Annotated in this window: 188 protein-coding genes and 7 pseudogenes; 95 read left to right on the forward strand and 100 right to left on the reverse strand. The window is 41.5% G+C overall.

Going from position 1 to position 230686, the window contains the following annotated elements:
- The 4 genes from V7K46_RS10955 to V7K46_RS10970 all read right to left on the reverse strand — a co-directional run.
- Positions 1–3488: nSTAND1 domain-containing NTPase (locus V7K46_RS10955; RefSeq protein WP_442939830.1), on the reverse strand; the 3488-nt coding region annotated here is incomplete at its 3' end.
- A 61-nt stretch (positions 3489–3549) separates the two neighbouring features.
- Positions 3550–3738, reverse strand: coding sequence for a hypothetical protein (locus V7K46_RS10960; protein ID WP_298904329.1), 189 nt, complete (start codon positions 3736–3738; stop codon positions 3550–3552).
- A complete protein-coding gene (locus tag V7K46_RS10965; RefSeq protein WP_335112940.1) occupies positions 3735–3938 on the reverse strand; it encodes a hypothetical protein in 204 nt (67 codons plus the stop codon). The genes V7K46_RS10960 and V7K46_RS10965 overlap by 4 nt, the downstream gene beginning before the upstream one ends.
- 27 nt (positions 3939–3965) lie before the next feature.
- Complete coding sequence (locus V7K46_RS10970) at positions 3966–5315, reverse strand: ATP-binding protein (RefSeq protein ID WP_335112942.1); 1350 nt, start codon at positions 5313–5315, stop codon at positions 3966–3968.
- A 294-nt stretch (positions 5316–5609) separates the two neighbouring features.
- On the opposite strand from V7K46_RS10970, the gene leuC reads away from it, so the two are divergent.
- The 5 genes from leuC (at position 5610) to V7K46_RS10995 (ending at position 10987) form a co-directional block, all read left to right on the forward strand.
- Positions 5610–7013, forward strand: coding sequence for a 3-isopropylmalate dehydratase large subunit (gene leuC / locus V7K46_RS10975; RefSeq protein WP_335112944.1), 1404 nt, complete (start codon positions 5610–5612; stop codon positions 7011–7013).
- 90 nt (positions 7014–7103) lie between these two features.
- Positions 7104–7712, forward strand: coding sequence for a 3-isopropylmalate dehydratase small subunit (gene leuD / locus V7K46_RS10980; RefSeq protein ID WP_335112946.1), 609 nt, complete (start codon positions 7104–7106; stop codon positions 7710–7712).
- Between the two features lie 168 nt (positions 7713–7880).
- Positions 7881–8444 carry a hypothetical protein gene (locus V7K46_RS10985; RefSeq protein WP_335112948.1) on the forward strand — a complete coding sequence of 188 codons (564 nt, stop codon included), beginning with the start codon at positions 7881–7883 and terminating at the stop codon, positions 8442–8444.
- A gap of 59 nt (positions 8445–8503) precedes the next feature.
- The gene (locus V7K46_RS10990) at positions 8504–8977 is read left to right on the forward strand and encodes a DUF4209 domain-containing protein (protein ID WP_335112950.1); all 474 of its coding nucleotides are present in this window, start codon (positions 8504–8506) and stop codon (positions 8975–8977) included.
- Positions 8978–9415: 438 nt separating this feature from the next.
- The gene (locus tag V7K46_RS10995; protein ID WP_335112952.1) at positions 9416–10987 is read left to right on the forward strand and encodes a calcium-binding protein; all 1572 of its coding nucleotides are present in this window, start codon (positions 9416–9418) and stop codon (positions 10985–10987) included.
- A gap of 1455 nt (positions 10988–12442) precedes the next feature.
- Here V7K46_RS10995 and V7K46_RS11000 read toward each other — a convergent pair.
- The 6 genes and pseudogenes from V7K46_RS11000 to V7K46_RS11025 all read right to left on the reverse strand — a co-directional run bounded on the left by V7K46_RS11000 (position 12443) and on the right by V7K46_RS11025 (position 17962).
- Entirely contained in the window at positions 12443–12766 is a 324-nt protein-coding gene (locus V7K46_RS11000) for a hypothetical protein (protein WP_335112954.1), read from the reverse strand.
- 228 nt (positions 12767–12994) lie between these two features.
- A complete protein-coding gene (locus tag V7K46_RS11005; protein WP_335112956.1) occupies positions 12995–13708 on the reverse strand; it encodes a gamma-glutamylcyclotransferase in 714 nt (237 codons plus the stop codon).
- A gap of 115 nt (positions 13709–13823) precedes the next feature.
- A pseudogene (locus tag V7K46_RS11010) lies at positions 13824–14048 on the reverse strand (HAD family hydrolase); the annotation flags it as partial.
- 58 nt (positions 14049–14106) lie between these two features.
- On the reverse strand, positions 14107–14856 hold the full coding sequence (locus V7K46_RS11015; RefSeq protein ID WP_335112958.1) for an SDR family NAD(P)-dependent oxidoreductase: 750 nt from the start codon (positions 14854–14856) through the stop codon (positions 14107–14109).
- A 113-nt stretch (positions 14857–14969) separates the two neighbouring features.
- Positions 14970–16463, reverse strand: coding sequence for a DHA2 family efflux MFS transporter permease subunit (locus tag V7K46_RS11020; protein ID WP_335112959.1), 1494 nt, complete (start codon positions 16461–16463; stop codon positions 14970–14972).
- A 494-nt stretch (positions 16464–16957) separates the two neighbouring features.
- Positions 16958–17962: an LLM class flavin-dependent oxidoreductase gene (locus V7K46_RS11025; RefSeq protein ID WP_335112961.1), complete on the reverse strand. Its 1005-nt coding sequence runs from the start codon at positions 17960–17962 to the stop codon at positions 16958–16960.
- Between the two features lie 88 nt (positions 17963–18050).
- On the opposite strand from V7K46_RS11025, the gene V7K46_RS11030 reads away from it, so the two are divergent.
- On the forward strand, positions 18051–18308 hold the full coding sequence (locus V7K46_RS11030) for a hypothetical protein (protein ID WP_335112963.1): 258 nt from the start codon (positions 18051–18053) through the stop codon (positions 18306–18308).
- Positions 18309–18469: 161 nt separating this feature from the next.
- Here V7K46_RS11030 and V7K46_RS11035 read toward each other — a convergent pair whose 3' ends face one another.
- Positions 18470–18739 (reverse strand): hypothetical protein, encoded by a 270-nt coding sequence (locus V7K46_RS11035; RefSeq protein WP_335112965.1) that lies wholly within the window; start codon positions 18737–18739, stop codon positions 18470–18472.
- Between the two features lie 265 nt (positions 18740–19004).
- On the opposite strand from V7K46_RS11035, the gene V7K46_RS11040 reads away from it, so the two are divergent.
- Positions 19005–19952 (forward strand): glycosyltransferase family 2 protein, encoded by a 948-nt coding sequence (locus V7K46_RS11040; RefSeq protein WP_335112967.1) that lies wholly within the window; start codon positions 19005–19007, stop codon positions 19950–19952.
- Positions 19953–20093: 141 nt separating this feature from the next.
- Here the strand turns inward: V7K46_RS11040 and V7K46_RS11045 are convergent, their stop codons facing one another.
- Positions 20094–20831, reverse strand: coding sequence for a chromosome partitioning protein ParB (locus tag V7K46_RS11045; protein ID WP_335112969.1), 738 nt, complete (start codon positions 20829–20831; stop codon positions 20094–20096).
- Positions 20832–20833: 2 nt separating this feature from the next.
- Positions 20834–22213 carry an AAA family ATPase gene (locus tag V7K46_RS11050; RefSeq protein WP_335112971.1) on the reverse strand — a complete coding sequence of 460 codons (1380 nt, stop codon included), beginning with the start codon at positions 22211–22213 and terminating at the stop codon, positions 20834–20836.
- 264 nt (positions 22214–22477) lie between these two features.
- Here V7K46_RS11050 and V7K46_RS11055 point away from each other — a divergent pair, with 264 nt between their 5' ends.
- Positions 22478–22849: a zinc ribbon domain-containing protein gene (locus V7K46_RS11055; protein WP_335112973.1), complete on the forward strand. Its 372-nt coding sequence runs from the start codon at positions 22478–22480 to the stop codon at positions 22847–22849.
- Between the two features lie 214 nt (positions 22850–23063).
- Here the strand turns inward: V7K46_RS11055 and nblS are convergent, their stop codons facing one another.
- Together nblS and purD are read right to left on the reverse strand one after the other, a co-directional pair.
- The gene (nblS, locus tag V7K46_RS11060) at positions 23064–25010 is read right to left on the reverse strand and encodes a two-component system sensor histidine kinase NblS (RefSeq protein WP_335112975.1); all 1947 of its coding nucleotides are present in this window, start codon (positions 25008–25010) and stop codon (positions 23064–23066) included.
- Positions 25011–25273: 263 nt separating this feature from the next.
- The gene (gene purD / locus V7K46_RS11065) at positions 25274–26551 is read right to left on the reverse strand and encodes a phosphoribosylamine--glycine ligase (RefSeq protein ID WP_335113429.1); all 1278 of its coding nucleotides are present in this window, start codon (positions 26549–26551) and stop codon (positions 25274–25276) included.
- Positions 26552–26962: 411 nt separating this feature from the next.
- On the opposite strand from purD, the gene V7K46_RS11070 reads away from it, so the two are divergent.
- Positions 26963–27916 carry an NAD-dependent epimerase/dehydratase family protein gene (locus V7K46_RS11070; protein WP_335112977.1) on the forward strand — a complete coding sequence of 318 codons (954 nt, stop codon included), beginning with the start codon at positions 26963–26965 and terminating at the stop codon, positions 27914–27916.
- A 420-nt stretch (positions 27917–28336) separates the two neighbouring features.
- Here V7K46_RS11070 and V7K46_RS11075 read toward each other — a convergent pair whose 3' ends face one another.
- A complete protein-coding gene (locus tag V7K46_RS11075; protein WP_335112979.1) occupies positions 28337–28480 on the reverse strand; it encodes a hypothetical protein in 144 nt (47 codons plus the stop codon).
- 203 nt (positions 28481–28683) lie between these two features.
- Between V7K46_RS11075 and V7K46_RS11080 the strand changes: the two genes are divergently transcribed.
- The 4 genes from V7K46_RS11080 (at position 28684) to V7K46_RS11095 (ending at position 31052) form a co-directional block, all read left to right on the forward strand.
- On the forward strand, positions 28684–28917 hold the full coding sequence (locus V7K46_RS11080) for a hypothetical protein (RefSeq protein WP_335112981.1): 234 nt from the start codon (positions 28684–28686) through the stop codon (positions 28915–28917).
- 498 nt (positions 28918–29415) lie between these two features.
- The gene (locus V7K46_RS11085; RefSeq protein WP_335112983.1) at positions 29416–29652 is read left to right on the forward strand and encodes a hypothetical protein; all 237 of its coding nucleotides are present in this window, start codon (positions 29416–29418) and stop codon (positions 29650–29652) included.
- Between the two features lie 130 nt (positions 29653–29782).
- Entirely contained in the window at positions 29783–30652 is an 870-nt protein-coding gene (locus tag V7K46_RS11090; protein ID WP_335112985.1) for a hypothetical protein, read from the forward strand.
- Positions 30653–30677: 25 nt separating this feature from the next.
- Positions 30678–31052: a hypothetical protein gene (locus V7K46_RS11095; RefSeq protein WP_335112987.1), complete on the forward strand. Its 375-nt coding sequence runs from the start codon at positions 30678–30680 to the stop codon at positions 31050–31052.
- A gap of 10 nt (positions 31053–31062) precedes the next feature.
- Here V7K46_RS11095 and V7K46_RS11100 read toward each other — a convergent pair whose 3' ends face one another.
- The 3 genes from V7K46_RS11100 to V7K46_RS11110 form a co-directional block, all read right to left on the reverse strand.
- Entirely contained in the window at positions 31063–31206 is a 144-nt protein-coding gene (locus V7K46_RS11100) for a hypothetical protein (protein WP_335112989.1), read from the reverse strand.
- Positions 31197–35156, reverse strand: coding sequence for a DUF2157 domain-containing protein (locus V7K46_RS11105; RefSeq protein WP_335112991.1), 3960 nt, complete (start codon positions 35154–35156; stop codon positions 31197–31199). Before V7K46_RS11105 ends, V7K46_RS11100 begins: the two co-directional genes overlap by 10 nt.
- Positions 35157–35478: 322 nt before the next feature.
- Positions 35479–37059, reverse strand: a complete 1581-nt coding sequence (locus V7K46_RS11110) for a glycosyltransferase family 39 protein (protein WP_335112993.1) — start codon at positions 37057–37059, stop codon at positions 35479–35481.
- 1388 nt (positions 37060–38447) lie between these two features.
- Between V7K46_RS11110 and argZ the strand changes: the two genes are divergently transcribed.
- Genes argZ through V7K46_RS11125 form a run of 3 tightly spaced genes read left to right on the forward strand, consistent with a single transcriptional unit; the run spans position 38448 to position 41370 of the window.
- Positions 38448–40556: a bifunctional arginine dihydrolase/ornithine cyclodeaminase gene (argZ, locus tag V7K46_RS11115; protein WP_335112995.1), complete on the forward strand. Its 2109-nt coding sequence runs from the start codon at positions 38448–38450 to the stop codon at positions 40554–40556.
- 42 nt (positions 40557–40598) lie between these two features.
- Positions 40599–41123 (forward strand): DUF2085 domain-containing protein, encoded by a 525-nt coding sequence (locus tag V7K46_RS11120; protein WP_335112997.1) that lies wholly within the window; start codon positions 40599–40601, stop codon positions 41121–41123.
- 49 nt (positions 41124–41172) lie between these two features.
- Positions 41173–41370, forward strand: coding sequence for a hypothetical protein (locus V7K46_RS11125; protein ID WP_335112999.1), 198 nt, complete (start codon positions 41173–41175; stop codon positions 41368–41370).
- 829 nt (positions 41371–42199) lie between these two features.
- On the opposite strand, the gene V7K46_RS11130 is transcribed toward V7K46_RS11125, so the two are convergent.
- From V7K46_RS11130 to V7K46_RS11160, 7 genes are all read right to left on the reverse strand, one after another.
- The gene (locus tag V7K46_RS11130) at positions 42200–43477 is read right to left on the reverse strand and encodes a glycosyltransferase (RefSeq protein WP_335113000.1); all 1278 of its coding nucleotides are present in this window, start codon (positions 43475–43477) and stop codon (positions 42200–42202) included.
- A gap of 407 nt (positions 43478–43884) precedes the next feature.
- The gene (locus tag V7K46_RS11135) at positions 43885–45144 is read right to left on the reverse strand and encodes a glycosyltransferase (protein ID WP_335113002.1); all 1260 of its coding nucleotides are present in this window, start codon (positions 45142–45144) and stop codon (positions 43885–43887) included.
- 102 nt (positions 45145–45246) lie between these two features.
- The gene (locus V7K46_RS11140) at positions 45247–45714 is read right to left on the reverse strand and encodes a DUF2141 domain-containing protein (RefSeq protein ID WP_335113004.1); all 468 of its coding nucleotides are present in this window, start codon (positions 45712–45714) and stop codon (positions 45247–45249) included.
- A 79-nt stretch (positions 45715–45793) separates the two neighbouring features.
- Positions 45794–46777, reverse strand: coding sequence for a glycosyltransferase family 2 protein (locus V7K46_RS11145; RefSeq protein ID WP_335113007.1), 984 nt, complete (start codon positions 46775–46777; stop codon positions 45794–45796).
- A gap of 332 nt (positions 46778–47109) precedes the next feature.
- Positions 47110–48114 (reverse strand): NAD-dependent epimerase/dehydratase family protein, encoded by a 1005-nt coding sequence (locus V7K46_RS11150; RefSeq protein WP_335113009.1) that lies wholly within the window; start codon positions 48112–48114, stop codon positions 47110–47112.
- Positions 48115–48323: 209 nt separating this feature from the next.
- On the reverse strand, positions 48324–49502 hold the full coding sequence (gene devC / locus V7K46_RS11155; RefSeq protein WP_335113011.1) for an ABC transporter permease DevC: 1179 nt from the start codon (positions 49500–49502) through the stop codon (positions 48324–48326).
- A 53-nt stretch (positions 49503–49555) separates the two neighbouring features.
- Complete coding sequence (locus tag V7K46_RS11160; protein WP_335113013.1) at positions 49556–50764, reverse strand: ABC exporter membrane fusion protein; 1209 nt, start codon at positions 50762–50764, stop codon at positions 49556–49558.
- Positions 50765–52444: 1680 nt separating this feature from the next.
- On the opposite strand from V7K46_RS11160, the gene V7K46_RS11165 reads away from it, so the two are divergent.
- From V7K46_RS11165 to V7K46_RS11195, 7 genes are all read left to right on the forward strand, one after another.
- The gene (locus tag V7K46_RS11165; protein WP_335113015.1) at positions 52445–52774 is read left to right on the forward strand and encodes a hypothetical protein; all 330 of its coding nucleotides are present in this window, start codon (positions 52445–52447) and stop codon (positions 52772–52774) included.
- A gap of 328 nt (positions 52775–53102) precedes the next feature.
- The gene (locus tag V7K46_RS11170) at positions 53103–58547 is read left to right on the forward strand and encodes a beta-ketoacyl synthase N-terminal-like domain-containing protein (RefSeq protein WP_335113017.1); all 5445 of its coding nucleotides are present in this window, start codon (positions 53103–53105) and stop codon (positions 58545–58547) included.
- A gap of 132 nt (positions 58548–58679) precedes the next feature.
- Positions 58680–60407 carry an SDR family NAD(P)-dependent oxidoreductase gene (locus tag V7K46_RS11175; RefSeq protein ID WP_335113019.1) on the forward strand — a complete coding sequence of 576 codons (1728 nt, stop codon included), beginning with the start codon at positions 58680–58682 and terminating at the stop codon, positions 60405–60407.
- 153 nt (positions 60408–60560) lie between these two features.
- Positions 60561–65324: a PfaB family protein gene (locus V7K46_RS11180; protein ID WP_335113021.1), complete on the forward strand. Its 4764-nt coding sequence runs from the start codon at positions 60561–60563 to the stop codon at positions 65322–65324.
- Positions 65325–65554: 230 nt separating this feature from the next.
- Positions 65555–67228: a PfaD family polyunsaturated fatty acid/polyketide biosynthesis protein gene (locus tag V7K46_RS11185; protein ID WP_335113023.1), complete on the forward strand. Its 1674-nt coding sequence runs from the start codon at positions 65555–65557 to the stop codon at positions 67226–67228.
- A 2-nt stretch (positions 67229–67230) separates the two neighbouring features.
- Positions 67231–68754, forward strand: coding sequence for a thioester reductase domain-containing protein (locus tag V7K46_RS11190; protein WP_335113025.1), 1524 nt, complete (start codon positions 67231–67233; stop codon positions 68752–68754).
- Between the two features lie 602 nt (positions 68755–69356).
- Positions 69357–70160 carry an SDR family NAD(P)-dependent oxidoreductase gene (locus V7K46_RS11195; protein WP_335113027.1) on the forward strand — a complete coding sequence of 268 codons (804 nt, stop codon included), beginning with the start codon at positions 69357–69359 and terminating at the stop codon, positions 70158–70160.
- 20 nt (positions 70161–70180) lie between these two features.
- On the opposite strand, the gene hetI is transcribed toward V7K46_RS11195, so the two are convergent.
- From hetI to V7K46_RS11215, 4 genes are all read right to left on the reverse strand, one after another.
- Positions 70181–70888, reverse strand: coding sequence for a 4'-phosphopantetheinyl transferase HetI (hetI, locus tag V7K46_RS11200; protein WP_335113029.1), 708 nt, complete (start codon positions 70886–70888; stop codon positions 70181–70183).
- A gap of 22 nt (positions 70889–70910) precedes the next feature.
- The gene (locus tag V7K46_RS11205; RefSeq protein ID WP_335113031.1) at positions 70911–71267 is read right to left on the reverse strand and encodes a DUF5615 family PIN-like protein; all 357 of its coding nucleotides are present in this window, start codon (positions 71265–71267) and stop codon (positions 70911–70913) included.
- Complete coding sequence (locus V7K46_RS11210) at positions 71260–71661, reverse strand: DUF433 domain-containing protein (protein WP_335113033.1); 402 nt, start codon at positions 71659–71661, stop codon at positions 71260–71262. The genes V7K46_RS11205 and V7K46_RS11210 overlap by 8 nt, the downstream gene beginning before the upstream one ends.
- A 238-nt stretch (positions 71662–71899) precedes the next feature.
- Positions 71900–72964 carry a YheT family hydrolase gene (locus tag V7K46_RS11215; protein ID WP_335113035.1) on the reverse strand — a complete coding sequence of 355 codons (1065 nt, stop codon included), beginning with the start codon at positions 72962–72964 and terminating at the stop codon, positions 71900–71902.
- 156 nt (positions 72965–73120) lie between these two features.
- Here V7K46_RS11215 and V7K46_RS11220 point away from each other — a divergent pair, with 156 nt between their 5' ends.
- Complete coding sequence (locus tag V7K46_RS11220; protein WP_335113037.1) at positions 73121–73864, forward strand: response regulator transcription factor; 744 nt, start codon at positions 73121–73123, stop codon at positions 73862–73864.
- 344 nt (positions 73865–74208) lie between these two features.
- Positions 74209–74577: a transposase gene (locus V7K46_RS11225; RefSeq protein WP_335113039.1), complete on the forward strand. Its 369-nt coding sequence runs from the start codon at positions 74209–74211 to the stop codon at positions 74575–74577.
- Positions 74578–75013: 436 nt separating this feature from the next.
- On the opposite strand, the gene V7K46_RS11230 is transcribed toward V7K46_RS11225, so the two are convergent.
- On the reverse strand, positions 75014–80923 hold the full coding sequence (locus V7K46_RS11230) for an amino acid adenylation domain-containing protein (protein ID WP_335113041.1): 5910 nt from the start codon (positions 80921–80923) through the stop codon (positions 75014–75016).
- A 1717-nt stretch (positions 80924–82640) separates the two neighbouring features.
- On the opposite strand from V7K46_RS11230, the gene V7K46_RS11235 reads away from it, so the two are divergent.
- From V7K46_RS11235 to V7K46_RS11265, 7 genes are all read left to right on the forward strand, one after another.
- Entirely contained in the window at positions 82641–84083 is a 1443-nt protein-coding gene (locus V7K46_RS11235; RefSeq protein WP_335113043.1) for a sugar transferase, read from the forward strand.
- Positions 84084–84581: 498 nt separating this feature from the next.
- Complete coding sequence (locus V7K46_RS11240; protein ID WP_335113045.1) at positions 84582–85679, forward strand: glycosyltransferase family 4 protein; 1098 nt, start codon at positions 84582–84584, stop codon at positions 85677–85679.
- Between the two features lie 145 nt (positions 85680–85824).
- Positions 85825–87051 carry an O-antigen ligase family protein gene (locus V7K46_RS11245; RefSeq protein ID WP_335113047.1) on the forward strand — a complete coding sequence of 409 codons (1227 nt, stop codon included), beginning with the start codon at positions 85825–85827 and terminating at the stop codon, positions 87049–87051.
- Between the two features lie 172 nt (positions 87052–87223).
- Complete coding sequence (locus tag V7K46_RS11250) at positions 87224–88282, forward strand: glycosyltransferase family 4 protein (protein ID WP_335113049.1); 1059 nt, start codon at positions 87224–87226, stop codon at positions 88280–88282.
- 164 nt (positions 88283–88446) lie between these two features.
- Positions 88447–89640, forward strand: coding sequence for a glycosyltransferase family 4 protein (locus V7K46_RS11255; protein WP_335113051.1), 1194 nt, complete (start codon positions 88447–88449; stop codon positions 89638–89640).
- Positions 89641–89853: 213 nt separating this feature from the next.
- Positions 89854–90039 carry a hypothetical protein gene (locus V7K46_RS11260; RefSeq protein ID WP_335113053.1) on the forward strand — a complete coding sequence of 62 codons (186 nt, stop codon included), beginning with the start codon at positions 89854–89856 and terminating at the stop codon, positions 90037–90039.
- 132 nt (positions 90040–90171) lie between these two features.
- A complete protein-coding gene (locus V7K46_RS11265) occupies positions 90172–92385 on the forward strand; it encodes a GumC family protein (protein ID WP_335113055.1) in 2214 nt (737 codons plus the stop codon).
- A 708-nt stretch (positions 92386–93093) separates the two neighbouring features.
- Here the strand turns inward: V7K46_RS11265 and V7K46_RS11270 are convergent.
- From V7K46_RS11270 to fabI, 5 genes are all read right to left on the reverse strand, one after another.
- Positions 93094–94482 (reverse strand): choice-of-anchor Q domain-containing protein, encoded by a 1389-nt coding sequence (locus V7K46_RS11270; RefSeq protein WP_335113057.1) that lies wholly within the window; start codon positions 94480–94482, stop codon positions 93094–93096.
- Between the two features lie 1345 nt (positions 94483–95827).
- Positions 95828–97306 (reverse strand): SLBB domain-containing protein, encoded by a 1479-nt coding sequence (locus tag V7K46_RS11275; protein WP_335113059.1) that lies wholly within the window; start codon positions 97304–97306, stop codon positions 95828–95830.
- A gap of 239 nt (positions 97307–97545) precedes the next feature.
- Positions 97546–98529 (reverse strand): ABC transporter ATP-binding protein, encoded by a 984-nt coding sequence (locus V7K46_RS11280; protein WP_335113061.1) that lies wholly within the window; start codon positions 98527–98529, stop codon positions 97546–97548.
- A gap of 153 nt (positions 98530–98682) precedes the next feature.
- Positions 98683–99324 carry an imidazoleglycerol-phosphate dehydratase HisB gene (gene hisB, locus V7K46_RS11285; RefSeq protein ID WP_335113063.1) on the reverse strand — a complete coding sequence of 214 codons (642 nt, stop codon included), beginning with the start codon at positions 99322–99324 and terminating at the stop codon, positions 98683–98685.
- 74 nt (positions 99325–99398) lie between these two features.
- Positions 99399–100175, reverse strand: a complete 777-nt coding sequence (gene fabI / locus V7K46_RS11290; protein WP_335113065.1) for an enoyl-ACP reductase FabI — start codon at positions 100173–100175, stop codon at positions 99399–99401.
- A gap of 380 nt (positions 100176–100555) precedes the next feature.
- Between fabI and ntcA the strand changes: the two genes are divergently transcribed.
- The 3 genes from ntcA to V7K46_RS11305 all read left to right on the forward strand — a co-directional run bounded on the left by ntcA (position 100556) and on the right by V7K46_RS11305 (position 103487).
- A complete protein-coding gene (gene ntcA, locus V7K46_RS11295) occupies positions 100556–101227 on the forward strand; it encodes a global nitrogen regulator NtcA (RefSeq protein WP_010998529.1) in 672 nt (223 codons plus the stop codon).
- 168 nt (positions 101228–101395) lie between these two features.
- The gene (locus V7K46_RS11300; RefSeq protein ID WP_335113067.1) at positions 101396–102886 is read left to right on the forward strand and encodes a DUF3084 domain-containing protein; all 1491 of its coding nucleotides are present in this window, start codon (positions 101396–101398) and stop codon (positions 102884–102886) included.
- Between the two features lie 145 nt (positions 102887–103031).
- Positions 103032–103487, forward strand: coding sequence for a Holliday junction resolvase RuvX (locus V7K46_RS11305; protein ID WP_335113069.1), 456 nt, complete (start codon positions 103032–103034; stop codon positions 103485–103487).
- Positions 103488–103558: 71 nt separating this feature from the next.
- On the opposite strand, the gene V7K46_RS11310 is transcribed toward V7K46_RS11305, so the two are convergent.
- A complete protein-coding gene (locus V7K46_RS11310) occupies positions 103559–103822 on the reverse strand; it encodes a DUF3146 family protein (RefSeq protein WP_069070640.1) in 264 nt (87 codons plus the stop codon).
- Between the two features lie 314 nt (positions 103823–104136).
- Here V7K46_RS11310 and V7K46_RS11315 point away from each other — a divergent pair, with 314 nt between their 5' ends.
- The 4 genes from V7K46_RS11315 to V7K46_RS11330 all read left to right on the forward strand — a co-directional run bounded on the left by V7K46_RS11315 (position 104137) and on the right by V7K46_RS11330 (position 106382).
- Positions 104137–105003 (forward strand): aldo/keto reductase, encoded by an 867-nt coding sequence (locus V7K46_RS11315; RefSeq protein WP_335113072.1) that lies wholly within the window; start codon positions 104137–104139, stop codon positions 105001–105003.
- 91 nt (positions 105004–105094) lie between these two features.
- Complete coding sequence (locus V7K46_RS11320) at positions 105095–105646, forward strand: GNAT family N-acetyltransferase (RefSeq protein ID WP_335113074.1); 552 nt, start codon at positions 105095–105097, stop codon at positions 105644–105646.
- Positions 105639–106037, forward strand: a complete 399-nt coding sequence (locus V7K46_RS11325) for a DUF433 domain-containing protein (protein ID WP_442939831.1) — start codon at positions 105639–105641, stop codon at positions 106035–106037. The genes V7K46_RS11320 and V7K46_RS11325 overlap by 8 nt, the downstream gene beginning before the upstream one ends.
- Before the next feature lie 3 nt (positions 106038–106040).
- Positions 106041–106382, forward strand: coding sequence for a DUF5615 family PIN-like protein (locus tag V7K46_RS11330; protein WP_335113076.1), 342 nt, complete (start codon positions 106041–106043; stop codon positions 106380–106382).
- 106 nt (positions 106383–106488) lie between these two features.
- Here V7K46_RS11330 and V7K46_RS11335 read toward each other — a convergent pair whose 3' ends face one another.
- The gene (locus V7K46_RS11335) at positions 106489–107184 is read right to left on the reverse strand and encodes a Crp/Fnr family transcriptional regulator (RefSeq protein ID WP_335113078.1); all 696 of its coding nucleotides are present in this window, start codon (positions 107182–107184) and stop codon (positions 106489–106491) included.
- Positions 107185–107186: 2 nt separating this feature from the next.
- The gene (locus V7K46_RS11340; protein WP_335113080.1) at positions 107187–108590 is read right to left on the reverse strand and encodes an amidase; all 1404 of its coding nucleotides are present in this window, start codon (positions 108588–108590) and stop codon (positions 107187–107189) included.
- A gap of 208 nt (positions 108591–108798) precedes the next feature.
- Here V7K46_RS11340 and V7K46_RS11345 point away from each other — a divergent pair, with 208 nt between their 5' ends.
- Complete coding sequence (locus V7K46_RS11345; RefSeq protein ID WP_335113082.1) at positions 108799–110277, forward strand: hypothetical protein; 1479 nt, start codon at positions 108799–108801, stop codon at positions 110275–110277.
- Between the two features lie 142 nt (positions 110278–110419).
- Here the strand turns inward: V7K46_RS11345 and V7K46_RS11350 are convergent, their stop codons facing one another.
- The 3 genes and pseudogenes from V7K46_RS11350 to V7K46_RS11360 all read right to left on the reverse strand — a co-directional run.
- On the reverse strand, positions 110420–110545 hold the full coding sequence (locus tag V7K46_RS11350; RefSeq protein WP_335113084.1) for a hypothetical protein: 126 nt from the start codon (positions 110543–110545) through the stop codon (positions 110420–110422).
- 139 nt (positions 110546–110684) lie between these two features.
- On the reverse strand, positions 110685–111512 hold the full coding sequence (gene map, locus V7K46_RS11355; protein ID WP_335113086.1) for a type I methionyl aminopeptidase: 828 nt from the start codon (positions 111510–111512) through the stop codon (positions 110685–110687).
- Between the two features lie 183 nt (positions 111513–111695).
- Positions 111696–111830: pseudogene (locus V7K46_RS11360) on the reverse strand (copper-binding protein); the annotation flags it as partial.
- Positions 111831–111863: 33 nt separating this feature from the next.
- Here V7K46_RS11360 and V7K46_RS11365 point away from each other — a divergent pair.
- Positions 111864–112664, forward strand: a complete 801-nt coding sequence (locus V7K46_RS11365) for a Uma2 family endonuclease (protein WP_335113088.1) — start codon at positions 111864–111866, stop codon at positions 112662–112664.
- Between the two features lie 34 nt (positions 112665–112698).
- Here V7K46_RS11365 and V7K46_RS11370 read toward each other — a convergent pair whose 3' ends face one another.
- The 3 genes from V7K46_RS11370 to V7K46_RS11380 form a co-directional block, all read right to left on the reverse strand.
- Positions 112699–115524 carry a M16 family metallopeptidase gene (locus V7K46_RS11370; protein ID WP_335113090.1) on the reverse strand — a complete coding sequence of 942 codons (2826 nt, stop codon included), beginning with the start codon at positions 115522–115524 and terminating at the stop codon, positions 112699–112701.
- A gap of 142 nt (positions 115525–115666) precedes the next feature.
- Positions 115667–116110, reverse strand: coding sequence for a VOC family protein (locus V7K46_RS11375; protein ID WP_335113092.1), 444 nt, complete (start codon positions 116108–116110; stop codon positions 115667–115669).
- 144 nt (positions 116111–116254) lie between these two features.
- A complete protein-coding gene (locus V7K46_RS11380) occupies positions 116255–116764 on the reverse strand; it encodes a TIGR02652 family protein (RefSeq protein WP_442935949.1) in 510 nt (169 codons plus the stop codon).
- Between the two features lie 242 nt (positions 116765–117006).
- On the opposite strand from V7K46_RS11380, the gene V7K46_RS11385 reads away from it, so the two are divergent.
- The 3 genes from V7K46_RS11385 (at position 117007) to V7K46_RS11395 (ending at position 119517) form a co-directional block, all read left to right on the forward strand.
- A complete protein-coding gene (locus V7K46_RS11385) occupies positions 117007–117534 on the forward strand; it encodes a gamma carbonic anhydrase family protein (protein WP_335113094.1) in 528 nt (175 codons plus the stop codon).
- Between the two features lie 262 nt (positions 117535–117796).
- Positions 117797–117922 (forward strand): photosystem II protein Y, encoded by a 126-nt coding sequence (locus tag V7K46_RS11390; RefSeq protein WP_273764542.1) that lies wholly within the window; start codon positions 117797–117799, stop codon positions 117920–117922.
- Positions 117923–118218: 296 nt separating this feature from the next.
- Positions 118219–119517, forward strand: coding sequence for a bifunctional folylpolyglutamate synthase/dihydrofolate synthase (locus tag V7K46_RS11395; RefSeq protein ID WP_335113096.1), 1299 nt, complete (start codon positions 118219–118221; stop codon positions 119515–119517).
- 16 nt (positions 119518–119533) lie between these two features.
- Here V7K46_RS11395 and V7K46_RS11400 read toward each other — a convergent pair whose 3' ends face one another.
- A complete protein-coding gene (locus V7K46_RS11400) occupies positions 119534–120832 on the reverse strand; it encodes an ABC transporter substrate-binding protein (RefSeq protein ID WP_335113098.1) in 1299 nt (432 codons plus the stop codon).
- Positions 120833–121101: 269 nt separating this feature from the next.
- On the opposite strand from V7K46_RS11400, the gene pilM reads away from it, so the two are divergent.
- The 7 genes from pilM (at position 121102) to V7K46_RS11435 (ending at position 130613) form a co-directional block, all read left to right on the forward strand.
- Positions 121102–122208, forward strand: coding sequence for a type IV pilus biogenesis protein PilM (pilM, locus tag V7K46_RS11405; RefSeq protein ID WP_335023752.1), 1107 nt, complete (start codon positions 121102–121104; stop codon positions 122206–122208).
- Positions 122209–122480: 272 nt separating this feature from the next.
- Positions 122481–123257: a PilN domain-containing protein gene (locus V7K46_RS11410; RefSeq protein ID WP_335113100.1), complete on the forward strand. Its 777-nt coding sequence runs from the start codon at positions 122481–122483 to the stop codon at positions 123255–123257.
- On the forward strand, positions 123254–124024 hold the full coding sequence (locus V7K46_RS11415; RefSeq protein WP_335113103.1) for a pilus assembly protein PilO: 771 nt from the start codon (positions 123254–123256) through the stop codon (positions 124022–124024). The genes V7K46_RS11410 and V7K46_RS11415 overlap by 4 nt, the downstream gene beginning before the upstream one ends.
- Positions 124025–124223: 199 nt before the next feature.
- Positions 124224–126467: an AMIN domain-containing protein gene (locus V7K46_RS11420; protein WP_335113105.1), complete on the forward strand. Its 2244-nt coding sequence runs from the start codon at positions 124224–124226 to the stop codon at positions 126465–126467.
- 905 nt (positions 126468–127372) lie between these two features.
- A complete protein-coding gene (locus V7K46_RS11425; RefSeq protein ID WP_103137906.1) occupies positions 127373–127657 on the forward strand; it encodes an HU family DNA-binding protein in 285 nt (94 codons plus the stop codon).
- A gap of 26 nt (positions 127658–127683) precedes the next feature.
- On the forward strand, positions 127684–128811 hold the full coding sequence (gene cobD / locus V7K46_RS11430; protein WP_335113107.1) for a threonine-phosphate decarboxylase CobD: 1128 nt from the start codon (positions 127684–127686) through the stop codon (positions 128809–128811).
- 347 nt (positions 128812–129158) lie between these two features.
- The gene (locus tag V7K46_RS11435) at positions 129159–130613 is read left to right on the forward strand and encodes a dihydrolipoyl dehydrogenase family protein (protein ID WP_335113109.1); all 1455 of its coding nucleotides are present in this window, start codon (positions 129159–129161) and stop codon (positions 130611–130613) included.
- 49 nt (positions 130614–130662) lie between these two features.
- On the opposite strand, the pseudogene V7K46_RS11440 reads toward V7K46_RS11435, so the two are convergent.
- A pseudogene (locus V7K46_RS11440) lies at positions 130663–130812 on the reverse strand (P-loop NTPase); the annotation flags it as partial.
- A 3-nt stretch (positions 130813–130815) separates the two neighbouring features.
- Between V7K46_RS11440 and V7K46_RS11445 the strand changes: the two are divergent.
- Positions 130816–131094 (forward strand): hypothetical protein, encoded by a 279-nt coding sequence (locus V7K46_RS11445; protein WP_335113111.1) that lies wholly within the window; start codon positions 130816–130818, stop codon positions 131092–131094.
- Between the two features lie 7 nt (positions 131095–131101).
- Here the strand turns inward: V7K46_RS11445 and V7K46_RS11450 are convergent, their stop codons facing one another.
- A complete protein-coding gene (locus tag V7K46_RS11450; protein ID WP_335113113.1) occupies positions 131102–131812 on the reverse strand; it encodes a diacylglycerol/polyprenol kinase family protein in 711 nt (236 codons plus the stop codon).
- 141 nt (positions 131813–131953) lie between these two features.
- On the reverse strand, positions 131954–133732 hold the full coding sequence (locus V7K46_RS11455) for a DUF3685 domain-containing protein (protein ID WP_335113115.1): 1779 nt from the start codon (positions 133730–133732) through the stop codon (positions 131954–131956).
- A 475-nt stretch (positions 133733–134207) separates the two neighbouring features.
- On the opposite strand from V7K46_RS11455, the gene V7K46_RS11460 reads away from it, so the two are divergent.
- Positions 134208–134510 carry a pentapeptide repeat-containing protein gene (locus tag V7K46_RS11460; RefSeq protein ID WP_335113117.1) on the forward strand — a complete coding sequence of 101 codons (303 nt, stop codon included), beginning with the start codon at positions 134208–134210 and terminating at the stop codon, positions 134508–134510.
- 94 nt (positions 134511–134604) lie between these two features.
- Here V7K46_RS11460 and V7K46_RS11465 read toward each other — a convergent pair whose 3' ends face one another.
- Together V7K46_RS11465 and V7K46_RS11470 are read right to left on the reverse strand one after the other, a co-directional pair.
- Positions 134605–135051, reverse strand: a complete 447-nt coding sequence (locus tag V7K46_RS11465) for a Fur family transcriptional regulator (RefSeq protein WP_335113119.1) — start codon at positions 135049–135051, stop codon at positions 134605–134607.
- 557 nt (positions 135052–135608) lie between these two features.
- Entirely contained in the window at positions 135609–136955 is a 1347-nt protein-coding gene (locus tag V7K46_RS11470) for a glutamate-cysteine ligase family protein (RefSeq protein WP_335113121.1), read from the reverse strand.
- Positions 136956–137233: 278 nt separating this feature from the next.
- On the opposite strand from V7K46_RS11470, the gene V7K46_RS11475 reads away from it, so the two are divergent.
- Positions 137234–137704 carry a CRR6 family NdhI maturation factor gene (locus tag V7K46_RS11475; protein ID WP_335113433.1) on the forward strand — a complete coding sequence of 157 codons (471 nt, stop codon included), beginning with the start codon at positions 137234–137236 and terminating at the stop codon, positions 137702–137704.
- A 516-nt stretch (positions 137705–138220) separates the two neighbouring features.
- On the opposite strand, the gene V7K46_RS11480 is transcribed toward V7K46_RS11475, so the two are convergent.
- Positions 138221–139180, reverse strand: coding sequence for a glycosyltransferase family 9 protein (locus tag V7K46_RS11480; protein ID WP_335113123.1), 960 nt, complete (start codon positions 139178–139180; stop codon positions 138221–138223).
- A gap of 69 nt (positions 139181–139249) precedes the next feature.
- Between V7K46_RS11480 and ispD the strand changes: the two genes are divergently transcribed.
- From ispD to V7K46_RS11495, 3 genes are all read left to right on the forward strand, one after another.
- Entirely contained in the window at positions 139250–139933 is a 684-nt protein-coding gene (gene ispD, locus V7K46_RS11485; RefSeq protein WP_335113125.1) for a 2-C-methyl-D-erythritol 4-phosphate cytidylyltransferase, read from the forward strand.
- Positions 139934–140092: 159 nt separating this feature from the next.
- Positions 140093–140635, forward strand: a complete 543-nt coding sequence (gene scpB / locus V7K46_RS11490) for an SMC-Scp complex subunit ScpB (RefSeq protein ID WP_335067699.1) — start codon at positions 140093–140095, stop codon at positions 140633–140635.
- A gap of 155 nt (positions 140636–140790) precedes the next feature.
- Positions 140791–141138, forward strand: a complete 348-nt coding sequence (locus V7K46_RS11495) for a DUF760 domain-containing protein (RefSeq protein WP_273764562.1) — start codon at positions 140791–140793, stop codon at positions 141136–141138.
- Positions 141139–141464: 326 nt separating this feature from the next.
- Here V7K46_RS11495 and V7K46_RS11500 read toward each other — a convergent pair whose 3' ends face one another.
- Positions 141465–142673 (reverse strand): HhoA/HhoB/HtrA family serine endopeptidase, encoded by a 1209-nt coding sequence (locus tag V7K46_RS11500; RefSeq protein WP_335113127.1) that lies wholly within the window; start codon positions 142671–142673, stop codon positions 141465–141467.
- Between the two features lie 225 nt (positions 142674–142898).
- Here V7K46_RS11500 and V7K46_RS11505 point away from each other — a divergent pair, with 225 nt between their 5' ends.
- Positions 142899–143792 carry a M23 family metallopeptidase gene (locus V7K46_RS11505; protein ID WP_335113129.1) on the forward strand — a complete coding sequence of 298 codons (894 nt, stop codon included), beginning with the start codon at positions 142899–142901 and terminating at the stop codon, positions 143790–143792.
- A 119-nt stretch (positions 143793–143911) separates the two neighbouring features.
- Here the strand turns inward: V7K46_RS11505 and V7K46_RS11510 are convergent, their stop codons facing one another.
- Positions 143912–144949, reverse strand: coding sequence for an isochorismatase (locus V7K46_RS11510; protein ID WP_335113131.1), 1038 nt, complete (start codon positions 144947–144949; stop codon positions 143912–143914).
- 341 nt (positions 144950–145290) lie between these two features.
- The gene (locus tag V7K46_RS11515; protein WP_335113133.1) at positions 145291–145674 is read right to left on the reverse strand and encodes a hypothetical protein; all 384 of its coding nucleotides are present in this window, start codon (positions 145672–145674) and stop codon (positions 145291–145293) included.
- Between the two features lie 192 nt (positions 145675–145866).
- On the opposite strand from V7K46_RS11515, the gene ispG reads away from it, so the two are divergent.
- Both ispG and ctpC read left to right on the forward strand, forming a co-directional pair.
- Positions 145867–147090 (forward strand): (E)-4-hydroxy-3-methylbut-2-enyl-diphosphate synthase, encoded by a 1224-nt coding sequence (gene ispG / locus V7K46_RS11520; protein WP_335113435.1) that lies wholly within the window; start codon positions 145867–145869, stop codon positions 147088–147090.
- A 227-nt stretch (positions 147091–147317) separates the two neighbouring features.
- Positions 147318–148601 (forward strand): carboxyl-terminal processing protease CtpC, encoded by a 1284-nt coding sequence (gene ctpC, locus V7K46_RS11525; RefSeq protein ID WP_335113135.1) that lies wholly within the window; start codon positions 147318–147320, stop codon positions 148599–148601.
- Between the two features lie 99 nt (positions 148602–148700).
- On the opposite strand, the gene V7K46_RS11530 is transcribed toward ctpC, so the two are convergent.
- Positions 148701–148886, reverse strand: a complete 186-nt coding sequence (locus V7K46_RS11530; protein WP_335113137.1) for a DDE transposase family protein — start codon at positions 148884–148886, stop codon at positions 148701–148703.
- A gap of 251 nt (positions 148887–149137) precedes the next feature.
- Here V7K46_RS11530 and V7K46_RS11535 point away from each other — a divergent pair, with 251 nt between their 5' ends.
- Positions 149138–149650: a DUF6174 domain-containing protein gene (locus tag V7K46_RS11535; RefSeq protein ID WP_335113139.1), complete on the forward strand. Its 513-nt coding sequence runs from the start codon at positions 149138–149140 to the stop codon at positions 149648–149650.
- Between the two features lie 377 nt (positions 149651–150027).
- On the opposite strand, the gene V7K46_RS11540 is transcribed toward V7K46_RS11535, so the two are convergent.
- The gene (locus V7K46_RS11540; RefSeq protein ID WP_335113141.1) at positions 150028–150516 is read right to left on the reverse strand and encodes a hypothetical protein; all 489 of its coding nucleotides are present in this window, start codon (positions 150514–150516) and stop codon (positions 150028–150030) included.
- A 163-nt stretch (positions 150517–150679) separates the two neighbouring features.
- On the opposite strand from V7K46_RS11540, the gene V7K46_RS11545 reads away from it, so the two are divergent.
- Positions 150680–152602, forward strand: a complete 1923-nt coding sequence (locus tag V7K46_RS11545; RefSeq protein WP_335113144.1) for a serine/threonine protein kinase — start codon at positions 150680–150682, stop codon at positions 152600–152602.
- 150 nt (positions 152603–152752) lie between these two features.
- Here the strand turns inward: V7K46_RS11545 and V7K46_RS11550 are convergent, their stop codons facing one another.
- From V7K46_RS11550 to ndhL, 4 genes are all read right to left on the reverse strand, one after another.
- A complete protein-coding gene (locus tag V7K46_RS11550; protein ID WP_335113146.1) occupies positions 152753–153412 on the reverse strand; it encodes a heterocyst differentiation related protein in 660 nt (219 codons plus the stop codon).
- 234 nt (positions 153413–153646) lie between these two features.
- Positions 153647–154474, reverse strand: coding sequence for a tryptophan synthase subunit alpha (gene trpA, locus V7K46_RS11555; protein WP_335113148.1), 828 nt, complete (start codon positions 154472–154474; stop codon positions 153647–153649).
- A 77-nt stretch (positions 154475–154551) separates the two neighbouring features.
- Positions 154552–154863, reverse strand: a complete 312-nt coding sequence (locus V7K46_RS11560) for a DUF3007 family protein (protein WP_273764580.1) — start codon at positions 154861–154863, stop codon at positions 154552–154554.
- A 24-nt stretch (positions 154864–154887) separates the two neighbouring features.
- Positions 154888–155100, reverse strand: a complete 213-nt coding sequence (ndhL, locus tag V7K46_RS11565) for an NAD(P)H-quinone oxidoreductase subunit L (RefSeq protein ID WP_334795670.1) — start codon at positions 155098–155100, stop codon at positions 154888–154890.
- Between the two features lie 1075 nt (positions 155101–156175).
- Here ndhL and V7K46_RS11570 point away from each other — a divergent pair.
- Positions 156176–157498, forward strand: a complete 1323-nt coding sequence (locus tag V7K46_RS11570; RefSeq protein WP_335113151.1) for a hypothetical protein — start codon at positions 156176–156178, stop codon at positions 157496–157498.
- Positions 157499–157510: 12 nt separating this feature from the next.
- On the opposite strand, the gene V7K46_RS11575 is transcribed toward V7K46_RS11570, so the two are convergent.
- Positions 157511–158431, reverse strand: a complete 921-nt coding sequence (locus V7K46_RS11575; RefSeq protein ID WP_335113153.1) for a lysylphosphatidylglycerol synthase domain-containing protein — start codon at positions 158429–158431, stop codon at positions 157511–157513.
- 337 nt (positions 158432–158768) lie between these two features.
- On the opposite strand from V7K46_RS11575, the gene V7K46_RS11580 reads away from it, so the two are divergent.
- From V7K46_RS11580 to V7K46_RS11590, 3 genes are all read left to right on the forward strand, one after another.
- A complete protein-coding gene (locus V7K46_RS11580; RefSeq protein WP_335113155.1) occupies positions 158769–159335 on the forward strand; it encodes a DUF6658 family protein in 567 nt (188 codons plus the stop codon).
- A gap of 98 nt (positions 159336–159433) precedes the next feature.
- The gene (locus tag V7K46_RS11585) at positions 159434–160000 is read left to right on the forward strand and encodes a hypothetical protein (protein ID WP_335113157.1); all 567 of its coding nucleotides are present in this window, start codon (positions 159434–159436) and stop codon (positions 159998–160000) included.
- 509 nt (positions 160001–160509) lie between these two features.
- The gene (locus V7K46_RS11590; RefSeq protein WP_273764590.1) at positions 160510–160719 is read left to right on the forward strand and encodes a hypothetical protein; all 210 of its coding nucleotides are present in this window, start codon (positions 160510–160512) and stop codon (positions 160717–160719) included.
- A gap of 464 nt (positions 160720–161183) precedes the next feature.
- Here the strand turns inward: V7K46_RS11590 and V7K46_RS11595 are convergent, their stop codons facing one another.
- Positions 161184–161495, reverse strand: a complete 312-nt coding sequence (locus V7K46_RS11595) for a threonine dehydratase (protein WP_335113159.1) — start codon at positions 161493–161495, stop codon at positions 161184–161186.
- A 501-nt stretch (positions 161496–161996) separates the two neighbouring features.
- Between V7K46_RS11595 and V7K46_RS11600 the strand changes: the two genes are divergently transcribed.
- A complete protein-coding gene (locus tag V7K46_RS11600) occupies positions 161997–164294 on the forward strand; it encodes a glycoside hydrolase family 10 protein (RefSeq protein ID WP_335113161.1) in 2298 nt (765 codons plus the stop codon).
- A gap of 319 nt (positions 164295–164613) precedes the next feature.
- Here V7K46_RS11600 and V7K46_RS11605 read toward each other — a convergent pair whose 3' ends face one another.
- The 4 genes from V7K46_RS11605 to V7K46_RS11620 form a co-directional block, all read right to left on the reverse strand.
- A complete protein-coding gene (locus tag V7K46_RS11605; protein WP_335113163.1) occupies positions 164614–165339 on the reverse strand; it encodes a Uma2 family endonuclease in 726 nt (241 codons plus the stop codon).
- Between the two features lie 161 nt (positions 165340–165500).
- On the reverse strand, positions 165501–165671 hold the full coding sequence (psb34, locus tag V7K46_RS11610; protein ID WP_335113165.1) for a photosystem II assembly protein Psb34: 171 nt from the start codon (positions 165669–165671) through the stop codon (positions 165501–165503).
- Between the two features lie 325 nt (positions 165672–165996).
- Entirely contained in the window at positions 165997–167043 is a 1047-nt protein-coding gene (locus V7K46_RS11615) for a DUF1611 domain-containing protein (RefSeq protein ID WP_335113167.1), read from the reverse strand.
- Complete coding sequence (locus V7K46_RS11620; protein ID WP_335113169.1) at positions 167027–168079, reverse strand: dipeptide epimerase; 1053 nt, start codon at positions 168077–168079, stop codon at positions 167027–167029. The genes V7K46_RS11615 and V7K46_RS11620 overlap by 17 nt, the downstream gene beginning before the upstream one ends.
- Positions 168080–168218: 139 nt before the next feature.
- On the opposite strand from V7K46_RS11620, the gene V7K46_RS11625 reads away from it, so the two are divergent.
- Together V7K46_RS11625 and V7K46_RS11630 are read left to right on the forward strand one after the other, a co-directional pair.
- Positions 168219–168767, forward strand: coding sequence for an NUDIX hydrolase (locus tag V7K46_RS11625; RefSeq protein ID WP_335113170.1), 549 nt, complete (start codon positions 168219–168221; stop codon positions 168765–168767).
- A 703-nt stretch (positions 168768–169470) separates the two neighbouring features.
- Positions 169471–169908: pseudogene (locus V7K46_RS11630) on the forward strand (Clp protease N-terminal domain-containing protein); the annotation flags it as partial.
- A gap of 624 nt (positions 169909–170532) precedes the next feature.
- Here the strand turns inward: V7K46_RS11630 and V7K46_RS11635 are convergent.
- Positions 170533–170631, reverse strand: a pseudogene (locus tag V7K46_RS11635) (nucleoside hydrolase); the annotation flags it as partial.
- 15 nt (positions 170632–170646) lie between these two features.
- On the opposite strand from V7K46_RS11635, the gene V7K46_RS11640 reads away from it, so the two are divergent.
- Entirely contained in the window at positions 170647–171078 is a 432-nt protein-coding gene (locus V7K46_RS11640; RefSeq protein ID WP_273764613.1) for a nucleoside deaminase, read from the forward strand.
- Between the two features lie 245 nt (positions 171079–171323).
- Here V7K46_RS11640 and V7K46_RS11645 read toward each other — a convergent pair whose 3' ends face one another.
- Together V7K46_RS11645 and V7K46_RS11650 are read right to left on the reverse strand one after the other, a co-directional pair.
- Positions 171324–172442, reverse strand: a complete 1119-nt coding sequence (locus V7K46_RS11645; protein WP_335113172.1) for a metallophosphoesterase family protein — start codon at positions 172440–172442, stop codon at positions 171324–171326.
- A gap of 270 nt (positions 172443–172712) precedes the next feature.
- On the reverse strand, positions 172713–172898 hold the full coding sequence (locus V7K46_RS11650; protein WP_335113174.1) for a hypothetical protein: 186 nt from the start codon (positions 172896–172898) through the stop codon (positions 172713–172715).
- Here V7K46_RS11650 and V7K46_RS11655 point away from each other — a divergent pair.
- A complete protein-coding gene (locus V7K46_RS11655; RefSeq protein WP_334967940.1) occupies positions 172897–173769 on the forward strand; it encodes an S-methyl-5'-thioadenosine phosphorylase in 873 nt (290 codons plus the stop codon). The two genes, V7K46_RS11650 and V7K46_RS11655, sit on opposite strands and share 2 nt — an antisense overlap.
- A gap of 234 nt (positions 173770–174003) precedes the next feature.
- Here V7K46_RS11655 and V7K46_RS11660 read toward each other — a convergent pair whose 3' ends face one another.
- The 3 genes from V7K46_RS11660 to V7K46_RS11670 all read right to left on the reverse strand — a co-directional run bounded on the left by V7K46_RS11660 (position 174004) and on the right by V7K46_RS11670 (position 175595).
- Positions 174004–174555 (reverse strand): Uma2 family endonuclease, encoded by a 552-nt coding sequence (locus tag V7K46_RS11660; protein ID WP_335113177.1) that lies wholly within the window; start codon positions 174553–174555, stop codon positions 174004–174006.
- Positions 174556–174749: 194 nt separating this feature from the next.
- Positions 174750–175079: a hypothetical protein gene (locus V7K46_RS11665; RefSeq protein ID WP_335113179.1), complete on the reverse strand. Its 330-nt coding sequence runs from the start codon at positions 175077–175079 to the stop codon at positions 174750–174752.
- A 333-nt stretch (positions 175080–175412) separates the two neighbouring features.
- Positions 175413–175595, reverse strand: coding sequence for a CsbD family protein (locus V7K46_RS11670; RefSeq protein ID WP_335113181.1), 183 nt, complete (start codon positions 175593–175595; stop codon positions 175413–175415).
- A gap of 496 nt (positions 175596–176091) precedes the next feature.
- Between V7K46_RS11670 and V7K46_RS11675 the strand changes: the two genes are divergently transcribed.
- Positions 176092–176979: a TIGR02587 family membrane protein gene (locus tag V7K46_RS11675; protein WP_335113183.1), complete on the forward strand. Its 888-nt coding sequence runs from the start codon at positions 176092–176094 to the stop codon at positions 176977–176979.
- Positions 176976–177371, forward strand: a complete 396-nt coding sequence (locus V7K46_RS11680; RefSeq protein ID WP_335113185.1) for a TIGR02588 family protein — start codon at positions 176976–176978, stop codon at positions 177369–177371. The genes V7K46_RS11675 and V7K46_RS11680 overlap by 4 nt, the downstream gene beginning before the upstream one ends.
- A 130-nt stretch (positions 177372–177501) precedes the next feature.
- Here V7K46_RS11680 and V7K46_RS11685 read toward each other — a convergent pair whose 3' ends face one another.
- The 3 genes from V7K46_RS11685 to V7K46_RS11695 all read right to left on the reverse strand — a co-directional run bounded on the left by V7K46_RS11685 (position 177502) and on the right by V7K46_RS11695 (position 179715).
- Positions 177502–178269, reverse strand: a complete 768-nt coding sequence (locus V7K46_RS11685; protein ID WP_335113187.1) for a ChaB family protein — start codon at positions 178267–178269, stop codon at positions 177502–177504.
- Between the two features lie 151 nt (positions 178270–178420).
- A complete protein-coding gene (locus V7K46_RS11690; RefSeq protein WP_273764622.1) occupies positions 178421–178960 on the reverse strand; it encodes a Dps family protein in 540 nt (179 codons plus the stop codon).
- A gap of 398 nt (positions 178961–179358) precedes the next feature.
- Positions 179359–179715, reverse strand: coding sequence for a hypothetical protein (locus V7K46_RS11695; RefSeq protein ID WP_335113189.1), 357 nt, complete (start codon positions 179713–179715; stop codon positions 179359–179361).
- Between the two features lie 881 nt (positions 179716–180596).
- Here V7K46_RS11695 and V7K46_RS11700 point away from each other — a divergent pair.
- The gene (locus V7K46_RS11700) at positions 180597–180761 is read left to right on the forward strand and encodes a hypothetical protein (RefSeq protein ID WP_335113446.1); all 165 of its coding nucleotides are present in this window, start codon (positions 180597–180599) and stop codon (positions 180759–180761) included.
- Between the two features lie 13 nt (positions 180762–180774).
- Positions 180775–181284 (forward strand): GNAT family N-acetyltransferase, encoded by a 510-nt coding sequence (locus V7K46_RS11705; RefSeq protein WP_335113191.1) that lies wholly within the window; start codon positions 180775–180777, stop codon positions 181282–181284.
- 298 nt (positions 181285–181582) lie between these two features.
- Here the strand turns inward: V7K46_RS11705 and V7K46_RS11710 are convergent, their stop codons facing one another.
- Positions 181583–182692, reverse strand: coding sequence for a glutamate--cysteine ligase (locus V7K46_RS11710; RefSeq protein WP_335113193.1), 1110 nt, complete (start codon positions 182690–182692; stop codon positions 181583–181585).
- Between the two features lie 559 nt (positions 182693–183251).
- Here V7K46_RS11710 and V7K46_RS11715 point away from each other — a divergent pair.
- Positions 183252–183929, forward strand: coding sequence for a Mo-dependent nitrogenase C-terminal domain-containing protein (locus tag V7K46_RS11715; RefSeq protein ID WP_335113195.1), 678 nt, complete (start codon positions 183252–183254; stop codon positions 183927–183929).
- A 73-nt stretch (positions 183930–184002) separates the two neighbouring features.
- Entirely contained in the window at positions 184003–185031 is a 1029-nt protein-coding gene (obgE, locus tag V7K46_RS11720) for a GTPase ObgE (protein ID WP_335113197.1), read from the forward strand.
- Between the two features lie 135 nt (positions 185032–185166).
- Here obgE and V7K46_RS11725 read toward each other — a convergent pair whose 3' ends face one another.
- A complete protein-coding gene (locus tag V7K46_RS11725; RefSeq protein WP_335113199.1) occupies positions 185167–187749 on the reverse strand; it encodes a PAS domain S-box protein in 2583 nt (860 codons plus the stop codon).
- A 444-nt stretch (positions 187750–188193) separates the two neighbouring features.
- On the opposite strand from V7K46_RS11725, the gene V7K46_RS11730 reads away from it, so the two are divergent.
- The 3 genes from V7K46_RS11730 to V7K46_RS11740 all read left to right on the forward strand — a co-directional run bounded on the left by V7K46_RS11730 (position 188194) and on the right by V7K46_RS11740 (position 190038).
- On the forward strand, positions 188194–188799 hold the full coding sequence (locus V7K46_RS11730; protein WP_273764635.1) for a vWA domain-containing protein: 606 nt from the start codon (positions 188194–188196) through the stop codon (positions 188797–188799).
- A gap of 212 nt (positions 188800–189011) precedes the next feature.
- Positions 189012–189617 (forward strand): vWA domain-containing protein, encoded by a 606-nt coding sequence (locus V7K46_RS11735; RefSeq protein WP_335113201.1) that lies wholly within the window; start codon positions 189012–189014, stop codon positions 189615–189617.
- Positions 189618–189645: 28 nt separating this feature from the next.
- Entirely contained in the window at positions 189646–190038 is a 393-nt protein-coding gene (locus V7K46_RS11740; protein WP_335113203.1) for a salt stress protein, Slr1339 family, read from the forward strand.
- Positions 190039–190117: 79 nt separating this feature from the next.
- Here V7K46_RS11740 and V7K46_RS11745 read toward each other — a convergent pair whose 3' ends face one another.
- The 3 genes from V7K46_RS11745 to V7K46_RS11760 form a co-directional block, all read right to left on the reverse strand.
- The gene (locus V7K46_RS11745; RefSeq protein WP_335025710.1) at positions 190118–190465 is read right to left on the reverse strand and encodes a winged helix-turn-helix transcriptional regulator; all 348 of its coding nucleotides are present in this window, start codon (positions 190463–190465) and stop codon (positions 190118–190120) included.
- A 413-nt stretch (positions 190466–190878) separates the two neighbouring features.
- Complete coding sequence (locus V7K46_RS11750; RefSeq protein WP_335113205.1) at positions 190879–195309, reverse strand: nitric oxide synthase oxygenase; 4431 nt, start codon at positions 195307–195309, stop codon at positions 190879–190881.
- Positions 195310–196045: 736 nt separating this feature from the next.
- Complete coding sequence (locus V7K46_RS11760; RefSeq protein WP_335113207.1) at positions 196046–196792, reverse strand: ferritin-like domain-containing protein; 747 nt, start codon at positions 196790–196792, stop codon at positions 196046–196048.
- A gap of 175 nt (positions 196793–196967) precedes the next feature.
- Between V7K46_RS11760 and V7K46_RS11765 the strand changes: the two genes are divergently transcribed.
- Complete coding sequence (locus tag V7K46_RS11765; protein WP_335113209.1) at positions 196968–197540, forward strand: thermonuclease family protein; 573 nt, start codon at positions 196968–196970, stop codon at positions 197538–197540.
- Between the two features lie 140 nt (positions 197541–197680).
- Here the strand turns inward: V7K46_RS11765 and V7K46_RS11770 are convergent, their stop codons facing one another.
- A complete protein-coding gene (locus V7K46_RS11770; RefSeq protein WP_335113211.1) occupies positions 197681–198562 on the reverse strand; it encodes a carbohydrate ABC transporter permease in 882 nt (293 codons plus the stop codon).
- A 24-nt stretch (positions 198563–198586) separates the two neighbouring features.
- Between V7K46_RS11770 and purN the strand changes: the two genes are divergently transcribed.
- On the forward strand, positions 198587–199246 hold the full coding sequence (purN, locus tag V7K46_RS11775) for a phosphoribosylglycinamide formyltransferase (RefSeq protein ID WP_335113213.1): 660 nt from the start codon (positions 198587–198589) through the stop codon (positions 199244–199246).
- A gap of 584 nt (positions 199247–199830) precedes the next feature.
- Here the strand turns inward: purN and V7K46_RS11780 are convergent.
- The 5 genes from V7K46_RS11780 to V7K46_RS11800 all read right to left on the reverse strand — a co-directional run bounded on the left by V7K46_RS11780 (position 199831) and on the right by V7K46_RS11800 (position 205515).
- Entirely contained in the window at positions 199831–200043 is a 213-nt protein-coding gene (locus V7K46_RS11780) for a type II toxin-antitoxin system HicA family toxin (protein WP_335113215.1), read from the reverse strand.
- Between the two features lie 540 nt (positions 200044–200583).
- The gene (locus tag V7K46_RS11785) at positions 200584–201030 is read right to left on the reverse strand and encodes a DUF29 domain-containing protein (RefSeq protein ID WP_335113217.1); all 447 of its coding nucleotides are present in this window, start codon (positions 201028–201030) and stop codon (positions 200584–200586) included.
- Positions 201031–201087: 57 nt separating this feature from the next.
- A complete protein-coding gene (acnB, locus tag V7K46_RS11790) occupies positions 201088–203718 on the reverse strand; it encodes a bifunctional aconitate hydratase 2/2-methylisocitrate dehydratase (RefSeq protein ID WP_335113220.1) in 2631 nt (876 codons plus the stop codon).
- 294 nt (positions 203719–204012) lie between these two features.
- Positions 204013–204909: a DUF4351 domain-containing protein gene (locus V7K46_RS11795; protein ID WP_335113222.1), complete on the reverse strand. Its 897-nt coding sequence runs from the start codon at positions 204907–204909 to the stop codon at positions 204013–204015.
- 210 nt (positions 204910–205119) lie between these two features.
- Positions 205120–205515, reverse strand: a complete 396-nt coding sequence (locus V7K46_RS11800; RefSeq protein ID WP_335113224.1) for a hypothetical protein — start codon at positions 205513–205515, stop codon at positions 205120–205122.
- Between the two features lie 946 nt (positions 205516–206461).
- On the opposite strand from V7K46_RS11800, the pseudogene V7K46_RS11805 reads away from it, so the two are divergent.
- A pseudogene (locus V7K46_RS11805) lies at positions 206462–206671 on the forward strand (four helix bundle protein); the annotation flags it as partial.
- Positions 206672–206716: 45 nt separating this feature from the next.
- On the opposite strand, the gene V7K46_RS11810 reads toward V7K46_RS11805, so the two are convergent.
- Both V7K46_RS11810 and V7K46_RS11815 read right to left on the reverse strand, forming a co-directional pair.
- Positions 206717–207898 carry a GUN4 domain-containing protein gene (locus tag V7K46_RS11810; protein WP_335113226.1) on the reverse strand — a complete coding sequence of 394 codons (1182 nt, stop codon included), beginning with the start codon at positions 207896–207898 and terminating at the stop codon, positions 206717–206719.
- A gap of 3 nt (positions 207899–207901) precedes the next feature.
- Positions 207902–208393, reverse strand: a complete 492-nt coding sequence (locus V7K46_RS11815) for a hypothetical protein (protein ID WP_335113228.1) — start codon at positions 208391–208393, stop codon at positions 207902–207904.
- Positions 208394–208579: 186 nt separating this feature from the next.
- On the opposite strand from V7K46_RS11815, the gene V7K46_RS11820 reads away from it, so the two are divergent.
- The 7 genes and pseudogenes from V7K46_RS11820 to V7K46_RS11850 all read left to right on the forward strand — a co-directional run.
- Positions 208580–208900, forward strand: coding sequence for a 2Fe-2S iron-sulfur cluster-binding protein (locus V7K46_RS11820; protein WP_335113230.1), 321 nt, complete (start codon positions 208580–208582; stop codon positions 208898–208900).
- Positions 208901–209039: 139 nt separating this feature from the next.
- The gene (locus V7K46_RS11825) at positions 209040–209222 is read left to right on the forward strand and encodes a hypothetical protein (RefSeq protein ID WP_335113232.1); all 183 of its coding nucleotides are present in this window, start codon (positions 209040–209042) and stop codon (positions 209220–209222) included.
- A gap of 349 nt (positions 209223–209571) precedes the next feature.
- Positions 209572–210645 carry a DUF3326 domain-containing protein gene (locus V7K46_RS11830; protein ID WP_335113234.1) on the forward strand — a complete coding sequence of 358 codons (1074 nt, stop codon included), beginning with the start codon at positions 209572–209574 and terminating at the stop codon, positions 210643–210645.
- A gap of 140 nt (positions 210646–210785) precedes the next feature.
- On the forward strand, positions 210786–211382 hold the full coding sequence (locus V7K46_RS11835) for a CPBP family intramembrane glutamic endopeptidase (protein ID WP_335113236.1): 597 nt from the start codon (positions 210786–210788) through the stop codon (positions 211380–211382).
- A gap of 1083 nt (positions 211383–212465) precedes the next feature.
- Positions 212466–215042 (forward strand): GAF domain-containing protein, encoded by a 2577-nt coding sequence (locus V7K46_RS11840; RefSeq protein ID WP_335113238.1) that lies wholly within the window; start codon positions 212466–212468, stop codon positions 215040–215042.
- 119 nt (positions 215043–215161) lie between these two features.
- Positions 215162–216025 (forward strand): isocitrate lyase/PEP mutase family protein, encoded by an 864-nt coding sequence (locus V7K46_RS11845; RefSeq protein ID WP_335113240.1) that lies wholly within the window; start codon positions 215162–215164, stop codon positions 216023–216025.
- A 337-nt stretch (positions 216026–216362) separates the two neighbouring features.
- Positions 216363–216945 (forward strand): annotated as a pseudogene (locus tag V7K46_RS11850) (IS4/Tn5 family transposase DNA-binding protein); the annotation flags it as partial.
- 95 nt (positions 216946–217040) lie between these two features.
- On the opposite strand, the gene V7K46_RS11855 reads toward V7K46_RS11850, so the two are convergent.
- Positions 217041–217283 (reverse strand): helix-turn-helix domain-containing protein, encoded by a 243-nt coding sequence (locus V7K46_RS11855; protein ID WP_335113242.1) that lies wholly within the window; start codon positions 217281–217283, stop codon positions 217041–217043.
- A gap of 119 nt (positions 217284–217402) precedes the next feature.
- Here V7K46_RS11855 and V7K46_RS11860 point away from each other — a divergent pair, with 119 nt between their 5' ends.
- A complete protein-coding gene (locus tag V7K46_RS11860) occupies positions 217403–217615 on the forward strand; it encodes a hypothetical protein (protein ID WP_335113244.1) in 213 nt (70 codons plus the stop codon).
- Between the two features lie 183 nt (positions 217616–217798).
- Complete coding sequence (locus tag V7K46_RS11865; RefSeq protein WP_335113247.1) at positions 217799–218908, forward strand: DNA-methyltransferase; 1110 nt, start codon at positions 217799–217801, stop codon at positions 218906–218908.
- Positions 218909–218919: 11 nt separating this feature from the next.
- Here the strand turns inward: V7K46_RS11865 and V7K46_RS11870 are convergent, their stop codons facing one another.
- A complete protein-coding gene (locus tag V7K46_RS11870; protein WP_335113437.1) occupies positions 218920–219609 on the reverse strand; it encodes a BglII/BstYI family type II restriction endonuclease in 690 nt (229 codons plus the stop codon).
- A complete protein-coding gene (locus V7K46_RS11875; RefSeq protein ID WP_335113249.1) occupies positions 219591–219839 on the reverse strand; it encodes a helix-turn-helix domain-containing protein in 249 nt (82 codons plus the stop codon). Before V7K46_RS11875 ends, V7K46_RS11870 begins: the two co-directional genes overlap by 19 nt.
- Before the next feature lie 380 nt (positions 219840–220219).
- Between V7K46_RS11875 and V7K46_RS11880 the strand changes: the two genes are divergently transcribed.
- Together V7K46_RS11880 and V7K46_RS11885 are read left to right on the forward strand one after the other, a co-directional pair.
- Positions 220220–220753 carry a universal stress protein gene (locus tag V7K46_RS11880; RefSeq protein WP_335113439.1) on the forward strand — a complete coding sequence of 178 codons (534 nt, stop codon included), beginning with the start codon at positions 220220–220222 and terminating at the stop codon, positions 220751–220753.
- Positions 220754–220988: 235 nt separating this feature from the next.
- Complete coding sequence (locus V7K46_RS11885; protein WP_334722462.1) at positions 220989–221354, forward strand: DOPA 4,5-dioxygenase family protein; 366 nt, start codon at positions 220989–220991, stop codon at positions 221352–221354.
- A gap of 194 nt (positions 221355–221548) precedes the next feature.
- Here the strand turns inward: V7K46_RS11885 and V7K46_RS11890 are convergent, their stop codons facing one another.
- The 6 genes from V7K46_RS11890 to V7K46_RS11915 all read right to left on the reverse strand — a co-directional run bounded on the left by V7K46_RS11890 (position 221549) and on the right by V7K46_RS11915 (position 228026).
- On the reverse strand, positions 221549–221854 hold the full coding sequence (locus V7K46_RS11890) for a hypothetical protein (protein ID WP_335113251.1): 306 nt from the start codon (positions 221852–221854) through the stop codon (positions 221549–221551).
- 768 nt (positions 221855–222622) lie between these two features.
- Complete coding sequence (coaE, locus tag V7K46_RS11895) at positions 222623–223219, reverse strand: dephospho-CoA kinase (protein WP_335113253.1); 597 nt, start codon at positions 223217–223219, stop codon at positions 222623–222625.
- A 13-nt stretch (positions 223220–223232) separates the two neighbouring features.
- A complete protein-coding gene (gene cobA, locus V7K46_RS11900; protein WP_335113255.1) occupies positions 223233–224873 on the reverse strand; it encodes a uroporphyrinogen-III C-methyltransferase in 1641 nt (546 codons plus the stop codon).
- A gap of 253 nt (positions 224874–225126) precedes the next feature.
- Positions 225127–226152 (reverse strand): tetratricopeptide repeat protein, encoded by a 1026-nt coding sequence (locus tag V7K46_RS11905; protein ID WP_335113257.1) that lies wholly within the window; start codon positions 226150–226152, stop codon positions 225127–225129.
- 431 nt (positions 226153–226583) lie between these two features.
- On the reverse strand, positions 226584–227066 hold the full coding sequence (locus V7K46_RS11910) for a tetratricopeptide repeat protein (RefSeq protein ID WP_335113259.1): 483 nt from the start codon (positions 227064–227066) through the stop codon (positions 226584–226586).
- A gap of 3 nt (positions 227067–227069) precedes the next feature.
- A complete protein-coding gene (locus V7K46_RS11915; protein ID WP_335113261.1) occupies positions 227070–228026 on the reverse strand; it encodes a homogentisate phytyltransferase in 957 nt (318 codons plus the stop codon).
- 276 nt (positions 228027–228302) lie between these two features.
- Between V7K46_RS11915 and V7K46_RS11920 the strand changes: the two genes are divergently transcribed.
- Positions 228303–228923 carry a hypothetical protein gene (locus tag V7K46_RS11920; protein ID WP_335113263.1) on the forward strand — a complete coding sequence of 207 codons (621 nt, stop codon included), beginning with the start codon at positions 228303–228305 and terminating at the stop codon, positions 228921–228923.
- A gap of 76 nt (positions 228924–228999) precedes the next feature.
- Here V7K46_RS11920 and cobA (V7K46_RS11925) read toward each other — a convergent pair whose 3' ends face one another.
- Together cobA (V7K46_RS11925) and V7K46_RS11930 are read right to left on the reverse strand one after the other, a co-directional pair.
- Entirely contained in the window at positions 229000–229767 is a 768-nt protein-coding gene (cobA, locus tag V7K46_RS11925; protein ID WP_442939832.1) for a uroporphyrinogen-III C-methyltransferase, read from the reverse strand.
- A gap of 8 nt (positions 229768–229775) precedes the next feature.
- The gene (locus V7K46_RS11930) at positions 229776–230543 is read right to left on the reverse strand and encodes a sirohydrochlorin chelatase (protein ID WP_335113266.1); all 768 of its coding nucleotides are present in this window, start codon (positions 230541–230543) and stop codon (positions 229776–229778) included.
- Positions 230544–230686 lie beyond the last annotated feature (143 nt).

Here is a 230686-nt window from a genome sequence, read left to right on the forward strand (position 1 = left end):
AGGGTTTGCAGAAGTTTGCCTGTGGCTGCATCCCAGAGTTTGATGGTCTTATCATCACTTGCAGAAGCCAGCCTTTGCCCATCGGGGCTGAACACGACGCTAATGACCCTATCGCTATGTCCTTCTAATGTATTCAGTTCTTGGAATTTGTTCTCTGTTTTTAAGTACAAAGCTTTCTGCAATGTTCTCACAACCCGCATCTGGGTATCTACCGCTACCTTACCCGCGTTTTTTAGTTTTCCGTTCGCTTTTAAGCCTTCTGTCAGTGCATTCCAGATTTGGCCAGAGGCAGAAAAGGTGTCTGAAGAGTTAGCAAGGGCGTTTATTTCATTAATTTCGGCTTGTTTTTTTAGGTTATTTGCCTCTCTTAGCAATGAAAATGCTATCCACACCTGTACAACCACAATTAAACCTGCGGCTAGAGAACCAAAAATGCTGCGTTTGAGAAAACGATTAAATTTTACCTCACTCAGTTTTCTTTGTTCTCGTTCTTTTTCCAGTTGCGCCATTACCTGCTTTAACTTCGGTTCTTGTTGCTGGCGGATAAAGGCGGCGATATAGTCATGTACCAGTTGATAACGGTCAGCCGGGTTTTCTGGTAGCAAAACCACCAAGCCGGATTGGACAAAAATTTCTACAATCAAATCTAATTTGCTGATATCAAAAGCTTTATCCTCCCTAGCTTCTGATCCCCCCGCCTGCGGCGACCCCCTTAAAAAAGGGGTGGAAGAAACTAAGCCCCCCTTTTTAAGGGGGGTTGGGGGGATCTCCGACAAGTACTCCTGTAAATCGCGTTCCAACTCAGCGCGAGTCTTTAACGGGCGAGTTCCTTTTTCATCCGTCAGCAAATACAGTAATAATTCCGCCGCCTGCTGATTTTCAACACCGCAATCTTCAACAACTTCATTCAAATAACGCTTAACCAATTCGTCCTTAGTGCCACCCTGCCGATATTCTGCCAGAGTTGTAATATTCTCAGTTTGCAGTTGCGCCCCCACAACCTGTAACTCAATGGGACGAACTTCACCCAATTCTCCGGCTAAATCTTGTACAAGTTGTTCAACTAAAGCATCTTCTAAGTGAAAGCTAGTATTTTCAGTTAAACGCTGAATAATTGACTTGGTATCAGCAGGTGAGAAGTTCCCCAATTTGTAAAGCACATTATTACTGAGAATGTCATTGCCAATAATCTTGAGACTGGACAAATCATTGCACTCCAGCAAGTAATGGATGTAATCTACCCGCAGCGATAAGATAACTTTCACCGATAGAACATTCAGACACTCTCCCAGAAACTCAAAGAATTGCTTCCTTTGTGCTGGTTCGGTGTAAACAAAGAAAAATTCCTCAAATTGATCAAAAATTAACACTGTGCGGAGGTTGCGCTGTTCGTTTTCTTTAAGTCTGGATATTAAATATTGCGGAGTTCCGAGTTCTGAGGTCGAACTTTGACCTTCTGAGGCTGAACGTTGACCTTCTGAGGCTGAACATTGACCTTCTGAGGCTGAATGTTGACCTTCTGAGGCTGAATGTTGACCTTCTGAGGCTGAACGTTGACCTTCTGAGGCTGAACGTTGACCTTCTGAGGCTGAATGTTGACCTTCTGAGGCTGAACGTTGACCTTCTGAGGCTGAAAGTTGACCTTCTGAAGCTGAACGTTGACCTTCTGAGGATGAAAGTTGACCTTGTAACTCTCCCTCATCCTCCCCATCTCCCCATCCCCCGGTTGGTGAGCGAAGTCGAACCACATCTCTCCCCAAAAGCTTCCCCAACTCTTCCACCCAGTTGGTGTAAACGCGCATTACCACCGGCAAATAATCTTGAATACCGATCGCTTTATTCTTTAAAGCTGGTATCAGTCCCGCATTCACCAGGGAACTTTTGCCGACACCCGATTGCCCATGAATGACTATCAGCTTATAATCAGGGCGACCCATGCGTTCAATCAAATGTTCTACATCCAATAGGCGACCAGATGCAGCAATTTCTGGGGCAATATTTCCTTGGGGAGAGTTTGAGCGCAATGTCTCTACAAATGCCTGTTTTGTAGCTTCTAACCTACCTGCACCAATAAAAGCCCGCAAACCAAATTGCTGTTCAATGGAACGCCGTTGCTGTTTGATTTTGTATGCTTGGAGATATTCTTTCTGCTGAAAGTAAAGCTGCTGCAAAAAACTGAGAATATCCAAGTAAAGCCTGACATCTTCTAGGGGATTACCCACATGCCTAGCAGTTTCTAAGCTGAAAGTTGCCTGTTTAATTTGACCTAAATGGTATTGAGAACAACTTAAAATAAACTGATATAAGCTCAAATCATTTGATTTAACATCTCTTTCGGAAATCTCAGATAAAACCCCTGAGATATTCGCTGATTCCAAATTGGGAATCGCAGCAAAAACTTCCAAAGCTTGCTGAACAAGCTGATTTGCTTTCACCCAGTCTTTTTGAGCCAAAGCCACCTCAGCTAAAAAACCGTAATCCTTGGCTAATTCCCTTAGCTGGTTGTTAGTTCGATGGATTACTAAAGCTTGTTCTGAAAGACTCTGCAACGTTTCCCACTTTTGCAAGTCTCGCAAAATATCACCGAATTTAATTGCTGTATTAGCAATTAAATCTGGATTGTGAAACAGGTTAATAAAATTTATATACTCTCGAATATAATACCAAGCCGCTTGCCAATCTGGATGATTAATATCTGGATTTTTCAAAGCTTTGAGATAATAACCAACGCCAATCTCACCGAGAATTTTTGCCTGCCTTTCTAAATTATTACTTTCCTGCCAAAGCTCTAAAGCTTTGTGATAATGCTGTAGCGCCGAATCTTGGTGATTATTTCTCTGTTTGATAAAACCTAACAAAGATTCTAAATCAGCTTGAATTTCTAAATTATAAACATCTGGCTGATTGAGTAAATCTCTTTGCGCTGTTCCTAACTCATTTTCCAGCTTAATATATACATCTACGTTCAACTTTAAGTTATTACTAAACCATTGATTAGCCGTTTCGATGATAAAATCTACTAATTCCTGTGTTGATATGGCAAAGTTCCTTGTAGTCGCCCAACTTTCCAAATCAGGCGCAAGCTGGATTAGTTGCTTATAGATTTCATCGTCAATCCACAAGACTAAGGGAAAAGTAAAATTCTTGCGAAACTCTTCCCGCACCTGATTAGCAGAAGTTAACATCACAGACAAATTCTGCACTGATTCCAAACCCACAACCATCACACAGGCTGGCATTTCTTCGCCGAATTCTGACTGAATCGCAGTATAAAGAGTTTTGCGAGATTGCTGCATCGCCAAGACATGAATTTCGACTTGACAAATTTCCCGCAATCTGGAGATTAAGCGATCGCGCTCTCTAGCATAATTACACCGTGCCAAAATCAGCTTAAACTGTCCCACAGAGGACTCAATCGCCCAAGCTAATTGTGCAACAGAGCGATCGCTATTTACATGGTCATCTTCTGATGGTTGCGAGTCTGTCATAAGTCATAAGCTTACGTAAATCTAGAGTGTAGGAGGCAAAGGAAGAATTAAAGACTACAAGTTAAACTTCCTGGCGTTTTAACTCCTGTATCAATACTTGAGTGCGTTTGCTAGCTTCTCTTGCTTGCTGTCTAAAATACTTGGCTTGTTGACGGTCACTTAAACACACTTCAGATGCTTTTCTACTAAATTCGACAGCTTGTTTACTGAGTTCTTTAATACGAGTCTTTAACTCTGGGATTGTTTTCATATTTCCTCCTGTTCTGAAATTACAATCTCTAAATTTTCTATCTCTTCATAAAGTCTATCTGCTCTACTAGCTAGTAAGCTAGCGTCCTCAAAATCGTTGTTTTCTACGGCTTTATCCGAGGCTGAATACAATTCTTCTGTGATTTGGTGCAGTTGTGCATAAGCTTTTAACAAAACATTTTTGGTTTCTGGTTTCATCATCTAATTATTCATCGATTCCCTGATTCCTCACTGCAACTCCCTTGCTTCTGCCAAAACCGGATTAACATCAAACCAAGACTCGCCACCATCCCGATATTCAAACACAAACCGACTGCGGATCAGTTTTTGATATCCCTGGTCATCACTCACCTTTTTCCTTTCCTTGACATGACGTAACAATTGCCACTCATCATCAGAAATCGGCAACATTATTTCATTGCGACGAGAACGAATAACTTGCTCTAAGGTTTCACGGGTTAAAGGAAGACTCATCTCTTCCATAATCCAGGTATTCAGCAGCCTCAGCACGTCCCGCACATGACCACCGCTCATTTTACATAACCGCTCTAGGCTAGCAGCACTATCAAAAATCTCCGTAATTTTATTTAAACGCTCCTCTGGTGTCAAATCAGGAAAAGCTCTAGCTAGTACCATCTGCTGCATCAGTGCCATTCCCTCTACATGAACACTGCCATCAGTCTTTTGTACAGGTACCATTGGTAACACCTTGGGATCTTCTGGGAAACGCTGAGTCAGCATTCCGTAATCATTGGAAAACTTCAAAGCCAAAGGCATAGTGTAGAGGAGATGACAATTAAGCTTGGTCAAAAACTCACCCTGATCGACAAATAAATATTCCTGCTGCGGACGACCCCAAGCTTTGGCACGATTATCTATGCGGTCAAGATTATCGACAATTACTACCAGACCATTTTTACCCTGCTGTTTGAGTTTAGCCACGGCAGGTTCCAATAATTCTTGATTAATCGCTTCCAGCAGCTTAGTTTTTTGCGGTGCCAAATACTGATTGAGTTTTTCTCGTAGCGTTGGGTCATTTTTCATTTTCGCCGTGATTTCACCAATGCCCACAGACAGAGAAAGCTTTTCTTTTTCAGAGGTGACACCAAAATCGCCGACATTGGGAACCTTAACTTTAACCCCCGTCACCTCGGAGTTTAAGACCTTCCAAGCCCCTTGGAGCAACTCATTAAACTTATTGGGTGACTCTAGGGTAATCTTATCCAGACTTTGACTCACCCGACGAGCGATCGCTAACAGCACATCAGCAATATCGACATCAGTCATTTCCAGATCGTCACTCGACTCAAAATAGACCACATGGAAGCCTAACTTTTCCAGTTCTGCCTGTAACCGTAATAGTTCTGTGGATTTACCACAACCAATATGCCCAGTAAATAGAGTGCAGGTGGGTTCATTGGGCTTAAAAAAAGTAATTTTCTGCTTCAACTTGCTAAGAATATCACCACCTCGGACTGAGGAAAAATCGATGTAATACTTGCCATCAGAGCTATTGTTGACAAACAGAGTTCTGCTGGGATCGCTAGCCTGATAAAATTCCCGTAAATCTATGGGCATAATGCTGGTAGTGCAATTATCTCGTATTGTCCTAGATATCCTTGTTCAAAAGGATAAAGTTATTTACATCATTGCATCTCAATATTTCGGATAATTTTCGCTTTTACCTCTCTTCTTTCTTCCTCTGTGCTCTCAGCGTCTCTGCGGTTCGTTAAGGAAGAATAAAACCACAGAGGCGCAGAGGGCACAGAGAAATAAGAGTGTAAAGATGTAAGTAATATTAAGTGATCTGCAAAAACCAAGACTTTTTTTTGATACTATTTAAGACCGGACTCTTTAAATACTGATTGACGTATGAGCAAAGGTACCCTGTTTGACAAAGTTTGGGACTTACACACCGTTGGTACACTTCCCTCAGGGCTGACGCAACTATTTATCGGGCTTCATCTAATTCATGAAGTCACCAGTCCCCAGGCTTTTGCTATGTTACGCGAGAGAAGTCTAAAAGTACTGTTTCCAGAGCGTACCGTTGCCACAGTCGATCATATTGTGCCAACAGAAAATCAGGCACGTCCCTTTGACGATAGCTTGGCAGAGGAAATGATCCAGGCGCTGGAAAATAATTGTCAAGAAAATAACATAACTTTTTACAACATTGGTTCTGGCAGTCAGGGTATAGTTCATGTCATCGCTCCAGAACTAGGAATCACCCAACCAGGAATGACGATCGCTTGTGGAGATAGTCACACATCAAGTCATGGGGCATTTGGTGCGATCGCATTTGGTATCGGTACTAGCCAAGTCCGGGATGTTCTCGCTTCCCAAACTCTTGCCCTCTCGAAACTGAAAGTCCGCAAAATTGAAGTTAACGGCACCCTGAAGCCAGGAGTTTTCGCCAAAGATGTCATCCTGCATATCATCCGCACCCTTGGCGTTAAAGGTGGCGTGGGCTATGGCTACGAATTTGCAGGTACGACATTTGAGCAAATGAATATGGAAGAGAGGATGACAGTTTGCAATATGGCGATCGAAGGCGGTGCTAGATGCGGCTACGTTAATCCCGATCAAGTCACCTACGATTACCTCAAAGGCAGAGATTTTGCACCCATTGATGCAGATTGGGATAAAGCAGTGGCTTGGTGGCAATCGATCAAGAGTGATGCTGATGCCCAATACGATGATGTAGTCGTATTCGACGCTGCTGAAATTTCTCCTACTGTTACCTGGGGGATTACTCCCGGTCAAGGTATCGGTGTCAACCAGTCAGTGCCTCAACCAGAAGAACTGCTTGAAGAAGACCGATTCATTGCCGAAGAAGCTTACCGCTACATGGATTTATATCCTGGTCAACCCATCAAGGGCACAAAAATAGATGTCTGCTTTATTGGTAGTTGCACCAACGGCAGAATTAGTGATTTACGGGAAGCTGCGAAAATCGCCAAAGGTCGCCACGTTGCAGAGGGCATTAAAGCCTTTGTTGTCCCTGGTTCTGAAAGGGTAAAGGAAGAGGCGGAAGCTGAAGGACTGGATAAAATTTTTCAGGAAGCTGGATTTGAGTGGCGTGAACCGGGATGTTCCATGTGCTTGGCCATGAACCCCGATAAGCTACAAGGAAGACAAATCAGTGCTTCTTCCTCTAACCGCAACTTTAAAGGAAGACAGGGTTCATCTTCCGGTCGGACATTGTTAATGAGTCCGGCGATGGTCGCCACTGCTGCGATTAAAGGCGAAGTTTCTGATGTACGCGAGTTACTGTAACCCCATCTTGTGACAAAGAAAACTCTCTTAAACTTTCTTTCTTTCCTTTGCGTTCTTTGCGTTCTTTGCGGTTCGTTTTTTATAAAAATTATGGTGAGTGAAGTTAAAACAGTTTCAGGGCGCGGTATACCCTTAGTGGGCAATGATATAGATACCGATCGCATTATTCCCGCGCGATATTTGAAAGCCGTAACCTTTGATGGGTTAGGCGAAGGCGCGTTTATTGATGACCGGACAGCACTTAAAGGTGAACATCCTTTTGACCAACCCCAATACCAAGGGGCGAATATTTTAATAGTCAACCGTAACTTTGGCTGTGGTTCATCACGGGAACATGCACCCCAAGCGATCGCAAAATGGGGAATCCAAGCTTTAATCGGTGAAAGCTTCGCCGAAATCTTTTTCGGTAACTGTGTGGCAATGGGCATACCTTGTCTGACAGCCGATGCTGCTACTATTAAACAACTGCAAGAGTTAGTGGCTGCCAATTCCCAAGCTGCCGTGACAGTAAATCTGGAAACTTTGCAAGTGCAGATTGGTGATTACACTGCCGCAGTTGCGATCGAACAAGGGACTAGAAGCACGTTCATTTCTGGGACTTGGGACGCTTGCGGTCAGTTGGTGGCGAATGCTGACCAAGTTTGGGCAACAGCTGCAAAATTACCCTACGTCGGTTGGGGCAATTTAGCCGCGAGTTAGCATTTCCTCATTCCCTGGCTCTGTCGGGGAATGTTAATTTATATGATTTTACCTAAATTATTGAGCTAAGGGACTTCCAGTTAAAAAAACATCCCATTGTAGTATTGGGAAATTAAAGCACAATGGCATCGTCTTGAAAAAGATGCAGAAGAAGAACGCGCAACGCAAATGCAGGCGGCTGAAACTTATGTAAAAGAAGCTGAAGATAGTCTTAAGGGTACAGATGCAAGCTACCTGCGAGCGTCACATTTTATGGAGAAAGCTTTTGAAGCTTTCATGAATGTCCGAGGTACTAAGGAAGAAACTATCGCTGCCAAAGAAAAAGCTGAGGAGGTTCACAAGCTTCTTAACCAGCATCAGGAGCAATCCTTAAATGAGTTAGCTCGGGTTTCTTATGAAACAGATATTAGTGTTCAAGTGAATATAGCCAGATCACATGTTAAAGGTAAAGAATTTGATAATGCACTCTTTTATCTAGCATTTCTAGGAACACCACCTAAAGTCTCTCACCTTCGACAAGAAGTCTTAAAAATAGCTTTTGAAAATCCACTGTCTTATTTCCGATTTGGAATGATTAATCAGATGGGTAAAGTTGTAGCTCGTCAATCCAAGTCAGTTTTATCCAATAATCCAGATGAAGTAGAAGCGGCAATTCTTTATAAAATGTACCAAAATGGAGTTTCTTATCAAAAACTTCACGCCCAAGCTTATATTGAGCCAGGTATCAAATAAATCTGGAACATAGTGTACAAGTAAAAGACTTATTTCCATTTGTTTCAAACAACCCTTTTGTGCCACCTGATAGAGAACATCTATTTGCAAAAGGGCTTTACGCTGGATTAACCGGAGACTTCTTCACATCCACCCATATTCTCATTCCTCAAATTGAAAACTCTATTCGTTATTTACTGCGAAAGCAGGGTGCGCTACCCTCAAAAATTGATATCGATAAGGGAATTCAAGATGAACGTGATTTGAATACTACTCTTTTTCCTCGCAACTATCCACAAATAAACTCAATTTTTGATGAAGACACACTTTTTGATCTCCAAGGCTTGCTAATCGAACGTTCTGGTTCAAATTTAAGAAACCGTATGGCTCACGGTTTAATTAATGACGATGGATTCTCTAGTCCTATAATGTCTTACCTCTGGTGGGTTACATTAAGGCTTTATTATTTGCCAATCTTGGAATATCAACAGCAGGTTAAAAACTCCAATCCTTGGGTTAAGTTTGATGGTATTTTCAAAGATGACCACATTTAGCTCTCTTCAGAGACGTGAGTTGCAACTGTGTAATCAATATATTTTAAACCGTGTATATACTTTGTTGTTAAGTGGTAATTTTAACAATTATGTATTTAATCCTCGCACACCAGAAGCACTATTTTGAACTTTAGCGAAAATCGTCCAATCAGTTGAAAGCTAGCTTGCGAAAGGCATTCACGAGCCATTCTTTCTTTTCTATATGAGCTGAAAAGTCAGGATGTAATAAGGGCTGTCTGCAAAGTTTATAGTGAAGAAGTTTTACAAAAAAAAATATTCTGCATAAAAGAAAAATATATCCCTGAATAATAGTTAGCAGCTAAAAACTATAGGTTTCGTAGTTCGGAAACAGAAACTAGTACTTTCATACGTTTTCCTAGAAATGAAGTACTAGTACATCATTACTCACTTAGAAATCAAGAATTAGGAGTATTAATCATGGCAGTAAATTGGATTCCAGGCCCAGGACCAACCTATAGATCAGATACAGGTATTAGTAATGCCGCTTCTGATAGTTTCAGTGGTTTAGGTGGAAATGACAGCCTCTATGGTAATGCTGGAAATGACAGCATCTATGGTAATGCTGGAAATGACCTCTTACGAGGTGGCGATGGTATCGACTTTCTATTCGGTGGGGACGGCAACGATACCCTAGTAGGCGATCGTGGCAACGACACTTTCATTGGCGGAGCCGACAACGACCGACTGATCTGGAACAACGGTGACGGTAGCGACAGAATCAGCGGTAACGCTGGCTATGACGTAGTTGAGGTCAACGGCGCGGGTGTAGGAGACAACTTCCGTCTGCAAGGAAACGCCCAAGGAAGAGCAATCTTTGATCGGCTCAACCTGGTTCCCTTCACTTTGACTGTAGACAGCGTAGAGAGGTTTGAAGTTAATGGTGGTGGTGGTGATGACATCTTTGATGTCAACGACCTGACAGGAACAGGCGTAAATACAGTATCGTTCACAGGCGGTGCTGGAAATGATCTGCTTGATGGTACTGGCACAACTACACCGTTAATTGGCTTTGGTGGTGTTGGCAATGACAGCCTCTCTGGTGGTGCTGGCAATGATATTCTCTATGGTGACGCTGCTAATGATCTCTTACGAGGTGGCGATGGTATCGACTTTTTATTCGGTGGGGACGGTAACGATACCCTACTAGGAAATCGTGGCAACGACACCTTCACTGGCGGAGCCGGTAACGACCGACTAATCTGGAACAACGGTGACGGTAGCGACAGAATCAGTGGTAACGCTGGCTATGACGTGGTTGAGGTCAACGGCGCGGCGGCTGCGGGAGACAGTTTCCGCCTGCAACGAGACACCCAAGGCAGAGCAATCTTTGATCGGCTCAACCTAGTTCCCTTCACCCTGACTGTAGACAGCGCAGAGAGGTTTGAAGTTAATGGTGGTGGAGGCGATGACATCTTCGATGTTAACAACCTGGCGGGAACTGGCGTAAGTACAGTATCGTTTACAGGCGGTGCTGGAAATGACCTGCTTAGTGGTCGTGGCACTGCTACACCGTTAAGCGGCTTTGGCGGTGTTGGCAATGACATTCTCTATGCTGGTGCTGGCAATGACAGCCTCTATGGTGACGCTGGTAATGACATTTTACAAGGTGGAAAAGGTAATGATATCCTGACGGGCGGTAGTGGTAGCGATCGCTTCGTGTTCAGCTCAGGCGTTCCGTTCTATAGTGCTGATCTGGGTGTAGATAGAATTACTGACTTCAGCCCCAATGACAAAATTGTACTGGAGCGGTCAACTTTTATCGGACTCGATAGTCCCCTCCAGATTAAGATAGTAGCTAATGATGCAGCAGCAGCAACTAGCTCTGGACTCATTACTTACAGTCTTGGAACTGGCAACTTGTTCTTCAACCAAAACTTGACATTACCAGGCTTTGGGACAGGTAGTCAATTTGCCAACATTGATAACGATAACAATATATACACATTACCACCAGTATTAGCAGTTACGAACTTTGAGATCGTTGCATAATCACACTTCTCTCAAAATCCATAGAATCTAAGGCATGTCTGCAAGCTTGCAGTTAGATCCTAATAGCCGCAATCATCAACATTGCTAAGTAGGGGTAATTGAATCTTCCTCGTACTTCAAGTACGGGGAGGATTATAATTTCTTCGCGTTGATCTGTGTACATCGGTGTTTCATTACAAAGATATTGATTTGGAGTATTTTAAACTCAACTATTATAGAAATTTCTTATTTTATAAAAATTCATATTTTGATTAAGTTGTATTAAGTTTACGCGAATAATTCTCAAATATGCGACGAATTTGTTGTGTTTGAGGACTTGACTAAAAACACTCACTTTTGATATCCTCAAATAACTCGATAAGATTAGCACCGAGTTTAACATTTTTGGCTCATTGCTCAGATTGTTGCTATTTTGAAAAAAACTTGCAATGCCTTCCGCAATCTCAATTTATACCATTAAGATTTAACTTGTTACAGATGGCTTATAATTATACAACCATTTAGAAAAATCTTCATTGATTCTAATCATCAGGTGTGAGTCAAATCTTACTTTTCATAATTTTAGAACTCACAGGACTTACGCAAAATCATGATAAAACGTAGACGCAAAGCGGCTTGCCGCAGGCTACCGCAAAGGACGCATAGACACGTTCGCGGAGCGTCTCCAAGAGTTGTGGCTTCCCGCAGGGTACGAATAAGAGTTTCAGAGAGTTCTTGCGTAAGTCCTGACTCAAATAAAAAACTGAGCCAATAAGATTGACTCAGCTTTAAATAATGTTGTAGTTGCCTACACTGAATCCCCAGAGACTAACTGCGATCGCGTTCGTACTCCTGTGCAGTTTCGTACTCATGCTGAAACTGTTCTAGCTGTTTGACTCTGCTTTCTAATTGCTCCCGGCTTCGGTCTAATTGTTTAATCATCAAAAATAATACGTTTTTATCAAAATTTTCAAGTGTCTGTTTCCGAGTTGAAAACTCCTTTATCAACATAAGTTATTTTGTAATCTACAACAGTTAGCGTTATCGACCCAAACTGTCCTTGCGGACTGCCAAATGTAATTTTATATCCCTCTGGGTTGTAGTTTGAAGTAAGATTTTATTGAGCCGCTTCTATTATTACTTCAATAGGGAAAGATTGGAAATCATAAACAGACGATTGACCGTCATTTAATTTATAGATAAATTTTGATTTTTCACCCGAATTACAATAACTCATGTTAACAGCCCGTATAGCTCTATTTCTCCTAGACAGAAATAGTTGTGACCAGAATAATCATTACCATCTTGAAGTACTTTAAAGTATGAATAAGCAATATTTGATGCAACAGGAAGCGATAGCCATTGATTCATTGCATTCAAGGAAGTATTATTTACTTGAATGTCCAAATCTAACCAAGTAGTACCGTCGCTACTACCTTGTAGCTTTCAAGTACGGGGGTAGTAATTAACATTGCTTCAAGTCTTTATAGAATAATAATTGCATTTTAAAGTACTATTATTAAGACCGAATGACACCCACTGATTAGCTTGATTTGCAGTATAAAATTCACTATTATATCGGTTAGTTAGTGACACTACCGAACCATTCTCAGTTGAACTCGCTGACACGGTAAAATTAATACCTGCGGGATTTGCCCATACAGTACTTCCCTTGTTTGTTCCAAGATAATAGAAGACTCCGTTAGCATCGCCGCTAGAAGCAAAAGTAAGTTGGTGACCGTTAGTAGTTGAGCCACCACCTGCACTAGATAAATCTGCTAAAATGTCACCCCTTTGCATCGAGCGAACGCACCTACATTCAGTAAATCGTAAACTTTGTCATATTTATCTGAATTAAACAATCTGCTTGGGAAGCAAACACTGCACCTGAGTCTGGGCGATCGCTGCTCAAACTCATTTTTTCCAGAAATACTCAGTGATTGTTTTTCGGGAATAATTCTTTTCCATAATTTCAAATCTAGATTTTTCTAGTATCGGTTTAATTATTCAATTAGAGGTTTACAACAGTTATTCTGAAGTAGTAGTTTGAGTAGAGTTGCCACTAACTAAAAGCGCTTGTTGTTTTGCCAGCACTTGTTCGCGTAATAAGAGTAATTGTCTATCTTTAATGCCTTCTGCGATTAATCCATCGACAGTTTTTATGAGATAATCAGCGCAGTCACCGAATTTTCCAGATGCGGTGGCAATACTATCAACAGTGGTTGTGAATGGTATATGATCAGCGTACCTGGGATGTTGACGATTGGCAACAAAGGCGATCGCTTTGAATTCTTGCGTACCATCAAACATCTTTACCCAACGAGCAACGTAGACACCAGCTAACATCTCACGTCGCCAAATCAGCAGTAATTCTGATGGTACATCGGCAGCAGCAATTCGATAAGCAATACCACGACAACTACCGCCCCGATCAAGTCCTAAGAGTAATCCGGGATTCTCTGGAGTCCCGTAACCGAGGATCATCCATGTACAGAAGCGCCGATGCCAACCATAAATCATCCCAGCACGGCGCTCGACATATGTGATTAGGGGATTCCAAATCAGCGAACCGTAGGCAAATATCCAGATATCAGAATTTGCTGGTTGCTGTTGTAGTGTTTCATTGAGCGATCGCTGTAATTCATCTTCACTCAGAGTAGTTAGCTTTATTCCAGAGTGTGATGCTTCTAATAGTCTTGCCTGTTCATTTCCGGCTTCGAGGTCGCTACGACTGAGTGACATAATAATGTAGATTATTTCCTTTTCTGTAAATTTTCAGTAATTTCACTATAACTTTAAGATAAATTAATTATCATATAACTCCCTTGTCCGTAAATTAAAGTAGGAGCTAACTTTCTCAGTCAAATAATTGCTGTAAGCTACGTAAATTAACATCTGAGTAAGCATTCACAATTAAATCTGCGCTTGAAAAATTCTGCTTATTATGTTTCAATCCAGCAAAAGTAACGCATTTCATACCTGCTTTTTTAGCAGCTTTTATCCGATTTTCTGAGTCTTCAATAACAACGCATTTATTAGGATTAACATTCATGCTTTCAGATGCTAATAAAAAGATATCTGGTTCAGGTTTACACTACCTATCTAAAAAAGGGCACGCCCGTTAAGCCTGCCCTTTAGCTTTAATGTTCTTGTCCCGTTGGTCGGATGAGGATTTCGTTGACATTAACGCGCGATGGCTGGGTGACGGCGTAAACGATCGCAGCTGCAATGTCTTCGCTTTGCAGAGGTGTAATTGCCTTGCGTCGTTCTTCGATGCCTTGTTTGGCAATGGGATCGGTAATTTGGTTGTCAATTTCCGTATCCACCAAACCTGGTTCGATGATGGTGACGCGGATATTGTCCTTGTGGACTTCTTGGCGCAATGCTTCGGAGAGAGCATTCACACCCCATTTGGTAGCATTATAAACACCGACGCCCGCCCGCGCTGTCCGACCAGCCACTGAAGAAATATTGACTATATGCCCTGATTTTTGCGCCTTCAACAGAGGCAAAACAGCGTGAGTAGCATATAGCAGTCCTAGTACATTGAGGTCGAACGATCGCCGCCAGTCTGAGCTATTTCCAGCTTCAATGGTGCCGAGTAAGGCAATCCCTGCATTGTTGACGAGGATATCGACCCTTCCCAATTCTGCATTTGCCTTTGCCACCAAGTTATTTACCTGAGTTTCATCAGTCACATCGGTGACAATAGGCAATGCCTTGCCACCACTAGCTTCGATGCGTTTTGTCAATGCCTGAATGCGATCACCACGCCTAGCAGCGAGTACTACTGTTGCTCCAACTGAAGCCAAGGCGATCGCAGTTGCTTCTCCAATTCCCGCTGAAGCTCCAGTAATAATTGCTACTTTCCCCTCTAATTTACCTGTCATTTATTTAACTCCTTAGTAATTGATAATTGAATATTGGACATTGGACACTTGTACTCAGAGGCTTTGTTGGCGCAGCCTCTCCAAGAGTTGTATTGGGCATTGGGCATTGAGCATTAATTATTCCTCCCCCTGCTCCCCTGCTTCCCCTGCTTCCCCTGCCCCCTGCCCCCTGCTTCCCCTGCCCCCTGCCTCTTACTGCTCCTCAAAACGGATGCAACTGCTGCTCCACAAAGTATTAGGGCTGCGAAGCGAAAAGTTCCTTGGAACCCCGCAACGATCGCCTCAGGAGGGGCAACAGAGACATCTGCACCCGCAGACATGCTAGCGATTAGCGCTCCAAATACTGCCCCGATTAGAGAAACTCCTACTGTGTTCCCTAAAGTACGTGACAAAGACAGCAGCCCAGAAGCAATCCCTAGCCGCTCCCTCGGTACTGCTCCCATAACAGTGCTGTTGTTGGGTGATTGGAATAAACCCAATCCAATGCCGTAAATAAAATAGCGCGACACATAGCCTAACTCAGTAATTTGAGCATCAAAGGTGCTGATCCCCAGACAGCCACCAATCATCAACCCCAGCCCAATGGAGCTGATCACTCGACCGCCAAAGCGGTCTGAAAGTGTTCCCGCTAATGGGGCAATTAACCCACTAAGTACAGGCGACACGGCTAATAGAAGCCCCACTTTTACCGTCGGATAATGCTTGACGCCCTCTAGAAAGAAAGGGACGATCAGCAGTGAACCGCCAATAACAGTGAATGCTAACCAGCCACTTAGCAAACCCATACTCAACTGAAGATTGCGAAACAGGTGTAGCTCTAGTAGTGGCTGCTCTACCATCGCTTCAACTACCAAAAAAGTCATAAAACTCGCAACGGCGATCGCTAATAATATCAATGCATTGCTACTGCTAAAGCCCTGGCTTTGCCCTAGCGTCATACCCAGCCCAAAACTACCCAGAGTCAATAAAGCCAATATGGCTCCAAAAAAGTCAAATTTCTGTTTGCCCTGAATACGTACAGAAGGTGGCACCACCCTAGCTATTAAGAAACTAGCTATGATCCCCAGCGGTACATTGATGAAGAATATACTATGCCAGCCTGACAAGCCCAGGAGCAGTCCGCCAGCGGAAGGGCCAAAAGCAATTCCCAGTGACACTACACTACCGATGATGCCAACAGCCCGACCTCGTTCGGAAGAGGGAAAAACTTCTGTGATGATTGCCAAACCAAGCCCAGAAATGAACACAGCCCCTAGTCCTTGAAGGGCACGAAAGCCGATCAACCACTCAATACCAGGTGCAAAACCACATAATAGCGAGCTGAAAGTGAACACAACAAGTCCCCCCTGATATAAGGACTTTTTGCCCCACATATCCCCCAGGCGCGTTGCCCCCAAAACTAAACTGGAACTGACCAACTGGTAACTCAATACAGCCCATTGGGTCGTTGGGAAACTGGTATCAAAGGCTTGCACCAATGTGGGCAAAGCAACATTGATGATGCCCACATCTAGGGTAGACATGAATACCCCAAGTCCGACACCGAGTAAGACCCAATTTTTTTGAGAGCCTGACAAAGCTAAAGGTTGTGTTTGCAATTGTGCCAACGTTTAGCCTCCACCTTTGACTTTACGGTTGTGAATAGTTTGCATACGTATATTCATTGTAGGGTGCTATCCTGATTACCAAGTTCAGGAAACTAAAGATCAGCTGCCCAAGCTTTATGAAAGTATCGAGTCAATCAATTTTGGATTTTGGATTTTGGATTTTGGATTTATTGCGCCCACTCTTTTGCTGGGCATGGGAATTTTGGATTTTGGATTTATTCCGCCCACTATGAGTACGGCGCATGAACCAAATAATTCTTTGTTCTTTAACAGGACTTACGCAAGAACTCTCTGAAACTCTTATTCCTTTGTGTCCAACTCTTGGAGACGCTGCGCGAATGCGTCCTTTGCGGTAGCCTGCGGCAAGCCGCTTTGCGTCTACGTTTTATCATGATTTTGCGTAAGTCCTGTTTAATCTAAAATCTAAAATCTAAAATCTAAAATTGGCAGTCAATAGCCAGGATGCCTGTATAGTGGGATTTATTTAAAATTGCTTAGGCTGCCTGTGGTTGTTTTGATAACTGCACTTTAGGGGCAACCTCTTGGGCGAATAGCTTCATTGTTTGCCTTACATGCTCATTCGCCAGTCCTGGCAGATGAATCTTGATCCCCAAGCGGTCTACCTGAGTGGCTGCAACATACTCGTTAAGTTGTGCAGCAACAGTTGCGGGGGAACCTACAATGTAATTGATACGCTTCAACATATCTGCTAAGTCTTTCGGCGGCCCTACGGGGATACGTCCTTGACGTTGTGCTTCTATGTATGCTGCTAACTTTTCTCTAACGCTGAAGAATACTTCGGCAGATGAGGCAACTGTCTTTTGAGCTTCGGCATCAGTTTGGGCAACGTACACCAGCCTAAACCCTCGTAATGCTCCAGTAGCACCTGCTTGTCGATAGATATCGCTATAGGTGTTTTGAGCAGCTGCTCCTTCCCCTTGTCCGACTAATAGATTAAGACCAAGTTTAGCAGCTAAGACTATGGTTTCGCGATCGCGTACCCCTAACCAGAACAATTTTCCTAACCCTTGGCGAGGTAGTGGTGTAATTTGGGAGCCTTGTCGCTGGGGTGAAAGGTAGTCTAGTACTTCCAGAAGTTGCTCACGGAAGATTTGATGTTTTTCCTCTTGGCTGAAGCCAGTATGTTCCATATCAGCAGGACTTCCATGACCTAGCCCAAACATCACCCTACCATTAGTTAGTAAATCCAATAAAGATACGGATTCTGCAAAACGTAGTGGACTTTCTAAGGTGAGAATTTTAATTGCTGTGCCAAGTTTAATTCGGGTTGTTTCCCCGGCTAGCCTAGCGATGAACACTTCCGGAACTGGTAATCGACCATAAAAAGGCCGCTCTCTGATAAAATGATGTTCTCCAAAAGAGCAGGATTCAAAACCCAGTGTTTCAGCCAATTGCACATCGGCGATCGTCTGAGCAAAAAATTCCCGGTCTTCAATATTAGGAATAGCCCACATTTGGTGGAACAGTCCAATCTGCATATGATTCCCCTCTGCAAATACTTGGGTTTCCCGTACTTTTGTGCTTAATACCAGACCTGCAATACAGTTTTACAAGAGACAACGGCTGTTGAGCATTTGTAGTGCTAAATTAGCGGCTTCCATCCCAGACTATCTATGTATTTCATCCCTAGCGTTGGCGATTTTGTTTACAGCGATCGCACCAGGCATTTCGTTGATCACAAATGCTCTGGATGAATTGAAAAATTTAGATTTATCCCAGGCATCGACTTCTCAATCGCTGGGAATCTCTTTCCTGCTTGTCATATATTTAATAGAGTACCTAGATACTCTTAACTCCAGACTCCTTCAACTAAATCAACAATAGTGTTCAATAAAATCCGGTAACTTGATAAAGTTACTGTACTTATGCTAGTTAGCAAATTATCATAGACAACTATAAGAAGCAAGCTCTAGAGTTGTTAAAAATTCAACTACCCCTTTCCCTCACTTGCTTGGAGCAAGCATTAGTTAAGGGGCGTTTCGTTTTTAGCCCTCAATTCGTGAGGCAGCGCCTTGGGGAGGCAGCATTGTACCCCTACGGGGAAGCAAGCTACGCGTAGCGTCTCCCTTAGGAGAAGACAGGTTTCCGTTTCCTTTATCTGGTGACTGGCGTCCGGTACCGACTTGAAACGACTGCCGTCTCGCCGCCAAATCAAAGATTATGGGGATAGCCTTCACTGGGAACCAGGTAAAGTTATTGCCCAGACGTTCCTGGCTCAATCCGTGCCCCAAGCTGAAGAACTCGTCCGAGATCATCAGCGTTTCGCCAGGTTTCAATTATCTGTTTAGTATCATCCATAACCAAAATCACTTCCTCCTTGCCCTCAGCATAAAATATAAAGATGTGTATATTATTAATTATTTGGGAATAATAGCTTAGAAAGTAACGATAATATTATTTACGTTATTCAGTAATTTCAAGATGTAAAGGATTTTTGAAAATGGATATAGCTTTATTGGCGATGCATTAAATTAGCAATTGATCTAAAGTTTCTAGATTTTCCAGTTATTAGTATATAACATGCCTAAAATTACTGTTTGCATTCCTACTTTTAATCGTGTTCATCTCCTTCATTATGCAATTGACAGTGTACTGAATCAGTCTGAGCAAGACTTTGAACTAATTGTTTGTGATGACGGTTCTAGCGATCGCACACCTGAGTTGATGTCACAGTACACAGACCACCGGATTAAATATATCCGTCATCTGCAAAATATTGGTAAAAGTAATAATATGCGCTCTGGCTTTGATGCTGCTAAGGGTGAATATTTTATTAAATTTGATGATGATGATCGGCTAACACCCGATTTTCTTGCAAGTACGGCAGCGATTCTCACTCAAGACTCTAGCATTGATTTTGTTGGTACAGACCATTGGATAATTGATATTAACAATATTCGGGATGAGGCAAAAACTCAAGAAAATTCTCAACGCTGGGGTAGGAAGAATTTGGCAGCAGGTATTGTAGATAATTTGTTAGAAGTTGTATTTATTCACCAAAGCTTTCAAATTGGGGCAACATTATTTCGCCGTAAAACTTTGCAAGAATTAGGATATATGCAGCCAAATCTGCAAAATTGTGAGGATAATGATTTATTTGTACGTCTGGCTGTGGCTGGGAAAAATGGCTATTACTTACCAGAATTATTGATGGAATATCGCTCTCATGCAGAGCAGCAAGGTATCAATCGAGCCATTCCTTATTTATTTGATAAAATCCGGTATTTAGAAAGTTATAAATTTGAGTCTGAAAATCTAGAGATAATCAGGAAAAATCGTCTAACTGAAACGCAATTATTATTAGGTTTGCGTTTAATTGAAAAGGGTGAAACGCAAAAAGGCAGAGAGCTAGTTTTGGCGGGACAGTCTTTTTCAACTCCTAAAGCTTGGACTGGTTTAGGATTATCGTTGTTACCAGTTGGGTTACGAGGTAAGGCGTTTAATGCACTGCGACAAGTGCGGAGTTAGGCTATGGGAATGCGTTGACGCAGCCTGCCGCAGGTAGCATCGCCTTTTTTCTATCAAGTACTTGGTGGAAATGTCTCACGCAGAGGCGCAGAGAAAGCTATGCAGAGTTTTTACACTGCGAAGAACTTATTTAACTAACTACTAACTTCTTGACCACTCATCAATAATAGTCAAAATTGTTTTATCACCCAACTTTATTGTTTTATCACCCAAGTTTTTTACAGACTTTACTACATCGCGGTAATCTTCAAACTCTTGCTTCGGTTTCTCACATCGAGCATCAAATATGCCTTTTGCAAGTTTTTCTGCACCAGGAATTCTAGCGCGTTGTAACTTTATAGATAACTCATCTTTATCCAAAGAGTTCAATAAACTGAGTGGATTACTCTGTTCAGTCTTTTGGGGAATAAGGTTTTCAAGTTGCTTTAATTTACTATCTATTTTCTGTCTTTCTTGTAAAAGTTCTGACTTAAATTCATTGAATTGCTTCTCAAGACGTAATTCTAGATTTGCCAGACGTGGTTCTAACTTTGTTGTTTCAGGCTGTGGTGTTACTGGTTTAATAGAAGAATTAATTCCTTTGAGAGATGCAACTTGTTTTAAGGCTACATCCTCGTTTTCAGAAGATATAATTAAAGCACTAACCATGTCACCTTCACTAGGGTTTTTTTCTTTAGCTCTTACAGCAGAATAGTACTCGAAATGCCCATCAACTACCTCATATTGTTCAAAGCCAGTCTTTTTTAAGACTAATGGTTTTAAAATGCCTCCAGATTCTAGTATCAGGTCAGCAAGAATTTCTAAATCAGCCTCTTGAAAGTTTGAACGAGGAACATTAGAAGTAACACTTTCAACATCTACCAGAAAAAACTTAATCATTATTACATCCCCATTTTACTTAAAACTTCTATAGCTAGAAATTCAAACTCAGCGGCGGCTTGATTTGCAGAAGGTTCATTAAGGGCAAAATCAAGAATAGATTTAGGATCAGGTATTTCCATATTTCCCATTAATATAGTTTTATTAATACAAGCAGACAAAGCTGTTCTTTCTGAAATCAAACTATCCATTATTGGCATATTATAACGATCACTAATTACACTTTTATGTTTTGCAAATGTGTATTTGAGATACTGAGCATTAGTAGAGATTTTAGATGGAAGAACACCCATAATAGTAAGAGGTGGCTTTCCTAGACCTTCTTTATTCTCATTAATTTCTTGTTGAATAAAGTTTTTCACACTAGGTAATCCTTGGTTGGAAAATGGCTTTAAGTCTGAAGGAATTATTAGGTAATCAGCAGCAGTTAAGGCAGCTTGTGCATACACATCTAAAGATGGAGGCGTGTCGATAATTACAATATCATATTCATTTTTTACTTTTTCTAGTTTCTTAGCCAGTCTGAAACGACTTGGCCCAGATTGGACAAGATTTTGCTGCAATGCAATCAAAGTGATATGTGAAGGGATAACATCAATTTCTGGATTGTTAAAAAACTTAGATTTGCAAACAATATCTGGAATGAATTTAATGTCATTTTTTTCTAATAAATGATAAACATTACAGGTTTTTAAATCATCATCTTCCTCAAATTGGAATTTAATCAATCCTGTCGCAAAAGTTGTATTTGCTTGAGCATCTATGTCAATTAGAAGAACTTTTTTTCCTTTTTTACTTAATGCAGCCGCTAAATTTATAGCAACTGTAGTTTTACCTACGCCGCCCTTATGATGGTAGATTGCAATTGTCTTCATTGAATGTTGCCTTTTTGCTTCCAAAGTTGAATTTTTTTCAGCTATTTGAACTTCTGGTTTATCTACTAACTGTTCTTCTTTTAGACTCTCTCTACCAATTAAACTTTTAATTGTATCTAACTTTATCTCAACTTCTTTCCCAGAACATTGAAATACTAGTTGAATATCAGTCTGCAATTTTTGATAAATTCTAATTTCTTTGCCATTAGTCAACAATCCATACCTTACATTCAAACTGGTTAAGTAATGCCTAAGTCTGAGGACATGATTATTTAAGTTTTGTTTGGGATGCTTTGCCTCCATGACGACACTCAGCGGTGAGTTGGCATTTAAGACAAAGGGAATCACTTGTGCGGCAAATGCTAAGAAATCTAAGCGGATGCTACCAAGGACAACTTCTTGATGCCAGGTGTCAGGAGTATAACCTAGCTGCGGTAGCAAATATTGCACTATAAGTTTGCTTTCAACTTCGCTTTCGTTACGGCACAGCTCAGGATTAAAAGGCAATATTTTTCTACCTCTAAATAATTATTGGACGTGGGATAAAAGCTCATATTTGCTCGATTATGGCATAGCCTTAATTATTTGGAGTGATAGAAATCACTTAGAAAAATATAAATAATCATCATAAAATTAGTACTTTTACTGTTAAAATAACCAATTTTGAGAGCTAGCCATATTTAAAATTAACAGGCTACGTATGTATTTCCCCATTACCCTTGTAAATGGCTAGAATCAAAGTGTTTACTTAACTTATTTGCACTAAAGGTTTTGGCTACTGTATCTTGTCCCCACTGCCATCAACTCATTGATAGTCAAGCTATTAATTGTCCCTATTGCCGGACAACACTCAAAGCTTACGGTCATCCTGGTATTCCATTGCACCGCGCCACTGGGGAGGGATATCTGTGCGACACCTGCACCTATCACGCTGATGATACTTGCAATTTTCCTCAGCGTCCTTACGCCAAAAAATGTACTCTCTACCAAAATATTGAAGAGACAAAGTTAGATTTGCAACAGCAGCGTTCTACTAACAGTTTTGCAGTAACTGTGAAAAGTTGGGTAAAACGCAATCAGGGTTTGCTGTTGCTATTAGGTTTATTATTGGTCTGTTTGTTATTCGTTATATTAAGGTCTTGATTTGTGTTTCGTGGGGAATAGGGAATATAACGCTTCTGTGTTGAGTCTAATACAGACCTAACCCCCAGCCCCTTCCCTGCAAGGGAAGAGGAGTAAGATTCCATTCCTCTCTCCTTTTAGAAGGAATGGAAGTGAGGTCAGAGTGTATTCCATCTAAACGATAACCGCTATAGTGAATCGTCAAAAATAACAAACAATATCCAATCCTTAACCTTCAGGCTGTGGTAATTTTGGATGCCTCAGCAATAGGTTCAACTTGTATCGGTGGCGCTTTTTCCTCAAAGGCGGCTAAGTCGAACCAAAAAGTGGTGCCAATGCTGACTTCACTTACTAGATGGACTTTACTACGATGTCTATCGATGATATTTCTGACAATCGATAAACCTAAACCCGTGCCTTCTAGGGTGTGAACTCGGTTTTCGACACGGAAGAAGCGTTCAAAAATTGAGTGTTGGTCTTCTGTGGCAATGCCAATTCCAGTATCGGAAATTTCAATCCGCACTGGAGAAGATTGGGTGTGACTGGGTTTGAAATCTACTTGGTAGGCGCGGATTGCCACTTTACCACCGGCTTTTGTGAATTTAAGGGCATTACCAATCAGATTGCCAAACACTTGTACTAACAGATCATAATTACCCATTACCAGCGGCAAATTAGGAGCAACTTCCTGAACAAGTTCAACACCTTTATCTTTAGCATTGAGTTGGTAAGTACGCAGGGTTTGCTCGATCGCTTGGGCTAAATCCACACCATCGAAATTATACTGACGACCAGATTCGAGTTTTGACAAATCCAATACATCGTTAACTAGGCGGGTTAAGCGATCGGTTTCATGGTTGACAGTTTGCAGAAACTCTTGCCGTTCTTGTAAAGCTAAGTCTTCGCCGTAGTCGTGCAGGGTTTCAATATAAGTTTTGATGTTAAATAGAGGCGTTCGCAGTTCGTGAGAAACGTTGCTGATAAATTGGCTTTTTGCATCGTTTAGCTCCACCTCACGGGTAATATCTTGGATAGTAATCGCAATACCTTTGATGCTTTCTGTTTGTACGTTGAGTACTGTAGTCAAGAGAATGCGAATCGTCCGTGGGATGGGTTGGTTAATAAAAATTCGGAATTCGGCGCTTTCGCATTCACCTGCTGCCATTTCGTACAAGGGACTGGTGATTTCCATTTGTACCGCTGGCGGCAAGTGATGCAACACATTGCAGCCTACCACTTCAGCGGTTTCCCAGCCAAAAATTCGCTTTGCCGTGGGGTTGACTAAAATCACCTGCATGTTGTTATCAATTAACACAGCACCATCTGCGATCGTTGAAACTAAGGTTTCTAGCTTCGCTTTTTCTGCGGTCAGTTCCTCAATATTCTGTTCTTCATAGCGCTCTAATCGCTCTGCCATTTCATTAAAGCTTAAAATTAATTCCCCTAGTTCGCCCCCTAAAGGTAAATTAATCCGCTGCTTGAAATTCCCAGTAGTAATTTGCTTCACCCCCACTAGCAGTTCTTTTATTGGCTTAGTGATGGTCAAGGCGTTAATCACTCCTGCCAAAATCACCATTACCCAAATTGTGATAAAAACGGCAATGGTGACATCACGGGTAAAATTGGTGGAGATGACAGCGGTCTGATTGGGGTTGATACCGATCGCTAATACACCTAAATATTTTTTATTGACGATCAGGGGAATAAACACATCGGTGACTGTCCCATCTGGGGTCATGTGTTGCCGCACCATTGGCTTTTCCCCATCACCAGGGTAATCTTCGGGCAGTTGTATCCGCCGTTTAATCGTCAGGGAGTTTTCTACTTCCGCTTCCCAAAAAGGAATGCCAAAAAATATTTCCCCAGTTTCATCAGCGTAGAGCATATAACGCACACTAGAGGTGCTCCTGTAGAAGCGTTGTGAAAATTGGGCAACCTCAGTCAGATTATTATCAGCAACTAGGGGGGCAACGTTGGCAGCAAGCAGCAACCCCAAGTCACGACCGAAGCGGGTATCATTCATCCGCGCATCCTGCTGAATTGCATTCACAGCCCAGAAGGTCAGACCACTCATCACCAACGAAACCACCAATGTCGCCACAGCCAGCAGTTTGGTCTGGAGTGTGAACTCAGCCCACCAACTAGCGATCGCATCTCGAATTGTTTTAAACAGACTTAGCATCTTAAATAAAGTTGTTAATAGTCTTTGTTATAAAGCCCAACAACTAAAAAATTAACAGTTAATTTGACAAAAATGTTAGGGGCATTGGGCATAACTCCTGACTTTGCCAATTTTGGATTTTAGATTTTAAATTTCTCCTTCAATCCCTTCGGGTTCAGCAGTCACTCATGGGGGAAACCCCCTTGGCGCTAGCCTCTCCCTTTGGGAGAAGACCGCGCTGCTTCACCAAAATCCAAAATTCAAAATCTAAAATTGAATGACTCCTAACTCCTAACTCTATAACCAATATCTTTCCGGTAATATATTCCCTCAAACTGAATATATTTGATCCCCGCGTAGGCTTGGGCGATCGCTTGCTCAAAATTTTCTCCAATTCCAGTCACATTTAATACTCGACCCCCATCTGTCACTACTTCTTGTTGCTGATTCAACTTCGTACCTGCATGAAATACAGTTGCTCCTGTTGCCTCTGCCTCACCAATGCCAGTAATGACGTGGCCTTTCTCATATTCTCCTGGATAACCACCTGAAGCTGCAACGACAGTCGCAGATGCTCCCCCTTTCCAAGCAATCGGCGGCAATTCACTTAATCGCTGCTGTACACAGGCTAGAAGCAACTCTTCTAAGGGTGTTGCTAATAGTGGTAAAATCACCTGGGTTTCCGGATCGCCAAAGCGACAGTTAAATTCCAAAACCTTGAAGTCGCCATCGGGTGCAATCATTAATCCAGCATACAGTACACCTCGGTAGTCAATGCCTTTAGCTCGTAAAGTTGCGATCGCTCTTTCTAACACTTCTGTTTGAATGCGTGCCATCAACTCTGGTGTAGCAATGGGTGCTGGGCTGTATGCTCCCATTCCCCCAGTGTTTTCCCCGGTATCGCCGTCACCAATCCGCTTATGGTCTTGAGCTGGCAGTAAGGGTCGAATTGTTAACCCATCCGTTAAGGCTAAAACTGACACCTCTTGCCCAATTAAACATTCTTCAATGACGACAAATTTACCAGCACTGCCAAACTGTCCCTGAAAAATCGCATCAACGGCACTTTCTGCCTGTTCAACTGTAAGAGCCACCGTTACACCCTTACCAGCCGCCAAGCCATCAGCTTTGACGACAATTGGCACTCCTGTAGCTCTTACATAGGATTTTGCTGCTACTGCCTCCGTAAATACCGCAGCCCGGGCCGTCGGAATTCCAGCTTCTTGCATCAGGGCTTTTGCCCAAGCTTTACTCGCCTCAATTTGCGCTCCCGCTCTGACTGGCCCAAATACCATCAATCCTTTGTCTTGGAGGTAATCTGTGATTCCCTTTGCCAAAGGTACTTCTGGCCCAACTATCACTAGAGTTATGCCATGTTCTAGAGCATATCGGCTTATGCCCTCAAAATCATTTACTGCTAAAGGCAAGTTTTGGCAACGTTCCATACTTGCTGTGCCTCCATTCCCTGGTACACAGATAACTTGCTCGATTTGCTTAGATTGCAACAGTTTCCATGCCAGAGCGTGTTCGCGCCCTCCATTACCTACGACTAAAACTTTCACTGATTTCCTCGTGCGTCCCTTACGAAACGAGAATGCCTGATTCGGCTCTCGCGGATCAATTTTTTCACCAATTCTCACACTTGTGCAAGCCCCCTGATGACCAGAAAAGGCAGGGGGAGGAGAGCAAGAATTATCTTGCCATATCGGTTTCAAGTCCCATTCGCTTCTTTGAATTTCAACTGCATTGATTTTTAAGATTCAATTTTGTCAATTAGTACATTTCTTACTGTTATTAATAATAGTAAGAAATGTACCAGCATAAATTAAAATATAAATATATTTATTTAAATAATGTTGATTCAAACAATATAATAATTAATTAAAAAATCCAGATCAAGTAATGATAATTATTGATTACAAGTAGTAACCTGCGAATATAGAAATTCATATAAATAGCATAAAATAGGAAACATGGCGAAAATTATTGTTACTGGAGCTGCCGGCTTTGTTGGTTCTCACCTCGTGGACATCTTGCTACAACAAGGGGAAGAAGTGATCGGGATTGATGAATTCAATGATTACTATGATCCGATGTTAAAGCGTAAGAATGTTGCACACTTACATCACTCACCTGGTTTTAGATTAATTGAAGGAGATATGCAGTTTTTAGATTGGCAGAAGCTCCTAAAAGATGTTGATGTAGTTTACCATCAAGCGGCACAAGCAGGGGTGAGAGCAAGTTGGGGTAAAGCTTTTCGAGGTTACACAGAACGAAATATTAACGCTACACAAGTTTTGCTGGAAGCAGCCAAAGATGCGAAACACCTGAAAAGGTTAGTATTTGCCTCCTCATCGAGTGTATATGGTGATGCAGAAACATTACCTACCCACGAGGGAATTTGCCCTCAACCAGTTTCTCCTTACGGCATTACAAAGCTAGCAGGGGAGTTTTTGTGTGAACTGTATCATAAAAACTTTGGCGTGCCTTGTGTGACATTGCGCTATTTTACAGTCTATGGCCCTAAACAGCGCCCAGATATGGCATTTCATAAGTTCTTTAAATCCATTTTGCAGGATGAGGCGATTCCTATTTACGGCGATGGCCAGCAAACACGGGAGTTTACGTTTGTTAGTGATGTCATCGCCGCCAATTTAGCCGCCGCCTCCGCACCCCAAGCAGTGGGAGAAATTTTTAATATCGGTGGCGGTAGCAGGGTTGTGTTAGCAGAAGTCTTAGATACGATTGAAGAAATCGTTGGGAAACCAATCAAAAGAAATTACATCGAAAAGGCGATGGGAGACGCCCGTCACACCGCTGCTGATGTATCTAAAGCGCAGAAAATTCTGGGATATCAGCCACAAGTTTCTTTAAGAGAGGGTTTGATACAGGAATGGCAGTGGATTAAGTCTTTGTATTTACTCTAGGGCGTGTCATGGTTTCCCTATTATCTATTCTTCCTCAGCAGTTCTGATTCCAGTTTATCTAAAAGGTTTGCGATCGCGATCGCAGTAGTTTGGCGAGGTGAAATACAAGGGCGCTTCAATTAACGGTTATTGTGTCCTAATTCCCCTCATCTTCTTAAGCTTCACTTTGTTATGCAAACTGTATTGATCGGAGTCTTATCCTTAGCTGGTAGTCAAAACAACACCTTGGCGGATAGTACGTTTGCGATCGCTTTTACGAGTACCCCCAGCCATCTGATACTCATGGCTATTTTTACCAAACTTATAAGCAACACCAAGCAAAATTTGTTCCGAATAATCTGCTAAATCTCGTTCATTTTCGGTGATTTGGGTTAATAAAACATCAATAGTAGAGAGAGTGGTATTGTAGGCTTCCAGAGATTAACGGAGGCTTTCAATTTTATTGGTATAATCTTTAACTGTTAAATTATTTCCTATTTCTAAAGTAGGACTGATAGATTTAACACTTGCCAAGCGCATCTCAGCTTTGCTAAGAATACGTGAATCGCGTTTGTGCCTTGCCATAATTAATACTCCTTTGCCTGAAAAATAACTTATTCTATAGTGGACAATTTTTCAAAAGGTTGTCCTGCGTAAAATTGTTGATTGTTGTTAAAAAGACTAAAATTTGAGTAATTTCAACAATTTTCATCCCCCTCTTTTAATACTGCGTAGGTTTTGAAGATTCATAGGTTGGGTTGTAGCTTGCTTCCCTGTAGGGGTAAGCAGTGAAACCAAGCTTTTTCCTGACTCACGACTTAGCACTGAGTAAGGTTAAGGCAGAAGTTGTTACAGACTGCGCGAAACACCGAAACGTGATGACGGAAGTTCTTACAGGGAAGGCGGAAGTTGCTACAGACTGCGCGAAACACGGAAACGTCTTGGCGGAAGTTCTTACAGGGAAGGCAGAAATTGTTACAGACTGCGCGAAACACCGAAACGTCAAAGCGGGGTATAAGTGAAGCACAAATCCGCAAACGTCGCCCAAAAATTTACCCCTTGATGACGAAACCCCGGCACGAATTACGAAAGCAATTGCAAACTTTTTAAACACAAGTGTTTCAGTTTTTCTTAGTGCCATTCGATAATGTATCAATTAAATTATCCTAAATTTGGCTAACCTAAGCGTTTTTTATCACAAGCGATAAATACAGAATATAAGGGTTTAACTTAGTTTAAGATGAGTTTTTATATGAGCTTTATGGGAAAAAATATTAGTTATATAGGTTTTCTATAGATAAAATTCAAACTATTATGGTTTATAGAAAAGCAAAAATTCAGAAACACAAGAAGCTTGAGATTCAATAATTTTTTCGTAGGATGGAAATTATGGCTGTTGTAGAACTTTATGCGCTGTAGGTCTAAATATCAAAGATTTATCGATTAGCGGAAAAAAACTAGACGAAGATGCATTCGATAGTTTTGTCAATCAATCCTAATATTATCCTTCTGGAGGCCCTATGAATTTTCTAATTCCGAATGAAAATAGCAAACCAAATCCCAGTCCTCACAGTACTAACCCAATTGAAAGCCAAATTATGGCAATGATTAGTAAAGAAGATTTACAGGGAGAATTAGACTCAGTTCGTACTAATTACCAAAAATGGCAAGCCGATCAAACTGCAATAATAACGCAAACTAGACTGGCGCAAATTATTCATCTCCGTGCTAATCAGATAGGAATTCAACTAACGTAATCAACTTCATCTTGTGCGTAGGTCAAACAAATTTGCTTTTTCCTATTCGCAATTTGCAGCGTTTTGCTCCCAGCCTACGGCATTAACGCTAACCCCCAAACTCAAGGAGAACGCAAACAATCATTAGTTTATGAAGAAGACTTTTCGTAAAACTGTCGTTGTGTTTGCAGTAATTGCAACGCTAACAACAGGGTGTCGCTCAACTGATGAATACAAAAAATTTGCCAAAGCAGGAAATGAATATGCCAATGCAGTTGATAAATTACTTGATGCCGCCAGTGACATCCACATAGATTACACTTCTGAGGAATTATTAAGAAATGACAAAATTACCAATCAAACACTTGAAGATTATAAAAAATTTACTGAAACTGATGAAAAACGTTTAGATGTTATTGATAAGTTACACGAACATAACAATCTATTAAGAGATTATTTTCGACTGCTTAATGAACTTGCTTCTTCCGATGCACCTGCACGCGCAGAAGCAGAAATTAACGGAGTAGTAGATAATCTCAATAATAGTGGTAAAGAACTACAAAAGAGCGGTTGGATTAAAAATCCAGGTCTTATTGAAGGCATTACCAATCTTGTAGTTTCATCACAAATTCGTGGAGCATTACGCAATGAACTAGAAAAACGTAATGGCACAATTATGCACGAACTAACTATTCATACGGAGATGTTAAAAATTCTTGGAGATTCAATTGAACAGGATGCCAAAGTTATTCGTCAAGCAGAAGAAGAACGTTTGGTTATTGTTCCACTAACTCAGGACGCAGAAATTCCCGACAAAGAAGCATGGATTGAAACTCGACGGGAAATATTAATAAGGAGACCAGGAAAAGAACTTAAAGATGCTAGCAATGCATTAAGTGAGTTTCAAGGAGTTTTTCAAGGTCTTATTGAAGGAAAATTAAGTCTTGCTAGACTCAATGGTTTTTTACAAGATGTTGATAATTTTCTGCAAGTTGTTGAAGCAGAAAAAAAAGCAAAGTAGATATTTACATTGTAGGAGAATTACCATGAATTTTAGTTCAAAAATTGCACCCGAAGAAACCATAATAATTGCTAGAGATTATGAAGAAATTCTGAAGAAAATTAGGAATATAGAACTCAATCTAAATTCACCAGAAATGCAACAAAAATTTGAAAATGAAAAGGACGAGTCACGAAAACGAGATTTTGTTGAGCAACGTAAAAATATAGCGATTTTACGCAGTCAACTTGAAACCGCAGCTTTAGAAAAAATAGCTGCGAGTCTAAAGAAGTTAGAACCAGACTTGCTTAAAGGAATAGAAGACTTAACTCAAGCAATTGATAAGGTGGAAAATACCGTAAATATTCTCACTGCACTCAAAAATGTAACGGGAATTATTCGACGTATTCTCTCGGTGTAAAACGATTTGCTCACCCAAGTGAAACAAAAGGATACCACATTACAAAGTTTTGGAGCCTTTGATACTGCTGGGAAACACTACTTGTATCTTCAATTTGGGCGATCGCTTGTCTAATTAGTTCAACCCTTAGCTTAATCCCTAGCCCTATTCCCATGATTGAAATTCATCAATGGCGCTACGAATTAAGGAAGTTATTTGAGCGCGACGGGTTTCAAAGTTGGCGGCGATATAAATTAGGAGGATACCAACTAGCAAGCCAACAACCCATTTTAAAAAGGAGTAGTGCAAGCTGAAAATTACTGATTGATAGATTGTAGTAATTAAAAAAGTGGCTGTACCAATGTAGAGAAAAGCCCGGACTCGCAAAGCTAATCCGGCAAAAATGGCAATGAAGCTGAAAATTCCAGGTATCCAGGCTGTATCTTGATTAAATAAAATTGCCCACCCACAAATTAAACCACTACCTAGCACTCTCAGAATATGCCGAGCTACTTTATACTCTGGTAGCCTCAGTTGAGAATCGACTTGAGCAATATACAGCAGTGACAACCCAATGGGTGTTACATACCATAAAACATCAGTTAGATGTAAGGAATTAAACCAACGGTAAAGTGCCCAATCAATGAGCGCCACACTAATATAGGTAAAACGGATGTTTTCACCCACCTTTGCGAGGAAGATGTAGAATCCAGCTGCGAGTAGCAAGGTAATCGGGTAAGTTTGCAGTCTGGTTTCCCACAAAATTATCAGTGGTATAATATAGGCGGCTTGCTGCCAAGGTCTTTTAGACCAACCCCAACTTTCCCAAGGCAGGATGTAGAGAAAATAGGCTACCACACAGGCGATCGCACCGTTCCAAGGAACTAACGGCCCAGCCCAAAATCGTCCTACTGCTGTCTCGCGCCAATAAATCCTCATGCCGGCTACCTCTAATAAGCCAAGGTAAACCCACATCTCGGCTATTGTAATTCCTCCCAAGATGCTGGGGGAGGTGCGCGAATTTCGACCCTGAAAGATGGCATAGCGAATCAAAAATACCCCAGTTGCCAATCCCACTAAACGGTTAACTCCAATGGGAAGAGGAATGGCAGCCATTAATAAACAGCTACTCCAAGCCCAATGAATATGAGCAATTCCTTTCAGTTCTTGGGGAGTCAGGCGTAAGTAGCTGATAAGCCTTGGCGACAGAATGCGGTAAGCATACATGATACTAGTACCAAGAGCAGACATGGCTATCAATCCATCACCTAATGCTCCTGCTGAAGCTTGTAACATTTGATAGAACAAAAGTTCATAGGCAGAAATGGATACGCCAATGATTCCTAAGTACAGCAGGGGTTTAAAGTTCTCGCGCCGTCGCCCCACGCCAATGATAATTAAAGCTACACCCAAAGAATACAAACCAGTCCACTCGGTGAAGGTGTCCAAACGCAGCAATACACTGAATGCACCATAAATTAATGGCAAAATGTGAAAGCTGTTAGGAAGCCTTTCTAATTGATGTCGTCGTCGCCACCACTCTCCGACAAGTTGAGCAATTAAACCTAAGGCGATATTTGCGATCGCAATCTTAACAGTTGAGCGTTCCCCAAATCCAAACACCTGGGCAGTTAACAATTCTAAACACCAACCGATGCCATAAAATGCCCAATTTGTTGGTTGTCGCCAACTCCGATAAACAATGGCTGTCAAGGTGATTGCAGTGGCAGCTAAGTACAAAAATCCAGAACTAATAAACCCTGAGTAAATCAGTATTGAGTGTAGCGTCAAACCAAACAACTCAAAACCACACAATGCGATCGCCCACTTATCATTAGCAGCTGCATAGATAATTGCTAATTCGTTAGGGCGTCGCCTCAAAACTGTCCGCGTTAACCATAAAGTTAGGGTTGCGATCGCGCCGGCGACAAACCAACCTGCTACCGCTAGGCGAGGTACAGGTATACCCGTCCACAGCAGCGCCCCAATAAAACTTAAAACAAATCCTTCTGTAATTACCGCAAATACTTGGTTTCGGAAATACTGCGTATTTGCAAACATCAATCCGATACCTACAGCCAAACCGATTAATCTGGTTCCTGGTAACTGTAAAGTCAATAGCTGGGCAATTATCACAGCCAAGACACTCAAGTAACGGCTAGTAGTGCGCCGCTCGATAATTGTGGCATTGGCAACACCCGTAAGAGCTATAGGCGTAACTAGCCAAATGACTCCCCAATAAGCTCGGCTATCAGCTATACCATACCAAGATGATTCTGTATTCATCCACAATAGGAAAAAACTAGCTGCGGCTAGTCCTAAACCGATATCCCATGCACTATGTTGCCATAAACCTTGCCTGAGGCTAAATCGCCATTCTGCAACCATCAGAGCTAATAAAATACTTGCCCAGGCTTGATGACTCAGGGTTGGAAATAACCAATTAATCGTAGAGCAAAATGTCAGCACCCCGACGATGTGAGTTAGATATACCAGGGGAAATGAGGAGGGGGAGCGGCGTTGAGTGACAAATGCCAGAGTGATTGTGGAAAATAACAGATTTAGCGATCGCAATGTGGGATTTACTATAGCGATCGTTGTTAAAAAAGTTCCCAATAAGAGGGTGAGCAGTTCGCCAAATTTAGCCAATTCTCGCTTTTCGATGCGATATAGGCTATCTGTAAGCGCCACTATCAAAATTACGTAGGGAAATAAAGCTACACCCAGCAACGCCCAAGGTTGATTTTGAGAGTTGGTGAGTTGAGTGCCAGTAGCGATCGCCCATTGCTGTAAGTTATTAGGTATTAACCGCCAAAAGAGCCAAATCATCTGTAAGCCGATCACAAAAACTGCTGCTAAGTCAGCCTTTGAACTGTATCGCCGCAAGCAACTTCCCACAAACCACAAACCCAAGCCACTCACAGCTATTGCTTGCCAGGGATAATTTACTACCGAAACCAGCCAACCCAGGAAGAGTAAAATGCCACCGAGTTTTTCCCAGAGTAAGAGGGATGAGGGAAACGGGGAGAATATTACTGTTACTTCCTCTGCTCCCGCGGCTTCCCTGCTCCCCTGCTCCCCTGCTTCCCCTCGCTGTGCTAACCAAGTTACCAACCAGCCGCAAATACCAATAGCTAACCCCAACTGAGTGACATTTACCCCAGCAACAAAAATCGCCCGCACTAGCAGCACTATCAAAGCATAAATAATTACAGCCGCAGGTAAACTAATATTTAACCTGCGGCGTAGGCGTAACCCGTCGTAGACATCGCGCCGATCTTCCTCGCTGATCGGATTAGGCTGTTGGTAATGATAATAAACAGTAATAATAGTTGTGCCGATCATTGCCAGATAAACAGCAATTAAGGGAAATCCTCTTAATTGCCAACCCCAATGCAGATAACTCAGCCCCAGAATATTTGCTAGAGGCAGTTTGCCGGTATGTAAATTGGCAAAAATAGTCCGATTTTTGGAGAGTAAAACAGTTATAGCAGTAAGAGTTGGGCAGGCGATCGCAACTACAATCCAATCCACAGGATTTTGCCACAACCGAAAGCTATCCATTGCCCAAAAGTTCACTGGGATTAACAAAAGGGTGACAATCAGCAATGTCTGAGCCGTCAATCTGAGATTACTTTGCCTAATCGCCCAAAAGCTTAACCCCCAAAAACTCAAAGTATAAGCAAATAAAACTCCATACTGTCCAGAAGCCGGAAACCTCTGCCATTGACTTGCAGCCAGTACCCCAGAGGACACCACTACCAAGAATACCCCTAGAAAAAGCAGCCAGCGGACACTCAATTCTGCCCCCAAGGACTGCAACATTGTGCTGATAAAGTTGGGTTTAACTGGTTTTTGTTGCGGTTGGCTACGGTTACTAGATTGTAAAGCTGCTACGGGCAACTGCCGCACCGGGTCAGAAGTTACAAATGCTACCTTTGTTTCCGCTTCCGGCTGGGGTTGCAACACCACCATACACACCAGAAACTCTTGGCATAGCTGCTTGACTTGGGTATCAGATATCAAACCTAAGCGCAGCCATATATCTAGTCCTTCTAATAACTGAGGATGGGAGGATGGCAGTCTGATTTCAAATTTTAGCGGGCGCTCAAGGGGTGATGACATAAGCGGGAGCAGTATAACTATATACTTAAATTATGATTTTAAGTAAAGTATATTTTCGCTCTAGTTGTGCCACTTATCAGGCTAATTGATATTAATTTTTAACCTCCGAGCGATATTCAAATGCCAACTGTCTGCTTTTAAGTTCCACCTTATTTAGAAGCAGGGGAGAAAGAAGACTGCCCACAAGAAGGCGGGACATGAATTTCCTCAAATATCAGAAGATTCCACCCCTAATGGCAGCGCCTCGTACCGAAAATCCTTTTTCCCCCTTGCCTCTTTTTGTCAAAGCCTCCCAACAGCTAGATGCAGCTGTATCCTTTGTTTACGTGGATTTTGTTATTTTCCAGAGAATGTCATTTATTTGCTGTAACTTTGAGTTATAAATTTTCTCAATTCCAGCTTTTAAGAAGTCAGAGGTATCAAACAAGAATATGTCAGTAAAACCATTAGTAATCTCTGGTAAATGATTTGGAGTAACGATTTGAAATTGCACTTTTTGCTCAAGTAAGTGAGCAAGTATTTGGATTGGAATTATGTCAGCGTCACTAATTAAAAGTGGTTTATCAGCTTGACTAATGATATTAGCAATTTTGGGATATTCGTGGTTTCTTTCCGGTAATTTGTTCCACCACATCTGGGCTTGAGAACTGATTGTACAAGATATGATTCCGCTGATAATTACTATAGACGCTACAAAAGACCAGAGCTTTTTTCGCCAAATTTTAGGATAAATAGACGTGAGCTTAGTGGTAAATAGGTAAGCAACAGCTAACTGTATACCTAAAACTGAAGGAAGTGTATATCGAGTCGTAGCGTATCGTTTTTGAAATACGAAATCCATTATTAGTAGGGGAACCCCTACAGACCCAATCAAGGTTAAGACAAATAACCAAACTTCTTTAGTGCTTCTTCGACAAATAACATAAATTGAGTAAATAATTAGAGTTAAAATAATTAAAATAAAAGGAATTAAGGCAATCTTAAGTTTTCCTGGGTCGCTAGGGCTAATACCTAAATCGAGAAACGCCCGACTAAAGATACCAGCCCACCTGATAGCTGACGCAAATAATGTTTGTTTAACATTTGCCCAAGTTACTGCTTCTGGCTGAGGGTTGGTAATAATAATCCACAGCCAAGGTACAAAAGTTATAAATCCCGCAAACGATGATAGCAAGTAATAAATCGATGTTTTACTGAATCGGAAACGTTCAATTGCAACTACATAAATTCCTTGTCCCACAGCAACAAGCAAAACAAACAAATGACTATAAAACCCTAGTACCAATGTTGCTGCATAAATGCACCAACTAACTTTTGTTTTAAGGCGCATGGCTCGCAATAGTGCTGCGCTCGACATTAAGACGGTTACTATTGCTAAACTGTACGCTCGTGCTTCTTGTGCATACAAAACGTGAATAGGTGAAACGGCTACCAACGCCATGGCCATCCACCCTACTAGTGAAGACTCAAATAATTCTCGACATAGCCAATAAATACAAGGAAAGGTGAGCAGACTAATGAATGCCGAAAAACTTCTTGTGACTGCTACAGAATTGCCAAACAACTCTACCCAAAACCGAGCCAGCAAAATGTATAGTGGCAAAATCTGTGAGTCTTCTAAAATAATCCCTTTAATTGTATCAATTGCGTTTTTTTCAGAATTGGGATACTGGTATTTCTGCAAATCTTTTATGGTGAGCAAACGACCATTACTTAACTGCTCTCTCGTTTCTGACGCCAGATAGCCAGATATGCGTATTGATGAGTAAACTTCATCACCCCAATAAATTTTTTTATCAATATTGACAAACCGAAAAAACACACCCATTACTAATATGATTATGATTAAAAAACGTAACCAAGATTTAGAAATAATCCAGTTCTGTGACAATTGCTTTTTCATGCAGTTTTCAATCTCCTCAAAGCCTTAATAAACGGTGGTAAAATTTATTGTTAGAATTAGTTATTAGCACTAAGTTTTGGTTCTAATGCTACTCTAAGACGTATTGCAAGCCGCTACAAATATTTTATGCTGGTCAATTCCCAAATTCAGTTTATGATTAAACCAGAAAGTGCAAATTGTAGATGTTGTCACCCACTGCGATAAACATGAATTATGATAATAAAATATTTTTATCCACATTTGTAACAGACAATTCAGAAGTTTTTAATAGCTCATTGGTAATAGCAAAGTAAATTAGTATCTCTAAAAAACTGTTTTAAAAGTCTTATTATTGTTAGGCTCAACAAGTGCCTAAAATTACAGCAAAATACTTTAAAACATCCTCTTAATATACTAAAAGACAGAAATTAGGATTTATATAATTTACAAATTAAACACAAAGAAGTTTTGATTGATTATTACTATATAAATTTTCCTAAGTTGAATTTGAATAATTACTTGGAATTTAAGCCATAAGATTCAATTATAAAAGTAATAGCAAAAGTTAATAATATTTTTCACTGGTATTTTTCTAACTATTTGTGTTTAACATAATGAGCCAATTTAGCAAGTAAACATCTGAATTTTATCTCCCAGATTAATATTTAATCATCAGCAAATCGTCTATAAATATTTGAGCTAAAAGTATCCTAAGTTTACAAAGTCTCAAAAATTTTCCAGCTTTTGGCAACAAGATACCATACTAAATGCAATTCTTTATCTGTAATTGTATAGTATAAATTAATCTAAATATTTAACTATTGTGTGAAAAATAAAAAGATTTGATAAGTTTATATGAAAACACTATAAATACGCCTTTTAGTAGGATTGAAACCAGGTACGTTAACATTTCTTTAAACCCCAACCTTGCAACAGCTGAAGATCCTGAGTCTGGTTTATCGAGTAGACTAAGCTAGCGATCGCTCCCTAGCGCAGGTATTTATTATTCATGACTTACCTGGCTGATTTGCCCCGACGACAGTATTGCTCCTATAGTTGCGATCGCACCTACCAACTAGGAAAAGAAAATTTTTGTTGCGGGGAAAGTGCAGAAGACATAATATGTGCTTATTTCAGATCAAGGACTTTTAAGTATGTGTTTTCCCTCCACCCCTTTGCTAAGAGCAGCCTGACTCAGCACTACTGAAACAGTCAGGGTCGCCAGTTCAAGCCTATTTTGCCAGCTTCTCTACTTATTACCATCTTCCAGTAATAGAATTAAGGACGAAGCCAAAGCCTTCAACTATCAAAAGATAGAAGCTCTAGTAGCAGATTTTACCAAATGTGAGTAAATCGAAAATCTGTATCCAAAATAGGCTTGTAGCATATAAAACGCTTGTAAGATTTTTATGACTTCCCGTATTCGCTTTTTGATGTGCCCTCCTGATCACTACGATGTGGACTATGTGATTAATCCCTGGATGGAAGGGAATATTCACAAATCATCGCGCGATCGCGCCGTGGAACAGTGGCAGGGATTACACCACATCCTCAAACAACACGCCATTGTAGATTTAGTACCACCTGAAAAAGGTTGGCCTGATTTGGTTTTTACCGCCAACGCTGGCTTAGTACTTGGGGATAACGTCGTCCTCAGTCGCTTTTTGCACAAAGAACGTCAGGGAGAGGAGCCTTTCTTCAAACAATGGTTTGAGGGAAATGGTTATACAGTCAATGAACTTCCCAAAGATTTGCCTTTTGAGGGAGCAGGAGACGCACTGCTTGATCGGGAAGGCCGCTGGTTATGGGCGGGATACGGTTTCCGCTCGGAATTAGATTCTCACCCTTATCTAGCGAAATGGCTGGATATTGAGGTGCTTTCCCTGCGACTCATAGATGAACGTTTCTATCACCTGGATACCTGTTTTTGTCCGCTAGCAAATGGCTATTTGCTATATTATCCCGGCGCTTTTGATTCTTACTCCAACCGCTTAATCGAAATGCGAGTCGCACCAGAAAAGCGAATCGCAATTGAAGAGGCTGATGCAGTCAACTTCGCTTGTAATGCGGTGAATGTGGATAGCATCGTCATCATGAACAAGACGAGTGATGCTTTGAAAACCCGTCTTGCGGATGCAGGTTTCCAAGTGCTGGAAACGCCACTTACGGAATTTCTCAAAGCTGGTGGCGCGGCTAAATGCTTAACTCTGCGGGTGACAGAACCAGTTAGAGACGAAATTCATGCCAATGTCTCGGTAGAAAGCCGCGTCATTCGCATGGAAGGACACTTGCTCGACGCAGGCTTAATTAACCGCGCTTTGGATTTGATTATAGATGCCGGGGGAAGCTTCAAAGTCCTGAATTTCAACTTGGGAGAACAACGGCAAAGTACCTCAGCCGCCGATGTGAGGGTATCAGCACCATCCCATGAGGTGATGGAAGAAATCATCTCAATGTTGATTGATTTGGGTGCAGTAGATTTACCGCATGATGAGCGAGACGCCAAACTGGAGCCTGTAATCCAAGATGGTGTAGCGCCTGATGATTTCTACGTCAGTACAATTTATCCCACCGAAGTCAGGATTAATGGACAGTGGGTGAAGGTAGAAAATCAGCGAATGGATGGCGCGATCGCAATTACCGATGCCAATGGCTTAGTTGCTCGGTGTAAAATACTCCGCGATTTAAAAGTTGGCGAACAGGTAATTGTAGACGTGCTAGGTATCCGCACCATTCGCAAAACGGAATCGCGGGAACTACGCAGCACTCAAGAATTCAGTTTTATGTCGGCGGGAGTTTCCAGCGAACGGCGCGTGGAATTGGTCGTTGAGCAAGTGGCTTGGGAATTGCGAAAAATCCGCGATGCTGGTGGTAAAGTTGTGGTCACAGCTGGGCCTGTGGTGATTCACACTGGTGGCGGTGAACACCTGGGGCAACTGATTCGGGAAGGATACGTGCAAGCGCTGTTGGCTGGTAATGCGATCGCAGTTCACGACATCGAGCAAAATATCATGGGCACTTCCTTAGGTGTAGACATGAAGCGAGGTGTCGCCGTGCATGGTGGACACCGCCATCACCTGAAGGTAATTAATAGTATCCGTCGTTATGGCAGTATTCCCAAAGCTGTGGAGGCGGGGGCAATTAAAAGTGGCGTGATGTATGAGTGTGTCCACAATAATGTGCCTTTTGTGCTTGCTGGATCGATTCGGGATGACGGGCCTTTGCCTGATACCGAAATGAATTTGATTAAAGCACAGGAGGAATATGCCAAACACTTAGAAGGTACGGAGATGATTTTGATGCTGTCATCAATGCTGCACTCGATTGGGGTGGGGAATATGACTCCGGCGGGGGTGAAGATGGTGTGTGTGGATATTAATCCAGCTGTGGTGACTAAGTTAAGCGATCGCGGTTCTGTGGAATCGGTGGGTGTGGTGACGGATGTGGGATTGTTCCTCAGTCTGTTGATTCAACAGTTGGATAAGTTGACAAGTCCCTATGTTAATAAGATAGGTTAAGGAGACGAACCACAGAGGCGCAGAGGACGCAGAGAAAGGGAGATGACAAGAGTAGCTTTTAGTGAAGAGTTGCAAGTTAATTGGGTCAGTTTGATTGCTGATTTTATGCTGGCGGGGATGGTTTTTGGCCCGCCAGTGGCTCCCTTTCTGGCTGCGTCTGGGGTGTGGTTGCTTGGAGAGATTGCGGACATTATTTATTTCATGGGTAATCATGTATGTCCGCAACCAGCTATGGGGTTAGATTTGGCACCACCGTTTATTATGGCTGTGTGTATGCGCTGCTACGGCACTGTAACGGGTTTGCTGATTACTCGTCTGCTGTATGGGATAACTGGTGGTCAAGGTTTTTACTGGTTGAGTCAGTATGGCTTAAGTGGTGCGGCGATCGCAAGTGTGCTGATGATGGCTTATCCTTTAGAATTGGCAGCACAGGTTTTCGGTTTTTGGAGTTTTAATAACTATCTGGTTACGCCTTTTGGATTGATTACGGGTTTGGCGTGGGGATTGTTTACTATGCCTATTTTGCACGGGTACCGGGGTGCTAAAACCAGCTTAACCCAATTGTAGATTTTATATCACAACTTGTAGAGGGGATTAATTTTTGCAGGTTGATGCAATGGCATTGTCAGTCGAAACAATCGCATTGCAAGTCGAAACAATCGCATTGCAAGTCAAAACAATGGCATTGTCAGTCGAAACAATCGCATTGTCAGTCGAAACAATTGCATTGCAAGTCGAAACAATTGCATTGTCAGTCGAAACAATTGCATTGTCAGTCAAAACAATCGTATTGCAGCAGGTTGCATTTAGATAGCACGGCGATGCAAATACAAAAATGTAAGTTGAAAAACTTGCATTGTTATCCCAGCTATTAAACTCTGGTCTAATTTTAATGCGATGTCTACGACGGGCTATGCCTACGCACCATTCGACTAATTTTCTGGCAACCAGTAGGCAGTAGCGATCGGATTAATCCTTATGGAATTACAAGCCCAGAGGAATTACAGCACTTATTGCAGGAGATGTTGCCAAAAAACTTCCCTGTACTCAAACTTAATAGAGATCAAGCTGCGGCATTCCTGGCAGCCCAACCATCTTTGCTCGGCTCAATCAAGTGGATGCTAACTATGTGCAAGTACTCCACGAGAATAGATTTTGGATCTGGCTTGCTAAGAAAGTGCTTTCAAATCCACCCAAAGGGCTTTTAAAGCTATTGAACAGTGTCGGGATGGGTCAGGTAATTGTCTTTGATGCAGTTTCATTGAAGCGATGCCTACGGTGGTAAACTACGCCGATAAAGTTCATCGCAAAGAGCGATCACTGTGCAGAGGCAGTGGAATGGGATGTATGGGTTGTGTAAATTTTGTGGTAGGTAGAAAAAGCGAAGCTCGTTCATGAAATACTTTCATTGAGACGAGCAAGCAAATATAACTACTACTACTGTGACACTGCGAGTAAAAATCCTCAAGGATAAATTTAGTCAGAGTTTGGGATTACCTTTCAGCTTTTCAAGCGTGCCATTCGCTTAAAGGGCACTTACCAATAGGGCTTTTTGCTCCCCCAACCCTGCTAGGAAAAGGGGCTGGGGGGTTAGGTTTTTGATTACTGAATCGATGCTCTAGCGATCATCGTGTTTGTTATCGTTATGGTCTTATACTACCTGTACCTACCTGCACCTTCTGCGATCCTTCAACGATTTGGTAAAGTTTGTCTTCTAATTTTTGCATACATGCCGACCAATCAAATTCAAGTATGGAAGGACGAGCTTGCCGAGTCAAATCTGCTTTAAAGCTGGAATTTTCCAAAATCGCAATTACCTTGTGGGCCAAATCTGTTGGGTTGTTGGGTTCGGCTAAAAAACCGTTGATCGCATGAAAAACCTGTTCAGGATTTCCTCCAGCGTTGGCTGCTACAACAGGGGTTCCAGATGCTAAAGCTTCCATATTGGTCGTACAGAAGTTTTCGGTGACAGAGGGGTTGACAAATACATCTGCCCGTGCATATAAACCTAGAAGTTCTGTTCCGTGGGACTCACCCCAGACAGTAATACCGGACTCAAACTTTTGGACGCGCCGACGGATCTCCTCATCCAAGGGGCCACTACCGACGATGACTAAATGGACATCGGGAATTTTGGCAGCAATGATTGGAAATGCATCTATAAGTTGGGTGACATTTTTTTCTGGGGTAATGCGTCCGACAAAAAGGATAGTTGGTCGATAGTCGTTAACAATGGGGTTGTAGTCTATATTTCGAGGGTGAAATTTTTCGCAATCAATTCCTTGATATGGCACGTATTCACTGCGTTGGCATTTCAGTCGGTTGTACTTAGCAAGCAGTTCTTGAGACGGAAATAAGTTGAGATCATAAGCATCACTGAACTGCTTGACTAAAAGGGGAACAATCGGACGTAGCAAGCTGAAGAACACATTTCCTAAGTAATATCGAATATAGGCAACGATATCGGTATGGAAAATTGAGATGATTGGGGTATCAGTTTGTTTAGCATACTCAACTCCTATGGGGCGACCATAACCTTGTAAGAAAAGTGAGTATAATCCTCTCATTTGTGCCGCTTCTTCAACCAGTATAATATCGGGCTGAAAGTTATCAAGTAACTTAGTATCACTCCAATAGCGATAGTTTAATGGTTGGGGAAGAGATTTGTAGAAGATTAGCGGTTTGGTGGGGAATGCATAAGCAGAAAAGTTGGGGAAGGGCTGTAGTTCATCCAATCCTGACATTGGGCGATTTCCAATCTTTCTGGGGTACTGGCTATTAATTTCTGGGTGGATAAGAAAGACCTCATGCCCTTGTTGCAGTAACCATTGAACCCGTTGGTGTACTGCAACGGAAACTCCAGTCAAGAAAGGAGGGTACAATGCTGTAAACAGTGCAATGCGAAGTGGTTGCTTAGTCATAAAAAGGGGAATATTACACTAAAATGCTGGTTTTGAATTTAGGATTTACACAGCAAATGTTTCATGAACATCCTGATTATTTGGCTCATAAATTCCTCCGAATACAGTTAGGCTAAGGATTTACGCATTTATAAATGGTCTAAATTGTCGATTCTGAAGAGGATGTTTCTACTTGGTTAGAAACTATCAAAATATTCAAAATACTCAGTCACAATTCCCCTTAATATATTTCTCTAAACCCTTGCCATAAATGTAAATAAATTTTGGTAATCAACAAGCAAAAGCGTGTATTTTGACAAGGTTTATAGCTAATTTAATTCGATTAAATATAAGATTATATAATTTGAAGACTAGGGAATGTTTAGTGTAATAACTTTCATGCCCTAGTTTATATCTAGCAATTAACTTCAAAGAGAAACCTTGCTATCAATAGGTTGATCCAACCATTGATAAGGACGATATTCGACTAGCCGGATATTCCAAGGCCCTTGGACCCGATAGCTGACACCACGCCAAGTGACTGTTGAAATCCACAGTGACGATAACATCGCTAACCCATAAACCCACTGTGTCAGGGGAATCCCAATTAACATTTTGAAGATTGTAGCAGCTGATAATTTTGCGATCGCCTGGTCATTAGAGCGAACCACTCGCTGTATCTCTAATTCCAACACCAGCATTACCAAAAGTAATCCGACAGTATAAACTCCATAGCAGCCTAACAAGAGAGCCGCAGTTTCCCATTTTGTCTCTAACAACGACTCTAGAATTAACAGGATGACTATAGTCGGAAACAAAATGCTAGAAACAGCTTCACTAATTAAAGCTAACCAACGTGGGTGATACAGTCGAGAATAAAGGATGAGGCGCTTAAGATAATCTATTAAGTTGAATAAATCAGTCTCTTCACGATTTACTATCAGCAGCGAAGGCACAAACTTTACATGCAACCCATGTTTTTTGAGGATGTTGTGCATCATAAAATCTTCGCCTAAAGCTTGTCCCCACTTATCTAGCAGTTCTGTTTGGCGAAGCACTTCTGTTTTCATAGCCAAAGTCCCACCCCAAGGAATCTGGAAGATAAACATTTGCACTACTGCGGATACATTGCCTATGTAGCGCACTAAAGATCCCCAATACTTACCTGTAGGTACGTACCAACGATAACCTGTTGTCGCCCCCACTTTGGGATCACCTAAAGGACTGACTAATTCTCGCAGCCAATTCACATGGACTATAGTATCAGCATCTACTAGGGCAACCACCTTATAGGAATCGTCCAACTCATGGATAGCTTGCACTAAAGAACTGCATTTGAGACTACAATTGTTGCGTACTGTTCGCAAAGGGCTAATTTGAACGTTGGTCGCTTCTTGCTCTGTGATCGTTTCACTAGCAATTTTCCAAGCGGGATCTTCGTGACTATCAACGATCAACTTTAAATCATACTGTGGATAGTTCTGATTTAGGAGCGATCGCAAACATCTAGGCAAAAACGGATCGGCTCCACGTAGGCAAAGAATCACTGCTGTTTTGGGCAACTGGTCATCTGGTAACAAGTTTTTTTTGGATGAGCGCAGATACCATATAAAGACAAGCGTTAAACACACCTGAATAACTAGCCAACTCATCAAAGACTTAGAGAAAAATATCGCCAAATCTTCCATTAAATTTTTAATCTCCGATAGGATTAAGGATTGGGGACTGGGGATTAGGGATTGGAAATCAGAAGTATCTTTTAGAGAAGCAGTACCCAGTCCCCAGGCCCTTTAGGAATCAAGCGAATATTTCATAATAATGTTGACTGTTGTATTTTTGTTTACAACAAAACTGGCCTCACGAAACTTTGGCGCACCTGTTTGTATGGACACAGTTGGATTTTTAGAAATCCCAAAACCTTCTTTGGGAATACCGAAAAAGTCTTTGTTGAGTTTGCGATCGCCATTCTGATCATCAACTACAGCGACAGCATAAGTTCCAGGCTTCAAACCGGAAAATTCTTTTTTGACAGAACTTCCAGTAATCTTAACGCAGCCACTTTGATCTCCACTAGAATTACTCATCGGAAATCCTCGTTCACTTGGGTAAACTCTCAAGCAAATCTCACCTTTTTGGTGATGTATTCCATTTACCACAACAGTTAGTGTTTCAGTTGGTTCAGCATTCACTGTTTTAGCAAAGCTGATGCTCACTAAAGTAGCAAGCAAAACATGACAAACTTGAGATAGTTTCAGCATAGTTTTGGAGTGAAAAATAGGTGATTTTGTGCTTCAAAAAAAGCTGCGATCGCCAGCTTTTATTTTTAAACCGATTTATTCAAAGCGTGACTTGTGGTTTTTTAACTGATGCTTTATACCAACCTTTCCAAAGTACTTGTAGCACTTTTAGCAAATCTTTCAGCAAAAGATATTGTGTCCCTTTTAAATGCTGATATAGACTTATATGACAACATAGCCGCTCATACAAACTCAGGGGACTACGCCATATGGAGAGTACATACTCCCAGAATATTCTCCAATGTGGCAATAAAATTTTTCCTTTCTTTGCTGAATCAAACCACACTGCATACGCATAAAAATCAGGCAGCATACTCAATGAGGGTTTTTTACTGTTGTTAGTAAACAACAAATAATTAGGGAAATACATACTCATTGATTGTTGCGGATGGCTTCTGGCAAAAAACAGGTTTTCAGGGATTTCATAAAACCTACCGAGAATACCAAGTCTTAACAAGAGAATTCCATCTGCATTACCGTAACCACCCATAGGCGGTATCTTTCTCAAGGCACTGGCGCGAATTACACCGTAACATTGATAACATAAATGCTTGGTCAGCAATTCGTTAAAACGCTGCTGTGGTTTTAGTGCATCTGCCTTGAGTTTGATATCGTAATTTTGGAGAAAATTCCCCTGTTCATCAATAAAATATGTCTGGGAGTGACACAAGATGATGCTAGGATCTTGGTCAAGCACCTCAACACACTTCTTGATAAAATCTGGAGCATGTAGATCATCATAGGCTGCCCACTTAAAGTACTCGCCCGAAGACAATTTAAAGACGCGATCGAAGTTACGGGCGCAACCAATATTATTGTCATTGCGGTAGTAACAGATACGTTGGTCTTGCTCGGCGTATGCTCTACAAATTTCTTCAGTTTTATCTGTAGATGCATTATCTGAAATAATTATCTCAAAATCTTCAAAGGTCTGAGCCAAGAGTGAATCGATGGCTTCTTTGAGAAATTTTTCACCATTGTATACAGGTAATCCAATGCTCAATCGTGGCTGATTTATACTCATAGAAAACAAGCTTTTGGAAAATAGGTGGATTATTTTATGCTTAATTGCAGCTAATTTTAGGTAGATGCAACGTAAGAATCCATAAATTAGAATCTAGAAGTCAGAATTAAGAATACTTTGATACCTCACATCTTGTACCAAACTCCTAACTCCTGTACAGACGCGATTAATCGCGTCTCTACTCCTAACTCCTGTACAGACGCGATTAATCGCGTCTCTACTCCTAATTCCTGTACAGACGCAATTAATCGCGTCTCTACTCCTAATTCCTAACCCCTAATCCCTAACTCCCAACTCCTTACAATCCAACAATGATTATGAAAATCTGTGGACTATTTCATCAGCTTTTGAATATCTGTTTTTTGCAGCCATTTATGTGTTTGCTGCATTCCTTCTTCTAGGTCAATTGTTGGTTTATAATTTAACAGGCTTTGTGCTTTGACAATGGAACAAGCATAGGGACGAGTCATAAAATCTATAGACTCAGGTAAAATATCAACTTTTTGGCGAAAAAGTTTTTGTCCTTGAACACGTAGCTTTACAAACAACTTGATTTCATCTTTCGATAATGAAAGGGGTGCTGATAAACCTTCCATCGCTGCTAAACGCATAAAATACTCTTTCCAGGAAGTTTCTTGTCCATCGGTAATATTAAATATTTCACCATAGGTTTCTTTTTCTATCGCTAGAAAGATGCCATCAATCAGGTTATCTATATATACATGATTGATTACTCCATTACTATCGTTGGCACAGGCAAATAATTTTTGACGCATCATCAGAATTGGTCTGACTATCCAAGGAATACTTCCTGGGCCGTAAACATCTCCGGCCCGAATAACGATGATGCCAAAATCTGACGGATTATTCAGTTCTAATACTGCTGTTTCGGCTTCTATTTTCGTTTGACAATATGGATTATTTTCGCCAGAGAGTGGCCCGGATTCTGTAACACCATTCGGATAGTTGAAACCGTAAACCATCACACTGGATAGATGCACAAATGTTTTGACACCAGCCTGTTTAGCGGCTTTAGCTATGTTGACAGTACCGCCAACATTGATATCACGAAAATGGTTAATTGCGCCAGCTTCTTCGGCAATTTGATATGTATGTAAAACGATGTCTACTCCCTGACAAGCCTTTTGGGCAGTGGTAGAATCAGTGATACTACCGATAATTACCTCAACACCTAAATTCTGTAATTGTTTGTTCTGTTCTTTAGAACTTTGCAGTCCACGAACCTTCATTCCTTGCGCTATGGCTAACTCGGCTGCACGCAAACCGACAAGTTCATCAATCCCAGTAATTAGGAGGGTTTGGTTTTTGAGGTTCATAAAGTCGGGATTATTGTTAAATAGGTGAATTGCAGTTGTTAGATAAAAGACTTAAAGGTTATACCACATTTAAATTTTGGTAAAGACTTTTAATCTAAAATCTAAAGTTGATCCAAGGAGTAATTTTTCTGTGGAGAGGCTACACCAATGATTACTTATGAGTCTAAATCAGGGCAAAATAATTTGATGATTTTGCTGCTAGGAATCAGCTAAAAAATATCTCCCGGATCTGCGGAACGGAGTTTGTTGATAGCAAGTGCACCTGAGGTTATACACATTAATACTGTTGAAGTTAAGATGAGCAATGCATTATTAGTGGTCATAACTATTGGTAATTTAGTTGCTTCTGCTGCAAAACTATACAACAACACAGAACTAATCAATCCGGGAATATAACCTAAAATTGCCAGAATTAAAGCTTGCTGAAATACCACATTTAATAAATATCTATTGGCATAACCTATAGCTTTTAAAGTCGCGTAAGCAACGAACTGTGTAGCAATATTGCTGTAAAGAATTTGATAAACAATAACCACACCAACAACCGCAGCCATTGTCAACATCAAGTTAAGTATAAAACCAATTGGTGTTCTGATTGCCCAATATTTTTTTTCAAAATCAATAAAACCTTGGCGTGTAAAAACTTGCACATCATTAGGCAAACTTGCTTGCAAATTTTTCAGTACTGTTTCTGCATTACTACCAGGTTTGAGGGAAATCAAACCGATATCTATCATATCTGCCGGACGACTATTGGGATTTATCCTCAGGAAAGTTGAGTCACTGACAATTAAATTTCCGTCTACCCCAAAGGAAGGCCCTAAGCTGAATAAACCACCAATTCTCACTCTATAGCCAATTAATGAATTGAAGGGAAATATTTCAATTGTCTGTCCAGTATCTCCCGCATTAAATTTTTCAGCTATTGGGCCAAACTCTGGGCGAGAACCCCGGTCAAAAAACACGACATCAGGAATTTTGAGTTTATCTAAATTTTTCTCAACTTCTGGGATGTTCATCACAGGGTTACCTGGATCGAAACCAATAACATATATTGAATATTTTTCACTAGTTGCCGGATTTTTCAGTTTAGCAAATTGTAAATACATGGGGCTAACTGACTCTACGCCATCAAACCCCAAAGATTGGTACAAACTAGTCCGCGAAAAGCTTTGATTTGAAGTTAAAGATTTATATTGCGAACTAACTAAAAATAAATCTCCCTTGAGATTCTGATGCAGTGCGGTTGCACTTGAATAGAGAGCATCTTGAAAACCAAGTTGCACAAACATTAGCAACACAATAAAACCAATCCCGGCTACAGCTACTAATAAACGAACTTTTTGCTGGGCTAGCTGTAGCCATCCTAAAGGAATTTTGAAAATCATGGATTTATTTGTTAATTATTATTTGTCATTGGTTATTTGTGAATGACTAATGACTAAATATGAATGGCGACATCCACTTGTAAGTTAGTTAAACGAGCTACCCGTTGACTATCTGCGGGATTATCGATAGAGATTTTCACCTCAACTATTCTGCGGTCTGTATCTGAACTAGGGTTGAGGCTGAAGATGCCTTGCTTGTCAACTTGCCAACCAATCTCTTTCACAGTTCCCTTTAATGTTCCAGTAAATGCAGTGCTGGTAATTGTGGCTTTTTGTCCTACACGCACTTTGCGAACATCGGTTTGATACACCTCTGCAATCACATACATTTGAGATGTCTTACCTATCTCAGCAAATCCTTTGTTGGCGCTGATGACTTCTCCGGTTTTGGCGTGAATTTTTAATATTTTGCCAGCTATGGGAGATTTGATGTAACTTAAATCCAAATCGGCTTTTGCTTGTTGAACAGAAGTTGTTGCACTGTTGACTTCGGTTTGTGCGACTTGAACATCTACGCCACGCACTTCACTAATACTGGTGAGTTGCGCTTGTGATTGCTTTTTCTGTTCTTGGAATGTGTCTCGAGTCCGCTTGAGAGTGGCTTGGGCTTCTGTTAGCTGCTGTTGTGTAGTCTTTAGTTGCAAAGCCTTAGTATCTGCTATAGAAGCTGCGATCGCACCTTGTTTGTATAATTGCTGATAGCGATCGTTCTCGGCTTGAGCATTGTCTACCTCAGCCTGGGTGCGGGCGATTGTCGCCTGTTGTGTGGCAATGTCTCCTTTATATTGTGGCTCTAAACGGGCGATCGCTGCCTTTTGAGCATCGATATCTCCGGTTTTAGCTCCAGATTTCACCTGCGCTAGTTTAGCTTTGGAAACTTGCAGTTGGTCTAAAGCCTGTTGCAAAGCTGTTCTAGAACGACCATAATTTTCTAGATATGCCAATAATTGCCCTGCTTTAACCGCGTCTCCTTCTTTCACCAACAGTCTTTCTACTCGCACCCCATTATTAGAAGTGGGAGCAGTCAAAGTAGTAACTTCGCCTTCTGGCTCCAAACGTCCCAAGGCAGTCACAGCAAGTTTCACAGGAGTGGCAGCTTTTGGAGGAAGCGCTTGCGGTGTCTGAACTTTAGCCCTTGACCAAAACGTAGTCAAACTATAAAGAGCTATTAATCCGGCCGCTAAAGTCAGAGAAGCTGCTAAAATTGCTTGCGATCGCCCTATGGGTTTTCTGAATAATCGGCTTTCTTTATTCACTGCCATATTTTGATTCCAATTGTGCTTTATAAGGGGATAGACTGGTTATATTTAGTCCATTAGAATAGACTCATCTGCAAATTACCAAGAGGGCTTTTCCTCTAGAGTTTCTACCTTAATAAAGTGGATGGGTCTAAATTGGTTTTATATGAATTGTTGTACGTATTTGCCACCCAAAATCACTATTGTGGCGTGAAAATTAATGATGCTATTACTTCAAAGCTTCCTAAGTTATATCCTAATTTTACTTTTATTCCAGTAGCGTAAAATACAATAGCGCTAACCAGAAAACTTAACTTGCAATCATAACGAAGCGCTAATAAAAATGAACTAAAAACTTGGATAAACTTGTCCTTAAGTATGGCAAAAAATTTTAATTTTGTCAACTAATTGACTTTGCATAAATATTGATTCTATCACGTAAATATTTAATCCAAGTAAGATTAGAGACTGAAAAAATTTAATTATCACTAATTCCTCATCTGCCAATTGAATACTAACAAATAGTTATTTATTAAGCAGATTTGATATTACTAACAGATTATTGTTAGCTAGGTTGTGTACTATCAGACATTCTTATCAGTTTTGCTCCTACTAATTAAAGGCATGAAGTGATACCTTTGGTGCATTACGCCAACGGACATCTAAAAATACACTAGTACACTGTGGCGGAAGTTTGTTTACCTTTAACAAGGAATTTTGCCCCTTGTTATTACTAACATCCTGAGAAATCCTCTGCTTCGTTGACATCCCGCCTTGGAATAAATTCTAAGGCTAATAACTTGCATTCCTCTCAAGAGGACTATAGCAGTTCTCCTTCAGATGCAGGGCACAGCAATGCTGTATGCCTACGAATGGTATGTATTCCATGCAATTGATAACCGCTATAAATACAGAATTTGAAGCGATGTACATAGCTATCCTTGGTGAAAGGGAAAATAGAGAGCTTTTGAGCCGCTGAACTTAAGTTCTGGGCGGGATGTAGGTTAGCGCAATACTTTGACTGTTATAAAAATGTGGGTAAAGCCTCGTGTAGCTGCGGTTTATAATCGCTCTTTTAACTGATGCAATCATGATTATGTTTATCAAGCAACATACTAAAAATTAACATTTGCTTTATAAATAACCGCTTTGCTTCTTAACTTGACTTATATTGAAAAATAACCCAAAACTTTGATTCAATTATGATGTTTCTCTGAGAAAACATACCTATAATTATTCAATTTATCTATGTATTCATTGAATTGTTACTTACTAGACAATAGATTTGCATTATTAACTTAATCCAGCGCAAATTTATGGCTAACCCGTAGATAACAAAATATTTCACATGTTCAGCTAGTTACAAATTATACTTATTGGGTAATTTTTATGCAAAATTCACATCAGTAATAGTGGAGGTTTATTTATAAAATAACCTTAAAGAAATGATTTAGTTTCTGTAAAGTATGTTAGTGTTTTTATTAATTCAATGCTTTAAAGTAGTTATAGAAAGTAGTTATTTAATTAAGACTTTTAAATTAAAAATAACTAAACATAACTGCTTTGTCATCACCTTATGATCGTTTAATTACTTTTTCAAGTTGCATAAACTCGGATTAAAGGTGGTGTGTTTTCTGTAACGAACTTGTCAACTTTGCTGGGTCAAATCCCATAAACTAATTATCCTGGACGTTGAAACTGGCTATGACATTTATCAAGATACAGAACGTTGTCATGAACACCAGCTACGTTGCTGCAATTAAGCTAAATAATCAAACGATTTTGGGCGAAAAAAGCGTTTCTGTTCCCTTAGCTACTCCTCAGTTTTCATCGCTCCAGTGGGATACCATTGCTCAAAATCTTTACCATTACAAATGGATTGAATTTACTGGTCAAGCAGTTATTACACTCCAAGACTATTTTACCAGTTTTAACAACGTCATTGACCGTGCAAATTTTAGATTTTGGATTTTGGATTTTGGATTTTGGATTTTTTGTTTCGTCCTCCACTCATTCTGGGTAGAACAAATCTAAAAGACGCTCATAACGACGCTTGATTACTCACTATCGCTAACGCAAATCTAAAATCCCAAATTGGTTGACCTATTGCCACAATATCAAGAGTCTAACGTTGTCTAACATTTTTGTGCGATGTCTACGACGGGCTACGCCTACGCAGTGTGCAAAAATCGCCTAAAAATCTAGGGCTTTATCAGGGCAGTATGTGTCGTGTGGTGTCGATTTGGAGAAAAGCCTTTAGCGGAGATAGGATAGCTAACTGCTTACAAAACAAGAGTTTTTCATTATTAGTAGGCAACAGAAATTACTGTAGCTACACAATCCACAGTACTCACTATGCCCTATGTCTGCTTATTCAATTGATACTGCCTTAGCAGAGTTGGAGAGCCTGATCAATAATTGCGAAAAGGCTGTGAAGAGGTCTATAGAGGAAAAAAAAATGAAGTCAGATAAATCAGTGTCAATTAACAAAATTAACAGACAATTACAACACAATCCTATAGCCATTGTTGGGATGGCATCTCTATTGCCGAAAGCCAGAAATTTGCGAGAATACTGGCAAAATATAGTAAACAAAATTGACTGTATTACTGATGTTCCTTCTACTCACTGGAGCGTCGAAGATTATTATGATCCGAATCCTAGAACCACTGAAGATAAAACCTACTGTAAAAAAGGCGGATTTATTCCAGAGGTAGATTTTAACCCGATGGAATTCGGTATACCGCCCAGCATTTTGGAAGTCACAGATGTATCGCAACTGTTAAGTTTAGTGATTGCGAAAGAGGCGATGGAAGATGCAGGCTATGGTGAAAAACGTGAGTTTAGCCGTGAGACTGTTGGGGTAATCTTAGGCGTGGCCATGGCCAAACAGTTAGGAATGCCACTTTCTGCCAGATTGGAATATCCGATTTGGGAAAAAGCACTCAAAAGCAGCGGTTTATCCGATGAGGATACGCAAAAAATCGTTGAAAAAATCAAAAGCGCCTATGTGAAGTGGGATGAGAACGCTTTCCCTGGAATGTTAGCTAATGTAGTCGCCGGACGAATTGCCAATCGCTTGAACTTTGGCGGGATGAACTGCGTAGTTGATGCCGCTTGCGCTAGTTCCTTCGGTGCTTTAAAGATGGCAATTAGTGAGCTAGTTGAGCATCGTTCTGACATGATGCTAACTGGTGGTGTTGATACTGATAACACGATCATGGCTTTCATATCGTTCAGCAAAACACCGGCTGTTTCTCCCAGTGAAAATGTCAAACCTTTCGATGCTAAATCGGATGGGATGATGCTGGGTGAAGGTATTGGCATGATTGTCCTCAGACGCCTGGAAGATGCCGAACGCGACAACGATAAAATATATGCCGTAATTAAAGGCATTGGTACCTCCAGCGATGGGCGCTACAAGAGCATTTATGCTCCCCGCAAAGAAGGTCAAATCAAAGCTTTAGAACGTGCTTATGAAGATGCCGGCTTTTCTCCCGCCACTGTTGGTTTAATGGAAGCACATGGCACCGGCACAATGGCTGGAGATCCGACAGAATTCGGATCTTTAAAAGACTTCTTTGGCGAACATGATCACAAAAAACAGCACATCGCTTTGGGTAGTGTAAAATCGCAAATTGGACACACAAAAGCGGCTGCGGGGGCGGCAAGTTTGATTAAAACTGCTTTGGCATTACATCACAAAGTATTACCGCCCACAATTAATATTACTGAGCCGAACCCCAAACTCAACATTAAAAATTCCGCCTTTTATTTGAATACCGAAACCAGACCTTGGATTCGTGCAGAAGGGGAAGCGCCAAGACGTGCAGGTGTAAGTTCTTTCGGCTTTGGCGGCACTAACTATCACGTCGTCTTAGAAGAATATGAAGCCGACCAGAACCACGCTTACCGTTTACACAGTCCTGCTAGTGAAGTGCTGTTGTTTGCTCAGACAGTAGACCAATTGCTGACCAAATCTGAAGAGATTTTAGGTAAGTTGCGTTCACCTGAAGCAAAAACACACTATGCACAATTAGTCCAGGAGTCCAAATCTCCACAGATTCCCCTCTCTGCTGCCAGATTTGGGTTTGTAGCTGAGAATCTCGAAGAAGCTTGCAAGTTGTTGCAAACTAGCATTGACTGGCTGAAACACAAAGGAACAGCAGCATCTTGGGAGCATCCCCAAGGGATTTATTACCGCGCCTCTGGTATGGAATTGGGTGGAAAAGTTGTTGCTTTATTTTCTGGTCAAGGTTCGCAATACTTGGAGATGGGCCGGGAACTGGTAATGAATTTTCCTTTGATGCGGCGTCTTCATGGCTATATGGATAGCTTGTTACTCAAAGATAATTTACAGCCGCTTTCAGAAATCGTTTTTCCTCATCCGGTGTTTGAGGAAGCAGAAAAAAATGCCCAAATTGCTGCCTTACAACGCACAGAATATGCTCAACCAGCTATTGGGGTGTTGAGTGCAGGGATGTACAGCATACTGCAACAAGCTGGGTTCAAGTCAGATTTTGTGGCGGGACACAGCTTTGGTGAACTGACAGCGCTATGGGCTGCGGGAGTTTTGAGTACAGAAGATTACTTGTTCTTAGTGAAAGCTAGGGGTCAAGCAATGGCGGCTCCAGAAGACCCGGATCATGATGCGGGTAGTATGTTGGCTGTTAAAGAAGACATCAGCAAAGTAGAAGCAGTGCTGAGGCATTTTCCCCTAGTTGCGATCGCTAATCAAAATTCTCCAACTCAATTTGTCTTGGCTGGGCCTACCGCAGAAATCGCCAAAGTCAGAGAGGCTTTACACGAGAAAGGATATACGGCTGTATTGTTACCTGTTTCAGCAGCTTTCCATACACCGTTAATTGCCTTTGCTCAGAAATCCTTTGCGATCGCTACTAAGTCCGTCAAGTTCCAAAGTCCCAAAATCCCTGTTTACAGCAACGTCACCAGCAAACAGTATCCCAAAGAACCCCAAGGTATTCAAAAAATCCTGGAAACGCACCTTTCCAATTCGGTGCTGTTTAAGCAGGAAATTGAAAATATCTATGCAGCCGGTGGTACTTGCTTTGTGGAATTTGGGCCGCGGAGAATTCTCACCAACTTGGTAAAAGATATCCTTGGCGATCGCCCTCATCTCACCGTATCTTTGAACCCCAGCACTCAAAAGAATAGCGATCGCTCTTTGCGAGAAGCAGTTGTGCAGTTGCGGGTAATTGGTCTGGCTTTGAATAACCTCGATCCTTATCAACTTCCTCAAACTCTACCCCCAATTGAGACGAAGAAGACGTTAAATGTCCGTTTAAACGGCATCAACTATAGATCCGAAAAAACGAAAAATGCCTTCGCTCTAGCTTTGCAAGATGGGTACAAAGTTACATTACCTACCCCCGAACATTCTGATGCGGCTCCCTTATTCACCAGCCCAGGCGTAACTCCACCTATAGCAGTGATAGAGACTAACGGACATAAAAAAATACCTGCGATCGCCAACGGTGTGACTTCTAATATCATCACCCAAACAGAGCAACAAATGAATCCTGTGACCCTTTTACAACCAGCCCAGGAATCTAAGATGCAACCAACACCAGAAAAACTTACTAATTACCAACAGCTTTTAGAAAGTTTAGAATACCTCCTGACACAGTTTCAGGAAAATCAAGCCGAGAATTTACAAGTTCACGGAACTTATCTCAACCATCAAATGGAATATGCCAAAGCGTTTTTCCAACTGATGCAGCAGCAGAATTCCTTGTTGAGTGAAAGTAAATCAACAGCCGAAACTGCCAAAATGAAGCTAGTTGTCATGGAAAGCTTAGAGCGCAGCATGATGCAGTTTCACTCCCAACAAGGTGAAACCCTACGCATCCATGAGCAATATCTCCAAGAGCAGCTGGAATATACCAAAAACTTTTTCCAACTCATACAGCAAGAGTATTCTCAAATCATCTCAGGTGAGGGAACGACTCAACCTAGAGAGAAATTAAGCAACGGGGTACGCTATCCGTTGACCACAGAAACAACTGTTACTGATGCACCAGTACCCCCTACTACCAAGATAGTAGAAAGCCAGCCATTGCCTGTAACTGAACCAGTAGCTAAAAATGGCTCAACTGTTACCCCACCTCTCCCCCCCGCTCCCCAGGTGGTACCTGTAGTTGAAACTCCTGTATCCCCGACTTCTAAAAAGGATGAAAATTCCTCTTCTTTACTCCCTAATCTCTTCTCTCCACTCCCTATCGAGACAGTAGAGCCTGTAGCCGAGCCACCTGTCCCAGTAGTAGAACCTCAAACCGAGGTTGTAGTCACAATTAGCTCACCCCCAGTCAACGAAGTTATCGCATTTACCCCAGAACCAGCACCCACAACTGCTGCACCTGTATCTGGCGCAACCATCGATATTGTTGACTTGGATAAAAACCTGTTAGCGATCACCAGTGACAAGACCGGCTACCCAGTCGAGATGCTGGAAATGGACATGGACATGGAGGCGGACTTAGGGATTGACTCCATCAAACGGGTGGAAATTTTAGGGGCGCTACAGGAAATGTACCCCAACCTACCCAAGCCCAATATCGAAGAACTGGCTGAACTCCGCACCATCGGTCAAGTTGTCGAGTATCTGCAATCCCAGGCTTCCAAAAGTATTTCTGTAGAAATTGCAGTTCACGAAATACAACAACCAACCGAGATTCTAGTAGAGACTGCACCCGTAGTTGAGGTAGTCACTTCACCTGAACCAAGCCTAGTTGTCACATTTAACCCAGCACCAGAACCCACTGTAACTGATGAAGTTGTAGACTTAGGTCAAACCCTACTAGCGATCACCAGTGATAAGACCGGCTATCCAGTCGAGATGCTGGAACTGGACATGGACATGGAAGCCGACTTAGGGATTGACTCCATCAAACGGGTGGAAATCTTAGGGGCGATGCAAGAAATGTACCCCGACTTACCCAAGCCAAATATCGAAGAACTCGGAGAACTCCGCACCATCGGTCAAATAGTCGATTACCTGCAGCAGTTAGCTGGAGGTGAAAAAAAAAAGTTTGAGCCTGAGTTTGTCCAACAGCCACCCGAATTAGAGCATAATATCCCGCGCCATCCCGTCAAACTCAAAAGCTTACCACGGCCCGATTATTTGGATTTCACGTTACCAGAGGGACACATCGGTTTAATCACCGATGATGGTTCCCTCACCACTTATAAATTAACTGAATCCTTAATTGAGAAAGGCTGGAAAGTAGTAGTTATCAGCTTCCCCCAATCGCTCATCCCCCAGCAAGCACCGTTACCCACAGGAGTAACCCGCGTCACCTTAGCAAACTTGAGTGAAGAACATCTCCAACAACAATTGCAAGCGATCGCATCTCACTGCGGGGCGATTGGGGCCTTCATCCATCTCCATCCGATATTTGTCGGAAATCACACCGGGACAATTCCTTATCACGAACAGGAAAAGGCGATCGTCAAGCACGTATTTTTGATGGCGAAACACCTCAAACCCTCCCTCAACGAAGCTGCACGTCATGGACGTAGTTGTTTCTGCACAGTTGCTCACCTCGATGGCGCTTTTGGCTTAGAGTACAAAGTCAACTTCGGGGCGATCGGCGCTGGTTTATTCGGATTAACCAAAACCCTGAGATGGGAATGGCCAAAGGTTTTCACTCGTGCGATCGACCTAAGTCCCAGACTTGACGCCAAACAGTCAGTACAAAACATCATAGCCGAGCTTCATGACCCCAATCTTTATATTAGTGAAGTTGGCTACAGCTCACAAGGACGAGTCACCCTCATCGCCGATTAAAAAGCAGGTTAATCCCTTCATCTCTTCTCTCTGCGCTCTCTGCGTCTCTGTGGTTCGTTAAAAAAAACCGCAGAGGCACAGAGGACACAGAGAAAGAAAAAACCAAATTTATTCAGTTATTCACGAGGATTTATGACACAAACAGCCCAGCTTAGTCCATCATCTGTCTTTGTCGTGAGCGGCGGTGCAAAAGGGATTACGGCTGAGTGTACTATCAAATTGGCACAGCAGCAACCCTGCAAATTCATCCTCCTTGGTCGCTCCGAACTATTAGAAACCGAGCCAGATTTTGCTCAAAATTCTGACGAATCAGCATTGAAAAAATGCATCATGGAAAATCTTCTTTCCCAAGGAGAGAAGCCCACACCCATGAGTGTGCAAAAGATATATAACAAAATTACCTCCAGCCGCGAAATTAAAAACACCCTAGCAGCAATTCAAAAAACAGGAGCTAAAGCAGAATATATTAGCGTCGATGTCACAGATCCGCAAGCTTTACAAGAAAAACTTGCCAATGCTGTGCAAGATCTTGGGCCAATTACAGGAATTATCCACGGCGCTGGAAATTTAGCCGATAAGTTAATTGAAAAGAAAACAGAACAGGATTTTGAAAAAGTTTACACTGCCAAAGTGCAAGGATTAGAAAATCTACTTACTTGCGTTAACCCTAGTCAACTTCAGCATTTAGTTTTGTTTTCTTCTGTAACAGGTTTTTACGGAAATATTGGGCAGTCTGATTATGCGATCGCTAATGAAATTCTCAATAAATCAGGGCATATTTTCAAACAACAATATCCCTCATGTCATGTAGTGGCAATTAATTGGGGTGCTTGGGATAGTGGGATGGTGTCACCAGAACTTAAAAAGGCTTTTACTGAACGAGGAATCGAAGTGATTCCCGTAGAAGCTGGGACACAAATGTTAGTCAACGAATTGCATCCCGCCCATCGAGAAAATACACAAGTTGTCATTGGTAGCCCCCTAGTATCCTTGGCTAGGGAGTTAGATTCTGAACTATGCACCTATCGGATGCGCCGCCGAATGACAGTTGAAGAGAATCCATTTTTATTGGATCATGCGATCGCTAGTTATCCAGTGTTGCCTGCTACATGCGCTCTATCATGGATGATTGATTCTTGCGAACAACTTTATCCAGGATATAGATTTTTTGCTGCTCAAGATTTCAAAATTTTGAAAGGAATTACTTTTAATGAAAATCTGGCAAGTGAATATATTTTAGATGTTGAAGAGATTTCTAAAACTAATGCTCAACAGATTACATTCAACACCAAAATATCGAGTAAAAATGCAGATGGAAAAACATTTTATCATTTTAGCGCCCAAATCCAACTATTACTAGAAATACCCCCTGTCCCAATTTATGATGCGGTGAATTTAGAAGCAGATAATATCATCACTCTCACTGGCAAATCTTTTTATCAAAATGGAGAAACTACTTTATTTCATGGTCCCTGTTTTCAAGAAATCCAAAAAGTTCTAAATATCACCACAGAAAAAATTACTACACAATGTCTGTGGGAACAAATCTCAGATAAACAACAAGGACAATTTCCAGTCCAATGGGTAAATCCATATACAACTGACCTAAGTATGCACGCACTCTGGATTTGGACACAGCATTTTCATCAAGAAGGTTGCTTACCTGGACAAGTCGCAAAATATGAACAATTCGCAACCACACCACCCAATGAACCCTTTTACGTTTCTTGTGAAGTGAAAGCCAAAACACCCAGTAGTGCAACCGCCGATTTTATCATCCACAATCGAGAAGGACAAGTCTACTCACGTCTTCTCGGAGCAAAAGCAATTATTTGGTCGATGAAATTACTCAGAAGTTAGTAATTTTCAACTTTTTCTCTCTGCACCTTTTTTACCTTATGCGTAAGCTTTTTCTTTAGCAACCGCCTCTTGAAAGTTTGGGGAACAGCGTAAATCCTGCGTTTTAAATATCTCTATCTCTTGCCTAATACCCAAACCTTAAGGATATCACTAGTGGATAAAATAGCCATCATCGGATTATCATGTCTATTCCCCGATGCTAAAAACCCCGAAGAATTCTGGCATAATATTGTTAATCAAAAAGATTCAACATCTTCTGCAACAGTCGAAGAAATCGGAGTAGATCCGACAATCTTTCACAATCCAGTCAAAGGAACACCAGACAAAACCTATTCTCTCAAAGGCGGGTACATCCGCAACTTTCAATTTAATCCTTCCGAATACAATCTCCCATCAGAATTTGTTGCTGGCTTAGATAACACCTTCAAATGGTCATTGTATGCTGCTAAACAGGCAATTGTACAGAGTGGTTATTGGGGTAATCAAACTGTTCTCTCAAAATGCGGCGTAATTTTAGGTAATTTGTCATTCCCGACAAAATTATCTAATCAATTATTCTCTCCAATTTATCATAAAGCGATCGCACCTGCTGTCAGAGAACTTTTGCAGTATGAAGACTTTGATTTAGCTGTCCCCAGTGCAACTAAAGCGTCTTTGTACAATGCGATGATATCTGGTTTACCAGCATCTATAATTGCTCAAGCTTTCTCACTCTCCCAGATTAATTTATGTCTGGATGCTGCTTGTTCGTCATCATTTTATGCGATTAAACTAGCATCTCATTATTTATGGTCACACAAAGCTGATGTCATGTTAGCTGGAGCCATAAGTTGTGCAGATTCCCTATTCGTGCGGATGTTATTTTCCGGTGTTCAAGGGTATCCAGAAAACGGGATCAGCCGCCCCTTAGATAAGTCCTCTAGAGGGCTAATTCCCGCCGATGGTGTTGGAATGGTGATGCTGAAAAGATATTCTGATGCCATCAGAGATGGCGATAATATTCTCGCCACTATCTGCGGTAATGGACTCTCAAATGATGGTAAAGGTAAACATCTACTTAGTCCAAATCCTAAAGGGCAAATCTTAGCTTTTGAACGAGCCTATCATGAGGCAAAATTTAGTCCCAAAACCATCGATTATCTTGAGTGTCACGCCACTGGCACATTGCTAGGAGATACAACCGAATTCAACTCCATAGAAACATTTTTTGGTCAAAATCAAGCTGCGCCTCTAGTGGGTTCTGCCAAGGCAAATACTGGTCACTTGCTAACTGCTGCTGGCATGGTTGGCTTGACTAAAGCGATTTTGAGTATGTCTCATGGTGTAATTCCACCAACCATTAATGTTAATGAACCTTTAGCTTCCGAAAATAGGACAATTTCTGCTGACAAAATTGTTAGAACAGCTACGTCATGGCCCGATAATAATACACCAATTAAACGGGCAGCCATCAGTGCTTTTGGTTTTGGTGGCACTAATTCTCATCTGATTTTAGAACAAGGAACTACAACACAATCTGTTGATTCAACTGCACCTATTCCACCTGCCAAAATTGCCATTGTCGGCATGGATGCCTTTTTCGGTAACTGCAATGGCTTAGATGCTTTTGAACGCAGTATTTATGATGGAACCCAACATTTTACTTCTCTACCGCCTCAAAGATGGCATGGTATAGAAAACCAAGAAAATGTCCTGAAAGAGTACGGTTTAACAGACGGTAAAGCACCAGTTGGAGCATATATCAAAGATTTTGAAATCGATACTTTATCGTGCAAAATCCCACCGAATGAAATCGAAAAATTGAATCCACAACAATTATTGCTCCTGAAAGTTAGCGATCGCGCCGTGAAAGATGCGAAACTACAGGAGGGTAGCAATGTGGCGGTTATTGTCGCCGCTGAGACAGAGTTTTCTGTACATCAGCTACAGCAAAGATGGAATCTGTCTTGGCAGGTTAAGGATGGCTTACTCGCGCAAGAAGTTTCTTTGCCTGCTGAACAGCTGGCGCAACTGGAAACCATTGTCAAAGATAGCATTCATCACCCAGTAGAAATCGGCGAATATGTCAGTCACATTGCCAACATCATGGCGAGTCGAATTTCTGCTTTATGGAATTTCACTGGCCCTGCATTCACGATGACGGCTGGCGAAAATTCTGCCCTGAAGGCGTTGGAAGTTGCACAAATGCTACTTACTACTGGAGAAGTAGATGCAGTGGTTGTTGGTGCAGTGGATTTGGCAGGTGGTGTGGAGAATGTCTTGTTCCGCAACCAATTTGCACCAATTAATACGGGTGTCAATACGTTGAGTTTTGACCAACAAGCAAATGGCTGGACGGTTGGCGAAGGTGCGGGTGCAGTTGTCCTGAAGCGCTACGAAACTGCTAAGGAAGACAATGAACGCATCTATGCAGTTATTGATGCCATGAGTTTCGCTCAAGATAATTCTACTGTCAGTAACACTCTGGTAAAGCCTGATGCTTCAGCTATCAGCAATGTCTGCAAACAAGCTTTCCAGATTGCAGATATTCACCCCACAGATGTTAATTATGTGGAAGTTTTCGGTAGTGGCATTCCCCAGGAGGATGAAGCCGAAATCACAGGTTTGCTTCAAGCTTATCCGAAAGTGGGAAGTGGTTTGCACTGTGGATTGGGCAGCGTCAAAGCCAATATCGGTCACACCTGTACAGCATCGGGAATCGCTAGCTTAATCAAAACTGCTCTCTGTCTTTATTACAGGTATATTCCCGGCACTCCTAAATGGTCTGGTGTCAAAACACCGCAAGTATGGGAAGGTAGCCCTTTCTATGTCGCAATGGAATCAAGACCTTGGTTTGTCGATAAAGATGCCACACGCAGAATAGCAGCAATTAATAGTATGGGTATAGATGGGAGTTACGCCCATTTAATCTTATCGGAGGAACCCAGCCAAGAGGAGCGGGACAATAGATATTTGCAGCAAATGCCTTTTCATCTGTTCCCGATCGCAGTTAGCGATCACTCCAACATCCCAGATTTACTTAACAATCTTCAACAAGCCATCGAAACTAGTTCCTCTTTATCCACTACAGCCAGTCAAACATTTGCTAATTTTGAACAGTATTCTGGTGCAAAATACGTTTTCTCAATCACAGGACGTAATAAAAAAGAACTACTCAAAGAAATTGAATCTGCCCGTAAAGGTGTAAACAATGCCTTTGAGAACGGCACAGATTGGCAAACACCAGTAGGAAGTTATTTCACAGCTAAACCATTGGGTAAAACCGGAGCAGTTGCTTACGTTTATCCAGCAGCTGTCAATTCTTATGTGGGTATCGGTCAAAATCTCTTCCGCTTATTCCCGAAAGTCTACGATGATACGATATTCAATAGTCTTGCAAACCGTGCCATCGAAATTCATCAGCGACTTTATCCCCGAAGCTTGCATAAGTTTTCCACCAGGCAACTAGAAACTCTTGAAAAAGAATTCCTAGACGATTCCCTAGCCATGTTTGAAACGGAAATCGCTTATTCTCGACTGATTACTACAATTATTCGAGATGATTTTAAAGTCAAACCACAATGTGTCTTTGGCTATAGTCTGGGCGAAACTAGCATGATGTCTGCCCAAGGAGTTTGGAGCAATTTTTCTGGTGGAAGTAACACTTTAAACTCATCCCCTCTCTTTGGAGATAGATTATCTGGCCCTAAAAATGCTGTGCGTGAATATTGGGGATTGAAAGATGTTCCTGATTCACAAAACAACTTTTGGGTAACCTATGTTCTCATGGCCACACCATCCCAGGTGAGAGAATGTCTTAAACATGAGAATCGGGTTTATTTAACTCAAATTAATACACCAGAAGAATTGTTAATTGCTGGTGATGAAGCAGCCTGTAAGCGAGTAATTGAAACTCTAGGTTGTAATGCTTTTCCGGCTCCCTTCGACCACGTAATCCATTGTGAGACGATGCGATCGCAGTATGAGGAAATCAAGAAGGTAAACACTTTACCATCACAAACTCTCCCAGGTATTGTTTTTTATTCTGCTGCTGATTATCAACCGCTCGCACTTGAAAGTGAAGCGATCGCTCACAACATTGCCAAAGGATTATGCCAAGAGCTTGATTTTCCCCGATTAGTTAATCGTGTCTACGATGATGGTGTGCGAATATTTTTAGAAGCAGGCGCAGGTAGTGTTTGTTCACGATGGATTGATAAAATTCTTGGCAAGAAAGAACACCTCACAGTTTCTCTGAATCGTAGAGGGATGGATGACCATGCTTCTATAGTCAAAGCATTAGCAAAACTACTCAGTCATCAAGTGAATGTGGATTTGTCACCACTGTACAGCAAAGTCCAAGAAACCACCAATCAAACTAAAGCAACATTGAGAACAGTTACCTTGGGTGGAAAAGCGATCGCTGCTACAATTTTGAGCGACGAAAATCGTAAACTTGTTAAAGATTGGGCTGAGGATCTTAAGTGCGATCGCTTCAAAAAACAGCATCCAAGTATACCTAATATCCAACAATCTGAAATCACAGATTCTCTTAATACTTCCAACAAAATAATCCCAAAAGAAAGTTATTCCCCTAACATCTTGCCATCCCTTACTCAGCCAGAAGAAGTCAAACCAAAAAATATCATTGATAACGGTTTTGAACCGAGAGAACAATTACAATCTTCTGAGTCAAGCGCAATTGGGCAGCAAATTCCTCTTTCTTCTCCACCTGTCATCACTCAAAAAATTAGTAGCATCATCAGCATGTTCGATTTAAATAAGACTCAGTATCAAAAGCTCAATGCTAATAATTCAAAGATAACTAAAGCCCACACTGCTTTTTTACAAGCTAGACAAGATTATAGTCAACAAATGAGTGAAATCATTCAATTGCAACTAACTTGCGCCCAAAATTTGCTTAACGACGAATCCTAATAAATCATACCAATTCTCTCTCAACTTGCACCAACTAATTCTTAACTCATCTCTTCCTTTGCGCCCTACCCTGCGGGAAGCCGCTTTGCGTCTATGCGCCCTTTGCGGTTCGTTTAAAAATTATTACGTGCATCTTCATAGAGAATTGGTATGAAAACATAGACTCCTATAAAGAGTCTACACCCTTCAGCTTTTATCATCCATTGCTTGTAATCAGAGGGATAACTGCCGTGACAACCGTAGATACGGTGCTAAGTAAACACGATAATGGTCTTAATTTCTCCACCTGGTCTTATAACAAAAACCAGGTTTGGAAAGGTTCTTTAGAAACTGTATCTTTTGAGCAACAAACCATCAAAGGTAAATTGATGGTGTTAGATAAACCCTGTTACATCGTGAAAGTTGCCGGAAAAATCGGTGTCACTAATGAGGGGTATTTATCCCCTGGTGATAATGGTACAACAGCACAAGTAGAACTGCTGACATTTGCAGCACCAATCCACATTCAACAGTTTGGAGATCCCAATTTTCTCTCCTTTCATGGAGTGAAATATGCCTATGTTACTGGCGCAATGGCTGGTGCAATTGCTTCTGAAGAAATGGTCATTGCACTAGGAAAAGCGCAAATTTTGAGTTCCTTTGGTGCAGGTGGTTTAATTCCAGAACGTTTGGAAGTAGCCATAAATCGCATTCAACAAGCTTTACCTCAAGGACCTTACGCCTTTAATTTAATTCACAGTCCCAATGAACCTGCGATTGAACGTAGAGCAGTGGATTTATACCTCAAATATCAAGTGAGAACAGTAGAAGCATCTGCATTTCTCGACTTGACCCCCAACATTGTTTATTACCGTGTTGCTGGATTGGGGTTGAATAACGCCAATCAAATTGAAATCAAAAATAAAATCATTGCCAAAATTTCTCGCCGAGAAGTTGCTACTAAATTTCTGCAACCAGCACCAGCCAGAATTCTCAAAGAACTTCTTGAACAGGGATTAATTACTGAGTTACAAGCAACCCTTGCAGCTAAAGTTCCGATGGCTGATGATATTACCGTCGAGGCAGATTCTGGGGGTCATACAGATAACCGTCCCCTAGTTTGTTTATTACCTTCTATTATTGCGTTGCGGGATGAAATTCAAGCACAATATCATTACCAAACACCTATTAGAATCGGAGTAGCAGGGGGAATTGGTACACCACAATCAGCATTAGCAGCCTTTATGATGGGTGCTGCTTATGTAATGACCGGCTCAATTAATCAGTCATGCATTGAATCTGGGGCTTGTGAACATACCAAAAAATTATTAGCTCAAGCAGAAATGGCTGATGTGATGATGGCCCCAGCAGCAGATATGTTTGAAATGGGGGTAAAATTGCAAGTCCTCAAACGGGGTACAATGTTCCCCATGCGAGCGCAGAAATTATTTGAACTATATCGCGCTTATGATTCGATTGAAGAGATTCCTTTGGTAGAAAGAGAAAAATTAGAAAAACAAGTTTTCCGCAAGAGTATTGCTGAAGTCTGGGAAGGAACAGCAGCTTATTTGTCCCAGAAAAATCCTGAAAAACTGGGTAAAGCAGTCAATAATCCTAAACTGAAAATGGCGTTGATTTTCCGCTGGTATCTAGGATTATCTTCTCGTTGGTCTAGTTCTGGTGAGAAAGGTAGAGAAGTCGATTATCAAATTTGGTGTGGCCCAGCAATGGGCGGTTTCAATGACTGGGTACGGGGTTCCTACCTGTCTGAAGCAAATAATCGTCAGGTAGTTGATGTTGCTAATCAAATTATGACTGGTGCAGCCTTTTTGTATCGTGTTCAAAATTTGAAAATTCAAGGACTGCAAGCTTCCGATTATTACGGTCACTATCACCCTGTCCCTTCTACATTAGTGGAGATTTAAAAATGACTATAAAACAGTCTTTTACAGCAACTGATATTCAAATATTTTTGATATCTAACTTAGCTGAGTTGCTAGGAGTACCAACTGATGAAATAGATGTTAAAGAACATTTAGAAAATTCTGGCTTGGATTCAGCCCAAGCAATGATTCTAGTAAGTAAATTAGAAAAATTGCTAGGGTTTCAACCATCTCCATTGCTCCTGTGGCATTACCCAAGTATTGAAGCTCTTTCACAGCGGTTAGCTGAAGAAGTGCAAGAAGATTCACAGGTTCAAGACACAAAAGTTGTGCGTCAGACATCTTCTAATGCCAACGCTGCTCCCTCTGTTCTAAATTTAAGCGCCGAGGCTGTTCTTGACCCCACCATCCATCCCGGCGCTGCATCTAATCTGCCTGTAGGTGAACCCAAAAATATCTTTTTAACTGGAGGAACAGGCTTTTTAGGAGCTTTTGTCATCCGGGAATTACTACAGGAAACTAATGCGGATATCTATTGCTTAGTGCGTGCTGCTAATACCGAAGAAGGCAAAAGCAAACTCAAAAATAATCTGCAACAGTATGCAATTTGGCAGGAACAATTTAACTCCAGAATTATTCCTGTTGTCGGCGATTTATCTCAACCATTGTTAGGTGTTGGCTCTGAACAGTTTCAAATTTTAGCTGCCAATATTGATACTATCTATCATAGTGGTGCTTTGTTGAATTATGTTTTTCCCTACTCGGCACTGAAAGCAGCTAATGTTTTAGGAACTCAAGAAGTTTTGAGGCTGGCATGTCAAATTAAAGTCAAACCTGTACATTACGTTTCTAGTGTTGCTGTGTTTGAATCGACTGCTTATGCTGGCAAGGTTGTTAAAGAACAGGATGAATTCAATCATTGGGAAGGTATTTATCTTGGTTACTCCCAAACTAAATGGGTAGCTGAAAAGTTAGTCAAGATTGCTCGTGACCGAGGACTTCCTGTAACTATCTACAGACCGCCACTGATTTCAGGAGATAGCAAAACAGGCATTTGTAATACACATGACTTTATCAATTTGATGACCAAGGGCTGTCTACAAATGGGAAGTTTCCCTGATGTAGATTATATGTTAGATATGTCTCCTGTAGACTATGTAAGTAAAGCCGTTGTTTATCTATCACGGCAAAAAGAATCCATAGGCAAAGCTTTCAATTTACAACATCCCCAACCTGCCGCTTTCAAAGTGCTAGTTGAGTGGATACGCACATTTGGTTATTCAGTTAAGATGATTCCCTATGAAGAATGGCAAGCAGAGTTAATCAATAATGTGTCTTCTGTGGACAATCCTTTGTACACTCTGCGACCCTTTTTACTGGAACGCTGGTCTGATGAACAACTGACTATTCCTGATTTGTACCTACAAGCTCGAAGACCCCATATTAGCTGCCAAGATACCCTTCATGCACTAGCAGGCAGTTCTATTGTTTGTCCTCCCATTAACTCTCAATTGTTTATGACTTATACCGCCTACTTGATTCAAAGTGGCTTCTTAAATATCGCTTAGGAATTCACAACTTTTGTAAGGGGTGTTGCGTTAGAAACGTAACGCACCATCCTGAATATTTTCGGTGCGTTACAGAAGCCGTAACACAATCCAAAAAACATAAGTTTAGTGTTTTGTTAAGTCCATGTTCTTGAGAACTCAGTACTACTTAATAGTCAATATTTCAGATGCCAGCAACAACTCATACACCAATAGTGGCAATCTAATTGCCCTGTTTTTTATACTCAATAATGCCAATTTTTAGGATTCACCTCTTGACAGAAGCGATCAAGGATAGAATGGTTATTGTCAGGCATAAAAGTTTGATTTTACCCGCTTGCTTTTGTGAGTAATCAAAAGCGTTATCTGGCGACAAGCCGCCACGCATCTACACTAGCAGTCTGAAATAACCAAACTTCTTTAATACCCGACTTATTCGATGCATAAGTCATAAATTTAGGTTTGTACCGCTACATCTATCCAACGCATCACATAAGCACTTGAAAGGATAATAACTCAAGACATTTATCGTCGCTTCAGATATTACGCGCACTTATTTGTAGAACCAGAACCACTATAAATGTAATGCAGCTTCATAAAGTCGAATTCACCAACCTTTTTACATGAATACAACATACCAAGGACAAAACAAACAAACTGCTCTTATTACTGGAGCAGCAGGTGGAATTGGCTATCAATTAGCATGTCTTTTTGCTGCTGATGATTACAATCTTGTTTTAGTAGATAGAAATGGGGTAATGCTTGTAGAAATTGCAGCTAAATTCCAAGAAAAATTCGGAAACTTTGTTACAACTATTGTTAAGGATCTATCTATACCAACAGCTCCTGAAGAAATTTTTGCGGAATTGCAACAAGCCAATATTAAGGTTGATGTACTGGTAAATAATGCTGGATTTGGTGTCTATGGATTATTTCATGAAACAGACCTAGCTGGTGAATTGGAAATGCTACAGGTAAATTTGGTGTGTCTCACCCATTTAACCAAGTTATTTCTAAAGGACATGGTAAAGCAAGGTGAAGGAAAAATATTAAACGTCGCCTCAGCGGCTGCCTTTCAACCAGGGCCTTTGATGGCGGTTTATTTTGCGACTAAAGCCTATATCTTATCTTTTTCAGAAGCGATCGCTAATGAATTAGAAGGTACAGGTGTCACCGTGACAGTTCTTTGCCCAGGCTCAACAGCATCTGCCTTTCATGAAAGAACCGGAATGGCTGACTCTAAGTTGCTCAAGGGTAAGAAAATGATGGATGCACAAACAGTAGCCGAAATTGGTTTTCGCGCCTTAATGAAGAATCAAACCATTGTCATTCCTGGTTTTATGAATAAACTACTTGCAAAAAGTGTTAGATTTGTACCCAGAAACCTGGTGACAAAAATTGTCAGAAATATGCAGGAAGATAAATAAACGATTTAAAATACTGAAGATCAATACTGCCAACACTTTAAACGCCAGCCAAAATTCCCCACCGCAACAGCAGCAACATAATTGTTAGCAGGTACTAATTCAAAAAGACTCCAGTCTTCAGATATCTGTAACTTGGCTGCTTCTGTAGGAGTCAGCGACACCTCAATTTGCTCTAACTGAGCTAGTCCGTCTCCAGTTGCTTTTAAATAAGCTTCTTTACAAGTCCAGTAACGGAAAAATACCTCTTGCTGTTCGCTGGGAGATAGCGATCGCAACATTTCATATTCTCTCGGTAAAAAGAACCGTTTGGCAAGAGCTTCCAGATCAGACATCGGGCGAATATATTCTAGGTCTACACCAATTTCGCTAGTACAATTCACCGCACACAAACCCAACCCTTGGGAATGAGACAAGTTAAACGCCAGTCCAGTATCGGCAAATGCATCTGCCAATACTGGTTTACCACGGTGTTGATAATTAAACTGAACTTGTAGCGGCTGAATACCTAAATAGCGACCTAATATAGTTCGGAGAATACCACGGCCAGCAATGAACCGCTGCCGATGTTCCTGAAAATAGAACCGTTCAGCACGAGCCATTTCGTCACTGGAAAGAGTCGCTGCTAAATTTTGCAGTTGTGGTTCTGGTTGGTCAAGGTCTATGCACCAGACATGAATCTCATCGGGCAACAAAGTTAAATCTGTTGGTGTAGGTAGCCAGAGATTCATAATAATTAGTAATTCGTAATTGTTATCTTTGCCATTGATTGAGCCAACGCACTTGACCAATCCAGTCAGCAGCTTGTGTATCTACAAGTAGACAATCTAAAGCAGTAATCAGACTAGATAGAGTCCAACTATTTTGGGCAGCTAAAATAATTCCATTATGGTTATGATAGCTTTGTGCCAAAAATAAAAAATCGCGGATATTGAAAGTAAAAATACACCTTCCTCTAGCAGTAGCTCCTAACAACTGAGTTTCATCAGTTGCATCTAAGGGCATCCAATCTGTGGGAGTTCGGGTGACATCATGACCCTGATTAACCAAAGTTAAATGTAAAGCTTTAATTGATGTATCAGCATCTAAATGTAACAGAGGCTTAGACATTGTAAGCTGATTCGAGAGCTACTTCCGATGCGATCGCCTGATCTATTTCTTGCTGATGAGCAGCATAGAAAGCCAGGGCTGCATTTACCTGAGCCTCACTCAAATCATACTCAGCAGCAATTTGTCCCGCAGATAATCCCCATTGTTGAGATGCGATTGCCAAAGTCTGCACCCGCAAGCCAGTTCCATGCAGTATTGGCACTGCTAAACCACTAGCACCCCGACGGTAAGTAAGCTCAGGAAATACAGGATTGTCAAGATGCTCGGTTAAAATCTCGACCTTTTCAGCTACAGCCGAGAGAATAAATTGCTCAAGAGAAATGCCAAGGTTTGCAGCACATCTTTGGGCTTCTTGTTGTAACACAGGGGGCAAATTAAAAGAGTCAAATGTCATCAACTTCTTCCTAGCCAGCGAACAATAACATCTTGCTAAACCAGTTCTATCTTAACCTTATATAGGAATCCAATTTGATTGCGTGAAAAAAAATTTCGATTTACTGATTTAATGTAAAACAACTTGAAAGTATAACTGGATATGATTTATTCGCTAATATTCCTACGGAAGTTCCAACAAAATCACCGACCTGCATACAGCACAACTAACGGAAGCCCAAATTCTGTATATCTTAAAATTACGAATTACGTTTTTCCTCCAACCATTGTAAAATCCGATTCCATGCCCACCAAACATCAGGATCTTGTAATTGGCGCTGGCACTCTTTACTACTCAAATAGCTAACATGACCGCCGTATTGAGTAAGTAATAAATCTATTGCCGGATTGCGATCGCAAGCTTCTTGTAATTCCGGTATGATGGCTGGGTCAAAAAGTGGGTCATCAGCAGCATATAAAATCAAAGTTGGTTTCGAGATTTGTGGCAATATATGTAAAGGACTACTAGCTTGGTAATATGCTTCCACAGAAGGAAAACCTAGTCGGTTAATTACCAGTTCATTGTCAAAACCCCAGATACTATTCGCCCGTTCAATCGCTGCTGGATCAATGCTTCCAGGATGGGCATCATGGATTTGCCATGCCAGTTTTTTTAAATTCTGTGCAATCCCTGCTTCCAAATATCTGCCGAAGGGCGTTGTAACTAGATAAGATAGCGATCGCTCAGAATCCAAGCTGGGACAAATCACCATACTACCGCCAATATCGCTATCTTCTAGTCCTAAATCTCCATGCTCCCTAATCACTTCAAGAGCGACCTTCACCGCCCATAGCGCTAATTGCCCTCCTAAAGAATACCCTGTAAACCAAAATTTACCAGGACATCCCATTGCCTTAGCAGCAGCGGCGATGCGAACAAAATCTTCCCCTTCATACAGTCCATCGGAAGTTAGAGTCGGGGACAAAACGGCTGTTTTGCCGTGGGCACGCCAATCAAATAACACCACAGCGTATCCTTGAGCGTAAGCCTTACGTCCTAGCACTCTCAAAAACCATTCTGTCTCTAACTCTCCAGTAATACCATAAGTACCGATAATCGTGCTATGAGCATTTTCAGGGATGGCAACCAAGCCAAATATTGGCACACCTTGGCCACCAATAAAGATTTTTTCCTGATAATACGGTTCTTGTAATAGAGTAGTACTTTTCCAGTAACGTCTTCCCCACAAAGCGGTGTATACAGTCATCTTTACACCGTTTTGTAAAAACCGAGACGGATTGTAGGGAGCAGTATAACACATCATAGACTATAAGATTTCGTGTAGTTGAGTCTTGATTTCACAGTCATTTAATCTTAATATTTATGTAAGATTTAAAACCTTTTTCATAATCGATTCAAAAATCTTTGTATCTATCAAAGGTTGTTATTTATCCTTAATAAGTAGTAATAATTTTTAATAATGCCGAGGATTCTTGTCATAGACGATGACCCAGCGATTTCAGAACTAGTTGCCGTCAACTTGGAAATGGCTGGCTACGATGTTAGTCAAGCTGAAGACGGCATCAAAGGTCAAGCGCTGGCTCTCCAGCTACAACCAGACTTGATCATGCTCGATTTAATGTTGCCCAGAGTAGATGGGTTTACCGTTTGCCAACGCCTGCGTCGCGACGATCGCACCTCTGAGATTCCTGTGTTAATGTTAACGGCTTTGAGCCAAACTCAGAACAAGGTGGAGGGCTTCAATGCTGGCGCAGATGACTACCTCACCAAGCCTTTTGAAGTTGAAGAACTGCTGGCGCGGGTGCGGGCACTTTTGCGGCGTACTGACCGCATTCCCCAAGCAGCAAAACACAGTGAGATTCTCAACTATGGCTCACTCACTCTGGTTCCCGAAAGATTTGAGGCAATATGGTTCAATGAGACGGTGAAATTGACTCACTTGGAATTTGAGCTACTTCACTGCTTGCTGCAACGCCACGGTCAAACGGTTTCTCCCAGCGAAATCCTCAGAGAAGTTTGGGGCTACGATCCCGATGACGACATTGAAACGATTCGAGTCCATATTCGCCACTTGAGAACTAAGTTAGAACCAGATCCCCGCCACCCCCGCTATATCAAGACAGTATATGGTGCCGGATACTGTCTTGAATTACCCGGTGTACCTCCATCAAATGAAGGGGCTTCGGTAACAGTCGTTGAATGAAATCACACTAAATTAACCTTAACTAAGACCATCACTTAGACAAGAACTCTCAGAAACTTTTATTCCTTACCGTTTAGTTAAGGTTATTGGTGAGATTTTCCGATAATAGAGATGTTGCAATGCAACGTCTCTACTAAACCGCGTCCACCTTGAAAACTGTAGTTCTTTCCGGATGAACAGAAAAAACCCTCATCCCCCAGCCCCTTCTCCCAATATTGCCAGAAGCGGAGCCAAAAATAAGTCCCTCTCCCTACTTGGGAGAGGGATTTAGCCCTCTTCTGTCACTTTCCGGGTATTCTGAATAAAAGAATAAAAAAAGAAAACCCTGAAAGGTAAGTAGGGCAATGGATGTAGAATTACAAATCCTCAAGCATTTGCCAAGAGATGCTCACCCAACAGTTGCCATCATAAATGAATATTGTGCAGAGGATAAAGACCTGTTTAAAGAAGTAAGAAATTATGAGTGTTTCAAATATTTACATCTGGGAATAATGTCACCAATCAAAAGAAAATCGTTACCAGAGATAGCGAAAGCCGTAAGTATAAACTCTGCACAGTCATTACATCATTTTTTAGCTAATTCAGATTGGTCAGTAGAGGAATTAAAACAACGAAGATTAAATAAACTCAAAAAAGCATTAGATGGCAATGCGATTAAAGTAGTAATAGATGAAACAGGAGACAGAAAAAAGGTAAAAAGACTGATTATGTAGCCAGGCAGCATTTAGGGAGTGTCGGAAAAGTCGATAATGGCAACGTTTGCAGTGAATGCTTATGGACTTTACTCTAATATAACTTTTCCTTTAAATGTAAAAATATTCAAACCACCAATTTGTAGTTGTAAGAATTTTTGTCATGGTTTGATGATAATTTTTTCATTATCAAATAGTCATAGCGATCGCTCTGATGGTCAGCCCAGGGCAACTTAGCTAAGAAATATTCCTAATTGTTGCACGAAGTTGATTATGAGAAAAGTGAGTGTATATTAAGTCGCTTGTCGTGGTTCTAAATCCTAGTCCTTTGTTAGTTAATTTCGACCTGACTGGGACATTTTCATTGGGCGTTCGCTATAGTTTTTGCTTGATAACGTTTGAATTGTTTAAGCTGACCCATTACCGTCGAAATCCTGAACTAAGGGAAAAGTTCAAACTAATTCTTTGGAGACTGCGCCTGAGTTAAGCAATTTCTCAATGTTTCGGCTAACACCTGTACCTGCGGCTCATTAAGTAGGCCATGGTGAGATCCGGGAACGTAATGGATATCTAATTCTCCAGCAACTACGTCGCCCCAGCCGAATTGAGGATCGTATTCTCTACCTATAGCTTCGTCCCGACTCTGATCCTCTGTTCGCAAGAGGATAGCTTGACCAACGTAAGGTGAAAAGATATATTCACTGACGGCTTGAGTGTTAACATCTATAATTTTTAAGTGCTTATCAGTTTCAGGTAAATGAACTACCTCTTGCAAGTAACGGTTATATCTATTTTTCAGACGGCGCTTACGCCAATAACTCAATCTCACAGCCATTTGCCAAAGGTAGGTAGGCCCTTGTTGAACAATTTTATTTAAATGCAAAAAAACTCGTTTGGGAAATGACGCCCGCCAGCTATAACCTGGACGACAACTATCAACTATAACTAGAATACCAACTTGTTCGCCTTGCTCTTGGAGTTGTTGAGCCATCTCGAAAGCAACTATACCCCCAAAAGAATAACCTCCCAGAAAATAAGGGCCATTGGGCTGAAGCGTCTGGATTTCTTGAATGTAGTGAGTTGCCATGTCTTCAATCCGCGTATGCAAAGGCTGTTTTCCATCTAGCCCTTGTGGCTGTAGTGCATAGAATGGTTGATCTGATCCCAGATGCAACGCCAATTCACGGAAACACAAGACTTCTCCACCCAGTCCGTGAATACAGAAAAAAGGTGGTTTTGAACCATTGGGTTGAATTTCTAACAGAGATGACCAACTAGATTTTGATTGGTCTAAGGTATTTACTAAAGCCAAGTTTCTTGCTATATCTTCTTGGCAAATTATTTTGGCTAGAGCCTCTACAGTACCTGACTGGAACAGAATGGCAAGAGGCAGATTTTTATTAAATGTCTTTTCAATTTGCCAAAACAGTTTTACTGCTAATATAGAGTGTCCTCCTAGCTCAAAGAAGTTGTCCCTGACACCGATAGGCTGAATGCCCAGAACTTGTTCCCAAATTTTGGTCAGTTGGAATTCTAATTCATCACGGGGAGCCAGATAGGTGTTTGCTGAATCAAGCCTTGTTGAGTCTGGTGCTGGTAAAGCGCGGCGGTCGATTTTGCCGTTGGGGGTTAGGGGTAAGGTGTCTAGTAAAACGAAAGCACTAGGCACCATGTATTCTGGCAGTTTCTGTTTAAGGAAATGGCGCAGTTCGTCTGTGGTTGGTGTCTGTTCTGGGTGAGGAACGATGTAGGCGACTAGTCGCTGGTTTTCTGGATTATCAACTCTAGCTGTGACGACAGTTTGCTGTATACTGGGGTGTTGTGCTAATAAAGCTTCAATTTCTCCAAGTTCGATGCGGAAACCACGAATTTTTACTTGATTATCAAGGCGACCGAGATATTCGATATTACCATCACTTAGGTAACGGGCTAAATCACCTGTTTTGTAAAGACGGCTTTCAAAGTCACAACTGAATGGATTAGGAATAAATTTTTCTGTTGTTAATTTAGGCTGATGGAAATAACCCCGTGATAACCCTGCACCACCAATATATAGTTGTCCTGGAACACCCACAGGGACGGGTTGCAAATATTTATCTAAAATGTAAATCTGGGTGTTGGCTATAGGACGGCCAATGCTCACTAAAGCTTCTTCCTGCTCAATTCGATGAATTGTAGACCAAACAGTTGTTTCTGTTGGTCCGTATAAGTTCCATACTTCAGCACCTCTTTGACGTAAATGGTTAGCTAAATTTTCAGGTAAGGCTTCACCACCACAGAGAATTTTCAGTTGGGCATTTCCTTTCCATCCCGCTTCTAGTAACATTTGCCAAGTCACAGGAGTGGCTTGCATAACAGTTGCAGCAGAGTTATTGAGTTTTTGTAATAACTGTAAACCGTCGGCAGTAACTTCCCGACTGACTAAAATTACCTTGGCTCCTAGTGTTAGGGGAAGAAAAATTTCTAAAACCGCAATATCAAAAGATAGAGAAGTAACTGACAACAGACTATCAAGGTTAGTTAATTGTAGGTGCTGTTGCATCCCCGTGAGGAAGTTGAGGACGCTGCGATGGGTAATTTGTACACCTTTGGGTTTTCCTGTGGAGCCAGAAGTATAAATTGTATAAATTAAATTATCGGGATCAATGTAGCTTTGTGGCGAATTTTGCTGATGTGCGGCGATGCAATCCCTGTCGCTATCTAAACAGATAACTTGGGCTTGGTGGGATGGAAGAGTTTTTAATAAATGTTGCTGGGTTAATAAAATGGAAATTTGCGAGTCTTGCAACATGAACGCCAAGCGCTCTTGGGGATAGGCCGGGTCTAGGGGTACATAGGCTGCACCTGCTTTTAGGATACCTAAAATTCCAACTATTAGATTTAGCGATCGCTCCACACAAATCCCTACCGGCATCTCTGGTTTGACCCCCAGTGATATCAGGTAATGCGCTAGCTGATTAGCACGGTGATTGAGTTGCTGGTAAGTTAGTTGCTGGTTCTCAAAGATTACAGCAATCGCGTTGGGAGTTCTTTCGGTTTGAGCTTCAAATAACTGATGGATGCAGGTATTTTTGGGGTAGTCAGTTTGGGTATTATTCCACTCTATTAGTAGCTGATGCTGTTCGGCTGCTGTTAACAGAGGTAAATTTGAAATATGCTGTTCTGGGTTGGCGACGATACCTTCAAGTAAAGTTTGGAAATGCCATAGCATTCGAGCGATCGTTGTAGCATCGAATAAGTCTGTGTTGTATTCAATTCCACCTTTGATCCCTTCTGGAGTTTCTTTAATATCGAGGGTAAGCTCGAACTTTGCGGTATCATTATGGACTTCTAGAGGAGTAATGGTCAATCCCGGAAGTTCCCAGAGTTCGCTTGGGGTATTGTGGAAGGCAAACATTACCTGAAACAACGGCGAGTGGCTCAAATCTCGTTCGGGCTGTAGTTCTTCTACTAGCTTCTCGAAGGGCAGGTCTTGGTGGGCATAAGCTCCTAGTGTTACTTCTCTAACTTGACTAAATAACTGTTGGAAACTTGGGTTACCTGAAAGGTTAATGCGTATAGCTAGGGTATTGACAAAGAACCCAATCAACCCTTCGGTTTCAACTTGGTTGCGACCAGCAATAGGAGAACCGATGAGAATGTCTTCTTGCCCAGTGTAGCGGTGCAATACTATCCCAAAAGCTGCCAGCAATGTCATGAATAGGGTGACACCCTGCTGATGCGAGAGTTCTTTTAGGGATGCACTCAGCTTCTGAGGTAACATCAGGGATTGCACTGCTCCCTGGTAAGTTTGGACTGGTGGCCGTGGTCGGTCGGTTGGTAATTCTAATACAGTATTAGCACCTGCTAACTGAGTTTTCCAATAATTAATTTGGCTGGAGAGTATTTCACCTGATAGCCATTGGTGCTGCCACACAGCAAAATCTGCATACTGAATGGGCAATTTTGCCAAAGGGGAAGGCTTATCGCTCAAAAAGGCTTGATAAACGTCTGCTAACTGCTGCTCGATAATGCCTATTGACCAACCATCTGAGGCGATGTGGTGCATGACCAACAAGAGTATATGCTCCTGTTCATTTACCTGGAGCAAAGTAGCTCGCAGCATCAAGTCAGATTCTAAGTTGAAGAGGCGTTGTGCCTCTTGATTTAGGAGACATTCTACTTGCTCCGGTGCTACCTTAATTATTTTGAATTCCACTGGCCGAGGCGTGCCAATTACTTGTATGGGGCTACCATCAAGTGATTTAATAAAGTTTGTTCGCAGTGCCTCGTGATGGGCAACGATCGCATCTAGTGACTGTTGCAAGACACGCGCATTTAACTTGCCTCTTAAGCGCTGTGCATTCGAGAGGATATATGCTCGGCTGTTGGGTTGCAACTGCTGCAAAAACCACACTCGCTGCTGGGCAAAGGATAAAGGGGCTGACTCCCGGTTGGCTATTTGGGGAATAGTTTGATTTTGGGGATCATTTTCTTGACTTTCGTTTTGAACCAACGCTTGAGCTAAAGTAGCGATCGTTGGATTCTCAAATAAGAGTTGCAACGGTATTTCTATCTGAAAGGCTTGGCGAACCCGAGACATCACTTGAGTAGCCAGCAGTGAATGACCTCCCAATTCAAAAAAATTGTCGTGGATGCTTACTTGTTCCAGACGCAAAACTTTCGCCCAGATAGTAACTAAAACTTCTTCTGTCGAATTCTCAGGTGGAACAAAGTTAGTTGAGAGCCTAAAAGTAAATGTATCCGGTGCAGGCAAGGCGTGGCGGTCTATTTTACCATTGGGATTTAATGGTAGGGTATCCAAAAATACAAAGAAACTAGGCACCATGTATTCAGGTAGCCGAGTTTCCAAAAAGCGACGCAATTCAGACTGGCTAGGGATTTGCTCTGGACTGGCAACAACATATGCCACAAGTTGCTTGTCACCAGGAACATCCTCTCTAGCTATGACTAGAGTCTGTGTCAGTGCCGGATGTTGAACTAATATGGTTTCAATTTCTCCCAATTCAATTCGGAAGCCACGTATTTTCACTTGGTGGTCAATACGACCAAGGAACTCGATATTACCATCGCTCAAATAACGTGCTAAATCCCCAGTTTTGTAAAGATATGCCCCTCTTTTAGAACTAAAAGGGTCGAAAATGAACTTATCTATGGTCAATTCTGGACGGTTAAGATAGGCTCGCGCTAGACCAATACCGCCAATGTGCAGTTCACCTGATTCACCAAAAGCCACAGGCTGCAAATTTTCATCGAGGATGTGAATCTCTGCATTAGTAATTGGGCGACCAATGGGAGCAATGACATAATTAGTGCCGCGCTGGCAAGTCCAGAAAGTGGTATCAATGGAAGCTTCTGTCGGACCATAGCAATTATGGAGAACATTGTCCAAATTCAGTTGAGCAAAAAAGCGTTCTATGAGTTCGCTAGGTAAAGCTTCACCACCGCAGGTAATATGCCTGATGAATCGGCAATTCTCAATTCCCTTCTCTTCCAATAAGACACGCAGTATAGAAGGGACTAAGGCCAAGACTGTGATTTGTTGCTCAGTAATCACCTTCACAAGGTAGGCAGTATCTTGATGTCCACCAGGGCGAGCCATGATCAATTGCCCTCCGAAGCACAATGGCCAGAATATCTGCCACACTGAAGGGTCGAAGCTAAAAGAAATAGTCAGTAAAACTTTGTCAGCCTGAGTTAATCCAAAAGTTGTTTGCTTCCAGTAGAGTTGATTGCAAATCCCCCGATGAGGGATCATTACACCCTTGGGCTGTCCTGTAGATCCTGATGTGTAGATTACGTAGATGAGATGATCAGCCGTTGTCTCATTTACAGGATTTTCTTGACTGTCTCGGATATTCCCTTGCCAGTTTGAGTCCAGACAAATTACTTGTGCTTGATGCGGTGGTAGATTCTTGACTAATTTTTCTTGAGTTAACAATACTGGTGTCTGGGTGTCTTCCAAAATGAAAGCTAAACGCTCCGAGGGATATCCAGGATCTAAAGGTACATAAGCACCTCCAGCTTTCAGAATTCCCAGTAGTCCTACAATCATCTCCAAGGAACGCTCTAGGCAGATGCCTACAAGTACTTCAGGCCCAACCCCTAAAGCACGTAAGTGGTGCGCTAGTTGATTGGCCCGGTGGTTTAACTGCCGATAAGTAAGTTGTGTATTTTCAAATACTACAGCAATGGCTTGGGGCGATCGCTCTACTTGCATCTCAAACATTTGATGGATGCACAGATCGTGATGATCAACTGCTTGGGTTTCATTCCATTCCTGTAAAACTTGAGTGCCAATGATCTGACTTAAGGTATCTAACGGAATATTTTGCTTATATTCTGAAGTCTGGCTATTTATCTGCATTTTCTATATATCAACTCCATCAGGAAATAGCATTTTTTAATTTATTTATTAGTTATGTATAGTGTGTTTATAGCAAATTATTTATTATATGTAATGCTGCATATTAACGCCCTCAAGATAGAAGTCTAAAGTTATAGAAGCAAAGCCTACCTTGCTTTAAGAGCGGGACGCTGCGCGAATGGCAATGGCAAAGCTGAACCTAGACCAATTATACGCATCTTCGATAATTGGTATTTAAAGCTCTAGCTAATCGATTTCTACTTAACATAATAATTCCCATATTTTTATTCGTTACTCTCTAACTAAAACTTTTAAATCAGATTAAAATCAAAAAATGCCCTATTACATTGTTAAAGTCCAGTCAGACAAAAGCATTTGATTTGCGGTTTTACCTTTGTTTAGCAAATATTTTTTTACGTACTTAGGTAGACTAAATACAACACTGAAAAGACTTTATCCTTTTTTATAACAATTTACTAAATGAAAAAATAATTATTACCGAATCTTCATTATGTTTCTTCATATGTAAAAATAATGTAAAGCTATAATTATGATTTGCTTAAATAATTAAGTAGATTGGTGTAAAAAGTTGTCATTGGAATAATGCAGGAGGCTGGAAAAAAGAGGGTTTTAGCCTCGTTCATCTTTTTTTAGATAGTTATCTTTAATTTGTGCTTTTCTACTATGCCGACTCAGTGAAACCCTCATCAGATGGGTTTCATGTCACTATAGATAAAGCATATATGAAGCTAAAATTTTGCACATGGACTTAACATATATATCAATGTGACGTAAGATACAAATAAAATTTTCAGTTTTTTCTTGCAGCGAACACTCATTCAAGCCCTTTGGCTACAAGCCAAGACTTGCAGCAAGCAAATCCAATGTTAATTTTTTATGGTGATGCTACCGTGCCCAATCCCTCAATTTTTGATAGTTCAAGATTATAACGGTTCAAAATGCAATGTTACAGACAAAAAAATTGGCTCTCTATCAGGAGGAAAAAATGTCTATAACCTAGATATGACAAGATTTACAAAGATGAAGCCTTCTTGATATTATTTCCAGTTATTAGAATTTATTTTCATTAATCTGTGACCAATTGTCTAGCGATGCCCATGAGACTGACCCAATAACCACAATATTCGCTTTGTAAAGTTTTGTAACAATAATCAAATTTTTGATGCATTTTGTTATAAGTTATGGTTGTAAGTTTTGCTAATCAGTAATTATGCGTAAATAAAGAGAGAACTTCTAAGCAAGGCTAAATTAGTCTAGCTAAACATGCTACAGTAATTTAGGAAGGAATATCATTATTATTGTTTCATAGAAGTGCAACTCTGCAATGGAACTGTAGTAATTCAGTTCAACTATTACGCACCTTAAAAATCCTAATATTTATACCTGACCTACTTGATTATTAAGGTTAGAAATTTTATTCAACTATTAAGTTAACTAACCAACAAATTTTTGGCATCAAAGCTCAAAATTTTCAGACTAAACTGGATTTTACCCTGCAATAAAAGCTAAATATCTGGGTAGTAACCGCACTCAAACCGACCCTGGAAAATGCTTTTGCTTAAGAACTTAAAGTTACTCCGAACAAAATGGTTAATAGTAGACTACAAAGCCCAAGTTTCTTTGAAAGAAAAATGTGAGATATCCTACTTGTCTTATATAAATTTCCATCAAATAACTATATTAAGTGTTCCTAACTATGAGTAATCAAAGCATTACAACAAATAAATTCAGTGAGGTGCCTTTGGATCTACGTGCATCTGCATTTGTCCAGGTACGCAAGGGTTCGTGGTGGTTGAGATTAACAACACTGTTTTTAGTAGACTATACTCTTTTATCCTTAGCTTGGGTTTTAGCTGGATATCAATCTTCTTATGGGCATTTTACTTGGTATATACCGAGTCATTATTTACCGATTTTTATAACTATTGGGATTCAAATAGGATCACTAGCTGTCCAAGGTATTTATCGAGAAGGTCAAAAACGTTATGACTATTTCAATATCATCAAATCACTAACTTTTGCTCATGGATTAATACTTCTTGTTTGTTCTTTGTATAAACCAGTTGTTGATATTACACGTCCAAGATTAATTTTATTATCTTGGGTGCTAAGTATATTATTTATTTGTACTGGTAGATATGCTGTAAATATTACTCTTGAGTATCTGCGTAAGCAGAAAAAAATAGTTCGTTCTTCTGTATTCATTATTTGTGATCCTCAAGATCATGAACAGATTGCTAGTTTTATAAAAAAAGAAAAACATTACATCGTATCTGGAACGGCGAATGCTAATTCATTAGACAGGTATCAACGTCAGCAAACCTTGAATCAACTTAATCAATTAGCTGTAACAGAAGTTTTTATATCTTGGGATGCCTTAAAAAACAGAATGTTTTTATGCTGGTTATTTCAAGCATCTGGCATCCAAGTGCATATTTTGCCAATGGAATTAAAACCGATTTATAAAAATGTAGAATTTAATAGAATAGGAGGAATGCCTTGTCTAAGCTTGGATTGTCCGATAATTACAGGTAAAGATTTTTGGATAAAGCGCAGTTGTGATTTTTGCTTCGCGGCTTTATTTGTAATGTTATCATTCCCTATTTATATAACTATAGCTATAGCTATCAAACTGGACTCTCCCGGCACAATATTTTACAGGCAAACCCGTATAGGTTTACATGGGCAACAGTTTAAAGTATGGAAATTCAGAACTATGAGGTCTGATGCAGAAAAATTACAGAAAGAATTAGAAGCATTAAATGAAGCGAAAGATGGAATTATCTTTAAAATAAAAGACGATCCTCGCATTACCCGTGTTGGAAAATTTCTTCGTCGTTACAGCTTAGACGAATTACCTCAACTTTTTAATGTTATCTTTGGAGAAATGAGTATAGTAGGACCTCGCCCTTTACCTACTAGAGATGTTGATAAGTTTTCTGAACATCATTTTATCCGACATGAAGTTTTACCTGGTATTACAGGTCTTTGGCAAGTCTCAGGTCGCTCGGATATTTTAGATTTTGAACAAGTGATTAATCTTGATCTTAGCTACATTGAAAATTGGTCGCTTGGGTTAGACTTTGAAATTCTACTCAAAACAGTTATGGTAGTTTTGAAAAAAGAAGGTGCTTATTAAGGAAAAAAAAGCCAGGTATGTATAGAACAGTTAGAAAAACTTCTAAGTATATATTTGAACAAGTCAAGTTATGACGTAATTGGAAAGCTTGGGAGATGTTGTATTAGTTTCTCAATAGAAGTTAATTGGTGCACCTTTAATGGTATTATTAATGACTATTCTTGGTTTTAGCCAGTTTATTTATTTCACCTATACTCGCCTATTTTCATTAAACTTATGGCGAATTATGATCAGACCCTTAATGATAAGCGTTTTAATGCTACTTGTATTCATCTTATTGCAAAAAATTAGCTTAGATATTATGTTCACTCTAATTATTGCAATTTGTGTCTATGGTTTATTTGTGAGTTATCTAGGTATTCGTGCGTTTGGTGGTTTTCGTTTTGTGTAGATAAAACTTTTAAGAGTTTAGTAAATTGTTTAATAAAAAATCCTGCTAGTAATGCATCCAAATTTGTTGATTAAATAAATGATTTAAATGAGAATATAATTTTAATTATGATTAAGGTTGCTCTATTACATTTTGGCTTTGAAGATTACACCATCGAATTAGCAAACAGTTTGGTTAAATATGTTGATTTAACGTTAATTCATCCAGAAAAAATCTCAGATGTCTGTAAGAAGGTTCTTGATTCCAATATCCGCGTCGTTAGCTTTAAAAAACCACGGATTCGCGATCCACGCAACCTATTATCTATGGGCACTATGATGCATATCATCAAAAATATACAGCCAGATGTTTTACATGTGCAAGAAACTAACGATCCTTGGTACGATTGGACTTTGTTACTCAACAAAATGCCACCATTGGTGACAACCATCCACGATATATTCCGTCACCCAGGGGATAACAGCACTGCATTTGGTTCCGAGTATACCAGACGTATTGGCTTTTACCGTTCCCAACAATTGATTGTCCATACTAATCAACTAAAAAAGATTCTAATTGAGCAATTTCGTATACCTCAAGAGCGAGTCAATGTTTTACCTCATGGGGAACTTGGTAGTTTGTATCAGCGTCGAAGTAGTCAAAATATTCAAGCCCGTGAGCCATGTACCTTGCTATTTTTTGGACGTATCTTGCCCTATAAGGGATTGAAATATTTGCTTGAAGCGATGCCCTTAATTGCTGAATGTATACCTGAAGTCAAGCTGATTATTGCTGGAAAAGGAGAAAACATAAGGCAATATTTCCCTAATGGTTATGATGAGAAACGCTACAAGATTATCAATGATTTTATCCCCCTTGAAGAAGTAGGTAATCTATTTAAACGCAGCACGGCAATAGTTCTGCCATATATCGAAGCGTCTCAAAGTGGTGTGGCAGCTTTGTCTTATGGAATGGGAACGCTGGTTGTAGCTTCTGAGGTGGGGGGATTGAGTGAGATAGTTCAGCATAAAAAAGATGGGTTATTAGTTCCACCCCGTGACGTTTCAGCTCTAGCTGATGCTATCATTTGTTTGCTAAAGAATCGCGACTTGCAACAAGGTATGCAAACAGCAGCACTAGCTCGCTCTCAGGAAGATTTAAATTGGTCAAATATTGCTGGTCAAACTGTGGAAGTTTATCAAAAAACCATAAAAATGAGACATTAATACAATTGTACTCATTATGGCATTTAACGAAAATAATAATTACAAATCTAATAAACAAAGTATTTCTTAAAATCAACTTAGACTACCAACCACGAATCCCTGACTTGCTTAATCTGTTTTCTGTATGTATACATAATCATAAAAAATGAGGAAATTTTTAATTTCTGCCGAACAAATACTTATAGTAACTTGCTTGATGATCTACTCAGGAAATCCGCTAATCCCTCTTCTGACGGATGGCTTTACCGTAAGAGACGCTGATAGAACTATATTTCGATTCTTTTTTACTTTTACATATATAGTTAGTTTTTCGTTAATTGCTTTACGCTGGAAGAAGGTTACTTACGTTTTTAGCAGAGATAAGTTTATTTGGGCATTGATTGGAGTTTGTGCACTTTCTAGTTTTTGGTCTTTAGATCCAGACACTACTGCACGTCGCGTTTTTGCTCTGGTAGCAACAACTATCTTTGGACTTTATTTAGCTTCACGCTACACCTTAAAAGAGCAACTGAACTTATGTGCATACATGTTTGGCATCTCAGCAGTAATGTGCTTCTTATTTGTTATATTTCTACCACAATATGGTCTTGGAAACGATGTTGATGGAGCTGGTTGGCGAGGAATATACCCAAGCAAGAATGTTCTTGGCGAGACATTTGTGTTGAGTGCAGCAATATTTTTCTTCCAAGCCATGACTAATCAAGAAAATCGCTGGGTTTCATGGCTTGGGTATGTTACTTCTGGAGTACTTATATTCTTCTCAAAATCAACAACATCTATAGTTAATTTTATAATCATTACAGCAGCTGTTATTATATATTATCGAATTTTACATTTAAAGTATAAAGTAATGATACCTATTTTGACATTCATATCAACCATTGCCATAGCTTTTTATACCTGGTTTATATCAGAAGCGGATACAATTTTAGGCTCAGTAGGTAAGGACACAACACTTACTGGACGTTCAGAAATATGGTCTGCTGTGTTGGAAATGATTGCGAAAAAACCGTTACTAGGATATGGCTATGGAGCATTCTGGATAGAGAATAATAGTGAGTCTACTATTGTTCAACAAACGATACAATGGAATGCTCCTAATGCTCACAATGGTTTTCTGGATCTCTGGTTAGAGTTGGGTCTATTAGGATTCTCGGTTTTTTTAATTGGGTTCGTTATTAATTTATTAAAAGCAATATATTTAATCCGGTGGAATCAAACATCTGAAAGTTTATGGCTCTTAGTTTATTTTACCGTTATTATTCTTTCAAATCTTGCTGAAACTACATTCTTAGAGCAAAATAGTCTGCAATGGATACTTTATGTATCAGCAATATTATCAAACAAACTTTCTAGACGCGCAAATCTGTAAAAATAAAATTAATAGACTTTCCCGGTTTTAGGAAAAGGCTTGGCAGCCTTTGAATCTAGGAAAATCAATCAAACGATAACTTGTGATTCTTTCGTTGATATATTAATCAAAGATAGACCAAATTATTAAAAAATTACAGCTTATGTGTCGAACTAATACTCTCAAGATTATCATGCTAGGTCCTAGTTTACTCCAGCAGGGTGGTATTTCCGGTTATGAGAAACTTTTTTTGGCGTATGCTCCTTCGGAAGTCCAAATATGTCATATTATTACTCATGAGGAAGGATCTATAGCACTCAAAGTCATGGTTTTTTTGAAAGCTATATGGAAATTTTTATCGATGTTAATAAAGGAAGAAGTTGATATTGTTCAAATTCAAATTTCACAGCGCGGCAGTGTTTTCCGACAAGCAATTATGATACTTTTAGCTTGGGGATTTCACAAGCCGATAATTTTACATGCTCATGGTAGTCAATTTCATCTTTTCTACGCTGGACTTGCAAAATGGATCCAGAAATTACTAAGTTGGGTATTTGGCAAGTGTCAACGCTTAATTGTATTATCTGAAAGCTGGAAAAGCTTCTACATAGAAAACCTTGGTCTGAAACATGAACAAGTTGTAGTTTTTTACAATCCAGTAAAAATTCCTGCTGAAGTTCCAAACCGTTCAGTTTCTAAAAAAGTGAACTTACTTTTTTTAGGACGAATCGGTCAACGGAAAGGAGCATTTGATTTGATCAAAGCTTTTTCTTTTTTGCCTACTGAATATAAAGCCAGATCAAGTATGATTATGGCAGGAGATGGAGATATAGAACAAGCACGTAATTTAGTTACGACTTTAAGTTTAGAAAATTATATACAATTGCCTGGCTGGATAGGGTCAGATGAACGTGATATTCTTTTAACTAAAGCAGATGTTTTTGTGTTGCCCTCTTACAACGAAGGTCTTCCATTAGCAATGCTGGAAGCAATGGCTTGGGAGTTACCAGTCATAGTTACACCAGTAGGAGGCATACCTGAAATAGTTACTCAATCTGAAAATGGATTAATTGTTAATTCAGGTAATGTTGAGCAGTTATCAGATGCTATGAAGTCTTTAATTGGAAATGAGGGTTTGAGGCTTTCTCTAGGTTCTAAAGCGAGAACAAGTGTTTTTGCTCTTGATATTAAAAATCACTGGGTTTCTTTTCTTGATTTATATCGTTCACTATTAAATTCAAATGATCAATAATGTGAGTGTAAACAGCTAGCAATTGCAAGACTGAAAGCTATGAGGATGCAGATATGCATGTTATTGAGTCCAGTTTCGCCAGGTATGACTAAAATTTCCCCAAAAAAGGCAGATTTTAGAATTGAAAAGTCAGTCTTTTACTAAACTCATTAAGAATTGAGATTATGGCATTACCTAAAAAAGTACTAATTATCGTTGAAAATCTGCCAGTTCCCTTTGATCGGCGGGTATGGATGGAAGCAACTACTTTGCAAAAAGCTGGGTATGAAGTTACTGTAATTTCACCCACAGGTAATGGTTTTGAAAAAGACTACGAGGTTATCGAGCAGATTCACGTCTACCGTCATCCTCTACCACCAGAAGAAAGTTCTGTCATTGGGTATCTTCGAGAGTATAGTTGGGCAATTAACTGGCAATTTCGTCTAGCTCAACGGGTATGGCAAGAGCGTGGTTTTGATGTCATTCATATTTGTAATCCGCCGGATTTACTTTTTTTAGTAGCAGGATGGTTTAAATTATTTTATGGCACATGGGTTATCTTCGATCATCATGACCTCAGTCCGGAGATGTATGAAGCTAAGTATCAACGGCGGGATATTTTTTATCATGGATTACGCTGGGCTGAACGCTTGACCTATGCCACAGCAGATATAGTAATTTCAACGAACGAATCGCACCGAGAGGTAGCTCTTACCCGAGGGCACAAGAAACCAGAGAAAATCTTTGTAGTTCGTAGTGCACCCGACCTTTCCCGTTTTTGCCGAATGTCCCCAAATCTCAATTACCGTAGAGGTAAGAACTACTTGATAGGGTACATGGGTGTCATGGGTGAACCAGAGGGAATTGATTATCTCCTAAGAATGGTATATTACATTGTCCGCAAAAAAAATCGCCAAGATATTCACTTTATGTTAATTGGTAGTGGACCAGCAGCTGAAAAACTTAAAGTCTTATCTAAAGAGCTAGAAGTGAGTGAGTTTGTAGAATTTACAGGGTTTAAGCAAGGGGAGGAACTTTTAGAGCGGCTTTCTAGTTGTGACGTGTGTGTAGAACCCTCTCCAACATCTGCTTATAACGAAAACTGTACCATGAATAAAATCCTCGAATACATGGCAATGGGAAAAGCAATTGTCCAGTTTGATTTGCGAGAGGGAAGACGTTCTGCACAGGAAGCATCTCTTTATGCCAAGCCTAATAATGAGGTGGAATTTGCCGATAAGATTCTAGAGCTTCTAGATTCTCCTGAACGTAGAGAAAAGATAGGAGCCGAGGGGCGACGCAGAATGGAGAAGATTCTTGAGTGGCAATATCAAGCTCCGAAACTGTTAGAGGCTTATGATAAAATTTGGCAAAGCTAATACTTACTTTAAATTCAAGAATCACTATTAAGTGAGGCTGAGTAATGGTAGATATTTATGGTCAAAAATCGTAAACTGACTAAACGGTGAGTTTTTTCCTGGGCTGAGTAACTTTGAACAGCATGGGTGATTTGACAAGGGGGAGAACCGTATAAATAATCTTCGAGGAAAAAAATCAATCCCTTGATAATCAAGAAATAAATTTTAAGAATAATGGCTAATGGCAAAAAAATTTTAAATGAATGTGGTGGCGCTAAAGGGTTGATTTATGGTGCGGTAGAGAGTTACGACACCTTTAACTCACCTCAAATCCAGAATTTCCCAAATTTTTTGCTGATTAGCATGGTATCAACACTATGGCATCATGGTGTCAGAATGGGAACTAAATTTTTAACATAGATAGTCTATACTATTGTCATATTGTCAAATTGCATCAGTCTTGTCAATTGCAGTGGTTTGTGCATTGTCTAAGTCAATTTTTAGTTTCTTGCTTAAGATCTGTACTTTGGAAGATTTATGTTGGAAAAATCTATGGAATCTAGAGAATCTATTGATTTAGACCTTAGTCGTTACTTATTGATATTGAAACGATGGTGGCTACCTGCTACTGCAATATTTGCAGCTACAGTTATGCTCAGTGCTATAGCTACACAATTTATGAAGCCATCCTATGAAGCTGAAGGAAAACTGTTATTTAGAATTCCTTCTTTTAAAGTAGTAGGATCTAATCTGTTGCCTAGTAACGGTGAAGGAGGAGATCCAGGAGATTTAAAATCCCTACTAGCAACTCAAAACCCTATAAACACTCAAATTGAAGTTATTTCCTCACCTATTTTATTGCAGCAAGTAATAGACAAACTACGACTTAAAGACCAAGAAGGTAAACCTCTGGAAGTAGAAAAACTACGAAAATCTGTGGTCATGAAAATTGTTGGCGGCACAGATGTATTGCGAATTAGCTATACCAGCCGTGACCCTGAACAATCAGCGGCAGTGGTCAACACAATCATGAAGCTTTATTTAGAAAATGATATTCTGACAAATCGCTCTGAGGCAGGAGCAACTCGTCAATTTATTGCCAAGCAGCTTCCTAAAACTCAAGAGGCTGTTAATAATGCAGAAGTAGCACTACGTATATTTAAACAGAAGCATCAGATAGCAGATCTATCAGAGGAGACAAAGTCAGCCGTTACGACTATTGGAAATCTAGACAATGAGATGGATACTGTTAAGGCTCAACTGGATGAGGTAAACGCCCAAACCAATGAGTTGCGCCAGAAAGTAGAGCTAAATTCTCAGCAAGCGATCGCTGTGAGTGCCCTCAGTCAGTCACCTGCAGTGCAGGGAATTCTTACACAACTTCAAGAAACCGACCAACAGCTAGCGGTTGAGCGTAGCCGTTTCCTAGATGACAACCCCGTAATTATTAACTTAGTCGCAAAAAAAGCTAGCTTAAAATCTCTCCTGCAACAGCAAATTGGTCAGACTGTTGGCAATCAAACACAAATTCCGCAGAACCTATTGCAGATTGGAGAACTCAGACAAAACCTGATCGGAAATTTTCTCCAGTCAGAAATACAGCGCTTTGGCTTAATTAAAAGACTTTCCTCTCTAAATAAATCCCGTTCTACCTACGAACAGCGAGTGAAAATCATACCCCAGTTAGCACAAAATCAGGGGGAGTTACAAAGGAAAGTTGATGTTGCAGAATCGACATATCAAACTCTATTGAAAAAGGTTCAGGAATTACAGTTAGTTGAGAATACAAATACAGCCAGCTCGCGGATTATTGCTCAGGCTTTAGTCCCCAATAAGCCAGTAGAAGGCAAAAAAGTTGTGGTTTTAGTGCTAGGAGTGATGTTCGGTTTATTTTTGGCCACTACAACTGTTCTCTTTCTAGGAATGAGAGATAGATCTCTGAAAACACTTAAGGAAGTCAGAGATGTATTTGGATATACTTTGCTGGGAATTATTCCTTTGTCTGTAAAAAAAATCCACTCCCGTTATTCAAATTCAGAATCAACAGTTCAAACAATTGCCGTCAGAGATACGCCCCACTCTTTAACGAGCGAAATGTACCGGATGATTCAAGCCAATCTGAAATTCCTGAGTTCAGATAAAGTGCTCAAAACTATCGTGGTAACTAGCGCAGTTCCTAAAGAAGGCAAGTCTACAGTTTCAGCTAATTTGGCAGCAGCGATCGCTCAACTAGGACGTAAAGTTTTACTAATTGATGCAGATATGCGAGTTCCTTCTCAGCATCATCTCTGGCAACTAACCAATGCAGTTGGTTTGAGCGAGGTTCTTGTAGGTCAGGCTGAATTTGACATTACTGTATCTAAGGTAATGGATAATCTTGATGTCTTAACTGCTGGAGTTAGACCTCCTAACCCACTTGCTTTGCTTGACTCAAAACGGATGGCATCATTAATTGAAAATTTCTCATCTCAAAACAACTATGATTTTGTAATTATTGATGCTCCTCCCCTCCTTTTGGCAGCCGATGCTTTGACTTTAAGCCAAATGACTGATGGGATTTTGTTAGTAGCTAGACCTGGGGTAATTGATTCTAATAGTGCTAACGCTGCTCAAGAGATATTAGAGAGATCCAATTACAACGTTTTAGGTTTAGTCGTAAATGGAATCATTGATAAAAATGATTCTAGTATTTATTTATATCATGAGCATGAATATTTTAAACCAAGGGAGTTGACAAAAGAACTTAAGGGACTTGCAAAAAAGTAAAATCTCCAAAGTTTAGGGGCTACTAAAAGACATATCAATAAACCATTGACTAGAATTTCGTAGTTCCTCTAACCCCAGATTGTTTATCTCGACTTTATCCAAATCAAATAACCTCGCCTTGTTATTTGACAAAAAGTAAGGATTCAGGTCATAGTAAAATGTCTACAATCGTTTCCTGATAACTCTTTCCGGGGATTAGTCACAATGTTTGTATTCTCAATAATAATTACCTAACGCCTATGTTTCCGTGGTTTATTGCGACTAAAGGGATGTTAATAAGCCAAAGTAAATTTTGAAACTAGTTCTATGACTTTTGGTTCTACCGCCCCCTCATTTATGCTACAGCATTAAAATCAAGGTTTTATATTAGGTTCGGAATGTGGGTTACAACAACGGGTTGTAGACAAAAACTTTGTAGAAATCAGGATTTTGCCATACAACCCTATGCCATACTACTATTTACCCAATACCTTTGCCAAAAAGAAAAGTAGGTTTAACTTTTGCCGAAACGACCCAAGATAAGTGTGTGCTTGAGTGTTAAGCAAAACATAGAGCCGCAGTGCATGCAGATAAAACAGTAAAAATTCCTTCCACAAAAACCATACAGGGTTTTATTGAATCAGTTTTTTACTTGATGGCAACAATAGGCACGCATCATCCAGTTTTGTTTTATGTCAATCTTCGTAAATTGGCAAAGGTCATTGTTAACTAATATCGCATTTCGTATGCCCCTCTATCGGAGGCTGAACCATACACACGAGGGTTGCCTAGAGCATCAGTTTTCAAATTATTCCACTTAAAACCTTTATTGATTGCCGAACTCGTCTTTTTCAGTCTAAAGTCACCAGTCGAGGCGTTAATAAACTGTGGATCTGCCATAATATCATTAGGTCCGACAGCAATTAGACGAGAACCATTGTTGTTGTAGAGGTTATAGTTAAAAGTACTGTTGGGACTTTTATTTATTGAGCTTATTGGTCTGTTACGCGCAGAATAAAGGATGTTATTGAAAACTTTGATATCACTTGAATAATTACTCATGATTTGCCCGTAATTAATTACCGGAGTCTGGTTATTCAGATAAGCTGTGTTGTGAACAATATCTACATGTTCGCTTTCATAAGTATGAATGCCCGAACCACCGTTTTTGTATGAGATATTGTTTGCAATTAAAGTACGTCCTTTATACCCAAACCTTCTGTGACTATCAACAATAATGCCATTACCGTCTTGAATCTTTTTGTTCTGATACCAGGGAATTAACATTTGATTGTTGTAGACCTTGTTTCTGGTCACAACCATTTTGTAATTTTGGCTGTTGTCATAATTCCGAGAGGTGATCACCGCAATGCCACTACAGGCGAAGACTGAGTACCAAGCATTATTGAATACCTCGTTATTATCCACTGTCACATAGTCCGATTCCATCACTGAAATACCTCCACCTCCACAATCATGTATCTTGTTATTCAAAATACGTATATGGTGGGTGAGACGATTGTTTTTTCCATCTATGGTAATGCAGTTTCCATTCGTCAGCGGGTTTGATTTGTTATTCTTCTGATTCTGAGCATAACCAAGGGTTATATTGCTATTGTTCCCTACAACCTCCAGCCCGTTTACCTCAATATATGACGCTCCATTAGAAATCGAAACTCCATGCCATCCATTGCTCTGAAGTTTCGGCCGATGTCCAGGATATGCTTTATACGTAATCCATGCATTTGCCTTTCCAGAGCGTTTAATATCTAGTACTGTTCCAGCTTTGCTTGTATTCTTGTATACTCCATTCATAATGAGTACTGTATCCCCAGGGTCAGTCAGGTTTGCTGCCCTTTCAAGTGTCTTAAACGCGGATGAGGTAGAGAGTCCGCTATTTCTGTCGTTTCCGTTACTACTAACATAGTATGTTGTCTTAGTTGAAACAGCACTGATCAGCTTGCGGCTTGGTAGTGGGATTTTCTGATCAGTGAATGACTGACGAACATCTTTAGCTAAAGACTCTGTTATTCTCTCTCCTGTAACCAGACCTGTTAATGCCCAGGGAAGTACAAGAGATGCGCTCAAACTGAGAAAACCGAAACCATGAATCATCATAGGGAAAAAATAGGGTATGTTGCAAAAACTGAATCGTCAACGGTCAGTAGCTCTAGCCTTAGTAAATAACTCAATATCGGATCTGGTCGTGTAACTGCCGTTTGTTAAGTTTATACATGGTTTATTAGGTTACCACCTGAGAATTTCCACGTAAATATGGCTGAAAAGCCTTTCTAGCTCTTTTTTGAAAAATTGGCACATATCGAGTAAAAGTACTGAAAAAAAATTCTCAGTATCCAGAGATACCCAATAAATGCACACGAAGCAACTGTACAAATGTCATCATTTCCAATTCGACATCATTGTACTGTGTATACGCGGTATCTATGGTTAAGATAGTATATCTGTCATCAATCAGTTAATTTACTTAAATAATTCTTATGATAATAATAATCAACAAATGACTGAAATAATTGTATGGACTAGAATTATCGTCTTTAACTTCTAAAATATTCTCATTATCATAAAAAATTAGAGTAACTAAAACAAAGTTTGAAATAGCCTATCAATGGCAGATTAATAATTTTCAGTGATGACTTTAGGTCTACAGGATTTATAAATGAGTAATAGTACTTAAAACTATCCTCAAATGTGGATAAAAAATACAATTTTTGAGTAAGCGATCCGAAAGGCAAGCCAGTTCTATACCCTAGTCTTGTCTTATTTTATGGTCGAGGCGGCGCGTAGCTTGCTTGTCTGTAGGAGTACGAGAACGGCTATTCTCGGTAAACCAAAAGCTTTTTCTTTGGAATAAGAGACGCTTTGTGTAGCTTGCTTCTCTACAAGAGTACGGCTCTATCGTTTATTCTTGCCCTCAAAAGGCAGTACACGAGTTAATTTAATAGTCCCATTATGAATAAGAAAGTTATTTTTTATAGCAATCCAAATTAAATTTTAAGAAAATACGGAGATTGATTCTGAATACAGAATCAATGAGCGTGGGGGATTCAGACCCATTACTACGAAAGTTGACCACAAAACAAGAAAATTTGGTGGCAGAAACCCGTTTATTTATCCACCTTTCTTCTGACGGAGACGCTAACGCCTGCCGTAGGATGCCCGAACGCAAGAGTGTCTCCTGTCTTGAGAAGGGCTGTAGGGAGAAGACCGCGCTGCCTCACCAGTCGCACAGAATTCAATTCTGAATTCTGGCTCCTGACTCTTGACTCCTAAATTCTTTCTTGTTAAAAGTACGTAGTTATAAACTTTTCAGCTTTTTTCTCTCTCATCAATGATTAAGTAGGGTTATATTAACTCTTGACTATTAAGCTTTGACTCATAGATAGTGTAATTTGAGGGACAGAGGGGGTTGACCAACGCCCCCAATTCACATCTGTATCTTAAACTAGAGTCCGACCAAATTCAGAAGACTAAAGATAATACCTAGAGGTCCAGTTATAGTGCTTATGGTATCGCCAGTCTTAGCTGAACCAGATCGGTTGACTACCACAACATCATTATTACGGAGTATAGGATTAGTTTGCTCATTAATCCCAGCGGAGAAATCCACTTTTACTATCCGTTTAGTGACAGAACCATTAGGGTTAAGGCGAATCAAATCAACAGCCTTACTACTAGCTCTGGCATCATTAAATCCGCCAGCAGCAAGTATAGCTTGATTTAAAGAGCTATTCGGCTGAACGTCTGTTAAGCCTGGTCTTTTAACTTCGCCTACCACACCAACTTGAATGCGTGTAGGAGACAGAGTAGTGGTAGCTAATTGAGTAGCTTCTGCGGGGTTGATTTCAGTAGCCGTCGGAATAACAATTGTATCTCCGTCTTGCACAATGATGTCTTGATTGGCGTCACCACTCTGCAATAATTGCCAAAGATTAATATCTATAGCTTGTTCTGAGCCAGATCGTGTAGGTCGGCGTAGCCTGAGATTACGAACATCAGCCTGTGCTGTAATTCCCCCAGCTAGTTGAATTACCCGCGTCACATTTGGTAGACCAGCGGGATTGGCAGTGCCACTGTTAACGGTGTTAGGGGTTGCGTTCCCCTGAGCATCTGTGTTACCTGGAGTGACAAGATAGGAACCGGGACGGTTAACTTCACCAATAATTGTTACTGTGCGGGGTGTGGTTTGGCTGGCGGCAAAGTTAGCTGCAAACAGATTGCGGGATTCTGCCACGTTGAAGTTGGTTGCTGTTGGGACAACTATGGTGTCTCCATCCCGCAAGGTAACATCCTGTGATAATCTGCCTGTTTGAATGAGTTCCTTCAAATTGACACTGACGGCTTGCTCTGAGGAGCGTCCTATTTTACGCCGTAATTGAACTTGAGTCACATCCGCAGCCAGGGTTACCCCCTGTGCTGTTGTCAATGCAGTTAATACAGTGGGGTATTGTACGCCTGGATTATCTCCCGCGCCTCCGCTCAAGCTGAGAGTGTAAGCTCCTGGACGTGTCACCTCTCCAGCAACGAAAACATTAATGGGACGAGGCGATAACAAATTGATTGAGATTAAGGGACGTTTGAGGAAGCGAGCATATCTTCTAGCAATTTCGTCAGCAGCCTGTTCAGTTGTTAGACCGAGGACTGACACACTGCCAATTAAAGGCAGGTTGATTGCTCCACCTGGGGGAATTTGGTATTCACCTGTATATTCAGGTACTTCAAATACATTTACACGGATGCGATCGCCGCCTCCTAATGAATAATTAGTATCTATTTGTGTTTGTGTGGTTGGTGAAAGTGTAGTTGGTGGTAATGGTTGTCCCTGAGCTAGACTGATACATGGCATAGCGGCATTGACAGCAGTTAACAAAGCCACACCCACAACTGGCTGAGTTAGGAATTTAAACAAACTTCTGTTAAGCATATTTACTTGAGACTCTGAAACTACGATCAATAATGTACTGTCTAAACATTTTTATTTGGACTATACCTAAGTATTCAAGTTCCCCGACACTCTTATTTTCCTCGAAAAGTGTGATTTTCCGGAGGAAATTTGTTGATTGAATTTGAATTTTTAGTGAAGTTAATTTAAAGTTAACTCTGCTTGATAGATATAGCAATTTTAAACACCTAAAATTTTCTATTTGGCAATAAGCAACAAGACTAATTCAGGGAGTTATTTTTTGTTTCGATTTGTTGAATAAAAAACTCTTCTAGGGAGTAACGCGACAAATTCATGGCAATAATTTTACCCTCCATAAGACGAAGACTGGCGAGAAAATCATAGTAATCGTCTTGTAGTGTACCTTGCCAGGAACCATCTGGTTCAAATGTGAGAGTAGGTATCCATTTTTTGAGAATTTTCCAGTCACCACCTTGGCCTTTGACGTGATATGTGTTTTTAGTGCCTAAGAGTTCATTAAGGGAACCAGAGCAAATTAATTCACCTTGAGCGAGGATGGCAATGCGATCGCAAATCTGTTCTACTTCACTCAGAATGTGGCTGTTGAAAAAAATCGTCTTACCAGCGGCTTTTAGCGCCAGGATAATTTCCCGCATTTGGTAGCGTCCCACCGGATCAAGACCAGACATAGGTTCATCCAGAAAAACTAAATCTGGCTCATTAATTAATGCCTGTGCCATACCAACACGCTGTAGCATTCCTTTGGAATAGCGGCGCAGCAGCTTTTTACGGGCATCAGCTTGGGATAAACCCACTAATTCCAGCAGTTGGGGAATGCGTTGGCGTTGGACACTTTTGGGAATTTGGAATAGCCCAGCTGCTAGCTGCAAAAATTCCCAGCCAGTGAGATAGTCATACAAATAGGGATTTTCCGGCAGATAGCCGATATGTTGCTTAACATTGCGATCGCCTACTGGCTCACCCAATAATAATCCCCGTCCAGAGGTAGGACGAATAATTCCCAGCAACAATTTTAAAAGGGTGGTTTTACCCGCACCATTTGGTCCTAGCAACCCAAAGGTTTCGCCTTTGTAAACTGTTAAAGAACAGTTTTTGAGAGATACGATTTTTTGATTTAGCCAAAAACCAGTACGATAGACTTTTCGCAACTCAGAAGTTAGGACTACTGGCGGAGTCTCTGTCGGATTAAGTTGAGAATCAGGGTCATCTGCAACAGACTTCATCTCGATTAAATCGCTATTTACCAGCTTGGTATTAATTACAAGTTACCCGATAGGCTGATAATAACCATCACCATGCAGTGTGTCAATTATTGCAAACAGAGTAGCTGAATTAATACTGTAAATGTCAGTCCTGGTAAGTAATTCTGGCTAGCTTTACAAAACGCCCTTAGAACTGGGAATGACACCAGCCCGACGGGGGTCAATTTCCACTGCCAACCGGGTTGCCCTCGCAAACGCCTTAAATGTTGCTTCAATAATGTGATGGGAATTAATGCCATCCAGTTGCCGAATATGCAGTGTCATTTGGCTATGGTTCACCAGTGCCACAAAGAATTCGCGCACCAGTTGGGTATCATAGGTTCCTAGCCGCTGGCTAGGAATTTGCAAGCCGTAGCTAAGGTGAGGACGTCCGGAAAAGTCTAGCGCTATCTGAACTAAGGCTTCATCCAGTGGTGCAAGAAAATTACCAAAGCGGACAATGCCTTTTCTGTCGCCCAGTGCTTGGTTCAAAGCTTGCCCTAAGGTAATGCCTACATCTTCGTTGGTGTGGTGGTCATCAATTTCCCAGTCTCCCTTGGCTTGAACATCTATATCAATCAGCCCGTGGGAGGCAATTTGATGCAACATATGATCCAAAAACGGAATGCCAGTTGCTGCGGTGCAAGTTCCTCTACCATCCAGATTGATGGTAACTTGCACATCCGTTTCACCAGTGGTGCGGTGAACAGTGGCAATCCGAGGGGTTTTAGTTGACTGGTCGTAGCTTGAATTAACTTGGCGATTGGTTGTTTGCATGGGGAGTGGAAAAAGTTACAAGTTAGGAGTTATGAGTTATGAATTTTTAACTCCTAACTCCTCACTTTATCGCGTCACATTCCCATAATTTCATATCCTGCATCTACATACAAAACTTGTCCGGTAATACCGCTGGACAAATCACTACATAAGAAAGCCGCAGCATTGCCCACTTCTAACTGAGTAACGGTGCGTCGTAAGGGAGCTATTTCTTCTACATGATGAATCATATCCAAAATTCCACCCACTGCTGAAGATGCCAAAGTACGGATGGGACCTGCGGAGATGGCATTGACGCGGATATTTTGCGGTCCTAGTTCAGCGGCTAGGTAACGCACACTAATTTCTAACCCCGCCTTGGCAACTCCCATAACGTTATAGTTAGGGATTGCCCTGACACCGCCTAAATATGTCAGGGTGACAATACTACCTCCGTCTGTCATCAAAGGTTTAGCTGCGCCACTTAACTGCACCAGCGAGTAGGTACTGATTTCTAAGGCGGTGTTGAAGCCTGAACGAGAGGTTTGGCTAAAATCTCCACTCAAATCATCTTTGCTAGCAAAGGCAAGACAATGGATGAGGATGTCTAACTTCCCCCACTGATCACGAATTGTCTCAAAAGTAGATTGAATCTGTTGATCATTTTGGACATTACAGGGAAGAAATAAGCTGGGGTTGAGGGGTTCTACCAATTCCGCAACTTTTTTCTCCATCTTGCCGCGTTCATCCGGCAGGTAGGTAATACCCAGATTTGCTCCGGCTTTATGCAGCTGTTGGGCGATGCCCCAGGCGATCGAGCGGTTATTGGCAATACCTGTAACAAGAGCATTTTTTCCAGTCAGATTCAGCATATAAATTGTTAATGCGATCAATCATTAGGAGCATACTAGAATCTGAGGCACGTTTTGTCTTTGTTTTACACAGGAGTTGCAAAAATGAATATTGGTAAGGGTGTTTCCTGTGACAAAATTCTTGATTTTTCCTAAAGATATTCTCAAGATATCTTTATTTGTTCTTTAAAAAACCCTTTTTAATACTGCTATTGTAACTACTTATCAAGAACTAGTAGCTGAAAGGATCAACAATTATGTATCATTATAAACAAAGAGTTATGAAGCGATTAGTTTGAGTATAGGAAAGTACAGAAAGGTTGACGGTGCTTTATTCATTTTTCAGGTGTATTCTTAGGTAATCAGTTTTTTTTTTTCCGGCATTGGGTAGGGGAAGGGAGATGATCGTGACACAAGATAAAGCCCTAGCAAATGTATTTCGTCAGATGGCGACCGGGGCGTTTCCGCCAGTTGTGGAAACGTTTGAACGCAATAAAACGATCTTTTTTCCTGGCGATCCTGCCGAACGAGTTTATTTTCTTTTGAAAGGTGCTGTTAAACTTTCCAGGGTGTACGAGGCAGGAGAGGAAATAACGGTAGCACTGCTGCGAGAAAATAGTGTTTTTGGTGTATTGTCTTTGCTGACAGGAAATAAGTCGGATAGGTTTTACCATGCGGTTGCATTTACCCCTGTGGAATTACTGTCAGCACCAATTGAACAAGTGGAGCAAGCACTCAAGGAAAATCCAGAATTATCAATGTTAATGCTGCGAGGTCTGTCTTCGCGCATTTTACAGACAGAGATGATGATTGAAACTCTCGCTCACCGAGATATGGGTTCCAGGTTGGTGAGTTTTTTGTTAATTCTTTGTCGGGATTTTGGGGTTCCTTGTGCAGATGGGATCACTATTGATCTGAAGTTATCTCATCAAGCGATCGCAGAAGCAATTGGTTCAACTCGTGTTACTGTCACTAGGCTACTGGGGGATTTGCGTGAAAAAAAGATGATTTCTATCCACAAAAAGAAGATTACTGTGCACAAACCTGTTACCTTAAGTAGGCAATTCACATAAATGCAATTGGAGAAAGGGGAATTGGCGCGTGTTGTATTTTGAAAAATGACACTAATAGCTAGAGGTAAATCTAAAATTGAGTAATTTCTGCTATTGCCAATTTCCACTTCTTTCCAGACAATGGTTAAAAGTAGTAGGCTGTATCTGGAAGGATTTCGGTAGCTAAAGATGACCACCGGATACATCCTCATCGCAGCAATTTTAATTCTGGGAGGCGTAATTGCAACCGTGGGCGATCGCATCGGCACACGAGTTGGCAAAGCCCGCCTCTCACTTTTTAATCTTCGTCCGAAAAACACTGCTGTACTGGTAACGATTTTTACGGGTGGTTTGATTTCAGCATCAACTTTAGGGATTTTATTCGCTGCCGATGAAGGCTTGCGAAAGGGAGTCTTTGAATTAGAGGATATTCAAACAGACCTTAGGCAGAAGCGGGAACAGCTAAAAACCGCAGAAACTCAGAAAAGTCAGGTAGAGAGTGAGCTAAACCAAGCAAGAATTGCCCAAGCAAAAGCACAACAAGACTTGCAGGTAATCAATCAATATTTGCAGGCGGCGAATGCCAAACAACGCCAAACACAAGCTCAGTTGAATCGCACCATTAATCAACAAGCTCAAACTCAAACTCAACTCCAACGCACTCAAGGTCAGCTAGAACAAGTTGTAACTCAGTACCAAAAAGCCATAGCTGAACTCCAAAGCGTTTACAATCAGAGAAAGGAGCTACAGGCGGCAGTTGGACTACTGAAGACAGAACGTCAACGACTGTACGCTGAAGCTAAAAAAGCCATTGACGAAGCCAAAACAGCGATTGAAAAACGCGATCGCGAACTTGCTAACCGTCAAGAAGCGATAGAAGTGCGCGATCAAAAAATCGTCCAACTCGATCAACTGATTCAAAAGCGGAATGTAGAAATTACGGCGCGAGAGCAAGTGATTGCCACACGGGAATCGCGCCTCAAAGAATTGGAAGCACAACAGGAGCAACTAGAAATGGAAGTTGCAAGGCTGGAAAAATATTATCAGTCTTACCGCGACCTGCGTCTAGGTAAGCTGGCCTTAGTTCGCGGTCAAGTTCTGTCTGCTGGTGTAGTTCGTGTTACCCAAGCTGCTGCTGCAAGCCTTGCAGTGATACAACTTTTACAAGAAGCCAATCGCAACGCTAACCTCGAATTAAGTGAGCCTGGTGCAAATCCTGCAAATGTAGAGCTACTGCGCGTGACCCAGGATAGGATTGAGCAATTAAGCAAGCAGATTGGCGATGGTCAAGAATACGTGGTGCGAATTTTCTCGGCTGGTAATTACGTCAGGGGAGAAAAGCAGATCGAATTTTTCGCTGATACAGCCCGAAATCAATTGGTTTTTTCGGGAGGCGCAGTGCTGGCCACAACTACTACTGATTCCAAAACCATGACATCCTATCAGTTACAGCAGCGGCTGGAAATACTGATTTCTGCTTCCCAATTTCGGGCCCGGAACGCCGGAATTGTGGAAAATGTCCAAGTAGAAGGGACTTTTCTGCGCTTTGTAACCCAATTAAGACAGTATAATCAACCATTGGAAGTCAAAGCGATCGCAGCAGAGGACACTTATACAGCCGGACCATTGAGAGTAAAATTAGTGGCAATAGTAAACGGACAAATCATTTTTAGTACTTAAAAAATAAAAAAATATTTGCACACTGTTATTAGTAAGATTTAAACATATTTGAACAGCAGCTAAAATACTTGCTGCAATTGCATTTCTTCTCTACGAGATGCTATGCGAATATTTCTAATTCTTAATTTTTAATTTTTAATTTCTTATGATTTCCCGTGAATTTTCACCAACGCAACCAGTCATTTTGGGGTTTGATCCAGGTCGAGATAAGTGTGGTTTAGCGGTGATGGGACTGGATCGGCAACTGCATTATCATCAGGTCGTGCTAGCAAAAGAGGCGATCGCTACCATTGAGACACTGCGTCAAAAGTTTCCGATTTCCTTGATGGTCATGGGCGACCAAACTACAGCCAAGCAGTGGAGACAGCAATTATATCAGGAATTGACAGAACCGCTGAATATTATTTTAGTGGATGAGCGCTACACAAGCTTAGAAGCACGCGATCGCTATTGGCAAATGTTCCCGCCCAAAGGGCTAATAAAGTTATTGCCGCAGGGTCTGCGACAGCCACCAAGACCGATAGATGACATTGTTGCCATCCTCTTAATCGAAAGATACTTAAATCGCCTCACGGAATCAGCAGTGAGGAGTTATGAGTGAGGAGTTATGAGTTAGGAATTAATATCTTCACAACTCCAAACTCCTAACTCTTAACTCTTAACTCATAACTCCTAAAGTTCCGCCCGAATAGTGAAAGCATAGTCTCCTCCAGGCTCTAGCTGGTAATCTTGTTGCTCCAAGAATCGACCGAGGGGTTCTTTGATTAAGGCACGGCCTTGAGAAGGCTTGACGGCAAGTTCTCCCCGGCGAAAATGCCACTGGAAATGCCACTCAAACTCACCCGCACTCACTTCGCCTTCAAGGAAGCCGTGTTGCCAGGATTGGCGAGTAATTCTGACATGGGCAATGGTTTCTGGCAGACGTTTTGCACTCACAATGCTTTATGTCAAGTGTGGAATAACAGCCGATCGTGTAGGCTACTTATTTTATTTACCAAACATAGCTTAATTAAACAAACTGACAAAGTGGGTATTTGTAGTTAACTAGGTTGTGTTAATAAGCAAAACGACTTCGGTATCTTGAAGTCGCAGTTATAACCCAAGACAGTTCATACCATTAAGTAGAGTATTCCCTTCATAGCCCATTCACTTATCGCCAAATCTAAGTACTAGGGAAGATTTCTGATGAATCGTTAAAAAAGCTTTGGCTAGCTGGTACATAATTGGGGCAGAAAGCTATAGCTAGATGCATGGAAACCAAACAGCTAGGAAAAACTGGTATTTTTGTGAGTGCGATCGGTTTGGGTGGTATGCCCATGTCAATTTCTAATCGCCCTCCCGAATCGCAATCAATCCAAGTTATTCATCAGGCCTTGGATGTGGGTATTACATTTATTGATACTGCCGACTCTTACTGCAAAGATGAGTCAGAAAAGCACCACAACGAGCAATTAATTCACAAGGCACTTAGTAGTTACAAAGGTGATGTTAGCCAAGTAATTGTGGCAACTAAGGGCGGTTTGATGCGTCCCAATGGCAACTGGACAAGCAACGGCAACCCAGAACATTTACGCGAAACAATTCGAGTTAGTTTTGAGGCGTTGGGTGGTGCTAAACCTATCGATGTTTGGCAATACCATTCTCCCGATTCTAATTACACCATTGAAGAATCCCTTACACCAGTTAAAGAAGCAGTGGAGGCTGGTTTGATTCGGTTTGTGGGAGTTTCTAACTTTTCCGTTGAACAAATTAAGCGGGCGCGGGATGTGGTAGATATTGTCTCGGTGCAGAATCAATACAGCCCTTGGCAACGACAGCCAGAAAAAGATGGCGTGTTGAAGTATTGCGAACAGCAAGGATTGACCTTTTTGCCTTGGAGTCCCTTTGGTGGTAGGCGTCGCCATCAGGACTTGCAAGATATCCCCGCGATCGCTCAGTTAGCTAAAGAAAAAGGCGTGTCTGTGTATAATATCGTTTTGGCGTGGTTGCGTTCCAAATCGCCTGCTATTTTGCCAATTCCTGGTGCTAGCAAGATTTCCAGCATTGAAGACTCAGCACAAGCTATAAATGTGAAACTATCTGATCAAGAAGTGCAAAAAATTGATCAGGCAACTTAATCATTCCACTAGCTTACGTAGATTTAGCAGGCTGCAAAATGTAAAAGTTAAAATTCCTAGATTGCCTGCACTCAGCGCATAGAGAAAAGACATGATCTTAGAAACACACCGCTTGCTAATGCGTGACTTTATAGAGGCAGACTGGCAGGCGGTTTTTGCCTATCAATCTGATCCTTTGTACTTGCGTTACAACGATTGGACGCACCGCACACAAAAGGATGTTTGCGAGTTTATCCAGATATTTATTGAGCAGCAAAAAGAGCAACCACGGACAAAGTTTCAGTTAGCTGTTGTCCTCAAAGAAGAAAATTGGCTTATTGGCAATTGTGGTATTCGTGTAAACGACCGGGAAATGCAGGAAGCAAATATCGGTTATGAACTAAATACTCAGTATTGGGGACAAGGTTATGCAACAGAAGCAGCACAGGCAATTTTAAAGTTCGGCTTTGAAGAACTAGGAATGCATCGTATCTGGTCTTGGTGTGTTGCAGAGAATGTTGCTTCTGTAAGGGTATTAGAAAAAATTGGTATGCTTCGTGAGGGTCATCTGCGGGAAAAAGAGTTAATCAAAGGTAGATGGTACGACAACTTTCTTTACGCTATTCTTGTCCACGAGTGGAAAGCATCGCGGCTTTATGTTTAGTTTTAGTTGGGGAACAAATAAAATTGTAAATGTAGCCTGGGAAAACATTAGAGGATTTACATCCGTGACACTCAAAGACTTAGAACAACAACTTCTTGCCCTCAATCCTGGTGAAAAATTGCAGGCTATTCAGTTACTTGCTCAAAGTCTAGGTAGCAATTGGCAAGGAATTGAGAAAACCCCCAGAGTCTGTGGTGGAGATGCTCGCATTGCTAAAACTCGTATTCCCGTCTGGGTACTTGTGGAAGCTCGTCGTCTTGGATATAGTGATGCTGACCTTTTGACGAGTTATCCAACCATTACAACTAGAGATTTAACTAATGCTTGGGGATATGCAGAAGCTTATCCCGATGAAATTGAACTAGCGATTGAACGAAATGAGGTAGCCTAGTTAATGGCACGCTTTTACGCGGATGAGCAGTTTCCGCTTCCAGTTGTGGAACTATTACGCACTTTGGGGCATGATGTTTTGACAGTTCAGGAAGCAGGAAATGCACAACGAGGCATACCAGATGAGGAAGTGCTGGGATTTGCAACTAGCCAGGAACGCTCGATTTTAACTATCAACAGGGATGATTTTATTCGCTTGCATCGTCGAAATTCTAATCATTTTGGTATTATTGTTTGCACTAACAATCGTAATTGGCAGCAGCTTGCATCCCGAATAAATGAGGCTGTGACAGCAGAAGAATCGTTGCAAGGAAAACTAATTCGTGTGGTACGTCCAGTCACTTAAAAAGGTTTTGCTGGAACCGCGCAAACTTGAGACATTTATCTGTATTCTCTGGTAATCTTTTGTAAAAATCCAACCGAATTATTATAGAGCAGATTATTTAATATGTTCAGGTAGTACCAGAAGCGATCGCATCCAATTTCTCAGCATCAAGGATTATAATCGTCCCACCCCGACGATAGGCAATTACTGACTTGAGACTTTTAATTAACCGCACACATTCTTCGTAAGTAATGCCGCTACTCCGAGCCATACGATAATAAGATAATTTCACTTTTAAACACTCGCCTTGTGGACTCGAATCAGTTCCCGATTCGGCAGCAAAATATTGAATTAACCTGGCAAGACGAACAATAGCTCTTTCAGAAACTAATCCGTGGACTGTTTCATGTAATTGCTGAATCCGACTGTTAAAAACCATCAGCATTCGTAATGCAATTTCCGGATTTTGCCCAATAGCTTTTAATAAAGCATCTCGCTCTACAGTCAGAATCTCACAATCAGATTCAGCAGTCACAGTTGCTGGAGAAATTCCATTTCCTAATAAAGCTGGAGCCGCAAAAATTTCTCCAGCAGCTAAGGCGCGGAGAATCGTTTCTTTCCCCGTCATTGCTGTTTTGGTAACTTGAATTGATCCACTGACAACAGCATAGAGTTTTGCTGGTAAGCGATCGCTCTCATGCAGAATAATCTCTCCTTTGCGATAGCGTTGCACCTGAGTGGAAGATTGCAAATTTACTTTGTCTGCTGTTTCTAAACCTGAAAACACAATAATTTGTGAAAGTTGTTCCAGGGATGCCTGCATGATTAGCCTGATATTGCAAAGGCTGGACGATGATGAATCCAAGGGTTAGCCGCTTCTAATTGTGCTGCTAGGCTGATCAGGGTAGCTTCAGCCGCAGGTTTGCCAATTAGCTGCACACTCATGGGTAAACCCTTACTATCGAAGCCTACAGGAATTGCGATCGCAGGTTGTCCAGTTGCATTAGCAGGTGGACAAGGGGCAACCCATTCAATAATATTTTGGAATGTCTCTTCTGGACTCAGCGAAGCCCATTCCCCAACGCGGATAGGTGAATGTAGATAAACTGGCAATACCAGCACATCCACGGTGTCGAAAAACGCCACAATCTGCCGTGCCACTATCTGCATTTGGGAAACTGCTTGCAGGTATTCTGCAACAGAACCTGTACGGGCAAATAGCCAGCGATTCAATGGCTGCAAGGCTTCAACAGGAAGTCCTGACGCAGCCACCCCAGCTTGCCAAACCATTTGAAATGGTTCAACTAAACCACTAAAATCCGGGGATTTCTGTTCAACTTGGTGACCAAGTTGTTCTAATAACTCGACTGTTTGGCGGACACCTTGCTGACAGTTGGCGTCAGCTTCTCCCAAAGGAGAAATGCTAGTGTCAAAGGCAATTCGCAAAGCACCGAGTTTTGTCTGAGTGGCGGCGAGAAATGATGGTTCGGGATCGGGCAACCAGTAAGGATCGCCTGTGACATAGCCAGATATGGCATCCAAAAGGGCAGCAGCATCAGCGACACTCCGGGCGATTGGGCCGTTGGCGGCAATTCCAGCCAGGCGTTCGCCTACGGGTGCTTTACTCACTCTGCCCCTGGATGGTTTTAGTCCCACCAAACCACAACAAGCCGCAGGCCCCCGAATTGAACCACCGCCATCAGAACCTTGAGCGATCGCACACAATCCCGCTGCTACCGCCGCCGCTGCGCCACCACTAGAACCGCCAGGGGTGTATTCTAAATTCCACGGATTTATAGCTGGGGGAAAACCCGTAGGTTCACTGTATGGCAATGAACCTAATTCGGAAGTGGCTGTTTTACCGAGAATAGTAAACCCAGCTTGCTTAATCCGCGTCACAACGCCATCATCATAGTTAGGGATATTGTTCAATAATGCCGGATTTCCAAAAGTACAGGTAACACCTGCTACAGCATTGAGGTCTTTAATCGAAATCGGTACCCCAAAAAATGGCGGTAATTCGGAGGTAGTTGTCAATAATTCTGTTTTGGCTTTGGCATCTGCGATCGCTAGTTCTGCCGTTACCGTAAAATAACTTCCTAATTGGGGATTTAACTGCCCAATCCGTTTTAAATATATTTCCACCAACTCTAGCGGTGATACTTCCCGGCGACGAATTAATTGCGCCAACTCTAGTGCTGGGGTAAACGCTAAATCAACTTCATTCATAAGTTAGTGAATGGGTAATTTTGGCTTTCTCTGGAATTTTGAAACTTCAATTGTTACTTTAGCAGGATTTCCGGGAACTATACATTTTATAACTCCTGAGATATGTCACTCACAAAGGAAGCACAGATGCAACAGGCGTGGTTATGTTCTTACTCAAGCCATTTTAATTGTTCCGTATAAACTTTAAACAAATCCCTAAGGGGTATTTATGGCTAACCTAGAAATACTTGTTAGTGAATTGCCAACACTGATTCAGAGTCTCAAACTGACTATTGGCGATTCTAATCAAATCATGGAACAAATTATCCTGATCAATAATGCTCAGGAACAACTACGGAATCTTAAAAAATTAATTGCTCAGGAATTGAAATTTGAGAACATCAACAATTCTGCGATCGCTACACTTCCTCGAATAGGTACTGTAGCTAGTTTGTTTATACCTAGTGTTGGGTTAGTATATCCAGCTATAGCAGAAAAATTTGGCAACTCAAAAACTCAAATTTCATTAACTGATTTACAATCAAAAATTGATGGTTGGATTGAATGGGGTTATTTTTTACAGGCAATAGCTACTGATATTCTCAGTGATGTTCAGTTAGTCAATCAAATAAATTCTGATATTAATCATCTCAGTCTCTGCGCCAACTTTCAGGTAATTACTGAAAACTTAAAGATTAACTTATATTTGGAAAATTCTCATCTGTTAGAGCATCAAATTCAAAATATCAGTAATTATCAAAATGAATTATTACAGTTGCAACAAAAGTTAAATTATATTTTTAACACGATGAAAAATAGTCGTAGCTTATTAAATATTTTATTAGGAGTGTCTGCTTTTTGTGGCAAATCGGGCTTCGTCTTAGAATGGTTAGATGATGACCACGAATTAATTATATCGAGTGATGGTAAATTTCAAGAATTGACAGATATTCTGAATGATTGTGATTTTTTCCAAGAACAAATTGTTGCTTTAATTATTCAGGGTGACACTTTAAGGGAACAGGCAGAACAAGCCCTAAAAAAGATTGAACAGGAAAATAGTAAAGAAGCAATTATTAGCCAGCATGTAGAAATAGTACCATATTCGACGCAAAAAATAGTCTGTTCGGCTTTGCTGATCGCCTCAAGTTTATTAATCTTAGGTTTTGGTAGTTGGAAAATTCAAGAGCAAAGTCTAAGTTTAACTCAAGAAGGAAGTGCGATCGCCCCAGAGGTTGGCGCAGCCATCGCTAACTTTAAATCTGCTCAAAAACTTGGTATGGAGGCTGCTTCTCTGGTTCAAAATCCACCGCATCCTCTACAAGTCTGGCAACAAGCACAAAACAAATGGCGTCAGGCAATAAATTTGTTAGATAGTATTCCTAATGAAACATCAGTTTATAACCAGGCAAAGAATAAATTGGCTTACTATCGGATTAACTATAAATTTATCAGTCAAAGAGTCTTAATTGAAAAGAAAGCCTTAGCAAACTTAGAATCAGCCCAAAAACTAGCAATAGAAGCTAATTTATTTGGACAAAATTCATCTCATTCGCTAATAATTCGGCAGCAAGCACAAGATAAATGGCAACAAGCAATCAATTTATTAAAAGCTATTCCAGAGAATACGTCTGTCTCTATACAAGCTGAAGAAACACTTCCTATTTATAAAACTAACTATGCAGCTATCAGTCAAATAAGTAGGTAGGCGGGAAAATTTATAACTATGTGATTGCGTTGGCGTAAACCTTCCCGTTGGGTACGTAATGAAAGGAAGTGAAGCAATCACAAGAACTTCTAGCTTTTTACATTTTGTTACATAGTTAGGTTTATTTATGCTTATAGCAGTCCTAAATCATTTGTAAAAATAAATTAACCGCAGAGGCACAGAGGAGGGCAGTTGCATGGGCGGGTTTCCCGACTTGAGCAAACTGCCCGTAGCGCAGAGAGAAGAATTGGAGATTTTCACGACTCATTTAGGATTGCTATATTTACTTAATCTAAAATTAAAAAATAGACTATAGTAATCTTATTTTATTTGCAAGAATTGCAAGTTGCAGATCCCCGACTTCGTAAAAGTTGTCGGGGATCTGGTTTCTCGTAGTCCTGACACGACTAAACCTTAGAACGGTCAGTCAAAATCTCATAACCAGTCTCTGTTACCAACACTGTATGCTCAAACTGAGCCGATAAAGAATTATCCACAGTGACTGCTGTCCAACGGTCAGATAATGTCCGGGTGTGTCTAGAACCGGCATTTAAAATTGGCTCAATTGCCAGCGTCATCCCCGCACGGAGTTTAACATTTGGCATCTCGCGGGTCCGGTAGTTGAATACTGAAGGTTCTTCGTGCAGGTTACGACCGACACCGTGTCCAGTGAATTCTTCGACTATACTAAAGCCGTTAACTTTCACATGGTCTTCAATTGCTCCAGCTAGGTCAAGCAGGTAGACGCCAGCCTTTACTTGTTCAATGCCTTTATATAAAGCTTCTTCTGCTACGCGAATTAATTTAGCAGCTTCTTGCGTCACTTCACCAACAGCAATTGAAATACAAGAATCACCATGAAAGCCTTGGTAATAAGCGCCCGTATCTACTTTTAATACATCCCCTACGCGAATCACTTTCTTGGGACTAGGAATGCCATGTACTGCTTCATTGTTAATGCTGGAACAGATAGAACCTGGAAAACCATGATATCCTTTAAAACTCGGTGTTGCACCCATTTGGCGGATACGTTTTTCTGCATAAGCATCCAAATCAGCTGTAGTCATTCCTGGCTTTACTAGCTCAGAAATTTCTTTTAGGACAGTTGCCACAATTATCGCTGATTGCCGCATGATTTCAATTTCACGCGGCGATTTAATTTCAATTCCTCGGCGCTGTTTTTTCGATGTTGCAGGCTGAGTTGTTTGAGGAAGTAAGTTACTGAAAATGTTCATAGGAAATTAATAATTACTGATGGCTCTGCCGCTGAAGTATCAATGCTTTCTCTAGATTACTTGAGAAATAATATCTATATTTAAGTTATTTCAATTCCTGATAATGATTCTTCCGGTTTAGCCCCTAACGTATATAGAATAACATATTCGCGTACTCCTGATGTGTTGGACTTGAGTTCCAGTGTCATGGATGGCTGCTTTAATTTCTACTTTCCCCGCTTCGACTTTTTGCGTCCAGATGTCATCGGCAAAATCTTTGGCGGTAAAATAGCGTTTCAGTTGACTAAGATTAGTTAACCGCAACTGATAGCATTTACCAATATAATTAATCAATTTCCTGCCAAACTCCTTATGACTTCCTCTCCTTCCTTTATCCCTCAATCTGACCCTCCCCTTCCTCCTTGGGAAACCCTACCAACGATGTATGATTTACCGAGTGATAACCCAGAGGAACCAGGTTTGCCAGACGATTTTCACTTTTTACAGCCTTTACTTTTATACTTAACTTTTCAACCCACTATCTGGAATCCAGAATTAGTTTACAGCGCTGCTGACCTTAATCTTTACTATGATCTCCAGCATCCTTTATGGTATAAGCGCCCAGATTGGTTTGGTGTGGTAGGAGTATCAAAACTCTACAAAGGGGAGGACTTGCGTTTAAGTTATGTAACTTGGCAAGAACCAGCAAATCCCTTTGTGGTAGTGGAATTATTATCTCCAGGTACAGAAGCGGAAGATTTAGGCATGAAAAACAACGCAGCCCATAAACCTCCCAGCAAATGGGAAGTTTATGAACGAATTCTGCGGATTCCCTACTATATTGTTTTTAGTCGCTATACTGATGAACTCCAAGCTTTTCAGCTAGTAGGCGGTCACTATGAACCGATGAATTTGACTGAGGGACGTTTACCAATGCCAGAGTTGGGTTTAAGTTTGGGATTATGGCAGGGGTCATTTCAAGATATTCCCAAGTTATGGTTAAGGTGGTTTACCTTAGCAGGAGAATTAATTCCACTAGCTACAGAAGAAGCGGTTACGGCTAAACAAGAAGCGGCTCAAGCAAGACAAGAAGCGGCTCAAGCAAGAGAAAAGGCAGAACAATTAACAGAACGTTTGCGTCAGTTAGGCGTGAATCCTGATGAGCTAGATTAATTGTTGTCATTTGTCCCAATTCCCCATTCCCCAATTAGCGAATATTTTTCTCTGCTAATACAGATGGCCCAGCAGTAACGACGACGATTTGATCTGGGTGGAGTAACTCACGAGCCGCTTGATTAACTTGGTCAAGAGTGACTTTCTGGATTTTATCAGTGAAGGAGTGCAATTCTCCTTTATCTAGTCCGTACACCTCATTCATCAGAATTTTATCTGTTAATTCTTCTGGGTTTGCCAGGGAAACGTTGTAGTTACTGATGAAGGTGCGTTTAGCTGTTTCTACTTCCAGGGCAGTGACACCTTGTTGATGGATTTGCTGTAGTATTTGGCGGGTGCTAGCGATCGCTTTACTGCTATCTTCTGGACTAGTTTGCATCTCAATCACAAATGTCCCTGCATTTTTCCCGGCTTGGAAGGAGCTATAAATTCCATAACTCAAACCTTGGCGATCGCGCACTTCTGCACCTAGTCTACTAGATAGGGTATCGCCTCCCAAAATCTGGTTCAATATTAAGGCTGCATGAAACCGAGGATCATAACGGTTAATACCTGTGTAACCCATATAAGTAACAGCTTGGGCTTTACCTGGTAAGACTGGGTTGACACTCACTATTTTCTCCGGCATTGATACCGTGGGATATTTTAATGTGGGTGCTTGGCCGCTAACTTCCCAGTCACCAAACTTATTTTTAATCAGCGATCGCACAATGTCTAGATCAAAATCTCCCACCAGCGCTAGCACTGTCGTGTCTGGACGATAATGTTTGGCTTTGAAATCAATCACATCCTGGCGCTGAATCTGCTGTAAACTCTCCTCTGTGGGAAAAGTATGTAAAGGATGTTTTTTCGGGTAAATTGACTGAACAAATATTCTTCGGGCTATTTCTGATGGCTCATCTAATTCCAGTTGCAGATCAGTTAAAGTTTGTTGGCGATGCAATTCCAATTCTTTGACTGGAAAGGTACTATTTTTCACAACATCTGCCAATATCTCCAGGATTATCGGCAAATCAAGAGCTAAACTATCACCTTCGATATGTACACCTTCGCGGTAGGTTTGAAAGTTTAGACTCACTCCTCGTTCTGCCAATACTTTGGCAATAGTTAAGACATCCTTGCTCTTAGTACCATTGAGCAAATTATCTGCGACAAAAGCAGCTAGTCCAGCTTGATCATCTGGATCAAATTCCGTCCCAGCTTGAATGTGTCCGCTCAGGGTAACAGTAGGAGTACTATTATCTGGTAACAGTAATATCCGCAGTCCGTTAGTAAATTTGAATTCCTGTAGTAATACTCGTGCGATTGCATCTCTAGCCAAATCCACAGGCGGTAAGTATTTCGCAACCTCAGAAGGAAGCACGGGTACGCCAGGAGAGAAATTCTCTGTAGTTTGGGCTGAGTCTGGTTTGTCACCAACTCCTATTATCCGCTTCTGAGTTGGTTCAAAAAAGCCTGCTATCCGGGCTTCTTTTGTCAGGTATTTGTTAATCACAGCAACAACATCCATCGGCTTCACCAGACGGACAGCTGCCAAATAACGGTCTGTGTAGCGATAATCACCAGCAGTTGTCTCATCATTGCCCAATCGCATTGCTTGAGAGGTGATATCACGGTTACTCAAAATTACATCTGCTGTTAATTGAGTTTTAGCTCGTTCTACTTCCTCAGATGTCACACCTTTTTCTGCTACATTAGCGATCGCACTACTCAACACTGAGTCAATTTTTTTCAAATCTTGTTTAGATCCAGCCGTCACCAACACCTCATACCAGCCAGATTCTCGCAAACTGGTAACGGATGCTGTAACTTCACTAGCTAAACCTGATTCCACTAATGCCTGATAAAGTCTAGAATTCCGTCCCTCTGTCAAGATGTAATCCATCACATCCAGCGCAGGCACATCCGGTTGATTCACATCCGGTAGCGGATACACTGCTTGCAATAGCCGCCCTGCTCCCGGTTCTCGCAACACTATGGGAGTCCTGAGTGAGGTAGATGGGGTAAAAGTATTTTTACTCCTAACTCCTAACTTCTCACTCCTCACTTTCTTCGGGAGTTTGCCAAACACCTCTTTAATTGTTTCCAGGGTATTTGCAGTTTGAAAATCTCCAACAATCACTAAGACGGCATTATCAGGACTGTAAAAATTACGGTAATATTTTTGTACCTGCTCAACTTCAAATTTCTCGACATCAGCTTTGGTTCCACCTACAGGCAACCCGTAAGCATGATTGGGAAACACCGCCTGCATGACGGCACGGTTGAGGCGATATTCTGGGCTATTTTCGTAACCCTGCAACTCGGAAATTACTACTCGCTTCTCACTCGCTAGTTGTTCTGGCTCAATTTGGGAATTTTGCATTCTGTCTGCTTCTAGCACCAAGAGCGCTTTCAGCTTATTTGGTTCTACAGTACCATAATATGCAGTTTGGTCATAGCTGGTGAAAGCATTAGAATCACTACCTAAAGCACTAAACAAACGGCCAAATTGAATCGGACGATTTAGAGTACCTTTAAACATCATGTGTTCTAACTGGTGAGCAATACCATTCACGCCCGGTTCTTCGTCGCCTGAGCCAACCTTGTACCATACCTGTACCGTCACCACTGGCGCGGTATGTACTTCCTTTGTCAGAACAGTTAAACCATTCTCCAGCACTGTCTTGCGGACGTTTTCTGTCAGTGTTGAGGGCATTATTGTTTTTGCTAGCAAGGTTGAGTGGTATTTTTCTTTGTTAGATATAGCTGCATGTTGGCTATGAACAGGTTGATCGCTTAACAAAAAAACCGCTACTAGCCATAAGCTTAAAAGTAATAACGGCAAGGGATATTTATAAAATCTGGAAAATCCATACATGTATTTAGCAGATATATCTGTAAATTAAGTTACATAGTTATTTTGGAGAGTGACCATAGTTTAATCTGATAATAAAATCTGTTACTTCGGTAACAATACAGAAAAACAATATATTAGCAACAAAGGTAATAAAAAAGCTAAATTATGGGAGTTTTGCTAAAACCCGAATGAATTCCAGAGGTAAGCCATCGGTATCGGCGATGAAAGCCACTTCGTAAATGCGATCGCCTATTTGCTGTTGTGTCGGTTCTAAAAGTACTTTCAACGGTTGTAATACTTCGGGTTGACTCTCAGCAGTTAGTGATACACGTTGTTGTAAATTTGTCAACCAACTAGGTAAATCTGGTGTAATCTCAGTTAAATCGAACGAGAGATGATAGTATCCCACATAATGTTCGTCAGCAAAAGCATCTGGGGCTGGCTTTGGTTCGGGTATTTGGATCAGTTCAATTCTGCCGCCCAATCCTTCCATCCAGCAAGCTAGAGTGTAGCCTGTAGTGAAGCGTTCCGAAATTGTAAACCCCAAATGTTCGTAGAAAGCGATCGCTCGATGAATATTTGCAGTCCGAATAGAAACGTGGTGCATAACAAAAGTTAGGAGTTGTGAGTAAAGTTATGAGTTATGAGTTATAAATTGAATTTAACTCCTAACAGACGCGATTAATCGCGTCTCTACTCCTAACTCCTGTACAGACGCGATTAATCGCATCTCTACTCCTAACTTCTAACTTTACTCAAATAACCTGAAATAGGGGTAGCGTACAGGGACGCCAGGCTCTTTTTCCAAGTCAAAATTAATCACTTCCCAACAGGCATCTTCTGAGGTATCAGGGCTAAACTCCACGGGTAAGCCGTATAGTCGAGCAGCAGTAGCTTCCGGTTGTCCAGAACGCCAAGGTGTACTGCGTTCCAAGTAGCCACTCATCAATTCCTGATAGCGTTGAGCAATTATCACTTTTGTTGCTCGATATCCTTGGGTATAAAGCTTGTCTAATGCTTCGTGAATTTCAAAGCGAATACCATCAGGATGAGTATGCTGTCTATACCATTCATTATTCCACCTTCGCCAATGACGTCCCGATTGCAAATGGATTAACTCTCCATTTTTAGGATTAGCTTCAAACGCGCCATGACGCGGACACAAATAGGTATCTGTTAATGTCAGCGCCGGAATAGTCTGGCGACAATGGGGACACTGTATTTCAGGTCCAAACATCGGGTACTGCAAGCCTGGATTCATCATGAAGTGCGTACAAACATAATTTTGTCTTCACCAGCACTAGTAGGTTGGATTATACACTTCGGCTTCGCCACTTTGGGTTACTTGCTAACTTCTGCAAAGACACGGGCTTGCAGAAGTAACATTGCTAACTAGTGTTTTCCTCAGCGTAGAGGCTTGACGCTGTGATATCCTGGTTGTGAAACTAGCCTCAAAAGTTGGATTTTCTCCAGTATTCCTGGGTACCATATTCATATTCTATCGTGTCTACCGCTTCTTACTGGACATCTGTCGATTTTTCTCAAGCTGCCTTTATCGCAGCCAATGCTGTTGTTATGGGTTCGGTAAATATAGCAGCAGGGGCGAGCATCTGGTATGGAGCAGTGGTTAGAGGAGATGTAGAACGGATTGAAATTGGCGAATGTACAAATATTCAAGATGGGGCAATTCTACATGGTGATCCTGGTTTTCCGACAATTTTAGAAGATCATGTTACCGTAGGGCATCGCGCTGTGATCCATTCCGCTTACATTGAGCATGGAACTTTGATTGGCATTGGCGCGGTGATTTTAGACGGGGTACGAGTGGGTGCTGGTAGCATTATCGGTGCTGGCGCAGTCGTAACCAAGGATATACCTCCGTTGTCCCTAGTTGTGGGCATTCCTGGCAAAGTGTTACGGCAAGTAACAGAAGCTGAAGCCGCAGAACTCATTGAACACGCTAAACGTTACCAAAAGTTAGCTTTAGTTCATGCTGGCAAGGGTACTGATATCGGGTTTAAGAAGTCTTAGGGAGTGGGGAGAAATCAATTCAAAATTCAAAATGACGCTCTCTTACGAGACGCTGCGCGAACGCGGACTCGCTAACGCTGCGCTAACAAAATTCAAAATTGTTCGCGCAGCGTCTTGTAGAGAAGAAAAGACTGGGGGAGAGGTAGCTAGAATTTAAACATTCTTTACATATGTAGTTGGAAAAGTTGCCCACTTCAGCTAAAAATAAAAATGAGAGCAGTTGACAAAACTTTAATTTCTACTTAAGAGAGGGGTTCTAGATATGGATATCGATTTCCGTATAGCGATCGTTTTAGCACCAATTGCCATTGCCGCTGGCTGGGCAGTGTTTAATATTGGCGCTGCGGCTTTAAGACAAATTCAAGGCTTTTTTGATCGGGAAGCTTAAATTCGGCTCAATATCATCACTCCTCGACCGACTGTTTTCTTCACAGGGACAGTCAGTTCCTCTTATTCCGAGTTCTGAGTAAAGAATAGGACTTAGGCACACTCTCCGAATTCTTCTCCGCCAGACGCTGTGCGATCGCAAAGTGTCTGGTAGAGTTGCCGCTCTTCTCTAACGAGACGCTCCGCGAACAATTTTGAATTTTGTTAGCGCAGCGTTAGCGAGTCCGCGTTCGCGCAGCGTCTCGTAAGAGAGCGTCATTTTGAATTTTGAATTGATTTCTCCCCACTCCCCCTTCCTTGAATATCGATTCTGTAATACAACCCCTTCAACGCTTTGGTGTCCATTTGGGACTTGATCGCATTGTCAACCTATTGGCAAATCTCGGTAATCCTCATTACCAAATGCCGGTAATTCACGTTGCTGGCACCAATGGCAAAGGTTCGGTTTGTGCCTATCTTTCCTCAGTACTTACTGAGGCTGGTTATCGTACAGGACGCTACATTTCCCCCCATTTAGTTGATTGGACGGAACGTATTTGTTTAAATGAACAGCCAATTTCCTCTGAGGAATTGAGCCAATTATTAGAAAAAGTCCAAGCTGCGATTCGTCCTCAGGACGAATCGGCAACTCAGTTTGAGGTAATTACGGCGGCTGCTTGGTTGTATTTTGCCCAGCAGCAAGTGGATGTGGCTGTGGTAGAAGTCGGACTAGGAGGGCGCTTAGATGCTACCAATGTTTGCTTAGAACCCCTGGTTACGATCATCACTTCCATCAGCCGGGAACACTGGCAGCAACTTGGCCCCACCCTCGCCGATATTGCTAGAGAAAAAGCAGGTATTCTCAAACCTGGATGTCCGGTTGTGGTTGGGCCATTGCCACCGGATGCAGAGAAAGTTGTGCGATCGCGTGCTTTAGAATTACAATGTCCGATTTTTACGCCTCAACCCGCCCGTCAACTAGCGTCAGGATGGGCAGAATATCAAACTATTCAAAATTCTAAATCAATTAAATATCCTTTACCATTAGCCGGACAAATTCAATTAACTAATTCAGTTTTGGCTTTAACTGCTTTAGAAATTCTCCAACAACAAGGTTGGCAGATTTTAGACGAAGCCATAATTAACGGCATGGCAAAAACTAAGTGGCCGGGGCGGATGCAATGGACTAACTGGAACAACCATAAATTATTAATTGATGGTGCTCATAATACAGCTGCTGCCCAAGTTCTTCGTCAGTATGTTGATAGCTTAAACGAAGTTAACCACAAGCCAGTCAATTGGGTTATGGGAATGTTTTCTGATAAGGATCATGCAGATATTTTTGCCGCCCTGCTGCAACCAGGCGATCGCCTTTATTTAGTACCAATATCAATAGAACCTTGGCCGGGTAGAACTTCTGCTGATTTAGACTACCTAGCAAACCTAGCTTACAGCCTTTGTCCAGAATTAGGTGATCGCCAAATCTATCCAGATTTATTCACAGCATTAGAAGCAGCAACCTCAACTGCTACCACAGACGATTTAATCGTTTTATGTGGTTCCCTTTATTTAGTAGGCGATTTTTTATCTACAACCAATATAATTCGTAAATCATAATTACGAATTACAAAATTTATCTTTGATTCCACTGTTGCGCCGCATCTTCTACGGCTTTATCTACACTCTTATCGCCTAACATTGCTGCTTGCAAGTTTTCATAAACTGCTTTTTGCAAAAGGTTGAAATCCTTCAAAGTCGGGGTTAATATTTCTGCTTGTTGTAGTTCTTTAGCACTAATAACTCGCGCTTTTTCTACTGTTGAAGCATTAGCTGGAATATCTTTAAAGTAACTATCAGACAATGCTTTGACTGTAGAAGGTAGGACATTTGCAGCTTTAGCAAAGGCTAACTGATTTTCGTCATTGGTAACAAATAAAGCAAACTTCACAGCACCGTCTGGTTGTTTAGTGTCGCGGGGAATAACTATGTTCATCACCGCAACATTTTTCTTGCCTGTGTCACCAGTAAGTTGAGGGGCTATTCCCGAAGCTTGAGCAATTTTCGGGGCATTATTAGCGATCGTTTTCAGAAACTCTGGTCCAGAAGCAAGAAACACAGTCTCTCCAGATTGGTATAAATCGATCGCGTGGCGATGTCCTTGCGTCAAAGCTTCTTTTGGAAGCAACCCTTTTTTATACAAGTCTACCCAATACTGAAACGCTGCTTTACCTTGTGCTGAATTAAACGCTGCTTTCCCCTCAGCATCTACTAGGGTGACTCCCATTTGCACAAAAGATTCCAGCACTTCACCAGAATCTTGCGGTACAAAAGTCACAAAAAAGGCATATTTGCCAGTTTTATCTTTAATTTGTTGAGCTGCTTGTGCCAATTCTCTGTAGGTTGCAGGTGGTTTATTGATACCTGCCTGTTTTAATAAATCGGTGTTATAAATGGTTAACCGTGTGGTGAGATACCAGGGAATCCCAAAACTCTTGCCATTAAGCGTGCTTGCCTTCCAGATATTTGGTAGATAGGAGGAACGTACATCGTTTGAGACTTTTGCATCTAAATCTAACCAGGCATTTCGTCCCGCAAGTTGGGAAGCGAAACCCGGATTGAGGTTAACTACATCTGGTGGCGTTTTTGCTGAGACAGCAGTTAAAATTTTGTTCTCCATCGCCGCCCAAGGTACATCAACCCAGTTAATCTTTATACCTGGATTTTGCGATTCAAAACTCGCAATTAGGCTTTTGAAGTAGTCGGTAAATTGAGGTTGGAGTTGCATCGTCCAAAACTCAATAGTTGCCGCTCCTGAACTAGCTTGTTTTGTACTTGTACTAACATTACCTGTGCTGCAACTTACAATCCAACTGGTTAATAAGCCAAGCAGTACAAAAGCAACAAGTTGTTTAAATTTTCGCAATTGAATCATTTTCCCAGTATTTTTACGCTTGCTCAGTGTGAAAAGCTTAGACAAAATTGTCGAGATTATAGGCTAAATAAATTACCTAGAACACGAATTCAGTAATCCTGGAAGAACTTCTCCTCTAACCCCTCTTTGCTTTGGAGAGTGGAGTTTAGCTCCCCCAACCCTTGTAGGGAAGGGGGCTGGGGGCTTAGGTTTTTCATTAATGACTCTAGCACCAAGTCCGTTTTTAGTATCATTTAAATTTTCAATTTAGCAGTCCAGCGGGCACAACTGTGGTACAAAGCTTCAATCGTCTGTTTGGCAAATCGAATAAAGGGGTCGGTATTGAACTTGCTCCCGAACGGGTAAATGTAGTTCAGCTACGCAAGCAGCGTCAAGTCTTGAAACTAGAAACCTTTACATCAGTAGCAGTTCCAGAAGGCGTAGTTACCGATGGTCAAATCACCGACCCCGCAGCAATGGCGCAATTAATCCAGCAGGCGCTAGCTGAAAGCAAAATCAAAACTTCTCGCGTCGCCACTGGTGTCCCAGGGCGAGATTCCATCGTTCGGATCATCCCTGTGCCAGCAGAGTTAGATGACAAAGAACTGCGAGAAATGGTGTTAAACCATGAAGCAGGTTTATATTTACCCTATCCTCGTGAAGAGGCTGATGTAGATTATCAGAAACTTGGGTACTTTGTAGATGAAGATGGCATTGAAAAAGTACATGTACTCTTAGTAGCCACCCGCAAAGAGATAACGGATACCTATATAAGTACATTCCAGCAAGCAGGATTAGAAATCGATGTTTTAGAAATTAACAGTTTTGCTCTGATTCGGACTATTCGTGAGCAACTGCGACAGTTTGGGCCGCAAGAAGCAGCAGTACTAGTTGATATAGAGTTCGACAGTACAGAAATCGCCATCATCGTTAATGGAGTGCCGCAATTTTCACGCACAGTCCCAATCGGGACTTATCAAATGCAAACAGCCTTAGCAAGGACAATGAGCTTACCCACATCACGAGATATGGAACTCTTACACGGAATGATTATTCCTCCAACTTCCATAGACGGTGGGAAAACCGGCGTGACCGAACTCGATCCTGGGATGGCAGCCATATTGAGAGTATTGGGAGAACTAACGGATGAACTGCGCCGTTCCATCGATTTTTACCTTAATCAAAGTGAAAATTTGGAGGTAGCGCAGATTTTATTAGCTGGCCCAGGAGGTGGACTGCAACAGCTAGATGAATTCTTTACCCAACGATTGAGCTTGCCAACTACCCAAATAGATCCAATCGGAGCTTTGTCCTTGGAGGTTGACACTGATAAATATCCACAGGTGCAACGCTCTGGCTTGGCAATTGTACTTGGTCTAGGAATGCGGGAGGTGTAATACCAATTTTAGATTTTGGATTTTAAATTTTGGTGAAGCAGCGCGATCTTCTCCCTACAGCCCTTTGGGCATCCTACGGCAGGCGCTAGCCTCTCCCAATGTGAGAAGGGGAAACCGCTTGGGCGCACTGTCTCCTTTATGCCTCTTAACCCGTCCACCACAGTGGCTCCTCATGAGCGACTGCACTAAGCCGAAGGGATTGTCTGCTTTGACTAGTCACGCTGTTTGAGAATTCTCAAACCATAATATTTATCTCTAGTTGGTGTGAGAAAATGTATAGTTTGGATGTTAACTTTCTTAAAGACCGCCCAGCATACCAGGAAAACCCTAAGCGAAAGCGAGGTATATCCCTAAACCTGCCTACGGGGAATTTAACACCAGTATATGTGGGACTTGCAGTGGGTGTAGGTCTTCCAGCTTTATTGGGAGTTAGTTGGTGGTTTTTGCAAGGGAAGATTGTTGAATTAGATGGTCAGATTGCACAACTTGACCAAGAAAGCAAGAGATTAGATACAGAAATAGGAAATATTAACAAAATCAAAGCCGAGACAAATGCAATTAAAGCGGAAACCCAAGCTTTAGTCACTGTATTTGACCAGATTCGACCTTGGTCAGCAATGCTGCAAGATTTGCGCGATCGCACTCCAGCGGCAGTGCAAATTGAGAATATCAAGCAAATCCCACCAATTGCAGCAGCAGTAGGTCAGCCAGCAAACAATCCCGCCGGGGGATTAGAAATTACCGGATTGGCTCGTTCCTTTAACGATGTCAATGATTTCTTATTGATTTTACAACAGTCTCAGTTCTTGAAGTCCACAGAAAGCAGAATTCTGACGGCAACGTTAGTAGATGCTCCCTTAACACCAGGTGTGGGTCAACCTATTAGTAGTGTAATAATTAAGCCCCCCCAACTAGTTAAATACACTATTCAATCGAGCATGAACGATGTTCCAGCTTCGGAATTAATCCGGGAGTTAGAAAAAAAAGGCACAGTGGGGTTAGTGACTCGAATTCGTAGTATGCAACAAACAGGAGTCATTTCAAAATGACGCTGAGTGATGATTTAAATTTTGCCGAACATGGTGGGGAATTTGATTCCGCAACGCCAGCGTCTCCCGTAATCTTTGGCATTGCCCTCACACCAAAAATTATTGGGATCTTGGTAGGGGTAATTGGTTTAGCGGGAGCAGCTTATATATTGTTAAACCTGCTGATGCCAGCTTGGGAAAGCTATCAGCAACAGCAAGCAAAAAGCTTGGAACTGCAAGCGCAAGTTGCCCAAAAAAAAGCCAATATCAAACAGATTGATCAAGTTAAAAACGAACTAGCACAGGCAAAACAGCAAAAAGTTCAAGTTTTAAGTTTATTTGCTAACGAAAAAACTTCGGATACATTGCTGTTAGATATGAACCGTTTAGTTGAGTCTGGCAATACTCCAACTTCTATAAATGCAGTAAGAGCCAAACTGAATAAATTTGTGCCAGTTTCTCAAAAACCAGAACCAATTATCGATGGAAGTCTAGGACCACTGGTTGATGGCAAGCTGGAACGTAGCAGCATCAATGCCGAAATTACCGGAACTTATGAACAAACGCAATCAATAATCCGTAACATTGAGCGTTTACAGCCTTTGTTAATAATTAAAGATTATCAAGCAACTTTGGCTCCAATAGAGTCAAGATCCCCATTAGATAAAACGCCTGTGCAGGTAGGCCCAGCAGCGATTAATACATCATTCCAGTTACAGATATTGATGCCACTTAGTCCAGAAGAAATAGCAGCGGCAGCAGCTGCTAAAACTGCCCCGAAAAAGTAGTTAGGAGACGCGATTAATCGCGTCTGTACAGGAGTTAGGAAACGCGATTAATCGCGTCTGTACAGGAGTTAGGAGACGCGATTAATCGCGTCTGTACAGGAGTTAGGAATTATGAGTTATCATTCCTGACTATTCACTCCTCACTCCTAACTATTCACAATTGTTTGTAAACAAGGTTTTATTAAGTGAGGAATGAACTGTGAAACAGCTTCACGGTAATAGCTTTATATTAGGTACTGCCGCTTTTGTATTTTTGGCAGCTCAACCAGTTTGGGCACAAATTAGTCAAGTTACTAATGTACAGTTAAATCCAGTTAATGGTGGAATTAGCGTTGCTTTGAAAACTTCTTCAGGGTCACGCCCCCAAGTTTTCACGACAAAAAGAGGTAAAGCTTTAGTCGCAGATGTTATCAATACTCAATTACGATTACCACAAGGCAATAGTTTTCGTCAAGATAGCCCAGCACCAGGAATTGCCTCTGTGGAGGTTAGTCAGCTTGATGCCAATAGCATTCGGGTGACGGTAACTGGCAGCAACAACGTACCTAGCAGTCAACCGGTGGTGCGATCGCCAAATGGAATTACACTCAGGTTTAGCCCATCCGCAGGCACTATAGCATCAGCACCAACGCCAACAGCGCCAACATCCACAGCACCGCCTGCCACTACTCCAGCCCAACCGGGTCAAAAGCCAGGTGTTCTGGTTCCCAACCCGGAAATCACGATTGACGGAAAACCTGCACAAGCTGCTGGGCCAGGTCAACCTGTGAGTCAGGCTCCACCTTTCTTACCGAGAGCCGTTGCCCCACCTGTGGGAGATATTGCCATCTCCAATACTGATGCTTCTCCTAGCTCAATTGACTTAGGAACTCAGGAACGTGTACCCCGCCTAGTGTTGCGAGATGCGCCGGTGCGTGAGGTTTTGTCACTGCTTGCTCGTGCTGCTAATTTGAACCTGGCTTATGTTGGAGGTGAGCAAGCTGCTGGTGCTGGAAGTCAGGGAACTTCTCAAACAATCTCCCTGGATATAGAAAACGAGCCAGTGCAAGATGTGTTTAACTACGTCTTGCGCTTGAGTGGTTTGGAAGCTAACCGCAGTAATCGCACAATTTTTGTTGGGCCTAAACTACCTAATTCCACCCGTGACATGGTTATGCGTAGCCTGCGACTTAATCAGGTATCAGTGGGAGTTGCTTTGAATTTTTTGGTCGGCTTAGGAGCAGAAAGTGCCGTCAGCCGGGAACGACAAGTTACCAGCGTTAATGCTGTACCCGTGGGTACTGGAGCTGCACCTATCACCCAAACTCAGACGACCACAGAAACCAGAGTTGAAACTCAACGTGTTAATTTTACAGACTCTAACCCATTACTGAGAGGTTTACAGGCATTAGGAGATGAGCGCACCAATGCCATTACCTTAATTGGCGCTCCCCGGCTAGTTGAGATGGCTATGGCTCAACTAACTCAGCTTGATATCCGCCGTCGTCAAGTCGTAGTCAACGTCAAGATTGTCGATGTTAACCTCTTGAACACCCAGGACTACAACACTAGCTTTTCCTTTGGGGTTGGTAACAACTACTTCACTAATGATGGTGGTGCAGCATCTCTGAATTTTGGCGGTTCCAGACCAGCTACTAGAGCTGAAGCATCAACCAGTGTGACTAGTACACCTATAACCACTAATCCACTATTTAGCGGAAATATTATAAATGGTACTGCTGGAGCAAACTCTAATCCTCAAACCCCAGGTATTACACCCGACGGTACATTAGCCTTGCCCAGCATATTCCAGTTCCCTAAACGTCTTCTCGCTAGCTTGCAGGCTCAAGTGCAAAATGGCAACGCCAAGATTTTGACAGACCCGACGTTAATTGTCCAAGAAGGTCAAACCGCTAATGTCAACCTGACTCAGGAAGTGGTAGGCAATATTAAAAGGGAAATCGTTCGTGATGAGAATCTTGCTACAGAAACGATTTCAGCGGAAAAAGACCGAGTAGGTTTAACCTTAGCTGTCAAAATTGAGCGGATTGACGATAACGGTTTTGTTTCTCTATCGGTAGCTCCTGTCGTCAAAGCACCCCAAGCTCCAGCTACCATCAATGTTGGCGGAGGTGGTAGCCAACAAATATTCTTGGTATCTGAGCGCTCTCTTAATTCTGGCTCGATTCGCCTGCGAGATGGTCAAACGTTAATTCTCTCAGGCATCATTCAAGATGCAGACCGGACAACTGTTTCCAAAATTCCCATTTTGGGTGATCTTCCACTAATTGGTTCGCTGTTTAGAAGTACAAACAGACAGAACCAACGCAATGAGGTGATTGTGTTGCTCACACCTCAAATCATGGACGACTCTGATAACTCTTCCTACGGCTATAACTACACCCCCAGCCCAGAAGTGCGCCAAATCCTTGAGCGTCGGGGGTTGAAGCTTCCTAGCAGATAATAAAGATAATGGGTAGGTGAGTCACCTCTGGCTCAAATCCTCGAACCTCTTCCTGCCTTGAACTAAAGTTCAAGTCTGTCCCTCTCCGAGTCGGAGAGGGACGCTTTTGTGTAGTAAAACCTCTTAGAGGTCTTTTGTATTTAGCTAATTAGACAGACACTATATGAGGCGTTTAATTCACGTTAAGCAGAAGAAACAATGATTTGAAAAAACATAATTTTTCAGCTTGTGAGCCAATTTCTGCTAGGGAAAAGTAAAACCATGTCCGGCAAATTGACCATAATTATCGCCAAACCTCTCCCCTAGTAATACCTACTGTGTGTACACAAGTCTCTCTGGACACAATTTATGGTTTATCGAATAGCTCAAGAAAACCTCAAGAAAGGTTATGCTACGCAAAACCTGTCCCTCTCTTTGGTAAGGAGAGGGATTAAAGTCAGGACAGGGAGAGGCTTTGATTTTTCCAGATGAGGTGAAAAGTTAACAAAATTTCCGACTTCTTAAACAAGTCCCGGATCAGAGGCTTCGATTTTCAATAACTCTTCAAATCCTTAATTAATCTCAACAAATACTAAGCATCTCCCACCTTCCCACTCCCCTGTTACCTTAGCGATTGCAGTTTTAATAAGTATTTATTCCTAGTTTTTGGGTGGTTTTTAGTGAAACAAGTACCCTAAAATGACAAAACATCCTGAAATCTATATAAATTAATGGTTTCATCTATCCACATCAGGCTACAACACCTTAGAATGATTCATTGAAAAGTCGAGCCGATGGGATGTACAGCCATTTTGAGTAAAAATACTCCCAAAGGATGATTTTTGTATTTCTACGAACAAAGATTTTAGTACAGATGTACCAAAGTACATCCTAAAGAATCTCAAGTAAACCTTCAGGAGTTTGACATGAACAAAGGTGAATTAGTTGATGCCGTAGCTGAAAAGGCTAGTGTTACCAAGAAACAAGCGGATGCAGTCTTAACTGCCGCTTTGGAAACGATTATTGAAGCAGTTTCCTCTGGTGATAAGGTAACGCTGGTAGGATTTGGCTCATTTGAATCACGGGAACGTAAAGCCCGCGAAGGTCGCAACCCGAAAACAAATGAAAAAATGGAAATTCCAGCGACGAGGGTTCCTGCTTTCTCGGCAGGAAAACTGTTTAGAGAAAAGGTAGCACCCCCAAAATCATAGGTTCTATCTTCTGGAACCCTTTTTTAATGCGGCAACCTGCACACGGGGGAAATTTAGCCTGGGCAGCAGCACTGGCTGGCTGTCCCCCTGACGCTATTCTGGATTTTTCTGCTAGTATCAGCCCGTTGGGGCCTCCAAACAGCGCGATCGCTGCTATCCTGTCCCAAATTGGTAATCTTAAGCACTATCCAGACCCAAACTATAGTGAACTGAGACTAGCTCTCAGTCACTTCCATCAATTGCCGCCTGAGTGGATTCTGCCGGGGAACGGCTCCGCAGAATTACTTACTTTAGTAGGTAGGGAATTAGCTCAATTAGCCGCGACAATTTTAATCACTCCAGCCTTTGGCGACTACTACCGAACCCTGAGGGCATACAACGCTAAAGTGCTGGAGTGTCCGCTGATTAGTTCTGAGCAACCAGTGCTGAGGAGCCAGTACGTTGCTAACTTTCCTAAAGTTGTAGCAACTGGTATTGCTGAGTTAAAAGCTCTACTCAAGACTCAGCACTCAGGACTTAGTTCTACTGACTGCGCCTTACTGCTAAACAACCCCCACAACCCAACCGGAAAACTATTTTCGCGGGACTCTATTTTGCCCTACCTGGAGCAATTTGCTTTGGTTGTGGTGGATGAAGCATTTATGGATTTTGTGCCGCCCAATGAGGAACAAAGCCTGATTGGGGTGGTGCAGGAATATGCAAATTTAGTAGTATTGCGATCGCTGACCAAATTTTACAGTCTCCCAGGACTGCGATTGGGATATGCGATCGCACACCCCGACTGGCTGGCTAAATGGCAGCTATGGCGTGACCCCTGGCCCGTAAACACGCTAGCAGCGGCGGCAGCAATTGCAGCCCTCCAGGATACGGAGTTTCAACAGCAAACCTGGGCATGGCTACCACCTGCACGAAACCAACTCTTTCAGGGTTTAGCTGAAATCCCAGGATTGCAACCCCAAGCAAGTGCTGCTAACTTTTTACTAGTTGAGTCCCAACAGTCTACTTCGCACTTACAGCAACAATTACTCCAGCATCACCAGATTTTAATCCGCGATTGCCTTAGTTTTAAAGAACTAGGCGATCGCTTTTTCCGGGTTGCTGTACGTGAAGAGTCCGATAACCAACGCTTACTAACAGCGCTAAAAGAGAGTTAGGAGTTATAAGTTATAAGTTATGAGTTATGAGTTTATAGCGAGCGATCGTTTGTATGCAATCCACTCTGACCTCACTTCCATTCCTCTCTCCCAAAAGGAGAAAGGCTTTGAATCTTACTCCCCTTTTCTTGTATGGAAGGGGCAGTTTTCGTTAGGTCTGTATTGAACTCAACCCAGAAACCCTATAAGAAGGGTTTTAACTCCTAACTCCTATACAGACGCGATTAATCGCGTCTCTACTCTTAACTCCTGTACAGACGCGATTAATCGCGTCTCCTAATTCCTAACTCCTGTACAGACGCGATTAATCGCGTCTCCTAATTCCTAACTCCTAACTTTAAATTCGCGTGACCGTTGACTATGATGTTGTAATTATTGGTGGCAGTCTTGCTGGATACTATGCTGCCCTTGCTGCCACCCAACTACGTGCTACAGTTGCCCTGGTGCAACCCAAAGTAGATTACGGGTTTACTGATCACCATGCTCTTACCGAAATCGGTAAACTGGCGCAGAAGTTGAATGATGCCGCTAGTTTTGGTATTCATGCCACACACACTGATACCTCAGAAGAATGCCACATATCTATAGCATGGCAAGAGGCGATGCTGTATGCTCAATGCATCGCCTCAAATCTCAAAGAACAGCATTCTCCAGCCATCCTAGCCGCGCTGGGGGTAGATGTCATCGTTGGTAGTGGTCAATTTCAATCTTCACCCCAACTCGCTTTTGCTGTTAACAATCGCCTACTACGCGCCCGTACCTATTTGCTGGCCAGTGGTTCGCGTCCAGAAATTCCAGAGATTGAAGGATTGCAAGCCACTGGCTACTTTACCCTATCTAATATTTGGCAATCCTTAAAGGGAGCGACATTACCCAAAAATTGGGTAATTATTGGCGGGATTCCCCAAAGCATTGAAATCGCTCAAACTTTAGCGCGGTTTGGTTGCAGTGTGACGCTGGTAGTCAAGTATCCCTATGTTCTACCCCATCTTGACCCTGAGATAGCCATACTGCTTCAGGCACAGTTGGAAGTTGAAGGTGTATGCGTCCTCACTGATAAACCAGTAACTCAGGTGAGGCTAATTGAGGATAAAAAGTGGATTCAAGCAGGAGATAAAGCCATTGAAACTGATGAAATTCTAGTGGCGACTGGACAACAACCGAATTTTGAATTTCTAAATTTGGCAACGGTAGGCGTGAAATGGCATCGGCGTAGCTTAGTAGTGAATGATAAACTACAAACTACTAACCACCGCATTTACGCTTGTGGTGATGTAATTGGTGGTTACGACTTTGCCAATATCGCTAATTATGAAGCAAAAATTGCCCTGAACAATGCACTCTTTTTCCCCAGATTAAAAGTAAATTATCACTCCATTCCTTGGGCAATGTTTTCTGTACCGATGGTAGCGCAAGTGGGTTTGACAGAGGCGCAGGCAAAACGCCAATTTGGTCGAGATAAAGTCTTAGTTTTGCGACAGTATTTTAAAACAGTGGCAGCAGCCCAACTTAGGGACGAAACCACTGGTATGTATAAATTAATTGTGCTAGGCAACGGTGAAATTTTGGGAGCTTCAATATTGGGGACAGAAGCTGGAGAGTTGATTAATTTGATTGCTTTAGCAATGTCCCAAAAAATTAAAGTCAAAGATTTAGCAAATCTATTTTCCGTCTATCCCAGCTTCTCAGAAATTCTGGAACAAACTGCAAGAGAGTGGAGTAAGCAGAGGTTAAATAGCAATATTGCTTTGCAAGAGTTTTTAGAAAGCTTCTTCCATTTTCGCCGCAATTGGAATTTGTGAGTGGGGTGGGAGTTGTCATTAGAATAACTCCACAAACTGGGCTTTCTGGGATAATTGTTATTTGAGCATTACCTCTACCGGGAGGTAAATCTATTAATAAATAATCTAATTCGCCCCATTCTACATTTACTGCTAGAGTTGCGATCCAATACAGTTCAGTTAAGCATTTCTTCCTTCTCTTCTTTCTCTTGCTTTGCATCCTTTGCGGTTCGTTAAAAAAATTTACTTTGGCAAAGAGTTAAATTTTAACCCAAGCGTATTGGGTTGCGATCGCAGTTGGTGCTATACATCACTGTTACTAACCAAAACGATACTATTTCTGGCACTCCAGGTGATGACGCGATCGCTGATGGTAATAGCAATGACACCATCTCTGGGGGCTAACTGTGAGGTGGTGTCAATGGCTAGTGTAGTTATATGTATATTATTAGTATTATTAGTGACTGAAATTCCAGCCGGAGACTGGGAACGAAGTAATTGAGAGTGTATTAAAATCCCTGCATGACTACCCACACTACCCCCGCAGCTACCAGAGGCACACTGAGGTTATCTGTACCGTGGGGTGAGACTGCCTCTGCTAGGGTGGCGAAAGTAGCAGTTATTACTGCGGTTAACAAGACCCATACCAAACTAAAAGGTTTTGCCAGGGGACTCAGCGACGAACCAGGTAGCAGCAACAGCACTAAGAAAATGACCACTGTACTCGCTACAAACATTGCTGCCGAACCTTCCCAGGAACGCACAGAATTTCCCACTTGGTATTTATGCTGTCCGAAGCGTCTACCGATTAATGCTGCTAGTGCATCCCCCCAGGTCATCGCCATTATCCCGGCTATAGCGATTGGAGCGCTATCTACTGGCCCGTCTGGTCGCCACAGTAGCCCGAAAAGCAGTGTCACTGAGATAGCGAAATAAACTGTGCCGGGTGAGCTATCCTGGGTATCCATTGCGCCAATGATTCGGTAGCGGTAAAACAGGTAGTTAAGTCCGATAAAGGTAGCAAAAGGTATAATTCCGATTTCCCAATGCTTAAACAGCAGCAGGACGCCAAAGACCCACATCCCTGCACCAATATGGATCACTTTGCGAGTCAAATCCGGCTTCACAGCAAACAGCCTACGCAGTCCCTCGCCAATCACAAGCAGACTAATCGCGTAAACATAAGAAATTGCTAGCCCGATAAAATCATTGTTAGTCATTTGTCATTTGTCATAGGGGATTGGGCACTTGTACTGAGCGTTGCCGTAAAGCCTACGGCATAGCTACGCTTAGGGCGCAGCCTCTCGTAAAGAAGTATGGGGCATTGGTCAATTATCAATAGTACTTCTTCCCCTGCTTCTTCATTTAGACCGATCGCTATTTCGTTTAAAGTTCTTTTCTACTAACGAAACACTACCAATACCTTGAAGAATACCACGACCGATTAAACCTAAACCCTGACCAATTACTTGGGTGAGGATGAAGACTATACCACTACCTAAAAAAGCTAATAGTGATTTTAAACGCGGTGCGATCGCATCACTAAATTCTAGGAGTAACGTCACTACTAAAGGAATATTAGTAAGTTTTACTAACTCCTGATTTCGAGGAGCATAAACTGAAGTCTTGGCAATGCCGCGAGGCGTAATTACAAATAGCTCATATCGACTTTCAAAAACTGCTTTTGGCTCATTTATATAATTAGCTAAACGATATTTCCACGATAAATCATTTCTAAATCGTTCAATCTCTCGTGTGGAAATCAATTGGCATCCATAAAATTTTTTTTTAATTGCTTCTACATCTGCTAAAGAGTTTAGCAGTGGTTGCACTACCCCATTCGCTACCTGAATCAACAAGTTCTCTAAAATCATTAATGCTTGGGACTTGGCTTCAGCGCTCACTACTGGATAAGAAGTATTATCAATGTTTAATTCTGTTTGAAATAGCAGATAAGAATAAAATTCACAATATAGGGGAATTTTATTGAGAATATCTCTTTGCACAACCTCTGTATTTTGGAGCAAAAAATTAACAATTTCTATATTTTGATTTCCTAATTTTATTCGAGAAAATTTACCAAAAAACTCTGTAATTGCTACTTGCCATAAATCACGTAATAGGATAAGTTTTACCTCATATAATTGATTTATCTCTATTTGAGAAGCACGCAGTTCATCCAACTGTTCAGCCAATTTTTGCAGGATAAGATAAAGTAATTCTCGTTTTTTATCTTCACGAAAGATGTCAATTTCTAAAGGGATATCTGTGACATTTTGTAAAGGAAATTGAAGTTTGGTAACGCAAGATGCAAATAACTCAGATTGTAGTCTTCCCGGACTAAGTAAAGGTGACATTTGCCTTTGTTGAATGGCACTACTTAATGAAGGAAACAGAGGCGGCTGATCAGCAACGGGGATATGTTCCTCTTGCCTTTCTTGCGATGAAATCAACAACCGATTTATTAACCAACGAGCCGCTAGCAGTTCTCGCCGCTGTCCAGCCAGAATTGCTCGATCTAGTACTGGTAGTCCGGGAACTTGTAATTGTGCTGTTACTGCGGCTAGGGTAGCGTCAATGTAAGCAATTCCTGACAAACGTAAATTATTTCGCAGTCTAAAAAAGGGAAGTGGGGAGTGGGGAACTCGCGGCCCCTGGAGGGGATTAAGGGCAATGAGGAGTGAGGAATTAGGAGTGATTATTGGTTCCGTGTCCTGAAACCAATAGGAACCACCATCTGCAACTTCTTGCATGGCGGCGACTAACTCAGGAAGTGGTGTGCCTTTGGGGCAGTAGCCATTAATACCAACAGATTTCGCAGCCAATAGTAGTCCTTGTTCTTGAACAGAACTGAGGAGCAAAATTGGCAGGTTGGGATATAAGGCTCTGAGTTGCCGACAAAATTGTAAACCTAGCTGCTGACTGGTGGTGGAGCGGCCATTACCGAATTCCAAAACCACCAAATTTACCTGGTTAGGGTCCTCTTGGGCAATTTCTGCTAAAATTTGCAAGGCAGCAGTATCAGTTTCTACCACTCCTGTAACTTGCAGGTTAGTAATTGCTTCCAGAGCTACCCGTAATCCCAGACGAAAAATTGGGTCTTGGTCGATTAACAATAATTTTAGAGGGCGATCGCTCATACTCTACTCAATTACCCAAGCACTGTTTTTTACCAATCAGAAAACAGCTTTGATACAAAACTTTGTCTTCCCGATTGTTACCTGTTTTCGCAAACTGATAAATCGATCATAGTTGGCATAGGCAGCCGTCACTGTGTAATTAAATGAACCTGAGTATTCGGCACTGGTTGACAGAACCCTAGATCGCAATCAATCAAATCAGAGGATTTCCAGTGGGGCGATCGCTCAAAATTTCTTTACATTCTGAAAACACACAGGCTTATTTGCCAGCCAATCGAAGTTAAGAGAATTATCTGCCCTTGTCCATTAACCCCTAATGCTGCATTTGTTGGGCGTTTTGTACTGCGACGGACTGCAAGATGATGAACTATTGGAGTTAGTTGCTAATACTTAAAAGTCTTATCTGTTATGGGAAATTTATCATCGCCTGAGTCGATGGTTGTTGGGCTATCCGCTAATTGGTGGGATCAAGACGATGCTACTGCGCTCAAAATCGGCTCATATCCACCGGACTCCAGAAGCGATCGCTAATTTACTCGCTGGTCGTCATCCCCAAGATTTAATGGAGAACCGCTATAATACTTTTCCAGGATTTAACTTTAAATTTCGGGATTTAAAAAACAATTTTCAGCAGACAAACTTATCGAATGCGAAGTTAATTGGGGCAAATTTAGCTAACGCAAACTTACAATTATTACCAGGAGATTTAGATGATCATACCGATGATGACGAGACAGTTTTTGGCAATAACCCCATTGATGAGACTAATGGTTATTAGGTTTTATTAGCTAGGAAAGCTAGAATCCAGACTTTTAACTCCAAACTCCTGTACAGACGCGATTAATCGCGTCTCTCTCACTTCTTAACTCTCATCAGCTTTCTTGCGGGTTGCGGTAGCCAAAAAAGTTAATACTATATTCAGTAATCCGTACTCCTGTTTGTTCTTCAATTTTGCGGATAAAATCTTCTGGCAGTTCCACATGAACATCAAGAATTTGATTTGTATCTATACAGTTAACATGACTGTGAGAGTCACTGATATTACCGTATAAACGCCCATCACAGCGTTCAATACACTCAATGATGCTCTGACTAGATAATGCTTCTAAATTTTGATAAACAGACGTATGACCGATTTCTTTGCCTTGTTGGTTCAAGCGATCGTAAATTTCCCTAGCAGAAAGATGTTCATTTGCTTGCCAAAGTAATTCCAGAATAAAGCGACGCTGACGACTAACGCGCATACCCAGGATTTGACACTGCTCAAGGGCATCTTCTAGGGAACGAATTTGTTTTGTAGGAATTGTTTGTTTTTGCATATTACAGCTTGTAAACTGTTAAGGAAATTTTCCCATTTCAACGTTTATTGGTTATTTAATATATGCAATCATATTGCACAGCGCTTTTTTACCTGTACTTGTATTTTGGCTTTTGATGCTGCGGAAGTGACAGGTGGTGATAATGATTTTTTTGGTTGTTGAGGGCTACTTTGTCAGACCTTTATCTAAAACAAACTCATTACAACTTTAACTTAAAATTGCTGTAAATGTCCACCTTGGGACAGGCGTTGCCTTTTCCAAGTAGGCTAATTCTAATCACATACTATGTTAATGGTGTAGCAATTTATATTTAAATATAAATAATTATTGTAATTAGAAAAGTAATATTTACAGCTATTTTCAGGTAAATAGACCACGCGCCCCTAGCGCAAGGCCTTGCGCCCCTACGACAGATGTGGTTCAAATACTTGAATTCTGGTGTAAGTGTAGCCAAATCCGCTATACGTGAATATCGTAAGGGGGTAAGAGGTTGTTGCCAACGCCAACAACCTCTTACCCCCTCAAGTATTTATGAAAAACTTTGCACTCTATTTCGATTAATGCTGCTGTAGTAATAATCCTTCATCAGCATCCAACGCTGCTAGGGGATTTTCTGTGTCTATCGATGAAACTTGTGCTTCTAGCTTGTCACAACATTCACGCACTAAACGCAAACCGTCATCTAATGGAAGTTGAGCAGTTGTTGGGGTAAACTCTTGCAATATCCCAGCTTCTATCGTCTGATAGTGATCGAGGTGTTTGCTCAATTTCGCCAGAAAATTTGCTCCTTCGCCACCCTGAGCGCTTGCAAACTGCAAAATTGAATCGACATAAGCCTTAACTTTGGGGTTTTTAACTCCCTCTGTAGCTGAGGTATAAAGCAATTCACCTGATAGATATTCAAAATCTGGTACATATAGGCGATCGCCAACTACTTCAAATATCTGCATTTCTTTCGCTGGTCTAACTGTTAATTTCTCACGTCTGACTCGATCAGCCGCCTTCTCAAGCAGTGTAATTACAGCTAAAATTACCAGAGGATAGTTACTATCTATACATCTAATTTCCACTGTGCTGAGATTGTTGAGTCTAACTGGATTCCAAGCTGACTTGAGTAAGCTGACTCCTGCTTCTTTGAACAGGTTCGGTTCAATTCCGGCTTTTTCCATCGCTTGCAACCAAGCATAATAACGAGCAAATTGCTGTTCAACTAAACCCTCCACACTCAATGCATAAGGCATGAGTCCACCGACTGGCTGTAAATCAGTGTAAACTCCTTCCCAGCCAAAGGTTTCACTACCTCGATAACGAGTTGTGTGCGCGGCTAGTCCGATCGCCTGTCCTTCATAAAATGGACACGCCCGCGTCAGAGAAATGAGTGCTGAGTCGCAAGCTGTAGCTAAATTATAGATATTTAGTAGTTCTTCTCGCTCTTTTGATGTCGAGTTGTAGGATACTGCAACATCAGGGTCAATTACCCCAGGCGGGACTTCCAAATGCAGGTGTGTACCTGTACATTTGCCGGCGTGTAAAAATTTCTCATAGCCGACAGTCCGCGCTTGGATATGGTAATTAGGCTGATCGCGCATAACTGGTGTAATGTGCAAAGGGTAGCTAGACAGAGGGTAAAGGCGTAAACCCATCTGTTGCGCCACAGAAAGCGCCAATTTGAGATTTTTGAGATAAACTCTTCCTAGTTCTGTACCAGTGTCGGCAGGAGGTGTGTTAATTTCTACCATGCTTTTGACGAACTCTGGCACAAAGTACTTTGGGTTTAAACCTTGTGTTTGCGCCATTAAGTGACAAGCTTCCAAAAACTCATCGGCGCGATCGCTCAGATAACCAGTCTCATCTACCAGAAAAAATTCTTGTTCAAGACCAATACGACGCTTTAATACATTCATCTAGACCTCCACAAGAGCATAATATTTACCTGCTGTCATCACGGATCATAAAGTGTTTTTACCTCTTCTAATTCCCCGTCTATACATCCCAATTTTGTGGGTAAGGGTAAGCCAAAACTGAGAAGCATTCCCAGCGAGGCAATTATGCACAGCCAAAGCGTTGAGACTGCCAACTTTGGTTTGTGTAACTAAAGGTCAATCTAGCGTCAATCCCTGAAAGCTGCTACTGTAGATTGTCGATCCTACAGTTGAGCATCAAGAAAGTGACTGCTGAATCAATGACAATCGCGATCGCACTCAATAATGACTTCATTAACAATCTGGATCTGTCGCCTGCGTCAACGGTGATTGAACAACTGCTGCAAGCTGGTCTAGTATCCCATGAACAGCAGCTACGTTTTGATATCAAATACGATCAAGAACCTGGCGATCCACGGGAACTCTCAGAAATTCCAGAGGTGCGGCTATGGTTTGTGCGCCTAGATGCCAAATACCCCTGGTTAGCATTTTTACTAGATTGGAAAGCTGGAGAGTTTGTTCGTTATGCTGCCATGCTTGTACCACACCAGTTCAGTTCTCAAGAAGGCATTCAGTACAATCCTGAAGCCTTAGAAATATTTTTGATGCATAAAATCTTTACTTTAGGTGATTGGCTCAAACAACAGGGCATCCCCAGCCTATCGCGGCTGAAGTCTATGGCCCAAATGCTGGGTTATGAATTAGATGATGCTTTTTTTGAGATATTTTAAATCGCGAAATCGCTAAGTGCAACGACTACTGTATTTAAATCGTGAATTGCTTGAAATAAAACGTTACCCTCCTATTCATTAATCATGACCTCTATCCTCGTCTTCGGCGCAGGCGAACTTGGCCTCTCTATTAATTTACGTGATGCTATAGAAACCGTTCTCAAGCAAGCAGCGTCCTAAGTAATATGGCTACAGCTATAAAATCTAAAATCTAAAATCTAAAATTGGCACAGTTAACTTTGATTTGATAAGTTCGTAGTTTGCGCTGGCTTCGCTAAAACGCAAACTACGAACAATCCTTAACCATCAATTATTTCTTTACAAACTATTAATGGGACATGGATTTAGTCCTCTGGGGCATAAATGCAGAGAAAAATCTAATTTTCTAGCGTATTTTTTAATACTTAATGACCGCAAAATCTAGCCGTCATGTCCAGTTTTGCGGTCATTTAATAAACGCATAACTACATTGGATATCCAATAGACTGATTGCAGAAATTGGGACAAACTGCTGGTTTAGCCACCCAAAATTTTCTCCAAAACTGCGTTTGGTGAAACATCCGCCGTTTTTCCCGTGGGGGATTCAATGGCCAGAAATTTATCGTTTTTCGGCAACAACTTAGCTGGATCGCTGGGCCCAAATAGGGCGATAGTATAGGTTTGCACTGCAACGCTCAGTTGTAGTGCCGCACTATCAGTAGACAACATCAAATTAGCCCCGGCAATTATGGCAGTTAACTTGCCAATATCATCTGGGGCAGTCACCTTGATATCTGGAGAAGACTCCAGAAGCGATCGCATAAACTGCTGATCATCAAGTCCTTTAATAACCACCACAGGCAGATCCGGCTGCTTATGTTGGAAGGCTTGAATAATTTGATGCCACTTCTCGACAGGGTAGATTTTATCCGGTTCTTTAGCCTGGGATAACTGGCCAGAACCGCCATGAATCAAGATATAGCCTGTTTCATGCACCCCTAAGCGTTTTTGTTCCTTTTGTGCCCACTCAATATCTGGTTTTGGCACATTTACTGCTAACTCTGGGACAGGGCTATTTATTTCCAATGGTTGGAGCAAATCATGATATACTGCCGCCGCATACTGGGATGGTTTGAATGGCACAGCGTGGCTTAGAAAAACCGAACCTTTGCCTTGGTAGCCAATGCGTATGGGAATTCCTGTTAACCAGAGCAAAAGACCCAGCAACCAACTTTGCTTCACAGCAATGACAACATCGTATTCGCGATCGCGAATTACGCCTACCAGGTTACCCCAATCTGCCAGACTGTTACGGTCTTGAAAATCAAAGTTCAGCACCTCGTGAACTGATTTGCTCACTCGGTAGGCAGCCTTTGACCGGGGTTCAACAACGACATCTATCTGAGCGTTAGGGTAATGGCGCTTCAGGTCATCTAGAGTCGGAAAGAAGAGAATTTGGTCGCCAATTCCGCCAGGTACAAGGGCTACTACTCGCATAATATTTATTGACGCTTACTCGCTCCCTATTTTAGGGGAAAATATATAGCTTAAAGATTGAGGAATTCTGTGTATTTACTAATTCCAGCTGCGGGAATCGGAAAAAGAATGGGGAGTAACCGCAATAAACTCCTACTGCTCGTGCGATCGCAACCAATTATTGCTTGGACTCTATTAGCCGCAGAAGCCGCAAGTACAATCAATTGGATTGGGATTATTTCCCAGCCTGATGACTGGTCTGACTTGAAAGCAATTATCGCCGATCTGAAGCTGACTAAACCAGTGGAATTGATTCAAGGTGGCTCCACGCGCCAAGAATCTGTTTACAATGGCTTGCAGTCCCTCCCAGTAGCCGCAGAACAAGTATTGATTCATGATGGGGCCAGATGCCTTGTCACATCAGATTTATTTAACTCTTGTGCCGAGGCGATTCGCCACTGTCCCGGTTTAATTGCTGGTGTACCCGTCAAAGACACCATCAAAGTTGTCGATCAACAAGGCATAATTCAAGAAACACCCGACAGACGACAATTGTGGGCGGCACAAACTCCTCAAGGATTTGATGTCAAGTTGTTGAAACAGTGCCATGCTGAAGGTGTCCGTCAAGGTTGGGAAGTAACTGACGATGCCGCTTTGTTTGAAAGGTGCGGTATTGAAGTCCGAATTGTCGAGGGAGAGGAGACAAATTTAAAAGTGACCACTCGACAAGATTTAGCGATCGCAGAATTTATTCTCACAAGTAGAGGCTTTTGATGAAAATGAACCGGTAGAGGGGAAACTTTCTCTAGGTTTTTTCTCATGCCCCTTTCAAACAATAATTTTGGCAATTTAGGATATAATTCCACACACTTGTTGATTGTTAGTTGTCATCTGCTAATAACTAGTAACTAATGACTAGTAACTAATGACTAAATGATTACAGCCACCGCGACGAAGATAGAAGCAATTCTCTACTTAAAGGGTAAACCCTTGTCGCTCGGCGAAATTGCCGAGTATGCCGCGTGCGATCGCGCCACTGTCAAAGAAGGCATAATTGAACTAATGGACAACTATGCCCACCGAGATAGCGCTTTAGAGGTAATAGAAACCCCAGATGGTTACAGTTTGCAACTCCGGTCTGACTTTCATGATTTAGTGCAAACGATGATACCAGTAGAATTGGGAGTAGGTGCATTGCGGACTTTGGCAGCGATCGCCCTCAATAGTCCTATACTCCAGAGCGACTTGATCAACCTGCGCGGTTCAGGAGTATATCAGCACGTTCCAGAACTCGTCGAACTTGGTTTCATCCGAAAGCGCCGAGACAGCGATTCTCGCTCCTACTCGCTCCAAGTAACGCCGAAATTTCACCAATATTTCCAAATCGAACAACTCCCGCAAATACTTTCCACCAGCCAGAAGGAAGAACAACTAGAACTAGAACTAGAACTGAAGGGAGTAGGGATTGGGGAGTAGGGAGTAGGGGGATGAGGAGAATAACTTATATGCCCCATTCCCAATGCCCAATGCCCTCTGCCCTCTGCTTTTAAAGGCTTATACCCGTAGTGAATGCGCTACCCTTGTACAATGGTTTAAAGTAGAGTTAGCAATTAAGCTAAATAAAACTGCCAATGGTGTTTAATCCTGACTTCTTGAATGACAACTCTGAGGAACACCCTAATCAACTTCTTTCCGACCACTCTGAGGAATACCCCAATCAGTTACTCAAATATCTACAGCATCAGTCTCCTGATGTTTTAGCGAGGATTGCTCAGTCCGCCAGCCCGGAAATTAAACAAATCATCTCCCAAAATGTCCAAGGGCTAGTGGGAATGCTCCCTGTAGAAAATTTCAACGTGCAAATCACTACAGATCGGGAGAACTTAGCTGGGCTTTTAGCGTCGGCCATGATGACAGGGTATTTTCTGCGCCAGATGGAACAAAGAATGCAGTTAGAGCATTTGTCTAATGGTCAATAATCAATAGTTAGTAGTCAAATATTCTGAGACTATTGACCAAATAATTACTGATTCGTAATTCGTAATTAAGAGGGTACACAGCTACCACCAAAATCTCTAATTTGGTGGTCAACTAGACAGTGAGGGTACAGAGTAAGCACTGATTACAACTACGAATTACGAAAGCATTGCGGTAGCACTAGCGTAGCGTAAAGCCTTTTCTTCTCCTAAGGGGAGACGCTGTTCGCGTTCGCCAACGGCATGGCAACTCTTAGAAACGCCGTTCGCTTAGAGCGAGTAATTGAGTGTCGGAACGAGCGTTAGTTATCAATTACGAATTACCTTCACTACTTCCTTTCAGGATAAGCACCTGATTGCACTTTAAAGGTTTGAATTTTACCGCTGCGGTTGACTTCGATCACTAAAATGTCCCCAACTTTGCTGGCCTCTACTAACTTCTGAACTTGGGCTGAGGTTTTGACTGGTTTACCATTAACTTTTTGAATCATGTCTCCAGGAAACAGTCCTCCGCGCTTGGCTGGGGAATCGTCTGTGACTCCTCTAATCACAATTCCAGCGTCCTGCTGAATGTTCAATTGATTTTCTTGATTAATCTGCTGTTTTTTGATCGGAGAAAGGTCTGCCATTTCAATACCTAAGAAGGGATGTTCCACACGCCCTTTGGTAAAAAGTTCATTGGCGATGCGGGCGGCGGTTTCAATGGGAATGGCGAAACCGAGTCCTTGAGCATCAGCGCGGATGGCAGTGTTAACACCAATCACTTCGCCTTGGGCGTTTAACAAGGGGCCACCAGAATTACCAGGGTTAATTGCGGCATCAGTTTGGATAAAGCTGACTCGCTTATCTGGGATACCTACCTGAGTACTGGTGCGATCTGTAGCGCTGATGATGCCAATAGTAACAGTATTATCTAAACCTAGAGGATTGCCAATAGCGATCGCCCATTCTCCTGGTATTAAATTTTGCGAATTGCCCAGCTTCACTGTCGGTAAATGATTCGCTTTTATTTTCACCACTGCGACATCTGTCACAGAATCAACTCCTACCACCTTTCCCTCTAGACTCCGCCCATCTTTGAGGGTTACTAGTACTGTATCTGTATCTGCTACCACATGAGCGTTGGTGAGTAATTCTCCATCTTCGCTCAAAATAAATCCCGATCCTGTACCGCGCTCAATACGCTCTTGAGGAATTGGTTGTTCATCCTCTCCAAAGAATCGCCGCAAGAGGGGATTTTTCAAAGCGTCAGAGATCGGATTGGCTACTTTGCGGGTGGCATTAATTCGCACCACAGCCGGGCCAACTTTTTGTACTGCCGTCGCAATAAAATTCACATTCTCGCCCCCAGTAGCCCCAATAGCTGCGTTAGGAGAATTTGGAACTATGGATTCTGGAGGCAATGCCATTGTCACATTTCTTAACTGTTGGAACGAGGGATTTTGTAGCAAGAGATAGCGACTCCCAAACAAACCTGCACCACAGCCGAACACCAGTAAAAATACATAAACGACTAGTTGCTTTAAAGATAACTTCATAATCATTCTGCTTAAGGACAGCAATGCAGTTGCTAATTTCTAAGTGTAGTCAAGCTAACGGCAAGTGGACAGATCAATTTATAAGGAATTGGGCATGGGGCATTAGTTATTCTCCCTGTCTGTATTGTCCTCCTCATCTCCCCCTGCTTTCTCTGCTCCTTCATCTCCCCACTCCCCACTCTTCCCATCTAAAATCTAAAGTTAATGCGCTCCTGACCTGTATACATGACTTTACCCTTTCGTCAACTGTTTCTCTGTAGCTTAGTTAGCGCCTTGGGCCTAGTATCCATAGTGCCAAACACTAACAGTGCTAATGCTGCTGTAGGTGGTTGCCCAACTCCAGCCCTATCTCGCTTCCAACGCCATAAAGTTGTTCGTGGCGAAACTTTGGAGAGCATAGCGCAGCGCTACAATCTCATTCCCACAACTATTATCGGCATGAATCCAGCTTTGCAGAACGGTGCGATTGCAGTCGTTGGTAGTGTACTTCAAATTCCTCCCTACAATGGGGTTGTAGTCGAAGTGCCTCGCGGTGAAACTTGGCGACAAGTGGCAGCAAAATACAAAGTTCGTGCTGATAGCCTTTTTGAAGTGAATGGTTGCCAAGAAGACCCCAGAATTGTGTTTGTTCCGGGGGTAAATTGGTCGCCCAATGGTGTTGTAACTAAGTCCCCTTTACCTACTGATACAGGAATGCCAAACCGTGCATCTCTGTCTGGATATCCTTTGGCACAAGTGGCAACTGTAGCATTAGCTTATGGCTGGCAAATCAATCCTGCGACAGGTCAAGTTTTCTTTCATAGTGGTGTTGACTTATTAGCAGCAATGGGTACTAATGTGCTGGCGATCGCTCCTGGAACCGTAGCCTTTGCTAATGATCAAGGTACTTATGGCAAGTTGGTCATTATTAACCACAGTGGCGGACTCCAAAGCCGCTATGCCCAGCTTGACAGTATCAAAGTTACTGTCGGTCAGCAAGTGAAAAAAGGAGACTTACTGGGAACAGTAGGCACTAGTGGACAACCAAGTTCCAGCCAACCGCATCTCCATTTTGAAGTGCGTTCTAGCTCATCTCTAGGTTGGGTAGCAGAAGATCCAAAGGGTTATTTGAAGAAATAAGGTTCGTTTTGAAACGCATAGGCGCTTCTCTACGAGACGCTACGCGAACGCCTTCTTGCAGGGTAGGAACGCAGCAGAAATCTCTGTGTTCCTCTACCGAACCTTTACGATCCTTTGCGTTAAAAAAAGGATGCTATATTTTCGCTAGATTTTACGATGTGCATTCCTGCCTCTGCAAACCTTGCAAATGCTGCATCTGCCTGTTCTGTGTAGTCCACAATACCGGGAACAACAACAGGAGAAGTGCAATCTTCTAAGAGATAGATTTTTTGAGCAAGGCTAGCATCTACCTGTTTAATTTCTGTTAATAAATCGTCAATTGTCCAGGCGACGCAATGACTTTTGGCTTGACCACCAATAATTACTGCATCAAATTCTAAAAGTTGCTGAATCAGGTGCGTGTTCTTTTGAGCAAGTGGACGCTGCTCAAAATCTTCTAACACTTCTGGGCGTAAGATGGAATAGTTTTCTGTTAAAGGATTTTCACCTTTGATTTCAAATTGCGTCTGACTTTGACGAGCAATGCCGTGGAAAAATATCGCTTCTTCTACTGATGAGACTAAAGCATGACCGATACCGCCTAACATAGAATGATAAGGCCAAACAGTGAGGGGATATTTACCGTCTTGACTGAGTTGCTTAAGGTAATGGTAAGCGTGTTTTTCTAATAATTTATAATCCCCATTAGTAACACTGTTAGCAACTGCTGGGTTAACTTTCCAGATACCTTGTTGAATATCTGCTGGTGTAATGCTAGTTGCTGCTGGGGTGGGATGTTCTCCGGCGGCGTTCACCCAAAAGATGGGATGAAAAATTTGTGTTGCGGTGTGGGTGTCTAAGGTGGGTACAATTTTGGTAATTACCCCCAAGTTGCGATAAATAAACTCACATAATCTGACATTATCATCCACCGCCTCATTCCCAGATTTTCCACCTACAAATAATTCAAAATCGGGGATGCAGAAGGTGTTTTGGACATCAATTAATAGTAAGCAAATGCGAGTTTTATCTAAAGATGCAGGTTTGATATCATGTTGTTTTGCCCAGATTTCAGCTTCGGTGGCACGTTCTTGGTAAGGTACACGCCAGACTTCGCCCACTTCTTCAGGTTTAAAGTGTGGGGGAATTGGTAGTTGGGTTGTTGTTTGAGTGTTCATTTAAAATCTGTACTTATTTTTTAATTATTAGGCTTGCCTTAGTTAAAAATAATGGTGAACTTAGTAAACGTCATCATGAGAACCTAAAGTTAGCAACAAAATTTCTTCCTCTCGTGATTCAGGATTTGTAACAAATTTAAATAAAATTCGATTACGATAATCAATTGAGCATGAGTATCTATCCGATGAATCACCTTTTAGCTTGTGACTACGTAAACTGAGTTGAAATGGGTCTTCAGCGATTTGTTATAATATTTGCTCAATTTGAGAACGTAATTCTGGATTTTTCTTGACTAGACGCTTAAAGGCACGAACAAAAGTCGGACTCCAAACCAAATTGTTCACTCGTCTAACTCCGCCATCAAATCTGCAACTGAACCACGCCGGACATTGCCCTGAGCATAATCACTCTCTGCTTGCACGATTTCTTTTAATAAGTCATCCCGTCGCTGTTGTTTGAGGCGCTTTTGGATAATATCTACAAGAATAGCCTGAGTTTCTGGATCTAACGCTTCAACTGCTTCTATAGCTTTCTGGAATATAGATGTTTTTTCTAGCATGGGAGTTAAAGCATTTGGTGATAAGTCTAATTTAGCTGGTAGTAGGGGCGATCGCTCCTCATCCTCTTTCCTTAATAGTATATTTGTATTATTAAAACAAAAATTTAGCGATCGCTTCCTTAAGCTTTCCTGTGAAACCTGCGCGATCGCACTTAAGCTACTCACTTAAAAAGATTTTTAAGTAATATATTTTTACAAATGAGCAAAACTCCTCAATTGCTCTTTATTTCTTTGTCTGTGTTATTTTGGATTTTTTCTATACTAATCGTCCAAAAGAGCTACTACCTGTGGCAATCTGAGAAACAGAGATTTATCAAATCTGATATTTTAGCTACAGGAAATTTACCTGATAGGGTTATGCAAATGCCAACTCTTACAACTTCTAACACCACAGTGGATCAACCCACTTTTGATACAACTATCAAGCGGCGTAAAACCCGTCCTGTAAAAGTGGGAAATGTCACCATTGGCGGCGGCTACCCTGTTGTGGTGCAGTCAATGATTAACGAAGACACTCTTGATATTGATGGTTCCGTAGCTGGTATTCGTCGTCTGCACGAAATTGGCTGCGAAATTGTCCGTGTCACAGTTCCGAGTATGGCTCATGCTAAAGCTTTAGCAGAAATTAAACAAAAATTAATAAAAACTTACCAAGACATACCAGTTGTGGCAGATGTCCATCACAATGGGCTGAAAATCGCTCTGGAAGTCTCCAAGCACATAGAGAAAGTACGGATTAATCCGGGCTTGTATGTATTTGAAAAGCCAAACCTTAATCGAACTGAGTATACTAAAACCGAATTTGACGAAATTGGCGATAAAATCCGCGAAACCTTAGAACCTCTGGTAGTTTCTTTGCGCGATCAAGGTAAATCGATGCGAATTGGGGTAAATCACGGTTCCCTCGCTGAAAGGATGCTATTTACCTACGGTGACACTCCCGAAGGCATGGTGGAATCTGCCATAGAATTTATCCGCATCTGTGAATCTTTGGATTTCCGCAACTTGGTAATTTCCATGAAAGCCTCACGAGTACCAGTGATGCTAGCCGCCTATCGCCTTATGGCCAAGCGCATGGATCAACTGGGTATGGATTATCCGCTACATTTAGGCGTTACGGAAGCCGGTGATGGCGAATACGGACGAATTAAATCTACGGCTGGTATTGCTACCTTACTTGCTGATGGCATTGGCGATACAATTCGCGTCTCACTTACAGAAGCACCAGAAAAAGAAATTCCCGTATGCTACAGCATTCTCCAGGCTTTGGGATTGCGAAAAACGATGGTGGAATACGTCGCTTGTCCTTCCTGTGGACGCACTTTGTTTAACCTAGAGGAAGTGCTGCACAAAGTTCGGGAAGCCACTAAACACCTAACTGGGTTAGATGTGGCAGTTATGGGTTGCATTGTCAATGGCCCCGGAGAAATGGCAGATGCTGACTATGGTTATGTTGGCAAAACACCTGGTTACATTTCTTTGTATCGTGGCCGGGAAGAAATTAAAAAAGTCTCAGAAGATAAAGGTGTAGAGGAATTAATTAACCTTATTAAAGCAGATGATCGCTGGGTAGAACCGTAAGGGAAGTGGGGAGTGCTGAGTGAAGAATTTCACTTCTTTACTCAGAACTCAGAAAAGAGAAACTGTTTTGCCTTATGCCCAAAAATTTTGTATCTTAAAACTACCAAGGTCACCGGATTGTCAAGTATTTTGTTGAAATTAGGAATACATCCTCCATCTGTACAGTGGTAGCCTGTGTTAGATTGAGCATACTGACTATATATTTTCCCTCTGACGCAGCTGTCATTATGGTGATTACAAAAAGTAGGCTTGTTTTGGGTGCTACGGTAGTGACACTCTCCACGATCGCTGTTACTAGCCTTGGCATTCACTCGCGAGGTGAGGCTTTATTTAAAGCAAGTCCCAAAGAATTGGTAGATGAAGTTTGGCAAATTGTTCAGCGCCAATATGTAGACGGTACTTTTAATCAGGTAGATTGGCAGGCTGTTCGTAAGGAGTATTTGAGCAAGTCCTACAGTAATCCGCAGGAAGCGTATAAGTCCATTCGGGAAATGCTGAAAAAGCTAGAAGATCCCTACACCCGATTTATGAACCCAGAGGAATTCAAGAGTATGCAAGTGGAGACCTCTGGAAAACTCACAGGGATTGGGATCACGATCAGTCAGGATGAAAAAACGAAGCAACTGGTTGTAATTGCGCCAATCGAAGATACACCAGCCTTTAAAGCTGGTATTTTGGCAAAAGATGTCATCCTCAAAATCGACGGTAAAAATACCAAGGGGATGGATATTAATCAGGCAGTATCCCTGATTCGAGGTGAAGCAGGAACGCAAGTCAGTTTAACGATTCAGCGCGACGCTCAGACAAAAGAATTTGACATCAAGCGCGCGCAGATTGAAATCCATTCAGTTAAGTATTCCCAAAAGAAAACTCCAGCAGGTAACCTTGGGTACATTCGCTTGAATCAGTTCAGCGCCAATGCTGGTCAAGAAATGCAAATCGCCATTAAAGATTTAGAAACCAAGCAAGTAGCTGGATATATTTTGGATCTGCGTGGTAATCCAGGTGGCTTACTCTTCTCCAGTGTAGACATTGCCCGGATGTGGATAGATAAAGGTAAGATTGTCTCCACCGTTGAACGCCAAGGAGAGGCATCAAAAGAAGAGGCAAATGGACACGCCTTGACGAATAAACCGTTGGTGGTTCTGGTAGATAAAGGTTCAGCTAGTGCAAGTGAAATCCTCTCAGGGGCTTTGCAGGACAACAAGCGTGCTACTTTGGTTGGTACTCAAACCTTTGGTAAGGGACTAGTGCAATCGGTGCGTCCCTTAGAAGATGGCTCAGGATTAGCGGTAACAATAGCTCATTACTATACCCCCAACGGTACAGATATTAACCATAAAGGTATTGCTCCAGATGTGAAGGTAGATTTGACCAAACAGCAGATGGAGGAGTTATGGCTCCATGAACGTGATAAACTCGCTACCCTAGAAGATCCCCAATTCGCTAAAGCAGTGGAAGTGATAGGTAAAAAAATTGCTGCTAAGAGCACAACTTCAGCAGAAAAATGAACAGTTAGAAATAAAGTTAGGAGTCAATAGTGAGGAGTTAGGAATAAAAACCATGATTGTCAACTCATAACTTTTAACTCTAAACTCCTAACTTTTAACTTAAACTGGTTGGCACTTGCCAGCCCTAATAAGTCCGACACGCCGAGCGATCGCTTCTTCTTGCGAACTAAAAGGCCCCCACTGTTCTATAATCTCTAGATTATCGTCGCCAAGTTTATCGTTGGGGAGAATTTCGCAATTCCCAACAGAACGCTTGACAATATACCAAGTTTGTGAATTATTCATGCTTGAAATAAAAACTTTGTTTTTTACAGTAAGGATTCTAAGGCATACAGAAAATATTCTCCCGTGTATGTGATTGTGTTAGATATGATTTAGCTATAGACTACACTTACAACCAGTTCCTTACAGCCAGAATGCTATTTGCCCTTGGCTACCCACTGAATAATTTTAATAAAAATATAAAGTGTACTTAAATAAGTAGATAAATTAATATACAATACATATGTAATACTTCTGAAATTCAATAGATTGATATGCGTTTACCTATCATTATCAGTGCGGGGTTATTGCTATCTTTAGGACTGAACCTACCAGTAATGTCCAAATCTCCTATAGAGATAGCACAAGCACAATCGCCAGCGAGTAATAACTGGAATTTAAAACGATCGCAAAGGCGATTAGACTTTAATCGCTATTTCTGGAATCGGCAAAAAATTTCCAACTATGATTATACATTGAGCAATAGTTGCTTTTGTATAGCCGACGCTAGGGGACCAGTAGTCATTAAAGTACGTAATGGTCAAACAATTTCCGTCACTTCTGTAGCTACAGGTAAACCAGTTAATCCAGAATTCTTTCAAAGCTACAACACAATTCCTAAGCTGTTTGATGTAATTCAAGATGCTATCAACCGTAAAGCCTTCAGCCTGAATGTGCGGTACAATCCTCAATACGGCTTTCCAATCCAAATTGATATCGATTACAACAGTCAGATAGCTGATGAAGAAAAATATCTCACAATTGAGAATTTTAAGGTAATTAAATAGCTGCTGCAACCAGAAATTAGATATTAAGGCAATAGGTATGCTTACCTTGATCATTAGACCTCTTGCATAAATGCTTAAATTGTCATATTGAGCGGAGTTAAACAGAGTAGTAAGATTTTTCTCTGCACTGCGTTCTGCTCAAAATGACATTCCTGATTTTTTGACTTTTGCAAGAGGTCTATTAACTGCTGGCGTTCAAGTTTCTATGTGTTGCTGTGCGAATGTCTCAGAGTTAAAGGCGATGTCAAAGACAGTACTGCTATTCGGGAATAACTGGTAATAAAAATACAAGCCTAGATCCAACATATATTAAATAAACTATCTAATTTTTTGAGACAGGTATTGAAAGTAAAACTGAATATTAACCATTTTATTTATTACCCTTCTGGCAATTTAGCAAACGCCTGCTCAACTAACTCTTTTGCCTTAGCATCCAAACGTAGCCAATCCACTTCACCCAGTTCATCAATTAAATTAGTATCAACATCAGCAGTTTCCTTCTCTGGGCTGTATTCCAGAAAACACACTTGATAACATAGTTCCCACAAATCGATACTCGCTTCTTGCTGTTGACGCTGCAAACGTAGATGATATCCTGGATGGGGCATCGGCAGACGAGCAAGAGTCTCTCTGATTCCATCTGCTTCTTGGGGCGTTGCAGTTTCCATTGCTTGCAACAACTCAGTCACCAATGCTTTGATTTCATCAGTGGTGTTATACGGCCAAATCAGGACATCGTTATAAGTTCCCGTCCAGGAAGATTCATCAAGCAACTTGCGGATATTGTCGATAACGCGAATGAAAGCAGGTTGCATGAGAATTTCAGCCTGCTGCCATGCAACTGAGTTTGTTATTTTAGGTGGCATTGGTAGTAAATAGGGGCACTAAAAGAAAAAAAAACAGTCTGCATTTATTAAAAAGCTGCGTTTTTAATCTAAATCTTTTCTCAAGATAGCGGATTTCATTGAAGAAAATTTGGAGATATTTATTACCAGCTGGAAAATTAGGTAATAACTCTGGGGAGGGAATATGATCGGCAAGCTACTAGACCATCGTTACCAAGTAATTCGAGTCTTCGCGATGGGAGGATTTGGTCAAACCTATATTGCCCAAGATACTAGGCGGCCCGGCAACCCCATCTGCGTTGTCAAGCACCTCAAACCCGGAACTGACCCCAGAGTTTTTGATACTGCTAAACGCCTGTTCCACAGCGAAGCCGAAACCTTAGAAAAACTAGGCAACCATGACCAAATACCCAGGCTGCTAGCATATTTTGACGAAAACCAAGAATTTTATTTAGTACAAGAATATATTGAAGGACATACCCTAGCTGAGGAACTTATACCTGGTAAGCGTTGGAGTGAAAGCCAAGTAGTTCAACTGTTACAAGAAGTTCTGGAAATTCTCGAATTTGTCCACCGCCAAGGCGTGATTCACCGCGACATAAAACCAGATAATATCATCCGTCGTGCCTCAGATAATAAGTTAGTTTTAGTGGACTTTGGGGCAGTGAAGCAACTACGTACACAACTGGTGACAGTGGGCGGACAACCCTCTCCCACAGTAGTTATTGGTACTCCTGGCTATATGCCCACAGAACAAGGGCAAGGTAAACCGCGCCCCAACAGTGATATTTATTCCCTTGGCATCATCGCTATTCAAGCACTAACAGGATTATCAGCAACAGAACTGCAAGAAGACCCAGATACGGGCGAAATCATTTGGCAGCAATCTGTAATTGTGAACTACCGACTGGCGGCAGTGTTGTCCAAGATGATACATTATCACTTCAAAGACCGCTACCAAAATGCCACGGAAGCACTGCAAGCATGTAAAGACGCGATTAATCCTGTACCTGCACTTTCCACACCTCAAGAATCTGCCAAAAATTCCAGTTACCAAGCAGCCAAATCTCAGCGTCAAGTATCTCGGCTGCAAACTGTTGCAGTTGCACCAGCAAATCCTGTCAAACCTGCCCATCAAGACTCTAGCAAATCTGATCCATGGCCGATATTAATTGGCATATTATTGGCGGGTGGTGCGGCTGCTTTGGTAACAAATGTATATCCAAATGTGAAAAATTTAGCTTCTAATCTTACAGGTAACGATACCGCCTTAGCAAACAAATGCTCGGCTGTTGTCGTCGGAAATTCTAATATCCGTTCTGAACCTAGTTCGATAAATTCTGATAATATTTTGCAAATAGTTGCCGATAACACTAATTTTCAGGTGACTGGCAAGCGCACAAAACGAGGTTGGATAGAAGTTAAACTTAAATCTGGTCGTTTGGCTTGGGCCCACTCGGATGTGATAACCAATAATGAAGAATGGGGTTCTTGCCTGCGCGAAAAAGGCATTGCAACTAAGATTGTAGATGATAGTCCCCTGATTGCGACTCGACCGACTCCCAAGCCAAAATCAAAATCGAGGGATGTAGTAACTCCATTACCAGAAAAATCGAAGCAGTCAACTTCCGACACTGGGAAATCAGATCAATCGCAGCCTAGTGATAACAGTGCCAATATTGTAGAACAAGCAAAACAGAAGTATGATTCAGGGGATATAGTTGGAGCGATCGCACTTTTGAGATCAATTCCGGCAAATGCTGCTTCTAGTATCCAAGAGACACGCAAAATGATTGCCCAGTGGCAGGAAGATTGGGCGAAAGCAGAGGCGTTATCTAATGAGATCAACAAAGCGCTAGATGATGGGAAATGGGATAAAGTTTTAGATTATAGAAACCATCAAGAAAAGTTGCCTAATACTCAATATTGGCGAAGTAAAATAGAACCATTATTTAAACAAGCAGCCGAAAATCTGGCGAAACAGGCACTAAGTAAATTAGAAACTCAAGGTAATCAGAAGAGTACCCAACAGAAACTTCCCAATACTACCCAACCTGCCACTAAAGAGAGTCCAAATACCACAGAAACTCCTAAAAACGGCTTTTAATACTTATCAGTAAATACTGTTTACCTCATTGGGAATGCCTAAAACAAGGCTCCGCCTCCTAAATTCGCGGCAGCAGCCCAATGAAGAACGTTTCCAGGTTCTACCTGGAAACGAGATTTTAAATCGGTGTTTATCTGTGGTTTATTTTCCTTACTGCATTTCGTCGTATTCTGGGGCTTCAACTCGTCTTGCTTCCATCCGCGAAGCAGGTAGAAACTCAGCGCGACGGACTGGAACCAAGGGCGGTGTATTTCCTTGGTAGGGGTGAATCACTTGTACAGTACGGGCTGGACGCTGCCGTGGTGAGAATAAAGCCAATACCCCAGCGACGACAACACCACCACCAATAGTGAGAGCCGCACCTCCCACAGCCCAGAGCATGGGTGAAGACAACCAAGAATTTTGCGGCTGAAATGTTGCTGCTGTTTTTTGTTGGTTATTCTGCTGGGCTAATTGCCACTGTTGCTGAGTATTGAAATTTTGAACTTGGCCCTGGAGTTGTTGATTTTGCAACTTTAGCTGTTCATTGTCGTTTTTTAAACGCTCCAGCTGCATCTGCGTGTTCAGCTTTTCCATCTCTTGGCGCTGGTCAGAAGTAGGAGCAGTCGGTGGCTGACTGGGATACATTGGTTGCCCATAAGGGCCGTAAGGATACATTTGTGGCTGTACTCCCGGCGCTACTACAGTCCCTGGCATTTGCGAAGCAACGGCAAAATTAGGTTGTAGGGGGGTATTTGTCCCTTTGAGCAATACCAGAGCCGCCAGCCCAGCTACGGCGACCCCGCCGATAAACGCCATACTCTCACTCATCGCCTTTGCCCCTCAATTGCGACGTAACTATAACCATTTGTGACTGACTCCCTCTCACACACATAATTTATACCTACTCGACTTCACATAATACTCAAACTATAAGCGACCGAATCAGCTAGTTTTTTAGAGCATGATATCTGATGTTAATATTCAAAACCATAACGGTCAAATTGTCTACCAAATAAGAAGAGAAAAACTGCGTTGTTATACTTTTTAATCTACTTTCCCCGTCTAATCAAGAGGAGTATTTGTACTGTTGTTAGTGGTCTTGATGGCTGCCTTGAGACTTTGGCAAAATTCGGCGATCGCCGAAAGTCCCTGCTCTGGTGTCCCTTCTGCTAACCGTTTTACAACAGCGCTACCCACGATCGCTGCATCTGCGCCCCATTCCTTTACCTGAAGGGCTTGAGCAGGTTCGGAGATGCCAAAGCCTACACCGATGGGCTTATCAGTAACACTACGAATTTGTTGAAGTAAATCAGACACGCGGTTTTCCAGTTGCGATCGCACCCCTGTTACCCCTGTAACGCTGACTAAATAAATAAATCCAAGGGATGAACGAGCGATCGCTTCTATCCGTTCAGCAGAACTGGTGGGAGCTACCAACAATATTACGTCAATTCCCATCTCACTAGCTGGTTTGAGCAAGCCTGCTGCTTCCTCTAAGGGCAAATCTGGTACTACCAATCCCGCTACCCCAGCCGCAGCGACTGAAGAGAGAAATTTTTCAATTCCCCGGTGCAGAATTGGGTTGTAATAGGTAAATAAAATAATGGGCGATCGCAGTTTAGGAGTAATCCCTTGCAACATTTCCAGCACCTGCTCTAATTTCGTTCCCCTTTGCAGGGCGCGGCTAGCAGCAGCTTGAATTACTGGCCCATCCGCCAGAGGATCGGAGTAGGGGATGCCCAGTTCTATAATGTCGGCTCCACTGCGATCTAGAACCTGCAACGCTTTTGCTGTTGTTTCTAAATCTGGATCGCCAGCAGTAATAAACGGAATCAGAGCGCACTCACGATTCCGTCTAAGGGTTTCAAAGCAATGAGAAATCGCAGTCATTTAAGTGTCAAGAGTCAAAGGTCAAGAGTCCAGAGTCAAAATTGGGACTTTGGACTCTGGACTCATCAATGATAACTTTACACCTGAGATTGCTCTTCTTGTTCTATTTCAGCTTGAATTCGTGCTAATTCTTCAGGAGTAAGCTCATCTAGTCGCTTTTGCAGAAAGTCTTGCTCATACTGTTCCCGCTGTTGATGGTAGGTCATTTTTTGTCCCACCGCACGGAAAAAATAGCTGGCTAACCAGCCAACTAACCCACTGACTAGTAAGACTTGGCTCCATATACCAGCTTTCTGATTATCCAAACCGACTAGCTGCAATCCTACGTATGCCAAGCCGCCGGCAATAAAAACACCCAAGCCAATTCCAATAGCGTCAATCCGTCGCATGAGAGTTATGACCTACCAATCTTGTTAAACTTCAATTTGTCGCCGTCGGGGTCGAAAATTTACAAACGGCGATAGAACCAACAAACCCGGAAAGAAGAAAAATACCAAAAAGTACATAAAGGTACGTTCGATGGAGGTAGCTACATACCAACGCTGCTTCAAGTACAGCAAGATAGCAATCGGGATTACCAGAAGGTAAGCTCCAGCCAAAATCAGATATAGCAGGGCGACAATCATAACTTTCAAGTCTTAAGCTTCTGTTTTCCATCATAGGCTGAAGAGCCAAACTGAGGAAAGTATAATCATGACGCTTTTAACATAACTACGCCAGAATTCCTCGTCTATGTCCAGATTAGACTGATAAAAGGTAGTATTATCTTGTAATCGTAAATCCACTAGCAAACAAATGCTCTAGTCAGACAAGAAAGAAAACTCATCCAGATTGATTAGGAGGAAACAAGGAAGATTTCCAACTCTGGAACACAATCGCCCTATTTGGAAAAAATATTTTCAATCTAGTTGGACAAAAGACACAATTGATGGTGGAATAGATGAGGAGGTATTTACTGCCTCAATGAAATAACTAGTTATACTAGTTGCCAAACATCTGCGGGGGTGTGGCGGAATGGTAGACGCTACGGACTTAGATAACTGAGCCTTGAAGGAGAAATCCCTCAAGTGGAAGCTCTCAAACTCAGGGAAACCTAAATCTGGTTACAGACATGGCAATCCTGAGCCAAGCCCAAAAATTTGAGATTTGAGATTTGAGATTTGCGATTAATCTTCAATCCAAAATTCAAAATCGTTCGACTGAGCGAAGCCGAAGTCTAAAATCCAAAATTGAGGGAAGGTGCAGAGACCCGACGGGAGCTACCCTAACGTTAAGTCGAGGGTAAAGGGAGAGTCCAATTCTCAAAATCTGAGCTGGCTATTGTCATCAGGTAGCAGTGAAAACTGCGGGAGAATGAAAATCCGTTGACCGTAAAAGGTCGTGTGGGTTCAAGTCCCTCCACCCCCATTAAAAATTTGAAATACGAAAAGACTCCTATCTAAGGTATGGGCGGGTTGTATTTAATGGTACAACTCGCCCATATAGTTTTGTATTTGCTCTAATTAGTAAGACTAAGTAATTTAACTTAATTTTTTGATGAATTATTAAACAATTTGTGTTTAATACTTTATTTATAGTCCGAGTTTATCAAATTTGTGTAAAAAGATTACTGAATCTCTTAAGAATAGATTGATGCTACTGTTCACCAAGGTTAAGCTGGTAATAATATGAACAGGAAGCTTTTTTGTCCTGATAACTGGAATGAGCGCTAATAGTTTATCAATTAGTCAGCAAGATCCCGATTATGTAACGTCTAACTCTAGACAACTAAATGTGCAAATTGCACAAGAGGAGGTTTATAGCTTCTTCGTTGAAATTGTCAAAAAATTGCCGCCAGATGATGTTTTACGGGAATTCAAAGGTTTATTTATAGACGGTCTTGATTCACAGTATTCCCATTCTATACCTGGGAGATACAGCACTTTTTTAGATAATAATGAAAAAGAGTACTGTAATACACTTAAGCGGTGTATCTACATAATAATTAATAATTGGAAAACCAATAGAAAAGACAAATATATCCAAAAATTAGTTAATTTATTTGTTCATGAAAGTCGAAAATTAGATACCAATGATTTTCCAGCGATAAATATCCGTAAAAGCTGGCTAGAAAATTTTATATCCAGCAAAGATTACCAAGAAATAAAATTATTTGCTAAGAAACATGACGAATTATCTAAAGGTCATTGGGCTAATCGCTACACTTCTTATTTATTAATTGATCAATCGGTTAATGAGAATAATTGCCGAGAGCAACAAGAGGCTGCTAGAAGGCTTTATAGACAAATAAAAGACAAATATAAGTTTGAACTAGCAATGTATATTGCTCGTTCTCAATCTGCTGTCCCAAGCACAAACCGCTACAAAAATCCTAGTATTTTGGGAGATAATGTTCTGCATTTAATAAAAACAATTGTTTTAAAAAAGGGTATATTTAGCCATGAAAATATTGCCAATATATTTATCAAACAAACTCAAGATCAAACTCTTAAAGAATTTAAAAAAAGTATAGATAAATATCTCTTTTTTTCTGTAGATAATCAAGAATTAGTCGGAAATTTGCGGCAGCAGTTTGCAGAGAAGTTATCTTTATGGAAGGAAAATTATCATCAAGAAATTATCACTAAAGAATTATTCCTGAGAACCTGTAATCGAATAATTGATTGTTTGACAACAGAAAACGGCAAAGAACCTTCGTCATTATTTATATTATTGGTTACTCCAGGTCACTCTCTTACATTGGTGATTATACTGCTAAAAACTATTTTAATTTCTAGAAATTCCCGCAGGCATTTAGAACTTAGGATTGCTCATCTGATTCGTTATTACGAAAAATACCCTGAAGATGAATGCAAGTGGATAATCAATTTTATCGAGATTTTTAATATTACGTTTGCAATTTATGCAGAAAACGTAGAATACAACTTGATTAAGATGAAAGAAGAAGATCAAAGCAGTAATCTCCAGTTGAATCTGGATGATTATCGTCTATTTTCACAGGTGAAGGTAGATAGACAAAAATGAGTGTCGCTTGATTCATAATTTAGCAAGGCGTTCGTCTAACCAAGCCAAAGCTGCACCCGCAGTTTCAGCTAAAATACTAATGAGGCGATATAGAGCGATCGCACTAAATACTAAGGCGGCTGGAAAGTGGTGTCGTAAAAGTTCATATGCAGTCGCTTCAAACACACCTAACCCACCAGGTGCCCCCGGAATGATAAACCCTAATAACCAAGCGCAACTAAAAGCCCCTAACAACAAAGGAATTTGATTCACATTCAATGAATCCAGGGCGAACATAGTTAATATAAACCCAGTTCCACGTAGTCCTATAAAGCCCAATTCTCCTAACAAAGGTCGTAAAGGGTAACTTTTAAGACTAAAGGGAACAGTTGCCTCAGTGGTGACAGCAGACTTTTTTGCTTTCAATCTGTATAAAAAGCGAATAAGTGGGTTTAAAAACCAAGGATGAATCGCACAAAGGACTACAGCTAAACTCAGCAATTGTAATATTTGCAGAACAAGGGTAGTATTAGCTGCTGCAAATTGGCTACTGCATAGGACAATGATGATTAAAGCAGCCGCTAGCATCAGTAGCGGTTCCAGCAAAACGCTTAAGGTAGCTGCACCAGCAGAAATATTGGCATTTTTTGCTGCCATAATTCGCCCGTAGTGATGCCAGATATTACCTGGCAAATATTTAGCTATGTTCGTTTTTAGGTAAACTTGGATGAATTGGGGAGATGATACAGGTTGATTTAACTCTTGCAGAATCCAAGTCCAGATCCAGCCTGCCCAAGTATGTGCCAGTAAAGTGACGCCTGTTGCGATCGCCATAATTGCCCATCCTACCCCATCAATGCGGATAGCAGTCACTTCAATCCAATTATCCTTCAGAGCTTTGCTTAAAAAAAACAGCGTTCCGCCCAAAATTATCCAGCGTAAAAATTGCTTCATGAATTTAGTAATTTAACAGTTAGAGCAACAAGGGCTGAATACCTCAACTATTACAGTACATCAGCTATCTATCCAAAGCTTTTGAAGGATTAAACAGGTTAATGTAGTTCTTTTTCCGAAAAGTATATTAATTTATTTTATATCTCTCTAGAGTTAGATAAAAATATTCTATTATTACTAATTAAAATGTGGCCTGCGCTAGAGGTAAAGTTAATTTTATTATTCATATCCTTGATAAAGGTTATCGAGTGAGCAAATCAAGACAAGCACAATTTGCTGACCAATCAAATGGTTCAGTAAACTATTAGCTGATTAATATTTTGGTAAGGAGGATTACATGAACACTGTGAGAGTATTCTTGAAAAAAATAAGATTGCGCCAGATATTAACTATCTTTTTCGCTGGACTATTGTTAATAGTTAGCACTGCTTGTAGTGGGGCAAATGCTCAAGGTGCAAATCCACAAAATCCCGCTGTACAAGCTGGTGGAGCAAACAATCCTTATAAGAATGGTGGAGACAATTATACCAACAACCAAATGTCCACCGATCCGAAAATAACAAACCCAAAAGCCAATCAGGGACGTGACGAAGCTAGCTTACAACCAAGTTCACAATTGTTAATTGCTACAAATAGAGAATCCGAGATACTTTATCCTAGTGGTGAGACACCAGCCGATCGAGTCAACAAAGAAGCAGAACTGCCAATCATCACAGATAAAGACTTCCAACAACCTGAACCAGGTGGTTTGATTCAGAATGAATCAAATATAGGAGAACGGGTTAAAGATCGTCTTGAGACTGTAAAAGAGGCTGTTGAAGAAGCTTCCGGCTTTTTGAAAGATAAGTCAGATAAAGCGAGTACTAGACCTGAATTACAAAAGAATCCAGCATTAGGCAGATAGAACCTTTATTTTGTCTTAATGTTTGGCATTTTAAATCAATCCAAATGCTATCTTGATTGAAGTTTAACTTAGTCACAAAAATCCCAGGAGTTAGAAGTATGAAAAAAGCAATGAATTGGCTGAAAAACATTCGTCCCTTGAAAGTTTTAACTGTTTTTTTAGCAGGAATGTTCTTATTTCTGACACAAGCTTGTGGTGATCCAGGAACAGCAACACAGCCACCAAAGCCTGAGGCTCAATCACCTTATTCCAAACGATATGATCCCACAAAAGATTATCCTCTCTCTTCTCCTGCTGGTGGAATAAATAACTTTAGTGATGTAGATCCTAGAGCGACAGATGAAAAGGCAGCGAATGACAGAGGGGATGCGATGGCAAAAAATGCTCAAAAGAACATTGACCAGAAAGGGGTTAACAGTCCAGGGGAATATGGCCAAAATTACAAGGAAGGTACACCCCTTGGTGAAAGAGTGAAGAACCTGGGTGAAGATATCGGCAGTTCAGCTGAAGAAGTTCGCAAAGGTGTTGTTAAGGGAACTCAGCGAGGAATTGAAAATATTAAGAGTAATACCCAGAATGCTGCCGAAGACGTGACAAAAAATGTTCAGCGTGGGGCTGAGGATGCAGGAAACGCAGTGAAGAGAACAGCTAAAGACGTTGATTGAAATTAGTTATTCAATCTCCTGCAAAAATATGAAAGCGCCCACAGACTAAAGTCTGGAGCTACCCAAGCAAAGTCTGCGTAGGCAGGCTTTGCTTGGTTTTTAGAGCAAAGACGTTTCCTGTCTTCTGCAAAGAAGTTAAAGCAAAGCAAAGCTTTATCCCATCTGAATTTTGAAGATGAGGCTTCCGACCTAGTAGACTGTGGCGTTAGTTTGCCCACCTTTAACAAGGGATTTTGCCCCAAGTTTTGTTAATTGAGATGGTAGCTGGATTTATGCCGTGCTGTATTAAACCCTGCGCGAAGGTTGGGATTGGACGTCATTTCCTGAAAATCCAGCATTTAATAGAGTTTTGAGCATAAATCAACTTGACATTATCAAGATAAAATTGATAGTATTAATAACATTTTTTTTATGTTATACTAAGTAAACACTGCAATTGTTGAGCAAGGAAAATATAGTAATATATTTTTCATTTAGCTAAACAAATTCTTGGGCGAGGTTGGTATTAATTGAAAATTCAAGCGTTGGATGTCAAGGCTGGCGATCGCATTATTGCTTACTGCAACAACAAAATGCAAACCTGCAAGGTAAAACGCATATTAGATCCGGGTGAAGCTAATATCACACTATCAGTATTCACTTCTGAGAATTATCGCGGCTGCTCAGTTTCATCTATAGTCCGCTTTCGGAGCAACGCTTTAGTTGATTTGGTAAGTTAAAAAATCAAAGAAACATTCAATCTCAAAAATATCTCTAGCTCTTGTCCAGCCTCAAATTGGATATGATTCTTATTAAAGGTGCTATCGCACATATAAATCCGTTAATTGTGGCTGGATGATTTTCCAAAAAAGTGCCCTCACACTATAGCAGTGTAGGCGAAAGTTTTTGAACAAACTAAATAGTATGCTCATGCGCCATCAGTAAATGCAAGAGCTAGGCGCAAAGTAACTAAAATTCTGCTTAGTATCTAGTAGTCTGTCAATTTTAAATTGATGGTTAAGCAAGTTCCTAGTAAGGACTTTAGGCATTATTTTCTAAGCGCTAAAGTGCTTACTACGAACCCTAAAAGCTAGCTTGACAAAGTATTAGAGAATATATAAAATTTCTCAAAGGAAAAATTGGAAGTGTGATGGCGCTTTGCGTCTACGCATTACTAAGATCACGCTCCAATTGATGGCTTTTGTTAGTTCTTTTTCACATCACGAGCCATGTTGAGGAAGTAGTCGTCAAGTTTGGCATTAGGACGACGGCGGTTAGTGGTAGGAATTTTAGCAGTGTTATCCTGATTCGTTTCAATTGGCTCTTTTGCAGAAGCTTGCTTTATGCCTTGCACCTGATCAGATTCCAAAAAATAATCAGACTTAGTGAATCCGAACAGCTTGGAAAAAAAACCAAATAAATTTCCGACAAAATTGGAAACACTTTGGAATAAAACACCAAACAAGCCTTGAAGACGAAGGAACAAGTTCCGAACAATTTGAGTTAAACGAAACATAACAGTACCCTCTATGATTGCCTATTATCATTGTGACTTAATTTGAATAGGAGGAATGGGTGCTATGCCAAAAATCTACCAGGCATAGACGTAGCCCAAACTAGTACACTGTGGCGTCAGTTTGCCTACCTACCTTGAACAAGGGGCTTAAGCCAAGGGGAACGCATCTAAATTATCTTGACAAAATGCTAACCATGTAGTGTCGTTAGAGCAACAGATAATAAACGTGTTGATTTCTGGAAACCACTATTCGCAACTTGCCTACTGGTTGAGCCTGATTTTTATCATTATTTTTATAAGGGTTAACTTTGCTTAAGTTTTAGAGAGCAGCGAGAAATTATTACAGGTTACATTTGAAACATTTATATTTGGCACTACTAACTCTATAACTGCGTCAACTATCTTGTAGCTAAATTACTGTATCAGTTTTCCTGGTGCAGCAATTTAACGTTGATATGGAATGAAATATAACCAATTAACCTCATTTAGTAAGCAGCAGTAATGACAACTCAGTTTTGGGAAAAAAGCATAGAAATTAATGCTACTCTAACTAACTTACTATTTAACCCTGTGCGTAGACGCTTACTTCAACATAGGAGTAAGCGACACAAAGCGTCTGGTAGAGTTGCAACTTGTCGCCAAACATTGCCTTTCATTCGTCAAGGTTGGTGGCTTTTAAGGAAGCGTCTGCTGCCATTATTATGTCTGATATCGTTTGTTGCTGTATTGCTACTTAACAGCTTTGCCCCTGCTGTTGCCCAACTACCTGCTCAACCTCGTCAGGAAATTCGGGGGGTGTGGGTGAGTGGTAATGATTTTAACATTTTCCGAAATCGCTCACAGGTGCAAGCAGCTATGAGCCAACTGCGGGAGTTAAACTTTAACACTGTTTATCCAGTAGTCTGGAACGATGGCTATACGCAATACCCCAGCGCCATCATGCAAAAAATGGATATTCCCTTCTTCTTTAAGGGAACAGATGGACAAGATGTGATTGCAGACATTATCAGCCAAGCCCGCAGAGAAGGGCTACTAGCAATACCTTGGTTTGAATTTGGTTTCATGGTTCCCCTAACTTCGGAACTCGCATCCCAGCATCCAGATTGGCTGACACAAAAGCCGGATGGGACTCAAACTTCAATTAGTGCTGCGGGTGAAGTAGCGTGGTTGAATCCGTTTCACCCGGAAGTGCAAAAGTTTTTCACCGAACTCGTGATGGAAGTCATTACTCAATACGATGCTGATGGCGTTCAATTTGACGATAATACGAGTTTACCTGTGGATTTTGGTTACGATAAGTACACAATTAGTCTATATACTCAAGAAACTGGCAAGCCTCCTCCACCTAATCCCCAAGCCCAAGCATGGATAAAATGGCGGGCAGATAAAATCACGGCATTCATGGTAGACCTCCAGCAAACCGTGAAAGCGCGAAAACCGAATGCTATCTTCTCAGTTGCTCCTAATTATTATGATTTCGCCTACAAGTTGCAACTGCAAGACTGGCTCAACTGGGTACGGTTGGGTATTGTCGATGAGTTAGTCATGCAGGTGTACCGTAATGATTTGGAAAGTTTTATTGCTCAAATTACCCGCCCAGAAATTTTAGAAACCCAACAAGTCATCCCAACTGGTATCGGTATTATGGCGGGGTTACGAAATCGTCCAGTTTCCATATCACAAATTCAATCCCAGGTAGAAGCAGTGCAACAACGCGGTTTAGGTATCGGCTTTTTTTACTACGAAAGCCTATGGGATATCGCATCTGAACCAGTAGCACAACGCCAGTCAGCATTTGCGGCTCTTTTCCCAAACCCAGCGTTGCGCGACATCTCTCAAAATACACCCCGCAAGCCAACTTTTGATACCATATCCCTACCTTTATATCCAAAACCTTCCCTTGGTCAAAGTGTTCGCGGCTATTTTCTGGAAATGGCGATCGCAGGTGGTCAGCCAAAGCGTATCTTATTAGATACAGGTTCAGCAGGGCTGCGAGTTCCCAAAGAGTTTTTAGGTAATGCTCCAATCCGCAGAACGGGACAAAATATCAAGGAGGTATTAAGTGATGGTACTATCCTGGAGGGAGAATTAGTTTATACTAATGTCCGGTTTGGTTTGCTTCCCACCGCAGAACCTGTTCCAGTACAGATTGTTACTGGTCGCCAATGTACTGCCCAAAAGCCTAATTGTTCAGCAAAGAGTAGTGTGCCATTTTCTGGTATTATCGGTGTCAACTATTTTGAAAAGTCACTTCCCTATAATCCGTTGAGAAAATTACCAGGCAATCTGAGTAACGGATTTATTGTGATTGGAAATGGTGGTAGTAACAAAAATGGCAGTTTAATTCTCGGTTTGACTGCCAATAATCAAGCAGGTTTCAAAATGGCTGCTTGGAGTAAACAAAGCGAGATTAATGGTGTACCCGGTAATAGATGGGACTCTCAACTGAGCAAAGTTTGTTTAACTATTGCTGGGAGTTCTGCTAAAAATCTTTGTAATGGCAAAATGATCACTGATACTGGAACTATTAATGGTTGGACTGAATTCAAGTCAGCTTCCACAGCAGGTATCAAACCAGGAGTATTAGGTTCAGGAAATTCTCTGAAGCTAGCAATTAATAGCATTTTTGATTACAGCCTGACACCAGGAACCCGCGACGGATTTAATCGCTGGAATTTGAGGATCTCGCCAAAGGCAGAACTTGCAACATTTGTAAATAGTGGCATCGCATTTTTTGATAAATACGATGTCCTCTTTGACCAAGTTAATGGAAGACAGGGTTTTCGCAGTCGGCAGTAAGAGGAATTAGCAAAATACAGATAGAGCGATCGCACCTTAGCACTTATTTACTTAAACTGAGTAACCTAGCACTTTCAAGGTGGGTAAAAATGTTAGTCAAAAAACCTCTTTTTAACTTCTTACCTCTGTGTTCTCTGCGCCTCTGTGGTTAGATAAATTACTTTTAAACCACAGAGGCACAGAGGAGGGCAGTTGCGTGGGCGGGTTTCCCGACTTGAGCAAACTGCCCGTAGCGCAGAGAGAAAAAACGAGATTTTTCGAGTCACCTTGAAAGGGCTAACTGAGTAACCCAGCTACTTGAAAACTTTGTCTATATATGCTAAGGCAAATTATTTGGATCGATACCTTGAGATTGTAAATAGGCAATTAGCCGTTCTTTTTGCTGACGTTCCTGTTCAATTTGTTCTACTGCCCAAGGCAACAAATTACCTGCCTTATCCCACCAGCGCAACCAGTAACCCGTTCTGGCTTCTTTTGTTCCTTGCCAAGTTCCTAAGAATAAGCCCATTAAATCAATCCAATGACGACCATTTTCGTCAGGTTGCTGCAACTCGTAGCGCCTGTTTTCTAGTTGATAAAATTCTAACAAACCGCCATTTGGGTCAAAAATCACGTAAATTGGGACTTGAAGAATCTGCTCGTAAAAAAACCATTTTCCTGGTGGATAGATTCGTTTAAAAGAGTACTCTCCACCCTCAGTGTCGGATAGAAATTCCATCACCACCCCTGGAATATCACCCTCTAAATTGGGTGTGTAGCTTTTGCGTTCTCTTAAAACTTCATTCACCACTGGAACATAAACCCAGTCAGGTGCTTTCGCCACAAACTGACCGTTTATCGTCGCACAAAGTCCAAAATTTGAGGCGATTAACATCTGGGGTTGGATGAAACCACTTATCTCAAGGCTTTCGCGCAAAGCACCAGCTAATAGTGGCTGACCTGTATTTTCCACGGGTTCATCCTCTAACTGAAAATCTGCCGGCAACGCTTCCCAAGATATGATCAGTTCTGTTGAAGATTTAGCTTCACCGAGTTGGGTTGTCATAAACACCCCCTTTTATTGATTTGTCTTTATTTTATGGGCGATCGCAGTTTGGGATGCGATCGCACAGCATTAAAACACAAAAAACCCCGGCGAAATTAACCGAGGTTTGAGAGAGAAGTACGAATGACGATGAGATACAGCGATACCGAAATCGAAAAATCTTAACTAACGCTAAAACCAACCAAAACTAAGGTAGTAACAATTAAAGTCGCAAAAAGACCCTGTAAAACGTATTTACGTTGTTCCCAAATTGCCGGGTATTCAGCGTAGTGCATTTGGGGTTCAGCTGCATAGTTATTGAGAATGCCGTCTTCATTGGTGGTGGTGTACATAGTTTTTTCTCTTTTTTGTTTACTTATGTAACTAAATTTAACATATTGTTACAAAGTGTCAATAGGACTTGACAAAAAAAGGCTGATAGTTAATATAAAATTGACTTATCAGGGATGGGGGATTTAGGTGAAGCTGCCCCAGTCGGGGAAAGCGAGATGTCTCTTGACTCACTCCTATGCCTTTACACAATTTTTTAAATCGCAAAATCTAAAATTGGTATAAAAGAGTAGAGACACGTTAGTGCGGCGATTTCGCGTCTCTACTGGTAATCGCATTTAGCATTCCATCTGTTGCAATCATTTTTGGATGAAGTAAAATCTACATCTAATTCTTCATTACTGCATCCAAAAGCACATTGGCATCAAAACGGACTACATCGGTGCAGGGTAGGCCAGTTTCTGCTATTGTTTGAGCGATCGCTTCCTGTGCCGCAGACTCATCTAGATGGGCTGTATTAAGCGCTATACCCACTACAGGAACACTTCCAAAAGCACCACCGGCACTAGCGACAGTTTCATAAAGCTGAATTACCTCTGGTAAAGGTGGAATTACTACATGGGGATGATTACGTACATGAACTTGTCCCGCCCGATGTACTAACACCAGTTGAGTTGGTTGCGAACCACGAATCAGGGGTAGAGTTGCTGTTGAACCAGGGTGTAGCAGTGAACCTTGTCCTTCAATGTGCAGGATGTCGTGGTTTTTGCCATAGCGCATGACTATCTGTTCCACAGCACCAGCGGCAAAGTCTACCCGCACGGCATCTAAAGCCACGCCGTCCCCTTCTAACATCACCCCAGTTTGACCGGTGGCGAGGAATTTAGAATTCCAGCCCCGTTGTTTTGATGCCCAATGTAACTCTAGGCTAGTTGACATTTTACCGATCGCCATGTCGGTTCCCACTGTCAATACCCTCTGACACGGAAGGGTGCGGGCCATTCCACTAGCAACATTTATATTAGGCGGCTCTTTGCGGACATCCCAAATTAGTTGCCCAGGTTTAAGTAGTGCATTTAATTCTGGGATGCTTGCCATTGGTGTATGTAAACCATTCACCAGCGACATTCCAGCTTGTAGAGCGTCTTTGATTTCTATCCAGTAATCATCTGGTACAGCGCCACCTCCTGGAGCAATGCCTATTACCAAGACTTCTGGCTTGTACTCTAGGGCTGCGGCTACTGATGCCACAATTGGTACATCACGCTTGATACCTGTTAATTCTGATAGAGATTTGCCAGCACATTCGCGATCAATTACGGCTACGATTGGGGCTTCACTGTAACGTAAAATTGCTAGCCCTGTTTTGCCGTGATACCCGCTAATTCCCTCATGCAGCAAGATAGCTACTCGTTGATTAAGTGGTAATCGCACTGTGTTGTACCCCCAAACCTGGTAAATCGTTTGGCAAAATTCGCCCTTCTTTTAGCAATGCACCCGTAAAGGGATCATCGATTAAGTTGAGATGACTGTCTAAATCTAGATAATCAGCTAGTGGCGCTAGCTGTACTGCTGCTGTATTAGCTAGCGAACTGTCAGAGTAGCAACCAAACATTACTTGCAACCCATAAGCTCGCGCTGTATGTACCATTCGCATTGCCTCGGTTAGTCCTGCTGATTTCATCAGTTTGATATTAATGCCATCCACGTAGTTTGCCAAATCAGGAATATCGGAGTTTGTGAAGCAACTTTCATCGACAAAGATGGGCATGGGAGAGTGTTGTTTGAGTTTTGCTAAACTTTTTTCCTGTCCGCGTAGCAATGGCTGTTCTACATACTTTATACCTAAATTAGCTAGCCAATTGCACATAGCGATCGCATCTTCTAAACTCCAACCCCCGTTGGCATCAACGAATAATTCTGGTAATGGTGCTTCTTCTCGCACTGCTAATAGCATTTTTTTATCTGCATCTATGCCATCTGGACTACCTAGCTTCACCTTGAAAAGGCGGACATCAGTAAATTGTAACCAGTCTCGCGCTCTAGCCTTTGCACCTTCAGGCGAATTAATCCCAATTGTGACTGAAGTCGGTACTATTTGATTGCGATCAAGTCCCCAAATTTGCCACAAAGGTAATCCGACGCGCTTACCTAACCAGTCGTGCATTGCCATATCCAAGGCAGCTCTTGCAGCAGAAGGAACCTGGTTTTGTGTTAAAACTTGCTCAATTTGCTGCCGCTGTAAGGGACTGAATGCTTGCAACAGAGGCACAATTTGCTCTAAAGCGTCTTTGATTGTATCAGTTGATTGCCGATGATTACCCACACCGAATGGCGATGCTTCCCCCCAGCCTTCGATCCCATCATGTGAGATCCTCACCCATACATTCGTTGTCTGTGCCGTTGTACCTCGACTAATGGTCAACGGAAACCTTTTGTTTACTGTAAATAAATTTACATTTATTTGCATACTTATTCCATATCTTATGTTATAGCAAAAGCCAGTGTAAGTTCAAAGTTTAGATTATCGGATGCATCTGTTATACTTTTTTACATTCATTGCTTGATTCCTCAACTTTTTATACATAATTTTATTTGTTAGTTAATTTATGACCAACTTAAAAAAATGGAAGACTTTAAAATCAAAAATGGTTTTAGATAATTACTGGTGTCAGGTAAGGCAAGATGAAATAGAATTGCCCAATGGGAAAATTATCGATGATTATTTTGTCAGTATTAAACCAGACGTTGCGATGGTTTTACCTATTACTAGTAGCAAAGAGATAATTTTTGTCCGGCAATACAGACATGCAATCAGTGAATTTTTCTTAGAACTGCCAGCAGGGAATTTCGACCCCACAAAAGAGAGTGCAGAAGTAGCAGCAATTAGAGAACTGACAGAAGAGACTGGTTATGTTCCCCAAGAATTTATAAAAATAGGAACTCTATACGATAAGCCGAGTAAAGATACCAATCAAATACATTTATTTTTAGCAGAAAATGTGAGTAAAGTTGGAGAGCAAAACTTAGATATTACAGAAGAAATTGAAGTCGTATTCATTCCTATTGAATCAGCTTTAGAAAAAATTATTCAAGGAGAAATTTCTGTTGCAGGAACTGTTGCGGCTCTTCTCTTAGGTTTAAATTTTCTCACTTAATTAATAATCAGTGTAGCTTTCTTCTGTTTTTTAATAAAAATGCAATATGTGAATTGCATCCTGAAGCTGTCAGAGCAAATTTATCGGGCATTTTGCATAGCGCTTTTTTATGTCTCTGGCAAAATAAAAAAGATACTGACCTTAAATCTTGTTCAAAGCCTTGTTTTATGAACAAAAAAAATCTTTGCTCGTAACCAAGCATGGAAAAACAAGGCTGACAATATTTTCTAACGAGAGTAATAAAACAGCGATAGAATAATCTTCAGATAGTTTCCGTTAGCATTATGATACATTTGATATCCAGAATTTTTCTGAATATCAGCAAGGGATATAGGAATTCCGATTTTATTTTTGAAAAAGATTACGAGATAATACGGAGAGGTATATCTGTCTAACAACGAACAATGAGAAACCAGCATCTACAAGCTGCGATCCCTTGTGTTGCGCTGAGTTTTAAGTCCTTCTGACACGCACTCGCATTCGCATAATCGCCAAGCAACCGGATTCTGAAGTCAGGGCGATCGCAATTCATAAGAGAGTACTTTTATGCGATCGCAGACATTTAGAATACACAAACTATAAGTTGAAATAGCTCAAATGACAAAAAAAGACTTACGTTTACCCGTTTGAAATTTCCAGAATTTTCATGATCATTCCTAGATTAATGGTTTTACTGATTTTTGTTGAATTAGCGGAGTAAATTATGTTTGAACGGTTTACAGAAAAAAGCATTAAGGTGATAATGCTAGCTCAAGAAGAATCACGTCGCCTTGGTCATAATATTATAGGAACAGAACAACTGTTACTCGGATTAATTGGTGAAGGAACTGGTATTGCTTCTCGGATCTTAATATCAATGGGTGTTAATCTCAAATCTACTCGGATAGAAGTTGAAAAAATTATTGGCAGAGGTTCAGGGTTTGTTGCTGTAGAAATCCCTTTTACCCCCCGTGCCAAAAAAGTTTTAGAGTTTACTTTGGAAGAATCGCGCCAACAAGGACATAATTACATCGGTACAGAACATCTACTGTTAGGTTTAATTCGAGAAAGAGAAAGTAAATGCGTAGCTGTCAGAGTTTTGTTGGTGTTAAATGTTGATTTGGCAGAGCTTCGTAATCGAATTCTCCAACAAATAGATGAGAGGACATCTGAGCCAATTGAAGGTGCTGTCCTCACATCGAATGAGCTAATTGAAGATGCCGTTATCACATCGAATGAGCTAATTGAAGGTGTAGTTACCACATCAAAAAGAGTTGAGCAAAACTTTGAGCCAATTAAAGTTGATGACGCAGGAATGGAAGTAACTGTCGTTATCACATCGAAAAGAGTTGAGCAAAACTTAGATAGACTTACCGCTATTTTGGCAGAGGCTAAAGTATTAATTCAAGCGATTGAAAAGAAGTTGATTAAAGGCAGAATATCTGCCTCAAGTGAAGATATTGACAATGTAATTAATCAGTTACTAAGCTCCAATCAAGATAATCAACCAGGAATCAAAGAATTATTGATTGAACTCAAAGCTTTAATTGATGCTGATTTATCATTAACAAGTGATGATAAAAATGAAGCATTAGAGCAAGTACTAGTTTTAGCAGCAGCTGGGCAACAGCCTACAAAAGAAAGAATGCAAAAATTCGCCAAGACAGCACTCAAAATTTTGAAAGTAACAGTTGCTGAATTAGATAGTAGAAATAATTTAGTTGAGGCTTGCAACCGAATATTACCAACCATAGCTCATTTTTTTGCTTGAGATAAATATCGTTCAGCCAAGAAGTTCTATATTATTCATCGTCAACAGTAGCATAGTTGCTAGATAATCATTTACACCGCCATCGCGATCCATTAATACAAGTTGTTTTGACATAAAAGGAGAATTAATATGGATAAGTTTATGGAAGCTGCAATTCAAGAAGCAAAACAAGGCAGACAAGAAGGTGGAATTCCCATTGGTTCGGTTCTCGTCAAGGATGGCAAAATTCTCGGCAGAGGACATAATAAACGCGTGCAAGACGCCGATCCTGTCACTCACGCTGAAATCGATTGTCTCCGTAATGCTGGGAGAGTTGGCAGCTACAGAGGTACTACACTTTATTCAACTTTAATGCCGTGTTATCTGTGCGCTGGGGCAGTGGTACAATTTGGCATTAAAAAAGTCATCGCTGGAGAATCCAGCACTTTTCCTGGTGCCAAAGAATTTATGGTATCTCACGGTGTGGAAGTAATTGATCTTAATCTTGACGAATGCGAACAAATGATGAGTGAGTTTATTCAAACTAACCCGGAACTTTGGAATGAAGATATCGGTAATTAGAGACGCGATTAATCGCGTCTGTACAGGAGTTAGAAGAGACGCGATTAATCACGTCTGAACATGAGTTAAGAGTAGCCCTGCCAAGGTGACTTTTGATCGGAGAATTATGGCAGGAGCGATCGCTATCTCAAAAGGAACACACAAGAATAGGATAAATACTGGGTGCAATCTTTGAATGAATTGTCAAACAAAGTCCAGTCAGCGTGATGACACGGGGGCTGATGGAAAGAGGCTACTCATCACCTCTAACCCAGCAAAAGTGTGCTGTTATTATCAATCAGGGGAATTCCACTAGTAGCTATACCTGGGTTCGGCTGTGATGCACTATAGGTCTGAATATAACGCCGTACTTCTTGCGGAAAATCAGGGTAATCTAATACTGCATCCCCATCAGCAATAGTAGACCAGAAGTCTCGCAAACTAGGAGCTAATTCTTTTGCCTGTGATAATGGTAAGTTTAATGGAGAGTGAGTTAGTAGTTTGACTAGGAAGGGGAAAGAGCGATCGCCCATCCACTGCCGCGATGACTGTTGCAAGTTGGGGAACTCAGGCACTGACTCTACCCGATGGGATAAAATTTGCAACGATTCTTTACCTTGGTGATCTCGATGAAACTCTAGCACCCGGTAAGGGTGAGGATAGCTAACTAAAGAGCCAGTGGTAATATCATATACTCCATCTGAGTAAGCAATATCCTGAACGTGCAAATGCCCGGTAAATACTAGCTTGACTCCGTAGCGCCTGAGTAACTGCAACAGTTCTATTGAATTCGCTAACATATAGCGATTTGCTAGTGGGTGGCTCGATTGATTGGGCAAATGCTCGACCACATTATGATGCACCATCACCAGAACTAATTCATCACCAGACGCCGCTAGCACCTCTTCTAACCACCGTAGCTGTTTGGTATCCAAACACCCCACCTGCTCCCCCTGGTCATTAAAGGAGTTAGAATTGAGTCCAATCAACTTAACTCCAGGCAGCAACTGACGAATGTAATAAATCTGCTGTGGATCGTCATAGCCAAACTTCGTATAATAATAGGGAAAATCAGCAAAAGCGATTGATTGCTGATCAGCCAACAGCACAGGAACGTCATGATTACCAGGAACAACATAGACGGGAAAAGGTAGTTGGGCTAACCGTTGTTGCAACCAAGCGTGGTTCTCTGGTTCGCCGTGTTGGGTTAAATCTCCTGGCAACAAGAGAAAATCTAAATCGAGTTGTGTTAAATGTTCTAGTACACTTTCAAACGCCGAGATACTGACTTCTACTAGATGAAATCTGCTGGGATGATCCCAGATTGTGTGGGGAAGTGCCAGGTGTAAGTCGCTGACTACTGCAAAGCGAAAATTGAGAGCCATTGATTTATGAAAATGTTAAAAACACGGGTTAAAATAAGCCTTTTCCCAAAAGTATAACCCTTACTTTCTCTCCCTGCTTAGGAGTGCGTCTACTTAATATTTGTATACATTAAGCATCGATTACACCCTATGGTGATAATTAACTTAAAAACTAATCATAACCATTAATCTTCAAAAATTATCATAAATTTGATTGCTAAAACCTGGAAGTCAAGCGCTCAGTGATTCAGGTTCTCTACTTGATATTTGTAGAACGCGCTTCAACCAATTTTATGTTTGTTGAGCAGCAGATAGCTTTTCTGTAGCATCCGACCAGATTGTATCCCACTTAAACAGCCAGCGCGTCAAAACCCGAACTAAGTCAATTAACTCTGCGGCTCGGTCAATGTCGTCTCTACTACTCCCATTTTCGATAAAATAACTTAGCAGATCACCAAGGAACAGGTTCAGAATCATGCCTCACGCTAGTATTGGGATTATTGGTGGTAGCGGTCTGTATAAAATGGATGCGCTCAAAGATTTAGAAGAGGTGCGAGTCGAGACTCCTTTTGGTTCACCATCTGATGCTTTGATTTTGGGGACTTTGGATGGTACACGAGTAGCTTTTTTGGCGCGTCATGGTCGCAATCACACGCTTTTACCGTCTGAGTTACCGTTTCGTGCTAATATATATGCGATGAAGCAATTGGGCGTGGAGTATTTAATCTCAGCTAGTGCTGTAGGTTCCTTGAAGGAAGAGGCGAAACCACTGGATATGGTGGTGCCAGATCAGTTTATTGACAGAACGAAAAATCGGATTTCAACGTTTTTCGGTGAGGGAATTGTTGCTCACATTGCCTTTGGCGATCCGATATGTAAAAACTTGGCTGTTGTGTTGGCAGATGCGATCGCATCTCTGAATTTACCACAAGTTACTCTGCATCGCGGCGGTACTTATGTGTGCATGGAAGGGCCAGCTTTTTCCACTAAGGCAGAATCGAATCTTTACCGCAGTTGGGGTGCAACAATCATTGGGATGACGAATTTACCAGAGGCGAAGTTGGCAAGGGAAGCCGAAATTGCCTATGCAACCTTAGCGCTGGTGACAGATTACGATTGTTGGTATCCAGATCACGATAGTGTGACAGTGGAGATAGTGCTTGGCAATTTGCTGCGGAATGCTGTGAATGCTCAAAAGGTGATTCAAGAAACCGTGCGGCGCTTGAGTGAAAATCCACCGCCGAGTGAGGCGCATTCGGCGTTGCAGTATGCGATTTTGACTCAGTTGGATAAAGTACCAGCGGCGACGAAGGAAAAGTTAGGGTTATTGTTGCAGAAGTATTTGTAATATTGGTGATGATGGCGCACCATCCAATATTACAGGCGATGTCTAAGGGCGGGGTGTGACGCTCGTGACGCTCGTTGCGCGGCATCGTCTCCCTTTGTGGAGATGACTCAAAGCGTCTCTAAGAGTTGCCATGCTGTTGGCGAACGCGAACAGCGTCTCCCCTTCTGCCAAAGCTATCACATTACCCGGATCTTTCTTAACATTGCTGTATTTTAATTTTTGATTTTAATTAGTTTAACTATTAATAATCTGTTCCACTGCAACAGAAATATCTGGAAATGCTAGCGGTTGAATTGTTCCCGCAGTGAATGTTAGTTTTGTTGCATACTCTCCATATAAGATTTCTCGAAACACCACTAGGTGTAGCTTTTTGAGATTAACAACCCAATACTCTAAAATACCTGCTTCTGCGTATATTTTGCTTTTTATGTCTAAATCTTTTTCTAAACTGGAGTTAGCATACTCAATCAACCAGAAAATATTTTCTGGATAGGGATGATGCTCTCGATACTCGCGTCCTAAACGTTGGACAATGGCAATATCTGGTTCTGGTTCCGAGTCGTTGGGTAAGGTGATAGGCTTGGCATGACGAATTTTGGCGCGTTCAGTCAATAACTTTGCTAGATATTCACCAGATTCATCACTACAATAAGCATGGGGTTCTCCTTCGGGCGACATTTCGACAATTTCTCCCTTAAGTAGTTCAACTTTGCGATCGCTCAAAATGCCAGCATCAATCATCCGGTGATATTCGTCAATCGTCCACTTAGCAACAATAACAGTCATGACGATTGATTCCTCCCAATAATTCTTGATATTTTTCTATCTTAAACGTACTTCAAAGGAAGCCACGCCGCTAGCGCTTCTATGCCCGTGTAGCCCAGAACCCAAGAAAGTGCAATCTAATTGACAGAAAGAATATTAATTTTTATTAAAAGCTAAATTGTTGCAATCATGGCGATGCTTGCCGCGGGCTACGCCTACGCATTTGTTACTTCGGCGAACTCATTTGTTATTTCGGCGAACCCATTTGTTACTTCGGCGAACTCATTTGTTATTTCGGCGAACCCATTTGTTATTTCGGCGAACCCATTTGTTATTTCGGCGAACTCATTTGTTATTTCGGCGAACCCATTTGTTACTTCGGCGAACCCATTTGTTATTTCGGCGAACCCATTTGTTATTTCGGCGAACTCATTTGTTGTTTCGGCGAACTCATTTGTTATTTCGGCGAACTCATTTGTTATTTCGGCGAACTCATTTGTTGTTTCGGCGAACTCATTTGTTGTTTCGACGTGTCCATAACGCACCCTACGAAAGAAACTACTAGAATTGAAACCTATGCTAGGTCATACTTGTGTGTACACCGTTGCCTAAAAGGAGAGAGGTCAAAGTGTATTGCATACATAGACGCGTAGCGGCTACTCTGCGAGAACGCTAAGAGCGAATCCGCAGGGTATGAGCGATCGCCATAGTTGAATTACCAGCAAAATCATGGTTAGAGGCAATTTGTCAATAATCCACTTTTTCAGATTTTACGCAAACAAAAAAACTCCACTTCCTAAAAGTTAGTGGAGTAATTAATTTTAGACTATCAGTAATGAATCATCGCTAATATTGCTATTTGCAATGTTCAAACTAAATTAGTCTATAGCTTTCTTAAGTTCGTCTTTAATGTTTTCTACAGTGTGAGTAGCTTCGGCTTCAGCTTGCTTTGCTTGTCCTTCAGCTTTATCTTGTGGATTACCGGTTATTTCACCTACAACCTCTTGGATTTTTCCTTCAATATTTTTTGCAGTAGCTTCTACTCTTTTTTCGGTACTCATGGTTCTTATTTCCAGCTTGTAGTTGATTAAGCTATTACATAAACTAACAATAGCAAATTATTTTTTACTTCCATCAATCGATAGAATAGTTAGAGAGATTATATTATCTTAAGACAGATACGGAGTATCAGAGGAGCACGCAACGTAAAAAATATGAATATATTAGGACTTAAGCACAAGTTACGGAATAACGAACCGCAGAGGCACAGAGAAGCCAGTGCGTTGGGCGGGTTTCCCGACTTGTTCGCGCAGCGTCTCCCTTAGGAGAAGCAACTGGCGCGGCACGGAGAAATCAGAGTTTGAGAGATATTTTGCGTAAGTCCTATATATTATAAATAAGATATATATGATGAAAACTTGCGGTGTCCAGATCCCCGACTTCGTAAAAGTTGTCGGGGATCTAAATTTTCACGAATTATTTAGGACTGCTATATGCATCTTCATAGAGAATTAGTATAAGTTAAAACATAATTTTCAATAAAAGGAAAGTAAAGGAGTGGCAACAAAACGTCAGAAAAATGTCTGGATGAGTGCAATTAATGACATCATTCGGGGTGCTTGTGGAGGTTTTTTATTTGGCATACCTTTACTGTACACAATGGAGGTTTGGTGGATTGGATCACTGGTAAAACCACAACTGATGATGATGGCGATCGCATTGATGTTTATTGTGGTTTACTTGCTCAATCAGACAGAAGGCTTTCGCAAACGCAGATATGGCTGGTTAGATCATCAAGCCGCAATGGATACTGTAGAAGCGATCGCGATCGGACTAGCTTGCTCTGCCTTTGTGCTGCTACTATTGCGAGAATTAACACTAGAAACTTCCCTAAAGGAATCTTTAGGGAAAATCATCTTTGAAAGTGTGCCCTTTGCTCTCGGTGTAGCATTAGCTAACCAGCTTTTGGGAGATATCAGAAATGGCAATCCAGAAGGACAAGCAACCGATCAGGTAAACAGCAAAATTAATAACAAAGAAGATGAGTTACAGGCCACCTTTGCTGATGTGGGTGGAACCCTGATTGGTGCAACTATAATTGCATTCAACATTGCTCCAACAGATGAAATTCCTATGCTAGCAGCCGCAGCCTCGCCACCTTGGCAGTTGGCAATGATCGCCACATCTTTGCTGATTTCTTATGGCATTGTATTTCAGGCAGGCTTTTCTAACCAGCAAAAGCGTAAACAGCAAAAGGGAATTTTCCAACGACCATCGAGCGAAACCATCATGTCTTACCTAGTGTCACTGCTAGCAGGCGCTTTCATGCTGTGGTTCTTTCAAAAGTTAACTTTTAACGACCCTTGGACAATGTGGTTAGATCACACATTAATGCTGGGATTACCTGCAACTATTGGCGGTGCAGCCGGAAGGTTAGCAATATGACTAAAACAGAACAACAACCACGCTCTATTGCAGAGTGGGTAACATTCAGCGTTGCTTCACTTATCCTAGCAGTCATTGTGAGCCTAGTTGGCTATACTTGGCTGAACGAAAAGAATCAACCTCCCATCCTTTCTGTTACTAAAAAAGAAACAATTCGGGAAATTGGTGGCCAGTTTTATGTTCCTTTTGAAGTTGTGAACACCGGAGGAGATACAGCTGAGTCAGTTCAGATTATGGCTGAGTTACTGATTAACGGCAAAGTTACAGAAACAGGAGAGCAACAGATCGACTTTTTATCTAATGGTGAAAGGGAAGAAGGTGCATTTGTATTCAGCCAGAACCCGCGCCAAGGTCAGTTAAACCTGCGTGTTGCTAGCTATAAATTGCCCTAGTGAAAATTTAAAACCGCAAATAAACGCGGACTAACACAATTGATTGTAGGGTGGGCATCTCCCTGCCCTTAATTAAAGACTGGCAAGATAGCCACCCGATAAAATTGGATAATTTATTTCTTAGAAATCCTTAAGCTTTAACCTTAGCTTTTGACCAAACACCATTTTCATCTTCATCATATTGCTGATGAACAGACTCCCAAGCAGCTTGTTCAGCTGTGAACTCGTCATTTTTCTCATTGAACACAGTGTTATAACGCTCAATGAATGTACTTTGAGCTTCAGCAGAAAGATGAGCGCGAACCTCAGGAGACAAATCTTCTGGGCTGTTGCATTGTCCAGGACAAGGGCGAGCAAAGGTTTTTTCAATTGTGTGAATTTCTTCAGCACCAGCACTTTCAAGCAGCAATTGAAATTCGCCAGCGCGATCGCTCCTAACTTCTGCCATCACTAAGAAGTCGCCAGCTTGTAAGCGGGTTTGGTAGATAGCCGCTTTATCTTCTGGCATCCCTAAAGTAGTTAAAACCGATACTAAACCAGCCCCGGCACTACCTGCGATCGCTCCACTGGCAGCCCCCAACAGCACTGCACTAATAGGCCCTGCTGCCACGATTGGGCCGACAAAGGGAATAAATAATACGCCCACACCCGTGAGTAAGCTCAGAAAGGAACCAAACAAGGAACCAAAAACTGCCCCTGTTCTCAAACCTCCCAGAATCACATCCTTTTTTGTAATAAAGCCAGCAATTCTAGTTTCTGACTGGAAGTTTCTGCCCATGACCGAAATATGATCTCTAGGCACACCCCTGTCTAGTAAACGTCGAATCACATCATCAATTTGCTTCTGTTCTTTAAATACAGCAGAGATAGTACGTTCTGCTTTATATACTTCTGGCACTTAAATAGTCCTTATATTATGTTGTTTTTGCAATAAATATAGTGAAGAGGTAGATGCAGCCAGATTAATCCTTTGATACCAATTAAGGGAGGAATCAATCCTCCCTTAACTGGTTTCACAGACAGCCATCCTCAAGTGATGACGTTATGAGCTACACACCAACAGGAGTCTTAGCCCCTGCTGCTGGCTGTCTACCATCTGCGTCTAGTGCTTCCCCTTCAATAAAGGAACGCAGCATCCAAGCTATTTCCTCATGCTGTTCTAACAGTCCAGTTAAAAAGTCAGCAGTTCCTTGATCGTGGAACTTTTCACCAGACTGATCCAAATGATCCCTTAAATTCCGAATAACCTGCTCGTGATCATCCACTAGATTAGCTACCATCCCTGTTGCTGTAGGAACACTACCAGCATGTTCCTTGAGGGTAGCAATCTTGAGAAATCCCTCCAATGAGCCAACTGGGAAACCGCCCAAAGCACGAACCCGCTCTGCCAAGGCATCAATATTTAGAGTTAGCTTTTGGTAGTGTTCTTCCCAAAGCTGGTGCAAAGAGCGGAATTGAGGACCGACCACATCCCAGTGGTACTTTTTGGTTTTCACCAATAGTAGATAGGCATCTGCCAAATCTTGATTCAACAGATTAATTACACCTTGACGCTGTTCTTCTGTCAAACCAATGTTTATCGCACGCATTGTTTTCCATCCCTAAGCAAACTTATTTATTAATCTACCAAATTTCCGAGATAATCCACATCAACCAAAGGAAATATTAGGATTTGAAATTAATTATCACATCCATAATTATACTTATGTCTAAATAGGTAGTATGAAGCCAATATTTAGTAGTTGGCTAACTTTATTGATTTTTGCAGCTACAATCAGAAAAATATTAATTAAATATAATATAAATCAAGACATCTATAATCAAAACTATCTAAACGTCCTTTACCCAAAAATGCTCAGGCTGAACATAAGTTTTCTACTTAATTTAAGTCACCAGCTTTATATAACTATTTAGTAATGGGTCACTGTTTTTATGCAATCACCCATTACTACCAAAAAATTACCAAAAAAAGAAAGTATTAAATCTGTTACTTACCTGTAATCTTATCCAAGAAATTCTTTACATTGTTTTCCGTTGAGGTTGCACTCTGGGAATTTTCCGGACGCTTTTGCTTGTCAATATCAGCATCTCCCTGAACCTCATTTAGTCCTTTGTTGGACTCTTTTTGAACCTTTTCTAATCCAGCTGGTGGTGCTTGAGCGGCTTCGTCAGTTTTGCGCTGAATGTCAAGCAATTGTGTAGTAGCTTCGGTCGGGTCACTTTGGTAGCTATCGATCGCAAAAGCAGGAAAAGCACTAGATAACAATAGTAAGGCGCAAGTAAAAGCCACAACGAGAAAACGCACTGGACTTAAGAGAGATAAAACAGAAGCAATAATCTTCATTTGAAATCCTCGATAACAGCTTTAAAAACGCAGAACTTTTACTGAAAGAGCGGCAGCTCATTACCTTATTTGGCAAATTTGAGCAATAATAAAACTAGCAAGCTACGCTTCAATCTTGAAGTTCTTTAAAAACGAACCTGACGAAGAAACTGTCTTTGTATTTATGCATCGAATTAGTAAGGGATAATAAACAAATACCACCTTAATTCTTTAGCAAAATCATTACATTTTATATTGACATTCTTCTTGTGAAGGCTCCCTGTTTTTACTTTTACTTTGAAAGCGCTAACCCCTGCATCAATCTCTAGAATGAAATTTCCTATATCTTTAGTTACAATAGAATCAGTCTCTAGGTATATCGACTTAATCTAGTTTTGGCAGGTGAATTGCTCTACTATTTATGTTCAGTCAGCTTCACTTTATGCAATCAGTAGAAAAGGGAGCATCCCAAATGTGCAAAAACCTTGATAGCCCTCATCTCCTAACCCCGAATCCCAAATATGGAAGAGGGACTGGGGGTGAGGGAAAAGAGTTAATCATAATTGGGATGCTCCCTTATAAAAGAACATCCCAATTTTGCCAGAACATGTTTGTGATTGCGAATGACAGTGTAGTTGTCGCGTAGCGTTTTGTAGTATCTAGCGATTGCTTTACTACACTACGTTGCGATCGCAATCACAATTCCTTGAGTTTGATATAAATTACACATTTGGGATGCTCCCCAGTAGAAAGACTTTTGCAGGATCTTGCGTTTACTGCTTATTCATGTGAATATTTTAACAGATTAAATCCGGTAAATCGCTAAATTTACCGGATTTTTTGCAAAAAACCGATAAAAAGTACTTATTTTACACAAATTTACACAGCGAATTTAGGGATTTATGGCAACCCGTGTGTTAGTCAAAGAAGGACGTGCTATTGGTGCGGTGGGATTTGATGTCAGAAACGGAGATTATATTATCATTCAAGCTAAAGCAGTCATCCTGTGTACAGGTGCTTGTGCTATACCAGTGTCAAACAATCATTCACTTTTCATAAAAAATTGATTTAGTGAAAAATATGCAGTTAATTGATACATTTACTACTCACCGCCTGTTTGCTGAACGTCTGCGATTTAAACATTTGAATGAACTTCATCGGATGCATCAAGATCCGCAAGTTATGGCAACTTTAGGCGGTGTTCGTTCTGATGAAGAAACACGGCTTTTTATTCTAAATAACTTTAATCATTGGCAGCGTTATGGATTCGGATTATGGGTATTTCGAGACAAAATTAATAATCAGTTTGTTGGTCGTGCTGGACTTCGGAATACTGATGTAGAAGGTAACAATGAAGTAGAATTAGCTTACGCTCTAATAGCTAACTTCTGGGCGAAGGGGTTAGCGACAGAAATGGGTGAGGAAATATTGAAAATTGGTTTTGAACTCCTGAAGTTGCCAGAGATAGTTTGCTTTACTCTCACGACTAACAAAGCGTCACAAAGAGTTATGGAAAAGTTGGGGTTTCAATACGAGCGTGAGATTATCCACGCAAGTTTACCCCATTTGTTTTACCGCTTAACAGTTTAAGTGCAAAAGAGTTGATTAAACCATTTTCTACTAATACTCGATGTACAGCTGCCAAATGCACGGGCTAAACATACGCCTGCTGTTCGTAAGGTGGTAAGATGATTAAAGTTCCCGACAATGGATACTGATAGACTTGTTGAGAGCCAGCTGTTGGCACTTTTACAAAACCTATTTTTAAAAGCAATTCCTTTAGGTCAAGAAACTGAATATTTTTAACTATTATGACGAATCACTGCCTTTAGTTGCTTTAAAATATCATTCCGGTATTTGGCAAATCTCTGGCTATTCAGGAAAATTATCAACCAATTTCAGCATGATAAGTCTGCTTTATTACCTCTTTTATTGAACTTAGGTGATGGAACATTTCTATTAATTCATGGGATCTTGTTTTTCGCTTCGCTAGCAGCACTTTTAACGGCCTTAAATAATGAACATCTGGATCATCTCCCAAGGCGACTTCGGCTGCTTGTAAGATTTTTGTCGCATTTTGAAAAATATCCTCGTTGTCAAACGCTTCTTTTGCAGAAAGTTGATGTAACGCTGCATCGGGTACAGTTGCTCTACCCAGCAAAGTTTTATCTAACACCAAACCTTTCAATAATGTCAGCAAAGCTGCATAGATTAAAAAATCATCACAACTATCACAAGCCTTAAATTCGATGCGTCCCACTTCAGCTGGAATGCGGGCGATTTTTGTCAATGAAGGTATGCTATTAATCAGTTGTTCCTGTTTTTCAATAAAAACCAGAGCTGCTGGTCTTTTTCCGGTTCGGATAAACGTTCGTACCGATAACCCATCCCATAAAACTCCCTTATAAAAAGGGGAACTATAGCTAAAAGGGACGATATAAGGACTGTAATAAGTTAACTTTTTGCCAATATCAATCACACCTTCAGTAGACAAATCTGCCACTGAAATATTTAAATCTGGACCGTATGTCACCATGTGAATATTAGCAGTTTGTTCGTCAGGATAAGCCTCTAGCTGTTTTATTTCATAATCGTTTAATGGGGGTTGAGGCTCAAAAACCAGATTGTAGGGATTAAAACTGACTAAAACAGGTGAGAAACCAAAGTTAGCAGCACCTTCACGTAGCAATTCAAAACTTTCTGATAATTCAGTAATAGCGCCTTGAATATCAGAATGTATAGTTGTTCTAATTTCGATACCTTTAGCATGACAGTCTATCACCTTGTCGGAATCTGCAAATCTTTCAAATCCCTCAATGTACCATCTCTTTATCTTAATACCAGCATCGCCGATGCGTAGTTGAGGATAGTCGCTGGGGTATGTAGGTAGCCTTTCAATAATTTGATTGAAATCAGCAAATTTTGTCTGGGAAAAATCAGCAAACTTTCCTTCTGGGTTTAGGAAAGCGACTTCATGCTCAATGCCAAATAAAAACATTATAAATTTACCCTAATTACAATGATTTTGACTCCCTCAAATTGGGTTTCCATAGTTAAAACTGCGAGGGCTGCTAAAACGTTTTACCCAACAGGATTTTAAATCCAAAATCTAAAATTTGCTCAACTTAATCTAATCAGTGCCAATTGATATTAAAGAAAAGAGTATATGCGACTATTTAGCAATAGTGACTTTACTCCTATCAGCATTAAATGCTGCTTAAAACTAGGGATTATATATGGTGCAATGGGGTCTGTTTCATTGTTATTAAAGGAGCATTAGTCACAATTCTTGTATAATATCGATAATCACTTTTATTTTATTCATAAATTTAATTATAAAAATTCTCAAGATTACTCTCAGACGAATTTTACCTTAAGATTGATTGTTGCGATTTGGAAATTTTTCTGGTTTACGCCTTTATACACAAGGCGTTTGCCCTTGGCATTGGTGGTGCGATCGCACTTTCTTGATTTTTCTCTGTTGTCCCTACCATCCTCATAGTCAGTGGGTAGTGGTAGCTTAGTAGTGACTGAGGAAAGCTACCAGACATGAGTTTATGACAAGTACCGTTCAATCCCCCTACACCAGCGAACAGATTGCCGCTTGGTTGCGTGGACTGCTCACCATTGCTTGGGCAGATGGTAATTTTGATCCTCAAGAACAAGAATTAATTGCCAGCATCACCAAAGATGAATTAGCTCTTGGGATTAAATGGGACTCACTAGAGATAATTACGCCAGAGGAATTAGCCTCAGTGTTGGGTAAAGGTACACCAGCAGCGGAAAATTTCTTAAGGACAGCGATAATGGTAGCGATCGCAGATGGTACTTATTCTCCCAGCGAAGATCAGGTTTTGCAACAGTTCTGCCAATCCTTAGAACAGCCAGAGAATTTACTCGAAGCCCTTCGCCACACCCTAGAACAGCCACTGCAAATTACCCCCATTATCCCCAGCCCTAGACTTACAAAGCGTCAAATTAATGCACTACACCCCCTGCGCGACTGGCTCGATCGGCTAGATATCCAAGACTCAAGAGTAGCCCGCTTTTTGTGTAAAATGATTCCCTCTCAGTGTCCCTTTGAGCGGGATGTCATCCTATTTGGACGTAAGATTGTCCACATCCCACCGATGTGTAAAATTAACCCGTTATATGAGCAACTGGTGGGCTTACGTTTCCGCGCCCTCTCCTATCTGGCAGATAAATGTGGTGAAGATGTTTCACCATATATTTAGTTAGAGTAAGAAGTGAGAAGTTATAATTTTAACTCCTAATTGCTAACTCCTCACTTCTCACTATTATTTAAGTATGCAATTTATCGACCAAGCAAAAATTGAAGTTGAAGCTGGTAAGGGCGGCGATGGTATAGTCGCTTTCCGGCGTGAGAAGTACGTGCCGACTGGTGGCCCCTCTGGTGGTAATGGGGGACGAGGCGGTTCGGTATTTTTCGTTGCCGATGAAAACCTGCAAACCTTGCTAGACTTCAGATACAACCATCGCTTTCAGGCAGAAAAAGGGACTCGTGGTGGCCCAAATAACTGCACTGGAGCAGCAGGAAAGGATTTGATCATCGAAGTTCCTTGTGGTACAACCATTTATGATGCTGAAACTAGCGAATTGCTGGGGGATTTAACTGAGCCTAAGCAGACTTTGCGGATTGCCCAAGGTGGTAAAGGCGGCTTGGGAAATCAGCATTTCTTGAGTAACCGTAACCGCGCCCCAGAATACGCCCTCCCAGGATTACCAGGGGAAATAAAGCAACTGCGTCTGGAGTTAAAACTTTTGGCTGAAGTCGGGATTATTGGGTTACCAAATGCTGGTAAATCCACTTTAATTTCATCTTTATCAGCTGCACGTCCAAAAATCGCAGACTACCCCTTCACTACCCTCATCCCAAATTTGGGTGTAGTGCGAAAACCTACTGGCGATGGTACTGTTTTCGCTGACATTCCCGGACTAATTGAGGGAGCAGCTCAAGGAGCAGGGCTGGGACATGATTTCTTGCGCCATATTGAGCGCACGCGGGTGTTACTTCACTTAATTGATGCTACTAGTGATGATATGGTTCGAGATTATAACACAATTAAGCAAGAATTACAAGCCTATGGACGGGGTTTAGCAGAACGCCCACAAATTTTGGCACTTAACAAAATTGATGCAGTTGATCGGGAAACTGTCGATTTGGAGGCCTTAGCTACCCAACTTAATCATCTCTCCTACGCCCCAGTTTTTGTGATTTCAGCAGTTACTCGCACCGGGTTAGAGCCGATGTTACAGGAAATCTGGGGAATTCTTGACCAAATGAAGGTTCCTGAAGAAGTAGAGGTATTTAGATGACTACTAATTCGTAATTCATAATCACGAGGAGAGAGTAATTCGTAATTACTACTTTCAGAAGGGAAGTGGTGTTAGCAGCGGAAATACTTTGTTTTTTACTCACGGTGATGGTAGGAAAGCTCTTAAAATTATGAATTATGTTGACGTATTCTGAATCAGGGGAATCTTAATCACAAAGTCAGCGCCTTGTCCTGGCTGCGAAATACATTTTAAGGAACCGCCATGTCTTTCTGTAATGATCTGGTAACTAATGGCAAGTCCCATCCCCATGCCTTTACCAACGGTCTTGGTAGTAAAGAAGGGGTCGAATAGTTGTTTCTTAACATCTTCTGGTATTCCCAATCCATTGTCGGTAATCCTAATTGTTACCTGATTTGGCTCCAGCAGTTGGGTGCAAATGCGAATTGTCGGAATTAGGGATTGGGAATTAGGCATTGGGCATTGGTTATTTCCCCCTGCTTCCCTGCTCCCCACTCTCTCTTCTAAAGCATCGATCGCATTTGTCAAAATATTCATGAATACTTGGTTTAGCTGCCCAGCGTAACATTGAACCCGCGGTAGTTTGCTGTATTCTTTGATTATTTCAATTGTCGGACGTTGGTCATTAGTCTTGAGGCGGCTTTGCAAAATCATCAGAGTACTGTCGATTCCCTCATGGATATCAACGGCTTTCATTTCGGCTTCATCTAAGCGTGAAAAAGTTCGTAAGGAAAGCACAATCTCCCGAATGCGGTCTGCCCCAACTTTCATCGAGCTGATTATTTGTGGCAAATCTGATTTCAAAAAGTCCAGTTCGATTAGTTGTGTAAAATCCTCAATTTCTGGCACAGGTTGGGGATAATGACTTTGGTAGAGTTGCAAAAGTGAAAGTAAATCTTGGGTGTATTCCTTGGCTGGGTTGAGGTTGCCATAGATAAAATTGACCGGGTTGTTGATTTCGTGTGCCACTCCTGCGACTAGTTGACCTAAGCTGGACATCTTTTCACTTTGAATTAAGTGAGTCTGGGTGTGTTGAAGTTGGCGAAATGCTTTCTTGAGGTCTTGAGCTTGTTGTCGTAGTTGCGCTTCCGACTTTAGCAGAGCTTCCTTGGCTTGTCTACGTTCTGTGATGTCCCTAATAACAGCTACCCGACAGAAAGGCTCTCCTGTTTCAGGATGTTTAACCAGAAACAGGCTGCAATCAGTGGGAATTTCTATACCCGTTTGAAAATGCCTATAGCGAAACTCCCCTTGCCAGAAACCATGTTGAAATATCAAAGGAGTAATTTTTTGCTGAAACTCTGCAAAAGCTTCTGGTGAATAACAATCAACCAATGACTTGGTTTTGGCTGCTTCCAGGCTACTAAGTCCTACCATCTTCAGTCCGGCAGGGTTCACATAGAGAATTTGCCCTTCCATTGAAGCAATGCCAATAAAGTCGCTGCTGTTTTCAATCAACGCTACAAATTTTTGCTGTTCCTCTTCAGCTCGTTTGCGTTCTGTGATGTCTAACACCATTGAGGCAACGCCAATCACCTGGCCATCAGGAGCCACTAACGGGTTATTATACCACTCCCCGACTATCGTCCTGCCATCTTTAGTGACGTTATCGTTAACACTAAAACTCCCTCCTCGTTGTGTTAACAGGGCGGTGAGAATCTCATTTACGTGTTTTTTGGCGTTTTCAGGTACTATGATCTCAAAATGATTCCCTAGCATTTCCTCTGCGGTGTATCCAAAGATTCTTTCTGCTGCCCGATTCCATGTCTCAACCTGAAAGTTAGTATTCCATTCAATAATCGCTAAAGGTGTTTGTTCAATCAGCAATGCTAGTCTTTGCTGTGAAGCCCTAAGTTCTGCCTCTGCTTGCTTATATTCGGTAATGTCGCGAAAATACCAAATCCTACCGTAATAGTCTTCTGAAGGTAATATCTCACCACAAGCTCCTTGCTGTTTACGCACGGGTGCAGAATAGCGGTCAAAAATCTTTCCAAACTTTAGGAAAATTTCATCACGGCTGCTTTCCTGTGGATGCTGGTAAAGATACTCCACCTTAGCCATAAATTCGTCTGGATTGATTAGTTGGTCTAGTACCCATCCCAGGAGTTGGCGATCGTCGCCTGTCTCAAGCAGTGCCGCCGGAATTTGCCATAACTTGGAGAATTTCTGATTGAATGATGCAACTGTACGATTTTCATCAATAATCAGAATTCCGTCGATAGAAGCTTCTTGTTGAGCTTGGAGTATAGCATTAGTGCGGTGTAGGTCTGATGCTTGCTGGCGATCGCGCAGTGTGCCAGTCACACCCAAAACTTTTTCTGCTTCATTCTGTAAAATGATGTCTCGAATACTACCCACCAGAAATTTATTACCAGTCTCATCTTCAAAGCAAGACTTTTTTGTAGAGATGAGATGGGTTATACCCTGAGCATCAGTAAAAAGATCCTGGTTCTCATTAGTAATATTTGTAGTGAAAACCAGTTCATCTTGTTGCCGGAACACATCAGCTTCTGCTTGAGGAAAAAAATCATAGTCTGACTTGCCAATTAATTCTTCTCGGCTATGACCTACAAAATGACAGTAGGTATCGTTAAGTAATACCCAGCGATGTTGACGGTCTTTGACAAAAATTGGGTCAGATATACCATTGATCATCTGATGCAGAAATGTCGGCGAAAAGTTTTGCTGCTGCGTGTTTTGTTTTTGTGCGGGGTTATCTAAAAATCTAGGATGGTTCATACCAGAATTTATCTCTAAAATTAAGCAATAAAGAAACCTCTCTCTAGTTTGATTACCTAAAATCCCCCCTCTCTGCGTCGGAGAGGGAAAGACTTGAATGAAGATTCAAGGCAGGGAGAGGTTTGTCGAATTCAGGTTTATTTAGCTCCGTGTGTCAAGATGAGTAGTATTTATTATTCCCACACTAAATATGGATGCAACAAGCAAAGCAATGTCTAACTTTTGGTGTTTTCAGGAGATTGAGGGCTGAGGACTAGGAAGATTTTATTCTTTGCACGAACAAAGACACGCTAGCGATGCCTGCGGCGGGCTACGCCAACGCATTCATCATCTGTGGCGTGGTTTTTTTAAGTAGCAGAATTAATACAAAAGCTTAAAAGCCTTGCTTACTAGTAAAAAAACGGAGTTAAACTAGAATTACAGGGTAACAATCATCGGAATATTATGATGAGCGATCGCGACTATACATTAATCATTGACAAAAGCGGTAGTATGTCTACACCTGACCAAGTGGGTGGTAGAAGTAGATGGGAGATAGCCCAAGAGTCTACTCTGGCTTTGGCAAGAAAGGCCGAACAGTTTGACCCCGATGGGATCACTGTTTACTTGTTTTCCGGCAGATTTAAACGCTACGATGATGTCACTTCAGCCAAAGTCGCACAGATATTTCTCGAAAATGACCCTTCTGGGACGACAAACTTAGCAGGTGTACTTCAGGATGCTTTAAATAATTACTTTCAACGCAAAGCTGCCGGTAAAAGTAAGCCAAACGGAGAGACAATTTTAGTCATTACCGATGGTGAACCAGACGATCGCAAAGCTGTGTTTGAAGTCATCATTCATGCTACTCGCCAGATGGAACGTGATGAAGAATTAGGAATTTCGATCATTCAAGTAGGTTCAGATGCCCAAGCAACTAAGTTCCTCAAAGCTTTGGATGACCAATTGCAAAGTGTTGGCGCTAAATTTGATATTTGCGATACCGTCACTTTAGACGATTTAGAAGAAATGAGCCTTGTAGATGTATTGACGAACGCAATCACTGACTAATGTGTTGCTCACCCATAGTCCAGTAAGCAATTTTAGATTTTAAATTTTAAATTTTGGATTGAAGGATTCAAAATTTAAACCTGGTTTAAGAGCAACTAATTTTAACTAGGGAAAAATCCTAAATTCCAAATTCCTTTCCCAATACCCTACCTTTAGGTTAACGATTAATCTCAAATCCAAAATCGATTGACTCTTAATTGGAGAATTGAATAATGCTAGAAAATCGTGATTATACCTTGATTATTGACAAAAGCGGCAGCATGGCAACCCAAGATCAAAAGGGTGGTAGAAGTAGATGGGTTGCAGCCCAGGAATCTACTTTAGCTTTAGCTAGTAAGTGTGAGCAATTTGACCCAGATGGCATCACTATCTATGTATTTTCTGGTAAATTTAAGCGATACGAAAATGTGACATCCAACATAGTAGCGCAAATTTTTGGAGAAAATGATCCCTCTGGTACAACTGACTTGGCAGGTGTGTTGAAACACGCAACTGATGATTACCTTCAACGCAAAGCAGCCGGTCAAACAAAGCCAAATGGTGAAACAATTTTAGTGGTTACTGATGGTGAACCTGACGATCGCAAAGCAGTCATGAGGGTGATTATTGAAGCTTCTCGCCGTATCGATCGAGATGAAGAATTAGCCATTTCATTCATTCAAGTCGGCACAGATCAGCAGGCTACCCGCTTTCTTAAAGTCTTAGACGATGAACTCCAAAGTGCTGGTGCTAAGTTTGATATCTGTGACACAATTACTATGGAAGATATGGAAGATTTGAGTCTATCGGAAGTGCTGCTCAATGCCATTAATGACTAGCTATACTATATTATTAGGAATTACAAAAATGGATTCCATTGATAAGCTGTTAGCTGAACTCCAAACTGAATACAAAGAAGTACAACCAAAACAGCAGCAATCAAAATCAGCCACAGCCAAATCCCTTATCCCACCATTGCCAAAGTCGGCATCTTTCATGGATAACCTTTTGGCAGAAGTTCAGGCTGATTTTGCACAACAGGATGCTGCTATTGAATTGAAAAGGCAGGAAGAACTAGAACAGGAACATATTCGACAAGAACAACTCAAAGCCAAACAAATAGAGGCTTTGCAAGTGCAGGCAAAAGAATGGTTAGCCAGACTAGATCCACTTTCGTCCGAAGGACTTTGGTTTGAAAGGTTTGCTGAAAGTTACTCTTCCAAATTAGAGGCAGCGATTGAATATTTAAGAAGCAATTAATAAACAATTCAAAATTCAAAACCTTACTGATACTGCTATCTCAAATTATAAGTTAGCAATTATTATTTATTACCTATAGTCAATATTGATGGTGATTTGTTCTAGCTAAATGTTGAACAGCCCATTCATGCATAGCATAGAGAATTGGTTGCAAAGTTTCTCCTAAAGGCGTTAGAGAATATTCTACCTTGGGTGGAATTTGGGCATAAACTTCTCGATGAATAATACCGTCTTCCTCCATTTCTCTGAGTTGTTGGGTTAGCATCTTTTGCGTAACTCCAGGTAAAGCCCGTTGCAACTCACCAAACCGTTTGACGCCAGTCATTAATTCTCTAATAATCAAAACTTTCCAGCGTCCGCCAATCACCTTTAGGGTAGTTTCTACTTCACAAGTTAGCCTGCGATGGTTTTCTGCTTCAGCTTTCATAGTTTTTTTGTAGGAAGAACCTGACTCAGATTTACTTGTTCTTTATTTTTTAGGTGGGGATTCAGGGCAAACGCATCTTGTCAGTAAGAAAGGCATAATCTCAATAAAGAGCCAAGTAATAGCATTAAGTACCGCTTCTTGATAATAAATTAGACGTAGGCGTAGCTCGTCGTAGACATCGCTATTAGCCTGTAGAAATCAACCGAACATAAATCCCTATTCTATTGTTAAGTTGTAACCTTCTGCATAAGCATTGATAATTTTATCAAAGTAGTACCTGCGCCACACTTTGCATACCGCCTAACGATCGCCTCGGTTGCTGCGATCATTAGACGATTCTCAAACTCTACCGTATACACCGGAGTCCTAGAAGCTGATATTGGTGGAATCAGCTAAATGCGATATTCCTTTCTTTAAATAGTTAGCAGTTGCAATTCCTCCTGAACCGTGGCTTGACTATCAGCAGATGCCTGCACACGCTCAAGCCATTTTTCAGCTTTCGAGTAGTTGTCATGCTGTACCTCTTTAATCGCTTCCTTGAAGTGCAGCACCACGCCCCAAACATCACTGAAAAAGCGTTTTTCTTGCTTCATTTTGTTGAAGAAACTAACAGCTTCAATATGCGATAATCCCCCTTCCGTTTTAGCGATCGCCATAAACACTTCAAACACATCGTCTGCCATCTTCGCATCGCCACATACATAGTAGTGACATTGCGGATGGCTGAGTATTCGCCAGAGTTCTTCAGCTTTTTCTTGCATTAAGCCTTGCACATAGACTTTCTTCTCAGTCAAACGCGAGAAGGCAACTTCTAACCCCGACAGCACGCCTTGATTCTGCCAGCTTACAAGTTGCTCTCCATAGAGGAAGTCACTGCGATCGCGACAGCCGAAGTACAAGCAAGCATTACCTAATTGTGTCTCCTGCTGCAATAGGACTTGCCGATACTGGAGGAAGGCAATCAGCGGCGATACCCCCGTACCCGGCCCAACCATCAACATTGGCGCGAGTGGATCGCTGGGTGGACGGAAGCTAGAGGTGCGGACACTGATCCGAACCTTTGCCCCCGCTTCCAGTCCGGCAAGGTAGTTGGAGCAGAGTCCCTGACGGGTTTTACCTGCATCCGTTTTAACTTGCAACACTCCAACTGTGATTTGGATGTGCTGAGGATGAAGTAGAGGACAGGAGGAAATGGAGTAAAGGCGTGGTTTTTGCTTCGGCAATAACTCTAGCAGAACTTCCAGTGTAATTTGGGCAGAAGGAAACTCATTGAACAGATCGACAACGCTGATGAAGTTGTCCGTGATCGTTTTCTTGAGCGTGATGCTGTCGGGATGCTCATCTCCTTGCCGCAGAATTTCCAACCAGGTTTCCAGGCGTTGTTTATCCTGGGGATTTTGTGCTACTGAGTACAGGTAGGTAAGCACATCATTGAATGGTTCGCGCAAAGTCAGATCAAGGTCTTCCAAGAGAACCTGTCCGATGGTTGTGGGAACGGTAACAGGAGGTTTTTCTTCTAATTCCGTACCATCGGGCATTAAATAACGAGCTGTGAAATAGGTGTTGGGGGATACTGAGAGGCGATCGCACAACTGATTCACCAACTTTGCCGGATTGCAAGGATAAACTGCAACATGATCACCTGTTTCATACTGCAAATCGGTATTAGAAATATCAAAGAGAAGATAGCGAGTAGAACGGCTACCGGGAATCACTTCTTTGAGCAGTTCGCTATTGGCAACCAGAGGTACTTCCACACCTCTGTCTCCACTCACTTTTACTGGTGAATTTGCTGCTTCTGTCTCACTCAAGAATGTAACCTTCAGTTGAGGTGCGGCTTGGGCTGTCGCATCGGCGGAGCTTTGATCCTCACCCAGAATGCGGGAAACCAGTCCTAACCATTGTTTGAAGGTATCGGCTTGTCCCTTAATTTCATCGCCTTTGTGGAGTGGCACAATACAGTTACCTCCCGCCTTGGCGAGTGCCTTATCTAGCGAAATTCCGGCAGCGCAGAAGTTTTCGTAAACGGTACTACCAATGCCCATAACGGAGTAATTCAAACCGTCGAGGGAACCCGCAGGTTGTTTTTTCAACCACTGGAGGAACTTCTTGCCGTTTCCAGGTATTTCGCCATTGCCGAAGGTGGACGTGACAATCAGTAGGAGTTTCTCCGATGCCAGGGTGTCGGTGTTGTATTCATCCAGCGCCATCACTTTGGGACGGAATCGCTGGAGTTGACGAGCAACTTTCCGCGCCAAGCCTTCAGCAGTAGCTGTTTCGGAAGCGTAAAGAATCAGGATGCGGTCTTGCTTGTTGTCGTCCTCGTCAGTAGTGGTGATCGATTTTTCCAGGTCAATACCATCTTCGACTGCCCAGCGATCGGCAGCATGGTGATAGGCTGGCTCTAGGTAGAAGTCGCGCATCTGGTGGTGCCAGACCGGACAAGCACTTCCTCCCGATGGGGGTACGACCCAACCCCAATCCCCCGGGCACTCGCGTCCTGCTTTCTTCTCGCGTAAGTCGTGCGCTAGGAATTGACGAGAGGCAGATTGATGGTCTACCATTGTCACCTTCGCTTTTTGGAAGGAGTAGAGGATAGCAACGTTGAGTTCCAATGCGACGCGATCGCGCCACAATGTCTGCTCAGAACTGGTATCCAGCTTGAGAACTTTGGCGATGTCCTCCATCTTGTTGTAGCGGTACTCGTCCAGGAAATCCCGCATGATTTCAGTGCCCATGTACCAGCCATTAAAAGGAATGCAGGCATAAGTGATGCCGCCAACGTGCATTGAAAAGTTGCTAATAGCAGGGACAGCGTACCAACGGAAGCCCAATGATTTGAATTCAGGAATCGCGGGATGCTCGATTTCCACTTCCAGAATCTCATCCCGATCCCAGTGGTACATCTTCGGTTCCATACCCGGAGCTTCAATCACTAAAGGCAAAATGTCGTATTCTGTGCATGGTTGGGGGGGTTGCCAGCCCAATTTGATAATCGCTTTGGTCACGTCCAGGTTGGCAGGATCGCCCAGAATCCTACCATCCGGTTGCTCGTATGCCGCATAACGAGCTAATTGTGGATTCCAGATGCGTGGCCCCCAGCGTTCCTTAGGATGTTTGGGACGAAAGACGGTCATGGTAATCTGGAGATTACCGCCGTTTGTAGCCGACTGTAGGTGTTCTTGAAGTTCGCGGAACATCTCATCAGGGTCGCTAACGTGGCGGCGATCGCGGATCACCATATTATTCCACTGAATCCGCCCTACACACTTAGAAGCATTGCGCCATGACACTTGTGCCCCATAGGCAACTTCTTCATACGTGTGAGTATAGGTTCCGGTGGCGTGTACTTCCTCTTGAATTTCTGCCCAGCGTCGTGCCCTGTCCTCCGGTTCCCATGCCTGCTCAGTGGCGATTAGCTCCAGGTACTGCTTGGCTTTTTTGAGCAATCGTTCCTCATTCAGCTTGGGCAGCTTGATTACATTCACAGCGCGATCAATTAACGTCTGCCATCCCTGCCGTAACTCTGGCGTGAAGTCGGGTAGGTGCCGCTCAAACAAGGTAAACATAGCATCCGTTATTGCCGGATAAGCACAAGATGGCACCCCTGCATTAATATGCACCTGCCCTAAGAAGCGCAACTCTCGGAGCATCTCATCACTGCTGCCGCTTCTTAAGCATTGGACGAGAAATTCCAATGCCTGAAACAGGTGTAGAGACAGGTAATCCATGTCTGCTCGTCCAAAAATCGGCAATACAAAGGGATATTTCTCAAACAGGATTTGATAAAACTCCATCCCCATGACTTGCTTATTTTGGCTAAACACCTGCCAAGATCCCATCATCTTTTGCAGCATTTCTGGGGGCAGAGCTTTATTGTAGCGGTGATTTGCTTCTACCATCGGCACAATCACATGGGTATTGAAGAAGCGGTAGAGGGCAGAGTTTGCGCCTTTTGCTAAATCCTGGTGATCGTACTCTTCCAGGTAAGGAATCGATGGTAGCATCCACATCCACACCTGCCGTGCCTTCAACCAGTGCTGGGGACGCATCCCGATATCGGCAAACAGCGCACCGTAATCCTCAACCGTGTCAAACGAATCCCCTTTTTCTGGAGGTACGCCCATTAAGGGTTCTCCAATTACATTCTGAGTTTCAGGCTGAAGTTGGTGGATGCAGCAATCAAACAACTCAAAGAAAAAGTCATTGATGCTGTTAATCGCTTCCCCGAAGATGTACTCTAATTCAGGTGACTCTAGCAACAGGCGCTTCAAGAACTTTTCCATCTGCAATTCTTTCCATGCCCGTAGCTTGTTCCAAGCGTCTTTGACAATCACTTCTTCTTGCGGCGAGAGAGGAACAGATTCTGGCATCTCGAACTCGCCCTCTGTCTGAGTTCCTTTGCCGTGAGTGCGGCGAGTACCGTTCTGATTCCCCAAGATTGTAAAGGTGCTGCTACTTCCCTCACTGCTACTCTGAGTCAGGCGAGTTTTTAGCTTCAATTGGGGTGCCTGGTTCCAAGTTGTAATCGGAAATTCTAACTCGGTGCTGCGCTCTCCATTCAGGCACTCCTGGGTGGCAAACGCCACCGTTCCAGCATCCTGCCAAGGTTGAGTAATGTCCCCTTCCCGGTAACGCAAAGTAATGGCGATCGTGCAGTCTCCCTTATTTTTCAAATCCACCAACCAACTGGGTTGCGTGCGGTTTAGCAGATCCCTTGACAACAAGCTTTGTCCCTCTTCGGAAACTACCTGCAAATGGCATTTATACTTATAATTATTGGCAGCCGGGAAATCGAGTGCAGAAATCTCGGTTAGGTGGATAATTCGTTGATTGTCATTCATGCTTAAAAAGTCAATGAGTGAGACAAGTGTGTAGTTAAATGTACTGATCGGCAGAAATTTACATTTTTTTAATTTACCTTAATTATTTAAAGGTAGATAATAAAATTTGATTTGTAAAGTAAACATAAAGATGCGGTTTGAGAGTTTAAATTAATACTCAAGAAGCGAGATTACCGTGCATCAGTCGCACCATAGCTGCATAAATTATCAACTCATTTACCTCTATCAATAGGTAAGTTGGCATGATAAAACTAAACTATGTAAACAAAGATAAACTAGGCTAAAATCCTCTTGCCTTCTGCTTCCTGGCTCCTGCTTCCTGCCTGATCCCAACAACAAATTTTTACGCCGACCTAGTTATTCGTAATCCTTACTTAGATGTCGATAGCGTCCTAACCAACCTAAAGTATGTTCAACTACCTATCATTTCGGTAAAACCTGGAACCCAATTTCAGCAATGGCGAGTGTCATCAACTCCAACAGTTGATAAACAGACACAACATGCCACAACTTCCTAGCTCTACGATTTAAAAAACAATTATCATGGCATTTGATGGTTAAAACCATTGTGAAATTACCCAAAGTTTAGATATGGCTCGTTTATGGCGAAATCCTATCGGCAACGAAAGAAGTGTGGAATTAATTTGAAGAAGGCAAGAGGTAGACCTCCTGCCTTGAAAGCTAGATGTTAAATGTTCTCAATTTTTCATCATTAGATACTCAAGGATATCTATAATTACGTAGCTACCAACTCAGAATCAATTTCCGACGGCGCACTATCTTGGACAAGCGATCGCGTTTCACCGTTACGCTGGAGGATACCGCCAACCATTGCCAACAAGGCGTTTACCTTGCGGGTTCGCCACATATCGACAAGTTCTTGTACTTTAGTAGCAGACATCCGTCGCAGCATCGCTTCGTAGAGATAAGCAGCATGTCCAGTTTCATCTTCGGCAATATTTAGCATTCCTAACTTCAAGTTACGAGCAGTTGGCTCCTTATCAGGTAATACTTTTGCCATTCGCTTAAAGTCTTTGCTAGCATCTAACTCCAGAATGTATGTGCTAGCCATAAACACATCCCAATCAATCACAGCAGGTTTGAGCTGTTCTTGGGTGTAGCCCTCAAAGAATGCTGCAAAAAAGGGACTACGTTGCTGTTGTGATTTGTTTGTAGATGGAGTTTGGGGTTGACGCTTGAAATCTATAACTTGTTTATCCAACTGTTGTAAGGCGTGGGCAAAAATTTTACCATGTCTAGTTTCATCTGATGCATGTTTTGCTAGTTTTTCGGCTAGCCATGTATCGCCTTCAGCAGCTGCGCGATCGCTAAGTGCAGTTAAAAACGGCACAGAGCCAGATTCAGCCAACTGAAACCCCGCAAGGATGTTGGGGCGGGTTTTCAAATCACGAATTTGAGCAGCAGAGTAATAAGCAAAAGCACCTGAACCAGCTAGATGCAGAATGTGAGTCAAGAAGTTCATCAGGAATTGCCGCTAACAATTGGAAGGTTACAATTCTTATACTAACTAATCCGCATTTTCTATTCGGTTGCCGCAGAGGGTCTTACCATTTTGAATTTTGAATTGCCTATAGTTAACAAATATATCTTTTGATTTTGCTAATATCATCCCACAGAGGTAATGCAGGTAAGTTTGAATGGAGAAATTAACTAAACCAGTGCGATTTTGGCTTTGTGCAACTATCATGATTTTGAGTTTGATCGGCTGCGATCGCTTTGTCAGTACTTCTGGAGAACCAGTTGAGCGAGTCAGTGATGGCGATACTCTAGTAGTTAAAGATGCTGATGGCAAAAATCTTACCGTGCGCTTTGCCTGTGTAGATGCGCCAGAAATAGCTCATACTAACAAAGAAAAGCAGAGTAAACGCATTAGCGATCGCAATCAATTTACTTGGGGTGTAAAAGCACGAGAACGGGTGGAACAACTGGTGCAACAAGGAGGCGATCGCGTGACATTGAATATCACAGATAGCGATCGCTATGGGCGTAAAATTGCCGAAGTGCGTTTAAAAAATGGCACTTTTGTACAACAGGTATTGTTGCAAGAAGGTTTAGCAAAAGTGTATCGTCCCTATTTAAACAAGTGTCCTAGTAAAGACTTAGTTCAACAAGCCGAAACTGAGGCGAAGGCACAACGGCTCGGCGTTTGGAGCGATACTAAATTTGTAAATCCTTGGGAATATCGCAGCTTATATAAGTATAAGAAGTAAAAACTTTAGCTGTTTCTAATTGAATGCACGACATTTTTTGGCATTGCAGAGAAAGCGAAATGATTTAGCAACTTCCAAAATCCCCACCGGTTACTGAGCGCAGTCGTTGGCGCAGCCTCTCGTAGAGAAGTATGCCTCCCTTACTCCTCTCCCCAAGTTTGCAGTTGCAAATACACGAGTACCAGCGTCACTCCTAGTAACACCGTTGCGACTGCTGCTGCATAACCAAAATCAAACTGACCAAAAGCCTCTTGGTAAATGTAGTAAACTAGCAAATTAGTCGAATTCAGTGGGCCACCGTCAGTCATCACATAAACTTGCTCAAAACTCCGCAATGTAAAAATCGCGGTAGTGATGATTGCAAATATCACAGTTGGGCGCAATCCGGGCAGAGTAATATACCAAAATTGTTGCCAAGCATTTGCTCCATCCAAATCTGCTGCTTCATAACGACTGGGGGGAATTGCTTGCAACCCTGCTAAAAAAACTACCATATTGAAACCTAGTTGTTTCCAAATACTCATTAAAATAAGTACTGGCATTGCCCAAAATGTGTCTCCTAGCCAGGGTATGGCTGGAATGCCGAAAAAATCTAAAAGTCCGTTAACTGGCCCTGATGTTTGAAACAGCCAGCGAAATCCCAAACCTGCTGCCACAAGTGAGATAATTGAAGGTAGAAAATAGGCACTTCGCAGGATGCCTCGCAAGGGAATGGAGCGGTTTAATAGCACTGCCAATCCCAAGGAGATAACTAAACTGGGAATGATGGTGGCAACCGTAAAATAAAAGGTGTTACCCAGAACTTGCCAGAAGTCGGGGTTGAGTAGCAAGCGCGAATAGTTTTTTAAGCCTATCCAATAAGTACCTTTTAAAGTGAAACTACCAGCAGTGAAACTGAGGTAGAACAAATAGGCGATCGGCCAAATAATAAAAACGCCTAATAAAATTAGTGCTGGTGTAAGAAAAATCCAGGCAGCTACTGGATCATTATCCAACCACGGCTTAGTATATATTTTTGGCATCTATAATTAACCCTCTTAGCTGTTATGACCCTGTGCCCTGATTCTACCCTTAGCTTGGTTTCTCCCAGCATTAGCGATTGCCAACAAGTCGCCCCTCTAAAACTGGGAATTATGGCTTCTGGGAATGGCAGCAATTTTGATGTAGTTGCTCAAGCTATCCTAGATGGGCAGCTAAATGCTCAAATTCAAGTTTTAATTTACAATAACCCCTCGGCGAAAGCAGCCGTAAGAGCAGCGAATAGAGGTGTAGAAGCTGTTTTATTGAATCACCGCAACTATCAAAATCGAGAAGAGTTTGATGAGAAAATTGTGCAGACATTGCGGCATTACGATGTGGAATGGGTGATTTTGGCAGGTTGGATGCGACTGGTAACGTCAGTTTTTATTGATGCCTTTCCTGAGAGGATTATTAATATCCATCCTAGTTTGTTACCTAGTTTCAAGGGAATCCATGCTGTAGAACAAGCTTTGGCATCTGGGGTGAAAATTACTGGTTGTACAGCGCATATAGCTTGCTTAGAAATGGATAGCGGCCCAATATTAATGCAAGCCGCAGTACCAGTACTGCCAGATGATACAGCAGAAACACTCCACGCCAGGATTCAAATTCAGGAACATCGAATTTTACCATTAGCGATCGCTCTAGCAGCCTCTTCGTCAAAAGTTACACTAAGCCTAACGTAAAAATACATGATGTTGTTGGCGATAATAAAAGAACCCCATCCCCAACCCCTCGCCGCTCTTCGGGGCTACCGTGTATACACAAGTCGTATTACCCCCCTTAATCCCCCCGATGTATTGAGGGGAGATCGGACGCAAAGGTGATGGTAAACCTGGAGTGAAAACCATTTGGCGTGGGTTGCGGCGATTACACGACATTGCTCCTACCTGGAAACTTCTCCACTAAGATTTTCCAGATGATGTTTGTCCTTAACGATCGCATCCATTGACCTCTCCCCCAACCCCTCTTTGAAGCGGAGAGGGGAGCCGGATTTCTCCCCCTTCCCTGCAAGGGAAGGGGGTTGGGGGGTTAGGTCTGTGTGCGAAGTGCGAGGGTGCGATCGCGCAGACACAAAAAAATCCCTCTTAAACGTAAGAAAGGGGTTTGTAGATTATTTGTGTGCTTGATAGATGATGCTTTTATAAAATTTTCCTAGACTTACCCAGACAATCTAGGATAAATTTACAAATACTGCATCATTTTGTTGCTCCTCATATATTATTTATTTAAGTTTTTAATAAATGGGTATAATAAATAATATTTTTATTTAAATGAAATCATTAAATTTATCTTCAGTTATGCAAATATCTTTAAGGATTTTCTTAAATAGTCCAGTCCCAACCTCGTTACAACCGTGATTTGGAACTGTAGTGGCTCGTCCATCTGGATGTTTCCAGCGAGCATGGGAGCACTTCTTCTTAGCTTTTTCAAAGCCAAGATTGCTAAGAACTTTCTCAATGACTTTTACCTTATGCGGCACAGTTTTACCTTGGGTTTAACTTTGCTGCACGGTTAGAAATCATCGCCTTCTTCAAGCACACTATTCAATTGTCAAGGTTCATCTAGGCTATAAGTCAATTTTAATACCAAGTAATTAAAGCGTCAAGATATACTCATACTGACACCTTCTTGTTAACTGTTTCAGCTTCAGTAATCTTGATAAGTAAACAATTTCTGATTATAGATATTTAACTTTAAGCTACTATAAGTTCTACATTAGACGGAAGTAAGCGTCCTTCTTCTTCGTATTCTTCCTGAATCATCTCAAACACACAAGCAAGTTCTCTGCAAGCTTCATCTGGGGTTTTTCCCCAAGCATGGCAGCTAGGAATAGCGGGAACATATGCTATGAATGTACCGTTGTCATCAGGAGCAACAACACTAGTATAGTCTTACAGCAATTTCATACCCAAATGTGTTTTCATGATAGTATATTCAGGTTTATACACAATATTACCATATTCTCAAAGCGGAGATCAAGCTTTGTTGAAACTATTGTGTAAAAATCCATTCCTCCAATTTAATAAGTATTTTTTAAAGTTTCTTCTAATGTAAAAGGAGATTCTTTAGGAAAAAAATTTAATTTAATCCCTGTTTCATCAGATGCTCTAAGACGAGATTTTTGATAACAATCTTCAAAGACTTCTGCAAGTAGAGGTTGCAAACTCGGACTATCTTCTAATAATGTTTCAATACAGATACGTTGTTCAGAAATGGTACTGCGCCAACTTTCACTACGTTTTTCTGCTTGATATTGCCATTTTAGCAAGTGCATTAATAGCACAATTAATCTATTTTTTAACTCGCGTTTTTCACTTCTCCCCATGCTTTCAATTTCTTCAATTAGATTATGTATATCTATCTCATTAAAATTATTTTCTTTTAACTGTTGGGCAATGGTTTTTGTCCACAAGTAAAAATCTTGTTCATAGAGATTTTTGTCATTTGTAAAAGATGGACTGGTCATTAATATTCCTCTTGGAAATGCTAAAAATCAGGTGGGCAAAACACCCACCTAATTAAACTATACCAACAAAGCCTGCTCCTCCTTAGAAATCACTCGCCCTTCATCCTCAAAACCGACAATTTGATCGAAGTTCAAATACCGATACAAATCATCTGCAAAAGGATGAATTCTCCTCGCCACAATATCCAAATATTCCTGCACTGCGGGAAGCCGTCCCAGCAGCGCACAAACTGCGGCTAATTCTGCTGAACCAAGATACACTCGCGCATCTTTACCCATGCGATTATTGAAGTTGCGGGTAGAGGTTGAAAACACTGTTGTGCCATCAGCAACTCGCGCCTGATTACCCATACACAAACTACATCCTGGTATTTCTGTTCTAGCACCCGCAGCCCCAAAAATGCTGTAGACACCTTCTTCTTTAAGTTGGTGTTCATCCATGCGCGTTGGTGGTGAAATCCACAGGCGAGTTTTCACTTCACCCGCGCCTTCCAAAACTTTGGCTGTTGCCCGATAATGACCAATATTCGTCATACAAGAACCGACGAATACTTCTTGCACTGGATCATTAGCAACTTCCGATAATAATTTCACATTATCGGGGTCATTGGGAGCAGCTACAATTGGTTCTTTGATTTCGTTCAAATCAATTTCAATTATTTCGGCATACTCAGCATCAGCATCGCCTTCTAATAACACGGGATTTGCTAACCATTCTTCCATCTTTGCCACACGGCGCAGCATGGTACGCGGATCGTGATAGCCCCGTGCTATCATATTTTTTAGCAACGCGACGTTAGAACGCAGATATTCCGAAATTGTCTTTACACTCAGCTTAATTGTACATCCGGCACAAGAACGTTCGGCACTAGCATCAGTGAGTTCAAAGGCTTGTTCAACTTTTAAATCTGGCAATCCTTCTATTTCCAGAATTCGCCCGGAGAAAACGTTTTTCTTATTCTGCTTCTCTGCTGTCAGCAAACCTTTTTGAATTGCCACATAGGGAATGGCATTTACCACATCCCGCAGGGTGATACCTGGTTGCAATTCACCTTTAAATCTTACCAATACTGACTCTGGCATATCTAAAGGCATGACACCCAAGGCGGCTGCAAAAGCTACCAACCCAGAACCGGCGGGGAAGGAAATACCCAAGGGGAAGCGGGTGTGAGAGTCGCCGCCAGTTCCCACGGTGTCGGGTAGCAGCATCCGATTTAACCAAGAGTGGATGATACCATCACCGGGACGGAGGGCGACACCGCCACGAGAAGCAAAGAAGTCGGGGAGTTCGTGATGAGTTTGGATGTCTACCGGTTTGGGATAAGCTGCTGTGTGGCAGAAACTTTGTATCACTAAGTCTGCACTGAAGCCAAGACAGGCGAGTTCTTTCAATTCGTCGCGGGTCATCGGGCCTGTGGTATCTTGGGAACCAACGGTAGTAATGATCGGTTCGCAGGATGTGCCGGGACGCACACCTGGTAATCCGCAAGCTTTACCTACCATTTTCTGGGCTAGGCTGTAGCCTTTACCTGTATCAATGGCTTGCTGGGGACGGGTGAAAACGGTGCTGGGTTCTAAACCAAGTGCAAGACGAGTTTTGTCGGTGAGGGTACGTCCAATAAGTAGGGGGATGCGTCCACCTGCGCGAACTTCATTGAGGATGGTGTCAGGTTTGAGGGCGAAGGTGGAAATGACTTCACCTGCTTCATTGGTGATTTCGCCTTTGTAGGGATGGATGGTAATCACCATGCCAGTTTCCAGTTTGGTGACATCGCACTGGATAGGCAAAGCACCGGCATCTTCTGCTGTGTTAAAGAAAATAGGCGCGATCGCACCACCTAAAACATAACCCCCAGCGCGTTTGTTTGGCACAAAAGGTATATTATTTCCCATGTGCCACAATACGGAGTTAATGGCAGATTTACGCGAGGAACCTGTACCAACTACATCTCCCACATAAGCTACAGGATGCCCTTTTTTCTTCAGTTCGGCAATGGTTTTCAAACTTCCCGGTTGCCGTGACTCTAACATCACTAAGGCGTGCAAGGGAATATCTGGGCGAGTTGTGGCACTTTGGGCGGGGGATAAGTCATCGGTATTGGTTTCGCCAGTAACTTTAAAAACGGTGACAGTAATCGCTTCTGGTACTGTGGGGCGAAGGGTAAACCATTCAGCTTCAGCCCAAGAGTCAATCACCCGCTTGGCGAAAGGATTTGTTTTAGACAACTCTAAAACATCGTGGAAGGCGTCGTACACCAAGAGAATTCTGCTTAAGGCGTTGGCGGCGTAGGCGGCGATGGGTTCCTTTCCTTGTCCACCCATTACCAGAGGTGTTTCAGATGAGTCTGAAACGGATACGGTGGGAAATTGCAGCAAATCGATTAAAGATTGCACATTGTAACCACCTACCATCGTCCCCAGCAAATGCACCGCTTCTATGCGCGAAATCAAGGGACTGGTGATTTCCTTTTTGGCGATCGCGGTGAGAAATCCAGCTTTGACATAAGCTGCTGGATCAACACCTGGAGAAACGCGATCGCTCAATAAATGTAATAATATCTCCTCTTGACCCTTTGGCGGATCTTTCAGTAATTCACATAATTCTGAGGTTTGCTTTGCATCCAATGGTAAAGGGGGAATACCGAGTGCTGCTCTTTGGGCAACGTGTTTACGATATGATTCCAGCATTTTCATCTTCTCCATTGGGCTTTTCTCCCTTTAATTATGAAATATTTTTAGGCAAGACTTGGCTATAAAAGTTTAGCTTACTTTTATTACTGAAAGCCTTACTGGTAATCGGTTATTAGCAACTTTTTTTATACTGAAGGTATAGTTTGAAAAGTATTAGGCGAATAAAATTCGCTACTACGCAAACAAAGTCCACCTCCGTGGACTAAGAGGATATCAAGAATTTTTAACCCACGGAGGTGGGTTTTGTCTGTATAGCCGCGACTTTTAGTCGCCAGGTGTAGTAATAATGAATTAGATTGATTGTTGGTTTAACCAAGTTTCTAAATCAGCAACACTAGAAAAGTCTAGTAATGCTTCTCCTAAATTTTCTAATTGTTCAAGCGATAAAACTTTAACTTGCTCAAGTAATGATGTATCAATCTCACCAATACGGCGATTGAGTAAGCGTAAAACTAAACGTTGTTCTCCTTGTTTATTTCCTTCTTGTATAGCTTGTTCTCTATCTCTTTGATAAAGTGGTTCTAATCGCATAATTAACTCCTTATCATCTGCTTCTAATTCTTGATTTACTCTCAAGTTTTCGCGCAAGTTGTAAACTAATTCAAGAGTTTCTTTCTGGTATGGATAATCTAATGGTAACCCTTGTAACTCGATAATCGCTTGTGATTGCACACTTCCCCTACCTAAAAGCCTCAACCACAAAGTTTCCGGTGTTTGCGGTAGTTGGTGTATCGCCACAATTACTGTCCGTAAGGCATCTGGTAGGAAATGCACTTCCGACAACCAACCTTCTTTTTGCAGAGTTCCAAAGCTAAACAATCTAGTTTCAGATATGGTAGGTGTAAGAACCCACAATTTGGGAATATCTGAGTCTTGAAGTCTGGTTTTATTAGCTTTAGCTTCTCGTCGCAATAAAGCCTTGACTTCTAATAATTTTAGAATACAGTCGCATATCTCATCGGTAGAAGCTGGATTGCGGTATGGTTCTATTATTGCAGGATGTTCAGCCAATCTTCCTAACAAACCGAGTATTTGTAAATTAGAGTTTTGCTGTTTGGTAGGAGTGAATAAAACATCTATTTCTTTAATCTCTCCTGCAACTTTTTCTGATGCTTTGACTTCTCCGTAATCTTTTAATAATTCTTCTAGATAGTCTTTAGCAAATTTATCATGTATAAACCGGGTCATCCAATTTTAAGATTGCGGAAGTTCTGGGTTAATGCAAAGTTTTATTATATAGCAGTCCTGAATCATTCGTGAGACAATAGATCCCCGACTTCTCAAAGAAGTCAGGGATCTAGACACCTTGAATGTCACATTTGGCTCATTACTTTTAATTTTTTCTACCTCGCCCAAAATGCACTTAACTTTACTCGCTTAAACTTCCGCGCAATGGTACTAAGCGGTTATTGCATTTTCATTTGATGTTTTATCTGTGTTAGCTTTCAAGCGTGTCAATCTGCTTTTACGGATGCGTTCGCTGTCTCTAACGCCACCTGCAAGTTCATATTCATCGCTGTTTTTGCCGTACTTAAAACCAACGCCCACCAGCATTTTGTCTGAAACCTGATTTAAGGTTTTTTCCATCTCATCCAGCTTTTTTCTAGAAGATTCAATCATAGCTATAGCAGCATTATAATCATCAAGCATATTGTGAAAATTCTCTATTAATTGACTCAGGTTTTGCAAGCTGTAAGTATCATCAAAATTGATATTTGGATCGATAGCTTTCAGTCCGGCAACTCTAAATTCAGCTTTTTCTAGAATCCGGGAACTACGTTTTGTTCGAGGCACAATTTTACACCTTTAATAGCTCTACAGAACTATTTTGTCTTAATTGACCTGTATTCTGGTTCAGCAAAAAGCACATTTTTCTGAGTAAAAGTTTTTATTAATGCCCGTGATTTCTCGGATTTTAATCACGAAAGGTTGATTTTCAGTGAAATAATATTATGTTTAAGTTGTACGAAAACTACAATGTTGTTGCAAAAGCGATGCCTACGGCAGTAAACTACGCACTTTTACTTCTATAGTGGTACTAGTATTGGATGCAATACACAATAGGGCACAGCATTGCTCATTGGTGTCAGTTTTACCCCACCCTAACCCTCCCCTTGTCAAGGGGAGGGAACTAGATTTCCTGTTTCCCCCCAATAAACGGGGGGATTAAGGGGGGTAATTTGACTTTTGTGTACACTGTAGCTTGGTAAGGGAAGGGTTGGGGGTGCGGGAAAACGTATACTGGGTAAGCATTTCAGCTTAAGTTGATACTTTTGATCATTGCTGTGCCCCTACAAATGGTCTGTATTCCATGCAATTGAGAAGCGCTATGAGCGATCGCTTTAACTTTAAGGCTTAATGTTGTAACCTGAAGGCTTGATGTTCTAGCTTTAAGGCTTAATCATATAACCTTAAGCCTGAATGTTGTAACCTTAAGCCTGAATGTTCTAGCTTCAAGGCTTAATGTTATAACCTTAAGGCTTAATGTTGTAACATTAAGGGTTAAAGTTATAACATTTTCTCAAAAGTTTGTTGGTGAGTGCATTATAGCAGCATGATATTTTAGCGATTTTTTCATGGCTCGCCCAAAACGCAATTTTCAATCAGGTTTCTGCTATCACAGCCCCTTTGGGGAAGTCAAAAGTCAAAAGTCACTTGTACTGAGCGTAGCCGTTGGCGCAGCCTCTCGTAGAGAAGTAAAAGTCAAAAATAACACTTGAGCTTTGATATACTTTTTAGTATGAGTAATCACATCCCAATTCCTGATAGAGCATTTAAATTCGCTGTCAGAATAACCAAAATTTGTTCTTATTTAGATAAACAACCAGGAACACCAAGATTATTAGCTGCTCAGTTATTCAGATCAGGGACATCAATTGGCGCAAATATTGAAGAATCTCAGTCTGCTGAAAGTGATAGGGATTTTATCGGCAAGCAATCAATAGCTCTGAAAGAAGCAAAAGAAACAAAATACCGGTTGAAGCTGTTAATTAAATCAGAAATGATTCTCTCCGTAATATCCGTCCATGGTAATTGGGGGTGCGGAAGGTGGGTTACAAGTCTCAATGCGAGAGAAGAGAACCCTCCAACACCCAACTACAAACCAAAACGCGAAATGAATTGGGAGGTGTCCCTTTGGGGAAGAGGTATCAAAAGTTACTGTCGAGTACCACTTTCCACTTTCTACTCTCCATCCTACGTCTTTGCCAAACTTCTCCCAGGCTTCTTCGTAAGAGTTGCCGTCAGCTTTACCGCCAACACTCAAGTAAATTTCCTTCTGGACGCTCAAGCCAAAGTGTCCATTGCTGTATTTTACCCATAAGCCGTCAATTGTGCGTAAGTCAGTGCAAGGAAAATTTAATAGTTCGTTTAAGGTAAAGTAGTCGCCATATTTCTTATTTACAGCCTGACTCATCACCCAATAAGTTTCTTGGTCGGCTTCCTTCCAGTTTTTTGCTGCTAGTAGGTTGTGCAGTCTGGTATAGTCAATGCCTTTCTCTGATTCAAGTGTGTTGGGTTCGCCCTGCTGCTCCCTTGGAGGGATACTGTTAGTAGGCTTTGTTTCTGGTGTTGTAGTCTGAGATGGTTCAGTCTTTGTAGGTTTATTATTTGTTACAACAGGCTGATCTTGTCGTTGACTCCAAATCCCTCTACCCACGACTGGCGTTACTAAGCCTAAAGTTCCCAAACCCACCCATTTCAAAAATTGTCTTCTGCGTGGTGGATTGATGGAAGGTATTTCAAATGGTGTTTCTGGAGGTCTAATACTTCGTATCAAATCTTGTAATGCGGATTCGTCACTCGGACTACTAAACTGAATCCAGCGCCATATCTCAAGATGCGCTATTTTATCTGGTATCTTGGTTACTCCAGGAAGGAGGATAGGAATCATACGAAAACTTTTTGATTTTCCCTGCTGCCTAAGAAACCAATTTATTACTGTGTATAGTTCGATATTCTCTTGGAAATTTCCCAATCCATTTCGACTAATAAAAAAAGCACCTGTTTTAGATTGAGTAATTCCTCTGTAAACTTTTTCTAAAATTGTGTCTCCCCCAAGAATTTGCTCCTCATCTAACCAAGGCTTTAGTTGTTGCTGCTTAAGTTTTTGAGCAATTTCTCTCACTAGAGGTTTATCCAGACTATTGTGAGCAAGAAACACATCAAACTGTTCCATCGTTTACTCCTCTACGCCAGCAATTTTTGCCAACGCCTTAGCGTAATCTTCCAACCCACCGCGCAAAACTTCTAACTCACTTCGCAACTTGGGTTCCTCCAACCAACTCTGCTCATGTTCCTTGGGACTCACCCCCACAGGTCGTCTAGCTTCCCACGCTTGTAACAACGGATGCCATTTAGCCAAAAACGGCCTTAACCCATTATTCAACACTGCGATCGCAATTCCCCCCACTGAATCACGAGCAGCACCCACATCCGGCCCGGCGGCTTTGAGAACTTCGCGGGTTGTACCAAATAAACTATAAAGAGAGTTCATCGCTTCTCGTACCAAACCCTGGTCAACTTCTAATGGTTGCACAGCAATGCGCGTCACCAATTCCACATAAAGCGACCAAGCCGCCTTCTTTTGTGTGGTGTCAACTTTCCAAGCCATCGAACCAATGCCAAAAGGCAGACTTACAGATACAGTCTCTAAAGAAACGCGATCGCGCATATATATTTATAGTAAATTTAACTAATAATTCTAATTATAGTAATTAATGTTACTAGTCTAAAAATTGTTCAGAATTAGTGACTATAATCTCAGTATTTAACCTAAACTTTTATGCTATTATCTAGATATTTTTAACTAATTCAGATAAAATAATAAATTTGTTCGTTGCATCACCTTCCTTTGTATATGCCCAAAAGTTACACCGTAGAAATTCATCACCAAGGCGAAATTCACACCTTGCAAGTTCCTGAAGATGAAACTATCTTATCAGTTGCCGATGCTGCGGGTTTGGATTTGCCGAGTTCCTGTCATGCAGGTGTTTGCACAACTTGCGCCGGTCAAATAAGTGAGGGAACTGTGGATCAAACTGATGGTATGGGCGTTAGTCCAGATTTGCAAAAGCAAGGTTACGTATTGCTTTGTATTGCCAAACCCCTTTCTGATTTGAAAGTTCAGACGGAAAAAGAAGATGTACTTTATCAGTTACAATTTGGCAAAGACCAATAATCAGTAAACAGTTATCAGTATTTGGGTTGATTATTGATAACTGTTCACTTGCATTACCAAATCTGATAAATAACATAAATATTTCAGAGCAACTGATATCAGCTATTCTATAAACTACAAATCAACAGGATTTACCAAGATGACGACTCATTTTATTACCGCAGAAATTGATTTACAAGAAACTCCCGCAGAATTATTAAAAGTAATTGAAACAGAGTTGAATAAACAAGGGGAACCCCTCCGTTGGGCAGTTACCTCTGTGGATGTTGACAAACAAAAAGCTATAGTTGAAGCCGTAGTTACAAAGGATACCCAGTCTTGAGTAGTGAGTGCTGAGTTAGAAGTTGATAGTTGAGAGTAAACAAAGACTATTTCATTTTCATTTAGCCTGCCTCAGAATGAATTCACCAGTCTAAAGACGACTGAGAAAAGGTTATAGTCCCTTAAAACGGACTTTACAGCAGCTTTCACGTATTTGAACCACACTGTAAGGGCACAGCATTGCTGTGCCCCTACGGTTAATGTGGTCTATTTACCTGAAAATAGCTGTAAGTTATGAGGCGCAAAACTTTAGTTCTGGGCGGTTCATGTGTAGAACGAAATAGCCCTAGAGAGTGAGAAGTAATTATAATTTTTACTCATAACTCACAACTGGGCACTGATAACTTAAGATGAATCGTCCATACACAGCTATCTTAATTGTACCAACTGGCGTTGGGGCTGCCATTGGGGGTTATGCCGGAGATGCTTTACCTGTTGCCAAAGTTATAGCGCAGGTTTGCGATCGCCTAATTACTCACCCCAATGTCCTTAATGGTGCAAGTTTGTATTGGAATCTCCCAAATGCTTTCTATGTTGAAGGTTACGGGCTTGACAAATTTGCTGCTGGATGCTGGGGTTTGCGTCCAGTCCGCACCAACAAAGTAGGTTTGCTTTTAGACCAAGCCATTGAGCCAGAGTTGCGACTACGACATATACAAGCAGCAGATGCAGCTAGAGCAACTTTGGGATTGACCTTAACAGATTATGTAATTACTGATGCACCATTAAATGTAGAATTACGGGCTACAGCATCGGGAGCTAGTTGGGGAACAATTGGCAACCCAGATAGCTTGTTACGGGCAGCTGAGATATTAATTAAGAAAGCGGGAGCAGAAGCGATCGCAGTTGTTGCCCGTTTCCCCGATAATATAAATGAGGAAGCAGTACAGAAATACCGCCACGGTGAAGGCGTCGATCCTTTAGCGGGTGCAGAAGCCGTAATTAGCCATTTGCTAGTGCGAACCTTTCAAATTCCTTGCGCCCATTCTCCTGCCCTTTTGAGCGAACCTCCACAACCTGATTTATCTCCCCGTTCCGCCGCTGAAGAATTGGGCTATACCTTTTTGCCGTGTGTGCTTGTAGGATTAAGTCATGCCCCACAATTTATAATAGAGAAAAGACTGATCCCATCAGAGCAAGAAGATATTTGGGCAGATCAAGTGGATGCTGCGATCGTACCTGCAACTGCTTGTGGTGGCAGTGCCTTATTGAGTTTAAGCCAAAGACGATGCCAAATAATTACAGTTGAAGAAAATAAAACTCTGATAAAAGTTCCTCCCCAACCCTTGGGGATCAAATCTATACAGGTAAACTCATATTTAGAAGCAGTGGGTATATTAGCAGCACACAAAGCAGGCATCAATCCCTCTGCTCTTTGTCCCAAATTATTACCTTTGCAGGCAGTAGTTAGGAGACGCGATTAATCGCGTCTGTACAGGAGTTAGGAGACGCGATTAATCGCGTCTGTACAGGAGTTAGGAGTAGAGACGCGATTAATCGCGTCTCTACAGGTTAAAAATTATAAGTTATTTCTCCCCCTGCCCCACTCTCCCCTTAAAAACCCGTGGTTGAACAACACAAACAAGAGCCAGAAATTCCATACCTGACGCGCATCCAAATACTTGGGGCGATGGGAGCGACTGCAATCATTTTGTTGATAGTCGCCAAAGTTTTATTGCACTTGGGCAACTTTTCCATATTTTCTTGGGACTTTAACCAAAGAAAGCTGCTGTTGGGTGTAGGGTTGGGGTTCGTTATCACCGCATTAAGTGGCTTAACTTATCGCCTTTGGACTGCCTATCGTAAAAGTGCAGATTATTATCTAGAAGTGGTACTGAAACCCTTAGCCTTACCAGATTTAATTTGGCTGGGTTTACTACCGGGGTTGAGTGAAGAATTATTATTTAGAGGTGTGATGCTGCCAGCTTTAGGCTCTGATCTTACAGCTGTAATTTTATCTAGTTTTTGCTTTGGCATCTTGCATCTTAGCGGTTCCCAACAATGGCCTTATGTGATTTGGGCAACAATTGTCGGGATGATATTGGCATATAGCGCCCTGCTCACGGGCAACTTATTAGTGCCAATTGTCGCTCACATTATTACCAATTGGATTTCTAGCTATTTCTGGAAAATGTCGCAATTGTCTGCAATTAAAAAATAAATTTTGAGCTTGTAGGAATTAGTGCGTTCGCTCGGCACAAGTTGGCAACTCTTGGAGACGCTGCGCGTAGCTTGCTTAAGAGTAGGGGTACGCTCAAGGCAAGCCGCTCAGTAGAAGTGCGCTCACCAGCCGCTCAGTGACCACCGCAGGCATCATACACTATCAACCATAGAATAAATAAATTACGTGGTTTGACCGCTCTGGCTAGATGCTTTTTAGGCAACAGTTTTTAAGCGAGTCGCTCTGCCTTTACGGATACGTTCACTTTTGCGGACTCCACCAGCCATCTCATATTCGCGGCTATCTTTGCCGTATTAAAGCCAATTCCCATAAGCATTTTCTCAGAGAAAGTGCCCAAGGCTCGTTCTAATACCAATTCTCTATAAAGTTGCACTTACAGCTATTTTCAGGTAAATAAACCACGCGCTAGGGGCGCAAGGCTTCGCGCCCCTACGACAGATGTGGTTCAAATACTTGAATTCTGCTGTAATAAAGCTCTTGTGATCTAATCCCATCCACTCTCTCGATGCGTAGTTTACCGCCGTAGGTATCGCTTGCGTGGAAATAGAATCAAGAACCTGTTTCAGCTTGTGTCTTAATTGATCTAAATGGGTGAAATATTCCCAAGACAATTCCTCGAAACCTAAGGAATCGTTACTAAGCTTATCTCCTGTCAAGGGCTTAAAGGCTTATTTTCGCATTATTCCTTCCCTTTCTTACGGGGGAGGCTAACTGTGAGACTTCTGTATAACTTCTGTATAACTTCTGTATAACTTCTGTATAACTTCTGTATAACTATTGTTGAAAAAAAAAGATTGTTTGACTGTCTTGCAAAAAACCGCAACACCTGATGAGAAAATAAGATATAAAAACAAAGCGATCGCCATTTTATTGTTAACAAGCCCGTTAATCAGACCGGATTTTTTTGAGGTCAAAGCCGACAAAAGTATTATGGAGCATGACGTAAAAAGTTAGTGCCTCAAAATACTCCTGAAAGCCAGTCCTTATTTAAGAAGTTTTGTGTAGAATTTGGTGGTGAGGTTATTTACTTGATTCTGAATTGCAGCAATCCAGGTTTCATTTATGAGTCAGTCTTTTTCTCAAACCCAAGCAAGACAAAATCGTCAACAAAAGCTGTGGCAACAAAAATGGAGTTTAAAGACTAAAGCAATAGTTTGGGCACTAAGCATCAGTGTCCTTCCTGTGGTTGCAATTGGAACAGCTACTTACTACTACGGCATTAATTTAATTACCAAACAAATTCCGCAAGTCAAACAAGAGAGTCTGAAAAGTTCAACACAAACTGAACTTGCTCTACAGGGACAACTGTCACTCTTGTTAACTGCTATGGGAGGAACTGCAATTTTGGCAGGTGCGATCGCAACTTTTATGGCTAATCGAGCTATTAGTCGAGTTAGCAAAGCTGCTGTAACTTCTAATATTATCAAAAATCAGCTACGTCCAGACAGTGACTTTACTAAAACTTTCATCGCTAGCGAAGATGAATTAGTGATGTTAGAGAGAAACATCAACTTATTCACAGAGCTGCTTTCAGTTTTGGGACAGCAGAGAGAAGCCGAAGCTGATTACTCCCAACTATTGATGAAAATTACCCGTTGGGTTCGAGAATCATTCAATGAAGAAGATGTTCTAAAAACTACATCAGAGGAAATTCGTAAAGCTTTAAGCATTGATCGCGTAACCATCTTTTGCTTCAACTCCAACACTAATGGAACCTTTATTGCTGAATCAGTAGCAGCTGGTTTACCGAAAATGTTAGGGGTTACAATCTCTAATCCTTGGTTCGAGGCAGGGTATATAGAAAAATATGAGAATGGTCGCATCCGTGCTATTGATGATATCTATCAAGCCGATCTCAATGATGGTGATATTGAGTTGCTAGAGCAATTTGGTGTCAAATCTAATTTAGTAGCACCTATTCTCAAAGGCAAGCAGCTATACGGTTTATTGATTGCACATCAGTGTTCTAGACTTCGCTATTGGCAGCAGTCTGAGATTGATTTATTCGCTCAGATAGGTATGCAAGTCGGATTTGCCCTTGACTACGCCAAGCTTTTAGAACAGGTAGATACAAAGGCAGATAGAGCTGAGGTATTTATCGAAATTACCCGCAGCATTCGCCAATCACTCCACGAAGAGGATGTGCTCAAAAGCACTGTAGATGAGGTTCGCAAAGCACTGAGTACTGACCGAGTACTGGTTTATAGTTTTGATGCTAATTGGGTTGGAACTGTGATTGCCGAATCAGTGGTTCCAGGTTATCCCAAAGTTTTGCGAGCTGAAATCCAAGACCCATGTTTTGCTCAGAGCTATGTAGAAAAGTATCAGTCTGGTCGTGTTCAAGCTACAAACAACATTTATGAAACCGATTTAACTGATTGTCACATTAACCTACTCAAATCCTTTGCTGTTAAAGCAAATTTGGTCGCACCTATTCTTAAAGATGAACAGTTATTTGGCTTATTAATTGCACATCAATGCTCCAGACCCCGTGATTGGCAAAAGCCTGAGATTGATTTATTTGCCCAGATAGCGATGCAAGTGGGATTTGCTCTCGACCATGCAAGACTCCTGCAACGAGTCGAAGCTGAAGGTGTGCAAAGTCAGTTCCTGGCGGATACTATCGGCAGCATTCGCCAATCGCTCAACGAAGAGGATGTTCTCAAAACTACCGTAGAAGAGGTTCGGAAAGTACTGAGTACTGACCGAGTGATGGTTTATAGCTTTGATGCTAATTGGTCTGGAACTGTGATTGCCGAATCAGTTGTCCTCACTTACCCAAAAGTTTTGCGAGCTGAAATCGAAGACCCATGTTTTGCTGAAGGTTATGTAGAAGAGTATCGGTCTGGTCGCGTTCTGGCAATAAACAACATTTATGAAGTCGGTTTGGCTGATTGTCACATTAACCTACTCGAATCCTTTGCAGTCAAAGCAAATTTAGTAGCCCCCATTCTCAAGGACGAACAGCTATTTGGCTTATTAATTGCACATCAGTGCTCCAAACCCCGTGATTGGCAACAACCTGAGATTGATTTATTTGCCCAGATAGCTATACAAGTAGGATTTGCTCTCGACCATGCAAGACTCCTACAACGAATCGAAGCTGAAAGAATGCGAAGTCAGTTACTAGTGGATATTACTCGCAGCATTCGCCAATCGCTCAACGAAGAGGATGTAATCAAAACCACCGTAGAAGAGGTTCGCAAAGCACTGAGTACTGACCGAGTACTGGTTTATAGCTTTTACGCTAATTGGTTGGGAATTATAATTGCCGAATCAGTGGTTCCAGGTTATCCCAAAGTTTTGCGGTCTAAAATCCACGACTCCTGTTTCACTCAAGGCTATGTAGAAAAGTACCAGTCTGGTCGCGTTGTCGCAATCAACAACATTTATGAGTCTGATTTGGCTGATTGTCACATTAGCCTGCTCGAATCCTTTTCTGTGAAAGCAAATTTAGTAGCACCCATTATCAAAGATGAGCAGCTATTTGGCTTGTTAATTGCACATCAGTGTTCTGGGCCCCGTGATTGGCAACAGCCTGAGATTGATTTATTTACCCAGATAGCCATGCAAGTAGGATTTACTCTCGATCATGCTAGGCTCCTACAAGCGTATGAAGCTGCTGAAGCTAATAATTAATAGCTTTATGAGAGAGTAACAAAAGTACCGCCGTTATTAGCGAAAAATCGGAGAGTGTGCGTAAGTCCTACTCAAGTTTCTGCAATTTTGAATTTTGAACTTTGAATTTTGAATTTTTTATGTCTTCTTCTCAAAAACTGCGACAGTTACTTGCACGTCCTGAAATTATCATCATCCCAGGTGTTTACGATTGTCTGGGAGCCAAGGTAGTTGAGCAGACAGGTTTTGAAGTAGTGGTTACAAGTGGTTTTGGGATTGCCGCTTCCACACTGGGTTTACCAGACTACGGTTTTGTAACTGCTACCGAAATGCTCTATAGTGTGGGACGAATTGCTCAGTCGGTGAATATTCCCCTAATTGCAGATTTAGATACTGGTTATGGCAACGCTTTAAATGTTGTCCGCACGATTAAGGATGCTGTCCAGTTGGGGGTGGCTGGTGTACTACTAGAAGACCAAGAATGGCCGAAAAAATGTGGACACTTTGAGGGCAAACAAGTTATTTCCCAAGCAGAACACGTTGGTAAAATCAGAGCAGCTGTGGAGGCGCGGGGTGATAGCGGTTTGGTGATTATTGCTCGCACTGATGTCCGTGCGTCACTAGGTTTAGACGAAGCGATCGCTCGTGGTCGGGCTTACATTGCCGCTGGTGCAGATATACTATTTGTAGAGGCTCCCCAGTCTATTGAAGAATTAAAAGCGATCGCCGCAGCTTTCCCGGATGTGCCACTAGTAGCTAATATCGTTGAAGGTGGTAAAACTCCCGAAGTTTCTGTGGCAAAGTTACAACAGTTGGGCTTCAAAATTGTGTTTTTCCCTCTGACTGCCCTACTAGCTGTCACAAAGGTAATGACTGCTTGTTTTCTTCATTTAAAAGAACAAGGAAGCACTACTGAATTACCTGATTTGGCTAGCTTTCAAGATTTTCAAGAACTCGTCGGCGTTCCTGAATATCTGCAAATAGAACAGAAGTTTAAATCATGACTGTTGTTCCTCGTCATACCCAAATGCAACAGAGTATTAGCTGTTTATTTATGACTTTTTATATTATGTCCGCTTGATTACTTATTAAACCCCAAGAACCCCAAAGAGCCAAAGCTGTGCTTTGTCTCCCCTCCCCGAAGAGCCTACGGTATACACACAACTCGGAAATATCTTACGAACCTGGGTTTGGACTCTCGAATTACCCCACCCTAACCCTCCCCAAAGCATCGGCTATCCATTACCCGCATCTTTCTTAACAATCAAACAAGATACTTAATAAAAGTCTGAAAGGCTTGATAGGTATAGTGTTGAGAGAAGAGAAGCGGGGAATGGCATCATGGAAAAGTGGGCAGCTAAAGAACTATCTCAGGCAGACTTAGGAGACTTCGTAGAAACAAGCGGTTAATATGGATAGTAGAAGACTTAGCAGCGCAGCCGGATAGCAGCGTACCACTTTTTTGTGGAAATCACCATATATTCAACCAAATGATATTCGTTTTGCTCACATAGCCAGCACAATTGAAAGAATCAAAGAAAATCCGATAGTATTAGCAATTCAAGATACAACAAACATAGATTTAACATCTTATTCAGCAACGACAGGTTTAGGTTATCTTAACCACCGAAAATCATTAGGATTAAAAGTCCATTCAACATTAGCAGCCACTAGTAATGGAGTTCCATTGGGAATTATTGAACAGCAAGTATGGGCAAGAGAACAAGAAAATCTGGGAATTGCAAAAAAACGCTGTCAACGGGAAATATAAGATAAAGAAAGTCAACGTTGGTTGGATGGATTAGAAGTGACGCAGAAATTGATATCATCAGAGATTAAAGTGGTGACAATGGGCGATTCAGAAGCAGATATATTTGATTTATTTAGTCTCAAACGCCCAGAAAATTCTCATTTACTTATTCGTAAATCAAGAAGCAGCGATCAACCAGCTTAATGAAGCGATCGCCTCTTTTTTGTCATTCTATAAAATAGAACTTGATATTTACTATTCTTCACTCACTACTGTTCCTCATCCTTTTCTGAATCTACCCAAAACAGCTTGACAAACTCCTCAGCCGCAGCCGGCTCAATTTCCTGTAGTGCCTTGCGAATTTTCACTACTGTATCACCTGGTGGATCTGCAACCTCATTCACCCACCCAAAAACACTAGAACGATTGACTCCCATTACTACAGCCAATCGATTTTGGGTGATGCTATAAATTTCTAGTACCCGTTTGAGGGCTTTTCCTGCTTTTCCCATACCTCCGATTTTGTCAGAGGCTTATAACCAAGTAAATGTTTGTAATTACGAACGAGATGGTAAACTAGTTATGTTTGTAGTTGCGAACATTATTTTAGTAACAATTGAGGTCAACTCAAATGAACAAAAACTCTCTATCTTCCATGCAACCAGATTCAGACCGAGAACCTGTTAGTTTCCTTGTCATTGGTTCGCGCCAGACTGTCACCAATACCATTCACACACTCTATAGAATGGGTTTTGCACAAATTAGCGAGTGGAGTCCGCTTTTACCTGCTTCTGAACCAGGCAAAGTGATGAAAATTTTAACCCGAAGCGTTCCAACAGACTGATAATTGTATCTATAATTGTGTTGCGATCGCCTTTGGGTATGCTTACAGCAGCAAGGTAGATCATTAAAGTAAGTAGGGTATTATACTCTACTTACTATTAATATTTATCTCAACAATTGGTAAATAACCTATTTTAGGTTATGATGACCAAAGTCTAGTATTACTTGCAAGGTAGGTATCGTAATGAAGACTAATAGAGAGAATCTACCCTTAGACCAGATTCTCTTAGAAGATAGCTTACAACTGCTCAGTAATCTGCCAGATGAATGTGTTGACTTAGTTGTATCCTCTCCACCCTATAATCTAGGCAAAGAATACGAATCAAGACAGGCTCTTCAGATTTATTTGGCAGAACAAACAGCTGTGCTGCTTGAATGTAGCCGAATTCTCAAAAATACAGGTTCGCTATTTTGGCAAGTTGGTGCTTTTTCTGACCGAGGAATGCTAATTCCTTTGGATATTCGCTTTTTTCCGATTTTAGAGTCATGCAGATTAATTCCTCGCAACCGAATTATATGGGCTAGGCAACATGGTCTTCATGCCCAGAAAAAGTTTTCTTGTAGACATGAAACTATTCTTTGGTTTACTAAGTCGGATAACTATAAATTTAATCTAGATGCTATTAGAGTTCCGCAAAAGTATCAAAACAAGAAACATTACCGAGGAAATCGGAAGGGGGAACTTTCATGTAATCCAGAAGGTAAAAATCCTGGTGATATTTGGCTATTTCGGAATGTGAAACACAATCATGAAGAACAAACTATACATCCCTGCCAATTTCCAGAAGACTTGGTAGCTAGAATTATTTTAGCTACAACCAACGAAAATGATATTGTTTTAGATCCATTTATGGGATCTGGTACTGCGGCAGTGGTTGCTAGAGATCATGAACGCCATTTTATCGGGTCAGAAATTGAACCAAAATATCATCAAGTTGCGTTGCGTCGTCTCAGTGGCAATCCAGATAAAAATGGTTCTTTTCCCAATTTAAAAACATTGCGCGATTACGTTGAAAAAACTGGACAATCTATTGATAAATTCAATTTTGATCTGCAAGTAGGAAATAAAGCTTCAGAACGCAGCAAAGCAAAAATTTATCCAGAAGAGTATCACTTGCAAGAAATGGAAGATAGATTAATCTATGAAGAATCTGCTTTTGCAGCTAATCTAAGAGGTGAAGAAATTCCAGTAGATCCAAAGCTTAATGGCAATGGCCAAAAGACCTCTTTGCAAAATCCAATAGTAAAGCAAGTAGAAGAAGTAGAACAAATTGAACTGAGATTATGGAGTTAATAGATTAATTATTACAATAAGCGAAGCAGACAACGACTACGGGCTGAACGCCCAGCAATGATTTGGCATTCACGACTAACTCTAGTATTCACAGTTCTAGAATATCTTTTAAATAAATACTCAGTCCAGATAATGGGCACTATTGTATTTTGTTGCTCAAATAATCCAACCAGTCTAATTGGTATATCAAAAACTTTGTTTTTAGCCAAAGCTGTTAACTGATTAACAGCTTGCTCGTAATAAAGAGTGCTATTGGAAGCAGGAAACATCAGAGCCTTTGTCACCATAATTACCAAATTAGTCGGGTTTCCAACAAATTCAGTTTTAACTTTGAAGAACAATTCTGAGCGCAAAGTGTTATTGAGTAGGAATGGATAGTTAGAAAATTGAATTTCAATGATGATGCCAGTTTTAGCAAAATCAACGTCTGTACCTAAAAATCTATAAGGTGCTGGAATAGGTATATTTGATTGCCAAGCATCATGAATAAAGGCAGCTTTAATGTATTCGTTCGTACCTACTGGATCGAATATTGCATTACCCTGAATTCCAGCTTGATCTGAAGCCTTGATGTGCAAAGGCATTCTAGTGAGAATAGTACTAATCTCATGCCATTCGTTCAGGTATTGGGTATTAATGATTGTATCTGCTGCGTTAAAGTCAACATATTGAATAATGATTTTTACGTCTCCTTTTGATATTTCAGCAGTTCTTCGATAAAAGCCAGCGGATCTATTTCAAGGACTTGGGCAACTTGTAAAAATTCAATCAAGTCAAGACGACGCTCTCCACGTTCATACTTTGATACATAGGATTGCGGAAGCTCTAGCTTTGCCGACAACTCTGCTTGAGTGAGCTTGGTAGCTTTGCGGGCCTCGATAAGTAGCTGGCGAAACCGATTGTACTCTTCGCTGAAAACTGATTTAGGCACTTTAGCTTGCCTTTTTTCTGGCGATGGTTTATTCGATCTCGATGAGAGTTAGTATATATTGCTGAACTCTGTTAAATTCTAAAACCTAATATGGGATAAACCCAAAATAGGTTTTTAGCTGAAGGGAATTTAGGGTGAGGGCCCAAAGATGTTTGTTCCAAAACGGGATGTTCCCTGATAATTATAGATAAATCTTTACTTTCTTCACAAGTTCCTCAAATTGTTTTGCTGTATATATAAATATGGGGCAAAAACCTTTAAGAAATTTAAAATTCAAAAGTTGCTAAACATAGTTGAGGGATTGGTCATTTTTGACAATCCAGCATCGGGAAACCCGAAATCGTAAAGACAAATTACTAATGAAATCGGAGGTCTATATGATGTTTAAAAAGATTCTAGTTGCATTAGATCGCTCGGAAATAGGGCAACAAGTTTTTGAGAAGGCGTTGGGTTTAGCAAAGTTAACACAAGCTAGCTTAATGTTAGTGCATGTCCTATCTCCCGAAGAAGACGGTAGTCCTTACGGCCCTATGCTGTCTAATTTGGACTACTATCCGGGATTGAGCAGTCAAAACTTTGAGTTATACCAACAGCAGTGGGATACCTTTAAAGATCAAGGAATCCAGATGCTGCAATCTTTCTCTGTCGAAGCTAACACAGCAGGTGTAACTACGGAATTTACACAAAATATTGGTAATCCTGGTCGCATCATCTGTGATTTAGCCCATAGTTATGGTGCTGACCTAATTGTCATGGGGCGTCGGGGTCGTTCTGGGCTGATGGAACTATTTCTCGGTAGTGTGAGTAACTACGTTCTTCACCATGCTTCTTGTTCAGTGCATGTTGTGCATCTTTCAGCTACTCCGATAACAGATGAAATTATAAAAAAAACTTCAACCAACTTTCAGGGTTAACTAACTACTAATATTGCATAAATCTTAGCGAATCAAATTTTGAATTTGGTTTATTCTCGCCTACCTGTTACCTGAATCGATGACCTCTGTAGAGTCAATCTCCACAAACGATCCTTAACAGCACGGTATTAGGCTAAAATTGAGCGTAGGCGTAGCCCGTCGTAGACATCGCTTTTTCAGTGAGAAAGAAAAAGTCCGTTATCCAAAATTAGAGTTGAGAGCGAAAAGCGGATCTATGAAAGAAGATACTATCGAGATCACTGGTTTTCATGCTCATGTTTACTTCGATACCGCAAGTCGCGATGTAGCTGCGCGTGTACGTGAAGGATTGGGCGCTAGGTTTGATGTGCAACTCGGACGCTGGTTTGACAAGCCCATTGGGCCTCACCCAAAAGGAATGTATCAAGTTGCTTTCTTACCGAATCAGTTTGATAAAGTCGTTCCTTGGTTAATGCTCAATCGTGAGGGATTGGATATTCTCGTCCACCCTGACACAGGCGATGCTGTCGCAGACCACGCGATTCATTCCCTATGGTTGGGAGAAAAGCTAGATTTGAATATTAAGTTTCTTCAACAGCTTAGTTCGACTTTATCCAATTAAGGGAAGTAGCCCAATTTATGGTGTAAAAGTTCTGGTCTGGGGCGGGAAACTTTTTCTCTTGTGACTAATTCTGGTGAAATTGAGAAAGTTCAATATCTTGATAAATAAAGGTTTCAGCATATGCGTAGACGCTTTTAGTGGCAAGCCGCAGGCATCGCAAGAATGCAATTGAAATAACTGCTTTACTTTAACATTTACTCAACCAGTACTTGCTTGAGTAAAGCTATCCACATATCAGATGGCTCGGAGTAGTAATCAATTTCTTCAACTTGATATAGATAAGATTCACAACCTTGTTGTAAAATAATGCGATCGCCGGGTTTGATGCCTTTCCCGATTCCAGTCATGTACCCTATCATTTCTTCATTAAAGCGCTCAAATACGTAGTCGCTTCCCCAAACTTGTTGGCTATAATTGTGTATTTTATTCTTCTTTTTTAATTCGTTTGCTGGAAAGCTAACTAGGGCTAACTTACTTAAAAAACTAAAATTTAAGTTCATACTTGTCCTGATCAAAGACATAAGTGAGTTCTCCCAAAGAAGAAATCTATAACGAAGAGTTCTGGACTCTAAGTGAATCTCAATTCCTTTCAATCACCAATCCAGAATCCAACAGGTGGACAATCTAGTACAGCGGGCGCGTAAATCTACCTACTATCTCAATTAACAAGACTTGGGGCTTAACAAGGGATTTTGCCCCAAGTCTTGTAGGCAAACTGACGCCACGGTGTACTAGTTAGGAATCAACTTGTATTGACAGCGGGTAAAGCCAATGAATCACCCAATATCTAATTAAGTGTCTGCACCTATAATTAGCAGTTCTTTGATAAGGTACTTATCAAACAATTTTAAAAGAGGATTAACTAATTTAAAATTAACTTTTATTAAATATTAATTCTAATTTATTACTGTTTAATTTTTCCCAAATGATATATTTTGCCCAATCAATCTTTGAGGTCATTGATAATTCGCATATATCAGATAAAAATTAACTTTTGATAATACTATTGATTACTTTATTCACTTGAATTATGAACATCATGCCAATCATATTATCCTGTAAAATATCAGAGGTGTATAGCACCTATTTATTGACTAACTACTTAAATTTACAGTACCATCAACCGCAGCTTCAACGGTAAAATCACCTAATTATTGGACAATATAGGGTTAGATATGAGTATTTTTCTTAACTAGAGAATATTCAATTTATAAACATTTTATGTTTTTATAATGTCGTGTATGTATATTTTTTAAGATAAATACGATCTAGTCCCTACTTGTGGTTTTTCTGGCTATATCTACCTGCTTCAGTAGTACTTCTAGGGTGGAGGAGTTATCTAAAACGACATCTGCATGAGCCACTTTTTCTTCGATAGATAATTGGCTGTTAATCCTGGCTCGTGCCTGTTCTCTATTTAAATGGTTTCGTTGTATCAATCTTTGTAGTTGTTGCTCTTGAGAACAATGCACTACCCAGATTTCTGTAACCAAATCAGTCATCCCAGCTTCAAATAATAGAGGCACTACTAACACCAGTGTTTGTGAGGAAGATTGGGCAATTGCTTTGAGGAAGCGATCGCGCACATTTGGATGAATCAAATTCTCTACCCAGTTGCGTTCATCTTGACGATTAAAGATAATTTCACCTAGCTTTTGGCGGTTGAGGCTGCCATCTGGTAGTAAAATTTGTTCGCCGTAACGTTGAGCGATCGCACCAAGAATAGGCGAACCTAAAGATACTGCCTCTTTCGCATAAATATCTGCATCCAAAATCGGCAGGTTATAAGCGCTAGCTAAATAATTGGTGACAGTGGTTTTGCCTGTGGCAATACCTCCGGTTAAGCCGATTATACGTTTAGACATTGGTCATTTAATACTAAGAATTTGTCGCCCATGTTATCACTGCTTGGGTTAAACCATCTAAAGTATATTCTTCAGCTTCTATATCCACGCGTCCGAATAAAACATGACAAGTTTTGGAGGTTTGAGGCCCGATAGAGGCAATAGAAACTCCTTCTAATAATTGACTAATATCAAAGTAGCTGGAAAATATGTTGTTAGTAAGTTGACAGAAAAATTGTACAGTTTTAGAACTGGCAAAGGTAATCACATCTACCTTGCGGTTTTGGAGAGCTAACTCTGCCTCAAGTGGAATACCACTAGGACAACAAGATTGATATGCGGCAACTTCTATCACCTTTGCTCCCTTAAGAGTTAATTCCTTAACCAAAACTTCTCTGCCGCCGCTTTCAACTCTGGGAAATAAAACCTTTTTACCATCCAGTTTCTCTGGGAAATTTTCCACTAAAGAATCGGCAATAAAGTTGGGGGGAATAAAATCTGGTTGGAGAGAGTGTTGTTTGAGACTATGGGCTGTTTTCTCGCCAACAACGGCAATTTTGACGCCTGCTAAGGCACGACTATCTTTACCTTGGGCGATTAGCCTTGCAAAAAAGTAGTCTATGCCATTGGTAGAAGTGAGAATTAACCAGTCGAAGTCAGATAAATGAGCGATCGCATCATCCAAAGCTTCCCAACTGGAGGGCGGGCCGATTTCTAAGGTAGGCATTTCGATCACTGTTGCACCTGATGCAATCAGGCGATCGCTAAATTGGCTCGACTGTCCTACTGAACGTGTCACCAGAATTGTTTTGCCAGTCAGGGGAAGAGGAGATGAGGGGGGGAAGTTACTTAACATAGGTTGCGGTGTGGGAGTACTCTCGTTCCCAGGCAGAACCTGGGAATGCGTTTCTCCAGGCTCCTGCCTGATAATTTCGTCTAAATATATATTCTCAGGTTGTAAGTACTTGCGTAGCCCAACAACTTCGCCAATAACAATTACTGCTGGGGAAAGGGATAATTCGGTGGTTTGTTCCAGAATATTGCCCAGTTGCGCTGTCCAAATTTGTTGACGAGGAGTTCCTGCCCAACGGATGATCGCGATGGGTGTTAAGTGCGATCGCCCATGTCGTACCAGTTGATGGACAATCTCTGGCAGATGTTGCCCTCCCATCAAAATTACCAGTGTCTCTAAGCGTGAGAGTGCTTCCCAGTCTAAAACCTCTGGTTCATGAGCTGTAAGCACTGCAAAAGTGCGACTCAACACCGGATCTGTGAGGGGAATTCCTGCTAACAAAGGTGCTGCAAGGGCTGAGGAAATTCCTGGTACTAGTTCAAAATCACAACCAGATGCTTTCAATGCTTCAATTTCGGAAGTGCAACGCCCAAAAATCAACGGATCACCTGATTTGAGCCGGACAACTTGTTTTCCTTGCTGGCAATGCTTTACCAGTAACTTGTTAATCTCGGCTTGGGTTGTACTGGGTTTACCACCGCGTTTCCCGACATCCAACTTCAAGCAATCAGGTGGTACGCACTGCAATAATTGAGCATCTACCAGGGCATCGTAGACTAAAACCTGAGCAGCAGCTAAGAGATTGTAAGCTTTTACCGTCAGGTATGCCACATCTCCAGGCCCAGCACCTACGAGGTAAACTTTGCCCCTTTCTTGAGTCATAGTCATTTGTCATTTGTGATTGGGCACTTATACTGAGCGGCGTGGAAGTATGGGGGCAGAAGAGATATGTTTTAGAATACAACTTGGTGTGACGACATAATTTAACGAGTCTTTGATACTCATTAATGAGGTTCAGAATTCCCCTGCTTCTTTCACCATGCCCAATACAACTCTTGGAAGAAGCTGCGCCCTAAGCGTAGCTATGCCGTAAGCTTTACGGCAACGCTCAGTACAAGTGTCCAATGCCCTTTATTCAATTCGTTCGGGTATTAATTTTTTGGATTAGCTGATCAACTTGCTCAACCATCTCCTTGTTTTCCTCAGCTTGGAATAACTCTTTGGCTTTTTTGAGATTAACGATCGCTTCTTCTAGCTGTTGTTCTCTACCCAAAGTGATTCCCAAATTATAGTAAGTGTATGCATCGTTAGGTACAAGGCTAATTGCTTTTTTGTAATGTGCGATCGCTTCTTCTGATTTCCCTTGATCATCCATCGCATTTGCCAAACCCGTGTGAGCCTGTGCATGTTTGGGATCAAGGCGAATCGCTTCGGTATAGTCGGCGATTGCCTCTGTTAGCTTGCCTTGGGCGTAAAAAGCACTTGCTAAATTATAGTGAGCCTCTGCATAGTTGGGATCGAAGCTAATGGCTTGTTTATACTGGGCGATCGCTTCTTCTAGGTTGCCTTGAGCGTACAGAATATTTCCCAAGGCATTATAACCTGCTGGATTTTTGGGATCGAGGCGGATGGTTGCTGTATATTCTGCGACTGCTTCTGCTGGCTTTCCTTGAGCGTAGAGAGCATTTCCTAAGTTATAGTGAGCGTCTGCATAGTTAGGATCAAGACTGAGGGCTTTCTTATATTGGGCGATCGCAGCTTCTAACTGATTCAGTCTTGCTAAAGTCAAACCCAAATTTAAGTAGGCTCCAGAGTCTTTAGGATCGAAGCTGATGGCTTTATTGTATTGTGCGATCGCTTGTTGTGGTTTACCTTGATCGTTGAGAGTATTTGCCAAAGCAATATAAGCTTGTGCAAAGTTGGGTTCTTGTTCAATTGCTTTGCGAAAAGCCGCTTCTGCTCCTTTTAAATCTCCTTGTTTGTAGAGATTGGTTCCTTGCTTAAAGTTAGCAACTGCATTTTTTTTCTGAGGAACTGCTGCTTGATTTGAGCCGGTATTTTTTGATAAAACAACGCCAACATCTTTCCCAAAGGCAGTATTAGCATTATTCAAACACAAGCAGATAATAGCTACTGCTAGTATATTCTTGCTTTTCAGCATTTTTGTTACTTTAATTCCTGAGTTTACAAGTAACTGGAACTGAATATAATTTTCCATTTTTACACACTTTATTCAACTATTTAGATATGGCAAAAACTTTTTCTATTAATTTTTATAGAAATTTTATTTATATACAAATTATATAATCTTGAATTATAAATATTGTGTTGATTTTAAAACTAATGTTAAAATCCATTCGTAAAAGTTTCTAGACGATTGATTAATAAACCTGCTAGACCTCATGAAGCTGAGGCAGAATCTCAATTATCTAATTGCTATGTAATTTTTTTATACTGAACAACATTTTTAGTTACAAGTTTAACACTCTTGTTTGGATTGCAGTAGTTAGTATAGATTTGGCAATAACATTGGGGAGTTGACGTATAAGGGCGTAAAAGTAGTCAATCTGAAGTTTGATCAATAGTTTGTTTTCACTCAACTTCAGATTTACTTGATTTAGTACTCATTTTATCTAACAGTTGAGTGATTTTTTTAGCCTTTTCAGGTTGACGTTGTTTTTGCAATAAATCTTTAGCTTGTAACAGGTTAGTTTTGGCTTCCTCTTCTCGCTCTTGCTGCATGAGAATATTCGCCAGACGCAAGTAAGCATCAGGATTTTTCGGACTGCGGCGAATCACTTCCCGGAATAATTCTGTTGCTTCCTCTACTTTACCTTGCTGGTTTAAAACATCTCCCAAAAACAAGCGCACTACATCATTAGTAGAGTTGAGGGAAATCACTTTGCGAAATGCTGCTTCTGCACCTTGGTAATCTTTTGCTTGAGTAAGATTGATTCCTTTTTGAAACAAGTCTGAGGTAATCAAAGTTTTCCAAGCGAAATAGCCAAGAATTGATAGACTGATAACAACTACAAGAGCAGGGATAATAGAACTAGTGGGAAAGGTTTCTAACATTGTTTAAGCCAAAAGGCAGGCAATAGGAAAAATCAAATATTCGATAAAAAATAGTTTCCAAATAAATTGATAGAATTGAGCGATCGCACTTTTATCTTCTAAGTCTACGGCCAAACTCCGTAACCACATCCAAACTAGCAGCGCTAAATGGGCAATTACCAGAAATATGGGGTTAACTGAGGCAACATGTAGCACACCAACTATAATTATCCCCAAATAGCAGACAGTTATCACCCAAAGAGCCAGATTAAACACAGCTTGCGAACCGAGTTGGATAGTGAAAGTAGAGATATTATAGAGGCGATCGCCTTCCATATCTGGGATATCTTTAAAGATAGCGATCGCAAAGGTAAACACCAAGATAAATAACGTCAGCACCCACACCACAGGCGGAATTCCTTGGCTTTGTTTCAGCGCCCAACTATAGTGCAAATACAATCCTAAATTCACAATCGTGCCGCGCACCGAAAAAATACACAGGGCTGCCCAAAATGGAAACTGTTTCAAGCGAATTGGCGGTAAGGAATAAGCAGTACCAATGGCCAAACTAATTGCTACCATGCCCAATAAGAATGGCCCAGTTAGCCACGCCACAACTAGCGCCAAAATCCCAGTCAAAGCGACAATTAATTGCCCCGTCTGTTGAGAAAACTCACCTGATGCCAACGGTAAATGAGGCTTATTAATCTTGTCAATCTCAACATCTTCTAATTGATTTAGCCCCACAATGTAGACATTGCCACACAGACAAGCAATCCACGCACCCAAAACCCGACTCAGTGGAATGCCAGAAAACCCAGTCGAGGAAACAGCAATCGCAATTAAATACAAACCCAACACACTCAGACTTGTACCAATAATCGTGTGAGGGCGAGAGAATTTCCAGAAAGCGTATAACCAATGGAAATATGATTGAACGGGTTTACCTGGCAAAGGGCTGTTTTGATAACTCTGGCTCATGAGTAGCTTAGATTCAGTATTCCGGCTTATTCTTAACCATTGTCACAGAATTTGGTCATTAACAAGAGCCAAAGGTCTAGACACACTGTATTTTCATCGGGGAGGGATGGCTACCGCCGTTGGCACAGCCCACCTACAAGAGAATCAATCTAGCTCATGAAGACACTCAATCCCGAAAAAATCTCACAACCAACCGTCAAAAGACTTCTTCGCTGCTCCCTATAACGCTACAATCTATCAGAAAAGCAAAGAAATACTTAAATCCAGAGCGCCTTCATGACCGCTGATTTGACATCTACAGCGATATTTAACTTTGTGACCGTGCTATCCGAGGCTGCGGCTGCGTATCGAGAACACAAAGGCACACGTCCTAATCCGGAAATATTAGTCAATGCGTTGTTACAAGCAGAAAAATCTGCCAAGCAGCAACGGTTAACTTATCCGTTTGAGTCTCTTTTAGGTAAATGGCAACTTTGCTTTGTCACTGGCACTAATAAAGTTAGAAAGCGCGGGGGAATTGTATTAGGCAAGGGTTTGTATATACCCAAGTTTATAACAATCCATGTTTCCTTTAATGCCACTTTAGAACAGGATTCAGGCAGAGGCGAAATTGTTAATCAGGTTGAATATGGCCCACTTTTGTTGAAGCTCACGGGGCCAGTGCAATATTTCAGTCAGAAAAATTTATTGGCGTTTGACTTTAACCACATGTTTATCAGTCTGTTTGGTCGTGTCGTTTACAACAGACCAATCCGTTTTGGTAAAATTAAAACAGAAGATTTCTACAACCTGCCCATAGCTAAACTACCCTTCTTTGGCTTCTTTTTACAGACGGAAGATTTCATTGCAGCTCGCGGTCGTGCAGGAGGATTGGCATTTTGGATTCGAGAAAGTTAAAAACATTGGAGAGAAAACCCCTACCATCTAAAGGGCTTTCTCTCCACTTCTAATTTTTCTTTTTTTGTGCCAACCATCAAACTGGACGACAACCAGACAAAATACTGTGCATATTTACTACTTGTCCAATGACTGCGATCGCAGGCGCACCAAATCCAGTTTGCTCTACCTGTTTGACAATTGTCTCTAAAGTGCCAATCAATTCTTCTTGTTCTGGCCGTGTACCCCAGCGCACCAAAGCAATGGGCGTTTCTAAATTCAACCCAGCTGCACTTAATTGTTCCACAATATAAGGCAGATTGTGAATTCCCATATAAATTACAATCGTTTCAGAACCGTGGGCGATCGCACTCCAATTCACTATCGGTCTATATTTACCTGCCGCCTCGTGACCAGTAACAAATGTCACTGATGAACTATATAGACGATGAGTTAAAGGGATACCTGCATAGGCTGCGGCTGCAATCCCCGATGTGATACCGGGCACAACTTCCGTTGAGATTCCAGCTTTGACTAATTCTTCCATCTCTTCGCCACCGCGACCAAAAATAAATGGATCGCCACCCTTTAGCCGCACCACAATTGCATTATCCTGCGCTTTATCAATCAGCAATTGGGTTGTTTCTGACTGCAACAACGAATGTCTCCCCGCACGCTTACCAGCATTAATTTGCTCTGCTTGGGGATTAATCATTGCTAGAATTGCCGGACTCACTAAGGCATCATAGATAACTACATCTGCACATTCTAATAAACCTTTCGCCTTCAAGGTAATTAGTCCTGGATCTCCTGGCCCCGCACCTACTAAATAAACCTTTCCCAAATACTTGCTTTTCTCTGTCATTGTGCGGTTCATCTATCTGTTAAATCCCAAATTAGCTCGGCTAATTCTGCACTTGCTCCTAGTGGCTCTGCCAATTGGAAATTCACCGCAGAAAATTGTAATTTTAGCTCCTCTACTGAGGCGGCGATCGCATCGGTTATTCCACCAGCGAATAAAAAGTATGGCAAAATTGCAATTTCCCGATAACCAGCAGCTACCAACTCTTTGACTCGTGATTCTAAACTAGGACGTACAGACCAATAAGCAACCACTGCTCCCAAATTTTCTGCTATTGCTTGGACTGGTTTTTCAGAATCGGGGCGACGGCTACCATGAGTTAACAAAATCCATGCTTGTGCTTTTATAGTAGCGATTTGCTTTGCCAGTAATTTTTCTAAATCTGGGTGAGAGCCTAAATATGGTTGTAACTCAATGATCATATCTTGACCAAGAGCCTGTTGTGCTAGTGCTACTTCGGCTGGAATATCTGTCATGACATGCACTCCCGGCAGCAGAAATAGCGGTACAATTTTCAGGCTATTCTCGTTTTCAGATCGTTTGCGTAGGCGTAGCTCGCCGCAGCCATCGGAAAAAGCACTCTTGGCAAATTGTTGAATCTGCTCGGATAAAGGCTGAGAACTCATTTCCAAAGCAGCTATACCAACTAGATGTTCACTATTTGATGGGTTGTGGTTTTTTGGCAATTTGTTGCATACCAGCTTTGCTAGTTGCTGCATAGCAATTTCTGGGCGCGGATCGCGACTTCCGTGAGATACTAGCAAATACGCAGATGACATCGGCAAAGCTTAAACTCTCAGTTACTAATTCTCATATCTTACTTAATATTAAGCTGGTGGTTATAAGTACTCTGGTGATTATTGAAACTATTCTCAATTATTCAATACAAGTATTATTAATCACTTTTATATTCTACCACTCC

The sequence above is a fragment of the Nostoc sp. genome, from assembly GCF_036917395.1.
In the GTDB taxonomy this organism is placed as follows: domain Bacteria; phylum Cyanobacteriota; class Cyanobacteriia; order Cyanobacteriales; family Nostocaceae; genus Nostoc.

Excerpts from the sequence above, each read along its gene's own strand:
- V7K46_RS10960 (WP_298904329.1), bottom strand. The coding sequence starts at position 3,738 with ATGAAAACAATCCCAGAGTTAAAGACTCGTATTAAAGAACTCAGTAAA.
- V7K46_RS10965 (WP_335112940.1), bottom strand. The coding sequence starts at position 3,938 with ATGATGAAACCAGAAACCAAAAATGTTTTGTTAAAAGCTTATGCACAA.
- V7K46_RS10970 (WP_335112942.1), bottom strand. The coding sequence starts at position 5,315 with ATGCCCATAGATTTACGGGAATTTTATCAGGCTAGCGATCCCAGCAGA.
- leuC (WP_335112944.1), top strand. The coding sequence starts at position 5,610 with ATGAGCAAAGGTACCCTGTTTGACAAAGTTTGGGACTTACACACCGTT.
- leuD (WP_335112946.1), top strand. The coding sequence starts at position 7,104 with ATGGTGAGTGAAGTTAAAACAGTTTCAGGGCGCGGTATACCCTTAGTG.
- V7K46_RS10985 (WP_335112948.1), top strand. The coding sequence starts at position 7,881 with ATGCAGGCGGCTGAAACTTATGTAAAAGAAGCTGAAGATAGTCTTAAG.
- V7K46_RS10995 (WP_335112952.1), top strand. The coding sequence starts at position 9,416 with ATGGCAGTAAATTGGATTCCAGGCCCAGGACCAACCTATAGATCAGAT.
- V7K46_RS11000 (WP_335112954.1), bottom strand. The coding sequence starts at position 12,766 with ATGCAAAGGGGTGACATTTTAGCAGATTTATCTAGTGCAGGTGGTGGC.
- V7K46_RS11005 (WP_335112956.1), bottom strand. The coding sequence starts at position 13,708 with ATGTCACTCAGTCGTAGCGACCTCGAAGCCGGAAATGAACAGGCAAGA.
- V7K46_RS11015 (WP_335112958.1), bottom strand. The coding sequence starts at position 14,856 with ATGACAGGTAAATTAGAGGGGAAAGTAGCAATTATTACTGGAGCTTCA.
- V7K46_RS11025 (WP_335112961.1), bottom strand. The coding sequence starts at position 17,962 with ATGCAGATTGGACTGTTCCACCAAATGTGGGCTATTCCTAATATTGAA.
- V7K46_RS11035 (WP_335112965.1), bottom strand. The coding sequence starts at position 18,739 with ATGATCTCGGACGAGTTCTTCAGCTTGGGGCACGGATTGAGCCAGGAA.
- V7K46_RS11040 (WP_335112967.1), top strand. The coding sequence starts at position 19,005 with ATGCCTAAAATTACTGTTTGCATTCCTACTTTTAATCGTGTTCATCTC.
- V7K46_RS11045 (WP_335112969.1), bottom strand. The coding sequence starts at position 20,831 with ATGATTAAGTTTTTTCTGGTAGATGTTGAAAGTGTTACTTCTAATGTT.
- nblS (WP_335112975.1), bottom strand. The coding sequence starts at position 25,010 with ATGCTAAGTCTGTTTAAAACAATTCGAGATGCGATCGCTAGTTGGTGG.
- V7K46_RS11070 (WP_335112977.1), top strand. The coding sequence starts at position 26,963 with ATGGCGAAAATTATTGTTACTGGAGCTGCCGGCTTTGTTGGTTCTCAC.
- V7K46_RS11075 (WP_335112979.1), bottom strand. The coding sequence starts at position 28,480 with ATGGCAAGGCACAAACGCGATTCACGTATTCTTAGCAAAGCTGAGATG.
- V7K46_RS11085 (WP_335112983.1), top strand. The coding sequence starts at position 29,416 with ATGAATTTTCTAATTCCGAATGAAAATAGCAAACCAAATCCCAGTCCT.
- V7K46_RS11090 (WP_335112985.1), top strand. The coding sequence starts at position 29,783 with ATGAAGAAGACTTTTCGTAAAACTGTCGTTGTGTTTGCAGTAATTGCA.
- V7K46_RS11095 (WP_335112987.1), top strand. The coding sequence starts at position 30,678 with ATGAATTTTAGTTCAAAAATTGCACCCGAAGAAACCATAATAATTGCT.
- V7K46_RS11100 (WP_335112989.1), bottom strand. The coding sequence starts at position 31,206 with ATGGGAATAGGGCTAGGGATTAAGCTAAGGGTTGAACTAATTAGACAA.
- V7K46_RS11105 (WP_335112991.1), bottom strand. The coding sequence starts at position 35,156 with ATGTCATCACCCCTTGAGCGCCCGCTAAAATTTGAAATCAGACTGCCA.
- V7K46_RS11110 (WP_335112993.1), bottom strand. The coding sequence starts at position 37,059 with ATGAAAAAGCAATTGTCACAGAACTGGATTATTTCTAAATCTTGGTTA.
- argZ (WP_335112995.1), top strand. The coding sequence starts at position 38,448 with ATGACTTCCCGTATTCGCTTTTTGATGTGCCCTCCTGATCACTACGAT.
- V7K46_RS11120 (WP_335112997.1), top strand. The coding sequence starts at position 40,599 with ATGACAAGAGTAGCTTTTAGTGAAGAGTTGCAAGTTAATTGGGTCAGT.
- V7K46_RS11125 (WP_335112999.1), top strand. The coding sequence starts at position 41,173 with ATGGCATTGTCAGTCGAAACAATCGCATTGCAAGTCGAAACAATCGCA.
- V7K46_RS11130 (WP_335113000.1), bottom strand. The coding sequence starts at position 43,477 with ATGACTAAGCAACCACTTCGCATTGCACTGTTTACAGCATTGTACCCT.
- V7K46_RS11135 (WP_335113002.1), bottom strand. The coding sequence starts at position 45,144 with ATGGAAGATTTGGCGATATTTTTCTCTAAGTCTTTGATGAGTTGGCTA.
- V7K46_RS11140 (WP_335113004.1), bottom strand. The coding sequence starts at position 45,714 with ATGCTGAAACTATCTCAAGTTTGTCATGTTTTGCTTGCTACTTTAGTG.
- V7K46_RS11145 (WP_335113007.1), bottom strand. The coding sequence starts at position 46,777 with ATGAGTATAAATCAGCCACGATTGAGCATTGGATTACCTGTATACAAT.
- V7K46_RS11150 (WP_335113009.1), bottom strand. The coding sequence starts at position 48,114 with ATGAACCTCAAAAACCAAACCCTCCTAATTACTGGGATTGATGAACTT.
- devC (WP_335113011.1), bottom strand. The coding sequence starts at position 49,502 with ATGATTTTCAAAATTCCTTTAGGATGGCTACAGCTAGCCCAGCAAAAA.
- V7K46_RS11160 (WP_335113013.1), bottom strand. The coding sequence starts at position 50,764 with ATGGCAGTGAATAAAGAAAGCCGATTATTCAGAAAACCCATAGGGCGA.
- V7K46_RS11165 (WP_335113015.1), top strand. The coding sequence starts at position 52,445 with ATGACATTTATCAAGATACAGAACGTTGTCATGAACACCAGCTACGTT.
- V7K46_RS11170 (WP_335113017.1), top strand. The coding sequence starts at position 53,103 with ATGTCTGCTTATTCAATTGATACTGCCTTAGCAGAGTTGGAGAGCCTG.
- V7K46_RS11175 (WP_335113019.1), top strand. The coding sequence starts at position 58,680 with ATGACACAAACAGCCCAGCTTAGTCCATCATCTGTCTTTGTCGTGAGC.
- V7K46_RS11190 (WP_335113025.1), top strand. The coding sequence starts at position 67,231 with ATGACTATAAAACAGTCTTTTACAGCAACTGATATTCAAATATTTTTG.
- V7K46_RS11195 (WP_335113027.1), top strand. The coding sequence starts at position 69,357 with ATGAATACAACATACCAAGGACAAAACAAACAAACTGCTCTTATTACT.
- hetI (WP_335113029.1), bottom strand. The coding sequence starts at position 70,888 with ATGAATCTCTGGCTACCTACACCAACAGATTTAACTTTGTTGCCCGAT.
- V7K46_RS11205 (WP_335113031.1), bottom strand. The coding sequence starts at position 71,267 with ATGTCTAAGCCTCTGTTACATTTAGATGCTGATACATCAATTAAAGCT.
- V7K46_RS11210 (WP_335113033.1), bottom strand. The coding sequence starts at position 71,661 with ATGACATTTGACTCTTTTAATTTGCCCCCTGTGTTACAACAAGAAGCC.
- V7K46_RS11215 (WP_335113035.1), bottom strand. The coding sequence starts at position 72,964 with ATGATGTGTTATACTGCTCCCTACAATCCGTCTCGGTTTTTACAAAAC.
- V7K46_RS11220 (WP_335113037.1), top strand. The coding sequence starts at position 73,121 with ATGCCGAGGATTCTTGTCATAGACGATGACCCAGCGATTTCAGAACTA.
- V7K46_RS11225 (WP_335113039.1), top strand. The coding sequence starts at position 74,209 with ATGGATGTAGAATTACAAATCCTCAAGCATTTGCCAAGAGATGCTCAC.
- V7K46_RS11230 (WP_335113041.1), bottom strand. The coding sequence starts at position 80,923 with ATGCAGATAAATAGCCAGACTTCAGAATATAAGCAAAATATTCCGTTA.
- V7K46_RS11235 (WP_335113043.1), top strand. The coding sequence starts at position 82,641 with ATGAGTAATCAAAGCATTACAACAAATAAATTCAGTGAGGTGCCTTTG.
- V7K46_RS11240 (WP_335113045.1), top strand. The coding sequence starts at position 84,582 with ATGATTAAGGTTGCTCTATTACATTTTGGCTTTGAAGATTACACCATC.
- V7K46_RS11245 (WP_335113047.1), top strand. The coding sequence starts at position 85,825 with ATGAGGAAATTTTTAATTTCTGCCGAACAAATACTTATAGTAACTTGC.
- V7K46_RS11250 (WP_335113049.1), top strand. The coding sequence starts at position 87,224 with ATGCTAGGTCCTAGTTTACTCCAGCAGGGTGGTATTTCCGGTTATGAG.
- V7K46_RS11255 (WP_335113051.1), top strand. The coding sequence starts at position 88,447 with ATGGCATTACCTAAAAAAGTACTAATTATCGTTGAAAATCTGCCAGTT.
- V7K46_RS11260 (WP_335113053.1), top strand. The coding sequence starts at position 89,854 with ATGGCTAATGGCAAAAAAATTTTAAATGAATGTGGTGGCGCTAAAGGG.
- V7K46_RS11265 (WP_335113055.1), top strand. The coding sequence starts at position 90,172 with ATGGAATCTAGAGAATCTATTGATTTAGACCTTAGTCGTTACTTATTG.
- V7K46_RS11270 (WP_335113057.1), bottom strand. The coding sequence starts at position 94,482 with ATGATGATTCATGGTTTCGGTTTTCTCAGTTTGAGCGCATCTCTTGTA.
- V7K46_RS11275 (WP_335113059.1), bottom strand. The coding sequence starts at position 97,306 with ATGCTTAACAGAAGTTTGTTTAAATTCCTAACTCAGCCAGTTGTGGGT.
- V7K46_RS11280 (WP_335113061.1), bottom strand. The coding sequence starts at position 98,529 with ATGAAGTCTGTTGCAGATGACCCTGATTCTCAACTTAATCCGACAGAG.
- hisB (WP_335113063.1), bottom strand. The coding sequence starts at position 99,324 with ATGCAAACAACCAATCGCCAAGTTAATTCAAGCTACGACCAGTCAACT.
- fabI (WP_335113065.1), bottom strand. The coding sequence starts at position 100,175 with ATGCTGAATCTGACTGGAAAAAATGCTCTTGTTACAGGTATTGCCAAT.
- ntcA (WP_010998529.1), top strand. The coding sequence starts at position 100,556 with ATGATCGTGACACAAGATAAAGCCCTAGCAAATGTATTTCGTCAGATG.
- V7K46_RS11300 (WP_335113067.1), top strand. The coding sequence starts at position 101,396 with ATGACCACCGGATACATCCTCATCGCAGCAATTTTAATTCTGGGAGGC.
- V7K46_RS11305 (WP_335113069.1), top strand. The coding sequence starts at position 103,032 with ATGATTTCCCGTGAATTTTCACCAACGCAACCAGTCATTTTGGGGTTT.
- V7K46_RS11315 (WP_335113072.1), top strand. The coding sequence starts at position 104,137 with ATGGAAACCAAACAGCTAGGAAAAACTGGTATTTTTGTGAGTGCGATC.
- V7K46_RS11320 (WP_335113074.1), top strand. The coding sequence starts at position 105,095 with ATGATCTTAGAAACACACCGCTTGCTAATGCGTGACTTTATAGAGGCA.
- V7K46_RS11325 (WP_442939831.1), top strand. The coding sequence starts at position 105,639 with ATGTTTAGTTTTAGTTGGGGAACAAATAAAATTGTAAATGTAGCCTGG.
- V7K46_RS11330 (WP_335113076.1), top strand. The coding sequence starts at position 106,041 with ATGGCACGCTTTTACGCGGATGAGCAGTTTCCGCTTCCAGTTGTGGAA.
- V7K46_RS11335 (WP_335113078.1), bottom strand. The coding sequence starts at position 107,184 with ATGCAGGCATCCCTGGAACAACTTTCACAAATTATTGTGTTTTCAGGT.
- V7K46_RS11340 (WP_335113080.1), bottom strand. The coding sequence starts at position 108,590 with ATGAATGAAGTTGATTTAGCGTTTACCCCAGCACTAGAGTTGGCGCAA.
- V7K46_RS11345 (WP_335113082.1), top strand. The coding sequence starts at position 108,799 with ATGGCTAACCTAGAAATACTTGTTAGTGAATTGCCAACACTGATTCAG.
- V7K46_RS11350 (WP_335113084.1), bottom strand. The coding sequence starts at position 110,545 with ATGAGTCGTGAAAATCTCCAATTCTTCTCTCTGCGCTACGGGCAGTTT.
- map (WP_335113086.1), bottom strand. The coding sequence starts at position 111,512 with ATGAACATTTTCAGTAACTTACTTCCTCAAACAACTCAGCCTGCAACA.
- V7K46_RS11365 (WP_335113088.1), top strand. The coding sequence starts at position 111,864 with ATGACTTCCTCTCCTTCCTTTATCCCTCAATCTGACCCTCCCCTTCCT.
- V7K46_RS11370 (WP_335113090.1), bottom strand. The coding sequence starts at position 115,524 with ATGTATGGATTTTCCAGATTTTATAAATATCCCTTGCCGTTATTACTT.
- V7K46_RS11375 (WP_335113092.1), bottom strand. The coding sequence starts at position 116,110 with ATGCACCACGTTTCTATTCGGACTGCAAATATTCATCGAGCGATCGCT.
- V7K46_RS11380 (WP_442935949.1), bottom strand. The coding sequence starts at position 116,764 with ATGAATCCAGGCTTGCAGTACCCGATGTTTGGACCTGAAATACAGTGT.
- V7K46_RS11390 (WP_273764542.1), top strand. The coding sequence starts at position 117,797 with ATGGATATCGATTTCCGTATAGCGATCGTTTTAGCACCAATTGCCATT.
- V7K46_RS11400 (WP_335113098.1), bottom strand. The coding sequence starts at position 120,832 with ATGATTCAATTGCGAAAATTTAAACAACTTGTTGCTTTTGTACTGCTT.
- V7K46_RS11410 (WP_335113100.1), top strand. The coding sequence starts at position 122,481 with ATGTATAGTTTGGATGTTAACTTTCTTAAAGACCGCCCAGCATACCAG.
- V7K46_RS11415 (WP_335113103.1), top strand. The coding sequence starts at position 123,254 with ATGACGCTGAGTGATGATTTAAATTTTGCCGAACATGGTGGGGAATTT.
- V7K46_RS11425 (WP_103137906.1), top strand. The coding sequence starts at position 127,373 with ATGAACAAAGGTGAATTAGTTGATGCCGTAGCTGAAAAGGCTAGTGTT.
- cobD (WP_335113107.1), top strand. The coding sequence starts at position 127,684 with ATGCGGCAACCTGCACACGGGGGAAATTTAGCCTGGGCAGCAGCACTG.
- V7K46_RS11450 (WP_335113113.1), bottom strand. The coding sequence starts at position 131,812 with ATGACTAACAATGATTTTATCGGGCTAGCAATTTCTTATGTTTACGCG.
- V7K46_RS11455 (WP_335113115.1), bottom strand. The coding sequence starts at position 133,732 with ATGAGCGATCGCCCTCTAAAATTATTGTTAATCGACCAAGACCCAATT.
- V7K46_RS11460 (WP_335113117.1), top strand. The coding sequence starts at position 134,208 with ATGCTACTGCGCTCAAAATCGGCTCATATCCACCGGACTCCAGAAGCG.
- V7K46_RS11465 (WP_335113119.1), bottom strand. The coding sequence starts at position 135,051 with ATGCAAAAACAAACAATTCCTACAAAACAAATTCGTTCCCTAGAAGAT.
- V7K46_RS11470 (WP_335113121.1), bottom strand. The coding sequence starts at position 136,955 with ATGAATGTATTAAAGCGTCGTATTGGTCTTGAACAAGAATTTTTTCTG.
- V7K46_RS11475 (WP_335113433.1), top strand. The coding sequence starts at position 137,234 with ATGACAATCGCGATCGCACTCAATAATGACTTCATTAACAATCTGGAT.
- V7K46_RS11480 (WP_335113123.1), bottom strand. The coding sequence starts at position 139,180 with ATGCGAGTAGTAGCCCTTGTACCTGGCGGAATTGGCGACCAAATTCTC.
- scpB (WP_335067699.1), top strand. The coding sequence starts at position 140,093 with ATGATTACAGCCACCGCGACGAAGATAGAAGCAATTCTCTACTTAAAG.
- V7K46_RS11495 (WP_273764562.1), top strand. The coding sequence starts at position 140,791 with ATGGTGTTTAATCCTGACTTCTTGAATGACAACTCTGAGGAACACCCT.
- V7K46_RS11500 (WP_335113127.1), bottom strand. The coding sequence starts at position 142,673 with ATGAAGTTATCTTTAAAGCAACTAGTCGTTTATGTATTTTTACTGGTG.
- V7K46_RS11505 (WP_335113129.1), top strand. The coding sequence starts at position 142,899 with ATGACTTTACCCTTTCGTCAACTGTTTCTCTGTAGCTTAGTTAGCGCC.
- V7K46_RS11510 (WP_335113131.1), bottom strand. The coding sequence starts at position 144,949 with ATGAACACTCAAACAACAACCCAACTACCAATTCCCCCACACTTTAAA.
- ispG (WP_335113435.1), top strand. The coding sequence starts at position 145,867 with ATGCAAATGCCAACTCTTACAACTTCTAACACCACAGTGGATCAACCC.
- ctpC (WP_335113135.1), top strand. The coding sequence starts at position 147,318 with ATGGTGATTACAAAAAGTAGGCTTGTTTTGGGTGCTACGGTAGTGACA.
- V7K46_RS11530 (WP_335113137.1), bottom strand. The coding sequence starts at position 148,886 with ATGAATAATTCACAAACTTGGTATATTGTCAAGCGTTCTGTTGGGAAT.
- V7K46_RS11535 (WP_335113139.1), top strand. The coding sequence starts at position 149,138 with ATGCGTTTACCTATCATTATCAGTGCGGGGTTATTGCTATCTTTAGGA.
- V7K46_RS11540 (WP_335113141.1), bottom strand. The coding sequence starts at position 150,516 with ATGCCACCTAAAATAACAAACTCAGTTGCATGGCAGCAGGCTGAAATT.
- V7K46_RS11545 (WP_335113144.1), top strand. The coding sequence starts at position 150,680 with ATGATCGGCAAGCTACTAGACCATCGTTACCAAGTAATTCGAGTCTTC.
- V7K46_RS11550 (WP_335113146.1), bottom strand. The coding sequence starts at position 153,412 with ATGAGTGAGAGTATGGCGTTTATCGGCGGGGTCGCCGTAGCTGGGCTG.
- trpA (WP_335113148.1), bottom strand. The coding sequence starts at position 154,474 with ATGACTGCGATTTCTCATTGCTTTGAAACCCTTAGACGGAATCGTGAG.
- V7K46_RS11560 (WP_273764580.1), bottom strand. The coding sequence starts at position 154,863 with ATGCGACGGATTGACGCTATTGGAATTGGCTTGGGTGTTTTTATTGCC.
- ndhL (WP_334795670.1), bottom strand. The coding sequence starts at position 155,100 with ATGATTGTCGCCCTGCTATATCTGATTTTGGCTGGAGCTTACCTTCTG.
- V7K46_RS11570 (WP_335113151.1), top strand. The coding sequence starts at position 156,176 with ATGAGCGCTAATAGTTTATCAATTAGTCAGCAAGATCCCGATTATGTA.
- V7K46_RS11575 (WP_335113153.1), bottom strand. The coding sequence starts at position 158,431 with ATGAAGCAATTTTTACGCTGGATAATTTTGGGCGGAACGCTGTTTTTT.
- V7K46_RS11580 (WP_335113155.1), top strand. The coding sequence starts at position 158,769 with ATGAACACTGTGAGAGTATTCTTGAAAAAAATAAGATTGCGCCAGATA.
- V7K46_RS11585 (WP_335113157.1), top strand. The coding sequence starts at position 159,434 with ATGAAAAAAGCAATGAATTGGCTGAAAAACATTCGTCCCTTGAAAGTT.
- V7K46_RS11595 (WP_335113159.1), bottom strand. The coding sequence starts at position 161,495 with ATGTTTCGTTTAACTCAAATTGTTCGGAACTTGTTCCTTCGTCTTCAA.
- V7K46_RS11600 (WP_335113161.1), top strand. The coding sequence starts at position 161,997 with ATGACAACTCAGTTTTGGGAAAAAAGCATAGAAATTAATGCTACTCTA.
- V7K46_RS11605 (WP_335113163.1), bottom strand. The coding sequence starts at position 165,339 with ATGACAACCCAACTCGGTGAAGCTAAATCTTCAACAGAACTGATCATA.
- psb34 (WP_335113165.1), bottom strand. The coding sequence starts at position 165,671 with ATGTACACCACCACCAATGAAGACGGCATTCTCAATAACTATGCAGCT.
- V7K46_RS11620 (WP_335113169.1), bottom strand. The coding sequence starts at position 168,079 with ATGCAAATAAATGTAAATTTATTTACAGTAAACAAAAGGTTTCCGTTG.
- V7K46_RS11625 (WP_335113170.1), top strand. The coding sequence starts at position 168,219 with ATGACCAACTTAAAAAAATGGAAGACTTTAAAATCAAAAATGGTTTTA.
- V7K46_RS11640 (WP_273764613.1), top strand. The coding sequence starts at position 170,647 with ATGGATAAGTTTATGGAAGCTGCAATTCAAGAAGCAAAACAAGGCAGA.
- V7K46_RS11645 (WP_335113172.1), bottom strand. The coding sequence starts at position 172,442 with ATGGCTCTCAATTTTCGCTTTGCAGTAGTCAGCGACTTACACCTGGCA.
- V7K46_RS11655 (WP_334967940.1), top strand. The coding sequence starts at position 172,897 with ATGCCTCACGCTAGTATTGGGATTATTGGTGGTAGCGGTCTGTATAAA.
- V7K46_RS11650 (WP_335113174.1), bottom strand. The coding sequence starts at position 172,898 with ATGATTCTGAACCTGTTCCTTGGTGATCTGCTAAGTTATTTTATCGAA.
- V7K46_RS11660 (WP_335113177.1), bottom strand. The coding sequence starts at position 174,555 with ATGACTGTTATTGTTGCTAAGTGGACGATTGACGAATATCACCGGATG.
- V7K46_RS11670 (WP_335113181.1), bottom strand. The coding sequence starts at position 175,595 with ATGAGTACCGAAAAAAGAGTAGAAGCTACTGCAAAAAATATTGAAGGA.
- V7K46_RS11680 (WP_335113185.1), top strand. The coding sequence starts at position 176,976 with ATGACTAAAACAGAACAACAACCACGCTCTATTGCAGAGTGGGTAACA.
- V7K46_RS11690 (WP_273764622.1), bottom strand. The coding sequence starts at position 178,960 with ATGCGTGCGATAAACATTGGTTTGACAGAAGAACAGCGTCAAGGTGTA.
- V7K46_RS11695 (WP_335113189.1), bottom strand. The coding sequence starts at position 179,715 with ATGAAGATTATTGCTTCTGTTTTATCTCTCTTAAGTCCAGTGCGTTTT.
- V7K46_RS11700 (WP_335113446.1), top strand. The coding sequence starts at position 180,597 with ATGGCAACCCGTGTGTTAGTCAAAGAAGGACGTGCTATTGGTGCGGTG.
- V7K46_RS11705 (WP_335113191.1), top strand. The coding sequence starts at position 180,775 with ATGCAGTTAATTGATACATTTACTACTCACCGCCTGTTTGCTGAACGT.
- V7K46_RS11710 (WP_335113193.1), bottom strand. The coding sequence starts at position 182,692 with ATGTTTTTATTTGGCATTGAGCATGAAGTCGCTTTCCTAAACCCAGAA.
- V7K46_RS11715 (WP_335113195.1), top strand. The coding sequence starts at position 183,252 with ATGACAAGTACCGTTCAATCCCCCTACACCAGCGAACAGATTGCCGCT.
- obgE (WP_335113197.1), top strand. The coding sequence starts at position 184,003 with ATGCAATTTATCGACCAAGCAAAAATTGAAGTTGAAGCTGGTAAGGGC.
- V7K46_RS11725 (WP_335113199.1), bottom strand. The coding sequence starts at position 187,749 with ATGAACCATCCTAGATTTTTAGATAACCCCGCACAAAAACAAAACACG.
- V7K46_RS11730 (WP_273764635.1), top strand. The coding sequence starts at position 188,194 with ATGATGAGCGATCGCGACTATACATTAATCATTGACAAAAGCGGTAGT.
- V7K46_RS11735 (WP_335113201.1), top strand. The coding sequence starts at position 189,012 with ATGCTAGAAAATCGTGATTATACCTTGATTATTGACAAAAGCGGCAGC.
- V7K46_RS11740 (WP_335113203.1), top strand. The coding sequence starts at position 189,646 with ATGGATTCCATTGATAAGCTGTTAGCTGAACTCCAAACTGAATACAAA.
- V7K46_RS11745 (WP_335025710.1), bottom strand. The coding sequence starts at position 190,465 with ATGAAAGCTGAAGCAGAAAACCATCGCAGGCTAACTTGTGAAGTAGAA.
- V7K46_RS11750 (WP_335113205.1), bottom strand. The coding sequence starts at position 195,309 with ATGAATGACAATCAACGAATTATCCACCTAACCGAGATTTCTGCACTC.
- V7K46_RS11760 (WP_335113207.1), bottom strand. The coding sequence starts at position 196,792 with ATGAACTTCTTGACTCACATTCTGCATCTAGCTGGTTCAGGTGCTTTT.
- V7K46_RS11765 (WP_335113209.1), top strand. The coding sequence starts at position 196,968 with ATGGAGAAATTAACTAAACCAGTGCGATTTTGGCTTTGTGCAACTATC.
- V7K46_RS11770 (WP_335113211.1), bottom strand. The coding sequence starts at position 198,562 with ATGCCAAAAATATATACTAAGCCGTGGTTGGATAATGATCCAGTAGCT.
- purN (WP_335113213.1), top strand. The coding sequence starts at position 198,587 with ATGACCCTGTGCCCTGATTCTACCCTTAGCTTGGTTTCTCCCAGCATT.
- V7K46_RS11785 (WP_335113217.1), bottom strand. The coding sequence starts at position 201,030 with ATGACCAGTCCATCTTTTACAAATGACAAAAATCTCTATGAACAAGAT.
- acnB (WP_335113220.1), bottom strand. The coding sequence starts at position 203,718 with ATGCTGGAATCATATCGTAAACACGTTGCCCAAAGAGCAGCACTCGGT.
- V7K46_RS11795 (WP_335113222.1), bottom strand. The coding sequence starts at position 204,909 with ATGACCCGGTTTATACATGATAAATTTGCTAAAGACTATCTAGAAGAA.
- V7K46_RS11810 (WP_335113226.1), bottom strand. The coding sequence starts at position 207,898 with ATGGAACAGTTTGATGTGTTTCTTGCTCACAATAGTCTGGATAAACCT.
- V7K46_RS11815 (WP_335113228.1), bottom strand. The coding sequence starts at position 208,393 with ATGCGCGATCGCGTTTCTTTAGAGACTGTATCTGTAAGTCTGCCTTTT.
- V7K46_RS11820 (WP_335113230.1), top strand. The coding sequence starts at position 208,580 with ATGCCCAAAAGTTACACCGTAGAAATTCATCACCAAGGCGAAATTCAC.
- V7K46_RS11825 (WP_335113232.1), top strand. The coding sequence starts at position 209,040 with ATGACGACTCATTTTATTACCGCAGAAATTGATTTACAAGAAACTCCC.
- V7K46_RS11830 (WP_335113234.1), top strand. The coding sequence starts at position 209,572 with ATGAATCGTCCATACACAGCTATCTTAATTGTACCAACTGGCGTTGGG.
- V7K46_RS11840 (WP_335113238.1), top strand. The coding sequence starts at position 212,466 with ATGAGTCAGTCTTTTTCTCAAACCCAAGCAAGACAAAATCGTCAACAA.
- V7K46_RS11845 (WP_335113240.1), top strand. The coding sequence starts at position 215,162 with ATGTCTTCTTCTCAAAAACTGCGACAGTTACTTGCACGTCCTGAAATT.
- V7K46_RS11855 (WP_335113242.1), bottom strand. The coding sequence starts at position 217,283 with ATGGGAAAAGCAGGAAAAGCCCTCAAACGGGTACTAGAAATTTATAGC.
- V7K46_RS11860 (WP_335113244.1), top strand. The coding sequence starts at position 217,403 with ATGAACAAAAACTCTCTATCTTCCATGCAACCAGATTCAGACCGAGAA.
- V7K46_RS11865 (WP_335113247.1), top strand. The coding sequence starts at position 217,799 with ATGAAGACTAATAGAGAGAATCTACCCTTAGACCAGATTCTCTTAGAA.
- V7K46_RS11880 (WP_335113439.1), top strand. The coding sequence starts at position 220,220 with ATGTTTAAAAAGATTCTAGTTGCATTAGATCGCTCGGAAATAGGGCAA.
- V7K46_RS11885 (WP_334722462.1), top strand. The coding sequence starts at position 220,989 with ATGAAAGAAGATACTATCGAGATCACTGGTTTTCATGCTCATGTTTAC.
- V7K46_RS11890 (WP_335113251.1), bottom strand. The coding sequence starts at position 221,854 with ATGAACTTAAATTTTAGTTTTTTAAGTAAGTTAGCCCTAGTTAGCTTT.
- coaE (WP_335113253.1), bottom strand. The coding sequence starts at position 223,219 with ATGTCTAAACGTATAATCGGCTTAACCGGAGGTATTGCCACAGGCAAA.
- cobA (WP_335113255.1), bottom strand. The coding sequence starts at position 224,873 with ATGACTCAAGAAAGGGGCAAAGTTTACCTCGTAGGTGCTGGGCCTGGA.
- V7K46_RS11905 (WP_335113257.1), bottom strand. The coding sequence starts at position 226,152 with ATGCTGAAAAGCAAGAATATACTAGCAGTAGCTATTATCTGCTTGTGT.
- V7K46_RS11910 (WP_335113259.1), bottom strand. The coding sequence starts at position 227,066 with ATGTTAGAAACCTTTCCCACTAGTTCTATTATCCCTGCTCTTGTAGTT.
- V7K46_RS11915 (WP_335113261.1), bottom strand. The coding sequence starts at position 228,026 with ATGAGCCAGAGTTATCAAAACAGCCCTTTGCCAGGTAAACCCGTTCAA.
- V7K46_RS11920 (WP_335113263.1), top strand. The coding sequence starts at position 228,303 with ATGACCGCTGATTTGACATCTACAGCGATATTTAACTTTGTGACCGTG.
- cobA (WP_442939832.1), bottom strand. The coding sequence starts at position 229,767 with ATGACAGAGAAAAGCAAGTATTTGGGAAAGGTTTATTTAGTAGGTGCG.
- V7K46_RS11930 (WP_335113266.1), bottom strand. The coding sequence starts at position 230,543 with ATGTCATCTGCGTATTTGCTAGTATCTCACGGAAGTCGCGATCCGCGC.